Source organism: Niastella soli (assembly GCF_017742245.1).
Classification (GTDB): Bacteria; Bacteroidota; Bacteroidia; order Chitinophagales; family Chitinophagaceae; genus Niastella; species Niastella soli.
In genome coordinates, this window is record NZ_JAGHKO010000005.1 from 173,015 (window position 1) to 403,700 (window position 230,686).

Consider the following 230,686-nt stretch of genomic DNA (forward strand, 5'->3'; position numbering starts at 1 on the left):
GTTCGTTTTTCCGCATAGGTAATTATCAGGCTTGATAGCTTACTATATCCTTTTTTGTGTTCTTCCGTTAAAGGGAGACAGGTATTCTTTATGCGATGAGGGTGTTATCACCTCTATCGCAATAGTGATACTATTGCTACATTAAATTTATATAAAGATGAGTAACGTTGATACACTGTTTACTTCAAATAAGTACAGAGAACTTAGTGAACTGGGATCAAAATTAAACATGTCTTTTTCCAGTCACCTGGATTTAGGAAAGATGATAATAGCCCTGGATGGAATAAAGAAATGCCTGTTGGTACTGGATACCGGTAGGGAAGTAAAACGCCCCACGATAATTGACCTGAATGAAGTGGCTGTTGTAGCGGTTAAAAAAAGTTATGGCAGCATAACCCAGGAAGAATTGAATTACAAAGGCCTTGAACAGTTCCTGGAAAAGATAGACCTGCAATTCGAATTGACCCGCGGCAAACCAACGATCGTTTTACCATTTTATGATCATAGTATAGATAAGCTGGCCGACCGGCGCAAGTTGGAACGAAATGCTGATACCTGGAGAATGATCCTGTCAAAAATGTTAGGCGGGGCTATAAGCAATTAATGAATCAATATTTTTTAATTAAAGTTAAAATCCTCATGTTAAAAATAAAGAACGAACTGGTTGTTACAACAGACGATTATAAACTGTTGGTCTCTTACCTGAATGGCGGGCACGAAAGGACAGCGTTTGATCCTCGTAATGCAGCAGCATTATATGCTGAATTGAAAAAAGCAAAGTTGGTTGACAAAATTGATTTTCCCGAGGATGCAGTGCGGATAAACTCTACTGTACAGATAAAGGCAGATGGGAAAGAGGCCGTTTTGCAGTTCGTGCTGGTAACACCCGATAAAGCCAATGTTAAAGAAGGAAGGATTTCGATCATGGCGCCCATTGGAACTGCGCTTATCGGGTTTAGAAAAGGGCAACAGGTGAAATGGAAGGTGCCCGCCGGTGAAAAGACCTTTACTATCCTGGACGTGATAAATGAAAGTGATTAACACCCCTGATTTTGTTACAAAATTCCGCAAACAGGTTACTTCCCCGCAATGGCTATTGCTCAATTTTGATGAAAGAAAACCAAAGCGCCGTTTGCTTTGGACAAAATCATCAAAAAAATTAGCATGAAAAAAGTATTGATAACAGGAGGAAACAAAAGTATTGGTTTTGAAACTGCTCGTCAATTGTTGCAAAAAGGCTATTATGTTTACCTGGGCAGCCGCAGTCTGGAAAAAGGGGTGGAGGCCGTTGAAAAACTGAAAGGGGAAGCATTATTCAATGTGGAGGCCATAGTATTAGATGTTGCCGATACTGCATCGGTAAATGCAGCCCGGGAGGAAATTGGCAGGAAAACGGACATGTTGGATGTCTTGATCAATAACGCCGGAATAAACGGCGGGTTGCCGATGTCGGCATTGGAAGCTTCCATAAACCAGTTCCAGGCTGTATATGAGACCAATTTATTTGGCGTAGTCAGGATGGTACAGGCTTTTATAGACCTTTTAAAAAAATCGCCGACGCCACGCATTGTGAATGTAAGCTCCAGTCAGGGATCGCTTACATTGGCTGATGATCCAACCCATAAATACTATCAATTTAAAGGCGCCGTGTACCAGTCTTCAAAATCAGCGCTGAATATGTATACCATCGCGCTTGCTTACCAGCTGCGTGATACACCATTCCGGATTAACGCCGTTGACCCCGGCTTTACAAAAACCGATTTTAATAACCATCGGGGTACCGGCAGCGTGGAGGAGGCGGGTGCACGGATCGCCAAATATGTTTTGATAGGAGCCGATGGACCAACCGGTAAGTATATTAGTGAAGAAATGAATCCGGAGGGAGGGATAATTCCCTGGTAACGTTCAGGATTTAACCTGTAACTATTTTGCTGTAAATTATTATTGTAGTAATTTTTTATCATGGAGAAGGATAATACCAGGTTCAAACTTAATTCCATAGCTGACGCACACCGGCTGTTCGATCTGCCCAAGCCGTTGCATCCGTTGATCACGCTGGTAAATAACTTAAATAACCAGATCGATCTCAACAGACTGCCACGGCCTCATGTATTAAATTTTTATAAGATATCCTTTAAGACAAAGCTAACCGGTAAGCTCAGGTATGGGCAGGGGTATTATGATTTTGAAGAAGGCGGGTTGATGTTTGCCTCTCCCGGACAGGTAATAAGCAATGATGAAGAAATTGGCGAACATACCGGCTATACTATTCTAATACACCCTGATTTCTTTCTCGGCAATCCTTTGTCGAAAAAAATAAAAGAATACGGTTTTTTCTCTTATGCTGTCAACGAAGCATTGCATTTGTCTGACAAAGAAAAGGAAACTATAGTTGCTGTTTTTGAGATCATGGAAGAGGAGTTCAATAGCCGGATCGATGATTTCAGTCAGGATATTATAATTGCGCAGATTGAACTATTGCTGAATTATGCGGAACGTTTTTATAAACGGCAGTTTATTACCCGCCGATTTGTAAGCAACGATCTGTTACAAAAGCTGGAAGCGATCCTGGACAATCATTTTTCCAGTCAAAGTGCCATTAGTGAAGGCATCCCAACTGTGCAGCAGCTTGCTGAACAGTTGAATATCTCTGCCAGCTACTTAAGCGATATGCTTCGTTCCCTGACGGGGCAAAACGCCCAGCAGTTGATTCATCACCGATTGATTGAAAAAGCTAAAGAGATATTATCTACATCCGATCAGTCGGTCGCAGAGATTGCCTATCAATTAGGATTCGAGCATCCCCAGTCATTTAGCCGTTTGTTTAAAACAAAGACAAATCTCACCCCACAGGAATTCAGAAGATCATTTAACTAGTAAACGGGTTACCCGTTGTATTGAGGCTACAATGATAAACGCAAATAACTTAAATAGTGCTTAAAGAGAAAGAAAAGAAATGGTAACTAAGATGAATAACAGTTTTTAATGAAAAAAAGGGGCGATACTTTTGGTATCACCCCTCTAAATCTCACGAAAAAAAATCCTAAACATTAATACTGTAAATCTATAAGATCTAACCTTAAAAAGACCTTAATGGGTGGTTTTAAAGGATAAAATAAAAACATTGAACACGCAGTTCCTTTGATAGGTTGTAGTAGGATTATGTATTTCAGCGATCTGCTTTACAAGTGGTAATCCGAGTCTTTGCCTTTCCAGACCTTGTTCAGGATTTCTTCTTTTGAAACAAGGTGATCGCCTGCATCGGCCAGCAGTACTAACAGGCTGAATTCTGTAAGGCGTCCAGCCTGACCAGGATCGATCATCAATTCTGAATGGAAGACATGGTCCTTAAAATGTTACTGGCCCAGCCATATACATTATGATTCATGATCATCCTGCGCATAAGCTTCATCTTTTGAATTTGTTTTTCCTTAGGCATTTCCAACGCCTGTTTTATAGTATCGGCAGTTTGTTCAATATCGTATGGGTTAATAATAAGCGCGCCATGAAGTTCCTGTGAGGCGCCTGCAAACCGGCTGAGAATAAGAACGCCATCGTTTTGGTCGCGGGAGGCAATGAATTCTTTTGCTACCAGGTTCATGCCATCGTGCAGGGAGGTTACCATACATAAATTGGCGGCTCTATAGTAAGGCATGATCTCCTCATGACTGTGATGCCGCTTTAAAAACAGAATAGGTTGCCAGTTTTTTGTTTTCAACTTCAGGTTGATCCGGTTTATTTCAGTTTCAACTGCAGTAACAGTGTCTGAATAGCTTTTCAGGAGTGCCCGGCTCACTGCACCAATCTGGACCAGCGTAAATTTACCCTGGTAAGATGGGTACTTGTCTAAAAATCGTTCAACGGCCAAAAACTTTTCAATCAATCCTTTAGTGTAATCAATTCTTTCTACCCCAATACACATGTATTGCGCAGTAACGCCATGTTGTTTCATTAATTCAGCCGGTTCCTGTCGTGGGGTAGGCTTGGCTTCATAATTTTTCAAAGTAAAAGCAATGCTGATAGGGAAGGGTTTCACCATGGTAAAATGGTTGCCGACCTTCACCGAAAAGCTTTCCCATATCACCCGTGATTCGAGGGCGTTATTAACCGTTTCCAGAAAATTATTACAATGGTATTGCGTATGAAATCCTATCAGATCAGCGCCCAGCATACCCTGTAATAGTTCCTTTTGCCAGGGGCAAATCCCAAACGATTCTGGGTTTGGCCAGGGGATATGCCAGAATATGGCCACTTTGGCATCGGGCCGTTCCTGCTTAATAAAGAGGGGTAACAGGGCAAAATGGTAATCCTGAACAAGAATAAAAGGATCTTCTTCATTTTTTATTTCTTCAAGCACTGCTTTGGCGTACAGTTGATTTACTTCAACATAATAGTCCCAATCAATTTTTCTGAAAATGGGTCTTGTATGTGCAATATGACAAAGCGGCCATAATCCTTCGTTGGAAAAACCATAATAAAAATGGTCCTCCTGTTCCTTCGATAACCATACACGTCGTAAAGTATACTTGTTTTCATAGGGCGGTACCGATACCTTATCGTGTTCATCCACGGTTTCTTTGTCGGCATCACCACTTCCTGATGCGATCCATAACCCGCCGCAGGCCTTTAATATTGGTTCCATGGCTGTAACCATACCGCTGGCGGGAACAATGCATTGTATTTCCCTGCCGGCGTGGATGTGCATGTAAGGTTCCCGGTTCGAGATGACCACCATCATTTTGTTTTGCAGCAATACTTTCATTTCTTCATTCAAACGCTCGGGTGTCCATACCGATTCTGCTGTTGTTCTTAGTCTTGCTTCTTCCTGTGCAATAGCCCTCGCTTCCTGCATGGCTTTTGCGATCCCGGAGATCTCTTTGTACAATGGTTCAAGAAATGCTACCCGTGGCCGTTTTTGCAGCAGGTCAAAGTCGCCCGATCTGGCGGCCCTGGCCCATTCAATTACCCTGTTGATCGGCGATAAAATTCCCCATCTTATGATAAGCAGGGTTACAACAGAAATAACAAGGGCCTGCAAAAACCAGCGCCAGAAGTTACGGAACCAGATGCTATTTGTAAGGTGCCTGATGTATTCTGCATCGGTATAAAAAACAACAGCAGCCGCAGGCAGATCGACCTTTTTTATAAGCCTGGTATATACATAATAGTTATTGTTGTTTATTTTAATAAACCGGCCCATGGAGGAGTCGGCAGAGATCGCCAGTGAAACAAAATCTGTTGAAGCTGGCAGGAATGGCTTTACATCCTGGTTTAAAGGAATAATACTATCCTGGTTAAAATAAACGGCCATACCGGCAAATCTGTATTGACCAATAACACTGTCGGTGATCTTACTGTATCGAAGGCTGTCGCCCTGTTCTACGCTTTCAAAGTAAGTCTTGTAAAAATCTTCAGCAACCCGGATGGTCTTCCCTTCCAGCTCATTTCTTAATTGCTCTCTGTCACTGGAGATCTGAACAATGGTGAAGCCAAGGGCTACCAAACCAACTGCCACAATAATAGATGTTATTAAAGCCAGATTAATTTTCATATTCCTGTTTGTGTATACGGTCTTCTTTTGTTTTACGATCAAACCACAAATGAGTAAATTACGCTACGAATGTGCAGGGGTCTCTTACCTATGAATTAAGGGAGCAGGAGTTTTGTGTTGCAAATTTACCTGAAATTAAAGCTTGTACGTGGAATTAATTTTTTTCTAATTCTGTTTTAACGTATGACTTGATAACCATTTTTAATTTGCACGTATAAAAAGTATGTAAGTGAAGTTTTTGGATTATTATTCAAAGTTTGATCTCATCGAGCAATACCGGTCAGCCAACAGAAGACTGATCCTGTTGGATTATGACGGTACGTTGATCTCCTTCTTTTCCAACCCTTCGGATGCAATACCTGGCGATAACTTAATGGAAATATTGTGCAAACTGAACACCACCAAAAATGATCTCTGTATAATCAGCGGCAGAAACAGGGACTGGTTTGATAAATGGTTTGTGCATCTGAATATAAACATTATAGCCGAGCATGGCGGTTGTGTAAAATTAAAAGGACAGCCCTGGTTGAAGAAAGAAACCGGTCCCAACCGCTGGAAGGATGCGGTAAAAGAGGTAATGAACAAATATGTTCGGGAATGCCGGCCCACCTTTATAGAGGAAAAAGAATATGCAATTGTCTGGCATTATCGTAATGCCCATGTGAGTCAGGGAAATTTACTGGCTGCCGAGCTTTACAATGAATTAAAAGAGGAGCTCAACAACGAAAACGTGGATGTTTTTACAGGTAAAAAGATTGTTGAAGTAAAAGTAAAGGGAATTAATAAGGGCGCCGCGATAAAACAGTTCTTAATTGCCAATAAGTACGATTTTATTTTAGCCGTAGGGGATGATTATACAGATGAAGCCATGTTTGAAGTACTGGCCCCGGTGAACGATAGTTTTACCATTAAAGTGGGCGACGATGCCTCCTTCGCGCAATTCAATCTTTATACACCACAAATGGTTGTTTCCCTACTGGAAATGTTTACTCATATTGCTGAACGATAACAAACTGTTATCTCTCATGAAAGTCTTATCTGTAAATGTTGGGCTGTCGCGGGAAGTTGAATTCCGCGGGAAACTTATCAAGACCTCTATTTTTAAAAAGCCGGTTGGTGGCAGGGTGATGGTACGGCGGCTAAACATTGATGGAGATCGTCAGACAGACCTGGGGGCGCACGGTGGGGAGCATCGTGCTGTATTTGTTTACCAGGCAGAATCCTACGAATATTGGCGGCAGCATTTGAAGCGGCCCGATCTGTATTACGGTCAATTCGGCGAGAATCTGACTGTGGAGGGACTGGCTGATAAAGATGTATGTATTGGTGACCGTTATGCGATAGGTAGTGCTGTATTCGAAGTTACGCAACCAAGGGTCACTTGCTATAGAGTAGGAATAAGTTTGGGGGTTCCGGAAATGCCGGCCTTGCTGGTAACTCACAAACGACCTGGTTTTTATTTCCGGGTTATCCAGGAAGGAGAAATAGGCGCGGGTGACCTTATTCAAAAGATTGCTGACGGTCCGGAGCATATGAACATTGTTGAGGTGGATGCTTTGTTATATTTAAACAACCATCCCAAAGATCAATTGCTGAAAGCTTTAAAAATTCCTGCATTAAGCAAAGGTTGGAGCCAATCATTTCAGGACCTTTTAAAGGCGGAAGAAGCAGGCGTAACAACGGGCAATACAGGTCTTTCAGGCGCTTATGGCCGGCCGCTTGCCTGGGAAGGGTATCGTCCTTTTATCGTTCAGCGTTCACAAATAGAAACTGCTGACATTCGTTCGTTTGAGCTACGCCCTGGCGATGGGAAACCATTGGCTGATTTTTTGCCTGGTCAACATATTGCAGTTCGACTTCCTGCCGGTCCCAATAAGACTGCGTTAACGCGGATGTTTTCCCTTTGTGGGCCGCAAGGAACTGACACTTACCGGATAGCTGTTAAACGTGAGCGGGTAGGAGTTGTTAGTGAATATATGCATACCCATTTGCTGGAAGGCGATCTGGTTGAGGTCAGTGCGCCCATGGGTGATTTCATTTTATCTGATAAGAAGGGACCCGTTGTGTTGTTAAGCGCGGGTGTTGGAATTACGCCATTGCTTTCCATGCTGCAGGCTATTGAACGCGATTCTCCCATGCGGGAGGTATGGTGGGTACACTCTGCGCGAAACGGGGCCAGTTATCCTTTTTTAAAGGAGGTAGAAGAAATTGCTGCCCATTTGAGAAACTTTCATGGAATAAGGATTTTTAGTCAGCCGGTAAGCGAAGAAAAGCCAGGAATACAATACGATTTTCAGGGGCATCTTGATCTCACCATTTTGACAAACCAGCAATTCCCCCCGGGATGCAATTATTATATCTGCGGTCCTATGGGGTATATGTCGGTCATCACGACAGCACTGCGATCACTTGGCAATGCTGATTGGCAAATTAAGACAGAGTTATTTGGGAATATGGATATTGCGACCACCGCTGGCATAACGCCACATCTTCCTCCTGATAACACAGGAACAGGACCGCTTGTTAATTTTACAAAAAGCAATATTTCGTTTAATTGGAATACCCGGTTTAATAATATCCTGGAAGCTGCCGAAACTTGTGATATCCAGGTTCATTGGTCGTGCAGGGTTGGGGTGTGTCATCGTTGTGAAAGCTCCCTGCTGGATGGAAAAATTGAATACGACCCGTCCCCGTTAGATCCTCCTGCAATGGGCAGGGTGCTGATCTGCTGTTCCCGTCCTGTCACAGATATTGAGTTGGATCTATAAACTGGGATAATGAAAAATAAAAACAAGGGTGCTTATAAAGCCAGTTTTCTTGAGTTTATGCCTGTTAGCCTTTTTGGTGGCGTAATGGGACTCTCGGCTCTTTGTTTTGCCTGGCGGCTGGCCTGTAGGGCCTGGCATATAAACAGGTTAATTGCTGAAGTTATAGGATGTGCAGCAATTATCGCTTTTGTTATGCTGGTTATAGCCTACGCTGTCAAGTGGGTGTTGTACCCGGCATCGGTAAAAAGTGAATTCAATGATCCTGTTTCTATAAGCTTTTTTTCAACGATTATCATCTCCATATTACTCATGCCTGGAATTTTATTGCCATATGCCCCAGTGATCGCAGCTGCATTATGGCTATCAGGTGTATTGTTGATGTTTTTATTCGCCTGGTTTGTACTGCGTAAATGGATGCGCAAACCACAGTCGCCTGAAAGCGCTATGCCTGTTTGGGTGCTACCGGTTACAGGGACCCTGAATGTGCCTATAGTTGGCAGCTCATTGCACTTTACGGGTGCTCATGAATTGTGTTTGATGTTTTTTGGCTTCGGGATCATCTTTATAATAATCCTGATGGCGATTATTTTTTCTCGGCTTTTTTTTCAGGCACCAATGGCAACCAATGCCCAACCGTCCCTTATAATTCTGGTGGCACCTTTTGCCCTGGCTTTTAATGGGTATAAAGGGATCACCGGAGTTCAGGATATGATGGCGAGTACGTTCTTTTATTTTTTCATTTTTCTATTGATAATATTAGGCAGTAAAATATTCTTATTACCTAAGTCTTGTCCCTTTCAGGTCTCCTGGTGGTCCGTGAGCTTTCCGTTGGCTGCAGTGTCAGTGGCCTGTTTAAGTTATGCGCAAATGCAGCCGGATATAGTACACCGGATGGCTGCGGCATTGTTGTTATTTGTTACAACTTTTGTCATTCTATACTTACTGGTACAAACTGTTTATATAATCTGGAGTGGTAGGTATCCCAAACCTGTTGAATTTAAGTCAGTCCATTCCGTTGCTGCTTAACCCTTCTTTTATAATTGAGATGGATATGGGAGCCAATGTTGGCCTTGAAGCTTATTTGTTGTAATGAATAGACTGGTCTGTCTATTTATAAAAAAGTTGATTATCTTCACCTCCGTTTATCCGATCAATCATATAAGATGAGTTTAAAAAAATCCAATTTACATCCGGCTATTATTCCGTTGATGGCGGTTTCCGCAGGTATTATCATTGCCAATATTTATTATAATCAGCCTATCCTGAAAGATATTGCGGTGTCAATTAATGTCAGTGAAGCAGCGATAGGTAAAATTTCCATGCTTACACAACTGGGTTTTGGGGTGGGCATGTTTTTCCTGCTTCCATTGGGTGATAAGCTTAACCGTAAAAACCTGATCCTTTTCCTGATGGTGATGCTGGGCGTTTTGCTGGTTGGGTTAACGTTTGCTTCCAGCCTGGCGTTGGTGTACCTACTGAGTTTCCTGATCGGGTTGTGTTCAACACCGGCCCAGATCATTTTACCTATGGCGGCTACCTTAGATGGCGTGAACCGGGGAAAAACGGTGGGAAGAGTATTTGCCGGCATCCTGGTAGGTATCTTAGGCGCGAGAGTAGTGAGCGGGTTTATTTCCAGCTGGTTAGGTTGGCGGTATGTCTATGGCATGTCTGCAACACTGGTATTTGGGGCAGTTGTTTTACTAAAAAGATTTCTTCCAGACGTAGCTCCAAAATTCAAGGGGAATTATTTTCACCTGCTAAAGTCAACTTTATTGCTGATCAAAGAATACAGACTACTAAGACAGGCTGCTTTGTTGGGCGCCTTTACATTTGGGGTTTTTTGTTCATTCTGGACCACGCTCACGTTTCATCTTAGTGCCGCGCCGCTTAGCTATTCAGCCAGTACTATTGGGAGTTTTGGGCTTATTGCAATTGGTGGGGCCTTGGTGGCACCTTATTTTGGAAAACAAGCTGATAAAGGAGGTGCTTATAAGTCATTATTTATAACGGGAAGTCTTACTATCGGAAGTGTTGTTTTAATTAAGCTTTTTCCGCTTTCAATGCCGGTTTTGGTGGTTAGTATTTTCTTTTTGGATATTGGGGTGCAGGCAACGCAGATCACCAATTTTGCCCGCATCTATAGTTTGCACGAACATGCCCACAGCCGGTTAAATACGATCTATATGACCACCTATTTTATAGGAGGGGCCATTGGTACCTATTTTGGTTTGCTTTCGTGGCGGATAGGAGGTTGGAATTTGTCTACCTGGCAAATGTTGTTATGGGGTTCTATTGCCATGACAATTGTTATTGTATCTGAGAAATTGAACTCCAAACGGTTAAGAGCTGTTACAATGAGTGAAGCTGCTTAAGCGGGCCTGTATATTTTTAATTAAACAGTACGTACATGTGCGCTATAAAAACCTTTACACTCTCCAGGCATAGCCGGCTTTTTTCTGTGCCCGATAGTAACAAGGAATATCTTTTTGTGCAATCGGGTGAACATCCCTATCATGAAGAGCCATACCGCGCCGAGAGTTATGCTATTGTCTATATTAAAGAAGGTGGTGTAAAGCTAAGTGCAGGTACGGTATCAATAGATGTGGATGCGCCTGCCATGATCACCCTGGGGCCGTCGGTTATCCGGTACTTTTCTAAACGCAGCGACCTGCTGAAGATGGATGTTATTTTTTTTAAGGATACTTTTTTATTGGAGCAACATGCTGACGCATTATTTCTATCGAGGTACGATTTTTTTGAAAACAATGATCGCCATACTTTACCGCTGAAAGGAGCTTTTCTGAATAAATTCAGTAAAATATTTGAACTCATACAACTGACGCAAACTACTTCTACCTATCATGAAGCGCAGCTTATCCGAAGCTATATTTTTGCGTTGATCTATGAAATAGATGGGTATTGCCGGGAACAAGTTGCTCCAGGAGATTCTTTTGGGAAGGCGCATCCGCTGCTGACAAATTTCAGGCAGTTGCTTAACCGTCATTATATGCAGGAGCATAAACTGGATTTTTATGCCAGTCAGCTTCATCTCACACCCAAGTCGCTTTCGGCCGCCATTAAAAAGCAAACGGGGAAATCGGCCGGAAAATGGATCGATGATACGGTAACGCTTGAAGCAAAAGTATTGCTACAAAACAAAGCGCTCACGGTGTCACAGGTCAGTGGAATGCTGAATTTCTCAGATCAATCTGTGTTTGGTAAGTTCTTCCGGGCAAACGCGGGTATGTCGCCAGTCGAATACCGGAAACAATTCCTTTAAAGGAATTCATTCTTCATATACGGTCTTTCGACGAATATTGTCTTAGCCTGATTAGACCTGTAAGGTGGACGCTTGCGCCAGGTAGGGGGAATTTTGAATGGTAGCTTTTATAAAAAGTGATGTAGATCACATATTCCATCATAAGCCATTTCGACGAATACTGAGGCTATTCAGCCTATTATTACTTTCCCATTAATCAGACATTTGTGTGGGAAATATTTGAGTTATGGATATTAATAATTACATCGGCTGCAAATGCCGTTTGTTTGTTAGAGTTCTATTACTGACTGTTCTTTTGTTCAGGGCCACCAAAGGAAGTGCACAGGCTTACAATGGTAATACATTCAAACTTACCCTTGAAGAAGCCGTGCGCTTTGCAAAGGGACAGAATAAGCTGGTGCAGGCTGCCACTATTGAAGAAAGCGCTGCCGGTGAAGATCTTAAAGATGCGTATAACGCGGCATTGCCAACAATTACTGCCAACGGTTCTTATCAACGTTTTTCCCGTCTCACCCTTTTTACGGATGGCCTCAGTCATTCCGCTACCGGACCAAGGAAACCAACGCCAAATGGGGCTGCTTTGGGTGTTGACGCTTTATTTAATATTTATAGTGGAGGTAAGCAGCGGGCGTTACAAAGTGAACAGCAATCGCGGTTACACCTCGCGAGGTTGAATGCTAAAGATCAATCGGGTAGCATAGCGTTGCAAACAGCCCAACAGTACCTAGAACTGGTAAGGTTGACCGATCTGCAGCAGCTTATTGCTGATCAGCTTAACCGGGCACAAACGCGGGTCAATAACATCAACGCACTTTATAATAATCAAAAGGTCACTAAGAGTGATGTATTGCGAGCAGAGGTAGTGTTGTCGAACGTTGAACTTTCTTTACAGGAGAATGAAAACAATTTAACCATTACGAACCAGAAACTGGATGACCTGCTGAACATTCCTGATACAGTGCGGATCTCACCGGTAGATTCAGCCGGTATGGCAAAGCCTGCAATAAGTTCATTACAGTCTTTTATCGAAGCCGCAGGGGTTACTTCTTATGCCATACAAAAGACAACTGAAAGTATAGAACTGCAGCGCGCCAGATTAAAAGGTATCAAAAGTGGCAACCTGCCAACTATAAGCTTTTATACGGCTTACGGGTTGAATTATCCTAATTACCTGTTCTTTCCACCTGTTGATCAGGCTTATGCCATAGGTTTTGTTGGCCTGAAAGCGCAATACAGTATTTCTTCACTTTATCATAATAAGCGTAAGGTGGAAGCGGCCAGGCTTCGGATAAAGGAAGGGGAAGTACAGCAACAGGCTGTTGCTGATAATGTTCGAACAGAGGCGCATTCCTTATATATAAAATACGTGGAGGCGCTTACCAGGATACAGGTAAATGAACGGTCGGTAGAGCAGGCCCAGGTCAATTATAAGATCGTAAACACAAAATACTTAAATCAGCTTTCCCTGTTAACAGATCTGCTGGATGCCGATAATCTTTACCAGGAATCACGCTTCAATTTGATCAGGGCGCAAACGAACGCGCTCAGTATTTACTATAATATCCTTTACGTCAGTGGTAATTTATAAAGTGAACAATTTAGAAAAATGGAAAAAGTAAAACATAAAATACACCCCGGTAATATTGTTTTAACGGTGATCGCAGTAATTGCTATTGTTATTGGTGTGATATACATTATACGATATTGGCGCTACAGCGCACATTATGAAGAGACCAACGATGCTCAGATAGAGTCTTACATTAACCCGGTGTCTGCAAGGGCGGGCGGCTATATTCAAAAGGTATGTTTTAACGAACATCAATTGGTGAAGCAGGGCGATACGCTGGTTATACTGGATGATAGAGAATACCGTACACAGTTAAAATCGGCCGAGGCTGCCATGGAAGACGCCAGTGCTCAACTGACGGTACTCGCTGCGAATATCCATTCAGCAGAAACAGGCACCAGTGTGAACGAAGACCAGATCAAAGGCGCGCAGGCAAGATATGTACAACAACAACAAGATATTAAACGATATACGAACCTGGTAAAAGAAGAAGCTGCTACCGGGGCAGAACTGGAACAAATAAAAGCACGGTACGATGTGGCTGAAAGTGATTACAGTGCTGCGCAAAATAGTTTGAAGACCAATCAGGCGCGCATTGCAGAATTGAAGACGCATTTTTCCTTGCTGCAGGCAGATATAAAACGAAAACAGGCCGCCCTGGACCTGGCCAGACTGAATTTATCGTATACTGTTATACGGGCGCCGTATGCCGGCCGGCTGGGTCGTAAAAATATCCTGGAAGGACAGCAAATTCAACCGGGGCAACCCCTGGTGAGTATAATAAATGAAGGGGAAAAATGGATAACAGCAAACTATAAGGAAACACAGGTACAGGGGATGTACGTAGGACAGGCAGTGGAGATCCGGATCGATGCGATAGCCGGTAGAGTATTTAATGGAAAGATCACGGCTATCGCTGGCTCCACTGGCGCACGTTTTTCGTTGTTGCCACCTGACAATTCCACCGGGAATTTTGTCAAGGTCATTCAACGGGTGCCTGTTAAAATTGAATTTGAAGGGAAGGATGCGGAAAGTGTATTACCCGGAATGAATGTAATTGTAGCTGTTAAAAAATGAGTGTAAGATGAAACCTGCATATTTTAAATCGTGGATAAAGGATTGGGATTGGGGCATCCGGATCGCTTTATTGTTGATATTGCTTTCTGCCCTGATGCAGTTGGGATTATTTGCATTGACAGGTAATTATGTCGCTGCCTATTTGGGGGCGCAGCCCGAAGATGTGTTGTTTTGCTTAATGTCAACGTATTCGGGTATCATTGCCATCCTGCCATTGCAATTCCGGTTGTTGAGGTATTTCGAAATACGTGGGTATCTCATTTTTAATATCGTACTGGCAATCTTATTGAATTGTCTTTGTTTTGGATGCCAGGATATAAACTGGTTGTTTGTTATCAGGTTCCTGCAGGGCATATTGGTAGGAAGCATTAATGTATCTGTATTGATCCTGATCTTTTCACGGGTGCCTGGTGAACGTGCACAATTGATCGGCGCGGCTGTTTTTTATCCGGCGATCCTGAGCAATATTGTTCTGGTGGCTTTGATTGCAAGCGTGGTATTGGAAGCGGCAGACTGGAAAGTAACTTACTATTGTCTTATTGGTCTGCAACTGGTAACGTTGCTGATAGCTTTGCTGATGTTGAGGCGGCATGCGGGGCACAGGCGGTTCCCATTGTACCAGTTAGATTGGGTGGGGGCTATCCTGATTGCCTGTAGCGGCTTGTCGCTTGCCTATACTTTCATTTATGGTTCTAAATATTATTGGTTTGATGATATCCGGATCTGTTATAGCGGGGCCATTGCCACAATTGGAATATTGTTATTTCTGTACAGGCAAAGCATCATTAAACGGCCATTAGTTCACCTGGCTGTATTTAAGTCAATCCATTTTGTGATTGGAATTTGTTTACTGGGCATTTATTACGGCGGTAAAGACAGCATAAACCTGGTATACAACTACGCATTTGGTATTCTCAGGTGGAGCCCGGTTCAGGTAATTACACTGGGATTGTGCAACATTGCCGGGATGGTTGGCCTGGTGATATTCTCCACGCAGTTGATGATCCGGAAAAAACAGGCCATCCAGTATTTTCTCGTAACGGGGTTTGGGTTGTTGGGATTATTCAATGTATGGATGTGGTTCATCTTGACGCCTGATCTTTCTTTTACTGACCTGCTCTTGCCCATGTTCATACAGGGCGCAGCATCAGGGTTGCTGTTTGTTCCCATTACCATTTATATTTTAACATCGGCGCCGGGGTTTAGTGGTACCAGTGGCATAGTGCTGGCCGCTTTTACCCGGTTTATAGCAACGCTCAATTCAATGGCCGGTTTCTATAACCTGCAGTTATATTACAATCAATATTTCAAAGAAGGTTTTCTCGGTTCCATAACGGCGGAGAACCAGAATACAATAGCACGATTAAATACATACCGGTCATTGTATGTGTTGAAAGGATATTCACCTGAGCAAGGATCGGGTATCGCCCTTGGTGCAATTTGGCAAAACCTCGGTTTGCAAAGTCAACTGCTAACAAGCCGGGCTGTGTTTATGACGTTTGCCCTGATGCTTCTTGGTACAGCCTTGCTGGTGTTGTTTGTGCCTGCCGCGGCCAAAACATGGCAGCAATGGAAGGTGGCGATCCGTTGATGCAACCTTTAATAAAAAAATTAGAATGATATGAATAACCAGTTACCAGATATTCTTTCGGAAAATTTACCGATTGTGTTTTGTGGAATTAACCCCGGGTTAAAATCCGCAACTGACGGTCATCATTTCTCCAATCGCAGTAACCGGTTCTGGAGAGTGCTTCATCAGGCCGGATTTACGCCGCATGAAATAGAACCTCAATCAGATACCACCATTCTTACCTATGGGTATGGTTTAACCACGGCGGTAGAGAGACCTACAGTACGGGCTGATGAATTATCAAAACAGGAATTCGATCTGTCGATTGAACCATTCAGGAAAAAGATGGAAAAATATAAACCTGCCTGTCTTGCTTTTTTGGGCAAACCCGCCTGGCAGGCTTTTTCAGGATTAAAAACAGTTCAATGGGGGTTACAGGAGGCGCTGTTTTGTAATGCCATTGTCTGGGTATTACCCAATCCAAGCGGACTTAACCGAAGTTTTACCTTACAATCGCTGGTAGATCATTACCGCGAACTACTTATAAGCATGTACAGGTGGTATAGCCATCAGGTAGAAGATATTGGGTGAATCCGTTAATAACAGGCTGGTTTTCACAAGAGGGGCCTTACAGTAATACTACCTTTATAAGTGGAAAATGAAATAAAAATTAAAAGTCATGGACCGTTTAACATATCTCAATAACGGGAATGCAGCTTACATCAATTCGCTTTACGAAGCCTATCAGCATAATCCCGATTCAATAGAAGTCGACTGGCAGCATTTTTTTGAAGGATTTGATTTTGGCGCTGTGCAGGCTGATTCAAATGCTTCCTTCAATGGCGTTACTGCTGCCGTAGCAGCTGTTGCACCGGACAAGGAAATAAATGTGTTAAAGCTGATCGATGGGTATCGTTCACGAGGACATTTGTTTGCGAAAACAAATCCGGTAAGAGAACGCCGGCAGCATTTACCTGGCAAAAACCTGGAAACCTTCGGGCTAAATGATACTGATCTTGACAAGGTTTTCAATGCGGGCGTAGAAGTAGGTTTAAGAGCCACTACATTAAGGGAAATTCGTCAATTACTGGAAGAGACCTATTGCGGGCCCATTGGGGTAGAATATAAATATATTGGCAGTCCAGATAAAATAAAATGGTTCCAGGATAAAATGGAATCTGTGAAAAACAAGGCTGATTTCTCGTTGGATGAAAAGAAGCGTATTCTTCATAAACTAAACCAGGCGGTTGTTTTTGAGGCCTTTTTGCAAATCAAATTCCTGGGTCAAAAACGCTTTTCATTAGAAGGCGGGGAGACGCTTATTCCGGCCCTGGATCTGCTTGTGGAAAAAGGGGCAGGGGCTGGGGTTGAAGAGTTTGTAATTGGAATGGGACACCGTGGCAGATTGAACGTATTGGCAAACATCATGGGGAAACCTTATAAGGAGATCTTTGAAGAGTTTCAGGGCAAAACCAAAGACCATGAAAGTACCTTTAGCGGGGATGTAAAATACCATTTAGGCTATTCCAATGACATAGTTACACCGGAAGGCAGAAAGGTACACTTGAGTGTATGCGCCAATCCTTCTCATTTGGAAGCTGTTAATGCCGTTGTAGAAGGCATTGCACGTTCGAAAGCAGACTCTAGATACGATGGTGATCATTCGAAGATCGTACCGATACTTTTACATGGAGATGCTTCCATTGCAGGACAGGGAATTGTATATGAGGTGTTACAAATGGAGAATCTGGCAGGTTTTCGTACGGGCGGTACTATTCACCTGGTCATCAACAACCAGGTGGGTTTTACCACAGATTTTAAAGATGCCCGTTCCAGTATCTATTGTACAGATCTGGCAAAAATGGTATCGGCCCCGGTCTTTCATGTGAATGGTGATGATGCGGAAGCCCTGGCTTTTGTGATTGGTCTGGCCTTCGATTATCGGCAGACTTTTCACGGAGATGTGTTTATCGATATTTTATGTTATAGAAAGTATGGACATAACGAGTCTGACGAGCCCAGGTTTACGCAGCCGCTTTTGTACAAATCGATCGATAGCCACCCGAATTCAAAAGAGATCTATGTCCAAAAATTGATAGCGGAAAAAACTATTCCAAAGGAATATGCTGTCGAAATGGAGGCTGCTTTCAGAGCTGAGTTGCAATCGTATTTGGATGAAGCCAAAATAGAAGAAAAGATTGAAGAAACTAAACCCCCCTTTCTGGCTGCCTGGCAGGGTTTGCGAAAAGCGAGTGACTCAGATTTTAACGATTCCCCTGAAACAGCTATCTCGGAAGATGCACTTGTCGAAATAGGAAACAGGATCACCACTTTGCCAACTGGCAAAATATTTTTAAAGAAAACAGAGAAAGTCTTTGATAGCCGCAGGAAAATGGTAACCGATACCAAAGTGTTCGATTGGGCAATGGGTGAATTACTGGCCTATGGTTCATTATTAATGGAGGGGCACCTGGTCCGTTTAACCGGCGAGGATGTAAAACGGGGCACCTTTTCTCACCGGCATGCAGTGGCCAGAGTCATTGACACTGATGAAGAATATGTACCACTCAACAACCTGGGTGTCCGTGCAAAGTTTGAGATCTATAATTCATTGCTTTCGGAATATGGTGTAATGGGTTTTGAGTATGGGTATGCCTCGGCTAACCCAACGGCGCTTGTGGTATGGGAGGCCCAGTATGGTGATTTTTTGAACACGGGTCAGGTTATAATTGATCAGTATATTGTTAGTGCGGAAGCCAAATGGAAAATGGCCAATGGACTTGTTATGCTGCTTCCGCATGGTTATGAAGGGGCGGGCCCGGAACATACCTCTGCCAGAATAGAACGTTTTATGACGCTGTGCGCGAATAACAATATGCAGTTGGTAAACTGTACAACCCCTGCCAATTTTTTCCATGCATTGCGTCGTCAGCTGCATCGGGATTTTCGGATACCGCTGGTCGTATTTGCTCCGAAAAGTCTTTTGCGGAATCCGCTATGTGTGTCACCGATCGATGAATTCACAAAGGGAAAGTTCCGTGAACTGATTGACGATCCCTATGTGAACAGCACACAGGTTAAACGGGTGTTGTTTTGTTCCGGTAAGATCTATTACGATCTGTTTCAAAGACGGCAGGAAAATGATCGTACGGATGTGGCGATAGTTCGGATAGAACAGCTATACCCCACACCATTTGATCAAATGCAAAAAGTTAAAGAGAAATACAGTTCAGCTACAGAGTTTATCTGGGTGCAGGAAGAGCCGGAGAATATGGGCGCCTGGCCATACTTATGCCGCAAGTTAAGAAACAATAATATGGACCTTGCTGTCATTGCAAGGGGAGAGGCTAGTAGCCCGGCGACCGGTTTTGCAAAGCTTCATGCGGAAGAACAAATGGAAATTATAAACCGGTCGTTTGAAAGAATAATTAAATAGAATTTATGGAAAATAGCATTGTAACAAGATTCTGCATCGGTACTGAGCAGGGTCAGGGAACCCTATTGTTCCTTGGTAAGGAAACGGCGAATGAAAAATATACCGGTAATGTGCCTCCGTCGACACTCACGGCATTTATCGAAGATAATTTTAGCTACCAGGTATTGGATGCTGAAATGAATAGCATGTCGAACCAGTTCCTGGTAGTGTATGCAGATGGTATACCGGCAGGGTACGCCCGTATCACTTCGAAAGGCGAGCGTCCGGAAATTTTTAAAGGGAAAAGCGTAATAAGGATCGCAGATTTCTCGGTTTTAAAAAAGTATAATGAGATAGAGGTAAAAAAGAGCCTGTTTGAAAAATGTCTATCCGTCTGTGGCTTACATCAAATAATATGGATCAGTGAATATGATCAAAATCCTGATCTGGATTTTTTTGCCAGCTACGGATTTGTGAAAAATACAACAGTTACCGGTGCCAATGAATTGGGTTTACCATTGGTTTATATGGTGAAGTCCAAAGAATGCGCATAAGATGATAAAAGGACCTGTGAAATAATTGGGTGTTATCGAATTGAAAGTTAATAGAGTACTATAAAATTATATTAAATGAAAGCTGAGTTGATCGCTCCGGAAAAGAGCTTACAAATAACTGGGTCTGTTGCCATTTTAGAAGCGCTTATTGCTGAAAATGTAGAAGTGATCTTCGGTGTTCCCGGCGGGGCCAATATTGCAATTTATGATGCACTATATGATTATGAGCAAAAACTGAGGCATATCCTGGTGCGGCATGAACAAGGTGGTATACATGCGGCCCAGGGGTACGCACGCACATCAGGCAAGGTAGGCGTCGTGTTCGCAACCAGCGGGCCCGGCGCCACTAACCTGCTGACCGGTGTGGCCGATGCCATGATCGATAGTACACCGGTTGTATGTATTACAGGACAGGTATACGCACACCTGCTGGGCTCCGATGCATTCCAGGAAACGGATATCATCAATATGTCAACGACGATAACCAAATGGAACTACCAGATCACCGATGCAGAGGAAATTCCATCGGTACTGGCAAAAGCATTTTATATCGCTCGCAGCGGCAGACCGGGTCCGGTTTTGATCGATATTACTAAGAATGCACAGTTGCAACTGTTTAATTATTCGGGCTATAAAAAGTGTGATCATATTCGAAGCTACAGACCCAAACCGGTGGTTCGTTCTAACTATATTGAACAGGCGGCAGCTTTAATAAATAGCGCGAAAAAGCCCCTCGTTATCTGGGGCCAGGGGGTAATATTAGGTGGCGCTGAGCAGGAGTTAAAAACATTTATTGAAAAAGGCGGCATACCGGCAGCCTGGACCGTGTTGGGCGCCGGAGCTGTTTCGTATGATCACGAGTTGAATGTGGGCATGCTCGGCATGCATGGCAATTATGCTCCAAACGTACTCACCAATGAATGCGATCTGTTGATTGCCATCGGTATGCGTTTTGACGATCGTGTTACGGGCCGTTTGGACAGGTATGCGAGGCAAGCTCAGGTAATTCATCTGGACATTGATCCTGCTGAAATTGATAAAAATGTAAAATCCACCGTGCCGGTATGGGGCGATTGTAAAGAAACATTGCCGTTGCTTACTGCGTTGATCGAAAAAAAAGAACACAAAGACTGGCTTCAGCAATTCCAAACACTTTACAAAGAAGAATTGGAAACGGTGATCTCTCCTGAACTGCAACCGGCGAGTGGAGAACTTACCATGGGCGAGGTAGTGCGAATGCTTAATGAGCATACAAAAGGCGAAGCCATTATTGTTACAGATGTAGGTCAAAATCAAATGACAGCCATCCGGTACGCGAAATTAAATCATACCAGAAGCAATGTGACCAGTGGTGGGCAGGGAACAATGGGATTTGCATTACCAGCCGCAGTAGGCGCAAAGTATGGTGCTCCCGATAGAATAGTAGTTACCATTATTGGTGATGGTGGATTTCAAATGAACCTGCAGGAGTTGGGTACCATCATGCAAAATCACCTGGATATCAAAATAATAATTTTGAACAACCGGTTTTTGGGAATGGTGCGTCAATGGCAGGAACTCTTTAGTGAGCGTCGGTACTCATTTGTTGATATGGAAAATCCCGATTTCGTGGCATTGGCTGCTGCCTATCGGATTGCGGGAAAATGTGTTTCCGATCGGGCCTGTCTTGAAGCCGCTATAAAGGAAATGTTCAGCCACAAAGGACCCTACTTATTGGAAGTAATGGTTGCAAAAGAAGGCAATGTGTTCCCTATGGTACCGCAAGGATGTGGAATAAGCGACATAAGGCTTAAATAAATGGTTAGTGTTCTATAAAAGGGCGGCGGCTATTGTTTTTGCGTTTTTAATAGGCGCGTCCTTTTTATATAAACTGGCAGCCACAGTGGCCCCTTCAAGTAATAGGAAAACAGATTCACAGAGCATATCTATTGATAAGCCAGCTGGGTTTTGCAGATCTATCTGGCTTAATAGTTTTTTAATAAGCCGTTTCATCTTGTCTTTTTCCTTGCTTACCTGTTCAAATATCGGGAGGTCTTCTTTGGGTACCTCTGCAACGACCTTGGCAAACTGGCAACCGCGAAAACCGGTATTATGCTGTTCCTTTTTGCGAAAATCAAAAAGGGCAAGCAGCCTGGCTTTAGGGTCCTTAATAGTCTCAAGGTGTTTTTCCAGTGAGGTAAACCAGATATCTTCGGCTCGCTCAATATAGGCCGCCAAAAGGTCTCTTTTGGAAGGAAAATGATTATAGAGCGAACCGCGGGCGATAGCTGCTTCGTCTATGATCTGGTTTATGCCAGTAGAATTATATCCCTGTTCATAAAACAACCTTGATGCTACGTCAAGGATCCTGGTTTTTGGTGTTGATTCCTTCATTTCGGGTGCAAAAGTAGTAAAAATCAGCCCTTTCTATTATCGGGTAATTAAACCGTTAAATCCGTTGATTTAACCTGCTGATAATATCATCCCCGGAAACTTTACCAATGAATTGCCTAGGTTTGGTACATCTTTTTTGAAGTATAAGTGTAAGCCAGGAAACAATATGAAAGCAGGTTGGCAATATGTTATTAATACCTTTCTATGCACCTTGTCGTTCATTGCCATCCAATCCTGTTTTCCCTGTAAACATTGCCGGGAGGACCAATGTATGCTACCCGGCCCCGGCGTAGCATACAGTAATGATCTGCCGGACAATTTTACCGAATTCAGCAGCAGTCCACAGATAATCCCATTAAAGCGAAAAAAATTACATGAAATATCCGGTATTGCTGCAAGCATTAAGAATAAAAATGTCCTGTATTTAAACCAGGACAATGGCCACCCCCATTGCATTTATCTTACCAATACTACGGGTGAGGACCTTGGCAGACTGGTCATTTGTAATAGCAGCAACCGCGACTGGGAAGATATGGCCGTTGGTCCGGGCCCAATGCCTGACCGTAGTTACATTTATGTAGCCGATATTGGTGACAATAACGCCTGGCATTGCAACATCCGCATTTATCGTTTTCCGGAACCGGAACTTACAACAGCTGCGTTCCCTGTGCGGAAATTAATAAAAAATGCAGAGGCTATTTGTTTGCAATACCCTGACAGGCCACACAATGCAGAAACAATTCTGATTGATCCGCTTACCCGCAATTTGTACATTGCCACGAAGGAGGATGATAGCAGTCGCATTTATGTTGCTTCGTTTCCGCAATCAACCCGCCATAAAATAATGCTTGAATCGGTAATAACGTTGCCATTCAGGCTGGTGACAGGCGGCACCATTTCATCCAATGGCCGGGAGGTCTTTTTGCGCAGTGAAGATTATTACTGGTACTGGAAACGGGCGGAGGAAGAATCTATAACAGCTGCATTAAGCAGGCCGCCCCAGCAAATAACACCGGTAACAAAAGAACCCCAGGGGGAAGCCATCTGTTTTGCAACCAACCAGCAGGGATACTTTACCTGTTCAGAAGTGGATAGAAAACAGCAGCCGGTCATTTATTTTTATAAAAGGGAATTTTGATAAGCATCAGCAAAAGCAAATATTATTCCAGATCACATCCTTACAAGAATGACGAGTTATTTCCACTTCTTGTTTTGATAATTATCTCATCAGTGTTGATTTCCCGGGTGTTTGAAATACGTTATATTGTTATTATCCTTAATGGCCTCAGGAAGATGAGGACCAAGATTGGCACTTACAAAATTTAAAATGGTATGCAAACCGTCGAAATCCAGTGGTTTTACACAATAGCCAGAGGCGCCGGCAGTTTCGGCTGTTGTAATGTCTTTTTCGTTGGAAGAAGTAGAGTATATAAGAATTGGTATATTTTTAAAATGGTCATTTTTTTTGAATTGCGATAAGAATTCCCAGCCATTCATGCCGGGCATATTGATATCCAGAAAAATAACCTGCGGGAGTTGAGGCATTTTATCGAGCAACTCCAATGCTTCTTTACCGCCATCAGCAGTTACACATGTTATTTCTGGTTTTTTTAATTTGGCTGCACGTGAAAACAGGAACCGGTCATCCATGTCATCATCTATCAGCATTATGACTTTTTCTTCCTTCACAACATTAATTGTTTTGGGCATTGAATTTCAAGTCACCCTTCGATTAACTGACAAGAATTATACCCGGCCGGGCTGGCACAGACATTGACGCTTTTATTATGCTGATCTTATTTGTAAAAGTGCGTTTAGGTCAATTAAAAATAAGATAAAGAAGTGTTAGACTATTCGTTATTAGAAGCACTGATGGAAAGTGAAGAACGCTTTCGCATAATGGCCAATTCTATTCCACAATTAGCCTGGATGACTGATGCCAAAGGGAACCTTGATTGGTTTAACGATCGCTGGTATGCCTATACCGGAACAACGCCGAAAGAAATGAAGGATGAGGGATGGAAGCAGGTGCATCATCCTGATCTGTTAGAAAGGGTAGTGGAGGGATGGAGTGCAGCCATTGAAGCAGAGAGTACCTGGGAAGATACTTTTCTTTTACGCAGTAAGAAAGGCGAATACCGCTGGTTTTTATCCCGCGCGGTACCGGTCAGGAAAGAAGATGGTACCCTTATAGGATGGTTTGGGACCAATACCGATATTACGGAACAACGTAAAACAGAAGAGACGCTGAAAAAGAAGGAAGAGCAATTACGCCTTGCCATGGAAGGGGGCGATTTAGGTTATTATGATTATAATCCAATAACCGGAGAGTTGATCTGGTCGGCACGGGCAAAAGAATTGTTTGGCCTGCCGCCGGATGCCAAAATAGACTACAACGTGGCTTTGAACGCCTTGTATCCTGATGATAGAGAACGGACACAGTTATTATTCCACAAAGCCTTACAGCAGGGGAGTGGTGGGCGTTATGAAACCGAATATCGCGTTATTGGCGTTACCGATGGCCGGTTGCGGTGGATTCGTACCAAGGGGATGGCTTTTTTTGATGAGCAGGGAAAGGCTTATCGGCTTTCAGGTGTTACCCTGGATATCACTAAACAAAAAGAAGCAGAAGAGGCTTTAAAACGAAGTGAAAGCACGTTGCGCAATCTGGTGTTGCAGGCTCCTGTACCCATGTTCATAGGAAGGGGGCGTTCCTTTATAGTTGAAGTGGCCAACGACCACATGCTGGAACTCCTGGGAAGGCGGGCTGAAGAGGTAATAGGTCGCCCGATAGCCGAAATGCTTGCAAAGGCGTGTAAAGAAAAGGAGCATGCCATTGAACATGTTTATGCTACGGGAGAGCAGTATACAGCTAATGAAATGCCACTTTCCCTCCCCCGTAATGGCAGGATAGAAACCGTGTATATAAACTTCGTTTATGAACCCATCAAAAACAATGAAGGGAGGGTCATTAAGATCGTTGCCGTAGCTACTGATATAAGCGATCAGGTGTTGGCCAGAAATAGGATTGAAGAAAGCCATAAAGAGTTTCAATTTGCCATGGACTTTATGCCGCAGATCATCTGGTTGACCTGGCCCGATGGATATCATTATTACTTCAATAAAAAATGGCTCGAATATACCGGGCTCACTTATGAACAATCAAAAGGCGAAGGATGGAAAAAGGTCTTTCACCCCGACGATCTGGAGCATGCCGGGAAAGCATGGGATCACTGCCTGGAAACAGGAGAGATCTACGAGCACGAATACCGCCTGCGCCGGTATGATGGCCAGTACCATTGGTTCCTGGGAAGGGGGGTGCCGTTAAAAGATGAAAACGGAACAACTATCAAATGGTTTGGTACCAGCACCGATATAAATGACCAGAAAACATTTTCGGAAACACTGGAAAAACAGGTGGAAGAAAGAACCAGGGAACTGCAACGAAGCAATGAAGACCTGCAGCAGTTTGCACACGTAGCTTCCCATGACCTGAAAGAACCCGTACGAAAGATCAAAACATTTATTAGTAATATACAACTGGAGTCAGAAAAGTTATTAGATGAATCATGCCAGTTTTACCTTAGCAGGGTGCAAGCTGCTGCCAACCGGATGGTTTCCATGATCGACGGGGTGCTTACTTATTCTACGGTCAGTGCGCTGGAAGAACTATACGAGCTGGTTGATGTAAACCAGGTATTAAAGAATGTGGAAGCCGACCTGGAAGTGGTCATTCAACATAAAAAGGCTACCATCCATTATAGCCATTTACCCAAACTGGAAGGCGCCCCGCTTATGCTGCATCAGGTTTTTTATAACCTGGTCAGTAACTCGCTTAAGTTTGCCAGGACCGATGTTCCTCCTGTCATTAGTATAACTTCACATTTCATTGAGAAAAAGGGAAAACCCTTTGCCTGCATTGTACTGGAAGACAATGGCATTGGGTTTGAGCCAAAATATGCCGAAAAAATATTTGGCACTTTTACCCGGCTTCATTCGAAGGATAAATATGAAGGCGCTGGTTTGGGATTGTCGCTTTGCAAGAAAATAGTAGAGCGGCATGGTGGTTCTATCACCGCAAAAGCCAGAGAAAAAGGTGGGGCCATCTTTGCGATCTTATTGCCTGTAAAACGCCTCGCTGTTTAAAGATGCAATTGATTTTCAGGTGATTTTACTTTTTGTCATTACAAACAGGCCATTTACATTTGATGCATTATAATCATTGCTTGTATTCGAAATTAATTGCATGTATTTTATGAGATTATTCGTAACCCAAACCATTTGCATTCTACTCCTGGTTTTTGTCTTTTGGCCAGTTTTATTTACAGATTATGCTTACATGGATGAAGCGCATCAGCTTTGGCACAACGATGATAATTCAAACTTTATAATGTTTTTTGAACAAGGCAGAGGGTTGACGGGACTCATGATAAAAAAGCTGTTTTCCTCAATTTCTGCTATAAACGGATTAAAATGGATCCGGGTTATTTCTTTTGCAGGCTGGCTGATGGCGGTAATGGTTTGGACTGCTGTATTGAACAGCTGGAAGAAGCTCTTAGATTTGAATGAACATTGGGTGTTCTTCTTAAGTATCTTCCTTCCCTGTAGCATTTCGGTGGCCATAGCTATTGGTTGGGCGTCCTGTGTTGAGTTATTCCTCGCCTTCACGCTGGCACTTTTAAGCGGGCACCTGCTGTTTATTGAGCTGTACGGTAAGAAAGAAATACGGGTTTCACCGATCAAAATTATTTTAGTCTTAATACTGGCATTAGGTTCGTTATTTCTTTACCAGCCTATGGCTGGTGCCTTTCTGTTGCCTTTCTTTTTGTGCCATTTGCATAATAGATTTAAAAGGATTGACAGAATTGCGTATATGGGAGTAGGCTCCTTTTTGGCAATTAGTTTACTCTATTTTCTCCTTTTTAAATTTATTCTTGCCCAATACGGCATACCGGCCGCTGAGCGAACAGCGCTGTCTCTTGATCCCTTGAAAAAGATCTCTTTTTTCTTTTCCCAACCACTTGCCCAGGCATTCAGTTTTAATTTTCTGTATAATATGCGGGGGATATTTTCTCAGGCATTTTATCCTGTAATGTTTGCGACATGGGTGTTTTCAGTATTTGCGTTAGAGAAAGACCAGAAGCTGATCTGGAAGTTTGGCTATATCGTGAGGATGTTGTTACTGATGATGCTAATGTATGTTTCTGTATTAGTGCCTAAAGAAAGTTTTGCGTCTTACAGGACCATACTTTGTTTAAATCTTGCCGGCACTATACTTTTGACTGATGCAATCCTGAGGCTGGTTAAAAAGAGCAATCTCAAAAATCTCATTACCTACTCAACTTGCGGAATTGTTGTGGTTGTTGCCTGGTTTAATTTCAATCTGAACTACATCAGACCACTTAAAAAAGAATACCTCGCTATCCATACTTATTTTCAACAACACTACGATAGCTCCAAAACGGCGATCTATTTTGTAAGACCACCAGAAGACCTGTTTACAAAGCTGTATGGCCAGAAGGTTTACAAAGATGAATTTGGCCTGCCTACCGGGTATAAGGATTGGACACCGGAACCACTTATCAGACAAATGATCTTTGAAGCAACAGGTGACAGAGAAAAAGCCAAACAGTTTTCAGTGGTTAATCTGGCATATGAAGAAAGGGAGAGCGCGAAGGCCGAACCTGCCTCTATAATTATTGATGAAGAGAAGATCCTGCAGTAAGAGATTTTAGCACAGGTTGCTTATAAAGAAAAGGCCCCCGAAATACATCGGGGGCCTTTTCATTGGTGATCTTTCATTGGGTAGCTCTAATTGATCTTTACGGGCTTTTTGTAAGCAGATGAAAAGTTATCTACTTCATACTGGTCGGTAATATTGTCCAGTATTTGTACTTCAAACCTTCGTAAGCCGGGAGTTGTATTGCCCAGCAGCTTTATGTAAATAGTATCCATGGCCTGTATTGCCTGTGGAAACACAATCGTGTACGTGGTGTCGGAAGAAGGGATCACATTCCCGTTTTTATCCACCACATTGTAATCCACCCCGCTTACGGCAGGTTTGTAGGCTGTCGTGTTATAGGCGGCATTGCTGACAACATATTTTGTCACTGCATCGTAATTGCGGGTGAATGCTGAATAAAATTGCACCGGCAGTTTGATCAGGTCAGTTCTCGTTTTTGAGTTAACTGTATCATTGGTGTTCGGAACAAAAACGGAGTAATAGTGATGGTCGTATTCCGACAGGCCTTTTGGGTAATCTCTTTTCTCACATGCCATCAACACGAGGAACAGCAGCGATGCGATGGTGCTATATTTCAGGTATTTCATTTTGTTTCTTATTGAGGTTATTGCCAATTTGGATTCTGGGTAACATTATTGCCGCTGGTGGAGATCTCATTCAACGGAACAGGATACAAATAATCGCGGTTTGCCTGGAACTTGCGGGTAGAGGCGGCTTCTGCAATCACAACCTTGTCTGCGTTAAGTTTTAATGAAGAGGCATTTGTGCCAGACAGCCAGTCAGCCTGGATAAATTTGGCGCCCAGTAAGTCTTTCGGTAAAACCGTTTCGGCGGTATGCCATCTGATGAGGTCATCATAATGGAAACCTTCCAGGGCCAGTTCAACCGTTCTTTCGCGTCTGATCTCGTCGCGCATCGACAGGTTGCTGGCAGTTACAAAAGCATTAGTGAGCTTAGCCGCCATACCGGCGCGGGTGCGCAGCGCATTTACCGTAAGGTTCAGATCGGCATCGCTGATGCTTTCGCTCAGTTCAAATTTTGCTTCGGCATAAATAAGCAGGATTTCAGCATACCGCATCAGGATCCTGTCGGTAGTTGCATTGGTGTTATTGACCCAGTCTGAATTATTGAATCCTTTCTTGGTAGCATAACCTGAACGTGACCCCAGTGAAGTGGTCGGCGCCCATGCCCCTTTATAGGCTGTTTCTCCTTTCTTGAACACGGTGTAAGTTAAACGTGGGTCCCTGTTATCGAAAACGGTATTGTAAGCCAGTTCGTTTGCTTCAGGAACAAATAAAGGGGAAGGGGTGGCAACCGGTGTGCCATCGGTATTAAATGCAGGCAAACCATCAGTATATAAATACTGGCGAATAAGGTTACGCGTAATAGCGATGCGGCCATTTTCCAGGTCCCTTGAATTGTTATGGGCCAATATTGCATTGGCACTGTCTACTCCATAGATCTTTACAAAGATGTTTTCTTTGTTGGTAGCGCCTTCGCCATCATGCACAAATAGCTTTCCATAATCAGGAAACAGTGCATGGCCTTGTGCCGGCGCCATTACCAGCGATGCGTTATCGATGGCTGTTTGCAAATGCGCCTGCCAGCCGCTTGCACCGATGAATTTTTCGCGGGTGCCTTCATATAAACCCACTCTTGCTTTCAGCCCCCAGGCAGCACTTCTTATTAACCTGCCCCATTGGTCGCCAGGTAATGATGCACGCAACGGTAACCAGGAAGCAGCAAAATCAAGGTCATCATAGATCGCCTTCAGTACTTCAGCCCTTGGGGTACGCCCCATGGTCAGGTCTGGTGAATTTACATCCATGGTGTGTAATACCAACGGCACATCGCCATATTTCATCACCAGTTGAAAATAGGCATATGCCCTGAAAAACCTGGCTTCGGCGAAATACCTGTTTCTAATGGCATCGTTAACTTTTGCTTTTCCGCCTTTTTCCAAAATGTTGTTGGCCGTAAAGATCTCCTTGTACCGGTCGTTCCATTCACCGCTGGTATTGGGGATAGTCCAGGCGCCGTTACTGGTAGTGTTGGCATTCTGGTTAACGTTGTCATCGCCGCGGTTGTCGATCCAGTTGCCGGGCAACAGCTCGTACAGGCGGTTGCAGGCATTCATCAGATCGCTTTCTGTGTTCCAGAATTGTTCATCGCGTAATATTGTTTCTGGGTACAGGTCCAGTTTGTTACAGCAAGTCAATAATATGCTTACCGACAGTATAGCTATTGATAAATTGATTTTTTTCATTGTCTTCATTTTTTAGAAACCGGCGTTAAGGCCAAAAGATACTGTTCTGTAAAACGGATACGTGGTAGCGCCTACGTTATTACCAACCTCAGGATCGAATACGCTCAGCACTTTGGTTGTTTCCCACAGGTCCTGGCCAGATACATATACCTGCAGGCTGCGGAAGACTGTTCTTTTAACAGGAACTGTGTAGCCTACCTGAATGTTTTTCAAACGCAGGTAATTGCCGTTTTGCGCCCACCGGTCAGATGCTTTGAAGTTATGCGCATCGGTCTGGTACATTCTTGGGAAAAAGGCATTCGGGTTCTCCGGAGTCCATCTGTCCATATGAATGGTCCATGGCATATCGGCTGTTCCGAGCATCGGCGACAGGGTTCCCTGGTCGATGAGGAATCTTCTTTGCATCGCACCCTGGAAGAAAGCGGAAAAATCGAAACCTTTCCAGCTAAAACCCATGTCGAAACCATACACATAGCGGGAATTAGTGGTGCCCAGTTTAACCAGGTCACCCGGATTTTGCGGAGTACCATCGCCGGCTGAAAGAACGCCATCTCCGTTGCGGTCAAGATATTTCATATCGCCGGGAGCCAGGTTGTTGAAGTATTGGGTAGTGAATTTCGACTTGTAATCATCCAGGTCGGTCTTGCTTTGAATTAAACCGGCTGTTTGATAACCCCATACCGTATTGAGCGCATAGCCTTCCATCAGTTCCACCACACCACCGGTACCAATACTGTTCTTGCCATTATATTTTAACAGCTTGTTCTGGTTATCAGAAAAATTGAAGCCTACCCGGTATTCTACATTCCCTACATGATCGTGCCATTTAACCTCCACCTCTTTACCCCAGCTTTTCAGTTCACCCACATTATAAGAAGGGGTACCTATGCCAAGGATGTTTGGCAGGTTCAACTGAGCGAGCATGTTCTTGTTCTTTTTCACATAATAGTCTGCGGTAATGCTTAACCTGTTATCCAAAAAGCCCAGGTCTACACCGATGTCTGATTGCTGCACGGTTTCCCAGGTAACATCAGGCGATGCCAGTTTATCCTGGTAGATAAATTGTGTACGCGCATTGTTGAATACCAGATTAGGTGGCGCTGGGTTGTTGCCGAGGTTATTGGTGAGACCACTTCCCAACAGGGTCATATAAGGGTATAGACCGAGTGGGGAACCGTTCCCTAACTGACCCCAGGAGGCGCGGATCTTGAAATTAGGAATGAAGGAAATATTGTCTCTGAAAAAGTTTTCTTCACTTACACGCCAGGCGGCAGAGAAAGACGGGAATACCTGCCAGCGGTGTGCAGGCGCCAGTCTTGAACTACCATCATACCGGTAAGATGCTTCTAACAGGTATTTACCTGCAAAACTGTAATTCAACCGGCCGAATAAGGACGCCAGGGCCCAGGTTTCTACTTTATCAGAACTTTTCACCGTTAATGGATTCCCATAATTTATACTGAAGAAATCATTGGTGATCATGTTTTGCTCAGAAGTGGTAACCTCGTCTTTCCGGTATTCTTCATAAGAGCCACCTTGCATGAGCGTAAACTCATGTTTGTTGAGTTTTAACTTGTAAGTAAGAAAGCTCTGCAGGTTGTTCTGATAGGCCTTATTCTTTGTAAGCGTAAGGGTATTGGGCGTGTTTATGCTCGACCGCAGCGTTCCAACTGAACGACCCCACCAGTTGATGGTGCGTGAATCGTTTTCCAGGGTATAATCGTTCTGGTTCCGCCAGCCTATTACATCAAGGGTCAACCCTTTGATCACATTTTTCACCTGGAAAGCGAGGCGTCCGGTAAAGGTGCCATACGCTCTTTGTTCCAAACCGGCATTCTTTTCAATATCTATTGGGTTTATCTGCAGATCGCCATTATAAATTTGTCCGGTAGTATCTTCTGCCGGTACGTACAAACTCTGGCGGGTACGGCTCCGGTACAGGCGGTTGATGATCTGATCGGTGTGGAAGGAATTCTCCCGCACTTTCGAATTGATATAACCTGCTGTTACTTTCATGGAAAGATATTTATTCAGCTCGGCATTTATATTCAATTTCAGGTTGATCCTGCTGTTGTCATCGGGCCCATAACGCATTACCCCATCGCGTTTAAAATAAGCGCCGGTAAACAGGTAGTTCAGTTTTTGTTCGCCACCACCTACGGAAAGCGAATGGTTCTGCTGGTGGTTGTATTTGTCCATCCCTTCCTTGATCCAGTCAGTATTATCGAAATATTCCCAACGGTCTGACCCAGGGTTGGGGCGGTAATTCAGGTTTGGATTCTTCAACCATTCATAATTCTCATCAGTATATTCGGGCGCCCCTGTTGCATTCAACCTGCTTTCATCGATCAGCGTCTGCTCATCCCATGAACTCAGTCGTTTCGGCTGGCGTGCAGTTATATTTACACCATAATTAGTGCTGAATGTAACACTTGTTCTTCCGGCTTTTGCCTGTTTGGTAGTTACCAGAATAACCCCGGCAGCAGCCCGGGCTCCATAGATGGCAGAAGCAGAAGCGTCTTTCAATACTGAAATGGACTCCACATCGCTGGGGTCTATCAGGTTCAGGTCCTGTTCAATCCCATCAACCAGCACCAGGGCTTTGGCATCGTTGGAAGAGGTAAATCCCCGAACGCGGATGTCATACCCTTCGCTACCCGGTTGACCAGAATTCCTTACCACGGTTAACCCCGGTAATACTCCTTGCAGCGCGCCTGTTACGTTGGCTACTGGTCTGTTGGCCAGGTCTTTGCCGGTAACCTGGGCTACCGAACCACTCAGATTTACTTTCTTTTGGGTACCATAACCAACTACCACCACATTGTCGAGCGTGGAAACGTTCTCCTGCATGGAAACATTGATAGTGGTACGGTCGCCTACTTTCACTTCCTGGTTTAAAAAACCCGTGTAAGAAAAGATCAATACACTAGTGGGATCAACAACCAGGGCGAATTTCCCGTCTTTGTCGGTGATCGTACCGCTGCCTCCACTTTTGATCAGCACATTCACACCCGGCAGTGGTGCTCCTTTCAGATCAGTTACAATTCCCATGATACGGTTGGGTTGAATGGTTTGAGCCGCTGTGGCCAGCCATCCAAAAAGAAGCAATAATGACAGTACATTTTTGGCCGGCCACTTTATATGACCAACGCGTGAATTAATTCTCATAAACAACAATCTTTTTTTGGTGAAGAGACATAGGGCTTTGCGGTAGCCCTTTTTGAAAACAACAGGAACGATTGATAAGAAAATGAGGCCTTAACCTGGAAATAAACTGCCGAAGATTTAAAGCATGCAGTCTGCGTTTACCGGATTGGAAAAGGTAAAAACGGAGTGATGGTAATCCTGGATATGGCAGATGCTTGGTCGTCGTCATGGCAGCTATCTTGGTAAATTTCTTCAGCAAAGTAGCTAAAGGCCGAGCGTCATATCAAGAAAGCGACTACGTCAAAACTGCTACATCAATAAAAACTTTAATTGATTTTCAGATGATTGTAAGTGGAATTTAAATGTGTATCTACTCAGTAGCTGATCGAAGAATTACGGAAACGTTTCCGTAAAAATAGTCGGCCACCTACGAAATATCCAAGCAGCTTTTTATTATTAGTGTTTAAAACTAGGGTGGTTTGATAGCGCTTGTTTTCTTAGTTTCGATGGCGTTAATTCAAAACAATATAATTGGGACTTGTGCTCACTGATAATGCTGAAGACCTCATTGATGAAGATCCAGCTGGCTATTTAAAAGAGATAGCAGACATTTGCACGAGCAGTGTGCAAGCTGCTACAATGTCAGTTGTTGGTTCTTTTTCAGCTTTGTTCCTGATTGTGTATATTCATGCTTTAACCTTATAGCCGTATATGAAAAATCGCTTTTTATCGAACGTACTTCCTCACGTAATTGCGATCGCTGTTTTTTTAATTGTTGCCATTGTTTATTGCAAACCGGTTTTAGAACACCAGGTATTACAACAATCTGATGTTATCCATTGGAAAGGAATGGCCCAGGGTTCTTTTGAGTATAAAGAGAAATACGGGCATTTCCCTTTATGGACAAATAACCTATTCAGCGGCATGCCAGCCTATCAAATTGCTCTGGATTCAGATGTAATAATTACACCGAGCTGGTTCTATAATTTGTTTACTTTATTTCTGCCCAAGCCAATCAGTTTCTTTTTTCTGGCCAGTATATGTTTTTATTTTCTTACCCAGGTTTTTCGGGTCAATTCTTATTTAGGAATAATAGGAGGACTGGCCTATGCTTATGCTACATACAATCCCATAATTATTTCTGTAGGCCACGATACAAAAATGCAGTCCATTGCCCTGATGCCTGCGTTTCTTGCTTCACTGGTACTTATATATAATAAGAAGTACCTCTGGGGGGCCGCCTTCACCGTCGTGATCACTGCCATCCTGGTTGGGATCAATCACGTACAGATCATTTATTACCTGTTGTTAATTGCGGCAATTATGACGATTGTCTATGCGGTAAGCTGGATCAGGCAGCGTGATTTCCGACACCTGTTCATAGCCACCAGTATAGCTATATTATGCGGGGTCCTGGGTACTTTAAGCAATGCCATTTCTCTTTTTACTTCTTTTGAAGCCTCAAAGACCAGTATCCGCGGCGGATCAGAGCTGGTAAATAAAAATACTACCCAGGAAGGATTGAGTAAGGATTATGCGTTTGATTATAGTATGTATAGGTCTGAACCATTTGTAATGCTGGTGCCAAAAATGTATGGCGGCAGTACTGGTTTGGAGGTGGACGAAGAGCAGTCAAAAGCCATAGCGGAGTTAAGGCAAATGCCGCAGGGATTAGGGCAGCAATTACAAGGTTATTTGCAGTTTTATTGGGGTGGTATTGGCGGAACTTCAGGCCCGCCTTATGTGGGTGCCATCATTTGCTTTCTGGCCTTGTTGGGTTTTGTTTTATTGAATAATAGAGATAAAGTATGGATCCTCATTGCCAGTGCATTGGCCATTGTAATGAGTTGGGGCGGTTATTTTGCAGCGTTCAATGGTTTTTTATTGAACCATTTACCTTTCTATAATAAGTTCCGCGCCCCGAGTATGATCATTGTTATTCCAACCCTTCTCTTTTGTTTGATGGCTGTATTGGCCTTGCAAAGAATTGTTGAAGTAAAAAATAAACAGGAGTTGTGGGAAAAGTATAAAACGAGTTTAGTGATCACTGGTAGTTTATTTATTGCGCTGTTGGTTTTTTATTTCAATGCCGATTATACTTTGCCGCAAGATAAACAGCTTGTAAGCCAGGTTACGGGACCGGGAAGCGGGTTTATAACCAGTTTTGTAAACGCATTGAAAGAGGATAGAAAGGGGCTGTTTGGGGAAAGCCTCCTGCGTTCGTTTTTATTTATTACAGGCGCTGCTTTGTTGATATTCTTATATATAAAGGAGAAGATAAAAGCGCCTGTAGCGTTTGCCTGCATTGGCATTGCCGCTTTTATTGATGTTATGGCCATCAATGTGAAATACCTCAATGCTGGTAATTACCAGGATGAAGCAGAATATCAGCAATCTTATTTTACGCCTTCGCCGGCAGATCAGCAGGTCTTGCAGGATAAGGGGTATTACCGGATCTTTGATAACCGAGATGGCGTGGGAAGTGCTTATAATGCAAGCGCGCTGAGCGCCTATTTTCACCGGTCAATTGGCGGGTATCATCCTGCCAAGCTCAGTATTTACCAGGACCTTATTGCACGCCAGTTATATAACTATCCTAACTGTACTGCAGCTATTAATATGTTGAACACAAAATATATTATTGAGCGAGACTCTACAGGAAAAGATGTAGTACGAATGAATGCGAATGCATTAGGCCCGGTTTGGTTTGTTGATTCCCTTCGGTTTGAAAGTACGCCGGAAGCCGTTATGAATGGTTTAAGCACGTTGGATCCCAAAGGAACAGCCATTGTTTTTACAAAGGATAAAGAGTTGTTGAGTTACACTTCATCGAAAAACAGTTCCGATGTTATAAAGTTAATAGAGAATAAAAATGATGACATAACGTATGAGTCAAATGCAGCCACACCTCGGTTTGCCGTATTTAGTGAGGTCTTTTACGATAGAGGCTGGAAGGCATACATCGATAATAAAGAAGCGCCCATAATCAGATCAAATTATGTGCTGCGAGGTTTGTTAGTACCTGCCGGTCAGCATCAGATCAAATTTGAGTTTCGTCCGGCCGCTTATTATAATGGCCGCAATATTGCGAAGGTGGCGGGGATCATAGCGATGTTATTAGTGGTGGCCACCATTGGTTTATCAGTGCGCAATTATTTGAAAAAGCCTAACCTTGATCAGTAATTAAAACGGCTTCTACGAATTAGCTTAAGATACAGAAGAGAAAATGACTGTCAGTGATGACAGTCATTTTCTTTATATAGCAATTGGCGGAATATTTGTAGCTGATAAGACAATAATTTCCTTCCCCTGAAAATCATTGTGTCCTTCCTGAAGGCTGATAACGCTGCTTTCTTCACTTAAACATAAAGGAGGCGTTTATGGCAAAAAGAGGATTTTTATTGTCAGGTTATGCTCTTATTGTTCTTTCTTTTGTATCGTGTCATAAGGACATGGATAAGTTTTGCGAATGTGACCAGAAGGACATGGTGGCTTACGTTTCGGTATTTGCTTCAGGTTTGAACAATCCGCGTGGTCTTACCTTTGGGCCCGATGGCAATCTGTATGTGGCAGAAGGCGGTATTGGTGGAACCGATTCCACTACTGGAAAATGTACCCAGGTGATACCGCCCGTAGGACCGTACAGGGGTAGTTGCACTGGCGCCCGCATTTTAAAAGTAGACATGCGCGGTATGATCACCACTGTAGCCGACAAATTACCATCCAGTCAAACATCGGAAGCGTCAGGTAGCCTGGTTAGTGGGGTCGGGGATGTAGCGTTTATTGGTAAGAAACTGTTTGGGGTATTGGCCGGTGCGGGTTGTTCGCATGGCGTTAAAGGTATTCCCAATGGTATTGTAAAGGTGCATGGCGATAAGTCGTGGGATATTTTTGCCAATCTCAGTGAGTGGCAAATGAGCCATCCCGTGGCGAAACCCGAAGAAGACGATTTTGAGCCAGATGGTACCTGGTATGGGATGGTGTCGGTAGATGGCAACCTGTATGCAGTAGAGCCCAATCACGGCGAGATCGTTCGCATCAACGGTGACGGAGTTATCAGGCGAGTGATCGATATCTCTGCCAGCCAGGGACATATAGTGCCAACCGCTCTTGCCTGGTATAAGGGTAATTTTTATGTAGGCAATCTGGGTGAGTTTCCTATCACGGGTAAGAGTAATATTTACAAAATAACACCTGAAGGCAAGATCAGTATAGTTGAAAAAGGCTTTAGTACAATTCTTGGTATTGCATTCGACAAATCAGGTGGTATGTATGTACTTGAAAATACTACTGGTAATGCAGAACCTACACCCGGCACCGGTACCATTGTACGAATTGATCCCTCGGGAGAACGGCGCAAATTGGTTACCGGTTTGAACCTGCCTACTGCAATAGAGTATGGCCCTGATGGTAATTTGTACGTTTCCAATTGGGGTTTTGGCCCAACGGCAAAGGGTGGTGGAGAAATACTTAAGATCAAGATTGACTGTAAAAGAGATCAAAAAAATTATTGGAATGATCTGATCAGGTAATACCCAGGAACCTTGATAGAGGACTGTCTGCCAGTTGGCGGACAGTCTTTTTATTTTATATCGCTTATCTTTACCTGTATTGATCGTTTTTTAATTCTTCCATGTGAAAAAACTGATTGGTCTCTCCTGTATTTTATTTTGTTCGCTGGTAGTAACGGCGCAGCGCCCCGTGCCTGTAAAACCCCGTATTCTTATCAGTACCGATATTGGCGGTACAGATCCCGACGATAATCAGTCAATGATCCATTTTCTGATGTACAGCAATCTGTTTAATACAGAAGGCCTAATTTCTTCTCCTTCTTATGGTCACGGTACGAAGCAAAACCTGCTCGAGATGATCGCCTTATACGAAAAAGACCTGCCCAAACTGGAGAAGCATGCCAGTGGCTTTCCTTCCCCCGAGGCATTGCGGGCTATTTGTAAACAGGGGAAACAGGGCGCAGCGCCATTTGCGGGTTATACAAAGGCTACCGAAGGTTCCAGGTGGATAGTAACCTGTGCCAGAAAGAAAAGCGATCAACCGTTGTGGGTACTGGTATGGGGTGGGCTCAATGATCTGGCCCAGGCCTTACATGATGCACCAGATATCAGGAAAAAAATAAAAGTATACTGGATAGGCGGGCCTAATAAAAAATGGAGCGCCAACAGCTATGCATACATAGTGGCTAATTTTTCTGACCTGTGGTTTATAGAGGATAATTCCTCTTACTATGGGTTCTTTTCAAACAAAGGCATGCCCGACAGTGTAAATACCACTGATTATTATGACCGGTATATGTCAGGCGCCGGCAACATGGGAAAGGATTTCAAAAATTACTATGGCGGAAATGTGAAGATGGGTGATACGCCTTCGCTGTTATACATGATGGATGGCGATCCGAACGACCCGATGAAGGAAAGTTGGGGCGGCAGTTTTGAGCCATTCGATCACAGCCCACGCCAGGTTTTTAACCGCAACACTACATTGACAGATACCGTGACTGTATGTTCCCTGCTGGAATTCCATTTTAAAGGACCCAAAGCTAATATTCCTCCCGACTCAGCCTGTTTTATGTTAATCGTTAAAGCTGGTATCGGCGAACAAAAATGGGCCGGGTACTACAGGGGGGATGGTGACTATGTAGTAAGATATGCACCCAAACAGGCAGAAAAGATCTCCTATACGGTAACGGCTGCTGTGCCCGGATTCAAGGAGCAGGCCGGACAGTTTGTAGTGAATAATGAATGGCCGGGTATACGGGGTAAAACAGATTACCCCTTAGGACCACATTGGTATACCGATCGTAACGACCCGCAACTATATGATGGCAATATTCAGGGGGGGGATTACAATAAAGAAATGGCGGAAGGAAGTGCTGCTGGACTGGGCAAAGCGCTGGGAATGGTTAAAGAGTGAGTGATAAAACACCCGCATTAGTGCTTTATATATATAGGCAATCCGGTTTGAGGTAGTAGATCATCTGTCAGCCTGACGTTTATCATCTTCTGCAGGGTCCAGGGTCATAGGCCCGGCCCGTTAGGTGAAATAGTTTTGTTGTGGAATTCATCACACACAAAATTCACTACAATGAAAACTTCACGCACTACGCTATTTCTACTCTCTCTTTTTTTGGCGTTCACCTCATCAATTGCTCATGCACAAACAAAATACCAGTCGGTAGGCGGTGTAAAACTAACTATTGAAGGAACTTCCAATATCCATGACTGGGATATGAAGTCGGATAAAGGATATTGTTCCAGTCTGTTCGATATTACCCAGTCGGGTACCCTAAATGGGGTGTCGTATATTAACTTTACGGTACCTGCGGAAAGCCTAAAGAGCGAGCACAAAGGGATGGATAAAAATACCTACAAGGCACTCAATACCGAAAAATACAACAGTATCAGTTTTACCGCTTCTTCTGTAAGTGTAAAACAGAATGGTGCAGCAGGGTACCTGTTGACAGCCAGAGGACGGCTCACCATTTCGGGGGTTACCAAAGACGTGGTTTTGACGGCCAATGGCACCATGAATGCTGATAAAAGCATTAGTTACACCGGCTCATATAAAATAAAGATGACCGATTATAACGTGGAACCACCCTCCCTGATGATGGGCGCTATCAAGACCGGGGAACTGGTAACCGTAAAATTTGACCTGCTTTTAAGATCCATATAACTGCATTGTTCACCTACTCACCAAGATCATTAAAATATACTATTATGAGACGTATGTATTTAAATAACACAATTATAGTAATGGTGTTGTTATTTGCCCTGCCACTTACCATGTGGGCACAGGATGAAAAGTTCTCCTATGGCCGCCCTGCTTACTGGCGTCCGTACGATAAAACCGGTATCAATGTATTTGAAACTACAAAAGAAAATGCTACTCCATACGATGGTATGCGAATAAGACTGGGCGCAGGATTTACGCAACAGTTCCAGGGCCTGAAACATGAAAATAAAGAGGCTGCTAATTATGAATCGTCAAACAGGCTGTATCCATTGGCCCCCGGTTTTATGACCGCTATGGCCAACTTAAATCTTGATGTGCAACTGGCCGATGGTATCCGGTTGAATGTAACCACCTATCTTTCGAGCCGGCACCACAATGAAGCCTGGGTTAAAGGCGGGTATATCCAGTTTGATAAACTTCCTTTCAAAGGAAAGATCTGGGACGACATAATGAAAGTGACTACCATTAAAGTGGGTCATATGGAAGTGAATTATGGCGATGCACACTTCCGCCGTTCAGATGGAGGGCAAACACTGTATAATCCATTTATGGAAAGTTACATCATGGATGGCTATGCCACAGAGATCGGAGGTGAAGTGATTGTGCAAAAGAATGGATTATTTGGGGTGTTAGCGCTTACCAATGGGATGATCAAAGGCAATGTTGATTCAGCGGTGAAATCACCGGTTGATGACAATACCAAACGGGCGCCATCCCTGATCGTTAAAGGAGGCATTGATAAAAAAATAGGGGAGGCCATGCGCGTTCGGTTATCAGGCAGTCTTTATCATAACAGCAGTTCTGCCGCCAGTGGTTTGACCTTATATGGTGGCGACCGCACCGGTAGCAATTATCAAAACGTAATGGAAAATGCGCCCACAGGCGCCAACCTGCCGGCGTCAACTGCCATTGCATTCTCAGGCAGATTAAATCCCGGGTTTACAAAGAAAGTAGATGCCTTTATGATAAACGGATTTTTCAAAGTGCAGGGGCTTGAGTTGTTCGGTACCTATGAAAATGCACAGGGCCGGTCAAAAACCGAAACATCGATCAGACGCATGCAGCAATTTGCCGGTGATGTAGTGTATCGTTTCGGTTGCCATGAAAACCTGTTCGCAGGCGCAAGGTATAATAAAGTATCAGGCCGGTTGGCCGGTTTTGCAGATAATATTAGTGTAGACCGTGTGGCAGCAGCTGCCGGCTGGTTCGTTACCAACAATGTGTTGCTGAAAGGTGAGTATGTGATCCAGAAATACCGTGACTTCCCTGCTGTTGACTACCGCAGTTCCGGCCAATTCAAAGGATATGTAATTGAAGCTGTTGTGGGATTCTAATTAATTATTAATGTAAAATGTACATTTGTAAAAAGCCACCGGTCATCCGGTGGCCTTTTATTTGGCAAAGAGCGTACCTTGTATCCTAAAATTAAAGTAAGTTTACACCCGGCATAGGGATAAAGTGTTGGATAATAACCAGGTAAATATCGAAAAGGAGCTTTTCTCCCGCGTAGCACAGGGTGACGAAGAAGCATTTAATACGTTGTTTCATAGTTATGTTCCCAGGTTACATACCCTCATCATGAAAGTGACCAGAACGGAAGGGGTCACAAAAGATATTATTCAGGAGGTCTTTCTTTATTTATGGATTGATCGCGAATCACTTGACGAAGTGGAAGTGCCGCAGAACTGGATCTTTAAAATAGCTTATAACCGCTCTTATAGCTGGCTGGCCCGCCAATACGATCGTAACCGCAAATACAACGAATTCAAACAACGCAACCCTACGGAAGGGGAAGAAAACCTGGAACATACTGTTGCGCTGAACGAAACTGCCCGATTGATCCGCGAAGCAACTTCCTTGTTGCCCGATCAGGCCCGGAGAATTTTTCAATTAAGCCGTGAAACGGGGTTAAAGGCGGCTGAGGTAGCAGATCAACTGCATATTTCTGTACAAACCGTTCGTAACTCACTAGTTCGCTCCGTAAAATTTGTAAAGGAGTACCTGGCCCAGCATGGTATTCTACTGCCTCTTCTGCTCATTTTAGCAATTAGTTAAATTTTTTTTGAAAACGATAGGTATGTTTTCTTTTCCCATTGTACATTAATATAGGCGAGGGAATGTGATCCTCTTTTTTCCTCATAATTCAATAATGGACATGGGTAATTTTCTTAAAAACGAACTGCTTGACCTACTGCAAAAAGCCAGGGCTGGTAATGCCACCGGGGATGATTATTCCCGGATAGCAGCGATCATCAATGCCGACCAGAGCGGAGAACTGATCGCCGAAGCTGATAATTTTTTGGCGCAGGAAGTTACTGTTCCCTCCCAGCATATTGAACCCTACAATTATGAATACTGGCAACGCGCCTTCCTTGAAATAAAAGAAAGCTGGCGTCAGCAAAATTTACAACAGGCAAAAGTAAGACGCCTCCCGGTCCGCCGGTGGTGGGTTGCCGCTTCCATCATGCTCTTGATCTCCGTTGGTGTTGCTACTTACCTATTTACAAAAAGGACCTCTTCACAACTGGTTGCTGGTCCGTATAAAATATTACCCGGTAAAGAGGGGGCCATTTTAACCCTGGCCGATGGGTCACAGGTATTATTAGATAGTTTACAGAATGGCATTGTAGCCATGCAAGGCGGTACTACGGCCAAAATTGTCAATGGTACACTCATTTACGAAGGCAAAGGGAACAACGCGGTATATAATGTGATGTCTACTCCCAAAGCGCGTGAATTTCATGTAATACTGCCCGACGGTACCAATGCCTGGCTCAATAGCGGCAGTTCATTACGATATCCCACCACATTCACCGGCAATGAGCGCAAGGTTACGGTAACAGGTGAAGTGTATTTTGAAGTAGCCACTGTACGGCTCAACGCTGGGTTAAAAATGCCCTTTAAAGTAAACGTCAACAACAAGGCTGAAATAGAAGTGCTGGGAACACACTTCAATGTAAAAGCATATGCTAATGAACCGGTGATCAATACTACTTTACTGGAAGGCTCTATTGCCATTACGTTATCACCTGATCAACGCACTGTATCAACTGGAAGAAAAGGCCGGGTTGAACCTGCAAAAAAACTGGTCCTAAAGCCTGGTCAGCAGGCACAAATATTGATCGGTCAACAACAGATGCAGGTAGTTACGGAGGCAAAAGATGCTGCTGCGAAAAAGGCAAACACACAACCTGAATTAACAGTAGTTAGCAATACCGATATTGATAATGTGATGGCCTGGAAAAATGGTGTGTTCGATTTCAATAATATAGCCTTCAATGATGCTATGTCTCAACTCGAGCGCTGGTACGATATTGAAGTGGTGTATGAAAAAGGTATCCCAACTGATATTGAATTGAACGGGAAGATCAGTAAAGATGTAACCTTAAATGAGTTAGTGACGATCTTAGAAAAGATTGGGGTGAAGTGCCGGTTGGAAGGAAGGAAATTGCTGATCCAGTCTTAAGAGACAAAGGATTTGCTTGTCAAAAGAATGTAAACGTTTACTTTATCCGGCTACGGAAAAGTACTTAATAAGAAAAGATATTACTGCCTAAACAAAACGATTGCAATGCAAAAATCACAAATTACATAACAACCAAAGGGTATATAAATCAAAACCGGAAGTGTCGTTACCACTTCCGGAAGAGTGTTTAGTTGCCCAAAACGAAAGCCTCAAATCTCCATTTTTTAACAACCAAACGTTTGCAACTTATGCAAAAAAAATCAATTGGTTCCGGAATTTCTATGCCCTGGCATTACCTGGCTAATCGATTGCCTGATTGTAGGGGAGGGTTCAACGGGACCATCACCAAAAGATTGCTTCGCGCGATGAAATTGACTATCTTCTTTATTGCCATTGCTGTTTTCTCGGCCCATGCTGAAGGAAATGCACAAAACATTACACTCTCCGGTAAAGACCTGCCATTAAAACAGGTTTTTACTGCTATTGAAAAGCAGACCGGCTATGTTATATTCAACAACAAGCGTGATCTGGATGAATCGAAAACAGTTACGATTTCAGCCAATAACCTTCCATTGAAGGAGGTACTGGATATCATTCTGAAAGATCAACCCCTGGAATATTCCATCAAGGGAAAAACAATAGTGCTGTCCCGTAAAGTGCCATTGATAATTCTTGATGAGCCTGCAACGGTGCGCATTCCTATTACCGGAACGGTGGTAGATGCAAAAGGAAATCCGCTGACCGATGTGTCGGTAGTAATTAAAGGAAAAGGCAAAGTGGGCACAACGACAAATGCGTCGGGCGATTTCAAGCTCGAGGCTGATGCCGGCGATGTGCTTGTTTTTTCCATTGTGGGCTACCTGCAACAGGAAGTTGCCATTGGGAAAAATACAAACATTCAGATCGCATTAAAACCAATTGATGCCAAACTGGAAGAAGTGGTAGTGATTGGTTATGGTACTGCTAAACGGAGAGATCTTACCGGTGCCGTAGTCTCAGTAAAACCAGAAGAGATCACCGCCCGCCCTGGCCCCAATCCCATGGAGTCGCTGCAGGGCAGAGTGGCCGGTTTGGATATAACCCGCCCATCGGGCCAGCCTGGTGCCGCTCTTAACATTCAACTGCGTGGTAACAGATCATTCAATGCCAGCGGTACGCCCTTGTTCATCATCAATGGTTTGCCTGGCGATTATTCTACTATAAACCCATACGATATTGAATCTATTGAAGTATTGAAAGATGCGTCTTCCACTGCGGTGTATGGTTCGGCCGGTTCAAACGGCGTAATTATCATTACTACAAAAAGCGGTAAGTCTGGAAAATTAGCCATTGATTTCAATGCTTATTATGGTAATAATGGCTGGTCGGTTACTCCAAAGATGCGCACCGGTGAAGATTATCTGCAAACCAAACGCGATGCATACAGTTATGTGTGGGATGCTGCAAACAGCCAGTGGACAACAACCGGCGCCACTTGGCAATCACCCGCAGATGATGAGAAGATCTTTGGTACCCAACGATATGCCCTGTACCAGCAAGGACAGTTTGCCGATTGGGCCGACCTGTTCCTGCAAAAAAGTGCACACACGCAAAACTACAGCCTCGGTGTTTCTGGGGGTAACGAAAAAACAAAAGGCTATATCTCTTTCAACTATACCAACGAAAAGGGACAATATGTAGGCGACGATTATAAGCTCTTTACAACGACCATGCGTTTAGATCATAAAGTGCGGAACTTTATTTCCATAGGCGCCAACCTGACGGCTTCGTATGTAGACAGGGATAAAGCACAGGACAAACTGGAGAATGCACTGGTGACCGATCCGCTGGTAAGACCCTACAATGACGATGGAACGCTGAATACCAATTTGGGTAATAACGTATATAACCTGTTGCTGAATCAGCAGCCTGGGGTATATGCCAATGTTGATAACAACCTGAAGTTGTATGTAAATCCATACATCGAGATCAGGCCATTAAAAGGGTTGAGCTTTTTAAGCCGTTTGAGTAGCTACGTTACTTTCAGTAATACCTATAAATTCGATGGTAAGGGGTCTGTAAATTATACATACGGCAGCAGCGCCGGTGTTCCTAAGGCTGAGATCGATCAGGACCGTACCCTTGGTTACCAATGGGAAAACATCCTGACCTATAACTTCAAAGTGGCGCACGATCACGCCTTTACAGTAACCGGCATTACCTCCTGGTACGATAACCAGAATACAAAAACCAAAATGTTCCAAAGCAATGTAGTTTCGAACAATTTCAAATGGTACAAATTTACCGGTGATTCAACCTCTTCATCTACCTCTGAATACGCCATGTCGAAAACGCTTGGATTTATTGGGCGTATCAACTATTCTTATTTAGGGAAATACCTGTTTTCGGCAAGTATACGTCGCGACGGGGCTTCTGTTTTGTATAAAGACAACCTGTGGGATAACTTCCCGGCAGTTTCAGCCGGCTGGCGCATTTCTGACGAGTCGTTCATGGATGGTACCAAGAACTGGTTGAATAGCCTGAAACTCCGCGTAGGCTGGGGCGTTACCGGTACGGCAAAAATTGAACCGTATAGCTCTGTGGCCAACCTGGAATCGATCAATATGTCGCTGGGGGGAGTTGGTGTACCTACATACCGGAACTCCCAATTCCTCACCAACCCCTTGTTGAGATGGGAAAAATCGTACAATACAAATATTGGTTTGGATGCGGCATTCCTTAACAACCGGATTGATATGTCGTTGGATGTTTATAATACCAGGACCAAAGGAGTTATCTATGGGGTTACTGCACCTATCATTTACGGACAGTACACCGCCAGTGCACAATATAAGACTAACCTCAATGTATGCGAAACGCAGAACAAGGGTATAGAGCTGGCATTGAACACCCGTAATATAGTTACCAAAGATTTTAACTGGAATTCAGCGGTCGCGTTTTCTTATAACAAAGAAGAGATCCTGAAATTAACAGGCGGAGTTGCTAATAATATTGCCAACGGTGATAATAACCAGTACTCACTTACTATTGGTCAACCAGTAAATTCTTACCGGAATTATAAGTTGGATGGTGTTTGGCAGCTCGGTGAGGAAAAAGATGCGGCCGCGTTCGGCAAACGCCCCGGCGATCTGAAAGTAAATGTTCCCGGCATGACCCGCCTGGCAGAAGGGGTATATACAAAAACAGCAACAGATGGTACCATCAACTACTATTATACTGATCTGTCAGCCGCTCAGAAGTTTAATTCTGCGCTCACTGCTGCCAAAAATACCTATGCTGTTAGCTCCACCGATTACCAGATCGTGGGCCATAATTCTCCCAACTGGTCACTTGGGTTCCAGAATTCATTCAGCTACAAGAATTGGGAGTTGAGCGTTTACTCTTATTTCAGATGGGGGCAAACGATCAGTTATAATATGCTGGGTTGGTATCAGCCAAATGGATTTGCAACCAACGCAAGCCCTTCCAGAACAATTCCTAAGTATTTTAACTACTGGACACCCACCAACCCATCGAACGACTTCCCGGTAATGAATTACCAGGAAACGTCTTCCTCTCTTACCGGCTTTTCCGGTTTGAACTTTGTGGATGGTTCTTTCTTTAAGATCAAAAATATCACGCTTGGTTACAATATGCCAAGGGATCTTGTAAAAAAGCTATCGCTCGAAAAATTCCGGCTATATGGCACTATTACCAATCCTTTGGTTGTTACAAAGAGCAAACTGTTAAAACAGTATGATCCCGAAATGAATGGATCGCTCGAATATCCATTGACGAAACAGATTGTAGTGGGCCTGAATATGACATTTTAATTGCCGAATGATTAAAAACAGCGTTATATGAAAATTAAGCGTATAAAGAATCTATTATATAAATCCCTGTTTGGTTTGACCATAACACTTTCCGTTACCTCGTGTAAACTGGATGAATACAACCCGGTGACTTTATCGGAACAGGATGTGCTCAGCAAATATGATGGCTGGAAGGCGTACCAGTCGAACTGTTATACCGGGCTTTGGGGAACGACTATAGGTATGCCTTATGGCATCTGTTCTGAAGTGGGTACCGATTTGTGGACGTTCCCTTCCAATAGCACCAGCTATAAAGAGGTGATTGCTTACCAGGACCTGACCGTCAGTTTCAATTTGGTGAACAATATTTTTACCTATGCCTGGGGTTCTGTCAAGGATTGTAATAAGACCATTCAACTGGCCCCTCAATTAATAGATGGCAAAGCTTCCGATATCAATACCCTGGTAGCAGAGGCCAAATTGCTGCGGGCCTATTATTATTCGGTACTGGTAACCCAGTTCGGCGAACTTCCATTGGTACTGACTGACGAGCCTACAAAAAATCTAAGCCCTACCCGTAATAGTGTGCCTGAAATTTATACACAGATCATTGCCGACTTAAGGGATGCATTTAATGATCTGCCTGTAACGCCTATGGATAATAATCCGCAACGGGTAACCAAAAAAGCGGCATTAGGCTTACTGGCCCGGGTATATGCCCAGGGCGCAGGAGAAGGATTAAGTGAAGGCGGTAAATCATATTGGGTGCGGGCGAAGGAATGTGCCGACAGCCTGATCAATGGCATGGGCACCTACGGTGCTGCCATGTATGATGATTTTTCCAAAGTGTTTGCAGCAACCAACAACCGGAATAACCAGGAAGTTTTATTTACCGCGTATGGGCTTAACCCGTATAGTGCATCCTACGATGTTTCTACCGCGAATGCAAAGCCCAATTTGTACCTGCATTTTTATCCCAAATTTGATGATGCATTCGGTACCAGCGATGTTTTCAAAAGGAGCGTAAATTCCAATTCTTCCAATGCCTACTACGGGCGGTTGAACCAGGCGTTCATTGCGCCTACTAAATATCTGATCAATTGCTTTAATGCAACCTATGATAAACGCTGGGAGAATACCTTTCAAACGGCATTTACCAACTATTCAGGTGTTCGGGCAATTTCCAGCCTGGGAAGCGGTGCTCCAGGTCCGGCCAACGTAAAATACACCGACGCTACTGTTACTATTAACCAGGCCATGTGTACAAAGTATGGTATCGACCCAAAGCATATAGGCAAGAAGATCTATCCTTATATAGACGTTGATGCTAGAAATGCTTCCAAAAATGCCAGCTGGCAATATATTCCGCAGGTCTGGAACAAAGGCGCCATTACAGGTACAACCGCTGGAAATTTGACGGATGTCGCCAATGCCAATGTACATCCTTATCCATTGACGCAGGATGAGAACCGCTTCTTTGCTTATTTGAGTAAAGACCCGCTTACCCCTGCAGACAAAGCCGAACGCGCCTATGTTACGGTAAATATTGATGATCTGTTCGATAAGTCTGATCCTACAGGCAGCACGTATAAAGCCAATGCAGCGGGTAATGGGTTCCCCACAAGTAGTTTGGCTACCCTGTTCCCAGCCATGCAGAAGTTCAATTTTAACTTCGATGGCAGTTGGTTAGGTGGCGATTTTCAAAGAAAGCTGGGCAATATTATGATCATGCGGATGGCAGAAGTATATTTGATCGCTGCAGAAGCCACTATGCATACAAGTGGTGATGGAGCGGCTGCCGCCAATTATCTGAATGTATTGCGTAAACGCGCCTGCCGCAATCAGGCAGATTACAACGTGGGTACCGGTATGCAGTTAACAACAGCCACTATGAACGATGTATTTGATGAATACGCCCGTGAATTGTGTGGCGAGTTTAATCGCTGGCCCCTGTTGAAACGCAATAAAGCATTTGAAAGCCGCCTGCAGACTTACAACAAAAGAGCTGCCGCAAACTTCAATGCATCCAAACATTATCTTCGTCCCATTCCATTTACCTTCCTTAACCAGATCAACAATGCCGATCAGTTCGGAAATAATGGATATTAGTTTTAAGCAGACATACAGCTCCGATGGATCCAATTAGTGGATGTCGGAAAAAAAAAGGGTCACTTGATAGTGATCCTTTTTTTATCGGCAGTCGAGAGACATGAAAAGGCAGAAGACTGAAGATTTTGACGAGTAAAATAGTTATTAGTCAGAATATCGCGAGCCCACCCACCACTCACCACTCTCAGAACGGCTTCAATATTTTACCAGATTGGGCATATAATTTTAAGGACATGACCTAAAAGCGGGTAAATGAATGTTTAAAATAGGTAAGTATAACAGCTGGAGGAAGGTATGCGTACTTCAAACCGGATTCCTGTTGTTGTTCCTTATGGTTGTGACAAATGCCCTGGCACAACAAAGTAACCTTGCTTATTACCTGGATAATGCCCTCAAAAACAGTCCCCTGATCAAAGACCTTCAAAACCAGGTATTGTCTTTTTCCATTGATAGTCAATTGGTACGAGCCATTTTAAGACCGCAGGTAAACGCTAATAGCAATAATATGTACGCGCCTGTTATCAATGGGTATGGGTACGATGAGGTCATTACGAACAAAGCCCAGGTGTCAACAGTAGTCGCGGTGAACAAGGCATTTATAAGCCGTAAGAACGTACATACTCAAATTGCTGGTTTTCAAATACAGGCACAATCTGCGGCAAACAATGTCCGGCTAACTGAACAGGATATCAAAAGAAGTGTTACTGATCAATATATTAATACGTTTGGCGACTGGCTTCAATTGCAGTACAACCGGGAAATAAACGATCTGCTGGCCCGTGAAGATACCCTCCTGAAAAAACTTACCCAAAGTAACGTATTTAAACAGGCTGATTACCTGGCATTTACCGTTACCCGACAACGGCAATTATTGACAACGGCCCAATTGGAAATACAATATGCAAGTGATTATGCTGCCCTGAGTTACCTCGCAGGCATACAGGATACACTTGTTCCCCTGCAAATGGAAGATCCGCAATTATCGCTACACACTTTACCTGAATATACGACCTCCGCTTTTTTCCGGCAATACCTGCTGGATAGCTTAAAAATAAGGAATGACAGGGCGCTGGTTGATCTGAACTATAAACCAAAGATCAATTCCTTTGCCGATGCAGGTTATAATTCCTCACTGGCCTATATGCCCTATAAAAACTGGGGCACCAGCATTGGCGTTTCCCTTACAGTTCCCATTTATGATGGGCATCAAAGAAAATTACAATACCAAAAACTAAACCTGGCCGAACAAACCAGACAGGCGCAAAGGGATTTTTTTGTGAACCAGCGGCAACAGCAATTATTCCAGTTAATACAGCAGTTGCGATCTACCGAAAAGCTTATCAATAATATCAACCAGCAAATACGCTATACCGATACCCTGATAAGAGTGAGTGAAAAATTATTAGGCACCGGCGATATTCGGGTGCCCGATTTTATTCTGGCCCTTAGCAATTATTTCAATGCACGCAACCTGGTAACCCAGAATTATATCGATCGACTGAAATTGATAAACCAGATTAATTATTGGAACAGGTAAAGACAGATATGATCAAAACAGGATTGTTTTATTTGGCGGTGATGTTGCTTGTTAGCTGTGGTCACGCTGACCCCGATGATAATGAAGAAGAACAACAAGTAGTAACACCCGTAACAATAATACCTGTACAAAATGGGCCCATGGCTGATACCATTACCATGAATGCTACTTCCACTTTTTTGCAAAAAAGCATTGTAAAAGCGAGCGCTAACGGCTACCTGGCCACGGTGAAGGCGGTGGTAGGAAGGACCGCCGGTAAGGGAGAGGTATTATTCGTACTTAAAACAAAGGAGGCCCAAAGTATTGGCAATGCCATCAATTCGCTTGATTCTTCCTTTAAGTTTTCTGGTCTTATTACGATCAGAGCCGCTATAACCGGCCATATTACCGAAGTAGACCATCAAATGGGCGATTATGTACAGGATGGGGAGCAGTTGGCGGTAATTAATGATGTAAACAGTTTTGTGTTTGTATTAAACCTGCCTTATGAATTACGGCCTTATGTACTTGGGAAGAAAGAAGTGCGGTTACAATTGCCCGATGGACAAAACCTGGCGGGAACAATTACTGACATCACTGCTGTGGTGGACTCGGCAGCCCAAACGCAGAATATTTATATAAAAGTGCCTACCAGTAAATTGCCGGTTAACCTGGTTGCCAGAGTAGCTATTGAAAAAACGGCCAAAGCCAATGCGGTGTTCCTCCCCCGGCAGGCAGTGCTTGCTAATGAGACCCAAACTGAGTTTTGGGTAATGAAAGTAATGGACAGTACCAGGGCAATTAAGGTGCCGGTTAAAAAGGGATTGGAGACCAATGGTCAGGTAGAAATTCTTGCCCCGGCGTTTACGGCAACCGATCAGTTTGTACTTACCGGTAATTATGGGCTGGCCGATACTGCCACGATTAAAATTGTAAAGCCATAAAATCAACCCGGTGACTAATTTCTTTCTCACACATAAAAACCCGCTTACTGTTTTACTCGTGCTGATACTGGGTGGCGGCATCTTTGTATATACCAAATTACAAACCTCGCTCTTTCCCGAAATTACCTTCCCTAAAATAAAAGTGATTGCTGATGCTGGTTTGCAACCAGTAGATAAAATGATGATCACTGTCACCAAGCCATTGGAAACGGCTATCAAACAGGTGCCCGATCTGCAAATGATCCGAAGCACTACCAGCCGGGGCAGTTGCGAAATATCGGCGTTCCTGAATTGGGATGCCAATGTAGACCTCAGGCAACAATGGATTGAATCAAAAATTGAAGATATCAGAAATCAGTTGCCGCCGGAAGTGCAAATAAGCGTAGCCCGCATGAACCCCTCCATCTTGCCGGTAATGGGTTATTCCCTCGAAAGCAATACGAGATCGCCCATTGAATTAAAGCAGATCGCAAACTTTACCGTAAAGCCGTTCCTGTCGCAGGTAGCAGGCGTTTCGGAAATAAGAATAACCGGAGGCAAAACCAAAGAATACTGGCTGCAGTTAAATGTGCAGAAAATGAGCACATTTTCGGTAACGCCTACTATGGTGAATACGGCATTGAGCCAGACTAACTTTATAAAATCAAACGGTTATTTATCAGACTATGACTTTCTGTATCTCACGGTGACCGATGCTACTGTACGTGATAAAGATGCGCTGGAGCAGATTGTAATAAAGAACGATGGCAAACGCGTTATTACCGTTAAAGATATTGCCGATGTGCAGATAAACGAAGGAGTAGAATATATAAAGATCAATGCCAATGGCCGGGACGGGGTGCTGGTGGCTGTAGTGAAACAGCCAAATGCCAACCTGGTTGCCCTGTCGAAGGCGATGGAGCAAAAGGTACTTGAATTAAAGAAGGTCCTGCCACCCGATGTGCGTGTTGTTCCCTATTACATCCAGGCTGATTTTGTTAAAGATTCTGTCAGAAGCGTAACTGATAGTTTGTGGGTAGGGTTATTGCTGGCCATTGTGGTAGCGATCATTTTTCTGCGGTCATGGAAAGCAAGTGCTACCCTGCTGATCACCATCCCTGTTACCCTGGCACTTACCCTGATTGTGCTTTATGCAGTAGGGTATACTTTTAACATTATGACCCTGGGGGCCATTGCCGCTGCTATTGGGTTAATAATTGATGATGCGATCGTAGTGGTAGAACAAATACACCGCACGCATGAAGAACATCCGTCAGCACCCACCACCAAACTGGTACAAAAAGCCATCCATTATTTGTTCCCGGCTATGTTGGGGTCATCCATAAGCACTATTGTTATTTTCATCCCATTTCTGTTAATGAGCGGAGTAGCCGGCGCGTATTTCAGCGTAATGACCAATACCATGATCATAACGCTGGTCTGTTCATTTTTTGTTACCTGGCTTGGCTTGCCTGTTGTTTACCTGCTGCTTACACAAAAACAGCAACGAGCGGTACAGCTGGTGACGGGCCATAACGTGAAAACACAAAACTGGGTCTCTTTTTTTATAAAACGCCCATATATCAGTATATTCATTGTGGTAGCATTGGGAGGCTTAATAGCTTTACTGGTACCCCGGTTGGAAACCGGGTTTTTGCCCGAGATGGACGAGGGGAGTATTGTGCTGGATTACAGTTCACCGCCCGGTACCTCGCTGGAAGAAACTGACCGGGAACTGCGACAGGTAGAAAAGATCCTGAAAAGTATCCCGGAAGTACAGGCTTATTCTAGAAGGACCGGTACTCAAATGGGTTTTTTTATAACCGAACCCAATCGGGGCGATTACCTGATACAACTTAAAAAGAAAAGGGACCGGAGTACAGAAGAGGTTATCACAGCTATTCGCAAACGAATAGAAAGTTCCCAGCCTGCTTTAAGGATTGATTTCGGACAGGTGATCGGCGATATGCTGGGTGATCTTATGACCTCTGTACAACCTATAGAAATAAAAGTATATGGCAATGATCAAAAAGCATTACAACAGTTAAGTAAACAGGTGGCTGAGGTGGTTGCAAAAGTTTCAGGTACGGCCGATGTTTTTGATGGTGTTATTATTGCGGGCCCATCAATAAGTGTGCAGCCCGATTATGCAAAATTGGCACTGTTTGGAATAACACCGGCTGATTTTCAATACCAGTTACAGACTTCACTGGAAGGAAATATTTCCGGGAATTTATTTGAAAGGGAACAGTACGTTACGATCCGGCTGGTATATCCTGGTAATAAAAAAATGACTGTTAGCGACCTCTACAACCTGAAGATCTTTTTACCTGATGGCAGATTAAAACCCATAACCGCGCTGGCTACAATAACCGTAAATGGTGGGGAAGCCGAAATACAACGGGAGAATTTACAAACCATGGGGGTGGTCACGGCCCGCCTTGAAAACCGCGACCTGGGAAGTGTGATGAAGGATATACAACAAAAGCTGGCTGCTGATATTCATTTGCCGCCCTCTTACAGCATTCAATACGGAGGCGCTTATGCCGATCAGCAGCAATCGTTCAAAGAACTGCTGATGATCTTAATAACCGCCAGTTTGCTGGTGTTTGCTGTTATCCTGTTTCTCTACAGAAGCTTTCGCATAGCATTGCTTATCCTGGGTATTGGCGTGCTGGGCATTTCAGGCAGCTATCTGGCCCTGTTCCTTACCGGTACGCCATTGAATGTAGGCAGTTATACGGGGCTTATAATGATCACCGGTATCATTGGTGAAAATTCAGTATTTACCTTTCTGCAGTTCCGGGATTCACTGCATGAAAAAAATACCGATGATGCCATTATCTATTCTATCTCAACCCGGCTGCGTCCCAAGTTAATGACCGCGTTGGGCGCCATCATTGCCTTAATGCCATTGGCGTTAGGCATTGGTACGGGGGCGCAATTGCACCAGCCACTTGCCATAGCCGTAATTGGCGGCTTTGTAATGGCGCTGCCGCTGTTGTTGATTGTGTTACCAACAGGTATTCGAATTATTTATAAAAACAGACCTCCCTTACTACAATCATCTGATCATGAAGAAACAACTTAGATTAATGGGTATGCTGTTACTGATGGCTGCCATCCATTCCTGCCAGGCCCAAACTGCTACCGAATTACATTTGTTAACCACTTTTCATTTGTCGGGCACGGGTGGCTGGGACTATCTGGCCATTCAACCCGGTTCCAATAAACTATATGTGTCACATGCCACCCAGGTAAACATTGTTAACAAAACAACGGGCGATTCTCTCGGTGTTATTCCCAATACCACCGGGGTGCATGGCATAACATTTGTGCCAAACCTGAAAAAAGGGTATACCACCAATGGCGGGTTAAATACCCTTAGCATCTTTGATCTGCAAACTGATAAAGTACTTGGCCAATTATCAGTGGGGGAGAACCCGGATGCTATTATGTATGATGAATATTCAAAGCGCCTGATCGTATGTAATGGCCGTAGTCACACTATCAGTATCGTTGATCCGGAATATGATAAGGTAGTAGGGATCATTGATGTTGGCGGAAAACCGGAAGAAGCGGTGACCAACGGCGCTGGCACTTTGTTTGTTAATATCGAAGATAAAAATGAAATAGTAGTGATCGATCTTAAAAGCAAGCAGGTCTTACATCATTGGGCATTGGATCCGGGCGAGGCTCCCACGGGTTTAGCCATTGATAATATTACCCATCGGTTGTTTTCAGCCTGTAGCGAAAGCAGCTTATTGATCGTGCTGGATGCCGTAAATGGCGCCATTATTAGTAAAATACCCATTGGGGCCGGTTGTGATGGAGTAGTCTTTGATAAGGTTACCAAATGCATTTATGCTTCCAACGGCGAAGGTAACCTCACCGTAATAAAAGAAGAGGGCAATGATAAGTATAGTAAAATAGCCACTTTGCCTACCAAAAGAGGCGCCCGTACTATTGCATTAGATGAAACTACCCATAAACTGTATCTGCCCACAGCTGAATTTGAAACCACCCACAAATTAAATAGCAGGCCAACCATTATTCCCAATACCTTTCAGGTACTGGTGTTGGGGAAGTAATAAGCGCTTGTGCCATTAATGACCTGTAAGGTGCATCATTTGAGGTCGCTTTAGTAGTGTGTTGAGTTGCATCCCGCAAAGCGGGACAAGCTCTGACAGGTCTTTATTATTGAACATATGGCGCCCACCTGGCGACCCGCCTCAGCGGGGTGCCAGGTGCGCCTGAAGTGACGAACTAATCTTTTTGTTCTTTAATAAACTTACCGTTTTTATCAAAAAGGAGATCTTTTTTATTTACTTCCGCTTCATAGTTTATTTCGCCATTGGCTTTTGTTATTTTTGCCGCTTCTTTAATGGTTGTTTTGTAGTGTTCTTTTACATAGGTAGTAACGCCCGCGGGCAACGCGGTTGGTTCAATCTCTATTTCAGTTTCTTTTAATTCTCCGTTGGAGCTATATACGGCCGCCATTTCATTTTTCCCATTTATAAAATTCACTTCAAAGTCGGACCCTTCTTTACTCCATTTAGTTTTTGTAGCGGCAGGGTAGCTCTTCTTAAAAGCTACTTCCGCTGCTGATGGAATTTCAACCCTTTCCTTCTTTTCCTGGCAGAAGCTGGTGGCAGTGATCAAAAGAATACCTGAAACTAAGAAATACTTTTTCATAGCTTAATAGTTGAGTTTTATAATTATAAGCTAACCTAAATTGTAATTCTGTTGAGTTTTGGTATTTGTTATAATTTTAATGCTTTCAGGAAAGCGTCTTTATAATTAACGCCAATGGATATTGGCATTTTCCTACGGCGCAAGCGTCCGCTTATGCCTGCTCACAATGACGTAAGCGTATTCTTCGCAGGGCGGCAGGTTGTAGGTTGAAGGGTGAGTGTAGAAGGCCGATGATTTTTGGCGGCGCAAATTGATTTTTTTGCGTACTTGCAGGGATAATTAAACCTTGCTGTATGAGAATAATAGATAAACTGGCCTGGATAGCAATTGATAATAAAATGGTGCTTTCAACAAGGTCATTTGGAAAGGATAAATTTTACATTCCCGGCGGCAAACGGGAAGCCGGCGAAACGGATGAACAAGCCTTGCTTCGGGAAATAAAAGAAGAGTTGAATGTTGACCTCGACAAAACCTCCCTGAAACCATTTGGCATTTTTGAAGCCCAGGCGCATGGCCATGCAGAAGGGGTGATCGTTAAAATGACCTGTTACACCGCGTCCTACACCGGACAATTGTCTTGCCAGTCAGAAATTGAAGAAATGGCGTGGTTAACGTACGCCGATAAAGACAGGATCTCGCATGTAGACAAGCTCATTTTCGATTATTTAAAAGCGAATGAGCTGATAGGATAGCTATGTCCGCTTCTAAATCGATATAGAAACTCAATGCGTACACGATCCCGGTAAACTCGACTTATTCCCTCAATTTATACTGTGAAATATTTTCTCTAACGTTATAGCAAGAGTGATGCTTCCGGGCAGACCAGGTTGTATAACGCTAAAGCACAATGTAAGTGATTGAACTGCTTGCGATTGTCTTCTTTTTTTACCGAACAGGATATACGGCAGACCCATTGTAGACCCAGGACAAATGGACCGAAAGTACTGGTGAGATTCACTCCAGATATACTAAAACAAGCCATTTTACCTTTCATAATGCCACTGAAATGCCACCGGAATGCCACCAGAATGCCACTGGGAAGTGGCATTCTGGTGGCATTATGATAGGGGAGGTATGGGATTATTACCGGGGATATGGCTATGTGGAGTGAATATTAAGAGAATCTGACCAGGATACTTCTGGTCTTGCCCATTAAGGTGGCACGGTATGTTTCAAATGCAAATGTAGAAAAACACTAAAGGTGATCCTCACAAACGATTAAGATACAGGCGCGCCGGTTTATTGGGGCGCTTTTTTTTACAGTCATTTGGCGGAATGGCAGGCGGTTTCGTGTCTTCATATACATAATCGGGCACTAACGGCTGGCGCTTCCAGCCAAAACGACTTGACTATGAATTGTGAAAAACGGGCAACCATTTACCTCCTGCTGTTATTGGTGTTGGTTTTCGGGGTAATGGGTTGTAGTAATAATAACAAAGAGGAAAAAGAAACAAAGGAAGGTAAAAACAACCAATCTGTTAAGACAGATCCGCTACCGTCGTGGAATGACGGGCCATTGAAAAAGTCCATTATTGCTTATATAAAAAGTGTGTCCGATACGGCTTCCCACTCATTTATTCCTGTTATTGACCGTATAGCCACTTTTGATAATGATGGCACCCTGTGGGCTGAAAGGCCATATGTACAGGCATTGTTTGTACAATACCGGGTAAGAAGAATGGTAAAAGACAATCCGGCGCTGGCTAATAAACAACCTTTTAAGGCGGTGCTGGAAAAGGATGCCGCTTATTTTGAAAACGGTGGTGAAAAGGCCGTTATGGGGTTAATAGCAGCTATGCATACCGGTATGACGGAAGATAAATTTGAACTGGCGGTGCATGATTTTTTTGCCTACGCCACCTATCCCCGATGGAACGTGCCCATTAAAGAGATCATTTACGAGCCCCAGTTGGAGTTGTTACAATATTTACGATCAAATGGCTTTACAATTTTTATTTGCACAGGTGGTACAGTAGAATTTGTAAGAGGCATCTCGTATCAATTGTATGATATTCCCAAATATCAGGTCATTGGTACCACTTTTAAATACCAGTATAACGATAGTACAAAAAGCGTGATCAGGGAAACGGCTATAAACCAGGTCAATGACAAGGAAGGTAAGCCGGTAAGTATACAGGCCCGAATAGGACAGCCGCCCGTGTTTGCTTGCGGCAACGAAGGCGGGGAAGGCGATATCGCCATGTTGAACTTTTGCCAGGGCAGCCGGTATCCTTCTTATCAATTACTTGTCAATCACGACGATTCAACCCGGGAGTTTTATTACCAGGAAAGATCGAATGCATCGTTGAATGCAGCGGCTAAAAATAACTGGCATGTAATAAGCATGAAAAACGACTGGAAAAAAGTGTTTGCCGAAGTGAAGCAATAACCGGTTTGAAGGACATACATTTTTTATAACCTACGGTTATATCATTAAATCGTTTGAGAAAAAGAAATGAAACCAGGAAAATACAATATGCTGTTCTTCTTTGTTTTGCTGCTTGTTGTAACCGTACAACCGGTTGCGGCGCAAAGAGGGCGCCCGGGAGGACGGCCTGCAATACAACGTCCGCCAGCTGGGGGAGGAGGGCTTAACCGCCAGCCTATGCACGGCGGTGCCGTTGAAAATAATGACATGCACAACAGGAATGTTAACCGGAATGCGAATATCAATAATGGTCCACGCAATAGTAATAATACCAATGTAAGCGGCAATACAGTTAATATAAATGTCGACAGAAGCCATGATGTAAATGTGGTCAATAACCGAAATACGATGGTGCAGCGAAATAACATAGCTACTTACGGGAGGCCTCCCTATGTATATGGCGGTGCCCGGTATTATTGTTACCATCCTTATGTGTACCACCCGTACAGACCTTTTTACTGGGGGCCTGCCTGGCATCCCTGGGGATTTTTTGTTGCAGCGCTGGCAGTTACAGCCATTGTAGTAACTGTTGAAAATGAAAAATATCATTATGATCAGGGTGTTTGGTATGCACAATCAGGAGGCGGATATACGGTTGTAGCAGCCCCCGTAGGGGGTACTGTTACAACCATCCCTTCCAACAGCCAGACCGTAGTAGTAAATAATGTTACCAATAATTATTACGGCGGCGCTTTTTATCAAAAAGACGGTACTACCTATAAAGTAGTGCCACCACCGGCAGGCGCTGTGGTAGACAACCTGCCAGAGGGCGGGGAAGAGGTAAAGATTGGCAATCAAACCTATGTTAAAATAGGCGAAACGTATTACCAGCCGGTAAAGGTTGATGGCAAAGACAAATATGAAGTGACACAGGTGGAATCGGATAAATAGCGGTCATTTATCGCGGTGTTACCTATGACTCAATATTTTGTGAAATCAGCTTTTGAATATTTTTTTGTTTTCCATAAGAAAGAAGCTGCTGACAGTAGGGGGTATAATAATGATGGGCTATCATAAATGCCAGGGTACTGTTGTGCCAATTCTCAAGCGGTTTATCCAGTTTTGCTTCCATTTCTGCCTTTACCTGTTTATTAATCTCAAAAAACTCATCGGTGCCCAGGTGATACAGATCTGCATCGCAAATGATTTTTTCTGATAAAGAATGGGGATTTACGGGCATTTTGGTAGCCATTATGTATTTGCTTATTTCTTCTATGATGTTATTGGCTACATGCTTTGAAGATAAAAAATCCACCAGGATCTCAATGCTTTTTAACTCATGCATATTGGTATCGGCCAACAAATACCCCGTATCGTGAAACCAGGCTGCTGCCAGGATCATGAAGAGGTCCAGCTTGTTATACCTGTAAAATTCGGCGATCTCTTTAGTGTGGGCTACTACCTGGAGGGTGTGTTGCAGGTTGTGATAGATCAAAAATGGGCGTTGATGCTGAAAGAACAGTTTTTTTACATAGTTCTCAATATCGGTTAATAAAGCCGCTATTTGCATTTTTCTAAAGAAAAGGGATTAAACAGGAAAGTTCTTTGGCAATTCTGTAGAAATGCTGAAGGGTGTTTTATGGGGTTACGCATTAAAAATGAATAAGAATAAGTGTAGAAATGAACTTTATAAATACCCGGCGTATTATCTTACAGACTTAAAAAATAGCGCCACATATGAAAAAAGCTGGAATGGCTGTTCTGTTCCTGATGGTATTGGTTGGTAATGTAGTTGCCCAGGATAAAATTGAGAAATGGGATGTATTTGAATTGACATTAAAAGGCCCGTCGGCAGGTAATCCGTTTATGAGCACCAATTTGGTTGGCCGGTTTACCAATGGTGATAAAGTATATGAACAGGAAGGGTATTATGATGGGAATGGTATTTACAAGATCAGGTTCATGCCCGATAAAGAAGGTACCTGGAGTTATGTTGTTAGCAGTAATAAAAAAGAATTGAATAATAACAAAGGGAGCTTTGAATGTACCAGTCCTGCCAAAAATAACCATGGACCGGTAAGAGTAAGAGCTACCTATCATTTTCAATACGAAGATGGAACGGCTTATTATCCGTTTGGCACCACCATTTACGAATGGCCTTTTCAGGATGCAGGAACAAAGAAACAAACAATAGAAACACTGGCGTCCAGTGCGTTTAACAAAGCCCGCTTTTTAGCGGTGCCCCCGTATAAAGACAGGTATATAACCGGCCCGCTCACTATTACTACTTTTCCTTTTGAAGGGACCAGTAAAGACAATTGGGATCTCTCCCGTATCAATCCCGCCTATTTTAGAATCCTTGATTCCTGTGTGGAGCAACTGCGGAGCCTGGGCGTGGAGGCAGATCTGATACTTTTCCGTCCGTACGATAAAGGCAAATGGGGGTTTGATATGATGGGCCAGGACGTGAACAAATTCTTTACCAGATACATGGTAGCCCGTTATTCTGCGTACCGGAATATCTGGTGGAGCCTATGCAATGAAAACAGTTTTATCAGGAACATGACCGATGAAGACTGGGACGGGCTGTTTAAACTGGTGCAGGAAAAAGACCCTTATCATCACCTGCGTTCCATACACAATGCCGACAGAATATACGATTATGCAAAGCCATGGGTTACGCATGTAAGCCTTCAGTATTACAATGTTGTAAAAGCACCTTTTGGTACGCCGCTGCTCCGCGATCTGTATAAAAAGCCTGTTGTAAATGATGAGATCAATTATGAAGGCGACATCGAAAGCCGGTGGGGGCAACTGTCGGGTGAAGAAATGACATTCCGGTTTTGGAATGCTTATATTGGGGGTGGTTATGCTACACATGGTGAAACGTATAAAACCAGCCCATGGATCTCGTATGGGGGCAAGTTGATAGGTTCAAGTCCGTCGAGGATTGCCTTCTTAAGAAAGATAGTGGAAAGTGGTCCGGCGGGTGGCCTGGAACCCATTGATCAATATTGGGAGATCAATATGGCTGGTAAAGCAGGCGAGTACTACCTCATTTATTTTGGAAAGGATAAATTAAACAAATGGGATTTTGTGCTTCCCAAAAGGGACCTCACCAATGGAGCAAAATTCAAGGTGGACATCGTCGATACCTGGAATATGACCATTACCCCTGTTGAGAGGGAATTTGAAGTGGTGCCCATGCCTGATAACCGGTATAAATTCATTGACAAGAACAAATCGTCGATAAAGCTGCCGGCCAAACAGTACCTGGCCTTACGTATTTACAAGGTGGCCGATGGCGCCAAAGTCACTGATGATGGCCGCCATGAACTGGAATAATAGAGGTAGAAAACTATATTAAAAATCAATCCCCTTTCATTACTGAAAGGGGATTGATTTTTGATTGCAATCCGACTCTTTGGAAAGATTGCAACCATCTGCAAAGGAAATTCATCTACCTTTCTGTTTCAATAACTAATTAATTACTTAGTAATGGCCGCAGAAAGGAAGGTTTCTTCAACCAATTACCGCAATCAGTCATTTTTGGTGAATAAATGTTCGTTAAATGAACTGCTCGATCTGGTAAGCAAACGATGGGTAAGTGAAGTGTTGTTTTGTATAGAAGAGGGAAATAACCGATTCAAAAGTATAAAGGAGGAATTACAATTTATTAGTGATACCGTGTTGGCCGACCGGCTGAAGCTGCTTGAAAAATATGACCTGGTAAATAAAGTGACATTTAATGTAATGCCTGTTCGGGTAGAATATTCATTGACGGAGAATGGGAAAACATTGTGTGGATTACTGGAAACCCTGTGCAATTTCAGTGATAGTTTACCTGCTATGAATAATTAAGGTCCCTCCCCGTAGGGAGAGACCTTTTTGAATTGTTATAGCTATTAATCGCGCGCCATAACAGCGGCCAGTTCTCTTTCCACATCTACATACACATCATCGGCCACATCGAAGATCACTTTTATTACTGTGCCATTTGTAAAGGGAAACTTGGGGGTGTACTCATTGCTTACCGAATCGCCGCTGTCGTACCCGATGCATAATCCTTCTCCACACAAAGCATACCGGCCGGTTTGCGTGCGAAACTCCCCATTGGCCTGTTCTTTATCATCGACATACAATTTCATAGTGCCGATAGACTCACCATACTTACCCTGTTTGTTTTTGATAAATTCAACACCAACAATATGTTTGCCCGATTTAGGTGCTTTACAAATGAGTCGTTGTTCCGGTGGAATGCCCAGGAAATTATATACGTAATAGAGTTGTCCGCCTTTTATGAACAGTGAATGGCCACCAAACCTTGATCCATGTGCGAAGATCACGCCTTCTGACTCGTTGGTGAGGTCCACTTCTGCCAGTATTTTATACGAGCGGCCATGGGTACTGGCCGCAGATGCTTCAGGTATTTCAGTGGTACCCGGATAATAGGTGTATTTGCCACTTTCAGGAATGGCGACATGGTATTCCAGCTTGATGAAATCCAAAACAGAGAGATCGTTTAATGGGAACACATTATACTTCTGCGCTTCCTGTATCCACAATGCCGTTAACTCCTTTACTTTTTCGGGATATTTATCGGCCAGATCAAGTGCTTCTGAGCGATCTTCATCGGTATGGAAGAGTTGCCATTTGTCTTTGTCAAAGTTGCCAATGCCTACAGGCAAAGGTCCGTGTAAGGCGGCTGCTTTCCAGCCTTTATGCCAGAGGCCGCGGGTGCCGCACATCTCATAATATTGTATTTCCTTTTGGGTAGGTGCATTGGCGTTATCGAAACTGTATTTCATGGAAACACCCGCCAGTGGAGTTTGTTTTACGCCATCCACCACCTCGGGCATAGGTACACCACAACACTCCAGGATGGTTGGAACAATATCGGTGCAATGATGATATTGATGCCGCAGTTCTCCTTTTGCTCTAATGCCTTTAGGCCAGCAGATCACCAGTGGGTCGCAGGTGCCGCCTGCATAACCTGAGTAGCGTTTGAACATGCGGTAGGGTGTTGAGAAGGCCACTGCCCAGCCGGTTGGGTAATGGTTGTAGGTGTCGGGGCTTCCCAGTTTATCGATCATCTCCAGGTTGCGGTGAATGTCATCAGGATAGCCATTAAAAAAAGCGTTCTCGTTCACGGAGCCGTTTGGGCTTCCTTCGCCTGATGCGCCATTGTCGGCACAATAGAAGATCAGGGTATTGTCAAACTGTCCTGATTCTTCCAGGTAATCGATCACCCGGCCTATTTGCGCATCGGTATATTCAGAGTAACCGGCAAACACTTCCGCCATTCGACAGAACAATTTCTTTTCATCTTCATTCAAGGTGTTCCAGGGGCGTACCAGGTCGCCTTCATCGCAGGTGCCTTCGGGCATGGGGTTAATGGGGGTAAGCTGCGTGTCTTTAGGCAGGATGCCTTTTTCGATCATCCGTTGCAATACCCATTCCCGGTAGGCTTCGTAGCCATCATCAAAAACGCCTTTGTATTTGTCGATGTATTCTTTGGGGGCATGGTGCGGGGCATGATTGGCGCCGGGACAATACCACATGTACCAGGGCTTATTAGGTTGCGATTGTTTGGAATCCCTGATAAAGTTAATGGCTTTATCGGCAATGTCTTTACTGAAATGATAACCTTCCTTTGGCAAATAAGGTTGTTCAACAAAATGATTATCTTCTATCAACTCAGGGTACCATTGATTGGTTTCTCCGCCAATAAAACCATAGAAGCGGTCGTAACCCAAACCAAGCGGCCATCTCTTTTTGGAGGCACCCATGTCAAAAGCATCAACAGGCACGTTGTGGTTTTTTCCGATCCATAAAGTGCTATACCCTGCATCGCGCAGGATAGTAGCCATGGTGGCATTTTCCACGGGTATCTTGCCTGCATAACCGGGAAAGCCGATCGCAGATTCAGCAATGGTGCCAAAGCCATTCTGGTGATGATTTCTTCCCGTTAAAAATGTGGAACGGGTAGGGGAACATACCGCAGTGGTATGCCATTGCGTATACGTCAATCCCTCCCTGGCAAGCCTGTCCAAAGTGGGCATATTAATTCTGCCGCCATAGGGCGACCAGGATGCGAAACCAGTATCGTCGTACAGGATCACCAGCACATTGGGCGCGCCTTCTGGTGCATTGGGTTCCAGAAAGGCCGACCAATCGGGTTGTGAATTGCGCACATCCATATTGATCACCCCATTGAATGTTTTATTGGTGGCAGTTGTTATGTTAGGCTTGCCGTTTGTTGCTTTTGCCATGAAAGATCATTTTGTAATAAGACACGACCGCGATGGCGTCTCCGCCAACGGAAATAAATTAAGGTCGCTTTTGGCGGAACCAGTATCCCGAAGGTGTCCAGAAACTGTTTAAAGAGATCGGCCAATGAAGCTTCCCGGCATTGTTTTATTAGTGTTGATTGCCATAACGCACAATCAATTATGGGCGCAACAAAATCCGCCGCCACCCGGTAAAGGTGTTTCTGATGAGGAATTAAAAAGGGCTAACGACCCGATGGCGAATGTGAAGGCTTTTAATGTGCAGGATTATATCGTGTCAAAGTTATATGGCCTGCCCGATCAGCAGCTTAACCAGTTGCTTGTTCGCTATACGCAACCTGTTGGCCAGTTCCTGCTCCGTGGCACCATGCCTTTTGTGACTTCTTCCGGCGACGGTAAAGATCCTACCAGCGGTCTGGGCGATTTCAATTTCTTTGCGCTCTATTCTTTTCCTTCTTCAAATGGTAATAAATTCGGGATTGGTCCAAATCTTACTGTCCCAACAGGCACACATGAGCTGGGCGCCGGTAAATGGCAAACAGGTTTATCGGTGTTGGCTTTTTTTGCCAACAGTCACATTGTGCAGGTGGGATCATTGCTTCAATGGTCAGTTTCATTTGCGGGCGATGATGACCGGGCAGATGTTAGTTTACTTACACCGCAGCTCTTTTTTATCTGGCAAATCGGGGCCGGTTTTTGCATAAGAAGTACTGGGGTAATGAGCTTTAACCTGAAGAATGGCGATTATAATGTGCCCATAGGGTTGGGTGTTGGTAAAGTATTGAAAGCCGGGAACGTGGTGTTTAACTTATTTGCCGAACCACAATTTACTGTACTCGCAGAGGGGATCGGGCAACCAAGGTACCAGACTTTTGTTGGGTTCAATACGCAGTTCTAAAAATGGTGTAATTGCTTTAAGGATGAATGATAGCCTGATAGTTTTCTGCGGATTTATCTCCTTAAACTTCTAAGCTATGAACGCTGTTATGAAAGTGGCCAATGCGATACTATTAGTGTTAATGGCCATGGTGCAATCCCAATGCACCAAAACAATGAACGAATTAAAGACCGAACAATTAGCCGATCTATCCCGGCAAGTTACAGTGGCGGCCATCTCATCAGCAAATGGCGATCTGACCGATACCAATATCAAATACTTTGGCCGGTGGGATTTTAGCAGTAGTACAAGATATATAAGCAGGTGGGGCGGCGCCTATCTCAAGGTGCGTTTTACCGGAACAACGGTAAAGATAAAGCTGGGTAACAGGAGTAATTATTATGTAAAAATAGACAATGGGCCCTGGCTGAGTTATTACGGGGTAACGGGAACGGTTAATCTGACACCCACTCCCCTGGCTTCCGGAACGCATACCCTGAGTGTAGCGCAGGGAAAAGACTATGATTATATCTTTAACTTCCAGGGGCTGGTGCTTGACCCAGGTGCCACTACAGCGGCGCCACCTGTCGGTAATGACCTGGTTGAATGGATAGGCGATTCCATTACCGCAGGGTATACCAACTCACAGGCAGAAGTAAGTGACTATGCCTGGGTTTGTTCTGAAGCGATGGGTACGGAGCATACCCAGATCGCCTACCCCGGTATTTGTTTAGTCAGTGGGTTTACCACAAACCCGGGAATGGATGTCGGGTATTTTAAACTACAATCGCCCAATAATACCGCTTCACCGCCCTGGGATTTTACCAGGTATACCGCAAAATTGGTGGTGATCAATTTGGGCACCAACGATAATAATAAGAAAGTACCGGCCACTACTTTTCAAAGCACCATGACCACTTTCCTGGCCAATGTGCGGGCAAAGTATCCGGGTGCGGAGATCTTTGTGATGCAATGTTTAAAAAATGGTATAATGTCTACTCCTACCAAGGCAGCAGTGAAAGCTCGGCAGACGGCGGGTGATGGCAAGGTGATCTACATCAATACTACTAATTGGGTCACCAGCGCTGATTATAATCCAGATGGCTTGCACCCGAGTAATGATGGACATAAAAAGATTGCCAACCTGCTTAACCCGATCTTGTCGCCTTATTTAAGTTCTGCAACGCCATTTTACCTGGACCGTTGCGATGCTACAACGGGCTGGGCTTCTTCCAATGTTTTGTCAATAAATACTGCCGATAAAAAAGAAGGCTCAGGCGCGCTGCAATCAACAGGCAGCAGTTCTGATGAATTTAAAAAAGTTTTTACCACGCCGATAAGAACAGGCGCCTCAGCGGCTACCGGCTCCATACAATTTTGGTATTATGTGTCTGACGTCAGCAGGCTGAGCAGTTCCAATCAGATAGAAGTTGGAAGTGGAGGCGGGGCCAATGTAAAAGAGTATAACTGGAAGATCGGCACGCTCGTCAACGGCTGGAACCTGATCACCAAACCGATCAGTGCGGCTGGAATTACCAATGGTACGCCTGATCTGAATGCGATCAACTGGATCAGGATCTATCATGCCAAGACTGGCAGTGTTACTACACGGATTGATGGACTCAGGATCATTCCTTAAGACGGAAAACGGCAAACGGCAGACGGCAAACGGCAGAAGGCAAACGGCAAACGGCAAACGGCAGAAGGCAAACGGCAGACGGCAGACGGCAAACGGCAAACGGCAGACGGCAAACGGCAGACGGCAAACGGCAGACGGCAAACGGCAGACGGCAGAAGGCAGACGGCAGAAGGCAGACGGGCCTTCGCTACGCTCAGGTCCGTTAATTGGCAATGGGCAATCAATGTCGTTTAGTTAGGCGAAAAGGATAGCTAAATCCTCCCGATGCATCGGGAGGCCGCAGCGTGTAGCACATAAACACTGATGATAGGGGTGGATATTGATTTGTTTTAAGGAATCCCCTCCTGGGAGGGGGAGGGGTGGGTTTGCTGTGTTAACTAAACGACACTTAATAGGCAAACGGCAAACGATACCTTACGTAATTAAAAATTGGTGCCGTAAATAACGAAGCCGCCCCCAAATAGGGACGGCCTCGTTATATATGGAACATGTATACTATCTGAACAGGTCAGCGCGGATGCCTAGTTCATAGGTGCCATCGGCATAAGTTTTAATACCGCCAGTTTGGGTGGTATATAATGCCTGAATGCCAACTGTCTTTAATATTTTCACCCCTACACCGGCGGTGAAATTTTTTGAGGTCTGGTACAAGGCTGTCAGGTTAAGCAGGTTGTCGAGAAATGCCACATTAACCCCTGCGTCCACAATACCATCATTTCCTTTTATGGCGCGATAACAAACTTTAGGCTCAATGGAACTAATGGCCCCATCGGTGGTGAATTTATACGCTGCGCCGGTGAACAAGATGGTACCGCCATTAACGCCTTTGTCGTCCCCGGTGAACAGGGTGCGGGCATTGGGCAATGCAACCTGCAAAGTGAGGTGCTTATCCGTATACGCCATACCATATTCCCCTTCAAAATAATTACTGCGGTTGTTGTAGGCCGACAGCGCCGGATCGGAAATGTCGCCATTGATGTCATGATAAGACGCCCGTTGTGTGTTGATGGCTACCGATAAACCAAAATGTAATTGTTGTTCTCCGCTGGTGGTAATGGGCAGGTGATAAGCATAAGTAAATGCTACCCGCGTGCGGTTGAGCAGACCAGCTTTGTCGTTGAAGATATTCAACCCAAGTCCGGATTTTCCCAGAGCGCCATCTGCCGTGATAAAAGTATTGACCGGCGCACCATCTATATTGGTCCATTGACGGCGATGGGCCGCATTTACATGCAAACCGCTATCGATACCGGCCATGGCGGGGTTGGCCAGATACTGGTTTTGATAATACTGGGTGGCCGAAGGTTGCAGCAGGGCTGGTACACTGCTGAGGTTCTGGGCAGTTGCCTGCTGACAGCAGGCTGCCAGCAGAATACCACCAATAAATACACGGTATGTTTTCTTTATGTTCAGTTGTATGTTGAATGCGTTGCGCATAGTATGAACGATTTTAAAGTCATTTTAATAACGGTCCCTGATAATGGAGATAGATCCTTTGGCTGTTTTACCACCGCTGATGGTCAGTATGTAATAGTAAGTGCCTTCTGCCAGTGGATTACCATTTAAGGTACCATCCCACTCGTTGCTGTAATTCCGGCGTTGATAGATCAGTCGCCCAGCGCGGTCAAAGATCTTCACCTCATTATTGGGATAGCTGTCGATGTTATGAATTACCCATCTGTCATTTTTACCATCGCCATTGGGCGTTAAAATGTTGGTGGCGTCTACTTTAAAGTCTTCTACGATGGCGATGTTGATAGAAGCGGTGCTGGTACAACCGGCCACGCTTGTAACCTGTACGGGGTAGGTAGTGTTAGCTTGCGGTCTGATCTCGAGCACAGCTGTTTGCTGGCCGCTCACAATACCGGGTGTATTGTCCCAGTTGTAGCTGGCGCCGCCTGTTGCGGTAAGGCGTACTACTTCTCCTTTTGATACGGTGTTGCCTTTATCGCTGGTAAGGGTGATCACCGGTAAAGGATTCACCGTAAGGGTGAACGACTGCTGTGATTTGTCTACACCACCGTTGGCGGTTCCACCATTGTCCTGGATGGTAACCGTGATAGTAACCTGGCCTGCGGTAACAGTTGATTTCAACTTATAGCTCAGCACACCGGCATTGGTAACTGTTAACACCTCAAAGTAAGGCTGGCTGGCTGCCACCGACAGGTTGAACGTTTGGGTGGGTTCAACTGCAGAAACACCTGTTAACTGTATGGTTTGTGTACCGCCGTTGGCGCAGGTAGCCGCATTGGCTATTGGGTTAAGTGCAGGCGCCTGGTTCAATGCCAGTACATCAATGGCAATTGTGGTAGCTGCACTGGTATTCAACCCATCACTTACGGTTAACGTAAGGGTTACTGTTCTGCCACTTTGAGCATTTAGTAAAGCAAGGTTGTTTATGGTGATAACCCCGGTTGTTGCATTGATGGCAAAGGCACCACCAGATGGATCAGATGCAATGCTCCAGTTTTGAATAATCCCCGATGCATCGGTAGCCGTTGCGGTATTGATAGTAGTACCCACTGCACTATTGGCCAGAATGCTGAAGTGCTGGCTGCTGGTGATCACCGGTGCTGTTAGATCGGCTGTCAGTGATATTGTATTAGAGGCGGTATTGTCGTTATTGCCAATGTTTACCGCTGCACCTGTAGGTATATTAATATTTATAGTGCCACTGGCAATTGGTGTTACCTGTATGGTATAGGTAATATTATCGGTTGTTTGCAGGGTACTGGCCGTTCCATTGGTTGCAACAACACTACTAATGGTAAAGCCCGTTACTGGTTCACTGAATGTAATGGTAACCGGGAAAGTAGCATTCACCCGGGCTGGTGCTGTTGTGTTGATCGTTACTGAAGGACGGGCGGTATTTACGCGCACGTTTGTTGTATTGGCTACATTGTGCAAGTTAAGTACTACAGTATTGTCGGCATTGTCGACCATGGAGCCGCTGTTCATAAGCAGGCTTATGGGCACAGTAACGCCATCCATATCCATGTCTCCGTTTTGTACGGTATAAGTGAATACCAGGCTATTGGTGCCGCTGCCGCTTTTATAGAATGCATATTTAACAACCCCGCCCAGATCAATTGGCATAATTGGCGTGCCGCCGGTTGTATTTACGATCACATTTTCACTGTATACAACTGTGAAATTGAGATCGAGGCCTGCTTTATAATACCCGTCGGCTGGTACATCTACTCTGGTAACAGTTGGTGCTGTAACATCAGCCGTGAATGACAGGGTGTTGGAGGTTATGTTGAAATTGCCTGCTATATCAGTTACTGCATTAGCTTGTAATGTCACACTTACAGCTCCGTCGCTGACCGGGGTCACCAGCATGGTAAAAGTGACATTGTCTGTTGTTTGCAAATTGCTTACGGTGGCTTTTGAAACAGCAACATCTGCGATTGTTAAACCAGTTACCTGCTCACTGAATGTAAGGGTAGCAGTAAAAGGTGCATTGGCTACCGGTGTGCCTGACAGTATTACTGTTGGTGATTTTGCATCAACGAGTACGCCACTGGTGTTGCCTGCATTATTAAGGGTAAGTATCGCATCGTTGCCGTTGTCATCCTGAAGGGTGCCGCCATTAGTGATCAGCGAGCTTAGCTGTATACCATCATGGTCTTCAATTCCGACCTGTATACTATAGGCAAATGTCAGGTTGCTTGTCCCCGATCCGCCGGTATAAATGGCTCTTACAGTGGTAGATCCTATGATCACATTGAGCACCGGTGTGCCGCTTACGGTTACATTTTCAGTAAAGTCTATACTAAAGCTCAGTACATTGCGTAATTTATAAATACCGTTGGCCGGTACATTTACCTGTGAAACAGCGGGAGCTACACCATCTATTATCACAACGTTAGGGGAAGGTGAACTCAGCAATAGATTGGCGTTATTGCCAGCTGCATCCCGAATGGTACCGCCATTGAGCTGCATAGTATTGATCAGTGAAACACCATCCGCATCAAAGTCGCCGGCTTGTATGGTATAAGTAAACGTAAGTTGTGTGGTGCCGCTGCCGCCTACATAATGAGCTGGCTTAATGCTACTGTGCATTAAAATATTGATGAACGGCGTGCCAGTCACCAGTACGTTTTCATTGAAGTTTACGGTAAAATTTAACACATCGCCTATTCTGTAAGTACCGGTGGCAGGGAAGTCTACGGTAGTAACAAGCGGTGCGTTGGCGTCGTAAGTAACGGTGAGAGTATTAGAGGCCGTATTGCCATTGTTGCCGATGTTGACGGCCATATTAGCTGGCAACAGCAGGGTAACCTGACCATTCATGGCTGGTGTAACCAGCAGGGTATAAGTGAAATTGTTAATAGCATTTAGATTACTAAGGGTGGCGTTCGTGACACTGAAATCGCCCAAAGCCACACCGATTACCGCTTCACTAAAGGTGATGGTGGCTGTAAAGGGTGCGGCCTTGATTCCGGGTGGGGCCGTAATAACTACAGAGGGAGTCTGTGTATTTACAAATACGCCGCTGGTAGAGGGTACACCGTTAAGCGGGAGGTCCATATCGTTGCCTGCGCCGTCTTGTATGGCGCCGCCATTGAGGTTGAGCGAACCCAGGGTAATGCCATCCATGTCGATATCACCGGGTTGCACAGTATAACCAAATACCAGCACATTCGAACCGCTTCCACTGAGCAAATTGGCCGGCCTGGTAGTGCCGCCGATGTTCAGCTCCAGGGTGGTGGCGCCGGTTATGCTTACAGTCTCGCTGGTATGTACCCGAAAATTGAGCACGTCGCCGGCTTTATAGTAACCGTTTACTGGCACATCTACTGAAGTAACCGTTGGCACTACACCATCTATGATAATGCCGGAGTAGGAGATGCTTCCGGGGATGAGCGGAATGATCGCATTCCCCGCTATATCGCGCATACTGCCGCCATTCAGGGTTATTGTAGCGCCCGTCAGCACAATGCCGTCGTTATCAAAGTCGCCTGCTTTTACCGTGTACCGGAAAAAAGCCGTTGGTTGGGCATCGCTGGCACCCACGTCAATCATTGCCCGCTCGGGGTTGCTGCCTACATTGAACGAGAGGTAAGGTCCGGCGCTTACATTACATCTTTCGCTGTTAGCTGCGGTGAACGTAAGCACATCACCCAGTTTGTATACGCCTGATGGCACGCTGACGCTGTTCACAAACGGCCTGGTATGATCGTAGAACAGGTCGATCTTATTGGAAGCGGTATTGCCTTCATTACTGCCATTCAGTGCTGCATTCGCTTGCACCTGTATACTTACCGGGCCTTCACTAATAGTTGTTACCGTAAAGGTGTAAGTAATATTATCACTGGAGCTTAGAGAACTTACTGTGCAATTGGTGGCGCTTATACCAGTTACGGTAAAACCGTGAACGGCCTCACTAAAAACGGCAGTTCCGGTGAAGGGGCCATTGAATAACATTCCCACGGATGTAGTGAGGGTTACTGTGGGGAAAACTAAATTGTACACGGGGGCCTCTGCTTTAGTCTGGTTAATGCCGGCTAAAAAGGCAAAAACCAACAGCAGTAGTTTTAGGGATTTGGGTAACATTCTGTTCATATTTTCCTTCGGAATTAGGTGCATAGCATAGGGTTTCTGTACGCCGTATACGGCGCAATAAATGAATAGTATAGTTGTAAAGATTATTAAGTAATAGGGGCTTTACAGGAGGTATATCGGATGGCCGGGAGGGTGAGGTCCCGGTTTTGGTCACATATAGGCGGCGTAAAGGTATTAGGGAAATTTATTTTATCAAATTAAAATCGAATGCAAAACAGAATTAGTAATCACATATAAAACTTAATTACATTTATCCTTTAATTTCTTGTATATGTCTAAACTTTTTACCCCCCTTCATATAAAATCAGTACAGTTAAATAACCGCATTACCGTATCGCCCATGTGTCAATATACCAGTGTGGATGGTTTTGCCTCAGATTGGCATTTGGTGCATTTGGGCAGCAGGGCAGTGGGTGGCGCCGGACTTATTATTTCAGAAGCGACAGCTGTTTCACCGGAAGGCCGCATCTCGCCGCACGATCTTGGCATCTGGAAAGAGGAGCACCTCGAAAAACTAAACCAGATTACTTCCTTTATCTCAGCGCAGGGTTCAGTGCCCGGTATTCAATTGGCGCATGCCGGCCGTAAAGCCAGTACCAACGTTCCCTGGGAAGGACGTGGCAAAGTAGCCATTGAGGATGGAGGCTGGGAAGTGGTGGCGCCTTCTGCTATTGCTTTTGCCGACAATTACCCCATGCCTGTTGCGCTGGATGAAAAAGGCATTCAAAAGATCATCAGCGATTTTACGGTGGCGGCCAGCCGGTCATTGCGTGCCGGTTTTAGGGTGATAGAGATACATGCCGCCCATGGGTATTTGGTCCATCAATTTTTATCGCCACTCAGTAATCACCGCAAAGATCAATATGGCGGCTCTTTTGAAAACCGGATCAGGCTATTGCTGGAAATTATTGCTGGTATTCAAACCGTTTGGCCAAATGAACTGCCTTTACTGGTACGAATTTCCGCTACTGACTGGGCGGAGGGGGGATGGAATATTGAAGAATCTGTGCAATTGGCCCATATACTAAAGCAAAAAGGTGTTGATCTGATAGATGTTTCTTCGGGCGGGCTGGTGCATTACCAGCAAATTACTATTGGTCCGGCCTATCAGTTGCCTTTTGCTTCCCGCATCAGAAAAGAAACCGGGATACTCACTGGCACAGTAGGAATGATCACTACCGCCATACAGGCTGAGACCATATTGGTTAATGGCGATGCCGATATGATCATCATGGCGCGTGAGTTGCTTCGTCAACCTTATTTTGCCCTGCATGCAGCTCATGAATTACATGAAAAGGTAAACTGGCCGGTACAATACGAACGGGCGAGGTTTTAAAGTTAAAAGTTGAAAGTTAAAATTGAAGTTATTGGGTTCGTAGGTTATTAGGTTATTGAGTTATTGGGCTATTTTAGGAAAGGGGCGACTGGCAACAACGAACCAACCAATATAATAACCTAATAACTAAAAAACTAAATAACTCAATAACTAAATAACCTGCATTTTATAACCTCAACAGCTTCTTTTATAACTTATTGCCTGTTGTCTAATGCCGTCCGCCTACTTTATGCAGTTCATACTGATACGCCTTGTGTCTGGGGACAATGGGATCGTTGGTGAAGTCGGAATATTCTTTTATAAAACTGGCACCGAAGTATAAAATAAACGAGGAATAAAACATAAACAGCAGTATCAATACAATGGCGGCGCCTGCGCCATATACAATGCCGGCATTGCTGTGCCGCATCATTGCTGAAAGCACCGCTTTGCCAAAATAAAACAGCACGCCGGTCAATATGCCGCCTGTCGTTGCCACGCGCCACGACGGGCGACCATTAGCCAGGAACCGGAATAGCACAATAAACCAAACGATAATGGTGAGCACGCCAAAAAGGTGATTCAACAGGGTGCTAAGGAAAGGGCTGCCTGTTACCCCTACACTTGCCACATATTTACCGGCCACTTCCCGTGCTATAGTAATAATTTCCCCGGCAATAAACAGGATGGCTGCCGCCAATATGATCACCAGTGATTTGCCCCGCACTTTCAGGTCATAAAAAAAGCCGGTCTGCTCGGGTCGAATATGCCAGATGTCATTCAATGTGTTTCTGATAACCTTGAATAGGGTGGTGGCCACGAATATCAGGAACAGGAGGCCAATGACAGCCATGTACCAATTTTGTGCAAGATTGCGTAAGCCACGGGCTATAATTCGCAATTGTTCGGTATTGGCATTACCCAATGTGGTAGTAAGCACACTCCGCAACTCGGTGCCCACCAGTTTTTTGCTAAAGAAAATACTGAAGAACTGAAAAAGAAGCACCATTATAGGGGGCAGGGCAAAACTGGTAAAAAAAGCAGTAGCGCCCGCCATTCGCAAAGGATCGTTACTTTGCAGCCGGTGGAAGGACTCCTTTAGCAGTTTTCCTGCTACAGACAGATTCCATATGGATTTTTGTTTTGCCATCTTATGACCTTAAATTTAAGCCATAATAGATGCCCAATTTCTCTTTAAGTTGTGAATTATTTAAAACCAGTGGAACATGAGAAAGATCTTAATAATTTTTGCTCATCCGGTACTGGAAAAGTCCCGTGTGCATAAAAGACTGTTACATCATATTCCCCACCTCGACGGAATAACGGTGAACGACCTGTACGAAAATTATCCCGACTTCGATATAGATGTTACTCGCGAACAGCAATTGTTGCTGGCGCATGATATCATCATCTGGCAGCATCCGTTGTATTGGTACAGTGCGCCTGCTATGTTAAAACAATGGCAGGACCTGGTGCTGGAGCATGGATGGGCGTACGGAAAAGATGGTTATGCGTTAAGGGGTAAAAAAGTTTTTAATGTGATCTCTTCTGGCAGCAGCTTACAATCCTATCAACGGGAAGGATACCAGCACTGCACTATTACCGAGGTATTAAAACCATTTGAGCGAACGGCAGAGCTTTGCCGAATGACCTACCTGCCACCCTTCTGGGTTTCAGGAACGCACAAACTGGAAATGCCGCAGATCAATGAATATGGAAAGAGATACAACCAACTGCTGCAGCTGTTGCGGCAGGAAAATTTGAAAGATGAGGAGTTGATGCAGGCTTCCTGTTTAAACGACCTTATTGAGATCTCACAAAATAATTTGGCTTAATATGGAGCATTCATTTTTTTATAAGGCCCTGGTGTTCCTGGGGGCGGCCGTACTGTTTGTGCCGTTGGCAAAAAAGTCGGGGTTAGGTTCCGTATTAGGCTATTTGATCGCCGGTGTCATCATCGGGCCTTCCGTAATGGGATTTGTGGGCGCAGAAGGACAGGATATTATGCATTACGCAGAGTTTGGGGTAGTGATGATGTTGTTTTTAATTGGACTGGAACTGGAACCGGAATTATTATGGAAGCTGCGTAAATCAATTCTTGGCCTGGGTGGCTTGCAGGTGATAGTGACTACAGTGGTTATAGCAGGCATTGCCATGCTCTTTCACTTTAGCTGGCAACAGGCATTGGCGTTGGGAATGATCCTGTCTTTGTCATCCACCGCCATTGTATTGCAAACAATGGCAGAAAAAGGATTGATGAAAACATCCGCTGGTCAAAGTGCTTTTGCTGTATTGCTGTTCCAGGATATTGCAGTGATACCCATGCTGGCACTTTTTCCATTGCTGGCCACTACCGACATTCTGCACAATTCAAGTGATGCGCATGAAGCGGGTACCTGGGTGGATGGACAACCGGCGTGGTTGCACGCAACGATCGTGTTAGGCGTTATTGCGGCAGTGATTGCCGTGGGAAGAATTGCGGTACGTCCGTTGTTGCGGCTGGTGGCCAAAACCAATATGCGGGAAATTTTTACAGCCACCGCCTTACTGATAGTGGTGGGTATTGCCGTGTTAATGACCAGAGTGGGTCTAAGCCCGGCATTAGGGGCGTTTTTAGCGGGTGTGGTACTGGCAAACAGCGAATACCGCCATGAACTGGAAAGTGATATAGAACCCTTTAAGGGATTGTTACTGGGCGTTTTTTTTATAGCAGTGGGTGCCTCTATAGATTTTGGACTGGTATCCCAGCACTTGCGTGAAATAATAATGTGGGTATGCATCCTGATCGCCGTGAAAGCGCTGGTACTGTTGCTGCTTGGCAAAGTGTTTAAAATGGGTACGGAGCAGAATTTTATCTTCTCCTTTGGCCTTACACAGGTGGGTGAATTTGCCTTTGTATTGTTTTCGTTCTCATTTCAGCAGGGCATACTGTCGCAGGAAACCACCAATGTAATGACTGCGGTAGTGGCCATCAGTATGGGATTGTCCCCATTGATAGTGATGGTGAATGAAAAGTTGCTCCTGCCCCGGGTAGGTACAGAGGAAACCGAAGAACGGCCTGCCGATGACATTGATGAAAAGCATTCGGTGATCATCGCCGGGTTTGGTCACTTTGGAAGCACCATCGGGCGTTTTTTACGGGCTAACAGGATCCCCGCCACTTATCTGGATATGGATTCTGACCGGGTGGATGCACTGCGTAAAATGGGTTTTAAAGTGTTTTATGGGGATGTTTCCCGGGTTGATCTGCTGCAAGCAGCGGGTGCTGATAAAGCCAGGATCATTGTAATAGCGATCTCCTCACCTGAGAAAAGACTGGAGATGATCGAGACCATCAAAAAGCATTTCCCACATCTGCATATGTTGGTGCGTGCCGCCAATCGCTACGATGCCTATGATCTTATGAACGCCGGGATGCTGCATATTTACCGGGAATCACTGGATACCAGTTTACGAGTGGGGGTAGATGTAATGAGCTTGCTGGGTCATAGAAGATACACTGCCCGTCGCCAGGCTGCGAATTTTATCAAATATGACGAGGCCAATCTGAAAAGACTCTCGTCCATCAGAAACCCCGATGAGTATGTGGTAGCAGCAAGAAAATTCTTTGAAGAAATAGAAGCTACCATTCAGTCAGACCGGCAGTACCTGTTGTCTGAAGGGGATATGTCATGGGATCCGGATTCGTTGATCGAAGAAGTCCGTGCTTCCCTGCAAGAGAACCCGCAGGGGTAAGCTGGCTGGTTCAACGCTTGATACGTTTGCTATTTAATAGAATAAGATGCCTGGCCATTATACCGGATGGTTGCAGGTCTTCATCGCGCCAGTTTCCTGTTGAAGAGGCGGAAGGTAACAGCACCGAGCAGGTCTCGTTTTTATCTGTTACCGACCAGGTTAACCAGCTGATCTGGTTTTTCTCTGCCCATGCTATCCAGGTCTTCCATTCTGTTTCATTGAGTGGGCCATCTCCGGTATGTTCCATGCCTGCCGATTCTGAAATAAAAATGGGGATGTTTTTTTTCAGCGCATAGTCAGCCCTGTCACGCAGGTTTTGCTTATGGCTGGCCGCATAGTAATGCAGTGTGTACATGATGTTGTTGTATCCTTTTATGGGATCATCAGCAACCACCTGCACATCCTGGTCCCAATGGGGTGAGCCAATGAGGATGACATTGTCTGGATCGATGGCCCTGATGGTTTTGAGTAATTCTAAGGAGTAGGCTTTTACATCGGCCCAGGATTGCTCTGCGGGTTCATTAAAGATCTCGTATATGATATTGGGCTGCTTGCCATACTCTGTTGCTATTTCAATGAAGAACTGTTTTGCTTCTTCCAGCCTGATGTTATGGCTGTGCCAGTCAACGATCACATAAATGCCTTCTTTTATGGCGGCATCTATTACTGCTTTTATCTTTTCCTTTGACCAGGCAGGTTCCTGTATATACCCATGATCGGGTTCAACACCCATGGCTGCGCGGATAATAGTACACCCCCAATCGTTCTTTAACCAGCTTACCACTTCTGCGTTGTAAAACCGGGGCCACCAGTTATGCCAGCCAAGGCTCATTCCGCGTAATACTACCGGTTGCCAGTTTTGATTCACCAGTTTTGTACCCGCTACTTTCAGCGCGCCATTGTCTTTAACTGGTTGTATTTGTGCAAAACCGGCCATGAATATAAAAATAGATAGAATAACTGTATAGATCTTTTTCATACTTATTTGCTTCAGACAATAAGTTGCTTTAATTTATCCGAATTAGAAAAATTGAGCAATAAAAGCCGCGAATTAGTTAAAAAAGTAATAGTCAAAAACTATAGCTATAAGCTTACCCGTTGTTTGGTGGCAGCCGATCTGTAAATAGCTTCCACGATCCGGATGTCGCGCAACCCTTCTTCACCCGGCACCAGCATGGGCTTCCTGTTTAAAATACTCAACGCGTCATCATCCATTTGTTTGGCCTGTTGATAGGGAACTGTATAAGGGTGATTGATGGTCCCCAGCGGGCTGGTCCCGTTCTGGCCATTGTATCCTGAATATGGTTGGATCTTTATTTCTCCTTTTTCGCAGGTGATATTGTTGAAGTTGATGTTCTCGCCGAAACTTGTTTTAATATCGGCCAGTACACCACCGGGAAATTCCAGGGTGGCGATGGTGGTTTCATCCAAACCGTTTTTATAGATCTCTGGTCTGGTGGTGGAGGTTTGTGCCGATACAATGGCAACCGGTTCCATATTGGTACCCAGTCTTGCACCTTGTATGGCGTAAACGCCCATATCATATAGAACGCCGCCGCCCATTTCTTTTTTCTGTTTCCAGTGATCGGTGCGGTTATCGCGGTACCCGGCGGCGCAGTTCACTTTGGTAACTTTGCCCAACCGTTTTTCTTTTATAATACTGCGCCATTCCTGTGTGTTGGGTTCATGATGCAAACGATAGCCAATAGCCAATGATCTTTTATTGGAACGACAGGCATCGATCATTGCTTTACATTCCGCTTCGGTCATTGCCATGGGTTTTTCACACCACACTTCCTTGCCTGCATTGGCCGCCCTGATCACGTACTCTTTGTGCATTGAGGGGGGTAATACTACATATATCACATCGATGTCAGGGTTATTGGCAATGGAATCAAAATTTTGATAATTGTAAATATTCTTATCAGGGATATTGTATTTCTGCTTCCAGGCTTCGGCTTTGGCCGGGGTGCCGGTTACAATACCAGCCAGGTAACAATGTTTTGTTTGCTGTAGGGCAGGGGCAAGCAGGTCGGTGCTGTAGTATCCCAGGCCCACCAGGGCTATGCCAAGTTTGTCTTTATAACGGGACGGGAGGGCAAGGAGTGATTTGGGCGAAAGTAACAGGATGCCGCTGGCGGTAGTAATCGTTTTAATTACACGTCTACGTGAAATAGTGTTCATGTAACAGGAATTTGTAGGTTTATGATAATGGCGTGCCACTGTTAGTAGCGTCGGTACTGAAGTTAAGACATTTTTAAGTTGCCTGTATTAATTAATATACCTTTGTGGGCTTAAACGTATATTATATGTTCGGAGATCTGTTCAGCAAATTGCAGGAAGCACAACAGAAAATGCAGGAAGGCAAGCAAAAGCTTGGCGATGTAATTATTGACGGGGAAGCCGGTAACGGAATGGTAAAGGTTTCGGTAACCGGAAACCGGGAAGTAAAAACCATTTCAATAGATAACCAGTTGATGGCGCCTGACAAAAAGGAAGAGCTGGAAGACCTGCTCATCACCGCCCTGAACCGGGCGCTTAAAAATGCCGAACAGGCCTGGGAAGATGAAATGAAAGGCCTGGCTGGCGGAATGTTAGGTGGGCTGGGACTATAAAAAATTAAAGGGCTGTCTTATCGACGGCCTTTTTTGTCGGTATACAGGTCAGGCAAAACAAGATTAAATTTCACGGCCAGGAACCGGATGGAAAAAACAACCAACATAACAGTAACGTCTAGCCATTCTTTGGGGAAACTGGTTTCAAATAAGATGAAATAGATAATGCCGCCCAGGATACAGGCCGTTGCATAAATTTCCCGTCTAAAGATCAGAGGGATATTGTTAAGCAAAATATCTCTTATAACGCCGCCAAAGCACCCGGTGATAGTACCCAATACTACACAGATGCCAGGGTTTAAGCCAAACCTTATTCCTTTCTGTATGCCCAGCACGGTAAAAAAGCCCAGCCCCAGAGAGTCGAAGATGAACAAGGTCTGCTGAAAATTCTTAATGATATGCCGGAACAGGATAGCACAGGTAGCGCTGGCAAGAATTATAAGCGGGGTTTCAATATCAGCCATCCATTTTACCGGTAGATCACCCAGCAACACATCTCTCAATGTACCGCCCCCGATCGAGGTAATAAATGAAATGATCAGGATGCCAAAAATATCCAATCTCTTTTCCATGGCAGCAAATACACCAGAGATGGCAAAGGTGATGGTCCCCAGTATATCTATCAGCTTAAGCAGGTCTTCTTTCATGTTGAAAAAGTTACGGTAAATATAGTAACATTCAGAAAGCAAAATACCCGTCTCGGCTAAGCCGAGACGGGTATTTTGACTTTATGTATAATGTAAATTAATTGGTTATTACACCGTAGTACCAAACCTGGTTATCAGTAGAGAGCGTTGTAAGGGAAGTTGATTTTTGTCCCAGGTCATATCTGTAAAAAGACAGGTCTTTCCAGATGCTCACAAATTCATCACGCTGTGGTACATAAGATATTTCAGTGTCTAATAAACCTTTGGGATCACTCAGCGTAGTTACTATCGATGAGGCAAAAGTAGCCGGATCTAATTTTACGATATTAGAAGCGGAATAGTTAATGTCGGTTTGGAACGCGTACACATTCGACTTGTTATCACTAAACAGCGCGTAATAACGTGTTAGGGTGTTAGTCGTCAGTTGAACGGTAGAAGTGTCCTGGCTGGTGAGGTTATATTTTGCTATCCCTCTGTAATTATTGGCGGAAATAGCCAGGATCTCGTTGGTAGCCGACAGGTAAGTGAGGTCGTTTACATCTTTCCAGGGATTCAGTATTGTAACTTTACCGGTTGCAGCATCGATCTTCACCAGGTTATATTTGGTGGATGTTAAAGTGCTCACTTTTTTAAGTGAATACAGGTTGTTGTCTTTATCAACTACCAAATCTTTATATGTGATATTCAACTCGGTTGAAAGCGTTACCAATGTTTTTTGTTTGGTAGTGGGGTTTATTTTGATCAATGCAGCGCCGTCGTCATCAAGGCCCGCGATCTCTTTGGTAGTGGGTAAATAAACAATGTCGTTCATTTCCGTATCCTTCAGGTCGTATACAACAGATTCTGCTAAACTGGCAGCATCCAGGCTTACCAATTGGTAGGTGTCCTGGTAGTTGTTATTAGCGTCCTCATATCCTTTAACGGTATAATAAGTTAACGGAGTTGCTGCAGGTGAATCGGAATCAGAATCTTTTTTACAGGCTGCCAATAATGACATGGCAGAAAATAGGATAACAAGGGGTTTTTTAAAATGCATAATGGTCTTTGACGTTTTCATATTCGAAAAATAAATTGTGCCGCACTAACGCCGATGAATATATTTTTATTGCAGTTAGTGATAAGTTGGATATAGCAATTGTTTTTTCTGGCAGTTTTTATAGGGGTTTTCCGCGTGGCTATGTGCGAACATGGAGTAAAGGAGTTTTTATACTTACGTAAAAGTACTGTGGGGTAATACCAGGGGTTCATCAGCCGGGGAATTTTTTTGATCATTGAGAATTCGGCCCTTACTAAGTGAAGTTGACAAATGTCTAATTCGCGGATCAATTCGTCCTGTTTAGCTGAAAGTCATTGGTACAGGGGTAGTGACCGGTGTACTTTTGCCAGGCAATTGAAATGAAACTCTAAAAATTTAGCAATGAAAAAGTTTACAGGCATACTGAGCAATGGGCTGCTAACAGCCATATTCGCTTTGCAAGGGTTAGTGGGTAGTGCACAAAGCAGTACAGGTAGTACACCAGCATCCAATGAAGGGATCCGTCCCTTTAAAATAAATGTTCCCGAGGCCCAGCTTACCGATCTTCGCAAGCGCATCCAGGCAACCCGATGGCCAGAACAGGAAATAGTAAAAGATGCAACACAAGGGGTACAACTGGCAACCATGAAACAGCTGGCGAGCTACTGGGCTACCTATGACTGGCGTAAAACGGAGAAGAAGCTGAACGCCTTGCCACAATTCGTAACAACCATTGATGGTGTAGATATACAGTTCATTCACGTTCGGTCAAAACATAAAAATGCGCTGCCGGTCATTATAACGCATGGCTGGCCCGGTTCTATTATCGAGCAGTTGAAGGTCATAGGCCCCCTTACTGATCCCACAGCATATGGTGGCAAGGCTGAAGACGCTTTTGACGTAGTAATACCTTCATTGCCCGGACATGGGTTTTCAGGCAAACCAGCTGAACTCGGCTGGGACCCGGTGCGCATTGCCAAAGCCTGGATAACTTTGATGAAACGGCTTGGTTATAACAAATATGTGGCCCAGGGCGGCGATTGGGGCGATGCCGTAACAGAACAAATGGCCGTGCTGGCACCACCTGAATTAATTGGCATTCATACCAATATGGCTGCCACGGTACCTGCCGACATTAATAAAGTATTGCAGGCCGGCGGACCAATGCCTGACGGATTATCAGCCGATGAGCAACATGCATTTAAACAACTTGATTTCTTTTATAAGAACGGGCTTAGTTATGCCCTTGAGATGGCACACCGTCCACAAACCCTGTACGGCATTTCTGATTCACCCATTGGCCTGGCAGCCTGGATCCTGGACCACGATGCAGCCAGTCTCGCGCTTATCTCCCGCGTATTCAAGGGCGAGTCGGCCGGTCTTACCAAAGAAGATATTGTGGAGAACATCACCCTGTACTGGTTAACCAACACAGGCATCTCTTCGGCTCGTCTCTATTGGGAAAACAAGCTGCCTTTCTTCGATGTTAAAAACATTAAGATCCCCGTTGCGGTGAGTGCTTTCCCTGATGAACTGTATCAGGTACCTCGGAGCTGGGCAGAAAAAGCATTCCCCAATCTTCTTCATTATAACAAACTCGATGTAGGCGGTCACTTTGCTGCCTGGGAACAACCTAAATTGTTTTCTGAAGAATTGCGGGCATCCTTTGCTTCGCTAAGAAAATAAAGAGATAGCCTAAATATTAAAGGCTAAAGCCCAAAGTCAATACAAAACTGTATTGACTTTGGGCTTTTTGCTTTGTTGCATAGACTTGTAAGGTGCACCATTTGAGCTTGCTCTATTAGTGGGTTCATATGCACCCCGCTTGGCGGGGCTGGCTTAACCCCTCCTTATAATGGGGCTCCAACGCGTCGGAGTGCCCACCCGATGGCGAATCCGCCAAAGGCGGACAAGCTCTTACAGGTCAGTAGTTTTAAAATAATAAAAGATAAATTTGTCTTTTATTAGTTTGTGACTATCTTTGTGGGGTCAAACAATGCCAGAATATGTTCTCCAAGACTTGTGAATATGCAATAAGAGCCGTTATTTTCATTGCGCAGAAAACTGCTGATGGCTCTCGCGTGGGTATCAAGGAGGTAGCGGCTGGCATCGATTCTCCAGAACATTTCATTGCAAAGATCCTGCAGGACCTAAGCCGCAAGGGCATCATACAATCTCAAAAGGGGCCCACCGGCGGTTTTTATCTCGATGCACAGTCCCGCAAATATACGCTTGCCGATGTGGTACATGTTGTCGATGGCGATCAGATCTTTAACGGTTGCGGTCTTGGATTAAAGCAATGCTCTGAAACAAAGCCATGCCCGCTTCACAATGAATTCAAAAAGATCCGTGATGCCATCTCAAAAATGCTACGGTCGACCCATTTGGGAGAATTCAGTGAGCAGCTGGAGCAAAAACTCGTCTTCCTGAAGCGTTGATTTTTTTTGCGCCGATAGAAGATAAAAAGGTATTTAATTATTTTATAAGAGGGTGTCTTTCCACCCTATAACGTCTGTTAAAATTTCTAACACTATAAATAAAGCTGAACTATGATACTTTCAGAAATGCTCGATGTAACCAAAATTGAACCCCGGTTAAAACATCCCACTATCTTCAAATGCTTTGATGCATTGAACGCCGGCGAAACTTTTACCATTTTGAACGACCATGATCCCAAACCTTTGTATTATCAGTTGCTGGGTGAAAGAGGGAACATCTTTACCTGGAATTACCTGGAGGAGGGGCCAGAATGGTGGCGCGTTGCCATTGCCAAACCAGCGGCAGCTGCAAAAGCAGAAACGGTAGGGCAGATTGTTGCAAAGGACATTCGCAAAGCAGAAGTGTTTAAAAAGCTGGGCATCGATTTTTGCTGTGGTGGTAAAAAAACAGTGACCCAGGCATGTGAAGAAGCGGGTATAACACAAGACCAATTAGAAGTGGCAATGAAAAATTTTGATGACCACACGCGTAACAAGGCGGAACATGATTTTAACTCCTGGGAGCTCGATTTTCTGGCCGATTACATTGTGAATATTCACCACAGATATATACGCGAAAACGCTACCCTGATAGAGGAGCTGGCTTTAAAAGTAGCGAACAGACATGGTGATCAGCATCCCGAACTGGTACATCTGGCTGTAGGGGTGCAACAATGCCTGGTTGATCTGTTAGCTCACCTGGAAAAAGAAGAAAAAGCCTTGTTCCCTTACGTAAAGGAACTGGCGGCGAAAAAGAAACAGGGTGCGAAATTCAATTCCGGATTTTCCGTAGTCTCTCCCGTACGGGCAATGGAAACCGAACATGAGCGCACCGGTGAAGAGCTGCATGCTTTTCGTGAGCTTACCAATGATTACACGCTTCCCAAAAATGCCTGCAATTCATATGCCTTTTTATTCAGCAAGCTGCAGGAATTTGAAGCCGATCTGTTAAGGCATATTCATCTGGAAAATAATATCCTGTTCCCAAAAGCGCTTGGATTGGAACAGGAGCTGGCAGCCTAAGTAAAATGATTTATCATGACCATCAACAGTACCACCAAAATAGCAGCGATCATAAAAGCTAATAAAGCAGGCATTGAAGTAATTGCTTCCCTGGCAAAGCCATTGGAAAAACTGCGCAACCCCGTGTTGCGTAGTTTAATGGCAGGTCGGGTCACCATTGCTGAAGCAGCAAAAATAGGTGGCTGCAGGGTGGAAGACTTTAGAAAAGCGTTAGAACCGTTAGGTTTTAACTGGGTCACATCAGAAGAAGGGATAAATGAGTCAGGCGGGGAAACGATTCCTGCCTGGTTCAGTACCCTTAGGCCATCACAGCTGCAAACGATCGATGTACGGCCTACTATCAGTTCTGGTAAAGACCCTTTGAAGGAGATCATGCAACAGTATAAAGCGTTGAAGGAGGGGAATGTGCTGTGTGTGGTGAACTCTTTTATTCCATACCCGCTGATCGATCTGCTGCAATCAAAAGGCGCAGCCTGTTATTCAGAAACGATCACCAATGAAGAACATCGCACCTATTTCCTGAAGGGAAAAGGCGGTACCCATGAAAAAGACACTTCACCAGTAGTGCATTGTACCGGGGCAGATTTTGCCAATGCCTGCAACCAGTTTGGTTCAGCCCGTTTACAATCCATCGATGTGCGACCTTATGAAATGCCCTTGCCAATGCAAATGATCCTGGAGGCATTGGGCAGGTTGCCTGTGGACAATGCGCTGCTGGTATATCACAAAAGGATACCTGTCTATTTATTGGATGAATTGAACGATCAAGCCTATAACATTCTTGTATACACGGCTGCCGATACCGACATCCGGTTGTTGATACATCAAACTTAACCTATATGTCAGATATAAATATTGGCAAAGCGCCCCCGGCAAAAGCGGTAATCCCCTTTTACGCAATAGGGGCGCTTTTTTTCGTTGTCCTCTGCGTATTGCTTTTTTTGTCGGCCAGTGATCTAACGGGGCATTATTTTAGTCCGCATATTTTGGCCGTGGTACACAGCGCGGTGTTGGGGTGGGGGACCATGATCATTTTTGGTGCAGGGTATCAATTAATGCCGGTCATTTGCGAACGCGATCTGTATAGCCCCACACTGGCAGTTATTTCTTTTTATACCCTCACCACAGGTGCTGGTTTATTGGTGACCAGTTTCTGGTTCTTTTGGGTGGGATGGCCCATGATCACAGGTGGCGCATTGGTGGTAACAGCTGCCTTGCTGTATGCCGTGAATGTGTACCATACATCCGGGCAGTGCAACCGGCATGCTGCTAATTTTATCATCAGCTCGGCCGCCTGGTTGTTGTTTACGGTGGTGCTTGGGTTGCTGCTCGCCATCAATTTGCGTTTTCCGTTTATACCCATGAGCCATATCGATGTATTAAAACTGCATGCGCATGCAGGCCTGGTAGGCTGGTTTCTGCAACTGATCACCGGCGTAAGTGCCAAGCTGGTACCTATGTTCTTATTGGGTAAATCAGAAAAGGATAAGCTGTTAAAATATGCGTTTTATTGTCAGAACGGCGGACTGGTGCTTTTTTTGGGTGATGCATATTTTAATGGCCTCTCAAACAGGGGACTGTTCTATGAATTGATAATAGGGGTGGGTACCATCGCCTGGGTGTTATACCTGGCAGATGTATACCGCAACCGGGTACGCAAAAAAACAGACTGGCAAATGAAACATACGGGTTTGTCATTTATTTGCTTACTGAGTGCCTTTTTGGTGTTGCCATTGTTGTATGGCAGCAACGATAAACGCTGGGCATTGGTGTTAGGGACCTTATTGTTTATGGGTTGGATAACAGGTATCATTCTCGGAAAAACATTTAAAACACTTCCCTTTATTGTATGGAACAATAAGTTCAGGCTGCTGAATGGAAAGGTAAAAGTGCCCATGCCTAAGCATTTATATAAAGAAAAGCTGGTGCAATACCAGTTCTGGTGTTTTCTGTTTGCCCTTTTGTTGCTGGTGGCCGGTATTTCATTCGCCTGTGTGTTGCTCATCAGGGTGGCGCTGATGGCCTGGATAATAACCGCCTTACTGTATGTTTACAATGTAGGGGTGGTCTTGTTTTATAAAATTGAAACAAATGGAGGACGTAATAAATAATGTAGATAATAAACAAAAGCTAAAGGCGCTTGCGGTGTTGTACAATGTAATGGACCCTGAGCTTTTTGTAAATATTATGGACCTGGGGCTGGTATATGACCTTATCTTTACGCCGCAATCAATTCTGGTTACAATGACCCTTTCTACCTCGCATTGCCCCATGGGTGAGGCCATTGTGGAAGGAGTTAAAAATGTACTGGCGGAGCAATTTACAGATCATGTCATTGAGGTAGAACTGGTTTGGGAGCCAAAATGGAGTTTCGACATGATCTCGGCCGAAGGGCGCCGGCAGTTAGGGATCGTATGAATCAAAGAGAAAAGAATATCAAATTATTTATTGAGTACAATGGAAACACACAAACCATTGAAACGTTTGCAGGTGAATACCGGAATCTGATGGTGCTGATAAAAGATCAATTATGGGTAGAGGGAATAGGAGAGTGTGGCGGCATGGCCCGCTGCGGCACCTGTCTGGTTGAATTATTGAATGCTGATGAAAACCTGGCAGTCATCGATTCTAAAGAAGCCGCCGTGATCAGGCGGTCAGTAAATACCCCGGCAACCCTGCGACTGGCCTGCCAGATCCTGGTTGATGAAACTGTAAACGGTCTGCAGGTAAAAGTATTGGAGCCATAAATGGTAACTGACAGGAATATTATTTTTGACCGATTGGTATAAAATGATATTTTTGTTGGGTAAATAATTAGTATGTCGGGCCGGAACCGTTTATTTGATGAAGAAAAAGCACTGGCACAGGCGGCGGAAGTCTTTTGGATAAAAGGCTATGAAGCAGCCTCCACCGAAGACCTGTTAACTGCCATGGATCTGAACAAAGGCAGTTTGTACAATGCATTCGGCAACAAACGGGAGTTGTTTATAAAAGTGTTTGACTGGTTTGCCCAGCGGTTTATTCGCAATATGAAGGAAGTGTTTGCAAAACATTCCAATACGGTAGATGCCATCAGAGAGATCTTTCTCCATGTAGCCTATCCTGACAAGCCCATCGATCATACAAAAGGTTGTTTTTATGTAAATATATTAGGGGAAACCACCGGTATGGACCCTGACCTGGAAAAAGTTGCCCGGGAAAAGCTGCTGGATATGGAAAAGCTATTCCATAAAGAATTAACAAAAGCCCAGAAAGCAGGACAACTGACCAGTACCATTCAGCCTTCCTTATTAGCCAAACACCTGTTGAACTTGTGGAACGGGATCAATATTTCAAGAAGATTATACAATGAAAAAGAACTGGAAAAACTGGTGGAGTTAAATCTCCAACTTTGTTTTGACAGGTAATATTTTTATTGCTTTGCCCGCCAAAGCTTTAGTGTATACGGGCCCACTTTTTGACCGATTGGTACAAAATTAATACAAATAAAACTTTGCAATATGAGTACAACAATTAAACCCCCGTTCACCAGGGAAACAGCATTGGCAAAAGTGAAGCTGGCAGAAGATGCCTGGAATACAAGGGACCCTGAAAAAGTATCCATGGCGTACAGCGTTAATTCAGAATGGCGGAACCGTACCGAATTTTTTACCGGCCGCGAAGCCATCAAAGAATTCCTGACCCGTAAATGGCAAAAAGAGCTCGACTACAAATTGATGAAGGAACTGTGGTGTTACACCGACAACCGTATTTCCGTGCGTTTTGAATATGAATGGCGCGATGCCGGTGGGCAATGGTACCGTACCCATGGCAATGAACATTGGGAATTTGACGAAGAAGGGTTGATGCGTCGTCGGGATATGAGCGCCAATGACTATCCTATCGAGGAAAAGGACAGAAGGTATAAATAAGGGTCAGATACAGCAAAACAACACAATGTCTGTCTGGGCAAGTCGAACGATCAGCCAATGCTGGTATTACAGCATTTGCAAAAGCTTAGGTTGGAAGTTTATATTCCCGAAGCGTATGTTGATCAGGTTGATCTGAACAGACCCGTTAGTTTTGTTTTTAATTCCATGCCCGAGTAAACACATGAAGCCAAGATCAGTCGCTCAGCCAATGCCTTGACCAGTTTGCGATCAGATGCCATTGAAATTGATCTTCAAAACAACAGACAGTTGTTTAAACCTGGTATGTTGCAGAGGTAAAAGTGCCCTTGTTGTCGCCCGCAAAATCTTTGCTGATCCCCAATAATGCGATCGTACGCTCAACTGTACGCCAATACATAATTACTGTTAAGGAGGGGAAGGCGCATTTGGTTGATATAAAAGAAGGATTGAAAACAAAAGATTCAACGGAAGTGTTTGGTGCGCTTACCGGTGGCAATGAGGTCCTTTTACATGCTACAGATGAAATAAAAGAAGGCACCGTTATAAAGTAAGGACCCTGTCACACAGTGTGTAATTGTTTCTACGGTTCATAAAAAAAATTGAGCCCTGACTATACCGTCAGGGCTCATATATTAAAAACCACTGGATAAACATTGAATTACTTCAAGCCCCAGAGCTCTATTTCAGCCTTGGAATTACTTCCATTCGTGACCGTGTGATAAACAAATGTTACATTCTTGATCTCAGCGCTGCCGTTCTTCAATTCAATTGTTTTGCTTTCAGCACCAGGTTTGTATTGCGTATTAAGTGCAACATCCTCAGTTCCACCACCTTCATAGGATACCTGCATGCTTTCCATATGAACAGGTGCGTCTTTAACCTTCACTTGAAGCGCTTTATACCTGTCCTTACCAATAATAACAAACTTGTCCTTATCTGTTTTAAAATCAACTTTGGCGTCGCCGATCTTATGCCAGCCAGCCTTGTTGCTTGTAATAACTTCAGGTTTCTGTGCATGTACTAAGGTGAAAGTAAATAACGAAGCCACTAATAATAAAACAATTCTTTTCATGGTGATTCTTTTTAGTGAATAAGGATAGTAAAGCAAAATCCATTCCCTGCCACAAAAAAAAGGATCACCACATCGGCGATCCTTTTAGGTTGGATAAGGAATATAGCGATAACTCACAAAACACTAAAAGATTTGTTGACCGGGTTATATTAATTTGTCACGAAGTCATTTTAAGTTTTGTTAAAAAAAGGATCGCGGTTAAGCGACCCTTTTTTGGTTTGCCTGAACCCCGCTGGGAGATAACACACATAAAAACGAACAAAGAACAGGAAACCTATTAGGATAAGAAATGCCTTCTTACGGGGAAGGCTATGGCTAATGGTTAGTTTGTTTAGCTAAGTTAATAAGCCCTGTTATTTAGAAGAAATCCGGTTTGTCACGAATTCTCCGGTTATGCATTTAGTAATGAAGTAACTCTTCCCGATGCATCGGGAGGGCGCAGCATGCAGCACATAAACACTGATGATAGGGGTGGGTTGATTGTTAATATTACGTTTGACGTTTCACGATTGCGGATTGCCGATTGTCGGCTTTGACATTCCTGAGCGTAGCGAAGGAATTATTGCATCGAACGCAGTGAGATGCCCTGGTTCTAATTCACGTTTTACATTGCCGTATACGAAAATTCAAACCTTCCAGGTAAAAATTGAACCCCTTTTCAACAGCTTACAAATAGGTTTGGTGCTTTCTATTAAATCTAAACGGCAAGCTTGCATATGATCTTCGAACAAAAGCACTGCAACCAATCACCCTGCAATGCCGTCATATACATATTCAAACCTTTCACAAAACTTCGGTTATTAAAACCGGTCTGATAGTGATTATGAAAAAAAACAAGATCGTAGCAGTAGTCATGCTGGCAATAGGATGTTTGCCTGCCGCTTTGCTGCATGCGCAAACCAGCAAAGAGAAAGAGCCCTTTTCCTGGAGTAATCTGCCTGCTGTAACGCAACCCGTTTTTAAACCAGATACCTTTAACATTGTACAGTTTGGTTCGGTAGCAGATGGCCTTGCTCTGAATACAACTCCCATTAATAAAGCCATTGCTACCTGCAGCGAAAAAGGGGGTGGGGTTGTGTTGATACCCGGCGGAATTTGGTTAACCGGGCCGGTTGAAATGAAAAGCAATGTAAACCTGCATCTGGACCGGGATGCTATTTTGTTGTTTTCAAAAGACTTTGATCAATACCAGTTGGTGGAAGGTACCTACGAAGGAAGACGTTCGGCTCGTAATCAGTCGCCTATTCAGGGTACTAACCTGGAAAATATTGCCATAACCGGCCGTGGGGTAATTGATGGAAATGGCGATGTGTGGCGTATGGTAGGCCGCGACAGGCTTACGGAATCGCAATGGAAAGCCAAAGTGGCCTCAGGTGGTTTGGTAAGCAGCGATAACCGCATCTGGTTCCCTTCGGTCAAAACAAAACTGGCGTTTGATCAAAAACGGGGAACAGCATGGTTACCCGGACAAACCCTGAAAGACTTTGAGGACATCAAAGACTTTTTACGACCCAACCTGGTTGTTTTTAATAATTGCAAAAAGGTATTGCTGGAAGGGGTGACCTTTCAAAATTCACCCGCCTGGTGTTTGCATCCCGTTTTATGTGAAGACCTCACCGTGCGGAATCTTTTTGTAAAGAATCCTGATTATGCCCAGAATGGTGATGGGTTGGATGTAGAGAGTTGTAAAAATGTCTTGATAGAAGGCAGTACGTTCGATGTAGGTGATGATGGCATTTGCATTAAATCAGGCAAAGATGAGGAAGGAAGAAAAAGAGGCAAACCCACCGAGAATGTGATTATTCGCAATAATGTTGTATACAAGGCGCATGGTGGTTTTGTTATTGGTTCCGAAATGAGTGGCGGCGCCCGCAATATTTTTGTGTATGATTGTTCTTTCATGGGTACCGATATTGGCCTGCGTTTTAAAACAGTTCGCGGCCGGGGTGGGGTAGTAGAGAATATCTATGTGAAAAATATCCGCATGAAGGATATTGTACAGGATGCCATTCTGTTCGATATGTACTACTTCGCCAAACCCCCTGCTGCTGGTGAAAAAGTAGAAGTGCCGCCCGTAACAGAAGCTACGCCACGGTTCCGCAATTTTCAAATTACCGATATTGTATGCAACGGCGCCAACAGGGGCATTTTTATCAGGGGATTGCCTGAAATGAAAGTAAAGGACATCGATCTGAATAATATAGTGCTGAAAACAAACAAAGGAGCTGAGATCATCGAAGCGAATGACATCCGGATGAAGGACCTTACTTTATTAAGCAGCAATTCCAATCCGGTGGTGTATGTGGAGTCTGGCTCCAATATTACCATGACTGGTTTTAAATATTCACCCGATGCCGGTGTGGTATTCAGCATCAATGGCAACAAGAACGAGAACATAAGAGTATCCAACGCCAATCTGAACAATCGCAACAAGGTAGCGTTCAGCAATGGCGCCAGCAGGTCGGCATTTATAACAGAATAATTTTACCCAGACACATACCGCAGGGGGGGGCGGCAACGGGTCCCCTTTTTTTATAATCATAAAAAAAAACTGAATTCCTCTGTAGCTTTGCATGAATGAACAATAAACCCACCAACCGGTTTTACCTGATTCTCATTCTCGGCCTGTTAACGGCAATTGGACCATTTTCAATCGATATGTACCTGCCGGCTTTTCCGGATATTGCCAGGGGCTTGCATGCCAACATGTCGCAGGTGATGCTGTCCTTATCCAGTTTTTTCATTGGCATTTCTGCTGGTCAATTTATCTATGGCCCATTATTGGAGCGCTTTGGCCGGAAAAAACCTTTGTATGTGGGGCTTACCATTTATTTACTGGCTTCCCTGGGTTGCGCGATGGCTGCTTCGGTACAGGCGTTGATTGTTATGCGGTTATTACAGGCCCTCGGTGGTTGTGTGGGAATGGTTGCGGCACGTGCCATGGTACGTGACCTGTTTGAAGTAAAAGAAAATGCAAAAGTGTTTTCCACCCTGATGCTTGTAGTGGCGGTGTCGCCTATTGTAGCGCCTACGGCAGGTGGTTATGTTACTGCATTGCTGGGCTGGCGCTGGGTGTTTGTGTTGCTGATGATCGTTAATGCATTCATTCTTGCCGGTATTTACTTTTTATTGCCTGAAAGCAAAAAGCCCGACCCAAGCTTCTCCCTGAAGCCCAAACCCATTCTCAATAGTTTTGTCAGCATTATAAAACATCCGCAGTTTTACACGTACGCATTAACCGCGGCCATTTCAGCGGCCGGGATGTATGCGTATATTGGTGGATCACCTTCTGTATTTATGGGTATTTTTCATGTAAGTGAAAGACAATACGGATGGATCTTTGCGTTGATTGCCATGGGGTTGATCGGTTCCAGCCAGATCAACAGCGTGTTGTTGCGAACATATACCAGCGAACAGATCATAAAAGTAGCGCTGGCCTGCCAGGCATTTGTGGGACTGGTGTTGGTGACGCTAACCCTTTCCGGCTTTAGCGATCTGTTTCTCACTATCTTTCTTATCTTTCTTTTTTTATGTTGCCAGGGCTTTACATTTCCCAATGCCTCGGCGCTTTCCCTGGCGCCATTTGGCCATAATGCCGGCAGCGCATCCGCCTTATTAGGTGGTATCCAAATGAGCATCGGAGCGGGTACCTCGGCCCTGGTAAGTGTATTCCAGAACAATACAGCCCTGCCTATGACGGGGGTAATGGCTTGCTGTGCTACGGGCGCCTTGACTGTTTTGCTGGTGGGCAGGAAGATTATTTGCCTGAAGGCCCGTGAAAATGCGGTGGAACAGGAAGATGTGGAGATGATCAGTACGCTGTAACGGGTAATGTAGTATGTTTGCGGCTATGAAATATTCTCAATGGATTGGCATTGGAGCTGCTATTCTTCTTGTTATTGCTGGTTTTTTACCCTGGACCTTCCATCCCGATCTGAATAAGAACTTTACCGGTTTCTTTACCGAAAATAATATTTATGGTAAACCGGGGTATGTGTTTATTGTAATGTCAATTATAGCCAGCGTATTATTTGCCATCCAGCGAGTAGGGGCCAAACGCTGGAATATGTTTGTCTGCGCTATTATTTTGTCCTACGCCATAAAAAGCTTCATCATGTACTCAGGTTGTTACCGCGGTATTTGTCCTGATAAATTAGCCGGTTTATGGCTCATGCTGGCATCAGCCGCGCTTATGATGGCAATGGCTTTATTCCCCGATATGAAGATCCAGGAGGGACCGAAGAAATAATAGAGAAATTATTTAACCAATTTTACCAGACGGGTACCATTATAAATGTCTTTCATTAAAAGTGATACATCTACAGTGGGTATTTGAACTGTTTCCTGTAGCGTTTTGTATTCTTGCTTTACCCACTGATTATGTGCGTCAATGCGAAATACATCTACACCAATTATTTCGGTTTCGATAAGTATGTACTCTTTTAGTGTGGGTATGTCCTTGTAACGACTAAATTTCTTGCCCCGGTCATAATTCCTTGTGCTTTCTGACAGTATCTCTATGATAACAGAAGGTTGAATGACAGTATCTTCATCTACTTCTGTAATAGTTGGGTCGCCACAATAAACTGAAATGTCTGGGTAGGTAAACAGTGTATTCTCTGGAATATGCATTCGCATATCACTTCCAAATGGGTGGCAGGGACTATTTTTCAACTGTATGCACATTTCTCCAAATACGTTTGAAAAAATGAAGTTATGCCTGGGAGAGGCGCCAGCCATGTCAAATATCTCACCCTGAAAGTATTCATGCTTCAAGGGCGAAGCGCGCTCCATTTCAAGATATTCCTCAACGGTATAGTGTTTATTGTTATACGACAATGCTGATTCGTTTACTTCCCAAACATAACCTTCATGGTACTGATACTCCACACCAGGTTCGCGTTCCATTTGACGGAATTCTTCAAGGGTATAGCGTTTTTTGCTGTTGTCCTTTGCTGGTATTTTAGTCTCCATACCATGAATATACGAATTCTTTATTATTCGAATATCTTCGCTACGCCAAAAGCTGCTCCTGCTGCAACAGCACCGATGAACATTACACGTAAAGCGCCCGCCCACGGATGAATGCCCGTCATGCGGCTTTTAAAATAACCGAATATAAATAAGCAGATCAATGTAACCACTACGGATATCTTCAACGCTTCTACAGGTGTATCAGTAAAGAAGTAGGGACTCAGTGGTACTAATCCGCCCACCACATATGATAGACCGATATTTAGCGCAGATTTGGTGGCGCGTTTTGGGTCGGGTTTATCAAGCCCCAGTTCGTACTTCATCATAAAGTCGACCCATTTTTGTTTGTCTTTGGCTATTTCTTCAACAGCCATTTGTTGAATGTCTTCGCTTAGTCCCAGGTTCTCAAAAAATTCTCTTACTTCTTCTTTTTCTTTTTCAGGCACCTGCTCCACTTCGCGGTACTCGCGTTTTAGTTCGCTGTTATAATGGTCTATTTCGGTTTTACCCGCCAGGTAACCGCCCAGTCCCATAGCAATGGAGCCCGCGGCAATTTCAGCAATACCGGCAATGACGATGATCCCGGTTGAACTAACAGCGCCGCTTAAACCGGCTGCCAGTGCAAAAGGTACGGTGAGCCCATCGCTCATTCCAATTACAATGTCAGTAAGCCAGGCTGCGCTTTCTAAATGTTCTTCCTGATGCTCCATTATAGTGCTTTAGATCGTAAGTTATTAAGTTATTGAGTTATTAGCTCACGAACCCAATAACTTAATAACAGGGTGTTTATAAACTCTCCAGGCTCTTTTTTATAATTTGGACACACTCCATGATCTGATCGCGGTTAATAATTAACGGCGGGGCGAAACGGATCTTATCACCATGTGTAGGTTTGGCCAGCAGTCCATTGTCTTTTAATGTTAAACATAAATTCCAGGCGGCATTTTTATCAGCATGGTCAATTACAATAGCGTTTAACAATCCTTTTCCACGTACCGCGGCAATATTCGGGGAAGCAAGGGCCAGTAATTCTTTTCTTAATAGTTCACCCATGGCCATTGCGTTGGCAGCCATGTTTTCTTCTTTTAACACCCGCAGCGATTCAATGGCCACCCGGCAGGCCAGCGGATTACCACCATACGTTGAACCATGTTCGCCGGGGCGAATGGTTAACATAATAGGATCATTGGCCAGTACCGCCGAAACTGGTAGCGTACCACCACTCAGGGCTTTGCCCAGAATTAAGATATCGGGTTGAATATTTTCATGGTCACTGGCAAGCATAAGACCGGTACGGCACAACCCGGTTTGTATTTCGTCGGCAATGAACAATACATTGGCTGTTTCGCAATATTGTTTTGCCCGTGCCAGGTAACCTTCAGCAGGTACTACAACACCCGCCTCTCCCTGAATAGGTTCAACGAGGAAGCCCGCTACATTCGGGTCCTGTAATGCTTTTTCCAAAGCCGGCAGATCATTGTATGGAATAACCGTAAAGCCGGGCATGTAAGGGCCAAACTGGTTACGTGAAGAAGGATCGGTACTGAATGAGATCACCGTGCTGGTACGGCCATGGAAGTTTTCACTACAAACGATGATGGTCGCTTTGTTCTCAGGTATGCCTTTTACGGCATAGCCCCAGCGCCGGCACAGTTTAATGGCCGTTTCAACTGCTTCAACCCCTGTGTTCATGGGGAGTACTTTATCGTAGCCAAAATAGCTGGTAATATATTGGGAATACTCACCCAGTGCGTTGTTATAAAAAGCTCTGGAAGTAAGCGTCAGTTGTTGCGCCTGCAACATAAAGGCCGCAATGATCTTTGGGTGGCAATGACCCTGATTAACGGCCGAATAGCCACTCAGGAAATCATAATAGCGCTTGCCATCCACATCCCAAACATGCACCCCTTCACCCTTTTCCAATACTACGGGCAGGGGATGGTAATTGTGCGCGCCAAATTGCTCTTCCAGATCAAGAAAATGCTTTGTTTTTGCTGATAAAGTAGTAACCATAAACGGGTGAAATAGAAATTATTAATACTCAATGAATAGTAAAACAGAGTTAGTAAAGGGTAAACCAAAAAATGATAGTACAATGGCTGTACACCTGGTCCCGCCTTGGCCGGACCAGCAAAAAATTATCCTCGATGATTTAGAAAATCGAGGTTGTAATGAAGAAAGTGTGGTATGTAGAGCTTGTAATTGATAACAAAAGCTATTTCGGCAAATATAATCAATTTAGGCGATGAGTTAAAATTTGTATAAAAACAAACGCCCCTGGGGTGCGGTACGATCAATAGAAAATAATTAGGTAAGTATCTCGTTGTTTAATCGCTCTGTCTTGTTGCGCAAGAGTTGTGCTTGTGATAAAGGAAATCACTAATACAGGAAAGGGCTGGGCATATTGTTGGGAGCCCATTTTTTTTATATTTAATCTCTTATGATCGTGCTAAAGAAATTACTATTGTTTTCGGCTGCTGCTTTTTTTTACCTGCAACCCTATGCGCAAAATACTGGAAAGCTTACCTGGGGCGATATTGAGAAAAGGTCCAGGTACATGCCCAGTCTGGCCACTGTTATGAATGGATCAGGTACCGATGTTATTTCTTTGGGCTTTATTTTCCAAAACAGAGGCATGACCCCGGTCTTGTCGCGCTTTGATGAAAAGTTGAACCAGCTTTATGAAAAGGAACTGTTTGCAAGCGATAAGAACATAAATTTTAATACTATATTCAACCTGAACGGTAACATTGTTATGTTTACCAAACAGTATGATAAGGATGAGAAATTTACCACATTACAGGCTACACAAATTGATCAAACAACCCTGGGGGTAACCAACACAAAAGAGGTAGGTAAGTTTGATGCCATCAGCAAGAGGAACCAGGCTGGTATCACCGTTAAACCATCTCCTGATAAAAATTACGTGATGGTGATGGCAAATGCACCCTATAATAAAAATGAAAATGAAAAATACTTCATCAGCGTATGGGATAATAAAATGAACAAGGCCTGGGAGAAAATGATCACTTTGCCTTATGCTGATAAATTTGTGGTGGTGGATGAGTTCAGGGTGTCGAATGAAGGCGAGGTCTACGTGATGTGTAAGCACTATGATAAAGAAGTAAATAGAGAACGGATAAGAGAAAATGGAGAAAGCATTCCTTCTTATAAGTATAAATTTTTCATTTACGGGAAAGACGACGCCAGACCACGCGAGCATACGCTTGATTTTCAGAATAAATTTGTTCATGATGTCTCCCTCGAGTTCAATACAGATGGAAATATTACCATGCTGGGCTTGTACAAGAACAAGTACAATAGTTATATAAGTGGCAGCTTTATGGCCATATTCGATAAGAATACCAAGCTGATAACTATGAAAAGAATGCAGGAATTTTCGTTTGATGGGATCCTTGCCATGGTGAAGAAAGACGGAAATGCAAGTCTTAAAACCGATGATCCGGGTCTATATACAAGATTTAGGATCATGGGCACCAACAAACGCAACGATGGCAGTGTTGATCTGTTAACGGAGCTTAATTATGAATACATTGTCCGTACCTATAACAGCAGTACACATAGCTACTCGGAATATCCTGTATATGTAGCGGAAGATATTGTAGTGATCAATTATAAGAAAGATGGCAACGTTGTTTATACCCGGGTGCCCAAAGCTCAAAAGCAAGCTTATATGGACCATAATATTTCCTTTAAATGGATGAACCAGGGCAACAACCTTGTTTTATTCTATAATGACAGCAAAAAGAATCTTAATCGTGATCTGGAGAAAGGAGTAAGGTCCTGGGGTAATGAAAGCAACACTGAGTTTGTTATGGCTGTGGTGAATGACAAAGGGGAACTGCAAAGACAAAGCCTTTTCAGTAATAAAGGAATGGGGGTGATTGCCAAAATACCTTCTTGTGAAAGCGTTAGCCCTAATACGTTGGTGATCTATGCAGAAAAGATGCATCGCCTTGCAAGAACAAGATGCCAGCTTGGTTGTCTGCGATTTGATTAGTGGGCTTGGGGATGTTGAATAGAAAAGGTACTTTACTCAATAGTGAATGATAGATAATTGGCAGGCCATTGTATGGCGGGTAGCTGGTTTTTGAGAAAGATGCCAAAAAAACAAGATCCGCTACCCGTCATAGAGGCGTACAAAGCCCCACTTTTATACAATTCGTCTTTGATGGCTTGCAGGGCAGGGTGGTGTTTACAAACCGGCGCTTCAAAATCATTTGTCAGGATATTGCGCCAGCTGGTAACCGGTTGTTGAATGATGTCTGGTAAAGGTTGTGGTGAAGGGGCAGGAGTGAGCTGTGAAAAAGCCCAGCCTGTATTGATATGAACGCCCGGATGTACTACCAGAAAAGAATAAGCCGACAGATCGAGTTGTATGGCTTGCAGCAATTCACCGCGGCCCGTGGCAAAACAGGCTTTGTTGATGATAAAGAACGGGCAATCACTACCCAATTGCAGGGCATAGTCCAGCAGCTTTTCGCGCGACAGGCCCAGTTGAAATTTATCGTTAAGCAATTGCAGGGTAAATGCGCCGTCAGCGGAACCACCACCCAATCCGGCACCCATAGGAATGGCTTTGTGCAGGTAAAGATCTATTTGACCTAATTGAGGAAAATCTTTCTTGAGTAAGTTATAAGCCTTTATACAGAGATTGTCTTCGGGATTTCCGTGAACAGTGAGACCGCTTGCATGAAGGGAAACCCCATTGCCCATTTCCCATTGTCTATTGCCAGTCTCTGCCGTTTGTCCCGACTTGTCGGGATCTGCCTTCACCACTTCCAGTCCATCCCGTAAAGGCAATGGGTAAAAAATGGTTTCCAGGTCATGGTAACCATCTTCACGTTTGCGGGTAACATGAAGTCCGAGATTTATTTTACAATTGGGAAAAGAAACCACGGGAGAATTTTGTGATTTTTGAGATTGCGGGATTGGGTGATTTGGTTAAGGCAAGAGAGCACTAAATATCCAAACCCAAAAGATCGGTATGCTAGCCCGCGATGTAGCGATTTCGTGATTTTTGTGTCTGTAGATTTCCAGATCACAAAATCGCAAACTCAGTAATTGGTATGCTAGCCTCGTCTTTTGCGGCTGTTGATCTCGTCACGAATAGCTATGGCCCGAATGTAATCTTCCTGTTCCAGCACCTCATTCAGGAGGGTGTTCAACTCCTCCAGGGTCAGCGCTTTTAAGTCGTCGGTACCGGCAGAAGATTCAGCGGCTACGGCTTCACGCGGCTGCTTTTTCTTGCCAGATGGGTCTTCCATCAAAATACCGGCACTTTCGAGAATATTATCGTAGGTATAAATAGGACATCCGAAGCGCACAGCCAGGGCCAGCGCATCGGATGTTCTTGAATCAATTTCAACAGTATCATGCTCACTCACACAAACCAGCTTAGAATAAAAAATGCCTTCCTGGAGATCACAGATCACGATCTCCTGTAGATCAATGTTAAAGGCATTCATGAAATTTTTCATCAGGTCGTGCGTGAGCGGTCGACTTGGATGCATTTTTTCCAAAGCCACAGCTATCGCTTGCGCTTCAAAACCACCAATGACGATGGGCAGGCGACGCAACCCGTTTACTTCTCCTAGCACCACAGCATAAGAATGAGTTTGTGTTATGCTGTGTGATAAGGCAACTATTTCCAACTCTATTTTCTTCATAACGAAAGCACGAAACTAAGGGTTTTTATTCAAAAAATGAGCCCAAATCATTTAGCCTCATTTCATTGAATATACCGGGTTAATTTATGCCATTCCTTTCAGCTTTTTTACCGCTTCCGTTATTTTGGGTATTACGTCAAAAGCATCACCCACAATACCATAATCGGCCGCTTTAAAGAAGGGGGCTTCGGGATCCTTATTTATAACCACAATCACCTTACTTCGGTTCACTCCGGCCAGGTGTTGTATGGCGCCCGAAATGCCGACTGCAATATATAAATTAGGCGCAATAGTAAGACCAGTTTGTCCAACATGTTCATGATGGGGGCGCCAATGTTCGTCAGCCACAGGGCGGCTGCAGGCAGTAGCTGCACCCAGAACATGGGCCAGGTTTTCGATCAAACCCCAGTTGTCAGGGCCTTTTAAGCCACGGCCACCGCTTACTACTACTTCGGCTTCGCTTAATGGTATTTCGCCACTGGCCTTGTTTACAGCTTTTATTTTCACCTTTGGTGCATCAACCGTTGCATTAAAAGGCGACACTTCGGCAGTTCCACTGCCTTCAACCACCTGATAAGAATTGGGGTTGAGGGAAATGATCTTTATATCGGAATTGATGGTCAGGTTCTCAAAAGCTTTACCTGAAAAAACGTTTTTCTTAACCGTAAAACCATTGGCAGTTTCAGGCAAACTTACTGCACCAGGCACCAGTCCGGCCTTAAGACGGGCACTCAAACGGGGCGCGATAGCCTTACCATCAACGTTGTTGGAAAATATTATAACTTTTGAACCGGCGGCTTGAGCTACCTGGGCAATTACATTGGTAAATACCTGTGCATCGAAGTGATTAAGGGTATCATTGGCCACATGGTGTATCTTTTTTACCCCATATTTTCCAAGGGCTGCCAATTGATCGGCAGGGACCGCACCCAGCACCACCCCTTCGGCAGTAGTGCCTAATTGTTCAGCTACTTTAGCGCCATAGCTTAATACCTCATAAGAGGCTTTTTTTACATGGCCATCGGCCTGATCGATAAATATTAAAACTGACATGTAGTTTGAATTGATAAGTTAACAAGTTGATAAGTTGACAAGGCAAAACAATCGAAACCTATCAACTAAATAATTTTCGCTTCCTCGTGAAGTAATCGTACCAGTTCGGCCGCATTATCAGCAGGGATCAGTTTAACGCCTGCTTTGGCCGGTGGTAATTCAAAGCTGGCAACGGTAGTAAGCGTATCGGCTGCAGCTGGTTCCAGCACTTTTAATGGTTTGGTGCGGGCACCCATAATGCCTTTCATGTTGGGGATACGCTGTTCGGCCATACCTTTCTGGCAGCTAACTACAACGGGTAAATTCACTTCACACACTTCTTCGCCACCCTCAATTTCGCGCGTAACGGTAGCGGTAGTGCCATTCAATTCAAATTTTATTGCCAGCGATACATAAGGCATATCGAGCAGTTCGGCCACCATGCCACCAATGGAAGAACCATTGTAATCGATGGTTTCCTTACCGGTAAAAATGAGGTCATAATTACCCTGTTTTGCTACTTCGGCAATTTGGGAAGCAATATAAAAACTGTCACTGCTGGTGGTGTTTACCCGAATGGCCTCATCGCCACCAAGGGCCAAAGCCTTACGGATAACAGGCTCGGCATCGGCGCCGCCAACATTTATCAGGTGTAATACAGTTGCAGGATCTTTTTCTTTCAGTTCAATAGCGCGAACCAGTGCATACCATTCGTCGTACGGATTGAGGATCCATTGTACGTTGTCCTGCGCAAATTTCGTATTGTTATCAGTGAAAGCTATTTTTGCCGTGGTATCCGGCGTTTTGCTAATGCAAACTAATATCTTCATTGGCAATAAATTTATTGATTTATTGGTTGTTTATGCAACCATCGTATATACAAATATAAGTGCCATAAAGATACATTTTGATATTTTACGGAATTTTTAATTGAGGACAATGGACCGTATTACCAAACTAAAGGAATTTTTACAGGCCAACCCTGCCGACAGTTTTCTTAAACACGCGCTGGCACTGGAATACATCAAGATTGAGGACGATAAAACGGCCCGGGAAATTTTTGAGGAAATACTTACGCAAGACCCCGGTTATATCGGTTCTTATTACCATTTGGCTAAATTATTAGAGCGTACCGGCGACACCAACGCGGCCATACAATGGTATGAAAAGGGGATGGAAGCCGCCAAAAAAGCGGGCGATAACCATGCCTTTGGTGAGCTGAGAAGTGCCTACGAAGAGCTAACATTTTAAATTACTGCATGAGTTTGTTGCAACGATTTCAACAATATGTTTCTGATCATAAACTTTTTTCTCCCGGCGATACCTTACTACTGGCCGTGAGTGGTGGGATTGACTCTGTTGTATTGTGCGAATTGTGCAAACAGGCAGGATACTCATTCCTAATAGCACATTGCAATTTTAAATTAAGGGGAAATGAAAGCGAGCGCGATGCCGCGTTTGTTCAGCAATTGGCCCAACATTATCAGGTACCCTTCTTAAAAAAGGAATTTGATACAGCGGAGTTTGCTGAGAAGAATAAACTGTCAATACAAGAGGCGGCACGGGAACTGAGATATGGTTGGTTTGCAGAGATACTGAAGTCTGAAGTAGGAAGTAAGAAGTATGAAAACCCCGAACCTGGAGCCTTGAACCCAGAACGAGGAACCCCGAACCCGGAATCGTCTGCCGTCTACCTTTTGCCGTCTGCCGTCTGCCGTCTGCCGTCTGCCGTATTAACAGCGCATCACTTAGACGACAACATCGAAACCATGCTGATGCATTTTTTCAGAGGCACCGGCATCCATGGTTTGCGGGGCATGTTGCCCAAACAGGGCCATATTGTACGGCCACTTTTATTTGCCCGTAAACAGGAGTTAAAACAGTTTGCAACAGATAACCAATTGAACTGGGTGGAAGACAGTTCAAATGCACTTGACAAATATTCGCGTAATTATTTCCGCAACCAGCTTATTCCGCTGGTGCAGCATATTTATCCCGAAGCAGAAAATAACCTGGCGGCTAACCTGCGCCGCTTTGCCGATATGGAACTATTGTATGAGCAAGCTGTAACTTTACACAAGAAAAAGCTCCTGGAATATAAAGGGGAGGAAATACATATTCCGGTACTGAAATTACAGAAATCGGAACCGCTGCATGCTATTGTATACGAGATCATCAGGAATTATGGTTTTTCCCCGGCTCAGGTTGAAGAAGTGATCAAATTGTTGGGTAGTGAATCGGGCCGTTATGTGCAATCGGCTACCCATCGTATTATTAAGAACAGACGCTGGCTTATTATTGCGCCAATCCAACTGGAACAGGCGCAAACGCTGGTGATTGATGCCGATGAGGAACGCCTGGTGTTTGAGAACGGCGCCCTTGAATTGGAACAGGTTGAAAACAAGAACATACAACTGGTAAATGACCCTGCTATAGCTTTAATTGATAAAAGCACGTTGCAGTTCCCCCTGTTACTTCGCAAATGGAAACGGGGCGATTATTTTTACCCGCTCGGGTTAAAAAAGAAGAAAAAGCTGGCCCGCTTCTTTATTGATCAAAAGCTATCCATGACCGATAAAGAAAAAGTATGGGTGCTCGAAAGCAATAAGAAGATCCTGTGGGTAGTAGGCCTTCGGATCGATGACCGGTTTAAAATCACCGATTCAACAAAACAGGTATTGCGAATACAGCTTAAAAATAACGGCTAGTATAGGCCTGAATTTGCTGTATGAACTCCTGGAGCACGTTGTGGTCTGATAAAAAATAACTGGTAACAAACAGGAACGCAATTCCATACAGGGCCCCAAAAATATGGGCCGAATGGTTGATCCGCCCGCCACCACGTTTGTCGAGATAAGAAGAGATGACCAGGTACAGGAAACCAAAAATGAATGCCCGGATCCTGAATCCCGGCACAATGATCAGCCCCATTTCGCTCAAAGGATTAAGTATAATATAAGCAAAGATCACGGCCGAAATGGCGCCCGAGGCGCCCAGGCTGCGGTATTGTTCGGTGCGGTGTTTTAAATAAGTAGGTATCAAACAGGCAAAAAGTGCCGAAATATATAATATCAGATACAACAATCTTCCTTTTTCGTGGAACAGGTAGACAAAGTTTTTTTCAACCCCATCTCCAAATACGTACAGCGAAAACATATTGAAAAACAAATGGCCATAATCGGCATGAATAAGGCCACAGGTTAAAAACCGGTACCATTGCTTATCATAGGTAATAGCCAGTGGGTCAAAAATAAAATCCTCATACACCTTCTCTCTAAAAAATGCGGTCAATGAAACCAGGCAGGTAATTACAATTATGGTGAGGGTTATCGTGAAAGTTAAGTTCATTGCTATGTATTGATGATCAAAAATAATAAGAAACAGGGTTCACCCCACACCCTCCCCGGCCAGGATAAGGCCATTCTGTGGCATATAACAGAAAAGACTAGGGGTGAATGGTGAATTTCTTTCCCAAAAAATAGTGTTAATTCCTGTTTTGGAACAAACTTGCGTATTCCTACGCTTATAAATCTGCTATTTAATATTTATTTTCATCCTGCGATTTTGAATTCAATGGATTGAAAGCCAATAACTAAGCTATGGTTTTTCAAAAGTGGGTCTATTTTCCGGTATTTTCCGCCATTGGCATGGTACGATATTGAATATATATAATACGTCGCAGGCTACCGGGCAAATGTGATAAAAGAAAGTAGCCAACATACACATTAAAAAGGAATAGTCTTCATAGGTATATAATGGTCCTGACAATTTCGTCAGGACTTTTTTCATTTTTTGCATATTACCTTTGGGCATTAAATCATTTTATGCCGGGCAATATTTTACTGATTGATGATGAAGAGCAGCTGCGGAAATTATTAAGCCGAATTATTTCACTGGAAGGTTTTACGGTTGAACAGGCCGGCACCCTCAAGGCTGCCTGGACGCAATTGGCGCAAAAAGAACCCGACATCGTTTTGTGCGATGTTAAATTACCCGATGGCGATGGCGTTCGTTTTGTGAAAGAATTAAAAGAAAAATATCCCCTCATCGAGATTATCTTATTAACTGCATTTGGAAATATTCCTGATGGGGTACAGGCTATAAAGAACGGTGCATTCGACTATATAACCAAGGGCAATGACAACGATCGCATTGTACCCTTGCTGTACCAGGCTTTCGATAAAGCCACCGCGCAAAAGAGATCGGCTATTAAGATCAAAGACAAAGGGACTTATACATTTGATGATATCATTGGTCAAAGCGCCCTTATAAAACAAGCCATCCAACTGGCGCAGCGCATTGCGCCTGCAAACACCAATGTATTGTTACTGGGCGAAACAGGTACGGGGAAAGAAGTATTTGCCAATGCCATTCATGCGCATAGTAAACGGAGTGATAAAGCGATCGTTGCCATCAACTGCAGCGCATTTGCCAAAGACCTGCTGGAAGGGGAGTTGTTCGGTCACAAGGCCGGTGCCTTTACAGGTGCCAACAAAGACAAAAAAGGATTGGTAGAACTGGCCGATGGGGGCACCCTGTTCCTTGATGAAATAGGCGAAATGAATATTGACCTGCAGGCCAAACTACTACGGGTAATTGAAAATGGTGAATTCATAAAACTGGGGGATGTAAAGACCACCAAAGTAAATGTGCGCATTATTGCGGCTACTCACCGCGACCTGAGTAAAATGGTAGAGGATGGCACATTCCGCGAAGACCTGTATTACCGTTTGAATGTATTTACCATTTCTTTACCAGCCTTGCGCGAACATGCGGAAGATATTCCGGCTTTGGCCAGTCATTTCCTGGCTTATTATGCTGCCAAAGAAGACCGCCCGGTTTTACAGATCCAAAAAGAAGCATTGCAATTGTTGCAACGCCATGCCTGGAAAGGGAACATCCGCGAATTGCGCAATGTGCTGGAAAGAGCCACCATTATGGCGGAAGGGGATACTATATTAGCCGAAAACCTGCCTTTTGATATTCAGAAACAGGACAAAGGTTCATCCAGCCTTACCCTGGCCAGCGTAGAGAAAGACCATATTCAAAAAGTACTCCGCTATACAAATGGGAATAAGACCAAGACCGCGGTGTTATTGGGGATTGGGTTGACGACGTTGTATAGAAAAATGGAAGAATACGGGTTGTGAGCAGTGAGTTGTCAGTTGTGAGTGGGCTCGCTGGTTTTCAGATCTCTGAGTTTTTGCAAGCCTATGCATCGTCGGAATGGGGAACCGATTTTCGAGCATCCTGATTAATCTCAGCCTTAAAACTTATAAAAAGATAGTGCCCTTATAGAGAAAGCAATTTCTCCATAAGGGCACATTTATTTATAGCTATAGTGAGGTTTGAATTTGGTAGTGAGGCTGAGTTAAGGGTACCACTCACAACTGACGGTTACGTAGTAGTGAGGCCAGCTAGTCTGAGCATTAGAGAACCCACTCACAACTCACCACTCACAACTGACATTACTGTCTTACCAGCGGCGGGTGCTGCACCGCACTAACCACCACCGGATATTTTTCAATAGTTACATTACTGGGGTCCAGTCCGAAGTTGATGCTTTCCTTTACGCTCAGGTATTTGAGGTTGAAATAACTTTTCATCACAAAGTTTTTCCAGAACGACATCGCATTTTCGAACGACAGGAAGCTTTCCATTACAAGGAAGCGCAGATCTCCGATCTTGGTTTCCTGATAATGTTGTTCACAACGGTTCGATACATCCACTTCACCCGTTTTTACCAGTTCATTCACTACCTGCTGAAAATAATAGTCGATCCGCGGCTCAATGCGGAAACCCAGGTTGAATTCCACAAAGTACACGTCGTCTTTTACAATAGTATCAACATGGTACCGCATGGCGTACGGTTCATCCAGTACATTCACGTGCACAAACCAGTAGATATCGGCCCGTTTGGGTGATTTTGACAGAATAGAATCGATGGCTGTTTTTTCTATTTTACGGGGCGTACCTGAACTGGTTAAATAAACCAGGTTGGTAGCGTATTTAGGGATCTTTTCATCAATGCTTAACTCCTTTAATAAAGGAATATAATTTTCTATCGGCACCATTTTCTTCAATCCATTGGTAATGGACCGGCCTTTACGCCATACATACATGATCAGGAACAAGGCCGCACCGATCAACAAGGTTATCCAACCGCCTTCTTTCACCTTTTGCAGGTTGGCTGTCAAAAACGACATTTCTATCAACAGGAACAAGCCGGTAACCAATACTACCCAGATCATGGGCACCCGTTTGGCATGCAGGTAGAAATTGATCAGTACCGTACTCATCAACATGGTAAGTGTAACGCTCAATCCAAAGGCCGCTTCCATTTTGGTACTTTCTTTAAAGTATACCACCATACCCAAACAACCAGCCATCAACAACCAGTTCACAAAAGGAATATAGATCTGTCCTTTTATGTGACCGGGGAACAATACGCGATGGCGGGGCCAGATATCCAGGCGAATGGCTTCATTCACCAGGGTAAAACAACCACTGATCAGTGCCTGGCTGGCAATGATGGTAGCCATGGTCGCAATGACCAGGGAAGGCAGGTAGATGGCATCGGGAACAATGTGGTAGAACGGACTCACATTACCAACCTCCTGACCTACGTGTTGAAGCAACCAGGCTGTTTGACCGGCATAGCTCAGGATCAGCATGATCTTGATATAGATCCAGCTTATGCGGATGTTGTTTCTACCGCAATGGCCCATATCGCTATACAGGGCTTCGGCACCCGTAGTACAAAGGAAGATGCTACCCAATAGCCAGAACCCACCGGGCACTTCTTTCAACATCACATAGGCATAGTAGGGATTCAACGCTTTAAACACACCCGGTTCATGGCTAAGGGCCATTACACCCAGCACTCCAATAAAGGTGAACCATACCACCATCACGGGACCAAACACCTTACCGATCTTATCAGTACCAAACTGCTGAAAGGCAAATAAGCCAATCAGGATCGCGATCACGATAGGCTCCGTGTTGATATGCGGATTTATTTTTTGCAGCCCTTCAATAGCAGAAGCCACTGAAATGGGCGGCGTAATAATACCATCGGCCATTAAAAAGGCACCACCAGCCATGGCAGGGATCAATAACCATTTACCCCAAAAACGGCGGATCAATGCATACAAAGAGAAAATACCACCCTCACCCTTGTTATCGGCTTGCAGGGTGATGATCACGTATTTAAGCGTGGTCTGAAAAAAGAGCGTCCAGAAGATAGCCGAAAAGGCGCCCAGGGCAATATCCTTTGTGATAATGCGGTCATGGAAAACCGCATTCAATGTATATAAAGGAGACGTACCAATATCGCCAAACACAATACCGGTGGCGATCAAAATACCTGCTGCTGTGATTTTTTTATGGAATACAGCCGGTGATAAAGATGAGCTCATTTTATTTACTTGTTTTAACCTTAACCGGAAGCTTTTTATTTTTCCGGGTTTAATATTAGTAGGGAACGAAAGCCGATTATTACAATGCAAGAAATGCATTTTTTATTGTAAAACCCTTCCAATTTGATAAAACACCTTTTCAAAATGGCATGGTCTTCAAAAGCCATAGTATGAACCTTCGTTAGCAAAATCTTTGTATCTGGTTGTTTATTAACTCCTTGTTGTTGTTTCCGCATTTTCTGTTTTTACGGCATCCCGTTGGCAATTGGTTCAGCAAAAATTTATACTATGCTAACGCTGATCCTCTTTATAGCCGGACTCGTTTGTTTTTACCTGTTTTATAGATCAATCGACTTTTTTGAAAAAATATAAATCTATGATCAACGCATTATTCATTTTATCAATTCTGGTTTTTGGTTACCTGTTGTATGTATTAATTAAACCTGAAAAATTTTAGTAGTCAGTTGTGAGTTGTCAGTTGTGAGTGGGTTTCCGGTTTTTTAGACATCTGTAATATCTGCGAGTTCGCGAATGTTCGGATTTCTGGAATTTGGCGAGCCCACTCACCACTCACCACTCACCCCTCACAAATTGCAGTTATGAATACAGAAATTCTTGGTGTAATCCTAACCTTCTTAATAACAGTACTACTGGCTTTCCCATTAGGAAAATACATTGCCAAAGTATTTAAAGGAGAGCGCACCATTACCGATTTTATGAACCCGGTGGAACGGGTCATTTTCCGGGTATCCGGTATTAACCCCAACGCCAGCATGGACTGGAAACAATTCCTGAAGGCAATGCTCAGCATTAACCTGCTGTGGTTTGTATATGCATTTTTTGCGCTGCTTTTCCAGGATAAATTGCCCCTGAACCCCGATGGCAACCCGGCGCAAACGCCCGACCTGGCTTTTAACACTGCCATTAGCTTTTTGGTAAACTGTAACCTGCAGCACTATTCCGGTGAAACAGGGGTAACTTATTTTACCCAGTTGTTTGTGCTGGCCTTTTTACAGTTTGTAAGCGCTGCCACTGGTATAGCTGCTCTGGTAGCCTTATTTAACGGTATAAAGGAAAAAACTACCAATAACCTGGGTAACTTCTGGAATCTGCTGGTTAAAACCACCACCCGTATTTTGTTGCCGATCTGTTTTGTAGGTGCTATACTGCTGGCGTTTAATGGTACGCCAACCAGCTATGATGGAAAAGACAGTATTGTTACGTTGCAGGGCGATTCAGTACAGGTTTCACGCGGCCCGGCTGCTGGTTTTATTGCCATCAAACACCTCGGTACTAACGGTGGTGGCTGGTTTGGTGCCAACTCGGCCCACCCCCTGGAAAACCCTACTTACTTTACCGGTATGCTGGAACTGATCCTGCAGGTGATTATTCCGATTGCCATGATCTTTGCCATGGGTTTTTACATAAACCGTAAAAAGTTTGCGTATGTAATATTTGGTGTAATGACAGTAGGGATGTTATGTCTGCTCATTCCAACCATTGTTACGGAAATACATGGTAACCCTGCCATTGCCAAATTGGGTGTTACCCAGGCAACCGGTGCTATGGAAGGGAAGGAAGTGCGTTTTGGTCCGGCTCTGTCGGGTTACTGGAGTATTATTACCACTGTTATTTCAACCGGTTCGGTAAACTCCATGCATGATAGTTCCATGGCTGTTTCGGGGCTCATGCAATTACTGGCCATGATGATCAATGCCTTTTATGGCGGTTGTGGCGTGGGGATATTGAATTATTACATCTACATCATTATAGCCGTTTTTATCTCCGGATTAATGGTAGGCCGTACACCCGAATTTATGGGGCACAAGGTAGAAGCAAGAGAGATCAAGATCGCCTCTATGGTATGGTTGCTCTCGGCTATCCTGGTAAAAGGCGGTGCCGCAATGGCCGCTTATCTGGTTACGCATCATCCCGATGTGGCCTGGGCAGTCAAACCTTCGGCCTGGTTGAACAACCCGTCGTATCACGGATTCTCAGAAATGTTATACGAGTTCACTTCTTCGAATGCCAATAACGGCAGTGGTTTTGAAGGGTTGGGCGATAACAATATATTTTGGAATGTAAGCACCGGAATTGTATTGATACTGGCCAGGTTTATCCCCATCATTGGTCCCATTGCCATCGCTGGTTTGCTGGCCAATAAAAAATTCATTCCCGAATCGCCCGGTACCTTACGTACCGATTCATTCACCTTCGGCGCTATGACCTTTGCTGTTATCGTTATCGTGAATGCCCTGTCTTTCTTCCCGGCGTTGGCCCTGGGCCCGATAGCAGAATATTTCTCATTACAATAATTCAGAACAGATCATGTCAAAAAGAAAACGCGAAATAAAATTGTTTGACCCTGCACTGGTGAATACCGCCATCAAACAATCCTTTATAAAATTGAGTCCCCGGTTAATGGTAAAGAACCCGGTGATGTTCACGGTAGAGCTTGGTACCATTGTAATGTTGGCGGTGGTGATCTATCAACTGGCAACGCATGATACAACGCAAGGAGCTTTGTGGTATAATGTGGTAGTATTTGCCATTCTCTTTATTACCGTGCTGTTTGCCAATTTTGCGGAAGCACTGGCCGAAGCAAGAGGCAAGGCGCAAGCCGAGAGCTTGCGTAAAACAAGGGAGGAAACACCGGCTAAACTGGTAGTATCGCCTGGTGATATTTTTGTAAAAGAAATAAAAGTAGTGCCTTCTTCACACCTTCGGTTGAACGACCGGTTTGTTTGTGAAACAGGCGATGTGATCCCGATGGATGGCGAGATCATTGAAGGTATTGCTACCATCGATGAATCGGCCATTACCGGTGAATCGGCCCCGGTGATCAGGGAAGCCGGTGGTGATAAATCATCAGTGACCGGTGGTACCAAAGTACTGAGCGACCGTATTGTGGTGCAGGTGACCACACAACCGGGCGAAACATTCCTCGATAAAATGATCGCCCTGGTAGAAGGCGCCAGCCGGCAGAAAACGCCCAATGAAATTGCATTGACCATTCTGCTCGCTGCATTTACGCTCATCTTTATTATTGTGTGCGTAACGCTGAAGCCATTTGCCGATTATGCCAATACACCGATTACTATTGCTGCATTTATCTCATTGTTTGTGTGTTTGATTCCCACTACCATCGGCGGGTTATTATCCGCCATTGGTATTGCGGGGATGGACCGGGCATTACGCGCAAATGTAATTTCAAAAAGTGGTAAAGCCGTTGAAACGGCCGGTGACGTGGATGTGCTGCTGTTAGATAAAACAGGTACCATTACTATTGGTAATAGAAAGGCAACGCATTTTTATCCGGCCCGGAATGTGGAAGAAAGTGAGTTTATTGACCTGGTCGTATACAGCTCACTCGCCGATGATACACCCGAAGGAAAATCAATTGTTGAGTTAGCTGCCAAACAGGCGAACCCCAATTTGACGCTCGATCAATTCCGTCACCAGAAACTGGCTGTGCAGACTGCACCGCTCACCTTTATAAAATTCACTGCAGAAACCAGGAGTAGTGGGGTTGACCTGCCCAATGGAACAAAGATCCGTAAAGGCGCCTTTGATGCAATCCGTAACCTGGCCATGAAAGCGGGCAATGGAATGCCGCTGGAAGTGGAAGACAAAGTAAAAAAGATCTCCGGTGATGGCGGTACGCCGCTGGTAGTAGCGGTAGATAATGTAATAAAAGGGGTGATCGAATTACAGGATATCATCAAACCGGGTATTCAGGAACGCTTTGAACGCCTGCGCAAAATGGGCGTAAAGACCGTAATGGTTACTGGTGATAATCCTTTAACCGCAAAATACATTGCTGAAAAAGCCGGGGTTGATGATTTTATCGCCGAAGCAAAACCGGAAGATAAAATGAATTATATCCGCAAGGAACAGGCAAGCGGTAAACTGGTGGCTATGATGGGGGATGGTACAAACGATGCACCGGCACTGGCACAGGCCGATGTAGGCGTTGCAATGAACAGTGGTACACAGGCCGCGAAAGAAGCCGGTAACATGGTTGACCTGGATAACGACCCTACCAAACTGATAGAGGTAGTGGAGATCGGTAAACAATTGCTGATCACCCGGGGTACATTAACTACCTTTTCCATTGCCAATGACGTGGCGAAATATTTCGCCATTGTCCCGGCTTTGTTTATCGCTTCTATTCCTGCCCTGCAGCATTTGAATGTCATGGGTTTGAAAAGTCCCGAGTCAGCTATCTTGTCGGCCATTATTTTCAATGCTATTATTATTCCCATGCTGATCCCCCTGGCATTAAAGGGTGTTGCTTATAAACCAATTGGCGCCAGTGCGCTGTTGCGCAGGAACCTGTTGATCTATGGCGTAGGTGGCGTGGTGGTACCGTTTATTGGTATCAAACTTATTGATATGTTGCTGGGGTTATTTATGTAATTTTTAAAAAAGTGTTACAATGAAAAATTTTCTGATCTCAATAAAACTCACCCTTGTCCTGGTTGTTATTTGTTCGTTGGTGTTTCCTGCGTTGATTTCCATGGTGGGTAAACTCACCCCCGGTGGTGGTAAAGGTGAAACGGTAGTGGCTCATGGAAGGGTAGTAGGTTATGAAAAGATTGGACAAAAATTCACCGCGGATAAATATTTCTGGGGCCGCCCTTCAGCAGTGGATTATAACGCTGCCGGTTCAGCGGGTTCCAACAAAGGCCCTTCCAATCCTGATTATTTAAAAACAGTGCAGGACCGCATCGATTCATTCCTGGTGCATAACCCGGGTGTTAAAAAAGAAGACATCCCAGCTGAAATGGTAACGGCGTCGGGTAGTGGCCTTGATCCTGATCTTTCACCCGAATCAGCTTATATACAAGTAAAACGTGTGGCGGAAACACGAGGCATGACGGCTGATAAGGTAAAAGCACTGGTTGATGAACATATTGAAAAACCATTGTTGGGTATTTTGGGCCCATCCAAAATAAATGTGCTGAAATTGAATGTAGCTTTGGATGAGATTGGAAGTAGGAGGTAAGAAGTAAGAGGTAAGAAATAAGAAATAAGAGGTAAGAGGTAAGAAGTAAGAAATAAGAAGTAAGAAATAAGAAGTAAGAAATAAGAAGTAAGAGGTAAGAAATAAGAAGTAAGAGGTAAGAAATAAGAAGTATGAAGTGTGAGGTAAGAAATAAGAAGTATGAAGTGTGAGGTGATAGGCTGGAATAATCGCGAGCCTTGTTCTTCCTACTTCGTACTTCCTACTTCGGTATCCACACAATTAAACAACGGATGAAATACATTTTATCATATGTAGCAATATTAAGTGCTGCCACCGGAATGGCGCAGGATACTACGCTCAATGAGTATAAAGGGAAGGTAACTGTTAGCGGATATGCTGAAGCTTATTATAGTTATGATCTTTCTAAACCAAAAGATAACAACCGCCCGGGATTTATCTACAGTCATAACCGCAGCAATGAATTTAATATAAATCTTGCTTTTATTAAAGCTAATTACACCGCCGATCGCATAAGAGCAAATATTGCACTGGGCGTTGGAACGTATATGAACGCAAACTATGCTGCTGAGCCAGGTGTTTTAAAAAATATTTACGAAGCCAATGTGGGATTTAAGCTAAGTCGCACCAGGAATTTCTGGCTTGATATGGGGATCATGTCGTCACATCTTGGTTTTGAAAGTGCGGTGAGTAAAGATTGCTGGGCGCTAACAAGAAGTCTGGCAGCTGATAATTCGCCCTATTACGAAAGCGGCGCCAAACTTACGTACATTACAAATAACAACAAATGGTTATTCAGTGCCATGGCGTTGAATGGCTGGCAACGCATACAACGAGTGAATGGCAATTCATTAATGAGTTGGGGAACCCAGGTACAATTCAGGCCAACGGATAAGGTGGTGCTGAATTACAGTACCTTTTTAGGAACAGATAAACCAGATAGTACAAGGCTTTGGCGATATTTTCATAACTTATATGGAGTAGTTGAGCTGAGCGATAAATTCGGATTGACCCTCGGTTTTGACATTGGTCAGGAACAGGCTGAAAAAGGCGGTAGCGAGCTCCACACCTGGTATACGCCGGTAGCTATTTTGCAGTATGCCCCGGTTGATCATTGGGCGTTTGCTGTACGTGGTGAATATTATAGCGACGAGCATGGTGTTATTATCAATACCGGCACCCCAAACGGTTTTAAAACCTGGGGGTATTCAGCCAACGTTGATTACATACCCATAAAGAATATAGCGCTGCGTTTGGAAGGACGGATGTTAAACAGCAAGGATGATATTTTTTTGAAAGCTGATGAAAGTCCTACCGGCGTTAATACCGCAATTACTTTTTCGGTAGCCGTCAATTTTTAAAATAGCATATGAGTGTTTCTAACAATAAAGATGAACAGGTTCAGCGTTACCTCGACCTGGCCAATCAGTCGGCACGGGGAAAGCTGAAGATATACATAGGCATGAGCGCTGGCGTAGGCAAAACCTACCGGATGCTACAGGAAGCGCATGACCTGCTTCGTAAAAATGTACATGTAAAAGTGGGTTATGTAGAAACGCATAACCGCAAGGAAACGCATGCACTGGTAGAAGGTTTGCCGCTGATCCCGCGGCGACAGGTCTTTTACAAGGGTAAACAGTTGGATGAACTGGATGTACAGGCCGTATTGTTATTACATCCCGAGGTGGTGATCGTTGATGAACTGGCGCACAGCAATATCCCGGGTAGTAAAAATGAAAAACGCTGGCAGGATGTGGTAGACATCCTGGAAGCCGGTATCGATGTGATCACCGCAGTGAATATTCAACATATTGAAAGCATCAATGAAGACGTAAAACAAATAACCGGCGTAGAAGTAAAAGAAAGAGTGCCGGATAAGTTATTGCAAATGGCCGATGAAGTAGTGAACATCGACCTAACGGCCCAGGAACTGATCACGCGGTTACAGGAAGGAAAGATCTATGATCACAATAAAGTGCAACAGGCGCTTACAAATTTCTTTCAACCTGAAAAGATCCTGCAGTTGCGGGAGCTGGCGCTGAAAGAAGTGGCTGGTCAGGTAGAAAGAAAAGTTGACTATACCGTTACGAAGAACAAGACCTGGCAGCATGAGCGTTTCCTGGCCTGTATCTCCTCTTCCCATGGAGCGGCGCAACGAATTATTCGTAAAACCGGCCGGCTGGCATCGTATTACAATGCCGACTGGTTTGTTTTATACGTACAAACACCCCAGGAGGAGCTGGATAAAATCCCTCTGGCCGCGCAACGGCATTTGATCAATAACCTGAAACTGGCCACCGAACTGGGGGCTGAAGTGCTGCAGGTAAAAAGCAAACAGGTTGCAAACGAGATCATTCAAACCGCTATTGATAAAAAGATCACCACGATTTGTATAGGAAAACCACATTTGAATTTATTTCAGGTAATTTTGAGGACAAGCTTATTCAACCAATTGCTAAAAACCCTTTCAGAAAAGGATATTGATATCATTATATTATCGTAATGGCATTAAAGCTAAAAACAAAACTAGCCCTGGGTGTAGGGTTTCTGTTCCTGCTTTTGCTGCTGGTAGGCGGCGTGGGTTTCTATTATTTTAATAAGATCAGTCTGGAGTCGCAGGATGTACTGAAGGATAATAATAAAAGTGTGGAGTATGGCCACAAAATGCTCGATGCGCTGAATGCCTGGGAAAAAGAACGGGATATGGCGCGGAAGGTATTCGAAGAGAACCTGGCGGCGCAGGAAACCAATGTTACCGAACAAGGCGAATCAGCTATTACCCATACCCTGCACCGGGATTATAATACCTTTCTGTTACACGATGATTCATTGCCGCTGCAATTGGCGCTGCAAAAGAGTATCAGTCGTATTATTCAGATCAACCTGGATGCCATCAATGCCAAGAATATTCAATCACAAAAGGAAATTGAAAATGCCAAGGTGATCATTCCCCTGATCATTTCTTTTTGTATCCTTATCGGGTTTACGTTCATTGTAAATTTCCCCGGACTGATCGCCAATCCTATTATAAAACTAACGGAAGGGATAAAAGCTATTGCCAATAAAAACTATAGCCAGCGTATTCACCTGCAGCGGGATGATGAGTTTGGCGACCTGGCCAAAGCGTTTAACGATATGGCCCAGCAGCTGGATGCCTATGAACACAGCAACCTGGCGAAGATCCTGTTTGAGAAGAAGCGGGCAGAAACGGTGATCAATTCACTAAAGGATGCCAGCATTGGTATCGATAAAAATGGTACGGTTTTATTCGCCAATCAGCAGGCCCTGCAGTTGTTGAATTTAAAAGAAGCAGATGCGGTGGGGCATGCACAGGCCGATATTCAAAAACGCAACGACCTGTTCCGGTTCCTGACCAAAGAAGAAAACGGGATGCCGTTTAAGATAGTAGTGAACAATAAAGAGAATTACTTTACCAAAGAACAAATAGATATAGAACAGGACCAGGAAACAATGGGGCATGTGCTTATTTTAAAGAACATCACGCCTTATAAAGAACTGGATGTGGCGAAGACCAATTTTATTGCCACTATCTCCCATGAATTAAAAACGCCGCTGGCGTCCTCCGACTTTAGTTTACGTTTACTGGAAGATGAAAGAATAGGGCACCTGACCACGGAACAAAAAGAACTTGTGCAAAGCCTGAAAGACGATAATCAGCGCCTGTTGCGCATCTTAAGTGAATTACTCGATCTGTCGCAGGTGGAAAGCGGGAAGATCAAATTAAATTTGCAAGCGGTTCCTGTGAACGATATAGTCAGCAAGGCGCTGGCTGCTGTACAAAATGCAGCTCGGGAAAAGAATATTCAGATAAAACAGCAGCTCAGTGAGTATTTGCCAGCGGTAAAGGCCGATGCAGAAAAAGCCGTTTGGATCATCAATAACTTCCTCACCAACGCCATTCGCTATTCCGCGCAGAACGATCATATAACGGTAAAAGCAGGTTTGCATGATTCGGGTCATATTGAAATAGGTGTGCAGGATTTTGGTATAGGCATTGACGTTTCACTTCAGCAAAAGGTCTTCGATCGCTTTTACCGCGTGCCCGGTATTCATGAGAAAAAGGGCACGGGGTTAGGACTGGCTATCAGTAAGGACTTTGCCGATGCTATGGAAGGTGAAATAGGGGTGGAGTCAACCGTTGGTAAAGGCAGCTATTTCTTTTGCCGATTTAAAGTGGCATGAATTGGACCTGTAAGGAGGACTTTAATCTCTTGAATATTTAGAAAGTCAAGTCCACCTGACAGGTCAAATTTAGGCTTTTCGAAACAAGAACCTGTCGGAGCCTGCCCCGATACATCGGGGTTCGCTTAAGCTCACTGTAAGTGCAAGACCCTATGGCAAACCTTACAGGTCTTTCGAATCTTAATTGAACCTGAATACACTTAAAATAATAATGCCTCCAATTATAAAGATGGTAAGCAATTGAAAAAGAGAGAACTTTTTCCGAACTTCTGCAAAAGAGATCTTTATATCATTGTTGATCCCTTTCTTAAGCTGACCCAGGTTTCTGGAATAGAGGACCCTTACCACCAAAAGCAGTACTAACAGTCCGATCTTGATACGGAACCACAATTGCGGTCCATATACCTTATGCATCTGGCTCATCATGGCTATACCCATCAACAAAGCCACCCCCAGGCAAAGGCCCATTATGGTGTTATATTTGCCGATGGTATTGAATAAGGCTTTTGTAATGGCAGGGTCTTTGTCGCTATACAACCAGAGTTGATTGCTGTTGATCAGATTGGCGATCAGCGTACCGGTAAATACGGCGAATGCGGTTAAATGAAGAATAAGAAAGATCTGGTAAACGGAATGAGGTATCATATGCTGCTAACTTTACAACAAAGTAAGTCGGGATAAGGGATCTGTACCCGTGATAAAGATCACAAAGTAGCCGACCGCATTCTTTTGTTGCGGATGCGGCTTAAAGTTTCGCGTTTAACCCCCAGGTAAGAGGCCAGTTGCGAAATAGACACCCGTTGTAATAATTCGGGGTCATGCTGCTCTAAAAACTCATAACGGCCCTTGGCTGTCAGGATCCTGAATAGTTGCATTTGCCGTTCCTGTTTGGCGGCAATAAGCTCCAGGTTCTTTTTCCCGGCCTCCTCCAATTCAGGGCATAACCTGGTCGCTTCCAGCAGTTCTGGTTTATCAACACGGTGCACGATCATAGGTTCGCAGGCCACCACTGCAAAATCGGCCGGCGTATTGAACACGTAGCTGTTCTTGTGGGTCATCGTTTCGTACTCGAAATAAAAATTTATATTAACTTCCAGTCCGTCCTGGATATTGAAAGCGCGGCAATACCCCTGTTCAATTAGATACAAACTCTGGCAGGGTTTTCCGCAGCGGATCAATGTTTCGCCTTTTTTATACTCGAGCCGGGTAAACAAAGGCAGGAGCATGGCCTGGCCGCGTTCTGAAAGTGCTTTAAATCTTGTAAGATTATTAAAAAAGGTCTCCATAACGTGCTTATCAACAGTGTTTACCCGCTTTTGGTTGTTGTTTCGTGATAAAAGGCTAAAAACCGGGAACACCGGGAATTCTTCAGTTTTCAGGCTTTGGGCTTTCAGTTGTTTTCTTGTGTGTGGTGCTTTCTTCAGGTGCGAAGCAGGGTATTAACTAATATAATAATAGGCTAATAGTTCCAGTCAGATTCACTCCGGATAGCCATTTCACGCCTAAAACCCGCACTGAACCCGCACTAAACCCGCACTGAACCCCCATATCCAGTGCCATTCGGGTGCTATCCTGCCGGCAGCTTGGTAGCATATGTAACGGATATTTACTATATCTCGATAGCTATATAATGCTATCTCACTAGTACTTCATTGATACCTCGGCACCAGTATACCCAAAGTGAAGGATCTGTGGAGGAACAGAGAAGGATCAGTGAAGGCAAAGCGAAGGAAATAAAAACCGTCACAGGATTTCGACCATTCGTCCCACCGTTTTCTGCTGAACCGTCACGCTTAAATTGAGATTTCAGTGGAGAAATTACCAAACGTCCCACTGTTTTCCGAAGCCCGTCCCACCGTTTTCCGAAGGCCGTCACAGGATGGAGCTGTCGTATGAAGATAATGGGTAGTTTTGTATTCGTATACGGTAGTTCTTTGAAAGGATGGTAATAAAACAAGAAAAACCTTTTGGTTTAAATAAAAAAAAGCCCCGCACCGAAGTGGGGACCTGTTGTTGACTTAGCGTCCAATACCTACTGCGAATTAATTGGTAGCTCCAATAACGGCGGTAACCTTACCGCAGGTCAACATATTTTTGGGGTAATAGGGGTTCTTAATAGCCGAGTCTTTACTGATCCAGCTAACGCCGGTCATGGGACAAACCTGTTTGTACAGGGGATATGCTGGTTTTTTCTCCTTTTCCAACAGCACCCATACTCTCGTTGACAATTCAGCGAAATAAGCGCGTTGCTTATTGATGTTATGTGTGGCTGAAATAGCCTTTGCCAGTTGAACAGCAGCCGCCTGCACCTTTTCAATGGTATCCGTTGGTTTGAATTGCTTTTTAGACAGCTTCATTTTTTCCAACTCCTGGCTTAAGGTAAGCGCATGGCCTGAGGCCGCCATGGAATCAGATACAATTAGCCTGTCTTTTAACAACAGGTAAGAGCCGGTTACTTTGCCGGGCGTTCCAAAATGGGGGCTTACAAAGCTACTCAAAAGCGCATACGAAATAAGGGTAATTAAGAAGTACTTCATATTATTTAATGCTGGTGGTTTTTGAGATCAGCATAATTCCCATCTCAACCATACAATCTTCTTCATAAATACAGTTTAGAAATTAACCTTTAATGCAAATACAAATGATTTCGGGATCTGCACGGCTCTGGTGCGGCTGTTGATGCTGTATGTTTCCGGATCAATATCGTCACCGGCGGCGCTCCAGTACCAAAGGTTGTTCGCCTGGGCAGACAATCTGATGCCAGTCATTTTCAACTTACGGGTGATGGCATTGTTCACATTGTACGACAGTACGATGTTGCGCAATTTGATATAATCGGCCTTGCGCACCTGGACATCTGAATACTGCCAGAGCGATGAAATGGTGCTGGCACTGTTTACCAACGCTGTTGGGTAATCTAAAAAGAATTTTGGCAGATCGGTGATATTGGTAGCTCGCGGAGAGTGAAGAGTAATTGGTTGGCTTCCGATTTCCGGAGCCAGTTGTTTAGCAGTTGCTGTTCTTCTCCCATAACAGGCATGCCTTCTTTCAATTGATAGATGATATTAACCAATTGAAAACCATCTTCTATATATTGATCGTTCGCTTCCAGAAATAACTATTTTATAATACAACAGGCGAACAGGTTTAGCGTACCTGGAAAAGCAGCCTTTTTTTGAAAAAAGCTTTTTAGTGGGGGAAAAGCATCTTTAACAACAGTGGAATGGCCACTTTATAATGTTTCAATCCATCGCGCAGCGCCTTGTAAACTTCCACTTTCCGGTTTTTAATGGTTTGTTTGGGGATGTTGAGCCGTTCGGCAATTTCTTCCGGTTGTAGGCCATCTTCAAAACTGAGATAAAAGACCTGCTGTAATTTTTCCGGCATGGCCGATACTATCTGATAAATAAGGCCCATGTATTCCGATAGGATGAGTTTGCGCATGGCCTCATCGGCATCCGTGTCGTTGGCGACAATGGCCTGGCCATGGCGAACGCGGTATTTTTCATTCTGGTTGAAGCAGGCATTGCGGGTAGCAACAAAAAGATACTTTTTTATCCCTTCCAGCGAATCAAAAGCTTCCGTTCTTTTCTCCCACAATTTGATGTACACATCCTGTACAATATCGCGCGCCAGAAATGGCTCACTCAATAAACGGGTAGCAAACCCCAACAGGGCGGGCGAGAACATGTCTGACAGTTCTCCCAACGCTGCAGGATCTCCTTCAGAAAATCTGTAAAGAAGGGATGGTGTTGAAGTGCTATCTGACAAGTTAGGCGGTTGCTTTAATGCGTAATTTAAATAATTTCAAATATTTATCCGGGGTGTAAGCGCTTCCATTACACGCCACTACAAATAATATTTAGGCGGACCCGTTTTACGTAAAATGTTGCAAAACATAGATTAGCGTTGTCGAAAAGACAATTTTACAATAAAAGTCTACAAATTTGATAGCGGTTCCCTTTTACAAAAAGCAACTTGTATCAAGATTGTATTCATATGAAAAGGAATTTCTTACTTCTTATTTGCGTGTTCGTTGCGCCATTTTTGCAGGCGCAGGAAAAAGGAAAGCAAGCCCCTAACATCATTATAATTATGGCCGACGATATGGGGTATAGCGATATCGGTTGTTATGGCGGCGAAATAAATACCCCCAACCTGGACAAGCTGGCGAAGAACGGCCTGCGCATGACCAACTTTTACAACAATGCGCGTTGTTGTCCTACCCGCGCAAGTCTGCTCACCGGACAATATGCCCATAAAGTTGGACTGGCCCAGAACGGGAATGCCCTCACTCACAACGGCGCTACGATTGCTGAATTATTGAGAGAAAACGGATATCAGACCGGGATGGTAGGAAAATGGCACCTGAGCGATGACGTGCAGCGGCCTACCAAAGAAGAGCAGTTGAAATGGCTGGATCACCAGGCCTGCCTCGATTCACCGTTTGCTTCCCTGGAAAGCTACCCCATCAACCGCGGTTTTCAAAAACACTATGGCGTTATCTGGGGTGTGGTTGATTATTTTGATCCCTTCTCATTGGTGGATGGAGAAAAGCCGGTGAAGGCGGTCCCCAAAGATTATTATATCACCGATGCCATCAATAAAACTTCGGTGGAATACATAAAAGAATTCACTGCTGCTAAAAAGCCATACTTCATGTATGTTGCTTATACGGCGCCGCATTGGCCGGTCCATGCAAGGCCCGAAGACATTGCCAGATACAAAGGCAAATACGAAATGGGGTGGGATGAGTTGCGCAAACAGCGGTATAGCCGCATGGTAAAAATGGGACTGATCGATACTTCGAATATGCCTTTACTGGATGTAATGGGTTCGAACGGCGCCTGGGAAAAACTATCACCAGCCGAAAAAGAAAAACAGGCGACAAAAATGGCCACGCATGCCGCCATGGTAGAACGGCTGGATATGGGAGTAGGTGAGATCATCAAAACACTGGAGCAAACCAATACCTTACAAAATACGCTGATCCTGTTTTTGGCCGACAATGGCGCTTCGCCTGAGATCCCCAGTGCGCCTGGGTACGATCGTCCTTCACAAACCCGGGATGGCCGAACGTTGCAGTATGATAAAGAAGTTACGCCCGAAAACATTGGCAGCGAAATTTCTTATACGGGCATTGGGTCCAATTGGGCGAATGCATTGAATACCCCCTTCCGTTTCTGGAAAATGGAAAGTTTTGAAGGCGGTATTCACACCCCCATGATCATTCACTGGCCTGCCGGCTTAAAAGCAAAGAAGGGAAGTTTGAACCCGGCGCTGGGGCATGTGACCGATATTTTGCCTACCCTGCTTGCTGTAAATAAATTTCAATATCCGGCTGCATACAATGGAAATACCTTATCGCCCCTGGATGGGCAAAGCTTATTACCCATTATCCAGGGCAAAACGCAGAAAGGTAGAAAAGACATTTTCTTTGAACATGTACGCGGCAAGGCGTATATTAACGGAAACTGGAAACTGGTGATGAAGACCAATGGCAATGAGTGGGAATTATATGATCTGAGTAAAGATGCCAACGAGCATACCAATGTCGCCGCCACCAATGCCGATAAATTAAATGAAATGAAAACTGCCTGGGAAAACTGGTATAACAGTATGAAACCGTATATTCATTTGCGTCCTGGCAGTGGACCGCGTTAAATAAGTAATGACCTGTAAGGTTCGCCATCGGTGTCTGTGCAATTAGTGGGTTCAAGCGATCCTGACAGGTCAAATGGAAAACCAAAGGATTGACCTGTCAGAGCCTGCCCCGCTTTGCGGGGTTCGATTGATCTGGATGATTTGAACATGAGGCAGGTACCCCGCTGAGGCGGGGCGCCATTGTAGAGGTCAGGGTTTTTATAATTAGTATGATTATGTGCAGACCGTTCTCGATCTTATTTGTTTTTTGTTTGCTGCTTTGTCTGTACGGCAACAGCCAGCAACTGCTTTTCCGGAATTACACGGTAGCCGATGGCCTGTCATCCAACACGGTGCGCGCCATTAAACAGGACGACCAGGGCTTTATGTGGTTTGGTACCAAGAATGGCGTCAGCCGTTTTGATGGTTATCAGTTCAAATTATATCAATTCAAAAAAGATAACCCGGCCTCACTGGGTAATAATTTTATTCATGCCATTGAAAAGGCCGACAGCACGCATTTATGGATAGGTACGGAAAATGGTATCTATATCCTTGATCTGCAAACAGAGCGGTTTGAACCTTTACCTGAACTGGAAGGTAAAGTGGTGTTTGATCTCTTGAAAGATAAAGCAGGTGCCATTTGGATAACCACCCGCCTGCATGGATTATACCGGTATACTCCCACTGATAAAAAAATGCTGCACCTTGAACATAAGGAGCAGGCAAAAACATTATCATCTGATGTGCTCACCAAACTGGCGCTGGATAATAACGGCAATCTCTGGATCGGTACTTATGGTAATGGTCTCGATGTGCTGGATACCAAAACCATGGAGGTAACCAATTACGACAATACAAAAGGCGTAAACAGCAATTTTATTATCGCCCTGTACAAAGATCAGCAGGGAAAGATCTGGGCCGGTACTATGAATGGGGGTGTTTGCGTGTATGATCCGGCTACCCGTTTATTTAAGACCTATAACAAAACCAGTAAGCCGGCGATCAATGATGATATCGTCAGAAGTATTTGCCAGGCTTCTCCCGGCATAGTTTATATTGGAACAGAAAAAGGATTGAACGTACTGAATGAAGCTACCGGTAATATCGCTTCTTGCACCAACGATCCTGCCGACCCGTTGAGCATCAGCGATAACTCAGTATACTCCATATATCCCGACAGAACAGGCATTGTATGGGTGGGTACTTTTTTTGGTGGTGTAAGTTATTTTAAAGAAAAAGGGTCTGCTTTTGAATTGTATTATCCAACCGGCAATGCCAATAGCTTAAGCGGCCGGGCAGTGAGTTGTTTTCTGGAAGATGCTCCGGGAAAATTCTGGATCGGAACGGAAGATGGCGGGTTAAACTACTTTAATACAAAAGATAAATCGTTCCGTCAATATCCTTTTCTGCCCAAACAACAGAAACTCTCCTACCATAATATCCATGTGCTGATGCGCGATAAAAAGGGATTGTTATGGATCGGTTTGTTTGCAGGTGGTATCAATGTCTATGATGCCGCTACCGGAAAGGTAAAGCAATACAAACACCAGATCGATGATGCGCATTCTCTCAACAGCGACAACGTTTTCTCCCTGTATGAAGACAAAGAAGGCGAGATCTGGGTGGGCACCGACAGGGGCCTGAACTGGTATGATGCCGCCAATGACCGGTTTGTTGAATATACCCGGCCCGGCGTTCACAATACCATCGTGTATGATATGTACGAGGATGCTTCGAAGAATATGTGGTTTGCCACTTATAACAACGGCTTGCATATTCTCAATAAGCGAACAGGGGAGTGGCAAAGCATCACTACCGGTAATGGCGGATTAACTACCAACAAGCTTACCTGTTTACACGATGATAATAACGGAAATGTTTGGGTAGGCACCGATGGCGGTGGTTTACACCGGATCAACCGGCAAACAAAACAGGTTACGGTATATGATAAAGCAAAAGGAATAAACGCCAACGTAATATACAGTGTGCTCGAAGATGATGAAGGCCAGTTGTGGGTTTCCACAAACGATGGCATTTACAGCCTGCATATGAGCACTGGCAAAGTAAAACACTTTACACACAAAGACAATTTACAAAGCCGCCAGTTTAATTACAAGGCCGGTTATAAAGCGTTCGATGGAAATTTGCTGATGGGTGGGGTAAAAGGTTTCAATATGTTCAATCCCCTGGCAATCGGCAAGGACACTCAGAACAATAAAGTGATCATCACCGCTTTTCAATTATTTAATAAAGAAGTGCCGGTTTCCACCGATGGGCCGTTGCAGCAATCCATTAATTATACCGGGAAGGTATCCTTGTCGCATGATCAATCGGTATTTAGTTTTGAATTTGCCGGCGTTAATTTCAGTACACCCGAAAAAGTTCGGTATGCTTATAAAATGGAAGGTTTCGATACGGGCTGGAATTATGTAAATGATGAACGTAAAGCTACCTATACCAATTTGTCGCCGGGCACTTACCGGTTCCTGGTAAAAGCAACCGCAGATGATAATAACTGGAACAGTGAGCCGGCATCGGTAAAAGTAGTTATTCGTCCGCCGTTCTACCGCAGCACGCTGGCCTATGTTATTTACGTATTGTTGTTCATTGCTTCTTTATACTGGGCATTTTATTATGTGGAGAATTATCACCGGCGAAAAAATCAGGCCCGACTCGAAAAAATGAAGGTGAAGGAAGAACAGGAATTCTATGCCCGCAAGATCGAGTTCTTTACGGTGATGGCCCATGAAATAAGAACGCCCTTGTCATTGATCATGGCTCCGCTGGAGAGATTACTGTCATTAAACAAATGGCAGGCGGCAGAACAGGAGCAACTGCAGTTAATGGAAGAGAACAGCAACCGCCTGATGAGCCTCGTGAACCAGTTACTCGATTTCCGGCGCATCGAAAGCGATGCCTATACCATTCATAAAGAAGAAGTGGAAGTGGTGTCGTTGGTGCAAAGCCTGTATTCCCGGTTCTCTTCATTGCCTTATCAAAAGGGAGTTGAATTTAGTATGAGCACCCGGGTGAACCGCCTTGAAGTACAGGCAGACCCCGAAGTACTGAATAAAGTAGTAAGCAACCTGCTGATCAATGCGTTCAAGTTTACGCGCACCAAGGTTACCATCAGCATCAATGACCTTGTAACCGGTGAGGATGGCCGTACCCGCTTTTCCGTGACGGTGGAAGATGATGGCATCGGTATTTCTGCTAGCGATAGCAAACATATTTTCAAGAAATTCTTTACCACTACTTCCGGGAATTATGAATACCATAACCTTGGTGGAAGTGGCATTGGTTTAGCATTGGCCGCTGCCCTTGCGGAGAAACACGGCGGCCAGTTGTTGGTCGAAAGCAAGGAAGGGGTTAAAACAGCTTTTACCCTCGAGCTGCCTTATGAGTCGATCAGTAATACCAGCCATGCCGAAGAGGAATTGGTAGCCGATGCTGCTGATAAATTGACCGTACTGGTGGCAGAAGACGATGATAAGCTGCTTGACTTTATTGCCAAAAGCTTGCGGGCCGATGGGTTTGCGGTAGAAAAGGCCACGAATGGGAAGGAAGCGTTACAGGTGCTGGAGCAGAAGGCCATAGACCTGATCCTGTCTGATGTAATGATGCCTGAACTGAGTGGTTTTGAATTGTGCCGGGTTATCAAGAACAATGTTAATTACAGCCATATCCCGTTCATAATATTGACTGCAAAAAGTAATACCGAGGCCGAACTGGAAGGTTTACAGGCTGGCGCCGATGCTTACATCACCAAACCATTTAAATGGAAACATGTGGTGGCCATTGTGAAGAACCTGCTGGAATCGAGAGAACGGTTACGGTTGAAGTTTTCAGAACAGCCGGCAGTGAATGCCGAAGTGCTTACTACCAATACCCGCGATAAAGAATTTATGGAACGGATAATGGCTATCATTGAACAGCGCATGACCGATCCGCAATTATCGGTGGAGGAACTCAGTAAGGAACTGGCAATGAGCCGGTCGAACCTGCATAAAAAACTCAAGATCCTGTCGGGTATGGGGCCTAATGAACTGATCCGGCTGATCCGACTGAAACACGCTGCCAAATTATTGACGAAGCAACAACATACGGTAGCTGAAGTGGCATATTTGTCGGGCTTTAGTTCCCCTTCTTATTTCACCAAATGTTTTCAACAACAGTTTAAAGTAGGGCCAAAGGAGTATGGGTTGACCAGTTGACAGGTTGATAGGGTTAATAAGGTTGAAATGGAAGGCGAAGAAAGAGATATGAAATTGAGGGATTAACGGATTTAGAGAACCCATTGCTCATTGCCGATTCAATGTCTTTAGTTAATGCTTGTTTGAAGGATTCCCCTCCTGGGAGGGATAGGGGTGGGTTTCCTGTGTTTCATTCTGCCGGTTGCTGAAATAAAGGGTTCTGCAATAAAGACTTGGCCGTTTCACAAAAAAGCTACATTTTTCTCATTATTATCTACATTTCTTACACTCCCCAGGTGGGTACAGGAGCTATTTTTATAGCGATCCTATTAACGATTGCAAAAAAATACCCACCATGCCAACAAACTACTTACTGAAGCGACAGCTTATTTTTTATATAAGTATAAGCTGTTTATTTATCTGCTGTAAAAAAAGCGAACAACAACAGAGGGAAGCCAATAACCCGGATGATTCAACTACTGCTCTGGCCACCGCTGGCGGCATACTGGTATCCGATAACCAGCAATACATCGGCGTGAATTATAATGAAAGTTTCCAGGAGATCAAAACCGGTGAATTAAGTACCAGTAAAACAAAATGGGTGCGGGGTTTTCTGGACGTATTTTCTCACTACGACGCGCAGGACCTGAATACGAACGCCAAAATTGCAAAATACCTTACGTTGAAAGACCTGGGTTATAAAACGGTGTTGAACCTCAAGTTCAATTTCATGACCCGGGCATATCCGGCCGTGAACAGCACCACCTGGAACAATTACATCAGTTTTATTGATAACATCCTCGACAGGGTGATTGCAAAGACCGACGTAATTGTGGTGGGCAATGAGCCGTTTATTGAATCGGAAACTTCCACCTGGAATGAACCCCTTAACTCTTTTTATAAAGCCGCAGCCACCCGCGTAAACCAGTACTTAACGGCGCATAGTATCAACCGACCCATCTTTGTAGGGTCGTTCGATAATATGTACCAAAGCGGCCGGCAAACAAATGCCGGGATCAATAACCTGCTTGCCTGGTGCAAAGCCACCAGCTGGGTTGCGGGCATCGATCTGCACATTCATCATAATAATAATCCTGAAATAACCACCGTACTCAATTTTGTGAATGATAAGATCAGGGATAATCAAAAGATCATTGTTACAGAATACTCTCTGATGAAATGGTGGCGCGATAATTTAAGTAACGATCTAACTGCTGCCTTTTTAGCTGCATGCAACGCCAGTACTACCGATAATATTTTTCCGCCACCGGCCGGTATAACAAAAGTATGGCAGTATATAGACTATGCATTGAAGAACCCGCGCAAGGTGGAAGAATGGAATGCCTTTCATCAAAACACTCCTTTCCTGTATGACCGGAAGGATTATATGTGCAATTCTTTCAAGCTCTTTAAGGCCAATTCAAAATTCTGGGTAGCCACTTATGCCGTGCGGCAAAGTTATCCGTTAAATACCGATTTCACCGCAACAACCGATCCCTGGGTGCTGAACTCCATATTTGTTGGCCGTTCAGTAGAACTGCTGCCATCGGGCGATGCACAAGGCCGGTATGCCTATCTGGCCCAGTTTGCTGATATCAATACCACCAATACAACCTGTCCCTGATTCGTAATTAACTAAAACAGCTTCTTATGATTGTTCACAAGAAAATTTTGTTGCCGGTCTTGTTTCTTTTCGCGGTGCTGATGGCACAGGCGCAAAGCCGGATGGTAACCGGAAAAGTTACCGCCAAAAGCGGTGAATCACTGCCTGATGTAACCGTAATGATAAAAGGGACTAATACCGCTGTAACCACCAACAGCAGCGGTGCTTTTACAATTAAAGTAGATAATGATAATACGGTGTTGGTTGTTTCCTATGTGAATTATAAAACACAGGAAGTATCTGTACGGAATTTTGCCACCCTGAATATTTCATTGGACCCATCTGACAATGCCTTGGGCGAAGTGGTAGTAGTGGGATATGGTACGGTAAAGCGGACCGATGTAACTGGTTCGGTGGTATCATTAAAAGCAAAGGACCTTACACCCGGGGCCAATGTAAACGTGGAGCAGTCTTTATTGGGTCGTGCAGCCGGGGTGCAGGTATATCAAAAAAGTGGTGAGCCCGGCAGCGCCATGAGTGTGAAGATCCGGGGCGCCAGTTCTATTACTGCCGGTAACGATCCCTTGTATGTAATAGATGGAATGCCGGTGAATAACCTGTCACCCGTATCTGGCAGCAGTGCCGGTTTTGTGGCTACACCCAATCCGCGCAATCCATTGAACAGTTTGAACCCGTCCGATATTGAATCCATAGAAATTTTAAAAGACGCGTCTGCCACTGCCATTTATGGCTCGCGTGGTTCAAATGGCGTAGTGATGATCACTACAAAGAAAGGTTCCTCTGGCAGAATGAAGCTGGGGTACAATGCCTATTACGGATCGCAGGAAGTAGCCAATTCCCTCAAGATGTTGAACGGGGAACAATATAAAGAAGCATTGAATGCGATCATCGATGCCGGCGGTGGCGTTGCTACAGAAAGAGTAACGAACGATCCGGTGAATACCGACTGGCAAAAGGAATTGTTTCGCAGTGCCAATGTACAAAGTCATGACCTGTCGTTTTCCGGCGGTCGCGACAATACCCGCTATTATGCCTCACTCGGGTATTTTAACCAACAGGGTGTGGTGAAAAATTCCGGAGTTAAACGGTACACAGCACGGTTCAATCTCGATAACAGCGTAGCCAAAAAATATGCCTTTGGTTTCAACCTGAATACCTCTTATATCCATGATGATTTCAATTCAGTTGGGTTAGGCATAAACGAGAATGGTAGTGCCTTGTATTCAGCCATTAATTATGATCCTTCTTACCCGGTATATGATGACAATGGCAATTATTACCGCTCGCCCTTTATGACAACTATGGACCATCCGGTAGCCCTGATAAACGGACAGTATGCCAACAGTGATGGGTTCAGAACATTTGGAACAGTATATGGGGAATATTTTATTGTTCCAGAACTGTCGGTAAAAGTAAAAGGAGCGGGTGATGTAAATATGGTGCAGCGAAATACCTGGTTAGACCCCAAAACCATTGCCGGCGGATCCGTGGGTGGTATCGCAACCATCAATACCGGTAATGTAAATTATTATATGGGCGAAGCTACGCTGAACTTTAATAAAGAGATCGGCAAGGCGCATACGATCAGTGCCGTAGGAGGTACCACCTATGAGCATTTTGCCTCCAATTCATTTGGTGGAAATGGCCGTGGCTATTCATTACCCGATCTTACCTACAATGCAATAGGAACTGGTAACAGCGCTTTGAACCAGATCGGAAGCGGCCGGGCCTCTACCAAGATCATTTCGTATCTGGGCCGCGTTAATTATAGTTACCTCAACCGCTACCTGATTACGGCCAGCTTCAGAGCAGATGGCTCTTCGCGGTTTGGCCCTAATAACCGCTTTGGTTATTTTCCATCGGTTGCCCTTGCCTGGAAGCTCCACGAAGAATCATTTATGCATGACCTGGATTTCATCGATGAACTGAAAGTACGTGCGAGCTATGGGGTTATCGGCAGCCAGTCAATTGCCAACTATTTATACATAACTACTTTCTCAGGCGGCGCCGATGCCATATTTGGCGGCGTACGCAGTAGTTCACTGGTGCCTTCAAGAGTGGCGAATCCTGATCTGAAATGGGAAGCTGCCAAACAGGCCGACATCGGTGTTGACTTTGCTTTATTCAACAGGAGATTAACAGGTTCTATAGAATATTACGACAGACGCACCTCCGATCTGTTGCTCGATCTGCCTGTTCCATTGAGCACCGGGTTTGGTGTGAAAACCCAGAACATTGGAGGTATGAGGAACACTGGTGTGGATGTAACGCTGGCCGGTGATATCTTCCGCAGCGATAAAGGCTTTAACTGGAACATGGGTGTGGTATTTTCTACCATTAAGAACAAAGTAACCAGTTTGGGGCCTTTAGAGCAGATCCTGACCGGTAATGCCGGGAATATTACCAATGCCAGTATTATAAAACCCGGTGAATCGCTGGGCAGTTATTACGGGTATGTGGTGGATGGGGTTTGGCAAACGGGCGATGATTTTTCAACAGCTCCTGCAGGCGTAAAAGCCGGTGACCTGAAATTCAGAGATGTAGTGAGCGATAAGACCATCAACGCCAACGATCGTACGATCCTTGGTAAATCATTACCCGATTTTACCTATGGTATTACCAATAATTTTGAGTACAAACGATTTACACTTTCTGTTTTTGTAGAAGGATCACATGGCGCTAGCATCATCAACAATGCCATGTTGGATAGCTATTTCCCGGTGAGCTTTAGAAGGAACAGACTGGCAGAACCCTATTTAAACCGCTGGACGCCTGACAATCCTACCAACAAATATCCTTCGTTTGTAAATCCTACTTCACAGGGACAACAAACCATCAATTCCAGAACGGTGGAAGATGCTTCGTACCTGCGGATGCAATCTGTACGGTTGGGTTATAATTTCAGGATGAATAACAAAGTGGTGAAGTCGTTACAGGCATATGTAAGCGGCAATAATTTGTTTACCATAACAAAGTATACAGGTGTTGACCCTGCCGTAAACGCTATAGGTGACGATATTCTGAAAATAGATTACAGTTCCTATCCCATGACCCGCACCTTCCTGGTTGGTGTAAATGTTCAATTCTAAAAAAGCTATATGACTAAAAATATTATCGTGGCAGCTGCTTTCATAAGCATGCTCTTTGTTCAAACTGCCTGTGAAAAGGCCCTTGAAGTAACCCCACCGGGTGAACTGGCGCCCGGCAATGTGCTGACCACTGAAAGTGGTATCAAGGCGGTGTTGTTTTCTTCCTATTCTTTTATGCAGAATCCCACGCCTTCCCGTTTTCTGATCAATAATTCTGAAGTAACAACCGATATCGCCATCAATAGTGGGGGAACGGAATTCCTCACGCTTACCCAGCTGATCAATTTTACCTGGGATGCAACACTGGGTACTTTTCAGGCCGATGTTTGGGCCCCCAATTACCGGTGTGTGCGCGATGCCAACATTGTACTGGAAAACGTGGAGAATGTAAAAACTTCCGATGCTAATAAAAGACTGTATGCTGCCGAAGCAAAAGTATTACGGGCATTCTCCTATGACATGTTGTACAAATGGTTTGGTCCGGTGCCTTTACGCACTACCAGTACTTCGGAACCTACCATGGCAAGAGCTACTGATGAAGCCATGAGATCGTTTATTGAATCAGAATTGCTGGCTGCTATTCCCGATCTGCCCGATCCAGGTAAGGAAGAAGCGTTTGGCCGCGTTAACAAGGGCGTAGCAATTGGCATCCTTGCGAAATATTATCTCAATACCAAACAATGGCAGAAGGCTGCTGACGCCTGTGTGCAATTGATGAATTTTAAATATTATCAGTTGTATCCGCAATACCAGAATATGTTCAGGGTAGAGAACGAAGCGAATAAGGAAATGATCCTGGTGCAACCCTGTCGTAATGAAAATAATTTTGGGAACTGGTATTCTGCCGGGGCCTTACCGGCCAACTTCAAGTCGGCGCCACAAATACCCGAATTTGTCTGGACCTCGACCATGGCCAATTTTGCCACCCAATACAGAATGCGTACTGCTTTTACCAACACGTTTGATACCACCAATGATAAACGGGCTATCCTGTTGATCCGCCGGTATGTAAACACCAGTGGTGCTATAGTGAACCTTCTGTCCACCGCCGACAATGTACGCAGTTTAAAATACTGGGATAATAATACCGTAGGTAATCATAGTGGCAACGATGTGCCCGTGTTACGATATGCCGATATTTTATTGACAAGGGCGGAAGCGCTGAATGAAGTAAGCGGTCCCACCCAGGAAGCTTTGGACCTGATCAATCTCGTTAGAACAAGGGCAGGTATTGCCAACCTGACGCTGGCCAATGCTACCAGCAAAGAAGTGTTGCGCGACCTGATCCTGCGTGAAAGAGGGTGGGAGTTTTATAGCGAGGGCAAAAGAAGGGAAGACCTGTTGCGTCACGATAAATTTATTTCATTGGCTAAAGCAAGAGGCCTCACCATTGCAAGCGATAAACATAAATTATTCCCCATACCCCAAACAGAAATTGATGCTAATAAGGCTTGTTTACAGAATGATGGATATTAAGATATAGACCTGTAAGGTGCATCATCGGGTCTTGAAAAGTCAGTGGGTTGAATTGCACCTGACAGGTCGTTGAAGGTTGAAGGTTGAAGGTTGAAAGTTGAAGGTTGAAGGTTGAAGGTTGAAAGTTGAAGGTTGAAAGTTGAAGGTTGAAAGTTGAAGGTTGAAAGTTGAAGGTTGAAGGTTGAAAGTTGAAGGTTTGCCGATTGCCCATTGCCTTTTAAATAATGAATGATGAATAGCGTTATGAAGAAACTAGTGAATATCGTATTGCCAGCCTGTCTGTTGATGTCCTCTTTTTATGCCCATGCCCAGAAACAATCGGCGGCTTATAGTGATCCCGTTGCTCCGGTAGGTGATCAATCGTTAACAGTGCCCACAGCTGTAACGCCTGTTATGGATACCTGGATGCGTGACACCTATGTAATGTATGGTCCTGATGGCTACTATTATATGACTGGTACAACGGCCACACCCGGGAGAATATTTCCGACCGGTGTAGTGCATTGCTGGGACTATAACGATGGCTTGTATATGTGGCGCTCGAAAGACCTGAAACAATGGGAGCCGCTGGGCCTGATCTGGGGCTTTGACAGGGATGGGGCCGACTGGCAGAAAAAAGGAAAACCGGTGAAACCAGGCACCCTGTCATTGAACAAAGACCCGCTCGATTCCATCTACCGCGCTTTGTGGGCCCCCGAGTTGCATTATATCAAAAGCAAAAAGAAATGGTTGTTGATCGCCTGTTTAAATGGGGGCATGGGTTCTTTTGTGCTGGAAAGCACTTCAGGAAAACCCGAAGGGCCTTACCGGAATATTGCCGGTAATGCAACAAAACCTATTTTTAATAACATCGATCTCAGTCTTTTTGAAGACGATAACGGGGAAGTGTATCTGGTTGGGCATAATCATTTTATTACAAAAATGAACAGCGAGTTGACTGATATTGCCGAACCGTTTAAGAGATTGAAAGAAACACCCTACGATCCGGAGCCATATATTGAAGGGGTATTTCTTACCAAACACGATGGTAAATACCAGTTGTTACAAACCGTATGGTCAATTGCCAAACCGGGTGGCCGCTATACCTATCTGCGCGATGACGTAAAAGATACCAGTGCGTTATATAGCTATGATGTGGTTGTAGCGGAAAGCGATCAGGTATATGGTCCTTATGGGCCGCGGTATGCCGCCATTTTACAGGGCGGGCATAATAATATCTTTAAGGATAAAAATGGCAACTGGTGGTCCACTACCTTTTTTAATCCACGCGGCATCATGGGAACAAAGTTTGCCGTTACCTGCCGCCCGGGGCTGGTACCCATAAAATGGGTCAACGGTAAATTGCGGCCCGATCAACAACGCGCTCAAAAATTCTATACAAACAGCGGAGTAAATACTACAAACAAAGCCAAATGAATAAACTAACGATCCTTGTTTTGTTGCTAGGCCTGCAAACTTCTCTGCTTGCACAGGAAATAGGGGCTAACTTTAATCATGACCCGGAGATCATTGATTTTGACTATTTGAAGAAAACCCCGGTAGAGTGGGTCCGTACCACACCCTATATTTTTCAGTATATTAATGGTACAAAAAATGCGGCCACTGAACCGGGATTGGGAAAAGTGATAGCCGCAAAAAGGAAAGGCTACAAAGTGGCATTTGGGTTCCGGTGGGATTTCAGAAAGTTTAACCTCAATATTCCTGCGCCCAACTCAGACACTGAAAAGAAATACTTTGAAACGGCTAAACAAATACTCGATAGGGTAGGACCTTATATAGATGTGTTCAAGCTGGGGAACGAACCGAACCTGGAAACAAAAGAAGAAGACCTGCAAAAGAACAGCGAAGGGATAGTGCCGCTGATCCGTTTTATGGAACGGTTGTTAAGCTTAGTGGTAGAACCCTGGTATAACAGTCATAAAACAGTTAAGCGGCCCGACGTATACGTTGGTTCGCTGCCACGCCTGTTTATGAAGGAAGAACAGGAGAAACCAGGGGTTAGGGGATTGATAGAATTTGCCCAACAGGATAAGCGCTTAAAAGGATTATCGGTACATTTACATATAACTGATTCGCTGGAAATGGAAGCGGCGTTAAAATTTGCGCGGTCCATTATGCCAACCAAGCCCATTATAGTTCCTGAGTTTTCTTTGTTCAGGTTATATAATAAGCACAATGCTGACCAATTGGGTGATAGCGAAGCGGGAATAACCTTTGCAAAAAAATATGGCTATGCATCCGAAATGAAGTTATATGAATGGTATAGCAAGGCAAACAGCGAACAGGTAAGTCCGGAAGAATGGAAGGCGTTTTTTGATTCCCGGTCATGGTTCCCACAACATTTTATGCTCACGTATTACCGGTATTTTCAACAGTATGGTGTAGTGCTGGCCACTTATGGATATTTGAGTCAGGATGCACCAAAAAATATGAAACCCGATTCACCAACCTGGTTCATTAATCCGATCTTTCCCTTTAAAAGTTTAAAGGCTTTGCCCGATGGCAGCCATCCGGCCAATCCTTTATGGATAGATGATTTTATAACCATCGTGAATCGGGGAAAAGCTAAATAAGTATGCGCTATCAAAAAATTATCAGCTGTTGTATTGCCTGGGTAATTGTATTTGCTTTCGCCAATTGTCAGTCGGCAAAAAAGAATAGCCAGCCCAATATCATCATCATCTATATAGATGACCTGGGATATGGCGATGTAAGTTGTTATGGCGCTACCCGGGTTCAAACCCCCAACGTAGACCGCCTGGCGCAAAACGGGTTGCGGTTTACCGATGCCCATTGTGGAGCTGCTACCTGTACGCCTTCGCGATTTTCCCTGCTTACGGGTATGTATGCATTTAGAAATAATGCCGCCGTGTTACCGGGCGATGCGCCCTTACTTATTCCGCAGGGGATAGAAACATTACCTTCAATATTGCAAAAGAGAGGGTATGCAACAGCGGTAGTAGGTAAATGGCATTTAGGATTGGGCATCGGTACCATTGACTGGAATAAACCTATTAATCCGGGCCCACTGGAAACCGGGTTTGATCATTCCTTTATTATCCCTGCTACCGTTGACCGCGTACCTTGCGTATACGTAGATGGACATAATGTATACCAGGCCGATCCAGCTGACCCGATCCTTGTAAGTTATAAAGAACAGATTGGCGATGAACCCACCGGGTTAAGCAATCGGGAGATGCTGAAAATGAAAGCCGATACTCAACACAGCAATACCATTATAAACGGTATAAGCAGGATCGGCTTTATGACTGGTGGCAAAAAGGCAAGGTGGCGCGATGAGGACATGGCAGATGTATTCACCACTAAAGCAAAAGCGTTTATCAATAGCAATAAGAACAAGCCTTTCTTTTTGTATCTGGCCCTTACCGATATCCATGTGCCCCGTACCCCGCATGAACGCTTTCTGGGTAAAAACCCAATGGGCCGTCGCGGTGATGTGATCGTTGAAATGGATTGGGTAACGGGCGAGATCACCAAAGATATAGAACGATTGGGGCTCGATAAAAATACCCTGATCCTGTTTACCAGCGATAATGGTCCTGTATTGGATGATGGGTATAGCGATGAAGCGGTAGAAAAAGCAGGTACGCATCAACCTGCCGGAAATTTCCGCGGGGGTAAATACAGTGCCTTTGAAGGTGGTACCCGTGTACCTACTATTGCTTACTGGCCCGGTACCATTAAACCGGGGGTATCCAGTGCGTTAATGTCACAGGTTGACTGGATGGCTTCGTTGGCGGCATTAACCGGGGATTCGTTAACCGGTAAAGCAGGACCAGATAGCAGGAATGTGCTGCCGGTATTATTGGGCACTTCGGATAAGGCGCCTGCGTATATGCTGGAAGAAGCATACACGCTGTCGATCAGGTATGGCAACTGGAAATATATTGCGCCCCAGGAAAAAGGTACGCCGGACTGGCTAAAGAATAAACGCATTGAATCGGGGTTGATACAACTGCCGCAGTTATACGATCTGCAAACCGATCCGGGCGAAACAAAAAATGTAGCTGCTCAACATCCCGAACTGGTGCAGCAACTACAGAATGAACTGAAAAAAATACAAACAACGAATTTAACAGGAAGATAAAATCAGATAAAGCTATGCCAAGGATTAAATGTTTTCAATTAACTGTGCTGTGTTGCTTTTTAATAATACAGCTGTCTGCACAAACAACCGCTTCCCGCTGGACAGTACAAAAAGCCAATGAATGGTATGCCAAACAAGGTTGGCTGCGTGGCTGTAATTATCAGCCTTCTACCGCCATTAACCAATTGGAAATGTTTCAACCCGAAACATTTGATACCGCTACCATTAATCGCGAATTAGGCTGGGCCCAGGGATTGGGATTGAATGTAATGCGGGTGTACCTCCATCATTTGTTGTGGACAGCAGATAAAGAAGGATTTAAAAAAAGACTGAACACCTATTTAAAGATCAGCAGCAGTCATGGCATTAAGACCCTGTTTGTGATCTTTGATGATTGCTGGAACGATACGGCCTGGGTAGGCACTCAGCCAGCCCCCAAACCCGGGATCCATAATTCAGGATGGGTGCGGGACCCTGGCACCATGGTATACCGTTATCCGGATACAATAAAAACGTTAGAAGCCTATGTAAAAGACCTGCTTACTTCTTTTAAGAATGATCAGCGGATACTATTGTGGGATCTGTATAATGAACCCGGTAATAATAAACAAGTCAACAAAAGTATGCCGTTGCTGGAGAAGGTATTTCAATGGGCTCGGGAAGTGAACCCCTCACAACCGGTGTCTGCAGGGCTTTGGAACGAAAATCCGAATTTTACAGAACTGAATAAATTCCAGTTACAAAATTCAGACATCATTACCTACCATAATTACTCCTATATAGATAACCATCAACAGGCTATTGATACCTTGCGCAAACAGGGGAGGCCTTTGATCTGTACAGAGTATATGGCACGGCGCAATGCCAGCGTTTTTCAAACCATTATGCCTATGTTGAAAAAGGAAAAGGTAGGGGCCATTAACTGGGGTTTTATAAGTGGCAAAACCAATACCATTTTTGCCTGGGATACGCCGCTGCCCAATGCAAAAGAACCTGCCCTTTGGTTCCATGATATCCTGCGTGCCGATGGTACGCCATTCAGTAAAGATGAGATCCGGGTGATAAAAGAATTGACCGGAAAAACTAACAGGTAATATAGATTAAAATAGTTATGTCTCGCAGGCGCGTATGAAACACCAGTACTGGTGTGGCATACGCGCTTTTTTGCGTGTGACAGGGAGATTAAAATTTAAGTAATAAACCCACTAATTTTGTAGACTAAAGAAAACGTATTAATATTGTGTAATAATTGAACTGGAAATGGTTTATTGAATGATTGCTCCCACTATTAGGTGGGACTATAAAGAAGGGAACACATGTTACATACAAACTTCATATTCATAACCCCGGCGCCTGTTTTACTTACAACGGGCCGTTGCTGTTGTACTGACTGTTGAGGGGGAACATTCCATTCACCTTATCGAAATCAGTCTTGATCAGCTATACATAGTTCCAAGAAAGATATTAACCCTGTACATAAATTTTTCATTTGGTATGAGTAGGCCAACCCTCCCTATAATAGGTATTGAGAGCTGCTTCGGCCGTGCCGGCCCATAAAGGTTAGTTAGCGAAAAAAAGAAACCGGAATAGTTGCGAGCTATTCCGGCGAAACAAGGCGTTAAGGGCGGATAGAGATTGCGAGTCAAAGTCTGCCCCGCCTTATTGTTAATTACCAAAACAAAGATAATGACAAAAGCTGTTAGTGCATGGCTTCTGCCTGCACTGCTTGTTCCGTTTATTTCGTTTTCCCAGGAAAACGCACCTGCAGACCCTGCGAAGACTGCAAAAGTAAACTCCAACAATATTACTATTTCCGGTCGCATTCTAGACGATAGAACAAAAGCGCCCCTGGCAGGAGCCACCATTCACATCAAGAACACGACCCATGAGGTAGCAACCGATGAAAAAGGCGGGTTCCAGTTTTTGACCGGTCAGCGGCTGCCAATGGTTTTTCTGATCACTTATGTAGGCTACCAGCAGCGTGAAATAACCATTGGTCAGGCCGATAATAATATCATTACCCTGCATGAGACCAACTCCCAATTAAATGATGTGGTGGTAGTAGGGTATGGCACACAACAAAGAAAGAACCTCATTAGTTCCATTTCAAAAGTAAATGCCGGTGAAATAAAAGAAATACCCGTGGCCAGTGTAGATGCCCAGTTACAGGGCAAAGCAGCCGGTGTGCAGATCAATTCGAATGCCGGGGTACCAGGCGATGGGGTGTTCATCAGGGTGCGTGGCGCCACCTCTATCAACGCCAGTAATGATCCGTTGTATGTTGTAGATGGGGTATTTATCAATAACACCAGCTTGCAAACTGTAAGCACCGGTGGACGCGCTACTTCGCCCATTGCTGACATCAACCCTGCCGATATAGAAAGCATTGAAGTGTTGAAGGACGCCAATGCCACCGCTATTTATGGCGCCCGTGGCGCTAATGGTGTGGTGATCATCACTACCAAACGTGGTAATTATAATGCAGCACCCCGCATACAGGTAAAAGCATCACAAGGCTGGGCCTGGGCGCCGGAATTATGGGACCTGACTACCGGGCCACAACATGCCGAGATTGTAAATGAATTTTATGCCAACTCGTATCAGGATGCGCTGGCGGCAAACGATGCAGCCGGTATTGCCAAATACAAATACCTGCCTTTTCGTGCGTTGAACGACAATCCGGCCGCAACACCGGCGCCACGTGGATTGCCGCAAGACCAGCAAACCTACGACCGGTTGCATAAAGTTTTCCGTACCGGTTTGCTGAATGAATATGATGCGTCCCTGCAAGGTGGTAGCAAAGCCACTAAATATTATCTCGGTGGCGGTTATACCAGTCAGCAGGCAGATATAAAACCCATTGATTTCAGTCGCGCCAGTTTCAAGTTGAACCTCGATCAAAAGGTAAATGAAAAAGTACAGGTAGGGGTAAGCAATAGCCTGTACCGAACATTCAGGAACCAGGCGCGTTCAGGTGATGGCCCGGCTGGTGGTTTGTTACAATCGGCCCTGCATACAGCAACGTATTTACCAGAAACAAATGCGGATGGCAGTCCGGCCCGGTGGGCAGGTTTCGATAACCTGGATGTACTGATCAATAACTATGATGTAAACACGATCAGCTTGCGCTACATCGGTAATCTATATGCGGATGCAGAGATCCTGCCCGATCTGAAATTCCGCACAAGCTGGAGCCTCGATTATAATCACTACAATGAATCGGAGTACTGGAACAACTTAACACAATTGGGCGCAGCGCCCACTAATGGCCTGGCTACCTCTATTCAAACCCAAAACACTACCTGGATCAACGAGAATACTTTGCAGTATCGAAAAAACCTGTTTGGCGGGCATGCATTGGGTATCCTGGTAGGAAACTCGGTTCAAACCAACTCTTTGCGTACTGATTCATTATCCGGTTCCGGCTTCCCCAATAATGCATTCAGGTCAATAGCATCAGCCGCTACCCGTTCTTCTTCACAGAAGTTTACCAAGGGAAACCTGGTGTCGTTTTTTTCGCGGGTTGATTATAATTACAGCGGTAAATACTTTTTGGAAGCAAGTATCCGGGCCGATGGCTCCTCGCGCTTTGGCGAAAACAACCGCTTTGGTTACTTCCCTTCGGTGGGCGTAGCCTGGCGTGTACGCGAAGAGAGTTTTCTCAAAAATATTAACTGGCTAAGCGATCTGAAACTCAGGGCCAGTGTAGGATTAACGGGTAACCAGAATGGTATTAATAATTTTGCGGCACAAGGTCTCTGGTCGGGCGGCGCCGGTTACCCTGATGCAACAGGAGGTACCGATCAACCAGGAACTGCTCCACAACAGCTAGGTAATGCTGACCTGAAATGGGAGAAGACCCGTCAGGCAAACGTGGGTGTGGATGTTGGATTGTTGAATGGCCTGGTAACTGTAGAAGTGAACTTCTATAACAAGTATACTACCGACGCCTTGTTGCAATTGCCTATACAGGCCATTGCCGGTTTCAATTCCTACGCAGCCAATGTGGGCGAGATCAGCAATAAAGGCTATGAGGTAAGCATTTTCTCTAACAACATCCGTAAAAAAGATTTCAGCTGGACAACCAGTTTCAATATTTCCGGCAACAAAAACCGGATTGAAAAACTGCCTACACCAATCAGTTATTACAACCGCGACTGGGTGCGTTTACAGGAAGGTTATTCCCTCTATTCGTTCTGGTTGTACAAACAGCAATATGTGGATCCGCAAACCGGTCAGGCTGTATTTGAGGATGTAGTGAAGGATGGTAGCATTACCACCGCCGATCGTCAGATCATTGGCAGTGCCATCCCAACATTCTTTGGTGGCATTACCAATAACCTGCGGTATAAAGATTTTGATTTGGGCATAGCCTTCTCTTATCAATACGGTAACAAGATCTTTAACCTGAATCGCTTTTTTGGCGAGGGGGGAGGGACCCGCGATGCCAACCGCGTTTTGTTTGCCAGTCAGTTGAAAAGGTGGCAACAACCTGGTGACATAACCGATGTTCCCCGCGTTACTGCCTACGGAAATAATTATACGTTGGAACAGAACAGCCGTTTCCTGGAAGATGGGTCTTTTATAAAATTAAGTTCGGTAACATTTGGTTATTCTATACCCCAGCGCATTGTTACCAAAGCGCATCTCCAGGGCGTTCGCCTGTATTTTGTGGGCAGCAATTTGTTGTGGATCAAAAAATATTCAGGGCCCGATCCTGAGTCGAATGTAACAGGAATTCAAAATGTGCAGGGCCTCGACCTGGGCACACCGCCACAACCACGCACTGTTCAGTTCGGGATAAATGTTACGTTGTAAACTTCTCAAAAAATTATTGAAATGACCTCATTTAAATATATAGTGCCGGCATTGTCCACTTTGCTATTGGTATCGTGCAAAAAGTTCCTGGAAGTGCAGCCGGTTGATTCGGTTTCTGATGGACAAACCATCGTTGATAAAACTTCGGCAGAAACTGCCACTCGTGGTTTGTACCGCGCTTTGTCGGCCGACGGCTATTATGGTGTTACCTTTCAGTCCATTGGTTATTTGTCCGGCGACAATGTGCAGTGGACAGGCTCGCAATCGATCGTGCAGCAATTCATCTCTCATAATGTACGGGCTGATAATGCCAACATCGCTTCGGCATGGAATGCTATTTATGCTACCATCAACCGGGCGAACCACATTATTGCCAAAGTGCCCACTGTTACTGACCCATTGCTGACGGAGAATTTAAAAAACCAGCTAACCGGTGAAGCCTATTTTGTACGGGCACTGGCTTATTTTGACCTGGCGCGTACGTGGGGTGGTGTACAGCTGGCATTGACCCCTACCAATTCAGCAACCGATAAGAATGGAATAAAACGAAGTTCGGTAGCAGAAACCTATGCGCAGGTGTTGAGCGATCTTACTGCTGCAGAACCGCTGTTACCGGAAACCACCAACCGTTACCGGGCCACCAAAAAAACGGTGTGGGCCTTACGTGCCAGGTATCATTTGTACCAAAGTGAATGGGCGCTGGCAGAAAGTTATGCTTCCAAACTTATTGGCGATGCCACCAATTACAATCTGGTGAAACCCTACAGCGCTTTTTTTGCCAATAATGTAGTGGCTACCCCTGAATCTGTTTTCGAATTATCGTACAGTACAACCTATACCAATGGCCATCGCAATCAATGGCAACCGCCTGCGAATAATGGAACGCGTCAGTGGGCACCCAGTGATGCCTTTCTTACGCTGGTGAATGATGCGACTATTGGTGGTAACCGCAATACGCTGGTGGCCAAAACCGCACAGGGGCTTTGGTATGGAAACCTGTATTATCGCAGCCCGGCAACCGATCCCGCTTACGTATTGCGGATTGCAGAACAATACCTCATCAGAGGAGAAGCCCGCGCCCAGCAAAAGAATCTTACCGGTGCGCTGGCCGATCTGAATGCGGTTCGTAGCCGTGCCGGGCTTACTGCCAGCACCGCCACTACGCAAGATGACATATTACTGGCCATCGAAAATGAAAGAAGGGTCGAATTCGCCTTTGAACCGCATCGCTGGTTCGATCTGTTGCGTACCAATAGGGCCGCGGCTGTTTTGGGTGTTACCGATAAGAACAAATACGTGTTGCCCATCCCTGCTGCTGAAGTGTTGATCGATGGTTCACTGGAACAGAATTTCAATTACTAATAAATCATTCACACCATGAATGCGCAACCTATTAATGAATGGAAAGGCTATGAAAAAATAGCCTTCCGTTTCTTCTTTATATATTTTTTAGTGCAGGTGTTTCCTGTTGACTGGCTTTATTACCAACAGGTAGCTGCCATAAACTGGGCGCACCTGCGTTATGGCGATATCTTCCTGCTGGCTCATTATATGCCGCAGTTCATAACCGGGGCGCAAAGTTTTACCGGCTGGGGCATTGTAGCGGGTATTGCTGCTATAGGTACAATTATTTGGACAGTTGTTGATAAGGACCGCACTGGCACTTATTATAACCTGCACTATTGGTTACGAGCGATCGTTCGCTACCGATTGGCTATCGCCGTTATTGCCTATGGGTTTTTAAAAGTGTTTCCCCTGCAATCGCCCTATCCATCTTTAAGTAACCTCAATACCAATTATGGCGACTTTACCCGGTGGAAATTGTTCTCTATTAGTTTAGGTATTGTGCCCGGTTATGAAAGCTTCCTGGGCGTGGTAGAAGTAATTGCCGGATTGTTATTGCTAAATAGAAAAACTGCGTCGGTAGGCGCCGTATTCATATTGTTATTTACCGGTAACGTGTTCATGTCAAACATTGCTTATGACGGTGGCGAAGTGGTGTATAGTTTGTATTTGATCGTGCTGGCGCTTTTTGTTTTGAGTTGGGACCTTCAACGGATCATAACCTTACTGGTGTTACAAAGACCGGCAACTGCTAATCATTTTCGTCCTGTATTCACTGCCAAATGGCAGGTATATGCACGGTGGGGGTTAAAAGCATTTGCTGTCTTCTTTTTTGTATTACTATATAGTTTTAAAACCGCTAGCGATTATAAAAGCGATCCTTACCAGTTTCCCGTGTCAAAAGGATTAGCAAAAGCGGCAGGTATTTACAATGTGAGTTATTTCCGCATCAATGCAGATACCATTGCCTATTCAAAATATGATCCGGTGCGCTGGCAGGATGTGGTATTTGAAGAATGGAATACCATCAGCATCAAATCGAACAGACCGGTGCATATTGATTCGAACAATGTGGAACGGATCGAGGCCGCCGATGTCAACAGGACCTATGAACTGGAAGGGACCATTGGACGGCATTATTACAGTTATACCGTAGATACGGCGAACCGGGTATTGACCTTGCAGAATAAGAATAAATTTTATAAGAACGAGCAATGGCAACTGCATTATATAAGGGCCAATGACAGTACCATTCAGTTGTATGGTGTAAATGAAAACAAAGACTCGGTATTTGCCACCCTGCAACAGATCAATAAAAAATACCTGTTGAAAGAAGTGGAAAGCGCAGGTCGTAGTAAATCATTAAAACTTTAAAGGTGGGTCACCTTTCGAAGGTGGCTCTCCTTTAAAACTAAGGGTGAGCCACTTTTTAAAGTGACCCACCCTCTAAAACTAAAAACTATGTCACTCGTACAAAACACTTATATAGAAACGACACCACCCGCAACGCCGGTGAATAGGGATCTAAAAGCTCAGACTGTCGGGAAATCCACGCCGGGTGCTGCGGTTTGGACTTCTACTCAAAAACTCTTGTTCAGAATAGCCTTCATTTTCTTTATCTGCATTTCTATACCCAATAGTGTGGAGTGGTACAAGCTCGTATTCCATATCGACTGGACCAATCTGCATTACCGCGATCTGTATGATATTGCGCGTTTTGGATCGGGTATCAACCTGTTTGGTAATAAGTTGTTTGGCAGTACATTGCTGGGTTATGCCAACTGGATCATTACCCTGCTCATTGCAACGGCAGGTGCTCTTATCTGGACCTGGATCGTGAATCGCCGTAAAACAGCGCGTGCAGCATATAACCTGTTGTATTACTGGTTGCGGGTGGTGGTACGGTACCGTGCTGGTATTGGTATTATTGGTTTCGGCTTCACCAAACTGTTGCCGGTGCAAATGCCCTATCCATCGTGGGGCTTGTTGAATACAAATGTCGGCGATATGACTGCGCAGAAATTGTACTGGTTATCCATCGGTATTGTACCCTGGTACCAGATCTTTGCCGGCGTGGTAGAAGTGCTGGCCGGTACTTTATTATTCTTCCGCCGTACTACTACCATTGGTTCCATTTTGTTGTTCGGTGCATTGGGTGATATTGTGTATGTGAATTTCGCCTATGATGGGGGCGTGCATGTGTACAGCAGTTATTTTGTATTGCTTGCTGCGTTCTTACTGGTAAATGATATCCCGAAATTATACAAACTGCTTATCCTGGAACGGAATACCGTACCGGTGAATTTCTATCCGGTGTTCAACGCAAAATGGCAACGGTATGTCCGCGTAGGGTTGAAAACGGCTACTATATTTATATTCCTGGTAGTGTTGTTCTATTTACAACTTGTAAATTTTTGGTATGATCCGTACAAACAGCCTGCTGTTGCCGGTGTAAAGCAACTCCGTGGCAATTATGCGGTAACAGAGTTTCGCATCAATAATAAGCCCATTGCCTACGATCCACAGGATACAGTACGTTGGCAGGAAGCAACCTTTGAAAAATGGACCAGCCTTACATTTCGTATCAATAAGCCAACAGCCCTCGATCTGTCAAACGGTGGTGGTGATCCGCAACGGGATATCAACCGTACATTTGAATTGACTGGTGTAGGCGGCGGACAACGGGTGTTTCATTATTATGCCGATACCGTAAACAAGAACTTGTACCTGCAAGATAAATACAAGGAAGTACCAGATAGAAGGAACCGCGCTGCAGGAGTAGGTGGCGATGGTGGTACCGACAAAAACCTTGATTCTGATAGAAATAAAAAGCAGGCGGCAAAAGCCAAAAAAGAAAAAGATACAGCTGCCAATAATTTCATACCTAAAGAAGCCTGGAAGAATATTGGCAACGAGGTAGCTATGATCGATCACCGGGCTGCTTCCACCAGAAGAGACCGCGAATTTGCCGAAGCGCCTAAAAATGAAAAGCGGAACCGGATGCTGTTACATTATGAAACTACAGATGGCTCACGGGTGATATTAACAGGTATCAATGAAAATAAAGATACTATCTATGTAGTGCTTGATCGGGTTAACCGGCCATACGCATTATCGGAAAGCAGTTTACAGGCAGGAAAATATTAAGCAAGTGTATGAACAAATTATGGATCGTTTGTAGTTGTCTTATTATATGGTCGTGCCGGAGTGATGATCAGGCACGGCATGTGGTAGTAACAACAACAGGCAAAATTATCTCTATAGACTCAGCCAGCTGGCCGTCCAGCTTTCACCTGGGCCGGCCAGCTTCCCCTGCTGAGATTGAAAAGATGGATATTGATGTACGACCAGATGGGGTAGGATTGCCGGCTGGTGAAGGCAAGGCAATAGCGGGTAAAGTGATCTACATGACCAAATGCGTGGCCTGTCATGGTACAGACACTACTTCACCTGACGCAAAACTATTGGGGCCGGTTTTGGTAAGCACAAAACCTGGCAAAAATAAAACCATCGGGAATTACTGGCCTTATGCCACCACGTTATTCGATTATGTGCGAAGGGCCATGCCTTATAATGAACCGGGTTCATTAACCAACGAAGAAGTGTACCAGCTTACAGCCTTCCTTTTACAGGCTAATAAAGTGATTGGTGAAAATGAAGTAATGAATGCGAAAACATTACCTAAAGTGGTGATGCCGGCACAAAACCGGTTCATCCCTGATGACAGGCGGGGCGGAGCTGAGGTTCGTTAATGCTTGGGGGGAATATTCAATAATTCGAAAATGAGATAATGGAAGAACATAGTAAGGATATAAATCAGGATAAAGGATCAATGGGCAAGCCAATCAGCCGGAGGATATTATTAGGAGGCGCGGCAACAGCCGCGGTGGTAATGTTGAAATCGTCCTATGGTCAGATTGTGCAAAAAGCCATTACGCAGGCTGAGTTGAAAATAAGTGATCCAACGAAAGAACCGGGGCCGCCACCGGGAGTGCTGGGCACGCGGTCGACATTTGAACAACCCGTGAAAAAGCCCTCGGATACATCCTCCCGCACCCCGCTGCAGGATTTGTTTGGGACCATCACCCCATCAGACCTGCATTACGAAAGACATCATGCCGGTGTGCCGGTGATCGATCCCCATAATTATACACTCACCATCCATGGCATGGTGGAAAAACCGCTGGTGTTTTCGCTGGCTGAGCTGAAACGGTTTCCCTCTGTAACCCGCACCTTCTTTTTGGAATGTTCGGGCAATTACCGGGGTGGTAAAGAAGAAATGACCCCTCAGGAAATATGTGGGCTAACCAGTCAAAGTGAATGGACGGGCGTAATGCTTTCGACCCTGTTCAGGGAAGTAGGCGTAAAGCCAAAAGCCAGTTGGTTTTTGGCCGAGGGGTCAGATGCGGCGGTGATGACACGTAGCGTGCCGGTAAGCAAAGGTTGGGAAGATGCCATGATCGCCTATGCACAGAATGGGGAAGCGATCCGGCCTGAACAAGGGTACCCGGCCAGATTATTGCTGCCTGGATGGGAGGGCAATACCAGCGTAAAATGGTTGCGCAGGATCGAGTTGTCTGATCAGCCATTTATGACGCGGGAAGAAACGGCTAAATATTCGGAGGCTGTAAAAGATGGAAAGATCAGACAGTTTAGTTTTGTAATGGATGCACGGTCTATTATTACTTACCCGGCTTATCCGCAGCAGCTACAAAAAGGGTGGATGGAGATCCGTGGTATTGCCTGGAGCGGTCGGGGTAAAATATATAAAGTGGAAGTAAGCACGAATGGCGGAAAAACCTGGAACGCTGCAACGCTGCAAGAACCGGTGCTGGATAAAGCACATACAGCCTTCCGTTATTTATGGGACTGGAAAGGCGGTGAAGCAGAGCTCATGAGCCGCGCCATTGATGAAACAGGTTATGTACAGCCTACGATGAAACAGTTGATTGATGCGAGGGGGAAAGATATGGGTGGGTATCATTTGAACCCCGTCACTTCGTGGTTAGTGCAGCGGGATGGACGGGTGTTGTTTAAGACAGAAAGGCAATAGGCTTAGGACAGACGGCAGACGGCAGACGGCAGACGGCAGACGGCAGACGGCAGACGGCAGACGGCAGACGGCAGACGGCAGACGGCAGACGGCAGACGGCAGACGGCAGACGGCAGACGGCAGACGGCAGAAAAATTGGCGATGCAAGGTCGTTTATTAATCTCATTAATCGCGAACCCTTTCACGTTTCACGCTTGACGATTCGCCATTCACTTAACTAAAAGAATGTAATGAATAGATATGATGCTATAGTAGTAGGTTCTGGTCCTAACGGACTGGCGGCCGCTATCACTTTACAACAAGCTGGTGTAACGGTCTTATTGCTGGAAGGCAAGGAAACGATCGGTGGTGGGTTACGCACCGCTGAAATTACTTTGCCGGGTTATTTACATGACATCTGTTCGGCCATACATCCCATGGCTGTGGCCTCGCCATTTATGTCGCAGCTGCCTTTGCAGGAGTATGGGTTGGAGTTTATTTATCCGGATGTTGCGGCTGCACATCCATTTGATGATGGCACGGCTGCCGTTTTAAAAAGTTCGATTGATGAAACTGCTCAACTACTTGGCAGTGATAAGACCGCTTATTTAGAGCTGATACAACCAGTGACAAATAACTGGCCTGAAATAGCTGCTGACATCTTAGGCCCTTTCCATTTTCCCAAACATCCATTGCTGATGGCGCAGTTTGGACTGAAGGCCTTAACCTCCGCTAATTACTTATCACGGAAATTCCATACGACAAAAGCTAAAGGACTGTGGGCCGGTATGGCGGCACATTCTATACAACCCCTGACCAATGCGGCCACTTCGGCTATTGGTTTGGTTTTAATGGGGGCTGCCCATGTAAAAGGCTGGCCAGTACCCAAAGGTGGATCAAGCTCCATTGCCCAGGCGATGGCGGCCTATTTTATTTCATTGGGTGGGAAAATTGAAACGAATAGTTATATAAGTTCTATCGATCAGTTGCCGGCCGCAAAAGCGGTACTGTTCGACGTAACTCCAAAACAATTATTACAGATTGCGGGCGACCGGTTCTCTAAAACGTATACCGGGCAATTGCAACGGTACCGGTATGGTATGGGGGTATTTAAAATTGACTGGGCATTGCAGGGACCGATCCCTTTTACGGCACCCGAATGCCGCCAGGCGGGTACAGTGCATATAGGTAATACTATTGAAGAGATCGTTGAAAGCGAACGATTAGCCGCTGCAGGGATACATCAGGAGAAACCATTTGTATTGCTGGCGCAGCCCAGCCTGTTTGATGCAACACGCGCACCTGCCGGTAAGCACACCGCCTGGGCCTATTGCCATGTGCCCAATGGTTCCACCGTCGATATGACGGCGGCCATTGAAGCACAGGTAGAGCGGTTTGCACCGGGATTCAAAGACCTTATACTGGCGCGGCATACCTTCAATACCCGGCAAATGGAATCGTACAATCCCAATTACATCGGGGGCGATATCAATGGCGGTATTATCGATCTTAGACAATTGTATACCCGGCCGGCTATCCGCTGGTCGCCATACACTACACCTGCCAAAGGAATATACATATGTTCTTCTTCAACGCCTCCGGGCGGCGGTGTACATGGCATGTGCGGGTATCATGCAGCCCGGAAAGCCCTGCACGATGTATTTTATATACGGACTGACCTGTAAAGTGCGTCATTTAAAGTTGCACATAATGTAGGCGCATTCGCACCTGACAGGTCAGATTCCTTTACGCTGACCTGTCAGGACTGCTTAATCCTCCAGTTTTGCAAATTTCCGAGGCAGACCTTACAGGTCAACATTCAAATAAAATCTTAATTTAACAAGGGATTCCTGAACAGCTATTAAATAATTATAACATGTCGTACCAGAACGCAAACGTAGACAACCTAACAACCACCGAGATCAGCCCCGAACCTGTTCCTGCAAAAAGATCCTTTTTTGCCGGTTTTACAGAAGATATCTGGGCCGTAACCATTGGCAGTACTATCATAGTTGCCATCCTGCTGTTGACTACCCTGGTGACCGGCTTCAAATTACAGTTGCCGGTTTATCAATGGGCGAATACCAGTGACCTGGTAGATAAAGTATTATCGCTTAAAAATATACTGGTGATCCTTCAAACGGGTCTGATCTTTCTGATCCTGAGTGGGGCTGCCATTGGTTTATCAGGTGGCAGCATCAGGAATTTTGCAGGCGGTTTCGCCCTGATCTATGTCCTGGCCATTATTGCGCAGGTGATTGCTGGCAACAAGCTGGTTGATTATTACGGTCTGGAGTATGTGATCTTTGCACTGGTGCTGGGTCTGTTATTCGGCAATGTAATTAAACTGCCTGATTGGATGAAAGAAGCAGCCCGTTCTGAATTCTTTATAAAAACAGGTTTGATCATATTAGGCGCCGGTACCTTGTTCACTGATATCATTAAAGCCGGTGTACCTGGTCTCTTACAATCGGTATTGGTGGTGAGCGTTGTATGGTTTGTGGCGTTATGGATAAGCCGGAAATTAAAAGTAGACGATGAATTTGGGGTTATCCTTGCATCGGCTGTGGCCATTTGCGGGGTCTCTGCAGCTATTGTGGCCGCAGGCGCCATCAAGGGCGATAAAAAGAAATTGTCGTATGTAACTACGCTGGTTTTGTTGGTGGCTGTTCCCATGATGGTATTGCAACCCTGGCTCATCAAGGTATTGCACATGCCCGAGATCGTTGGCGGCGCCTGGCTGGGTGGTACCCTGGATACAACGGCCACCGTATCTGCTGCCGCAGAACTGGTAGGGGAGAAGGCTGCCAAAGCCGGGGTGATCGTTAAGTTCTCCCAAAACGTATTGATCGGGGTAGCTGCATTTTTCATCGCCATTTGGTGGACCTACCGGAAAAACCCAACCTCACAAACGACAGAAAAGCCCGGGATTGGCGTGGTTTGGGAACGCTTCCCCAAATTTGTATTGGGGTTTGTGGCTGCCTCACTGGTTTTCTCCTTTTTGATCCCTGCAACCATTACAGCCAATGTGGGTGGTACGTTAAAAGGCCTTCGCACCGGATGGTTTGCCCTGGCTTTTGTATCCATTGGGTTGGAAGCCCGGTTTGGCGACCTGATAAAAACGGAAGGCGGAAGGCCTGCGGTGGCTTTTATCGGGGCACAACTGTTTAATGTACTTTGGACCTTATTATGGGCCTACCTGCTGTTTGGCGGTATCCTGTTTCCGGTTCCTGATATAAAATAACCCCTCACTGTAAACATTTGCATACCGGGATATTGGTGCGGGATATGTATTTTAGCTGCCGAAAATTAATACCATGCAGCGTAGTCGATATTCCTTACTCATTATCTGTATCCTTTTCCAATATGCCCTGTATGCACAATCGGCCAGGGTGCGGGAAGATTTTGATAATAACTGGACCTTTCATTTGGGCGAGGTGCCACATGCTAAAGACCTTGATCTTAATGATGCCTCCTGGCGCAAGTTGAATGTACCCCACGACTGGAGCATTGAGCTGCCATTCGATTCAACAAGCCCTACCGGCAATGGTGGGGGTGCGTTGCGCGGCGGGTTGGGTTGGTACCGCAAAACATTTACGGTGCCGGCAACCGACAAAGGCAAGATCATTTATATAGATTTTGATGGCGTATACCGTAATAGTGAAGTGTTCATTAACGGGCATTCACTGGGTATGCGGCCAAACGGATATCTCACTTTCCGTTATGAACTCTCGCCGTTTTTGAATTATGGTGGAAAGAATGTGATTGCCGTAAAAGTTGATAACAGTCAGCAGCCCAATAGCCGCTGGTACAGCGGCAGCGGTATCTATCGCAATGTATGGCTGGTGAAAACCGGTACCACTCATATTGTGAACTGGGGTACCTATGCTAAATCCTCCGTTACGGGTTCTTCAGCAAGAGTTACCATTACCTCTTCATTAACCGGCACCGGCGAATATTGCGATGTTACCACTACCATTCTAAATGCAGCTGGCAGCCCCGTTGGCACGCAAACACAAAAAGGATTGCATATAGGTTCCCTGCAAACGCTTCCGCAGACCTTTAACATTCCTGCACCGGTTTTATGGAGCCTCGAAAACCCCTACCTCTACAAGGCGGTAACCAAAGTGACCAGTAAAGGAAAGGTGACAGATGAGTATACTACCACATTTGGTATCCGTAGTTATAAATTCGATGTCGATAAAGGGTTTTTCCTCAATGGAAAACAGGTGAAAATTGTAGGGGTGTGCAATCATCACGACCTGGGTTGTTTGGGTACAGCCATCAATACCCGGGCCCTGGAGCGTCAGTTACAGATCCTGAAAGGGATGGGAGTGAATGGCATTCGTACCTCGCATAATCCACCGGCACCCGAATTGTTGGACCTGTGCGATAAAATGGGTTTTGTAGTGATGGACGAAGCTTTTGATATGTGGAAGCGGTCCAAAACGCAATTCGATTACAGCAAGGACTTTGACGAATGGTATAAACAGGACCTGAAAGACCAGGTGTTGCGCGATCGCAATCACCCTTCAGTATTTATCTGGAGTGTGGGCAATGAGATCCCGGAGCAACACGCAAAAGATGGCGATACTTCAGGTGTGGCATATTTGCGGGAGATGCAACGGATCATAAGCAGCCTCGACGACCGGCCAACCGTTACCGCTAATAATCATATTGGCGATAACAACCAGTTGTTAAAGTCTGGCATCAACGACCTGATTGGTTATAATTACCATCATGAAAGCTGGCCGCCGGATGTGGTGCAGCAAAAATGGGGTCGCAAACCATTTATTGTAACGGAATCGGTATCGGCCATACAATCAAGAGGCCATTACGACATGCCTTCAGACAGTATGCGTGTTTGGCCACAGCGATGGGACCTCCCCGTCAAAGGCGCCAATCCCGATCTTACCTGTTCAGCTTATGAAAACTGTTATACCCCCTGGGGTTCTACCCATATGGCCACGTTGAAAATGTTTTTAAAGCATGAAAGCATCAGCGGTATGTTCGTGTGGACCGGGTTTGATTATATAGGCGAACCAACCCCATATCCGTGGCCAGCCCGCAGTTCTTATTTTGGTATTGTAGACCTGGCCGGGTTCCCCAAAGATGTTTATTATTTGTACCAAAGTCTGTTCACTACCAAAGATATGTTGCACCTGTTCCCGCACTGGAACTGGAAAGCAGGGCAAACAGTAGACATGTGGGCTTATTACAATAATGCCGATGAAGTGGAACTGTTCATCAATGGCAAATCGCAGGGCGTAAAAAAGAAAACAGGAGATGACCTGCATGTAATGTGGCGGGTGTCATTTGAAGCGGGCAAGGTAGAAGCGGTATCAAAAAAGAATGGAAAAGTGGTGGCTACCCAGGTGATCAAAACGGCCGGTGCACCAGCAAAAATAATTTTACAGGCAGATAGAAATGCGATCAAAGGAGATGGAAAAGACCTGTCGTTTGTTACGGTAAAAGTGGTAGATAAAGATGGTAACCTGGTACCCGATGCCGCTAATAATATTCAATTCAAAGTAAGTGGTGCCGGGTTTATAGCAGGCGTTGATAATGGTTGCCAAACCAGCCTGGAGCCATTCAAAGCCAGCGAACATACAGCATTCAATGGATTGTGTTTGGCTGTGGTGCAGTCAAACGGAAAACCTGGCATAATAAAATTACAGGCCCAATCAGCAGGGTTGACCGCTGCTACCATCGATATTACGGGTAAGTAGTAATTACTTACCCCCTAAAAATACTTTACCCGAACTTTCAAGCAGGTACCAATTGCTTGTGAGTTCGGGCAAAAGCGAAATATCTTCTTAATCAATAACGTGTTGCTAAAACGGGAAGTTACGGTTCTCAATTACTATTGAAAACAACCAGCTTGTAACGCCTGGAAAGTATCAGCAATTAACTCGCCGAACTTCTTTGACGTAGCTGAAGGCGCAACAGTGCCTTGTTCGGTTAATACCACATTACCAACCTGGTAATAGTTAGTGGTATTGTTGTCGAAGATCTTGTTTACGCTATTATTTTTGAAATAATAACACCGGCTAAAATTCAATGAGTCGGTCGTAAACACGAAATTGGCTTTCATGATCTCTTTGTTAGCCTTGCTGTAGAACAATTCAACCCAGTATTTACCTTCGCGGGCCTTGCCTCTGAAAGAAGCATGATCCAGGTAGGTATTGCCATCGGTAAGCGATACCATTGAGTCGATTGTGGGCTTTTGGTTAACAAAATTGATCATTGGTTGAGCCGGAGCCTGGGTGGCAGTAGTTTTATTACTAACATACTTCGCAGTAGTGTTTTGTGCCAGGGCAGGAACGGCGACTGTGGCAAGGAGGACTGTAAACAATCCGATTTTCGTTTTCATATACGAATGGGTTTTATTAAATCTACAATAGATATTTCGATTCTGCAAGAGAGGCATAAAAAAAGGTTTTAAGGGTAGCTTATGCAATAATGCTAAATATGTGTTAAATACGCTGGCATTCAATTGGTTGGGCTTTGCTAATTTTTTCAGCAAGGTGATTTGAGCCTGATTAGATTTTTATTAGAGACCCGGTTTCCTGCCCAAATTAACGCTCCGTGCATTTTGAAGGGCTTTTGGGAAAACGTCCTTAGAAAGGTATTCGAGGTAAGTATATGATTTTAATTGAATGCTCCTGAATTCTCTGTTTTGGGAAGTTGGAGACGCTGAGAAATGAAAAATAGTAAACATAATTGCGTTTATTGATATGTGCTGGTTGGCTTTCATAAGTACACTAAAAGTTATTGGCTGGCGTTACTAAGAGTTAATAGTTATTACAATGTGAAAGCAGGCTGAAACTTTTAAACAGCCTTGTTTTCATTATCTGTTTTAACTTAATTTCGCCCGCTGATTTTCCTTTGATAAAACGTACAAAATCGTAACACACGCAATGAAGTCAATAACCTGGTTTACGCGCCCTGGTCGCCTGGTTGTAGCAGCCTGTCTGCCGTTTATTATGAATGCTTGTTCCAGTGGAGAGGCTAATACCGTCAACGCACAAACAACCGATTCAACAGCCAAACCCAAAGCTGAAGAAAAACCTGCTGTAGCAGATGTAACCAAACCTGCTTTAACACTCGATACAGCCCTTTTCGATCGCAATAACCTGCACCTGGCCAATGGTGATTCCTCTGGCCGCTGGCCCGTTAAAACAGCGTATCCCAACCCGGGTGCCATTCTGCCCTATAAAAGAATTGTAGCCTATTATGGTAACCTGTATTCAAAAAATATGGGTATCCTGGGTGAATATCCACCAGATGAAATGCTGCAAAAACTGGGTGCTGAAGTGAAAAAATGGGAAGCCGCTGACCCCGCCATGCCGGTTCAGCCAGCCCTGCATTATATTTGTGTAACTGCACAGGGTAGTCCTGGCAGAGACGGTAAATACCGGTTGCGGATGCCGTTTAAACAAATTGATTCCATCCTGGGAATTGCAGCGCGCATCAACGCCCTGGTTTTCCTGGATGTACAGGTAGGTTTCAGCAATGTACAGGCGGAAATTCCGCAACTGGAGCAATACCTGAAAATGCCGCATGTGCACCTGGGTATCGATCCTGAGTTCTCTATGAAAACAGGTAAAAGACCCGGTTCTGTGATCGGTACTATGGATGCTGCTGACATAAACTTTGTGAGCGATTACCTGGCTAATCTGGCCAAAGCCAATAACCTGCCACCCAAAATACTGGTGGTGCACCGCTTTACCCAGAACATGGTGACCAATTACAAGAATATCAAGCTCAATCCTAATGTACAGATCGTAATGGATATGGACGGATGGGGAGAACCTTCACTGAAACACGACAGCTACAAAGCTTATGTTTGGAGAGAGCCTGTTCAGTTCGCCGGTTTCAAACTGTTCTATAAAAATGATATCCGCAAACAGAACAGCCATATGTTGTCACCACAAGAAGTACTGGCCGAAAAGCCACAACCGGTGTACATACAGTACCAATAAAAAATACCTGTAGGTAAAAATAGAAAATGGAGGGTGTCTTCAAAAGCGATTTTGGGGCACCCTTTTTCATTTCCCCCAATTGCTCCTGGAATTTTGATGACCTGGCAGGGACCTAACAAGGACCTAACAAGGACCTAACAAGGACCTAACAAGGACATAACAGGGATAAAGTCCCTGTTATGTCCGGGCAAGCTCCCTGCCAGCCCCTTGGGACTTTGGCTGAAGCCATTCTCTGGGCCGTTTACTTTTAATATATCCTTCTTTTTATTTCACTGTGACTTTGCGATAACCTGCCGATACAGAGTATGGCAATTTGTCATTAAATGTGTATATTTAGCTACACAAGTAAATTGATACCCTTTCAAACCCGGTTTTAATTCAAGGGCGGGTCGCCCAATCCTGTAAGGCCCCTTTTTAGATCCTGATAGAAATAATAGAAAAGACCAACCTGAACAGGATGTTTTTCGTACAAATAAGATATGAGACTTTTTTGTGGCCCCTATTAAAACTTGAATGAAAAAATATTTACTCTGTTTTGCTGCGATCTTTATAGCAGTATCTGCCTTTTGTCAGATGCAGACCTGTCCAACAAATATCAATTTTGGCACAGGGGACCTGTCCTTTTGGTCAGCCACAACGGGGTTGATGAATGGTCCTACACAGAGTTATCCGGCGCCCAATACCGGTCTCACTTCGATTTCGGAATATTCCATAAGCAATACAGGTATACAGGTGATCACCAGCTCTACCAGTGATCCATTTGGCTTTTTTCCCACCGTTCCCACTATTAATGGGTATGCCTACAATTATTCTATTATGCTGGGGTCAACGGCTACCTCGCGGGCACTGGGACAAAATGGTCGAAATCCCGGGGGCTTTACGCGTGCCGTTACTTATACTATTAATGTTCCGCCCGGATCTGTATCAGATCCCTATACCATGACCTATGCCTACGCCATGGTGCTGGAAAATGGAACGCATAATTCAAATGAACAACCGCTGTTTAAAGCTACTTTAAGCACACACGATAGTATCATTACCTGCGCCTCGCCTGGTTATTACCTGCCAACTTTTAATAATGCAGCAGGCGGCAATGGAGGTTCTGGTACCGGCGCAACCCTCGATTCGGCCGCAGCCAAAGCCAATGGATTTACCAACAGCCCCGTTCCATTTATGAATTTTTCGGGGAACAATTCCAGTGGCACATTGCTGTATGATGTTTGGACGAAAGGCTGGACGGAAGTTACTTTCGATCTTTCGCCATACCGGGGACAACAGGTTTCCCTGACCTTTGAAGCAGACAATTGCCGGCCAGGCGCCCACTTTGCCTATGCATATGTAGCCCTTCGAAATACCTGTGCCGGATTGGAGATCAGCGGAAAACAAATTGCCTGTACCAACACCACTGTTGAATATTCGGTGCCGGCACTGGCTGGCGCTACCTACGATTGGACGGTGCCCGCTGGCTGGACGATCATCTCAGGGGCCAATTCAAATATTATAAATGTAATGGTAGGCGCTAATGGGGGAAAGGTTACCAGCCATGAAGTAAATGGCTGCGCCGATCTGCGTGACACGATCGATATTACCACCAAACCGCCTACAGTAGCGGGTAGAATAATGAGCGATACGACCATTTGCTCCGGGATCAATAGCGTTCCGTTATCGCTTACCGATGAAGTAGGTAGTGTAGTGAAATGGGTGGCCTCAACCGATGGGGTCAGTTGGCGGGAAATAGCTGTGACCAATGATAAGTATACGGCACAGAACCTTTTAACTTCAACCCGGTATGCGGCGCTGGTGCAAAACGGCCCTGCCTGTAACATAGATACCAGTGTGGCAGCTTTTGTTACGGTAGATCCCAAGTCGAATGGAGGAAAAGTAAGCCCGGATCTCTCCAATGTTTGTCTGAACGAAAATACCCGTCCTTTACTGTCATTGATCGGATACACCGGTGGGGTAATGAACTGGCAATCGTCTGTAAATAATGCCAGTTGGAATAGTTTTTCACCTGCTTACCCAAATCCTACTTTCCAGGCTGGCCCAATTACCCAGACCATGTATTACCGTGCGGTGGTGAAAAGCGGTGTTTGCCCTGCCGATACCAGTGATATGGCTACCATAAAATTTTTCAATGTGCCGGCGCCAGCTGCCACCATAGATCCTGAAAATATTTCCATTTGTTATGGTACCTCAACCGTGCTGAATGCTACTATAACAACGGGTACAAACTATACCTGGAGCAATAACGTGCCTTTGGCGCCCGGTGGAAGTGGAGTGGTGCCATCACTGCCATACTCGATAAGCTCCACGGCCTCGCCAAAAGTAACTTCCAATGTGGTGTTGTCGGTTACCAATGCCGGTTGCCCTAACCCGTTAAAAGATACCTTCCATATTGATGTAACAAAGCCCATCATAGTAAACGCAGGCAATGATACTGCGGTGGTTATCAACCAGCCTTTACAATTCAATGCTACGGTTAATGACCCCAATGCCAATCGCTGGAGCTGGAATCCTCCAACCGGTTTGAACTTTGTCAGTATCCCCAACCCGATTGGCATGTACAATGAAACTGCGCCTGCAGCCATCACCTATGTGGTAAAGGCGGAAACCGCAGCCGGTTGTAATGGTACCGATACCATTACGGTTAAAATTTTTAAAACAGGTGCCGATATCTTTATGCCATCCGGCTTTACACCTAATGGCGATGGCCACAATGATGTCATCCGCCCAATAATGGCAGGCATTAAACAATTGATCTACTTCAGGGTATATAATCGCTGGGGCCAACTGGTTTTCAGTACCAGCGAAGTGAACAAAGGCTGGGATGGCAATCTCGGTGGCTCCCAACAATCGTCCCAGAATTTTGTGTATATGGTACAGGCGATAGATTATACCGGCAAAACAATTGTTAAACGGGGGAGTTTTGTACTGGTGCGCTAATCCTATGCACCAAAAATGCTTCAGTTTTTATTACAACTAATTATCAGGCCCGGGCGACATTAGCGCCTTTTCTGAATGTGTACCTGGTACGGGTGTGTATTTTTTATACATGCATTTTTTGACATAACAATAACGCTATCAGTAAGCGACGTTTATAGTTTACATAAAAGCGATAATTTTTTTTTGTTGATAAGGATGCGTATTTATAACTTGGGTCCATTACCTTACGACTGTATTTTCTGTTAATGTAATATCCTTTGATACCGCAAAGAGTACTAATATGACAGATGCGCAAATTATGCAGAAGATCCTGGTGAAGGACCCTGAGGCGTTCAATGAAGTGTATAATAAACTTTATCGAAAATTATTTCATTTTGCCAATAGCCTTATCGGGAACACAGAAGAAGCCAGGGACATTGTGGCTGAATCCTTTATTAAACTTTGGTCTCATGATCATTCTTTTTCCAACATGTCACATCTGGAGGCCCACCTCTATACTACTATAAAAAATGCCTGTATCGATTATTTACGCCGGGATAAATTGAAAGCTAAAATTGAGCACCGGCTTGTTCAGGCTGAAATTATCAGCGAGAATGTAATCGAAAAAAAATACCAGGAGGCCGAACTGGTGCAGATCCTGTACGACCGGATCAATCAATTGCCCGATAGAATGCAACAGGTATTCAAACTAACCTATCTTGATGGCTTTAGCAGAACGGAGATAGCGCAAATGTTGAACCTGTCTGAAAATACGATCCGCAATACCAATGCGGCTGCCATGAAAGCACTTAGGTTAACCCTGGGTGTTGAACAGGTATTGATCCTGATCTTTATCGCTGTTCTTTATATGCTAGCGGCCTAAAGGGAATCCTGTAGATGCTTTTTTTAAATACCTGATTTAAAACTTATTGCCGTATTAGCGCTAATATGTCCCATCCCAAAAAGTACAGATTCTCATAAAAAAAGTATAAAAATTAACAAAGGCACTGGTACAAAGTTTCCGTTCATCCGTAATTTATATAGCCCGGACCTTCGATAACCCTTTTAAATCATTGTGTAATGAAGGACAATAGCGCCATTAATGGGATCATTTATAAAGTCATCACCAATGAAGAATTGACTTCAACGGAAAGCACAATGTATGAGGACTGGATAGGAGGCGATGAAGGGAAGCGTGAAATGGTGGAAACCTGGAAAAATGATGAATTCAAGATTCAGCAATTGAAAGCATTTCACCGGATTGATGTAAAAGGTGGCTGGGCTAAGATCCAACAAGGACTGGATAATGGAAAGCAAGTTAGTATAAACAACAGATCCAGAAAGTTATTTCGGGATGTAGCAACCTCGGCAGCAGCGGTATTATTTATACTTGCTGCTGCTTATCTTTTTTGGTACCGCAAGCAGGACAATGCCCCTGTAGTAAAAGAAACCGTAAACCCGGTAGCTAAACAGGGCATTGCGCCTGCCCAAATGAGCGCATCCCTTACATTGGCCGATGGCAGCAAAATTTTGCTGGATAGTACTAAAGCAGGCCAGCTGGCTCAGCAGGGGGAAGCGGTTGTTGTAAATGAAAAAGGTGTGCTGAAATACGAAGGAAAAACGACCGAACAACAAGAGTTGCTATTTAATACACTTACCACTGCCTATGCGCAAAAGTATGCGATGGTGCTGGCCGATGGGAGTAAAGTATGGTTAAATGCCGGCGCCTCTATCCGGTATCCGGTAGCTTTTACCGGAAATGAAAGAAAAGTAGCAATAACCGGTGAAGCTTATTTTGAAGTAGCTCATGATCCAAACAAACCATTCATAGTTCATGTAACTGATCAAAAGGGTCAGGGCATGGACGTACAGGTTTTAGGGACCCATTTTAATATCAATGCCTACGATGATGAAGCAGTAATAAAAACCACGCTGCTCGAAGGGTCTGTACAGATTAAACTCAATGATTACCAAACTTTGCTTACACCGGGTCAGCAATCACAGGTTGGCAACGGTGCTCCGCAAGTAATAAAAAATGTAAATGTTGATGCCGTTGTTGCCTGGAAGAATGGTCTTTTCAGTTTTGAAAATACTGATATTGGGGTGGTGATGCGTCAATTGACTAAATGGTATGATATTGAAGTAGTGTATGAAGGAACGAAGCCTTCCGATAAGATCAGTGGTGAAATGGAGCGGGACGTACCGCTGGCTGAGGTGGTTAAAAAGCTTGCATTCATGACCCACCTGCAATTTCGAATAGAGGGAAGAAAACTGATAGTGCCCTCGTCTATACCCAATGAACCCCAAAAGAGTAATAAGTAATCTACATATAGTTCATTTCTATTTGCCCCTATGCATTTCTCAATAAGAAAACATTATTGAAAAACCTGTAAATGCCATATTAAATTAAAACACCTATGAATTCTTAATCATCTAAAACCGACCACATAAAAAAGCCGGTATGTCCACGAAACACACCGGCTGAAAAAAAAGGTCGATAACAAAACCGATTAGAATCCTATTATTCAACCTCTCAATTACTAAGGTATGCATTTTAGCAATTACCTGCCGGATTTTATTGATTGTACGGCCGGCAAGTCCTTTAACCATTTAAAACTGCTCGTAAGCAAACAAACCTTACGAATTATGAAATTAACTGCCATCCTACTAACCATTGTTTTCCTTAACGTAAAGGCAACGGGGGTGTCTCAAACCGTTACTTATTCAGGCGATAATATATTGCTTGAAAAGGTATTTACTGTTATAAAACAACAGACGGGTTATTTGTTCCTGTACCCGGCCGATGCGGTAAAAGATGCCGCCAAAGTGAGCATTCATGTAAAAAATGCGCCGTTGGAAGAAGCGCTGGACCAGGTGCTGAAAAATCAGCCGCTTCGGTACATGATCCAGAATAAAACGATCGTGATCTCAAAGACCATGGAGGCTGGTGATAATAAAAAAACAGAGAATAAAAACATAATAGCACCCCCGGTTGACATCAAAGGAAGGGTGTTGAACCACAAGGGCGAACCGCTGCCCGGCGCCAATGTAAAAGTGAAAGGAACGGCCATCTTTGCTATTACCAATGCCGATGGGTTTTTCGTTTTAAGAGGGGCGGAGGAAGACGCGGTGTTGGAAATCTCCTACCTCGGGTTTGAAACGCAAACGGTAAAAACAGACGGAAAGAGCATCGTTTCTGTACAGATGGTATTGGAGGTAAGCGAAATGGCCGCTGTATCTGTATCGGTTTATACCGGTTATCAACAGATCCCAAAGGAAAGGGCGACTGGTTCTTTTGTTCAGGTTGATAATAAATTGTTGAACCGAAGTACTTCTTTGGATGTGCTTGGCCGGTTGGAAGGAGTAGCGAGTGGGTTGGCATTTTACCGGAACAGCAAATCTGATCAACCTGCTTTAAATATCCGGGGAAGAAGTACCATCTTTAGTAATGTACAGCCATTGATCGTATTAGACAATTTTCCTTATGACGGGGATATCTCTAATATAAACCCTAATTCCGTTGAATCCATAACCATTTTGCGCGATGCGGCAGCGGCTTCTATCTATGGGGTACGGTCTGCCAACGGCGTTATTGTGATCACTTCAAAAAAGGGAAGTGCCAACAAGGCCCCACAGGTTAATTTTAATACCAACATTACTCTCGGTGAAAAACCCGATATGCATTATTTCCCTTTAATGCAGGCGTCAGATTTTATTGAGTTGGAAAAGGATTATTTTTCAAAGGGATGGTATACCGGTCAGGAAAGTGCTGTAAATAAAGCGCCTTTAACCCCGGTGGTGGAATTGCTAATAAGGAAAAGAAATGGATCGATCTCCGCGGCCGAAGCCGATCAGCAAATAGAAGCCTGGAAACAAAACGATGCGTTGGCTCAGTATGAGAAATATTTTTTAAGAAATGAGGTTATCGTGCAGAATGCCTTGTCTTTATCGGGTGGCGGAGACAGATCGAAATACTTTTTAACGTTGAGTTATGATAAGGATAAAAGCAGCGCTGTAGGGAACAGTTTTGACCGTTTTTCGATAAACGCTACCAACAACTTTACCCCTGTTAAAAATCTTGATATTAATACCGGGTTGATGTATACGAATACCAAACTGGTGAACAATAACCCTGGTATTAATGACTTTATGTCTTTAACCGGAAGGAAATATTATCCTTATGCGCAACTAGTGGATGAGGACGGAAATGCGCTTCCGACTAATTATGGATACCGGAATTCTTACAAAGCACAAATGGAAAGCCAGGGGGCGGTAGACTGGCAATACCGGCCGTTCGAAGAGCTTAATATGGCGAACAATGTTACCCAACAGAGCTATAACCGGGCAAGCCTGGAGATCAGGAAAACATTCACGCCCAGCTTTAATCTTGAAGTGAAATACCAGTATGAAAGGCAATTTAAGAAGCAGAATAACCTGCAGAGCGTGGCAACCTATTACACCCGGAATTTGATCAACACTTATTTTAACCCCAGCGCTACGGTAGGTACGCTAAAATATCCCGTTCCTGTAGGCGATATTTTGGATCAAACGAACTCCGAACTGGAAGGCCATACAGGCCGGGTGCAGGCAAACTTTAACCAAACCTGGCAAAAGCACAGAGTGAATGCGATTGGCGGTTTTGAAATAAAGGAACTGCATACTATAAGTACCCCCAATCGTTTTTATGGGTATAATAGTGAAACGGCAGTTAGCACGCCGGTTGATCTGGTAAGCCGGTTTCCAACGAATCCACAGAATACGCTTATAGGGCTCACTGCTATGCGTCCAATAGGTGAAATTACAGACAGATATCTTTCCTATTATGCCAATGGCTCTTATACGTATAATGACAGGTATGTATTTTCAGCCAGTGGCCGTTTTGATAATACCAATTATTTTGGGGCAGAAGCGAATAACCGGCTGTTGCCTTTATGGTCAACCGGTGTTAAATGGAATATATCGCGCGAAGCGTTTTTTAAAAGCAATTTGTTCGATCAACTGGCGCTAAGGGCAACGTATGGATTTAACGGAAATATCTATAAAGACCTTACTGCTTATACCACGGTGCGCTACAGTGCTGACGCTACAACCCGGGCCACCACGGCAATAGTGATTAATCCACCCAATCCTGCATTAAGATGGGAAACGGTAAGTATGCTGAACCTGGGGGTGTTGTTTACGTTAAAGAAAAATGTGTTATCAGGTACTATTGAATATTTTTCCAAGAAAGGGGATGATCTGCTCGGTGATTTGGGCATGGATCCTACCACTGGCATTACCAGCTTCAAATCGAACGTGTCAAATATTAAAGGGGAGGGTGTTGATGTACAGTTAAACGGTAAAGTCGGGATGAATAATCGATTCGGTTGGAACCCATCCTTTTTATTTAGCTATGCAACTGATAAAGTAACAAATTATGTAAAAACATTTGCTGCCCGTACACAAATATTGGGCGGTAGTGGTGATCTATCAGATAATCCTTTATCGCCTGTGAACGGCCGGCCGGTGTTAAGCATCTACAGCTATCGCTGGGGCGGGCTTGACCCCACTACAGGTGATCCCTTAGGGTATGTTGACGGTGAAAAATCTAGCAATCATGCTGATATATTAGGCAAGGCTACACCAGCCGACCTGGTATATAATGGTCCTGTAAACCCAACCATGGTAGGCGCTTTTAGAAATGATTTTTACTGGAATAGCTTTTCCGTTTCTGTAAATATCACCTATAAGCTGGGGCACTATTTCAGAAGGCCTTCTGTTGATTACGGGCAGTTCTTGTATGCCTGGTTAGGTAATAAGGACTTTGCCAATAGATGGCAAAAACCAGGGGATGAAGAATTTACCAATGTGCCGTCTTTACCTGCAACGATTCCCGGTAATCAAAATAACAGAGAATATAGGTTTTATGCCAATTCAGCTGTGCTGGTAGAAAAGGCAGATCATATAAGATTGCAGGATATTGTATTAGGGTATGATCTTGAAAAAGAGAAGATTCACAGGCTGCCCTTTCAACGGGCGCATATTTATTGCAATATGAATAATCTTGGTATTTTATGGCGTGCCAATAAATATGGCATCGATCCGGATGCCGTTCCCTTTACGGAAACGAGAGTACTGCCACAACCCCGCAGTGTAACCCTGGGCGCCAGATTTGATTTTTAATAGTTGAAAAAACAGACTAACCTGTTCCTGTTCAATCAATAAAAATTATAACATGCTTAAATATAAATTACTGTTGTTTGTATTGGTGAGTATGATCACTGTGTCCTGTAAAAAAGGCTGGATTGAGATCAAATCCAATAAATCACTGGACACGCCAAATACTGTCGAAGATTTTCAGGCATTATTAGACTATACGACAAATATGAATGAAAACCGGCCGTCAATAGGGGAAGTCAGTGCTGATAATTATTATGTTCCTTATACTAGTTGGCAAACATGGACCCCGTATAATAAAAGTGCTTATATGTGGAATGCTGACATCTATAACAACAGCACTACTGATAACGTCAACTGGAATTACTCTTACCGCCAGGTTTTTTACTCAAATATAGTGTTAGATGGCATTGACGATGTTGAATCAATCAGGAAGTCAACAATGGAATGGAATAATGTAAAAGGGAGTGCTTTGTATTTCCGAGGGGAGGCGTTTTTTAATGTATCGCAGATCTATACCAGGCCGTATAGTTTAACCTTCCCTGATAATGCAGGCATTCCATTGCGCCTGAATGCTGATCCCAATGATAAATCTGTAAGGGCCAGTTTAAAGGATACCTACCAGCAGATTGTACAAGACCTGAAAGGGTCATTGAATTACCTGCCGGATGTTCCGGTGTATAAACAACGGCCATCAAAACCGGCTGCGTATGCTTTGTTGTCGCGAATATACCTGGTGATGCAGGATTATCCCAATGCATTGATGTATGCAGACTCCTGTTTGAAAAAGGTTGATTCGATCTTGGACTATAACACATTAAAGTCAACAGTTAACTTTCCCATTCCCGGACTTAACAAGGAGGTTATTTTTCAGGCTACTATATCCGATGACCTGCAGGGTCTCCTGGGTGTTAACTGTATTGTTGATTCAACCCTGTATAAAAGTTATGATAACAATGATCTGCGAAAGACCTTGTTTTATAAAGCAGGCAGCCCGGGACAAATGAATTTTATCGGCACCTATACAGGCGGTACCGCCAGTACCACAAGTAAAGCATTTGGTGGTATTGCCACCGATGAGGTATACCTTACCCGGGCGGAATGTTATGCCCGGACCGGGAATGTGGCTGCAGCCATGAGCGATCTGAATAAGTTGATGATCGCACGTTGGAAAACCGGCACCTTTGTTCCCTTTACTGCGGCTGGTGCTACGGATGCCCTGGCCATCATCTTACGGGAAAGAAGAAAGGAAACCCCATTCCGTGGGTTAAGATGGCTTGATTTAAGAAGATTGAATAGTGAAGGGGATAATATAACATTAACCAGGACTGTAAATGGTCAACAATATTCTTTACCCCCTAATGACCTGCGCTATGCACTGTCCATCCCTCCTGATGTTATTTCCTTGTCAGGTATGACGCAAAATGACCGTTAGATGGCTCAGAGCTTATAATCCGTACCCATTTTATATTATTAGCCATGCTATAAACCTTATGAGATGCAAAAACTACTTTTTATAATAGGGTTGGTCCTATTGGTAAGCACAGCTAAAACCCAATCTGTCAATACGTTTAAAACTGATTCGTCACGGGTAAATCAATTGTGTCCCAATTTTTTATTTGATACGCTGGTCAATTATAAAAAGGAGAAACTGGCCTTGGCCGACTGGAAGGGAAAGCCTGTTATCATTGATTTTTGGGGAACATTTTGTTTGCCCTGTATTAAGGATATTCCTATTCTTGAAAATTTTCAAACGCGGTTTGGTGATTCCCTTCGGGTGTTGTTGGTGGCTACAGACAATTTGGAAAAGGTCAGCCAGTTTTATGAAACCAGGAAAAAAGCGAACAAGCCACTGGTATTAACCTGTGCAATTAAACGGGCAGCGTTCGAGTATTTTCAAATAAAGGAATTGGGTACCTATGTTTGGATAGATGCCCAGGGGTATGTAAAAGCAATTACCGATTACTCCCAGCTTACGGAACAAAATGTGGCTGCTTTTATTAATAAGAAGGAGATTCATTTGCCGGAAGTAGAGAAACATTCCTTTATTGACGTTAAAAGATATATTGTCACTGTCGCCAATGAAATGGACAGTAATAACGTACTTTTTAATTCCTCTCTTACGAAATATTTAAAAGGCAAAACCTCATCTCATTCTTATCTTCCAAAGGTTGGAACACACCTGCGTGCAACGAATTCAGCAATAGGCCCTTTATATCAAATGGCCTTTGGTGATTCTACCGGGGAAGTACCATATAGCCGAGTGGTGATTGAGTCGGCTCATCCTGAAAAATTCAGGATGCCAAAAGATGCGAATTTTAATGAATGGAAAATTGACAATACCTTTTGTTATGAGCTGTGGGTGCCTAAAGACAGGCAGCACGATATTTTAAAAATAATGCAGGATGACCTGAAAAGAATGTTTGGCGCCAATGTATATTTGGAGAACAGGATGCAAAAATGTCTGGTGCTGACGGCGGATAAAAGTATCCGAATTCAGGTAGATAAAGCCTCCAAGCCAAATATAAGCTATAACGCCGGAGGAAGTTCGGTTACAAATCTTCCCTTTGATAGATTTTTTGATTTAATTTATCATTATAACCAGGATAAAATAGTACTTGATGAAACTGGTATTACAGAAAATGTGACGATTGCTTTAGATGTGCAAATGAATGATATCAATGCGTTAAGTGAAGCATTGAAGAAACATGGATTAAGACTTGAATACCAGGACCGGTCAATAAAAATGCTGATCATCAGGGACCCGGTCAAATAGGTGGCAGATCATATTCAACCACTGTTTTACCATAAATGGCATATAATTTTTTGCCAATTACATGAAATTGAAAAGGTTTGCTCCCTTTGAAGGGAGGGATGTAAAAGCTGGCAATGTAGTTTCCGTTAGTAACACTATAAGCATCGATTACGGTATTCTCTGCAAAATCTAACGGAAGCTCATTGTCAGCTTTTAACATTGATCGTAAAAAAAGTTTTCCTTCCGCTACGGCGCCAATGTCATTCACAAATTGGGGCGGTTGCTTCATCGTTACAGATGACCCTACATGCGCTACTGCTATTTCCCTTTTTGTAATGGTGTCAATGGTCTTTCCTTTTACTATTACATTCAGGTTGGTGTCCATGCATATAAAGCCATTTTGATAAAAGTAGGTATAGCAGGCCAGGTGTGTGGTTGAGTCGTAATATAAGATCCCATCGGTGGAGAAAATACTGTTGTCCTTTTTTTCACTAAAATGATCTTCCTGTCTTGCATTGGGTATATTCAGGTCTATTTTTACAAAAACAGGATCTTTTGTTTTCCGGTCTTTTGCCCGTAAAATAAACCGGTCTTCTGAAAAACAGGCTTCCTTGCTGTAATAGTAAGGAAGTATATGATTGTTTGATTGTTGAGCATTCAGGTCATAGTCTATAATGCCAGGCAAATTTCTGCAGGAGATATAAAGGTGCTGCCCGTTAAGGTACTGGCGGGTGCCGGAGCTTATTTTTTTATCAGGCGGTATAGAGAGCGGTATGCTTGTTACTGAATCTAATGAAAGGTTGGTTGTATATACCAAATAGGGGTTGTTGCCTTGTAAATATAATTTACCTGCTCTTGATCCGGCAATTCTGTAGATCATGGAAGGGAATGTTTGTCGTTTTCGGGCTTGTAAAATGGTAGGGAGTAATCGCCGGGTAAACCCATTTTTTTTATCCGTTACGTTCTTTGATAAAAAGGCAAGTAATCCTACAATGGCAAATGATGAAAAAAAAAGAGTTATTAAAATTACTATAGGTTTTTTGTTTTGCATATTGAATAGATTAAAAACTAGCCACCGGCAAAGGGCCGGTGGCTAGTTTACAAATTAATGTGGTTTTGCTCTTTCACCAACTACTTCCCATGTAGCATCATCCAGACAACAAGCAGTTTCAACCTGGTTTGGACATGCGTTCGGGTCCACCTGGCTACACCAGGGAGTTTCGGCTTTCGCTTTGGTTGCGTTTACAGAAGTTGTTCCGGCAATGGCCAGTACCAGGGCAAGAGCCGCTAATGATAATTTAATTTTTTTCATAACTGGGTGCTGTTTTGGTTAAAACAGTAAATTTTAGTTTGTTGTACCTACTCTGTTTTAGGTTTTCGGTATCCCCTAATTACGCGTAAATATTTTTTGATTTGATCTTGTTCGAGATCAGTAAAACGCCGGCCCCGGCAATAACTATGAAAAACCCATTGAACACAATATGCTGCTCCCACGACAGATACTCCAGCACCCCCCCGCAGGAACACGGTATGTAATAACTGAAGTTCAACATGATCAGCAGGTAAGCGGTAAATAAACTCATCAAAAAGAAGGCGGCATATAACCCAATAAGCCGGGTCCGTTTTATGGCCAGTAAAAAAGCAATTACTATTTCAGCGCCTGGAATACTCCAGGCAACCAGTTTGTAATAAGAAGTAATAAATGGAGATTTACTTAGTTGAACGGAAAAACGCTCATATGCAGAGAGCTTGCTTAACGAAGAATAGATGAACAGGATGATCAACAATGAACAAATGATCTCCACGATCATGTTTTTGCTTAACCAGGAAAAAATACTCCGTTTTTGAAAAATAGTTTCCCTGGTCAAGTACCCGCTACTTAACAGTTCCTTTTTCATTGAAATATATGTATTATGGTTAAAGGGTACCGTGCTTTCTTGCAAAGAAGGCTTTTACAGACGCAGGTTTATAACAGCTGAAAGGAGTGTGAAAGGACTGGTTATTCCCAGTACTTCGTGCAAGTTAAGGCCTGAAGATTGGCGAATCCGGTTAAATTCCTGGCAAATCCGGTTTTTCTTTTATGACGGCTAAAGGAAGAGGGCGTGGAGTTTGTTGCCTAAAAATTTCTTTCGCCATTCCATAGGCGGCATGCCGGTTGTTTTTTTAAACTGTTTTACCAGGTTACTTACGTCGTATCCTACTTTAAATGCTACCACTTTTACCGGTTCATCGGTTGTTTCCAACATCTCTTTTGCTTTCTCAATACGCACGCCAATCAGGTAGTCGTTGATGGTGATATTATTTACTAATTTAAACGCTTTACGCAATTTGCTTTCATTGGTGTTTACCCGCCGGGCCAGCTCCGCCTGGGTATTAACGCTTCTGTATTCTTTTTCGAGGATGACTTTTACTTGCGCAATCTTGTGCAGGTCATTGTTTGATAACTTCATGGTAAGGTTTGATTTTATGTGGTGAACAAATGTAACTTGTTTTAACAGTACATTTAATATTTAAATATTGCGCATATAATGTTAATAGCGTTATACGTTATAGTTAGTAAATTGATTGTTTGTATGTTATCGATGACTTATGCTGATCTTTGACACAACGAACAGATAAACCGTAATATTCTTCATATTTGTTTCGTTGCACATCGGCCAGGGCACTGAACAGGCGCGGGCTCCAATTATACATTTCAAAGCTTCTGTTAGTTGACCACCAATAGCCATTGAAGCCTGCCGTATGATAACTGCCATCGCCATAAAATCGATACCCGCCCAATGCAGGCTGTTTGAATTTGTTTGCAGACGCGGTGTCTTTTTCCAGCCAGCTTATTAAGCAGTTGAGCTCTTCATCGGAAGGTATGTGCCAGCCTTCAGGCGCGATGTTTCGTTGGTCGTTGATGGCGTGCCAGTTGTATAACCGGCCATAAGCGTGAACCAGACTGGTGTCGTTGTTGTAATTGCAATACGCACCTTGTGTGCTGGCGCTCCAGGTGGTATTGTCTGTCAGGGGAGGGATGGGATCGCCATTGCGGTAATGGGTTACCTGTAGGTTTTGGGCCATCCATACTTTATTGCCAATGGTAACAGTAGTGTAGCTGTTGCCATCTATGTCGGTTACATAGTCGCGGGAAACACTGTTATCGCAACCCATAAACAGCAAAGAAATACATAAAAGATAGTTGATCCTTTTTCTCATCTTATTTCATATAAAATGTTTGGAGGCTGTCGTTCTGCCAGTAATAAATGCGTGTCCGTATTTCCAGTTCCATCAGGACAAAGCCATTCGATTGTAATACCAGCGATTGTATATGCGGCAATACTACATCTATTTGGGCCGGCGGCGCCACCGCCACGCCTGTTTCCAATTGGTGTTCGCCATTATTATTTGTAGTGTGAATATCATCAATAATATAATGAGTGAATGAGTTCGTTGTGGCGCCCATACAGATCACCAGCTTATACTGAGCATTGTTTTTCAGCCACACAGCATAATCTGCCAACTGGTCGTCATTGATGTCGGTCCTTGCCCAACAGGGGTTGTAACTGCTGTCGTAAAATGACCACCACGTAGTACTAAAATCAGATTTCTCCACAACACGCCATTGCGGAAAGGTGGATTTAAAATAGTCTGTTAGTGGTTGAGGCAAATGAGCAGGGGCGGGTGTTGTATAGTTTGGAATAGTAGCGGCCAGGGAGTTTTGTGTAATGGGTTGTTTACAGGCAGGGATAAGACTAATGAGAATTATCCAAAAGAATCGGACCATACAATCGATTATTATAGCATGAACCACATAAGCACGATAGCACGCATATGGTTTCTTCAGGGGTGAATCGTATGTGTAATATGTGCCTATGTGGTTGTGTAATTAATTACCAGGAGCCATTGGCTGCCGTATACACCTGGCCATTGACTGCTGTACGGCAGTTGGAAGTGCGCACGTGCTGCACATTGGGATGGCCGTTTGATACAGTGCCGGCATTAACCCGGGTATTAGACGCATCTTCCAGGAAAATGCCATGGCTGGTTGAATTGGCAATATCAACAGTGCTTACCGTAGTGCCATTGCTGCCAGTGACGCTGAAGAAGCCTCTGCCACTGTTGCGGGAGTATACCTTGGTGCAGGTTACATTGGGCCCATTGCTGTTGGCCACGCGGAAGGTTGCATAACCTCCACCATTGTTGTTATAGCTTCCGGTAACCGTACCTACGGAACCGTTCTTTGACTGGTTCTGTTCCCTGGTCCTGTTCTGGTTTTTGTTCAACTTGTTTGTTACAACCAGCGGCAGCAAGCATAGCCGCGGTTGCCATGCATCCAAGCAATGCAAGCGTTCGTGTTTTTTTCATAAAAGCAATCGGTTTAATTAATGGTGCCTACTCTTAAAGATTTTCGGCTTCGTCTGTGGATACTATTTGCAAATATTTTCCAGTAAACTAAATGTAAGTTATAGGGTAGTTACAAAGCAACCCGTACCATCCTGTTAGGGTTGCTAATCAAATCGTGTGTGCATGGTGTATAGACGAATACGTATTATATTTAAATGTGAAAACGACATGTTTTGCAAAAAAAGGGCAGGCCGGGTAACCGGAAGGATTTATAAAAGCGGTTGTTGATTGGCTGCGTAGGGGCCGGAAACCGGCCTTTTTACCCGTTTTTTTGCCTCATCCCCATTTGTTATATTTGTATAGTACGTTAACCCCAAAACACTGTCTTATATGGCCAGCCTGTTTAATAGCCGAACATCCCTCCTGAATTGCTTTCTGGTTATTCTATTGCTGTTAGGAAATCTTGGTTGTGAAAAGGAATTGTCCAAGGATACCCTCGGTTCGGGTGGCATACCCGGGGGTGGCGGTGGCGGCGGCAACAATTCCACCGGATCGGCGGTGTTTAACCTGGTGCCCGCTGGTAACAGTTGTACCGATGCAGTGGTAACAGGGTTTATTGAAGCTGGTACAATTCTGGGCACTGATGCGCTGTTAACCGTTACGGTAAATGTTACAACAGTTGGCGACTGGACCTATTCAACCGCGAGTAAAGATGGGTTTTCATTTGTAGGTACGGGTTTTTTCACAAACACTGGTGCTCAGGTAATTACCCTTCAGGCGGTTGGTAAGCCTATTCTTGCGGGGATCTTCCCTTTTAACCTTACATTTGGCAACAGCCCCTGTTCGGTGGCCGTAGTGGTAACGAAACCCTAAGACGGTTTACCCCCGCAAATCCTCCAATCAGTAAAAAGTACCATAAAACCCATAAAAATCACCCTTGGCGCTGGTAGGTCTTTTATAGCTTTGTGTCATAACTAAAGGCCATGTCACACCAGCAGCTGCCAGTTTACAGTATCCATAATTTAAAGGAGTCGCGGTTTTCGCCGAAAGACTTCATGGCAGATCACTTTCCCCATTATCTGGAAGAACATAAAGACCTGCGGTTTCCGCATAAGCATTCTTTTTATCAACTTGTTTATTTCGCAGGCGGCGGGGGGAGTCATTCCATAGATTTTGTTCATTTTCCGGTTGAAGCTGGTCAGCTGTATTTTATGGTGCCTGGCCAGGTGCACAGCTGGGACTTTGAAGGACAGCCCGAAGGCTTTATCGTGAATTTTTCAGAACAGTACCTCAGCGATTTTTTGGCCAATCCCCGATACCTGGACCAATTCAATTTCTTTTCCGGCATTGTTCAGGAACAGGTGATCGTATTACCTGAAGGGGTACGGCCAGCCCTGGAGGGTTTACTGGAAAGGATCGTGCGGGAAGGGAATTCAGAAGCTGTATTAAAGGATGATATGGTAAGGACCATTCTGGTCCAATTGTTCATTCTGGTTAGTCGGCATGCTGGTTCAGAAACTGCCAAACAAACTACTAATTATAACACTGTGGTGTTACGCAACTTTCAAAAGTTGATCGATCTGCACTATAAAGAAAAGAAGCTGACGAAGGATTATGCCGCGATGTTATACATAACGCCCAATCACCTGAATGCGCTTTGCAAAGATGTGACCGGCCGTTCTGCCGGGGAATTGATCCGGGACAGGGTATTGCTGGAGGCAAAGCGGTTACTCGTAAATGCCCGGCTCAGTATTGCCCAAATAGCTACAGAACTGCAGTTTATGGACAATTCCTACTTTTCAAAGTTCTTTAAAAAGTATGAGGGGGTAACGCCGGAAATATTCAGAAAACAACATGTAAAAAGTTAGTATATGGAAGCAACTATAAACATCGAAACAGCAGATAAGAAGCCCAGTATCTTCAATCTGTTTAAATGCAAATGTCCCCGGTGCAGAAGGGGTGATATGTTTGAGCACAAAAATCCCTATGCATTGAAGACAACGATGAAAATGAACAAAGTGTGCCCTGTTTGCGGGCAGCCCTTAAATATAGAGGTAGGTTTTTATTATGGATCGAGCTATGTAAGTTATGCGGTGTCGATAGCGTTGAGTGCGGCCACTTTTATAGCCTGGTGGGTGATCATTGGATTTTCTCTCAATGATAACCGGTTCTTTTACTGGCTCATTTTTAATTCGGTGTTTCTTATTGCCGCACAACCCTACATAATGCGTTTGGCAAGGACCGGTTGGCTGTTGTTCTTTGTAAGGTACGATAATAACTGGAGAACCCCGCCAGCACAACAATTGGAAAGAATGAACGAGGAACAGGAAAAGAACTGGTGAAGGGGTTAACTAAAACACTCCAATTGGCGTTGGCCTTCGTTTCTTGCTATGCTGCCAAAACAATTGGCCTGTACGTTTTCCGTGATCAGTGAAAGCGTTTTGTTAAGTGTTGCAAAGTCATCTGGCTTTATAAAATAACATTTGGCGCCAGCTTCCCGGGCTCGTTGTATGTCTTTTTCGTTGGAAGAGGTAGTATAAATGATAACCGGGATATGTTTTAGCGATATGTCCTGCTTAAGTTGCGTGATGCATTCCCAGCCATCCATTACAGGCATGTTCAGGTCAAGAAAGATCAGGTCGGCTGTGGTGGAGAAGGTCTTTAAATGTTGAATAGCCTCTGATCCGTTTTTAAAGCAGTGCAAATGTATAGCTGGCGCAACGTTGTGCAACGCCAGCGTAAACAATTCACGGTCGTCAGAGTCGTCATCAACCAGGATATAAGTTTTATTCATGTAACTATATATTCTTGTTATTTTGGACCAGTGGCAGCGTAATATGAAAAACAGATCCATGCCCCTGTTTACTAACGGCTGTGATTTTTCCACCATGGCGTTCTACTATCTTTTTGCAAAGCGCCAGGCCCAGGCCGGTCCCTTCATATTCATCTTTTGCATGGAGTCGTGTAAACGGATTAAAGATCATTTCTGTGTTTTGGGAGCCAAAGCCTATTCCGTTATCAGCTATATGTAAGGTTACTGTATTTTTTTCGGGATGTGAGGTGGAGGAAATTTCTATCAATGGAGGTATATTGGCCTTCGAGAACTTCAATGAATTATTGATCAGGTTGTAAAACAGCTGGTATAACAGAATGTCTATGCCCTCCACCATTGGAATGGGTGAAACCTGTATTTCGCCATGTTTTTCCTGTAACAACAGCTCCAGTTCTTTTTCCACTCCTTTAAGCACTTCATTCAGGTCAACAGGCGCTGAAGTTACACTGATATGATTGCTGATTGATGAATATTGAAGAACCCCTTCTATCATGGCTTTCATTCTGTCAGCGCAAGAATGAACTTTTTGCAGATAAGATTTACCGGCTGGTGGAAGAGAATTGCCAAACTGGGTCTCCAGCAGGTTGCTGAATACCTTGATTTTTCTAACAGGTTCCTTCAGGTCATGGCTGGCAACATGTGCAAATTGTTGCAGGTCTTCATTTGATCTTTCCAGTTCCCTTGTTCGTTCTTTAACCAGTTTTTCCAGGTTTTCGGAAAGCATTTTATATTTTGCTTCGCTTTCCATGAGCCGGTTCTTGGCTTTCACCTGTTTGGTAACATCAACCGCATGCACCAGTATGCCCTCCACTTCATTCTTGTTGTTGTGGATGGGTTGGTAAACAAAATTAAAGTACACGTCCTTCAGGATGCCACTGCCTTCCTGATCGAGCCGGGCCAGTACCTCATTACCATAAAATGGTTTGCCGGTCCTGTACACTTCGTCAAGGATCTCTACAAAACCCTGGTCAACAATTTCTGGCAATGCCTCGCGAATGGGTTTGCCCAGGATGGACCGTTCTTTCCCAATGACCTGGTAATAGATGGGGTTCGATAATTCGAACACATGATCGGGCCCGCGAAGTACTGCAATGGAAGCCGGGGCCTGCATAAATAATTCGTATAAACGACGTTCAGTTTCGCGGCTGGTATGGTGTGATGAAATAATAGAGGAGGCGCGTGCAAGCAGTTCGTTGGCATTAAAAGGCTTCACCAGGTAATCATCTACACCTGCTTCAATACAGGCGAGCCGCGTCTGTTCGTCGGCACGGGCCGATAAGAGGATGACCGGTACGCGGGCAGTATCAGGGTTGCTTTTTAGTTTTTTCAGCAGTTCAAATCCATCCATGCCCGGCATCATGAAGTCAGTGATCAGTAGATCAGTTGGGGCTTTATATATGGCCTGTAATGCTGATTTCGCATCAGGCACGCATACTACTTCGAAGCGGGCAGATAACAACCGGTGAATATAACTCCGCATGTCGGTATTATCGTCTGTTACTACGATCCGGGGTTTTCTTTCTATGTCTGCATTGTCAGGCGCTGTTGCCTGTTCTGATAGCGTTTCAAAATCAGCCACCCATTGTTCGGCTTCCTGAACATAGGCTTCGAAATCGGCCAAACGGCTTTCAGCTGCTACTTGTTGTATTTGATCGGCAGGCAAATGACGATTGCCTTTGGGAATAGAAACCGTAAAGGTGGTACCCTGGTTTAACTGGCTTTGGACCTCAACCGATCCGCCATGTAATTTCACCAACTCATGTACCAGTGACAGGCCAATGCCTGATCCTTCAATGGAGCGTGACCTGCTGCCTTCCACCCGTTTGAACCGCGTAAAAATAGAATCCAGGTTTTGTGCAGCTATACCAATGCCAGTGTCGGAAACAATTAAAAAAGCATGGTGTGTGTCCTCTTTCACTTCAACCCTGATCTCGCCTTCGAATGTAAATTTAAAGGCATTGGATATCAGGTTAAAAACGATCTTTTCCCACATCCCAGGGTCAACAAATATTTTTTCATTTGTAGGCGGAACAACAACGGTAAATTTTATTCCAGCCTTTTCTATGGCCGACCGGAAGTTGCTGGCCAGTTCCATCGTAAAATAGGCCAGGTGGGTGGGGAAGAAGGTTGCCTCAGAACGGCCCGCTTCAATGCGTGAAAAATCAAGCAGGGCGTTCACCAGTTTTTGTAACCGGATGCCATTGCGATACACCATATTGATGATATCTCTGTAAGGGGATGCCTGTTTGTCGTTCATCAACTCCTGAAGGGGGCCAAGCATCAATGTTAAAGGTGTTCTTAATTCGTGCGATACATTACTAAAGAAGATGGTTTTCGCGCGATCGATCGCTGCCAGTGATTCGGCTTTTTTCCGTTCAAGATCATATACTTCTGCATTGGCGATGGCCGAAGCAATGTGGTTCGTGATGAGCTCGGTAAAGCTGCAATAATTTTCATCATACAATCGCATGGGGTTCAATCCGATTATAAGAAAACCCCGGGGTTTGGAATGCCCGGCAACTAAAAGGGGCAATACAACGCTTTTATGGGTTGAAGCAGCATTCTCTACTATCGCATGTTTTCCGGTTTCCATTACGGTGGCGAATGGCCAAACAGAATCTTTAAGTTTATACGATTTACGAGCCAGGTTTTCGTTTCCGGTTAAGCCGGTATAAGCAACCCGTTCAATACTTTTATTTGTTTCATCAACCAGATAGATCAATGAAAAAGTGATATCCTTCCGGTTCGTGTCCAATGCCTCCATGGCCAGGATGCAGGCGCCTTTTGCGGTGCGGGCATGTAAGGTTTTAGCGGCCAGTTCTTTTAATAATAACAATTGTCTTTCGTTGATCACCTGTTGCGAGGTTTCAGTTACTGTTACCAGCACGCCGCCAATCATATCATTGTCGTCATACACCGGACTGTAAGAATAAGTCCAGTAAACTTCTTCCAGAATATTATTGCGGTAAATAGGCACAGAATGATTTACATTCCAGGTGGCTTCGCCGGTTTCCATCACCTGGTCAATCTGGGGTTTTATGATGGGCCATATTTCCCCCCAGGTTTCCCGCCCCGGTTGGCCTAATGCATGCGGATGTTTTTCACCGGTTTTACCAAGGCTGGGCCGGTAAGCATCGTTATAAAATTGAACCAATTCAGGGCCCCACCAAAGCCACATGGCGAATTTTGAATTCAAAATGTTTCTTACTGTCGACTTCAAACTTTGCGGCCACAATTCTACCGGGCCCACCGGCGTTTCAGCCCAGTCTTTTGCACGCATTATGGCGCCCATTTCTCCACCACCTGCCAAAAATGGATAATGTTCAATATCAGTTGTTTTCAGCTCTTCTTTCATGATGCAGAATAAAACTTTTAAGTTCAACCAGTAAGGCTGGCACAATAAATACCATTACAGGTTAATTTTTTGGTAACCCATTCTGTTCAGGCTATTCCGAGTTTCAATCAAAAAGTACAGAAGGCAGTTTATTCAGGCAGCTTAACCAAATTGCTTGTTCAGAGGATGTTTATTAATCAGAAGATCAAATCAGGTATTCCTCAACCGCTACAGTGAAGGATGTAGGTTTCACCTTTATGTATCAGAACTGTAATATAGCAATTATAAATGCTGCATGTTTATTCTAATTAATTTTTAATTTTTTGTGCAAAGGTGCTGCGACAACTTTCCGATGAAAAATCACAAATAAGTAGATGATAAACTGTTCCTTGTTTAGCAGTGTTTAGCCGTGGTTTGTAAAAGGCTAACAAGCGTTATATATTTTTATTGTAATTTCAACGCTGTTCAGCAATAGGGGAGAATGCAGCAAATTGACCACGAATTACATACTGACCAGGTTCTGTTGCAACAGCTTTCGCAAAACGATCAGGCTGCATTTACTGCCATTTACGAACGTTACTGGAAATCACTTTTTCGGGAAGCCATGAATGTGCTTCGTTCCCAAAAGGAAGCTGAAGACTGTGTGCAGGAACTGTTTGTTTCCATCTGGAACCGCCGCCAATCACTTTCAATTACATCCCTGAAGGCTTATTTAAACACTGCCATTCGCTATCAATGCATCGATCGCATTGAGAAGGATATGATCCGCGGTGGCTACCTCGACGATTTTATTACCTACCTGGAAGCGCACCAAACCTCCATGCCATCCATTGAAGAAGAGCTTTATGCACGGGAGCTGGCCGCCAATATTGACCAGGTGATGGATAAAATGCCGGATAAAATGCGGGAAGTGTTCCGTTTAAGCCGGCAGGAGCAGTTAACACACCGCGAGATCGCCACCCGTCTGCAGATCTCGGAAGAAACGGTAAAAAAGCAGATCTATCTCGCATTGAAAATTTTGAAGTCCAACCTCGGCAATTCTTCCATGGCTATGCTCATTATGGCCGCTTTTGTGTATAAATAAGGCTGTTAATCATAGGGTTAACAGAAACTTCATAATTTCTTAAAAAAACTTCACTTTCTTCTACCACCCGGATCTCTCTTTTCCGACTTATATAGGCTAACATGCCTGCCTAATCAATTTCAACCTTAACCTAAAACCTTGAATGAATTAACATGAATGCTAACGAATTCAGCGACCTGTTACAACGCTATCGCCTGGGAACCTGTTCTTCAGCGGAAAAAGAATGGATAGAAGGGTGGTACAACGAGCGACGCAATGATATATACAACCCGTTGAGGGAAGAAGAGGAAGACATGGTGGGCGAAAGAATTTACAGCAATGTTCAGGCTGTACTTAGCTCGGCACCCGCTGAAAAGGTAATACCCATATGGCGTTCAAAAAGAATGTGGTGGGTAGCTGCCGGTACCATGATGTTAATGGCTACTGCGGGTTATTTTCTTGTAACCCGTAAAGATCCGGTACCGGTAATTGTTCAAACCCCTAAACCCGAAACACGACCCGTGATGCCGGGCGGGAATAAAGCGCTCTTAACCTTGGGAGACGGTTCTGTGATCGTGCTCGACAGTGCTGCTAATGGTGCCCTCTCCCTGCAGGGAAAAACCATCGTGCTGAAAAAGCAGGATGGTCAGCTGGTCTATCAATCCCAGCACAATGGTAATCAGGATGCCGTTGCCTGGAATGCTATCAGCACCCCGCGGGGGGGACAGTATCAGGTGGTTTTGCCTGATGGCACCAAAGTATGGTTGAACGCGGTTTCCTCTTTGCGCTTTCCCGCCGGCTTCACAGGAAAGGAACGGGTAGTGGAACTAACCGGCGAGGCATATTTTGAAGTGAACCACAACAATTTGCCTTTCATTGTAGAGATCATTTCTGCTACCGGCAGACCAGGAGGCGGCAAAGTGAAAGTGCTGGGAACTCATTTTAACATCAAGGCTTATTTAGATGAGTCTTTAATAAAAACAACCCTTCTTGAAGGATCGGTGGATATGACCAGTACTCAAAGCCATTATGTGTTGAAACCCGGACAGCAAGCCCAATTACATAAAAACGGAATAATGTCATTGGATGAACATGCAGATGTAGAAGAGGCGGTTGCCTGGAAGGATGGCCGCTTTGTTTTCAATGAAGCCAGTGTGGAAACCGTAATGCGGGAAATAGCAAGATGGTACGATGTGGAAATAGTGTATGCCGGGAAAGTGCCTGACGAAAAGCTGGAAGGAGAAATACCACGCAACAGCAACATAACAGAAGTATTTAAAATACTCGAGCTGAGTAATGTGCATTGTAAAATAGAAGGAAGAAAGATAACAGTACTGCCATGAAATGACAATCACAAGGATAAACCATGAACCTTGTATATTAACTGCTTAACCCAATTGTTCAATAAAACCAAAACTGTCACAAGCATGAGAAAAAACCTGATTTGACTGTACTACTAACTGCCATAAAAAAGGAAGCCGGAAGCGCTGGAACGCAACCGGCCGAATTTGGGCAAACTCTCTAAAAGCGTCGAAACTGTTATTTGTTTACCCAATTTTAAAAGTATGATTTTTACCATTCTTTACCAAGCTGTGCGCATACCACAGCGGGTAAAGTCCAAAACTATTCTGGTTATGAAGTTAACCGCTGTTTTCATATTGGCGGGCTTCCTACAGGTATCTGCTGCGGGTTTTTCACAAACGGTATCCGTTACCAAAGAGAACATTCCTTTGCAGAAGCTTTTCCGGGAAATTAAAAAGCAAACCGGCTATGTGTTTTTTTATAACATGCGGCTGTTGCAGAAAACGCATCCCGTAAGCATTGATGTTAAAAGCAAGGGCCTGAGAGAAGTGCTTGATCTGGTTTTTGAATCACAACCTGTTACTTACAGTATTGTGAATAAAACCATTGTGGTAAACGACAGAGCACCGTTGCCTGTTCCTGCTGAAGTGAAGCAGGTTGATACGGTCCCTGCCATCGATATTCACGGTAAGGTGATCGATGCTGTATCGGGGACACCGGTAGCGGGCGCCAACGTAGTGATAAAAGGAAGTAACGCGGGTGTGGTTACTGATGCTGCTGGTAATTTCGTTATCAGGGCCAAACCTGGCTCCAGGCTGTTGATCAGTTATGTGGGTTTCGAAGGGATAGAAGTGACTGCAAAGGATAGCCAGCTGTCGGTTAAGTTAAGGGCGAATACTCCCATGACTGATGTAGTGATCACCGGTTACCAGCAGATCAAAAAAGAGAGCTATACCGGTAATGCGGTTACGGTGACTGGAGAGGAGTTGAAGCGCGTTAACCCCAATAATATGTTGCAAGCCATACAGGCTTATGATCCTTCTTTTCAGGTTGCACAAAACAATCTCCTGGGTTCCAACCCTAATTCCCTGCCGAGGGTGAACGTTCGTGGATCGGCTTCATTGCCCGTATCGAGCAGTGATGTGTTGACCCGTAATAACCTGGCTGGTAATGTAAACCTTCCTACTTTCATTCTGGATGGTTATGAAGTAAGTGTTGAAAAAGTATTCGATCTGGATGTGAACCGCATTCAAACCATTACTTTGTTGAAAGATGCTGCCGCCACTGCGGTATACGGTTCACGTGCGGCCAATGGCGTGCTGGTGATCACCACCAAAGCGCCGCAGGAAGGAAAACTGCAGTTGACCTATAGTTATGATGGTACCGTTTCAGCCCCTGATTTAACCGATTATCATGTGTTGAATGCCGAACAAAAGCTGGAGTATGAGCGACTGGCCGGTTTATACGAACCGGTGGGCAGCCGTACGAAAGATCAACAGGATTATCTGTATTATTCAAAGAGAGCGAATGTGCTGGCCGGTGTGAATACATACTGGTTATCGCAACCGGTAAGAACGGCATTTGGCAACAAGAATTCATTGTACCTGGAAGGTGGCAATGCCACCATTCGTTATGGTCTTGATCTGCGCTATCAAACCCAACCCGGTGTAATGAAGAAATCGGGCCGCGATCGCTATGGACTTGGCTCAGTGATCTCCTATGCCCCCAATAAAAAATTCATTTTCAGAAATACACTTACTGTTACGCAGGTAACAGGTAACGAATCGCCCTATGGCAGTTTTTCCAATTACGTGGCCATGAACCCCTATTACCCAAAAACAGATTCAAACGGCCATATTTTGCAGGCTGTGGATAGCTGGGTAATAGACACCAGGCTTACAGATAGCAGTCAGTACAAAAATCAAAGTGTATTGAACCCGGTGTACAATGGTACGCTCAGCAACTTTAACAGAACTAAATATACTGAGATCATTGAAGCGTTCAATGCTGACTGGAACATCACCAGTGCTTTACGGCTACGTGGGTTGGCCAGCGTTACCAAACGCAAAACAACTACCGATAAATTCATGTCGCCGCTGAGCAATGAGTTTTTCGATTACCCAACCGATAAGTTAAAAGAACGGGGTTCGTATATATACAGCACCGTGGATGAAAATGCCTTTGATGGTAGCCTCACTCTGAATTATAACAAACAACTGGGCGATCATTTCCTTAACCTGGCAGCCGGAGTAAATATGCGTACCGCCAGCACCGATGCCAGGGGGATCACCGCCATCGGTTTTTCAAACGACCGGTTCACCAATATCGCTTTTGCAAACAAGTATGCGGAAAATAGTTCACCCGATGCGAGCTATTATCTGGAAAGACTGTTTGGTTCGTTTATGTCATTGAACTATAGTTACCGCAATAAATACATGGCAGATCTGTCGGCCCGGTTAGATGGATCTTCAAAATTCGGTAATGAAAATAAAACGGCGCCGTTTTGGTCGTTTGGGCTTGGATGGAATGTGCATAAAGAAGACTTTATGCTGAACAGCGCCATCAGTACCCTGCGCCTGCGCGCCAGTACGGGGTTGACCGGTCAGGTTAACTTTGCCCCCTACCAATCGAAAACAACCTATGATTACTATACCAATAACTGGTATTCAACCGGAATTGGGGCCGCTGTAACCACTTACGGTAATGAAGCATTGAAGTGGCAAAAAACAGATAATTATGACGCTAGTATAGACCTTGGATTGTTCCGTGACAAACTGTACCTCAGTACAAGATTTTATCAAAAACTTACACACGGATTGCTGGCCGATGTCATTCTTCCCCCATCCACCGGTTTCAGTGCTTACAAAGACAACCTGGGTGATATGAGGAATACCGGGGTGGAAATGACGCTGAAAGTTACTGCCTATAAAAGCCGTAACTGGACGGTAAACCTGACTGCCAATATGGTGCGCAGCGAGAACAGGATCCTGAAAATATCCAATGCGCTGAAGACGTACAACGATAACATCGATGCTGAACAAACAAAAGACTACAAAGCCACTCCTTTGTTGCGTTATAATGAAGGTCAGTCGCTGAACACCATTTATGCCGTGCATTCACTGGGCATCGATCCCGAAAATGGTAAAGAGATCTACTTAAAAAGAGATGGCAGCCAGACTTATAACTGGGATGTAAAAGATGTGGTGCCGGTTGCTGACAATACACCATTTGCCTATGGCTATTTTGGCCCGAATATTACTTATAAGCGCTTTTTACTGAATGCGCTTTTCTACGCAAGATGGGGTGGAAAAGAGTATAACCAAACGATAGTAGACCGCATTGAAAATGCCAACCCCCGCTACAATGTTGACAGCAGGGTGCTGACCGACAGATGGAAAAAGCCGGGCGACCATTCCCTCTACAAAGACATCAGGTCGCAGGATGTTACGTATGTGTCTGACCGGTTTATTCAAAATGACAATGTGCTGGAATTGCAATCTGTATACCTGTCGTATGATTTTGAGAAACGGATCTACAGTAAACTCTCCATGCGCAATTTGCGGGTAGCCTTTACCATGAATGATCTCTGGCATTGGAGCACCATGAAGCAGGAGCGGGGGATCGATTATCCTTTTGCAAGGAGTTTCACATTTTCAATTCAAACAAGCCTCTAAATCTGGGATATGAAAAATTTTATATTGTTCACGATCGTAGTGTTGACATTATCGTCGTGTAAGAAATGGCTGGATGTAAGTCCCGTATCGCAAGTGTCGGCAGAGGAACTTTTTAAAACCGCTGAAGGATTTGAAGAAGCACTCTCCGGTGTATATACCAGTTGTACGAATATGAACCTGTATGGATTTGAATTGACTGGTGGTTTACCCGATGTGCTTGCTCAGAACTATACCATGACGTCGGGGTATGACTTTTTACATTATGAGAAATCAGCTGTTTATAATTATAACGACAGGTACTTTGTAGCAAAAAAAGATACCATATGGAGTGGGTTGTACAATGGCATTGCCAACTGCAACCTGTTGCTGGAAAATATAGAAAAACGCGGGGGCGTTTTAACAGCCGATCGTCGTCAACTGATCAAAGGGGAAGCGCTGGCATTGAGAGGATACCTCCATTTTGATCTGTTGCGTTTATTTGCCCCTTCCTATAAAAGTAATCCTGGCGCCTCCCTGATACCTTATGTTACCAGTTTTTCCAATAAGGTAACAAAGACCTCAACCGTAACAGAAGTGCTCACCAATATTGTAAATGACCTTACACAGGCTAAAGAGCTGCTGCGCACGGTTGATCCTATTATGAGCGGTTATAAGGTAGGTTACAATACTGATGTTCCTTCTACCGAAGAATCTTCTCAAAGTCTGTTTTTGCAGAACCGGCGCCACCGCATGAATTATTATGCTGTTTGTGGTGAGCTGGCCCGCGTGAACCTGTACCTTGAAAAAAAGACAGACGCCCTGAACAACGCCATGGAAGTGATCAATTCAAATGTATTTCCCTGGACCGCTGCGGCTGATTTTCAAAATTCCAAACTGGATCAAAAGGACCGGATCCTATACAAAGAGCTGCTGTTTGCCTGGTATGCTCCTAATATGAAAGACACCCTGTCCACCCGTTTTAATGTTGACCTCAAAGGTCTGGTAACAGAAAAGAACACGGGTAGTTTGCTTTATGAAGTGAAAGGCGCTGGTGCCGATGACCGCAGGTTCAAGGAATGGTATAAAGAAGTGAGCGGCGCATCTTCGTTCGATTGGTATCTGTTGCAAAAATACCAACGCGATCCTGATAACAACCGCCATTACCTGGTGATGCCGGCTTTGCGGCTTAGCGAAATGTATTACATCGCAGCAGAGTGTACTTACGAAACCAACCCCACAAAAGGAGTGGAATTGTTACAGGCTGTACGGGCTGCCCGGGGAATTACCAAAGCACTTACGGTGGCCTCACAGGAGGAGATGTTTCAGGAGTTGGTAAAGGAAGCCCGGAAGGAATTTTTCGGGGAAGGGCAGATCTTCTATATGTATAAAAGGTTGAACCGCTCCATTGTAAATTTTGCAGGCGGTAATGTGCCGCCGTCTGACAAGGTGTTTGTATGGCCTTTGCCCGTTAATGAAACTGAATTTGGAAACCATTAAACACAGCATGTAATTATGAAGAATATTACAATCCTGTTACTGGCAGTTGTTGTGGCGATGACCTCCTGTCATAAAGAAACAACGTTTACCTATAAAGCAGCCCCCGGTATTTTTTTCAACCTGGAAGTCGTGCATGCAAGCGACAGCATTTTATATACGTTCGCCTACCATCCGGAATTGACACAAGATACAGCATGGGTGCCCGTGCAGATCTCCGGCGACCGTGACTCCGTTAATGATAGAAAGTTTGTGATGGAAGTAGTGAATGACTCCACTACAACTGCTGTAGCAAACAAACATTACGAGCCTCTGAAAAGCGAGTACATTATGAAAGCGGGTAAGGGTGTTGCCCTGGTGCCGGTGATCCTGTACAATACAGATACAAACATGTCTAAACGCCCTTTTGCGGTGACGCTTCGATTAAAACAAACTCCTGATTTCAGCACCGCGCTCGATAAGCCGATCATTACCACCCGGGTGGTGGTATCAAGCCGGCTGGAAAAACCTAATTGGTGGGATATGTGGATAAAAAGCAGCTATTCACAGGTGAAGCATCAGTTGTTCAGGCTGGCGGCCACTACTGATGAATTGACGCTGGATGGTTCCATGGCGCCTTTGTACCTGTTTTATGTAGATCAGTTGAAAGCGTTGATGGCAAGCCCTCAAACCTGGAAAAAAAATCATCCTGACAAAGGATATAACCTTGACCTCAGGCCGGATGGTAATTATGATTTTTATCCTGTTGCCAATCCAACAAAAATTATCCCGTACGTGAAGGATTCCCAAACCGGTCAGTATTTTTTTATTGATGAAACGGGTAGCAAAGTGATCTAGTTTAACCCATTAAAAACTTTCTCATGAAGCGAATAATACTGGTGCTGCTGGTTGCTGTTGCAATGGTACAGCAGGCTTGTTATAAAGATAAAGGCAATTACGATTATCATACGCTGGATATACCGGTAGTAACAAATTTTGATACCCTGTATACGGTTTTAATTGGCGATACACTGCGGATCAGTCCAACGGTAACCGTTGCCAATCCCAATATAAAGTTGGGTTATGAATGGCGCATTATGATGCCGCTTGAAATGCGCGATACCACTATTTATGGCAGGGAGTTGAAAATGTTGTACAGTCTGAAGCCCGATAAATACTCCACCCGGTTAACGATCATCGACAGTACGAACGGGATGAAGTTCTATCATGAAACTACCATCGCGGGTGAAACACCCTATTCAAGGGGTACAATGATCCTGAGTGCAGTTGGTGGTACCTCACAACTCACCTTTGTGAAGCCCGATGGAACTATAGAAACAGATGTTTACCGTAGGTGGAATGGAGCCAGTTTGCCAGGTAAACCACTGCAAATTATAAACCTGTTCAAAGAGCATATTGATCCGCCGCCGGCCATGGGTTACTGGGCCACCTTTGATGATACAAACGACGGGGGCATGCACATAGCAAGCAATACGCTGGTGAGAATAAAATCGTTGCGGGATAATTACTTTGAAACGCCCGACTCTGCAAAACCAGGTTTTCTGGAAACTACTACAGACGGGGTATTGAGAGGCGTGGTAAATGGGAAGTTGATGGTAGGTTCTTCTTACACCTTTTATGGCGCTGAGATCTATGGAATGTTCAGCCTGCCTCCGGCAGGTGATTACAACTTATATAAATCAGCTGCCTTTTATCCAGGACCGCCTTACATTATAGGCTACGACGTCGACAAGAAACAGTTTGTGACCTTTACCAATTTTGGACAGGTGGCCTATACGGGGACCAATTATCAAACAACCCAAACGGCAATATTCGATCCCAAGGACGTCCAATTAGACCTGTTGCATTTTCAACTGATCAATAATACTAACTGTTTTGCATTTGGTAAAGCGGCTGATGGTACCGTATATGAATTGAAATTCGGCTCCACGTTTATTGGCGTTGTGTTATTTCAAACTACCTATAAACGGCCATTCCCGCAGCAGTCGCTTATTACTCCCACCACTAAATGGGCTGCTTTAAATGATGAAGTGTTTTATTTTACCAGCAATGATAAGATCTACCGGTACAACCCATTAAACCAGGATATACAGCCCCTCGCTGCTGATTTTGGCGGCAAGGCTGTTACTATGATCAAGAAAATTGATGATAACACCCTGATCTCCGCTGTTGACGGAGCTGTGTATTTCCTCGATATCAGTACCGGTAAGTTCGGCAACATAATCAAAACAATTGCCGGTGTTCCCGGAACGCCGGTAGATGTTGTTATTAGAAAATAATTATTTAATTATAATAAAACGATAGATGAACAAGACCTCTCTGAGACCATTCCTGCTGAAAGCAATCGCGTTGGTGCTGATCGCCAATAATGCAGTAGCACAAAAAAAAGCCCCCCAGTTTGTGATCACCGCAAAGGTGGCGCATATGACTGATAGTGTGGTATACCTCAACTACGGTACCATGGGCTCCTCTAAAACAGATACCGTAAAAGCTATCAATGGCAGCTTTAGCTTTAAAGGACATGTAGAAGAGCCCGTTCCCGGCTTTATTTTCACAAAGACCTATAAAGTAAAGATCGAACTGTTTGTCACCAATACGCCGATCTCTATAGTAGGCGATGTTGACTCCATGTACAATACCAAAGTAACCGGTAAAGGTGTTACCCAGGAGTTTGAGGCGTTTAGCCAAAAGCTAATGGATAACCGGAAGAGAACAATAGCCCTTTATCAAAAGGCCTATGACCTGAAACAATCCGGTGACAGTGTAGCTGCAAAAGCCCTTCAGGCAAAAGCCGACAGCCAGTATAACTGGGAGTTCAAAGCCCGTATTGCATACCCTTCCGAACATCCAAATAGTTATGTAGGCGCCAAGGAATTGTTGGCTTATACCAGCACCATTACACTTCCTGCTGCTATTAAAGTGTTCGATAAGCTGGACCCATCGATCAAAAACTCCAATATCGGCAAAGAGATCGCTGCCCGCATCGATCTGTTAAGCAAAGTAGAAGAAGGAAAACCAGCTCAGGAGTTTACTCAAACAACCCCCGATGGCAAGTCTGTTACGCTGTCTTCCTACAAAGGCCGTTATGTGTTGATCGAGTTCTGGGCAAGCTGGTGCGGACCCTGCCGGGCTGAGAACCCCAACCTGCTGAAACAATACAAACTGTACAACAGCAAAGGTTTCGATATCCTGAGTGTATCGCTCGATAAAGACAAAGAACCCTGGTTGAAAGCTGTAGAACATGACGCATTACCCTGGACACAGGTATCTGACCTCAAAGGCTGGAACAATGAAGTAGCGGTATTATATGGTATCCGCGCCGTGCCTGCCAGTTTTCTCGTAGACCCTTCCGGTAAGATCGTTGCCACCGGTTTACGTGGTGAGACCCTGAACCAAAAGTTGGAATCGCTTTTTGGAAAGACCAACTAACGCGTACATTAACAACATGGAAAGCCAAATATAACCCCGCCCTTCACCCCCAAACGACGTTCAGTCGGGCGGGCACTGACCTGAAAATCTGCTCAAGGCGTCCCGATCCATATCGGGACGTTTTTTTATGTCATTACATGCCGGCCCTGTTCTCCTCTTCATTTTTGTTTAATTGTTTGGCCTTGTAAGTAGACTTGCCAAAGCTGTAACTTACCGTTAATACCACTCTTCTTAGACCGAACCAATGCGCGAGCCGATTATCGATAATGCTTTTCTCCCTGAAAATGCGCTGGATCCGGTAGGTGTTAAAGATGTCATTGTAATTGAGTTTGGTATTCAATCTGCCCTTCAACCAAGACCGTTGGAGGCTGAGGTCTATATATGAGACCGGTCTTCCAAAGTAAAGTCCATCGCCGGCGGGGGAGCTGTAATAATAATCTACATCGAATGTAAATCCTTTTGGTAAGGTAAATACCTGGCTGCCACTAATGGTAAACCAGGTGATGGGTATGGTATAAGTTACGCCATGATAGGGTGTTTGATCTTTTCTGTAATAACCACCAATATTATTGCTCATACACCACCATTTGTTAACCACCAGGGGAATGCTTGTTTCAATATTGGCAAAGTCATTGTACGGCAGGTTCCTGCCGAGATATGCCAGGATGTTGGTGGTGGCATCGTATTCTGGGTATCGCGTCATCGGGTCTTTTTCCCGCCCTAAAGTAGCAGATACTGTAAACGCTTTCTGTGAATAGGAAATTGAAAGTGCATTGGTCTTGGAGGGTAATAGTAAAGGATTGCCTATCCAGTAATTGAGCGGACTAAAATAAAAACGAAAAGGATTCAAAAAAGGGAAGGTGGGGCGCGTGATCCGCCGGCTTACGGATAAATTTAACTGTTGATTTGGGGTAAGGTCATACGTTATATTGAGGCTGGGCAGCCAGGTTAAATAATTTCTTTTAGTGACTGCTTCCAGCGTAACCGCATTGGCTATGCTGTGCGTATGCTCAGCGCGCAACCCGGCGGTGAGGTTAAATTTATTCAGTTTTCGTTCATAGGTAAGATATCCGGCATAAACATTTTCATCGTACTGAAATGTATTGGTGCGGTTGCTGTCGGTCACAAACTGGTTAGCAGTGTTCAGTGTATCATAATGCAAACTATTACGGGTAGCAGTAAGTGCCAACTTGGCGCCCGCGCGCCATTTTCCTTTACCCAGTTCTCCCGACAGATCAGCCTGGGCGGTACGGATAAAAATATCGTTTTTCATCCTGGTTTGCCAGTATTCCAGCAGGTCACCAGTAAGCGCATTTTTGTTTTGAATGTCTTCACCCTGACGGTTCCCGATCGATGCCAGGGAAGTCAAGACCTGTAATTGCGTTCTTCCCCAGCGGGCTGTATAGTTCAGATTGGCGGCGTAGTTGTGTTGCTCGGGATCGGCATCGTTGTTACTGGTGGTACTGAACGCCACCTGTTTGGCCAGCGAATCGGTTGCGTGCAGCGTGTTGAAGGAATTCATGGTGCGGTTAATATGGCTTGTTCGCAGTAATAATTCCAGCTGCTGATCTTTTTTTACCACATATTCCATCCCTAATTGAATGGAGTAATTGTTATTGTGGGTAACCATTTTTGTGTTGGTTGCCATAATGTTGGCATTGGCCAGATGTTGCAGGGCATTGTACCGACGAACTGTAGTGCCTGTTGTGTAACCTACGCGGGCGGTGTAAGCTAGTTTTTTTGTTTTATACGTGAACAGGCCGTTATTATCGGCTTGGCGGTAGTTGTTTTGCTGCAGGCTGGTGCTTACCATTCCCTTCCAGCCCAGGGTCATATCTGGTTTTAATTTTATATTGATGATGCCTTTGTATTCCCCGTCATATTGAGAAGAAGGATTGTTGATCACTTCAATGGCGGCTATCATGTCGGGTGACAGGTTGGTAAGATAATGCTGCCATTCTTCGGCGCTCATGTTCATGGGTTTGCCATCGATAAAAACAGCGGGTGTTACTCTACCCGATAGCAGCAGTGACCCATCGCCACCCACTTCCAGTCCGGGCAGTTTTTTCAGTACATCCATGGCATTGGCTGCCGTTTTAAAGAGTTTGTTCCCGGCGATGGTCATCACCAGTTTACCCGCTTCGCGTTGATAGGTTGGCCGCACAACTTCTACTTCTTTTAACAATTTGTGCCTGATCGTATCAGCCGGTTTTGGGGATAGCGTGTCCTGGGCCTGAATAGTAAAACCACCGCATAATAGCAGTACAACCAATAGAAAAGATCTTTCCATTATTAGCATTTACACAAACCTAATAATGGTAGAAAAAGGTGGAGTTTGGTTTTGCGAAATCAGACGTACGGAATTATAAAACCATACGCTGAATAAGCGCAAACCAACTGTGATCAACGGGTTATTTATAATCCGTTTTCGCTATGCTTTCTTTGAAAAGCGCCGGAGTAGTATCTTTTATTTTCTTGAATGCTGTGTAAAATGTGCTCTTTGAGTTGAAGCCCACTTCGTAACCAATGGCTTCTAACGTGAGCAGGTCATTGGTCTTGATCAGTTTGCAGGCTTCATTGATCCGGTATTCGTTTATGTAAGTAGAAAAGCTTTTGCCCAAATTATCATTCAATAGTTGCGATAGCAGGTGAGCGGAGATATTGATGGTTTGGGCCAGGTCGCTTAGTTTAAGATTGGGGTCTTTGTACAACTCCTTATCATGTAGGGCCTTTTCCAGTTTTTCGCTCCATATCTGTGCATCGGTGGCCGCAATTTTCTTTTTTTCGGGTTTATCAGCCGGAGGCTGAACGGGATGCAGTAAATTTTCTATTTGTGCACTGTGCAAATAAAAGAAAATAGTGAGGTATAAAAAGAAGGAGAAGGCCAGAGAGCCACAGATATAAATTCCATATATTACCCTGAACAAGGCCAGCAGGTAAACCACAAAAACGAACAGATTACCTCCATAGACCAGTAGCCAGAATTTTTCGGTAGTTTTTAAGGAGTACGTCCGGGTAAAAGCGTTTTTTATAACCGGTGTCAGCAAAGAGCCTGAAATAGCCAGGTATATCAGCCATTGCCCGTAAATAACATATACAATGATATTGTTCCAAATATGAGGGAAGGACTTGTAAGGCACATCGATCCCGCCTATTAATAAAATAGCCATCAGAATGCCCCAGTGCCATTTCCAGGAAAGAGGAATCCGGCTAACGCCATTTAATGATGATTTCAGGAAATGATAGAGCGCAGGACCAATTAAAAAACAGGCCGAGAGTCCGGCCTGCAGACAAACTTTGGGCAGCAGGGGATTGAAATACAAAAATACCGATTTGGCCACCCGTAAACTGATTGCCAGCAGCAACAAACCCAGGAAAAACGCAGGTATTGACCGGCCTTTTTTGCTGATAAAAAGATACCCGCTCAGTATAATGCCATTAACAGCGCCCAGGGCGCTAACGAGAAACAATATTTGCTGACCGATGTTCATGATAAGCCAAATTAATGATTTACTGGTAACAATGGACCCTGCTTTATTTGATCTGCCAACTTTGGCGGATAAAAGGCGGCGCTTACATTTGTAATTATTTAATGAGGAATAGGGAATGGGCAATGGGCAATGGGAGAAAGGCAGACGGCAAACGGCAGACGGCAAACGGCAAACGGCAGCGGGCAGAAATAATCCAAGGATGCTAAGACCTGTAAGGTTCGCCATTTGAGCTTGCAATTTTAGTAGGTCTATGCGATCCTGACAGGTCTTGTTTTATCGATAGAAGGTAGAAGGTAGAATACAGACGGCAGACGGCAAACGGCAGACGGCAAACGGCAAACGGCAGACGGCAAACGGCAGACGGCAGCGGGCAGAAATAATCCAAGGATGCCAAGACCTGTAAGGTTCGCCATTTGAGCTTGCAATTTTAGTGGGTCTATGCGATCCTGACAGGTCTTGTTTTATCGATAGAAGGTAGAAGGTAGAATACGACGGCAAACGGCAAACGGCAAACGGCAAACGGCAGACGGCAGACGGCAAACGGCAGCGGGCAGAAATAATCCAAGGATGCTAAGACCTGTAAGGTTCGCCATTTGAGCTTGCAATTTTAGTGGGTCTATGCGATCCTGACAGGTCTTGTTTTATCGATAGAAGGTAGAAGGTAGAATACGACGGCAAACGGCAAACGGCAGACGGCAAACGGCAGACGGCAGCGGGCAGAAATAATCCAAGGATGCTAAGACCTGTAAGGTTCGCCATTTGAGCTTGCAATTTTAGTGGGTCTATGCGATCCTGACAGGTCTTGTTTAGCGTCGTCGGGACCCACTCACAACTGACCACTCACCACTCACATTTCAATTTGGAACTAAAACTATGAACTATATACGTAAATATTTTACAATCATCCTGGTATTCATTAATTGTTTGTTCTGTGGTGTTTCCGGTATTTGTCAGCCCGTAAATGGGGTCAGCGTTCTTGATAGTGTAAAGACCTACATGGAGAAAAATTATGTTGGTTTCACAGATAAAGTATCAATCAGGTCCTTAAAAAGTTATTGGGAATATAACCGCCAGGCGTATGCCTATGCAAAGCTGGCCCGCTCAAAGGCCGACTGTTACTTTGTTATTGATTACTGGCTCGATTTTTTTAAAGACAATCATATTTATCTAAGAATTCCCCCACCGGATACAGTGGAAACGATAAAGCTGGATAAAAAATATTTGAGACAGGTAGCCGATAAGAACGTCGTTGAAGGGATCTATTATAATATTGACTCAGTATACAAGGTCGCCGTCATCAAAAGTAAAAAGGGGGTGCGTTCGTATGTGGGCGTGATACTGGAATCACGCGCACCCAACTGGAAACCAGGGCAGGTTAAGTTTGAACTGATGGAAACGGGGCAAGATCAGTTTAAAGGGATCTGGTATCTGCGTAATCACAGCGCTTATATTTCCACGATGCCCGATAGTCTGCAGAAAGGACTGTCCTCGGAGGGCTGGTTTAAAAATGGGATAGTCCCTACTTCAACACCCAGTAAGCCTTTGTTTGAAGAAGAGCAACAGGCAAATACATTCTATAGAAAGCTGAATGACTCCACGGGTTATTTACGTATTAAGACCTTTGATCTTTTTGAAGCAAAGCACATAGATTCTGTGATAAGGACCAACCTGGAAAGTATTCAAACCATGCCAAAGCTTGTTATTGACCTGAGAAACAATGGCGGCGGTGGCGATCGGTCTATGTCATTTCTGCAACCCATTATTTATACCAACCCGGTAAAAAGTATAGGAGTTGATCTGTTGTTAACCCGCGAGAATATTATTGCCTGGGAAAAAGCCATTTATAAGTACCGGACTGAGATCCCGAAGAAGGAATACGATCATCTGATGCAGTTGTTAAACCAGGGTAGGGGTAAGGAACGGTTCTTTGTTAATTTTTCACCAGATAATACCGATACGTTACCGGCAGTATGGCCAATGCCGGCAAAAGTGGCCATTGTTATAAATAAAGGATGCGGTAGTGCCACAGAAGAATTTTTGCTGTTGGCAAAACAAAGTAAAAAGGTGGTGTTGGCCGGAGAATTTTCCAAAGGGGTGCTTGACTATTCGAATGTTGTTGAAAAGGACTTTTACGACCCCGATTTTGAATTGCATTATTCCACCACGCGTTCAAGAAGGATCGATGTAGGGCTGGGCATTGATAATGTGGGCATACAGCCTGATATTCCGCTGGACCTGAGTAATATTACCTGGTTGAATGAATTGCTTATTAAGTTATAAACAAAAGCCCCCCGAAATGTCGGGAGGCTTTTATTTTTATATACGTATTAGACTTGTCAGGTTGAGCAGCCCTTTTTTGCCAAGGTGAGCCACCCTGTTACCTCGCTAAGGAGGAAGCCACTATTACGGGTGACCCACCTTTCAGGTTTTGTGTCTTGGTCCTTGTGTCTTTAGCCTTTCTTTTCTTCCCCCACCAGACAATAAAACCGGTAATGGGTAAGCTGCCGCTTATTAAACTAATAAGAAAGGCAATACACTTACCGGCAATTCCACCAATAGCGCCAACATGAATATCATAGTTCATGCGCACCAGTTTGTCGGCGGCGCTGCCTTCTTCAAATGGTTTATTGTACAGCGTTTTGCCTGGTATCTCCTGTAAGGTATACCGGTCAAAGTACCGCGTATGGTTTTTGTAAAAGGTGCCTTCCTGGGGATTGTAGGATGCCGTAATGGCATCACTTTGTTTTTGCGCAAAGGTGATCTGCAAACTGCCTTCGTTTGTATACCCACGACGCAGGTTAGCCCAAACACTGTCCTCCGGTGAATATAAAGCGGTTTGCTGGGGGATGTGCGTGGTGTCAGAGAATACCGTGCCTCTTCTTTCGGGAATTTGTTTGCCACCCGATGTCACCCAGTAAATGGATTTGGGTACCCATTTAAACCCAAAGTACAAACCGGTTATAGCGATGATGAGTGCGCCAATGAGCACATAAAAACCCAGTACATTGTGCAGGTCGTAGTTCACCCGTTTAAAAGAGGCTTTCCATTTTACTTTGAAACTCTTGTTTACATTGGCTTTCCGCAGGTTCTTTGGCCACCACATGATCAGTCCGGTGATCAGCAGCACCACAAAGATCATGGTGCCCCAGCAAACCACCTGTTGCCCGATCTCACGGGGCAGCCACAGGTTGTAATGACCCATGAGAATAATACGGAAGAAGTCTTTTTCCAGCGCTTTTGACTTTAATACCTTACCTGAATAGGGATTCAGGTACACCATCATATAGCCTGTTTTCTTATCGCGATAAGTGGCAAGTGCCGCCTTTCCTTTCCCAGGATACTGAACGGCATTGATCACCTTACCGGGTTTCCCCGCCTTATCACCGAACTGATGCAGTTCGGCGATGTGCCTGAGCGTAGAGGGTGACAGGTAAGGTTTTGCTTCAACAGGTACAAATTGATAGGGTTGGGTAACACTGCTGATCTCTTTTTGAAACGCGTATATACAACCGGTTATGCTAATTATAAATACGATGATCCCTGACACCAGTCCCAGCCATAAGTGCAACCAGTCATTGATGGTGCGAAAAAGTGATTTGCCGCGTTTTTTCGGGTTATTCATGTGCTGGCTAACTAGAATTTATAAGTTACGGTCATTCTCATGTTACGGCGTGCTTCTACTATATACGAGTAGTAGCTGGTATTTTTAGAAGGGTTGGTATCGAGCGAGGCTGCCGTTAATAATTTCCTGTTGTCGAGCAGGTTGTTCACCAGCATAGAGATACCGAATTTGTTCTTTTGGAAAGAAACCCCGGCATCGGCACGGAAATAATTAGGCATATTAGGAGTGGTGGTGGTGCCTACATAACGATCGGCCAACCATTGAATACCGCCATTTACGCCAAAGCCGTTGAGGGCGCCTTTACTGAAACGGTAGCTTAACCAGGCATTGGTCGTATGTGCGTTTGTATTGGGCGTTACATTACCTACTGTTTTGGTAGCTACATTGGGAGATTCTTTTGATATCTTGGAACTGGTGTACGCATAGTTGGCTACCAGGTTCAATCCTTTTGCCAGTTCACCATTAAGATCTAATTCCACACCTTTTGACTCGGTTTCACCCAGCTGTGTTTGGAAAGTGATGCTGCCATTTTGGTGGGCGGGATCTGTGTCGGGGGTTAACGCATTGGTACGGTTGATCTGGTAAACGCTCACACTGCTTACCCAGCGGCCACCAAACCATTCTTTTTTCACCCCAAATTCGATGTCGTTCCCTTTAATGGGTTGGAAGGCATTGCCGGCAAAATCGGTACCAGGCACGGGCACAAACGACTGGTCATACAATCCGTATACAGATGTTTGTTTGTCGATGGAGTAACTGATCCCGCCGCGGGGTGAAAATACCTGGTCTTTTATATCGGTTTTTTTGGATTTACCAACGGTTTCGGCATACGTGAAACGCAAGCCAAGTGATACGCGTAAGTTATTGTTGAAGAAACCCAGCTCGTCCTGAACATAGGCAGATGCATAATTGGTGTAGGTAGCATAAGCGGTAGAGCCGGAACGGGTGCGGATGTTCACTGAACGATCGAAGTTAGGAATGGAATCCATAGATAACCCATAAATAGGGTTGTACACATTAAAGATCGGTTCATACAACGGACCAGTAGCGGAATCTCTTATCCTGGCAAAACGAATGTTGGGGTTGCCTGAGCGGAAATCGCCCCAGAATTTTTTGTTACCGAAATCCAGTCCACCCAAAATACGGTGGCGAACGCTGCCGGTTTGTTCTTCGCCAGCAATCGAAAGTTGTGCAAAACGGTTTTCACCGGCTTCATCGCCGATATTATAATAACGGCTCATGTTACCCGCTGAGTCAAGGCTGTTTGCCCACACACTGCCGCTGGCCATGGCAAAGTTGAAATAGGCTACCTGCGCATGTGCTTTCCAGTGATCGTTCAATTGGTGATCGAGGTAAACGTATGCACTGTGGTCTCTGATCTTTCCGGGTGGTAATGAGGGATCGCCATAGAAGAAATCATTCGCTACGTTTTCATCAGCCAGTTTTACTTTAGAGAAGGAATAGTTACCGTTCGACAGGAATTTAATAGCCTGGTAAGTATATTCAACAGTAACGGATGTTTTGTCGTCTATCTGGTATTTAACAACGGGTGCTACCATTACCCGGTTGTTGAAATTGAATTTGGTGTGATAGTCTTTTTGCTGACCGGCCAGGTTAAGGCGGTACAATAAGCGGCCATCTTTACTTAGTTTGCCATCGAAGTCGAGGGCAGCGCGATAGGTGCTGAAGCTGCCCGCACTCATGCTAACAGACTGGTGTGATGAACCTGTTGGTTTTTTAGTTACTACATTGTAAAAACCGCCAGGCTCGCCCGCTGCCAGCATAAAACCGGCGGGTCCTTTTACGAATTCGATATTCTCGATCATGGCGGCATCTTCTGCCGTAGGGCCCCAGCTGGCTTCGATGTTCATGCCATTGCGGAAAGCGGGGATCTTGGAACCACGCATGCGAATGTTGGCATATTGGTTATCCCAGTGGCCCAAACGCGATACGCCGCTTACGTTGCGGGTAATGCCATCCACTATATCATATATCTGTTGATCAGCCAGGGTGCGTTTGCTGATCACCTGAATGTTCTGGGGTGTTTCAAGGATTGAGCTGGGCAAACGAAGCGAGGAAGACACGCGGTCAACTTTATAGCGGCCGCCAGAGCTGATCACTACTTCGGCCAGTTGCGCATCGGATAATTCCAGTTTGAAGGAAATATTACTTTGCTTGCCATTTTCTGTCAGTACCACGGTTGTTTCCAGTGGCTTGAAACCTTTTACGGTTACATTTATATGATAAGTGCCGGCAGGCAGGTTTTTAAAAATATAGAAACCACTTTCGGTAGTAAGGGTCATTTTGTCGGTACCTGCCAGTTGAACGGCTACGCTTTCGGCGGGTTCGTTATCGTTTGTAAGCACCTGGCCGGAAATAACACCTTTATTGGTGTTTATGACCTGTGCCTGCAAGGACAGCGATACAATAAGGCAAAAGAAGATCTGTAACGCAGCAGACAATAGTCTCCTGCATTGTTGGTTTGAACAATTCATAATACGTAAGGTTACTATCGGGTGATTAAATCGGAGCGCAAAAGTATTCGCGGATTAAATGTTAAGGTTACGCTTTTGGGAATTGCATTTATGTAATTAGGAAAAAATTAAGTGGGGAGGTTAATACGTTGACAGGGAAAGCTTGTTGATAGGGGTGATAAGGTTGATAAGGGAAGTAAGAAGTAGGAGGTATGAAGTAGACCGAAGAAAGGTACCGAGCCGAAGGCGAGAAATGAATTTGCCCTGATCAGCCAATTGGCGAAGAGAAAGTGGTTTTCACCACTGCCCATTGCCCACTGCCCATTGCCTTTTCCTACTGCTTACTGCCTACTGCCTTTCCCGGTCCTGAGCGCAGCGAAGGACCATCTCTGCCTTCTGCCGTCTGCCGTTTGCCGTCTGCCGTCTGCCGTCTGCCGTCTGCCGTTTGCCGTCTGCCGTCTGCCGTCTGCCGTCTGCCGTCTGCCGTCTGCCGTCTGCCGTCTGCCGTCTGCCGTCTGCCCTCTGCCGTTCCTGCATTGCCTATTGCCCACTGCCCACTTCCCATTGCCTATTGCCCTTTTTTGCCGTTCTTTGCAAAATGGATAGTAAAATAAAAGTAGGCGAATTTAATACGCTGAAAATCGCCCGGGGATTCGAATTTGGTATGTACCTGGGGGAGGATAAAGACGTGGTATTGCTTCCCAAACGGTTTGTGCCACCTGGCGTAAAGGTAGGGGACGAGCTGAAGGTATTTGTTTATCACGATTCAGAAGACCGCCTGATCGCCACTACACAGCGTCCCTTTGGCGTGGTGGGGGATATTGTAAACCTGCAGGTGGTGTCGGTAACCAAACAGGGCGCTTTTATGGATTGGGGACTGATGAAGGACCTGTTTGTGGCCAAATCACAACAATTGATGGGCATGCGGGTAGGGGGACAATACCTGGTTAAGATCTACCTCGATGAAATGACCGGCCGCGTAGCCGCCACTGAAAAGATCGAGCGTTTTTTAAGCAATGACTATCTTACCGTAAAAGAGCAGGACCCGGTTGATCTGGTGGTATACCGGCGTACCGATATCGGCTATGTGGTGATCATCAACAACCAGCATACTGGGGTATTACACCACAACGATATCTTCCATGAAATACAGGTAGGTGATAAATTAAAAGGATACATCAAAAATATCAGGGAAAACAATCTTATAGATGTGGGCTCCGGCAAGATGGGCTATCAGCGGGTAGAAGATGAAGCTGGTAAAATAATGCGGTTATTACAGGAGAACAATGGCTATCTGCCTTACCACGATAAATCGGACCCGGAGGAAATCTATTCTTTTTTTGGCATGAGCAAAAAGACTTTCAAAATGACCACGGGTAATTTGTACAAGAATAAGAAGATCATCTTTACTCAGACGGGAATCAAGTTAGTAGAAGAATAAGGGCAATAGGGAATGGGGGAAAGGCAGAAGGGATAGGGCAGAGATGGAAAGATAAAAGGCAAAGGGCTATCTACCAGCTGGCGGATGGCCCTTTGCCTTTATAGTATTAAGTTCTTAAGTTCGTTAGTTTTAGTCAATGCTTGTTTTAAGAAATCCCCTCCTGGGAGGGGTAGGGGTGGGTTTACCGCGAAGAGGCCATTGCCCATTGCCTTTATAGCATTAAGTTCTTAAGTTCGTTAGTTATTGAGTTTGTTAGTTTCCAATTCAATATCGTTTAGTCAATGCTTGTTTTAAAGAATCCCCTCCTGGGAGGGGTAGGGGCGGGTTTGCCGCGAAGAGCCCTCTGCCCTCTGCCTCACCTCAATACTCCATAGAAAAACGAGCTATTATCCGATACCTTATACAACCCACCCAACAGCGGAAGATTGGGGATGTTGGTCTCAACATAATCTACTTTAAAAACAGCATCAGTGGCAAAATAATTCTGCAGCGCTTTATACTCGATTGAACGCTGGGCCCAATTGCCATCATAACTGGGGTTGGTCAGGGTGATTATTCCATTAACGTAGGTGTATGTATAAGTTGCAATGGCCGTGAATGTGGTAGTGTTGGCGTTGCGGGTAATGAGCGTGGCCGTATTGGAACTAGCCAATACAAACCGGAGATCTACGAGTGACCGGGGCGGCTTCATTTGACCAAATGCCGTGGCGCAGGCAAGGTATGCGGCGTTGAACCCGGAGTTAATGCCCGTCGGTGGATTTGGTGGTATATACAACTCCTTATAAATGCCATTGTAAGCAAACAGGTTCTGCATAAGTAAAATGGGTACACTGCTTTGATGCAGTACATATTTGTCGCCATTGGCGGCATATAATATAAAGTCTCCGTTCTCCATGCCTGCTTTTACAAAAGTGATCCCGTTCACTTCAATACCCTTGCCGGAGAAGATAAGCCCTACATCTTCAAAATTATATTTACCGGTTACCTTGGCTACCTCGTCGTTATTGTCAGTGTACTGGAAAGTCACAGTTTTGTTCGACTTGTCGAACAGGAACTGCACTTTGTTATTGAGACCGGCCATGTTGATATAGCTGTAATTTTTCCCATTGAAATAGTTATTGATGGTCTCGATGTTGTCTTTATAGGCGGCGCCGAGGTAGCGGTCTTTCTGCTCGGGGGTGACTTTTACCAGCACCAGCTCGTTCTTGTATTTGAAGCCGCGTAATATGATGCTGTCGCCATTGATACGCTCATATTCGAATTCCACGTCGCTTTGCAACCCGGCCCCGGGATTGCCGCCGTAAGTGCCAGGATTGGGGTCATGCAACATGGAAATGTAATTGTACGTATCGAAGATCAGAGTGGCGTTCATTACCCATTTTATCCGATAGGTAGAGGTATTTGCTTTCGAAGCGGTCTCACTGTTCAGGTCGCCTACCATCAGGATAGATTGTGCCGGTTTAAAATCCATATAGAACCCATAGCCGCCCTTTACATTGGTGGTAAGGGATGCTTTCCAGCCGTATTGGGAACTGTTCAGCGCGCTGTTAAGTTCATCGATCCGGGCCGACATCCTTTCCTCCGGTGTTTCATCAAAGATCTTTGTGTCGTCTTTTTTACAGCCGGTGGTCAACAGGAAGGCTGCAAGTATATATAGCAGTTGTTTCATGATCGGTTAGTTTATAATTTACCATAGAAATAATTATCCGGCTCGTTATTTACATAAAACCCGCCGTACTTCAGGTAATTACCGCCGCCTTCTGCCCCTGGCGGCATCCAATCGGCTTTAAACTGGTTGGTGTTAAAATAAGTATTCAGCGGGGCAAAGCCAGGTGCTGCCATTTTAGCGACTACATATTGCGTAACAGTGGTGTTGTTGGCAAGCAGGGTGAAAGTGATGGCATCATTGGCATTAATGGTATAGTTGAAATCGTACCAGGCTACAAATGTAGCGCCGGCGGCATTGGTGAATGTGTATTGCATTTGCATTACCGTGGATGATAACAATACCACATTAAAAGAAACTGGCGTGTACCCTGCTGTTTTAAGTCCCGCTTTAACGTTTTCCCAGATCTGTTTGAATTTGGCCGACTGGCCGTATTGGGCATAAACCGGTTCGTTGAAGTTTACCACCAGTTGTGGGGTGATGAGGTTGTTTTGCCAGGCGTACAAAATACTCTTGGTCTTATCCTTGTAAGTAAGGCGCAGTACTTTACCCACTTCATTTTGCAGGTCACGGAAGTTGATGTTGAAGTGTTGTTTGAAATAATCCACCACCAGGGCTTCCTTCTTTTTCAATTTTGTTTGTCCATCCGTACCAGCGCCTTTTGCGTAATTATCATACCACAGTTCGCCCATAATAAGGAGGTTGGCTACTGTTTCGGCAAAGTCTTCATTGTAATTCATTCTCGCATACCTTGAAACAAACCCAAGACTTTTGGCTACGGCGAGGGTATTGTTGCCGTTTGTCCAGTCAGTCATATAATCGCTTTTTGTTACCAGTTGAAATTCCGGTTGTATGGCGATCTGTTGGTTCAGGATATGCGTGAATTCATGGTGAATGGTAAGCATTTTAGTACTTACCTGAGCGGGGTCATTAAAGTCAAGTTTATTGAGATCATACAAAATAACCCGGCGGCCGCCATCGGCGGAGCCGAGGGTAAGGGAACCGTCGGTATTGTAAGCCGGTGAGCCAAACAATACGAATTGTTTAGGCGTATAGGTTTTAATGAACGCCACCCCACCTGCCTTTTCGTAGGTTTTAAGAAAGATGTTGATGATCGCGTCGGCGGTAGGTTTCACTTTGTCCAGTTTAACCGGCGATACATCTTTGCCTATATCGCCAAGCAGATCGCGTTCGTACCGGTATTGCAGCTGAATATTGTACGGGTTGGTTAAATTATCGGTGATCCATCCGTCCAGCTCGGTAGGCGCAGGATTGTCTATTATGTATTTCGACATATCTACATCCAGCGTAGATGATTTTCTGCAGGAGCCAATACTCAGGAACAGCAGCCCGTATAAACCTGTATGTAATATATTTTTTAGTTTCATTGTTATCTGGGATTTAATGGTACGTCAGAGGTATTTACATCCTTGGGTAATTGAAACACTCTTCTGGGGTCGCCGGGTGGCAGTTCCGCGAAGGTTTCAGTGCCGCGTTGATCTATATGGTTGTGTTTTACCGTTAGGTTGTTACGAAGGATGTCCATCCACCGGATGCCTTCCTGGATGAACGCACGCTTTTTGGTATCGAGCAGGGCTGCCAGCATGGCCTGTTTGTCATCCGTTTTACCGGTAAAGGTCTTTGCTTTGGCAACGGTGAGTCCGTTAGTGGCCGGAGTATAGTTTCTGGCCCTTGCGCGGCCAAGCTCGTTCAGATCGGCAATGGCCAGGGGGTAATTCTCTTTTTGAATATAAGCTTCTGCCCGGTTCATCAATGCCTCATCAACCGTGAACAGGGGCATCATGATATAAGACAGACCAGTTCCCTGGGCTACATTGGTGATGTAAAAATATTCCTCGTATTTACCGGGGGTATAATTGGGTTCGCCATAATGCCGGATGTTGGTGCGGAAGGAAAGACCAAATACTGTAGTGCCGCCACTTTCGTTTTTTACTTTCTCTCCAAAGCCATACCGGTTTGCCCCTGCACCGCCTGCGCGTTGATAAATGGAATAGGTGTTTGCCAGCAGCAGGTTGAAGGACCGTTCGGCCTTTGTGTTCTCTGCCTGTATTTGCTCAGAACTTAAAGACCACAGATCGCCGGCATATTGGTGGAGGTTATCGTAAAAATTGTTTTCGGGAAATATAGCGCTTACGTGTTCTATTACTTTATCCCAATCCCCTTTAAACAGATAAAAGCGGGCGGCAAATGCATGCGCGGCCTGGGGATTGAAATGGTATTTGGGTACTTCCCACGAGCCTGATCTCAACAGCTTCATACCTTCGGTGAGGTCCTGTTCAATTCTTTCGTATACGCTTTGCACCGTGCCACGGTCGTATGGTTGAAAAACAACGGTTTCAGGTTTGTCAACATACGGGATACCCATACCGTCATTGGCGCCGCCGGGAGCATAAGGGGTAGCAAAATGAATGGCCAGCATGTGATGCACATACGCACGGGCAATTAACGCTTCCCCTTTATAGGGAAGCACTTTGTCGCCGAAGTTGTTTTTCTCAATGGCGTCAAGGGCATGATTGGCCGATGCAATGGCCTTGTAACAGGCGATCCAGTATTCGGCGGGCGTGCAATCACTGGTGCCTTCCGGGTCGTGCCAGAAATACAGGTCCGTAAAGGGCTGACCTTCCTTAGATGCAATGGTGGTCCTGTCTTCCGCATTGTCAGAGGCGGTTTCATTAAAAAGATAGGTCCTGTCGGGATAAGCTGTTACCAACAGCTTCGCAACTTTGTCAACGGTATTTATGTCGGCCCTGTTGTCAGGGTTTTCATTCAGGTATTTTTTACAACTACCTAGTATTAGTAAAAGGGAAGTGTATATAATTAAGTGCTTCATTTTTTTAAGTTCAGGTTGAAATGTGAGTTGTGAGTGGTGAGTGGTGAGTGGGTCCCGACTGTTGAGATTAATAATTATCTAGCACCGTCGGATTAATTCGGCCCTCTACCCTCTGCCATTTCACGTTTGCTGTCTGCCTTCTGCCGTCTGCCGTCTGCCTTCTGTCGTCTGCCATCTGCCGTTTGCCGTTTGCCGATTCCAGGCGTCCTGAGCGTAGCGAAGGACGCCCATTGCCTCGCCCGCCGAAGCTTTAGCGTAGGAGGGCCCATTGCCTCAAAAGCCCAACTTTACTGCCAACGTATATTGCTTAGGTATCGGCATCGCCACCCCGCCGCTATTGATGAATTCGGGATCGGCACCATACAATTTCTTATCTGAGTACAGCAGGGCAATGTTGTTGCCTACGAGCGACAAATGCGCATTCCGCATTTTTACGGCCTTCAGCCATTTGGCCGGCAATTCGTAATCGAGCGAAACTCTTTTCAACCGGATGAAATCACCTTTGGCTACTGCTTCTGTACTATAATTATAGGCATTGTAAGGGTACTGTCCGTTTATTACCGTACCATCATTATTCACTACGCTATTGGAAACATGGTACACGCCCAATAAGGAAGGAATGTTGGTCCGTTGTTCATCGCCCGGCATCAGCCACCTGTCGTTTAGCCGGTTACTGAGTGTATACATGTCGGAATAGGAAGCGGCAAAACCCAGTTGGGGCCGCACATAATTACCGGCCGCAAAAGTGACCAGGGCAGAGAGCGACAATCCTTTCCAGGAAAAGTTGTTATAGAACCCGCCTGTGATCGTAGGGTCTACGGGGCCGTGGTATACCAGGTAGTCTTTATCCTCCGACTGCAACCGGATATAACTGGCGGAGGTTTTTCCATCCTGGTCTATAAACAACGGGTACCCGTAGTTGTGGTCGAGACCAGCAAATGGAACGGAATACAAACCACGTTGCGCATGGCCTAACCGCATGCCGCCTTCCGGTTGTGCGTTTGACCAAACGCTGGGGTTCACCCGCAGGTTGGTGATCTCATTTTTATTAAAGCTTACATTCAATTGTGTACGCCAGCGAAAACCATTGTTGGGCAGTTTGACGGGGTTGCCGCCAATGGTGAATTCAAAACCCTGGGCAGCCATGTCGGCATAGTTGGCTGTTTTTACATACTGACCCCCAATGCCCGAGGTATTGATGGGCCCGATAAGATCAAAGGACCTGCGGCGGTACCAATCCATGGTGAGGTCTATCTTGTTGAACAGGGACAGATCGGTGCCGATGTTCCCCTCATACATTTTTTCCCAGGTGAGCTGGGAGTTCTCCAGGCTATTGATGTAAATGCCTGTTTCTTTTTCAGTGTCGTATGGACGAATCGCAATGCTATTGTAGTATACGGCAGCGGCGTTACGAGCATCGCCAATGCTGGCCGTCATGCCATAGGTACCACGCAGGGTAGCGCGGTTGAGTATATTGGTGAGTTTGCCCGTATAGAATTTTTCCTGGTCAAGGTGCCAGGCGCCCGAGACGTTCCACGTAGGCAGCCAGCGGGCGGTGGTGGATTTGCCCATTTTATTGCTGCCATCGTACCGGCCGGTCACGTTCACACTGTATTTTTCATTAAAGGAATAAGCGGCCCGACCCATGAAAGCGGCAAACCGGTCTTTACCATTTGACATGCTAAAATAAGGATCACCGCCTTCGATCATTTTTTTGAAGAAGCGATAGTTGGGGTTTACCAGTCCACCGTTCTCATACTGATAGCCGATGCCCTGATAGTCGCTGTTCTGACGGTCAGTGCTTCGCAACTCCATGGAACCAAAAAAGTTCACCAGGTGTTTATTGTTGAAGGTATTGTTGTATTCTATATTCTGGCGGAAGTATAAGTTACGCAGGTTATCGAGCGTAGTATTAAAGAAACCGCCTTCGGGCAATACCACTTGCGGCAGCGCATTGGGATTGTCGGGATCGGTATACAGGTTGATGTTATTGTCCGCGATGGTGGCATCGTAATCGGCCCGGAAAGATCCCACCATGTTGGCGCCTTCTTTCACGTAGTGCTGACGCGTATTGTTTACATAGCGGTAGGAGCCGTCGATAGAATATTCCAGTTGCGGAATGATCTTGTATTTGAGACCCAGTTGCACCTGCAGATCGAGCGATCTCAGTTGCAGATAATTTGTCTCCAGCTCGTTCAGCATGTTGAAGGGGGCATAGTTGCGTACAAAATATTCACGGTTGCCATCCGGATCGTAGGCTGTCATCAGCCGGCTGGTATTCAGCGCATACGAGTAGGGGTTAATATCGAAACTTCTTAAGATGGTGCCATTTACAGGGTCAGCCTGTCTGTTCAGGGTTCCGGGAGTGCGCTGGTCGCGTACGGAACCGTTCATCATTACATCGCCCCTGAGCCGGTCGTTTACCCTAAAGTTGTTGCGAAACTTCATGGTGTACCGGTTAACCTTGTCGCCAACAGTCCAGCCATTGTCTTTCATCAGGGAAGTGGAGATATATGTTTGGGAGTTGGGCGAACCCGTGGTCATGCTGAGGGAGTGTTCCTGTAACAGTGAATTTTTAAAAAGTACATCGAACCAGTCGGTGTTGGCCTTTGCGTAGCGTTCCAGGAAGTTCAGCCTGTCGGCTAATGTGTTCTTCAGTGTATAAGAGTCGCTGGTGGCATCGTACTCATACATTTGGTTGTACATTTTGTAAAAGATACCGCCATCTTTACTGCGCGAGATAGAGCTGTGGTTATAATAACCTTTGTTCTCCAGTTCCAGCAAAACCGATAACTGGTCGGCAGAATTCATGATGTCGAACTGATTATAGGATGGCTTCAGGTAAGAGGTAAAGCTGCCGCTGTAATTGATCTGGGGCATTCCATTGGTATTCTTTCCCTTTTTCGTGTTCACTACAATAACGCCATTCATAGCGCGTGCCCCGTACATGGCGGTGGCGGCTGCATCTTTCAGAATGGTGAATGATTCTATATCGTCGGGGTTAATACCAGCCACGGAGGAGCCGATGAGGGTGCTGGCATCGCCGGTAGAAAGGGCTTCATTGGAAATGTTCACCATGTCTTCCAGAATGATGCCATCTACTACCCAAAGTGGTTTGTTTTCGCCGGAGAGCGAGGTGGCACCGCGTACACGTATTTTAGGTGCCGCGCCAAAAGTGCCCGATACGTTCTGTACCGATACGCCAGCCACCTGGCCTTCCAGCATACGGCTTACATCGGGTATGCCATTGCGTTCGGCATCCTTTGCGTTCACTTTGGCAGAAGCGCCGGTAAACAGTTTTCTGTCCACATTCTGATAACCCGTTACCACTACTTCCTGCAACTGGCTGTCTGTTTCCTGCAGCACGATGGTTAATACCGTAGTTGCGCCATGGAGTTTTACTTCCCGGGATGTATAACCTACGATACTAAAAACCAGGGTGGCTTTTTCGGGTATGTTTTTCAATTCAAACCGGCCTTCATTGTCGGTGGAGGTGCCGGTGGTGGTACCTTTTATCATGATGGAAACGCCCGGAAGCGGAGCGCCGGCAGCGTTTTTTACGACCCCTGTGAGGGAGATCTCACCGGCCATAGCGGGTAGTGCGGCTATGATCAGTAACAAAAAGATAATGGGCGGACATAGCAATGCTTTGAGCGGGGGGCGCCCATACCAGGAATGGGTGCCCTCATAAGCAGTAATGGTCATACTGTTTGCGTGTTAGGTTTTTTTAAGGTTTGCCAAATGAAATACGCCTTCGGCCAGGGGAATAGTTGTATTCACCCCCCGGAAGTGGTAATTGCCCTGAAATTATTGTGACTGCTGTGTGCCTGCGGTTAGTGGATCTGTTTGCAAATATGCAAAAAAAAGAAAAGTATTCCGTTCCGCTAATAAATTAACTGTTACGGAGATCCGCTTTGAAAGTTTTAATGATCTTGATGGGGGCACTGCCATTTTTAGGCACCACATCAAAAGAAACCCGCACACCCAGTATAGTTAGTGGTGCAGATGCCTTTAACTGCTGGCCCTGGTACAGTCTTGCCTCTGTTAGGCTGGAAGTTTCGTAGGTGGCTGTAGCAACGATCTCCTGGCGGAAGTTGCGCACGGTCACATAGTTTTGAATGAAGGGATTTATTATATATTTAAGAGAGGTTATATCTAATGTGTATTGTTCAGGCAAAGGGCCATCCGCTTTTGTATGCTGTATAACGGGCGGGGCGCTCAGGTAAAAAATGCCCATTGGTTCATTGAATAAAGGGGCGAGGCCCAGTACCCGGGTATTATCGGCGCCTGGCGGGGCCATGGAGTGTGTACCTTCATAACCAACCAGGCTATTATTGATCCGGATCGAAGCGGGCACATCCAGCTTACTGTCGGCCAAACCCGATTGTGGTACCAGGGTGGCATTTAGTTTATTGCCGGCGGTACTGTCAAAGATGGTTTTTTTCAGGTTGTTAATGGTGGAAACAGAGAAGGTGCCCAACAATTCATCGAGCCCGCTTACCGATTTCACATGTGCCTGCATGTTGCTGCCGATGGCTACCCCCCGGTTGGTGATAAAGCTATTACCAGGTTTTTGCAGGGCGATCATTTTGTTACCGGGATTTTTATCGTTGAGCGACAGTTCCATTACCTGGGCAAAGTCCAGTGTCCAGTCGAATGAGGTCAGGGGCCATTCAAGTTTGATCAGGTTACTATCGTACGCCATTTCGAACTGGGAAATATACCAGGCTTTATCGGTGATGGGCCAGGGTTCGATCATGGAGGCGGTAAATGATTTTATGTTCACGTCAACGATCAGCTGGTCCGCATAATTGAGCAGGTTAGAAACAGGTCCATGCAAGGCCACCTCGTTGATCAGCGAACGGTAATTGTCTACGGAAGGATTGCTGGGCGTGCTATTGTAAGTATAATATCTTACTACACCTCTGAATTTATTATATAAGATAAATACCCGGTTAGGAAAACGGAGGGTGTCTGAAAAACTGTTGTACACCAGTTCCCAGCCATCACTTTTTTTATAATCATACCGCAAACCAGGATCGTAATTCCGCACCACCTGATCGCTCCAGGGAACAGGTACGGTGGGCTGACCCGGTACAACCGGCATGGTCTGCGCATTTTCCCAGTTGAACGAAAAATTTAATCCTGTTTTGGTGGGCGGGACCGTCGCATTGGCCGGAATAGTGATCGTTGGCTGAGCACCTGGGTTGATGGTGGCCGTTTCTTCAACCTCCACGGCTTTTTCGCCGCTAGAACCTTTATCCTTATGACAGCTTATAAGGGTAAAATTGAATATAAGTGTGGCAAGTGCCACTTTGCAGGTGAGGATAATGTGGTTCTTTTTCATGATATAAGGTTGAAGCACTTACAAGACAACCTGGAACAGGATTCTGTTGCGTTAAAGGATTGTTAGAAAGGCAATTTTTTTCCGCCCTTAATGCCCCAGCACTGAACCTTTGGCGAAAGCGGGCAAACAATTTAAAAAAAACTGGCAACCGTTCCAACCTTTCACGGAGGGACTGTAGTTTATAGTGTTACAGGAGTGATCACCTCTGTAACCAAAAACCAATAAATTAAAGTATCATGAAACGAATATTAATCCCGATCTTATTTGTCACCGGGGTAATAGGTTACCTGTCCTGTCAGAAAGATAACAGTAGTAATTCGGCAGCCGTACAAGCCGACAAAACCGAAGGGATCAAAAAAGGCGAACCGGTATTGTTCTCGGTTACAAATACCTCCAATGTTGCCGCAAAATGGTCGGTGAGCCCGGCTGAGAATGTCTCCCTGACCAGCGATGGCAATAGTGCCACCGTTTATTTTAGAAGATCAGGCTCTTATTCGGTAATAGCCAGCATGGGTAATGATGTACAAAGGATCATGGTGAGCGTATCGGATAGCAGTTATTGCGATAGTACCCGCCGGGATTCTGTTTGTGGTTTCCCTACAGATACTATTCCTACTATTCCAAAGGATACCACCCGCCCGGATACTACCTGTAACACTTGTGGTGCGCATGATTCAACATTTTCCCTGGTGAATGACCATATCAATATTTCCGTTGTGAAAATCGATACCGGCAATGTGTCAGGACTGGTGATCAAAGCCACTACCCAGAATACGTACCGCTGCACTTACAATACCTTACTCACGGGGTTATCTACGGGTAGTAACTACACCTTTACCTATCTGGGGGTTTTTGTGCCGGGAGGCTGTAACAGCGGACCGGTTCCCGCACAATCGTCACGGGTATTATATCCCATACAGGATGGAAGTCATGGGTTCAGCGTTGTTGTAAATAATGTTACTTACACAGGTTCCTTTACAAAGACCGGTAATCAGTATAGCTTTACCTGGCCAGATGTAAGTAAAGTAACAATTTCACCATTAACGCTTTAATTAGGCGTTGTAAATGGTAAATTTGCACAGAGCGTATAGGCTGACCTGTGAGGTGCATCATTTGAACTTGCCTTAGTAGTGGGTTGGCTTGCACCTGACAGGTCAGGAGGTAAAGAAGCGATTGACCTGTCAGAGCCTGCCCCGCCACGCGGGGTCCAATTCATCAGGCTGATTTGGCGAGACGCTGTGATGGACCTTACAGGTCTTCTCTTATTCTGTGTTTAAACCCTGGATCATTTGGATAAGAACATTTTAGATGGCTGCAAAAAAAATGACCCCCAAAGTCAGGAAAAATTGTACAGACAATTTTACCCGGCCATGTTTGCATTGTGTAAATGCTTTTTTTCCGACAACCACGATATTCTTACCGCTGTAAATAATGGCATGTTAAAGGTGTTCAGGAACATTCATCAATACGACCCGGCCAAAGGCGAGCTGTTCAACTGGGCCTATACTACCGTTCGCCATGCGGCCCTCACGCTGATCAGGGATAAAAAAACAAAACTCACTTTTGAGTTGAATGAAAATAACGGCGATGCCGTTATTAATAACCCCTTCAAACAGTTGGAGTGGAAAGATATTTATTATTATCTTGATCTGTTACCGGCCAATACCAGGTACGTATGCAGCCTGTATTACCTGGAAGGGTTCTCAATAAAAGAAATCGTTAATCTGATCGAGATGAAAGAAGGCACCGTGAAGTGGCATTTGAATGAATGCAGGACCAGGCTGAAAATAATTTTTGAACAGCATTCCGCTAGAAACAGAAACATTGGATAAAAAAAAGGTACATATTAATGTGGCAAACGATAAGGGGTATCCTGAGCCGGACGTACCGGTACAGGAGGCCTGGGAAAGTATGCAACAATTGCTGGTGCAAACACCCGCTGCAACAGTTGCCGCATCCGGTTTCAAAAATTGGTTGAGGAAGGGATGGGGTAAAATTATGATTGGAACTGCAATAGCAGCCACCGTTTCCCTGATCGCGTATGTTGTAATAAATAAGGAAACTGTTAAAAGGGACAGCCTTCCCGCAACCGATACGGTACACAATAGTGCCCCGGTACCTGACACGCTTATGCCGGCTGCAAAAGAAAAACGCATCTCTTTTGAATTTAGTAATACTCCTTTTAAACAAGTGGCTGCTTACATGGAAAAAGAGTTTGGGATACAGATCATGTTGAAAGGCAATATTGGTAATTGTAATATCACTACCCGGTTCGATAATAATTCATTAAAAGAAATGCTCGATGTAATGGCCTATACCCTTGCATTTGAGTATATAATTGATGAGGATAAAAAGCAAGTCACAATATCAGGAAATGGATGTAATTAAAAAATGCATTTCAGGGTTGTTTATTTTATTCCTGTTTACGGCCCCCGGAAACTGTTTGGCACAGCAAAAACCCGTTGCTTCCGGTAACCAGCAGCCACAATTTTATTTTGATAAACCCATCACACTCGACTCGCTTACCAAATTTGTGCACAGCCACAGCAGCATCCGTTTTTCCTTTAACTCTTCGAAGGTAAAGGGCGATAAAATGATCAACCTGAAAAAGGGTACGTATTCAATTGGGCTGTTGTTACAGGAAATTCGGAAAAACACTTCTCTGTATTACACCAGGTACAATGGGTATGTTATTTTTCAGGATAACCCGCCCAAAAAAAGACCAACTACCGCCAAAGCTACTCCCCGTAAAAAAAATAACCTCAGTCATCATACACCTATAAAGAAGGGACTAAAGCCCGTTTCACCACCAGGCAGGGACACTACAAAAATAGCAACACATACAACCCCGGATACCTTGAGCCGCGCTGTTGTCGTTAGTACCCCAGCTGTAAATCCCGATACGACGAATATCACGCACCGGTCAAAAGATACCACCGCCGCCAATTTATTGTTAACCACCATGGCCGGCAGTAACCCCGATAAAGATTATATTGATGTAGTTACAAGTACCAGCGGACAAATACAAACTGGAAAACCTGCTGCACCGGTATATAAAGATAGTACGGGCCGCCCCTGGTTAAAAGACACCATGCAGGCCAAAACAACGGTGATCCGTGCGGATGTCAGCAAAAAAGATGGCCGTACCGTTGCTCAACCAGCGCGCAGGGAAAAAGAAGAGGAGGATAACAGGAATGTATTTCGCACCTGGCACTGGCAATATGGGTTGCATTGGAAAGCGGCTGTCCCCATCAATGGGTTTGATTATTATTTCACCGGGCCCAATAACCGCAGTCAGCCCTATAACCTGTTGATCCCAGGCATCTGGTTGAGCCGGCACAATGAGCACCATGAGATCCTACTACTGGTAAAACCCGCTGAATGGACGTCCTATAACAACAATGTAATTAAGGTAGATAGCACTGTAAAACGAGTGGCAGTTGATTCTGTAACGTCGGTCAATGTTTGGACGCGCCATACTACCAGCTTTATAAAGTCGGGCGGTATTTATGCCGGTCTGCAATACAATCTCCACATTAATGAAAGCTTTGTCATAGGCGCCGGCATCGGGTATCAAACGCTGGGGCAAACCCTGGCACTTAAGCAATCAAAACTGGCGGTAGATACGGCAAAGAATAAAACGCCCATTCCCGACACCTTATTCACGGTAAAGGGCGACTCCCTGACCAAAAGATATTTGAACTCCTCGTTGATAATGGCCAAATTTGAAGTGGCTTATAAATTAGGCCCGTTCGACCTGGGCGCCGCGGTGGTGGTACCGTTTACCAGCGCGTTCACCAGTAACAGCAAGGAACAAAAGCGGCCCTTGAATGTTCAGTTATTTGTGCGGTGGCGTCTAAAAAGGACCGAAGAAGAGTAGGGTAGTGAATATCGTTCCACGCCTGATTAAAACAAATAGCATCTAAACCGATATAGTAACCGCATGCCTCTACGAAGCTGACGAGTTCGGCTATATTCTCACTTCAGTCTGCAAAATATTTTATCTAACGTTATAGCAAATGTGATGTTGCTGGTATACAAAGCAACATAACGCCAGTGTACAACGCAACTGTTTGAATTGCTTGTTATTGTCTCCTGTCTTGTGCCAGAATCTTGCTGGGTTTAAACACATCGTTGTTCGGGATCTCTTTTGGTCTTCCCTGGGGAAACACCGGGTTTTCATTGGGAAAAGCCGAACGTGACCCTAACAATATACAGGGCAGACCTATCGCAGAGCTGAAGAAAATGCCGGGCAGACAGCCTTTATCATGCACCCAACCCGCACTGAAAGTGGGGGTTCAGTGCCAGTTTAGTGCGGGTTCAGTGCGGGTTTGAATAGGGAAATGGCCTGTTTTAGTATATCTGGAGAGAATCTGACTAGAATCTGATTAGAAATACGCTACGATGTGCATAGGCATAAGTACGGCTTTCTACTGACCGAACTCCATGCTGGCATACGGTTTTCAGGGATTAATACAGCGTGAAAAATTTAAAGGAATGAATACACCATCATCTGAAAAACAGGTAGTTGCCATCCGCTATATTGTTAATGACATGGAGGCAGCTGTTGCTTTTTATACAGGTATGCTTGGTTTTGAAGTGCAAATGCATGTAAAAGATGCATTTGCCAGTTTAACAATGGGCGATCTGCAATTGTTTATTAATCAACCCGGGGCGGGTGGGGCAGGGCAGGCCATGCCTGATGGAACTATTCCAGCACCTGGTGGCTGGAACCGTTTTCAAATACAGGTGAAGAATCTGGATTCAGTGTATGAAAAATTAAAAGAAAAAGGCGCCAGATTCCGCAACCAGATAGTGACCGGTGTTGGCGGCAAGCAGGTATTGCTGGAAGATCCTTCCGGTAACCTCATTGAATTATTTCAGCCCGCTCCCCGGCAGGAAACCTCTTATAAATATAAATAGTAATTTTTATGGAAAGCCTGAATACAAATGACCCGTTAGCGCATACCGCCAATATTAAAAATGAGTTCAGGATACTGATAGATCATTTACGGGATGATGTTATCAAAGTCAATGACCCCGCAGCCAAAGCGCTTTTTGAAACCTCCGCCGAAGTGCTCACCGGGCTTGAAAAGGCATTCAGCGATTATGAAAGTAAAAATGAACCGGCCTGGAGGAATGAATAAAAGAAAGCCAGGTAGTACAGCCTGGTGGAAAGTGAGTCATTTTTTGATATTTTTGTTCTTGTATCGGAACAAACAGTCATATAGATATAGTTGGATAGTAGCGCCTTACATAATGATAGAGAGATCTTTAAACGCATAGCCCGGGGCGATGCGCAGGCATTTGCCGAGTTCTACGACGCCTATGCGGTTAAGCTCGCCCTCTATGTATCGCGTTTTTTGGGTTCAGAACTATGGGCGGAAGAAATTGTGCACGACACATTTTTAAAACTATGGTCCATTCGTGAAACGCTTACCACGGTGGAAACCCCGGCTGCCTTTGTTTACCGGATGATCGCCAACCGCGCAAAAGACCACCTGAAACACCAGGAACATGAAGTAAAACTGCAACAACACCTGGTGCGCCATTTACAACACGCCAATACCACCCAGGACCTGCTGGATTATCAAAGAGGTGAAAAACTATACCGCCTGGCCATTCAACAGTTGCCAGCGCAACGAGCGTTAGTTTTTAAAATGCGCCATGAGCAGGGAATGAGTTACGATGAAATTGCCCGCGAGCTGGAATTGAGCCGTCACACCGTCCGCAATTTGCTAAACCTGGCGCTAAAGGATATCCGCCACTATTTGTTACAGCATGGCGATATTGCTGGTGCTGTGGCGCTTATCTGCTTTTTAAAATAATTCTTAAATAATTATTAAATCATTTGGTACTTCCTTGCCAGCCAGTCGTCATTATCTTCGGATGGTTGTAGGGACAATCATTTTTTCATATGGCGACAGATAATCAACATATCATTTATTTATTAGAAAGGTATTCGAGCGGACAGGCAACCTCCAGTGAGGTTGACCGGTTGCTTACGCTGTTGCGCACCAACCACTATGATGAAACGGTTGTTTCATTTATTGAAGAACAGTTAGGAACGTTTGAACCCGATAATGCAGAAGATATTGCTTTTTGGAAAAAACGGTTGAAAGGAGGGGCTCAGCAGATCACTGGGGTTACCGTTAATGAAACGGGCGCCGCTGTTGTTGAAATTCCTGAGTATGCCCGGCCAGTCCATCGCGTACATTTTTTACGCAAATGGGGTTGGGCAGCTGCATCCATTATCCTTGCGTTGAGCCTTGGCGTTTACCTCCTTACAACAAAAACGACAAAAACGCTGCCACCTTCCAATGTTGTACAGGCTGCTGATATAGCACCCGGGAAAAACGGCGCAGTACTTATACTGGCCGATGGTTCGCGCGTGGTATTAGACAGCCTGGGCAACGGTGTGGTTGCCACTCAAAATGGCGCCCAGGTAGTGCTGAAGGGTGGGGCGCTGGCTTATAAAGCCAGCGACGCTTCTACTGGTGAAGTAGCGTACAATACCATGAGCACGCCCAAAGGGCGCCAGTTTCAGGTTACTTTGCCCGATGGCACCAAAGTATGGTTGAACGCCGCCAGCTCCTTACGCTATCCCACGGTGTTTACCGGCACAGAACGTAAGGTAACTGTAACCGGCGAAGCCTATTTTGAAGTAGCACACCATGCGCGTTTGCCATTCGTAGTGAATGTGAATGATAATGAAGAAGTAACAGTATTAGGTACTCACTTTAATATCAATGCCTATGAGAACGAGAAAGCGATTCATACCACGTTGTTGGAAGGGAGTGTGAAAGTGCGATCCGCCTACGCCAAGGCTTCGGCGGACAAGCCAGTTGTATTGAAACCTGGTGAACAGGCCATTGGTGCGGTAAACTCACCATTCACCATTGACCACTCACCTGACCTGGACAAAGTAATGTCATGGAAGAACGGACAGTTTAATTTTGAAGGCGCTTCGCTGGGCGAGATCATGCGGCAGTTGGAGCGCTGGTACGATATAGAAGTAATTTATGAGAAAGGCATTCCGGGCGTTGAGTTTGAAGGAAAAATGACGAGAGACGTTCCCTTAGGCGACCTATTGGCTATGTTAGAAAGATCAGATATACATTTTAGAGTAGAAGGCAGGAAGCTTATCGTTCTTCCCTGAAGATAAACCAGACCAGGACCACCCCTTATCCGCATTTACCAAACCATCTTATCATTATGTACGATGCCATAATGGCCCGTAGAAGACCCTACGTTGCCAAACGGGATTGTATTGATCATACTGAACATAGCCAGGCGTGTTGAATAACTGCCTGACAAAATAAATGGATCCAGCTTTGAAAAAAACAAACCGGAAGTGTTCGCTGCACCTCCGGTGTTGCCCGCCGAAACTTTAGCGTAGGCGGGCCATGTTGAGGTTGCATCCAATGTGTAGTTATCATCATTTTTTAACAACCAAAACTGTTCACAATTTATGCAAAAAACTGCTGATTGTGGCCGGTCCATTCCGCTTGCAACCGCCCGGAAGCTGGCATACGCCGCCTTTCGGGTTGGTAAGCGGGAGAGACGCCACAAGTTCGCCCAAATTATGCTGGTTATGAGATTGACCGTACTATTACTAACTGCTGCTTTGGTTCAGGTTCATGCTACTGGTCTGGCCCAAAGTGTTACACTCACCGGTAAGGCCCAAACCCTGAAACAGGTGTTTGCGGCCATTGAAAAACAAACAGGCTATGTTGTTTTTAGCAAGAAGGGTACCCTGGCCGAGATGAAACCGGTAACCTATGATGTACAGAATATGCCCTTGCGCGATTTTCTGGATGTAGTGCTGAAAGGACAACCCGTGCAATACGTGATCTCCGGAAAAACTATTATGCTTACCCGCAAAGTGATGCCGCCTGCGCCACCAACACCTGTACGGGAAGAGCCGGTGGCTGCGCCAGCCGTAGTGCGCCTAATCATTAATGGACAGGTTACTGATAGTGCCGGTAAACCGCTGTCAAACGCTTCAGTAAGCATAAAAGGCAAACCAAGCAAGGGTTCAGCCATTACCGACATCCAGGGACGCTTCAGGGTGTCTGCAGAACCGGGTGATGTAATTGTAGTAACTTATGTAGGGTATGCTACTGCTACCTATAAGGTGAAAAGCGATACAGAATCTATTGTTGTCTCCCTCAAACGGGAGGTGGCCGTTCAGGAAGATATCGTAATAACAGGGATCTTCAACAAGCCCAAAGAAAGTTACACGGGCGCTACCCGCGTTATTTCTGAAAAAGAGATCAAGGAATTCCAGGGCCGTAACATCTTTGTTACCCTGGGTAATATCGATCCTTCTTTTAATGTAGTTACCAATAATAATATCGGTTCAAACCCCAATACGGTACCCGAAATACAATTGCGTGGTACCCGTAACCTGCCCAACATCGATCAGTTTGCAGCCGGTGGGCCAACTACACAGATCGCACGGGACCAGCAGTTCCAGTACCAGTCGGCCACATTGAATGCACCCCTGATCATCATGGATGGTTTCCCCATCACCATGCAGCGGATGATGGACCTGAACGTAAATGAAATTCAAAATGTAACGCTGCTGAAAGACGGTTCTGCTACTGCGTTATATGGTTCACAGGGCGCCAATGGCGTAATTGTGATCACCACCAAACAACCACAGGCCGGTAAGCTACGGCTAACCTACAGAGGCGGCGCTAACCTCAGTTTTCCTGATCTGAGCAGTTACCACCTGTTGAATGCCCGGGATAAGCTGGCATTGGAAAAAGCGTCGGGGTATTATTCCATTCCTACCCAGGGCCCTGATGTTAACCTGAAGCTGGAAAAGTATTACAACGATATTCTGGCATTGGTGGATGGTGGTCAGCATACCGACTGGCTGCGCAAACCCCTGCGTACCCAGGTTGATCAAAACCATTCCCTGCGTATGGAAGGGGGCGATGCCTCTTTTCGCTATGCGCTGGAAGGTCAGTATAACCTGATAAACGGGGTGATGAAGGACAGTAAACGCGAAACGGCGAATGGTTCGGTCACTATTTCCTATCGCCTCAATAAAGTGAACTTCAGCAATAACCTGCGCATTGGCAGCACAAAAGGCAACGAAAGCCCCTGGGGCACCTTCGGTGACTATGCAAAGCTCAATCCATACTGGAGCCCCTACGATGCCAATGGGAATATTGTACAATTCTTTAAACCTTATTTGAACGAATACTGGTCGCAGGCAAATCCGCAGTATCCCTACGCAAACCCCATGTACGATGCTACATTGAATACTTTCAATAAAACATCGTACACCAACATAATTGAAAACTTCCAGGTAGATTACCGCCCGGTAAATCACCTTGCTTTGAATGGTGGCATTAGCATCACAAGCAACCAAAGCACAGGCGATGATTTTAAACCGGCCTCGCACTCTAAATTCTCGCAAGACAATTCTATTGATATCCTGCGTAAAGGAAGTTATGTATACAATTCCGGAAAAGATTTCAATTTCACCGGCCGCCTGCAAGCCCTTTATAACAACACGTTTGCAGGGGTACATAATGTATCAATAGGGGTGAGTGGAGATCTTAATGAAGTGAAAAGCACGAACTATACTATTGCTGCAGAAGGTTTCCCCGATGAAACGATCGACTTCTTTGGCCGGGCGCTGCAATATCAGGCGGGTGGCAAACCAGCCGGATCAGAGGCAACAACCCGCCGGGTAGGTTTTGTTAGCTCGGCGAATTACAGTTACGACGATCGTTATTTTGTTGACCTTACCTATCGCGTCGACGGCGCTTCTCAGTTTGGGACCGATAAACGCTTTGCCCCTTTTTATGCAGTTGGCGGTGGCTGGAACCTGCACCATGAAAGATTTTTAAAAGACCTTCCCTATTTAGATCGCCTGAAGTTGCGTGGTTCTTTTGGGGTTACCGGTAACCAGGCATTTTCAGCGTATCAGCCCCTGGCCACTTATTCTTACATTGTTACCGACCGGTATAAGAACTGGATCGGCGCCAATCAAACCAACCTGGGTAACCCAAACCTGCAATGGCAGCAAACCGATAAAATGGACCTGGGGCTTGAAACCCAATTGTTCCATGACCGCGTTTTCATTCAGTTTGATTATTATAAAGAAAGGACCTCGAACCTGCTTTCTTCCATCGAGCTGCCTTATTCCAATGGCTTTACCGATTATGTAGAGAACATTGGTACGTTGGAACAAAAAGGATATGAAGTAACAGCCCGTGTTACCATCCTGCGCAACAATCGTAACCGGATGTTGTGGTCAATAACCGGAAATATTGCACATAATGAAGACAAGATCGTGAAGCTGTCGGAAGCCCTGAAAGCAGCCAATGAAAAACTGGGGTTGCAATATGACTATGACACCAATTTGCCGAACAGGATCATTCGTGAAGGCGCCTCGCAGAACACGATCTATGTAGTTCCTTCACTGGGTATTGACCCCAGCACAGGTAAAGAATTGTATTTGACCAAAACCGGAGAGCCGAGTTACACCTGGAATGCGGTTGACCGGATTGCGGCAGGCGTATCGATACCTAAATACCGCGGTAATTTTAGTACCCTTTTCCGATATGGTGGCTTTACCCTGAATGCTTCTTTTAGTTATCGTTTTGGCGGAAAGATCTACAACCAGACACTGATTGATAAAGTAGAAAATGCCAACAGGTGGTTTAATGTGGATGAACGTGTGTTCAAAGACCGCTGGCAAAAACCGGGCGATCATGTAGCGTTCCGTGGACTGAAGGAAACCTCAGAAATATATCCTTCCTCCCGCTTCGTACAGAATGAGTCTGCCTTCACCTGCCAGAACGTAAACCTGTCGTATGATGTGCTGAATAACAAACTGCTGAATAAAATGCGGCTGAAAGCACTGAACGTTTCGGTTAATTCGGGTGAAGTGTTCTACTTGTCAACTGTACGCCAGGAGCGTGGGCTCGACTATCCGTTCACCCGTCAGATAGGTTTTTACGTGTATGCCACCTTTTAATTGAAAAGCACATGAACAAATTAACAACCACTCTACTAATAGCCGGCACTTTGGTTTTTACAGGCTGTAAAAAATGGCTCGATGTAACACCGGAAGGCCTTACCACCAAAGATGAAATGTTCGAAAGCCAGAAAGGTTTTCGCGATGCCCTTACCGGGGCTTATATTGATTTGAAAAGCTCCGATGCTTATGGCGGCGCCATGACATGGGGGGCCGTTGAATTTCTAGCCCGCAACTGGGATGTAAGCTCTCCCGATCGTACCGATCTAAATGCCCTGGTAAATGCCAATTATCTTGATGCCGGCGCAAAAAAAACGATTGACGCCATCTACGCAAAAGAATACAAAGTAGTGGCCGATGTAAACAGCATCCTGGGGAATATAGATGCGAAAAAAGGTCTGTTCCAGGATAACAATTATGCGCTGATAAAAGGCGAAGCGTTAACTCTTCGTGCTTTTGCGCATTTTGATGTATTACGTATGTTCGGTCCCATGCCCGATAGCGTTAACACCACACCCATACTGCCCTATGTAACGGAAGTATCGAAAGACATCGTTCCGCTTTCCGGTTACGATGACTTTGCCAAACAGATCCTGGCCGATCTCGATCAGGCGGAATTGTCGCTGAAAGACGTGGACCCCATTACTCAATTTTCATTGAGCGAATTGAACCCATTAGTTACCAGTGTAAATAATGTTCCGGTAGTAAGTGACGACTATTATATGTACCGCCAGGTACGCATGAACTATTATGCGGTACTGGCGCTCAAAGCCCGGGTAAACAACTGGCTGAAAACCCGTGGTGATAGTTACCGGGCAAACGCAGTCAAATATGCGCAGATGGTTATAGATGCCAAAGATCACCTGGGCGCCCCTACATACAAGCTGGGCGAGCGGAAAGATGTAGTAAATGGCGATGCTACCTTCACCTCAGAGCATATTGCCGCTGTTATTTACAATAACCTAAATGACGTGGTGACAAAGACCTTTGGCGAAACCGGAACGCTGGTCCGTTATGATTTAAGTATTTCAGATGGATTTTACTACCTCAACAACCTGTTCCCCGTAACTGAAAGAACAACCGATGCCCGGTTTGTGGGTATGTGGCAATACAAAATAACCCCTGGCCAGGGCCAGTATATTATGTACAAAAAGTACATTCAGCGCGAACCATATCCCAATAACCAGATCCCATTGCTTCGCCTGAGCGAAATGTACCTTATATTAACCGAATGCGCGTTAACCAAGGCTGACGCAGAGAACTCCTATCGTATTTATTGTGATAAAAAAGGTATTCCCTTCGCAACAGGTTTCAGTGCCTCAGGTTGGGAAGCAGACCGCAGAAATAAAATGATCAGGGAATATGTACGCGAATTTTATGCAGAAGGGCAAACCTTCTTCACGTACAAACGCTACAACGTAACTACCCTGCCTGTAAACTGGATGGTTTCTCAATACCTGGGAAGTCCCAAAAGGTACATCGTGCCCAAACCCGATCGTGAAATTAATTATCATAACAAGTAGTGACCACTATCATGAAAAAATATTACTGCATTATAGTTTTACTGCTGGCCATTGCTGCAGGTTGCAAAAAAGCAGCATACCTTATGTATAACAATGGCTCCCGGATACAATTAGCCGACACCGCTACGCTTAATTACACCTTTATATATAAGGACCTTGCGGTGACCAGGGATACCGTTTATGTTAAACTGATCACAATGGGTGATATTAAAGATTATAGCAGAACGGTAACCATGGAGCAAATAGACGAATTTGACACTACCTATACACGCGACCCGTTTACAGGTAAAAATACCGATTCGTCGTGGAAGCCAAAACCATACAAAGCGGTACCCGGTAAGCATTATGTTGCATTTACTGATCCGGGCGTGCAAAGTTTGCTATTTGTGTCGGCAGATAGCCCTGCCACGCGGCTGCCCATTATATTATTGCGTGATACCAGCCTGAGAAGCAATACCTACCGGTTGCGCATCCGGCTTACGCCCAACGACGAATTTGGATTGGGCGAAAGGAAAGCCATTGAAAAAACCATTATGTTCAGTGACAAGCTGGAACGCTTTGAGTCGTGGAAAGTTGATAATACTACCGCCGCTGCTTATTTAACTTTTGGAAAGTACAGTACCGGTAAACACCAGTTCATGATCGATGTGTTGAAAGTGAAGATCGATGAGGCCTGGTACCAGGCTGCTCTGAAAGCGCAGGCAACACAACACTACAAGAACGTGTTAAGGGATGCCCTGACGGCGTTTAATGCAGATCCGGCCAATATCGCCTCCGGCAAAGCGCCGGTACATGAAACAAGCGATCCCACAAGCCCGCTCATTACCTTTCCAAATTAATCATCAACAAGTACAAGAAAAATGAAAAAAATATATCTCCTTACAACCGGTTTATTGGTTTTACTGGCAGCCGCCTGTAATAAAGACGACAGTACCCTGGCCAGTAGCCTCCCGGTAGCGGAATTATCGGTAAAAGCCGGTTTAAAGGATACCTTTAATGTATACACGTACAAAGATACCTTAAGGATAACACCGGAGGTGACGAATGAAAATGATTTCGATTTTTACTGGACACTTTTTTCCACCGACTTTGCTGCGGTAAATAGCCTGGGATTGGTTAAACCCGATACGGTGGGCCGTACGAAAAATCTGAATTATGTGGTGTTAAAAGACCCCGGGACCTATTATCTGGTGTTCAATGCAAAAGATAAAACTACTGGCATTGTACGACAAAAGAATATGGTGGCGAATTTTTCCACGCTCAACATGACCGGATGGTACCTGGTAAAAGACAATGGCGGTAAAACCGACATGGACTTCATTTATCCTACCGGCCGCATCGACAACTGGATCGCTACTTACAACAATGGTAAAAACCTGGATGGCGATGCGGTGAAAGCAATTTTTGTTCCGTCGTTCAAGTCATCACTTACTACGCAGGCCACGTTTCCCGCATTCATGGTGGCTTCAAAAAATGATGCGGCTATTTACCGGGTCGACAATGGCGCCCAGTTCATGAACTTCGACAATATGTTCTTTTCAAAACCGGCCACCCGTAAACCACAGGGTATCTTTCAACCAATCACTACCAATTTTTTGGGATTTATCAACGACGGCAAGGCATATGCTATGTATAAGGGTACCCTGTTTGCCAATATGCCATTGACACTTAATAACATTTCCTATAACAACCTGTCGCCCATGACTGCAGTAGCTGCCATGGACCTGGGTTGGGACCCGGTAAGGAAAAGTGTTTTTCTCTATAACGGTCAGACTTACCAGGAATTGAAAGTGAACTCCACCAATTTAGCTGGCAAGCTGCTGAACACAAATGCCAACCTGCAATGGATGACCGGTTATCCCGGTGGTCGCAGCGTGGCAATGGTACTACTTCGAAATCCACAGGACACCGGTTATCTGTATAAGTTGAATGCTTCATTTGGTCCGCTCTTTACAGGCAGTGGTGTATTGATCATGAACGCTGATACCCTGAAACCACAACACAGTTTAATGAATGCGAGCGTTATTGGCGGCAACTACGACGTAGATCTTATTTATTATGCTACTAATGGTAAGATCTATATGACAGATGTGGCCAGTGCAACGGAAACGTACCTGTTTGATGTGCCTGTTGGTGAAACCGTAACTGCCATCCAACATATCAGATACCCCGAGCCGGTTGGTACACCGGTACCACCTGCTACTGTAAATTATATCGCTATTGCTACCTCTACCGGAAGCCGGTATAAAGTATACCTGCATACCATTAGTGGTACAGGTACCCTTTCTCCGGCGCCTGTAAAATTTGAGGGCGATGGCCGCGTTACCGGGGTGATGTATATGGAACAGGGGAAAGGTACCCGCATCTTCTAAACTAACAGTGCCACGGTTTAAACCGTGGCACTAAAACAAAAACTACATGAAGCTTTTTTTTCTTTCAACGGTGGCTTGCTGTCTGTTTACAGGCAAGCTGCTTGCACAGGATTCTGCGCTGCTGGCAAAACAGCAAACCGAATGGAAGCAGGCGTTGGCTGAAGCTGATAAAAAACTGGAAGACTGCCAAAATCTGTACTACGATGCGCAGAAGCAAAAAATGAAGTACGATACCATCGGATTGGCCCAATGGCGTTATGAAATGAAAGGGCTCAAAGATTACCGCCGCCAGCAGGAAATTGCTTTCATCAAAGCACACCCCAATTACCAGGTGAGTGCGGAAGCTTTGAAAGATGCTTTAGGTTATTTGCCTGACGACATTCGTATTTATGACAAGCTCTTCAAGGGACTAAGCAAAGAAGTGCAAAAGAGTAAAGAAGGGATCTTGTTAAAGAAGTCCATCGATGGATTTATGGCTGTGCGCATAGGCGCCGTAGCGCCGCTGTTTAGTTCGCCCGATACGGCTGGTGTTTCCATCAACCTGAAAGACTTCAGGGGGAAATATGTACTGCTCGATTTCTGGGCCAGCTGGTGTATACCCTGCCGGGAAGAAAACCCGAGTGTATTGAAAGCGTATCAGCAATTCAGGGATAAAAACTTTACCGTATTGGGCGTATCGCTCGATCAGAGTAACAAACGTGCTGCCTGGATAAAAGCCATCAATGATGATGGCCTGGTTTGGAACCATGTGTCGGACCTGACGTACTGGAACAATGCCGTGGCAAAATTATACAGCATCCGTTCCATTCCCCAGAACTTTTTGATAGATCCCAATGGGAAAATTGTAGCCGCCAACCTGAGAGGGGAGGAGTTGTTCAACAAATTACAGGAATTGATCCTTCATTAATAACAGATATGTATAAATCGAAATTTATTCCCATCATTTTTTTGATGGGCGTGCCCCTGTTTTCTTTGGCGCAGAAAAAAAGCGCTGCTGCACCGGCAGTAGCCGTGAAAGACACTATTCCCAAAGTTGATTCTGCAAAGAATACACCACCCGGCGCACCTAAGCGCTATGAAGACGTGATCACAAAAAAAGCGATCACCAGGAACGGGATGTTCCGCGTGCACCAGATCGACGAAACGTATTTCTTTGAAATACCCGACAGCCTGCTGAACCGCGACATCCTGGTAGTGAACCGTGTGTCAAAAGCACCCGCTGGTTTAAGGCCCTATACCGCCATATTTGCCGGCGATGAGATCAACGAGAATGTGATCCGCTTTGAGTTGGGGCCCTTCAACCGTATCTTTATGAAACGGATGGTGTTCCGCGATAAAAGCGATGACAGTACTGAGAACGGGTTATACCGTGCTGTCGTTAACTCCAGCCTGCAACCTATTGTAGCCACCTTTCCCATAAAAGCATTTGGTGGCGACAAAGGCCCCGGAAAAACTTATGTGCTTGACGTAACTTCTTTTCTTCAAACAGAAAATGAGATCGTTCACTTTGGACCTGAAGCAAGACTCGGACTTAAATTAGGCGCGGTGCAAACCGATAGATCGTATGTGTCTGGCTTAAACGCCTTTCCCATTAACGTAGAAGTAAAGATGGTTCGCACATACATGCCCGCCGGGCCCGGGTCTACATTGCCCACTACGTATGAGTTGAACAGCTCACTGGTGTTATTGCCCAAAGTACCCATGAAACCCCGTTATTATGATCCCCGGGTCGGTTTCTTCGCACGCGGTGTAATTGATTTTGATGCAGCACCACAACGTGTAGAAAACCGGTACTTTATTACCCGCTGGCGCCTGGAACCCAAACCCGAAGACCGCGACAAGTATTTACATGGTGAATTGGTTGAACCCCAGCACCCGATCATTTATTATATAGATCCCGCAACGCCTAAAAAATGGGTGCCCTATTTAATAGCCGGGGTGAACGACTGGCAAAAAGCATTTGAACAGGCCGGGTTTAAAAATGCCATCAGAGCTTTGCCCGCACCCGTGAACGACAGCACCTGGAGCATTGACGATGCGCGGCACAATGTGATCGTTTACAAACCATCTTCCATTGCCAATGCAAGCGGTCCGCATGTACACGATCCCCGAAGTGGTGAGATCATAGAAACGCACATCAACTGGTATCATAATATCATGTCGCTCGTGCATGACTGGTACATGGTACAGGCCGGCGCCATTGACCCCCGCGCACGTAAAATGGAATTTGACGATGAGTTGATGGGGCAGTTGATCCGTTTTGTGTCGAGCCACGAAGTAGGACATACGCTTGGTCTCATGCACAACTTCGGTTCCAGTTCTACCGTGCCGGTAGAAAAGCTGCGTGATAAAAAATGGGTGGAGGCAAATGGTCATACACCTTCCATTATGGACTACGCCCGCTTCAATTATGTAGCGCAACCAGAAGACAGCCTAACAGAGAAAGGTATCTTCCCCCGCATAGGCGCCTATGATAAATGGGCCATTCAATTTGGCTACCGCTGGCTGCCCCAATTCGATAACGCCGAAGCGGAAACACCGTACCTGAACAAACTGGTCATCGATAGTTTGAACCATAACAAGCAGTTGTTCTATGGTTATGAAGTTAACGCCAATGACCCCCGCTCACAAAGCGAAGACCTGGGTGATGATGCTATCTTGGCCAGCACCTATGGATTGAAGAACCTGCAACGGATCTTACCTAAACTCAGCGCCTGGACGCGTAAGCCCAATGAAGGCTATGATGCGCTGCAGGCAGTAAATGATGCGCTTTTCCGTCAGTACAACACTTATATGATGCATGTGTTAAAGAGCATTGGCGGACGTTTTACCACACCAAAAAGCGTAGAGCAAAGCGGGCCTGTTTTTGAGCTCGTACCTTACAGCAGGCAAAAAGCAGCTATGAAGTTCCTGGAT

Annotated in this window: 172 protein-coding genes (1 of these 172 only partly in view); 120 read left to right on the top strand and 52 right to left on the bottom strand. The window is 44.7% G+C overall.

Annotated features, from left to right (window positions below; all coding sequences use genetic code 11):
• The first annotated feature begins 229 nt into the window (after window positions 1-229).
• The 4 genes from J7I42_RS21250 to J7I42_RS21265 all read left to right on the top strand — a co-directional run bounded on the left by J7I42_RS21250 (window position 230) and on the right by J7I42_RS21265 (window position 2,877).
• Window positions 230-604, top strand: a complete 375-nt coding sequence (locus J7I42_RS21250) for a hypothetical protein (RefSeq protein WP_209140881.1) — start codon at window positions 230-232, stop codon at window positions 602-604.
• 35 nt (window positions 605-639) lie between these two features.
• On the top strand, window positions 640-1,041 hold the full coding sequence (locus J7I42_RS21255; RefSeq protein WP_209140882.1) for a GreA/GreB family elongation factor: 402 nt from the start codon (window positions 640-642) through the stop codon (window positions 1,039-1,041).
• Between the two features lie 123 nt (window positions 1,042-1,164).
• On the top strand, window positions 1,165-1,902 hold the full coding sequence (locus tag J7I42_RS21260) for an SDR family oxidoreductase (protein WP_209140883.1): 738 nt from the start codon (window positions 1,165-1,167) through the stop codon (window positions 1,900-1,902).
• Between the two features lie 60 nt (window positions 1,903-1,962).
• On the top strand, window positions 1,963-2,877 hold the full coding sequence (locus J7I42_RS21265; RefSeq protein ID WP_209140884.1) for a helix-turn-helix domain-containing protein: 915 nt from the start codon (window positions 1,963-1,965) through the stop codon (window positions 2,875-2,877).
• A gap of 305 nt (window positions 2,878-3,182) precedes the next feature.
• On the opposite strand, the gene J7I42_RS21270 is transcribed toward J7I42_RS21265, so the two are convergent.
• Window positions 3,183-3,323: a helix-turn-helix domain-containing protein gene (locus tag J7I42_RS21270; protein ID WP_209140885.1), complete on the bottom strand. Its 141-nt coding sequence runs from the start codon at window positions 3,321-3,323 to the stop codon at window positions 3,183-3,185.
• Window positions 3,323-5,551 carry a trehalose-6-phosphate synthase gene (locus J7I42_RS21275; RefSeq protein WP_209140886.1) on the bottom strand — a complete coding sequence of 743 codons (2,229 nt, stop codon included), beginning with the start codon at window positions 5,549-5,551 and terminating at the stop codon, window positions 3,323-3,325. The genes J7I42_RS21270 and J7I42_RS21275 overlap by 1 nt, the downstream gene beginning before the upstream one ends.
• 229 nt (window positions 5,552-5,780) lie before the next feature.
• Here J7I42_RS21275 and otsB point away from each other — a divergent pair, with 229 nt between their 5' ends.
• The 12 genes from otsB (at window position 5,781) to ilvB (ending at window position 21,579) form a co-directional block, all read left to right on the top strand.
• Window positions 5,781-6,560, top strand: coding sequence for a trehalose-phosphatase (gene otsB, locus J7I42_RS21280; RefSeq protein WP_209140887.1), 780 nt, complete (start codon window positions 5,781-5,783; stop codon window positions 6,558-6,560).
• Between the two features lie 16 nt (window positions 6,561-6,576).
• Complete coding sequence (locus J7I42_RS21285; RefSeq protein WP_209140888.1) at window positions 6,577-8,319, top strand: MOSC and FAD-binding oxidoreductase domain-containing protein; 1,743 nt, start codon at window positions 6,577-6,579, stop codon at window positions 8,317-8,319.
• A 9-nt stretch (window positions 8,320-8,328) separates the two neighbouring features.
• Entirely contained in the window at window positions 8,329-9,345 is a 1,017-nt protein-coding gene (locus tag J7I42_RS21290; protein ID WP_209140889.1) for an SLAC1 anion channel family protein, read from the top strand.
• Window positions 9,346-9,482: 137 nt separating this feature from the next.
• Window positions 9,483-10,691 carry an MFS transporter gene (locus J7I42_RS21295; RefSeq protein ID WP_209140890.1) on the top strand — a complete coding sequence of 403 codons (1,209 nt, stop codon included), beginning with the start codon at window positions 9,483-9,485 and terminating at the stop codon, window positions 10,689-10,691.
• A 35-nt stretch (window positions 10,692-10,726) separates the two neighbouring features.
• Window positions 10,727-11,599, top strand: a complete 873-nt coding sequence (locus J7I42_RS21300) for a helix-turn-helix domain-containing protein (RefSeq protein WP_209140891.1) — start codon at window positions 10,727-10,729, stop codon at window positions 11,597-11,599.
• A 226-nt stretch (window positions 11,600-11,825) separates the two neighbouring features.
• The gene (locus J7I42_RS21305) at window positions 11,826-13,187 is read left to right on the top strand and encodes a TolC family protein (protein WP_209140892.1); all 1,362 of its coding nucleotides are present in this window, start codon (window positions 11,826-11,828) and stop codon (window positions 13,185-13,187) included.
• 18 nt (window positions 13,188-13,205) lie between these two features.
• Entirely contained in the window at window positions 13,206-14,243 is a 1,038-nt protein-coding gene (locus J7I42_RS21310) for an HlyD family secretion protein (RefSeq protein WP_209140893.1), read from the top strand.
• Between the two features lie 7 nt (window positions 14,244-14,250).
• A complete protein-coding gene (locus J7I42_RS21315) occupies window positions 14,251-15,834 on the top strand; it encodes an MFS transporter (RefSeq protein ID WP_209140894.1) in 1,584 nt (527 codons plus the stop codon).
• Between the two features lie 30 nt (window positions 15,835-15,864).
• Window positions 15,865-16,404, top strand: coding sequence for a G/U mismatch-specific DNA glycosylase (gene mug, locus J7I42_RS21320; protein WP_209140895.1), 540 nt, complete (start codon window positions 15,865-15,867; stop codon window positions 16,402-16,404).
• Between the two features lie 88 nt (window positions 16,405-16,492).
• Window positions 16,493-19,249 (top strand): 2-oxoglutarate dehydrogenase E1 component, encoded by a 2,757-nt coding sequence (locus J7I42_RS21325; protein ID WP_209140896.1) that lies wholly within the window; start codon window positions 16,493-16,495, stop codon window positions 19,247-19,249.
• 5 nt (window positions 19,250-19,254) lie between these two features.
• Window positions 19,255-19,782, top strand: a complete 528-nt coding sequence (locus J7I42_RS21330; protein ID WP_209140897.1) for a GNAT family N-acetyltransferase — start codon at window positions 19,255-19,257, stop codon at window positions 19,780-19,782.
• Between the two features lie 75 nt (window positions 19,783-19,857).
• On the top strand, window positions 19,858-21,579 hold the full coding sequence (ilvB, locus tag J7I42_RS21335) for a biosynthetic-type acetolactate synthase large subunit (protein WP_209140898.1): 1,722 nt from the start codon (window positions 19,858-19,860) through the stop codon (window positions 21,577-21,579).
• Between the two features lie 12 nt (window positions 21,580-21,591).
• Here the strand turns inward: ilvB and J7I42_RS21340 are convergent, their stop codons facing one another.
• On the bottom strand, window positions 21,592-22,155 hold the full coding sequence (locus J7I42_RS21340; RefSeq protein WP_209140899.1) for a TetR/AcrR family transcriptional regulator: 564 nt from the start codon (window positions 22,153-22,155) through the stop codon (window positions 21,592-21,594).
• Between the two features lie 166 nt (window positions 22,156-22,321).
• Between J7I42_RS21340 and J7I42_RS21345 the strand changes: the two genes are divergently transcribed.
• On the top strand, window positions 22,322-23,293 hold the full coding sequence (locus tag J7I42_RS21345; RefSeq protein ID WP_209140900.1) for a hypothetical protein: 972 nt from the start codon (window positions 22,322-22,324) through the stop codon (window positions 23,291-23,293).
• 89 nt (window positions 23,294-23,382) lie between these two features.
• Here the strand turns inward: J7I42_RS21345 and J7I42_RS21350 are convergent, their stop codons facing one another.
• Window positions 23,383-23,844, bottom strand: a complete 462-nt coding sequence (locus J7I42_RS21350) for a response regulator (RefSeq protein ID WP_209140901.1) — start codon at window positions 23,842-23,844, stop codon at window positions 23,383-23,385.
• Window positions 23,845-23,997: 153 nt separating this feature from the next.
• Here J7I42_RS21350 and J7I42_RS21355 point away from each other — a divergent pair, with 153 nt between their 5' ends.
• On the top strand, window positions 23,998-26,301 hold the full coding sequence (locus J7I42_RS21355; protein WP_209140902.1) for a PAS domain-containing sensor histidine kinase: 2,304 nt from the start codon (window positions 23,998-24,000) through the stop codon (window positions 26,299-26,301).
• A 109-nt stretch (window positions 26,302-26,410) separates the two neighbouring features.
• Window positions 26,411-27,880, top strand: coding sequence for a hypothetical protein (locus J7I42_RS21360; protein ID WP_209140903.1), 1,470 nt, complete (start codon window positions 26,411-26,413; stop codon window positions 27,878-27,880).
• Between the two features lie 86 nt (window positions 27,881-27,966).
• Here J7I42_RS21360 and J7I42_RS21365 read toward each other — a convergent pair whose 3' ends face one another.
• Genes J7I42_RS21365 through J7I42_RS21375 form a run of 3 tightly spaced genes read right to left on the bottom strand, consistent with a single transcriptional unit; the run spans window position 27,967 to window position 33,332 of the window.
• Window positions 27,967-28,485, bottom strand: a complete 519-nt coding sequence (locus J7I42_RS21365) for a hypothetical protein (RefSeq protein WP_209140904.1) — start codon at window positions 28,483-28,485, stop codon at window positions 27,967-27,969.
• Window positions 28,486-28,502: 17 nt separating this feature from the next.
• Window positions 28,503-30,164, bottom strand: coding sequence for a RagB/SusD family nutrient uptake outer membrane protein (locus tag J7I42_RS21370; protein ID WP_209140905.1), 1,662 nt, complete (start codon window positions 30,162-30,164; stop codon window positions 28,503-28,505).
• 12 nt (window positions 30,165-30,176) lie between these two features.
• Window positions 30,177-33,332 carry a SusC/RagA family TonB-linked outer membrane protein gene (locus J7I42_RS21375; RefSeq protein ID WP_209140906.1) on the bottom strand — a complete coding sequence of 1,052 codons (3,156 nt, stop codon included), beginning with the start codon at window positions 33,330-33,332 and terminating at the stop codon, window positions 30,177-30,179.
• Between the two features lie 510 nt (window positions 33,333-33,842).
• Here J7I42_RS21375 and J7I42_RS21380 point away from each other — a divergent pair.
• From J7I42_RS21380 to J7I42_RS21445, 14 genes are all read left to right on the top strand, one after another.
• Window positions 33,843-34,016: a hypothetical protein gene (locus tag J7I42_RS21380; RefSeq protein ID WP_209140907.1), complete on the top strand. Its 174-nt coding sequence runs from the start codon at window positions 33,843-33,845 to the stop codon at window positions 34,014-34,016.
• Between the two features lie 6 nt (window positions 34,017-34,022).
• Entirely contained in the window at window positions 34,023-36,494 is a 2,472-nt protein-coding gene (locus J7I42_RS21385; protein WP_209140908.1) for a YfhO family protein, read from the top strand.
• Window positions 36,495-36,691: 197 nt separating this feature from the next.
• On the top strand, window positions 36,692-37,843 hold the full coding sequence (locus J7I42_RS21390) for a ScyD/ScyE family protein (RefSeq protein ID WP_209140909.1): 1,152 nt from the start codon (window positions 36,692-36,694) through the stop codon (window positions 37,841-37,843).
• Between the two features lie 103 nt (window positions 37,844-37,946).
• The gene (locus J7I42_RS21395) at window positions 37,947-39,239 is read left to right on the top strand and encodes a nucleoside hydrolase-like domain-containing protein (protein ID WP_209140910.1); all 1,293 of its coding nucleotides are present in this window, start codon (window positions 37,947-37,949) and stop codon (window positions 39,237-39,239) included.
• A 171-nt stretch (window positions 39,240-39,410) separates the two neighbouring features.
• Window positions 39,411-40,001 (top strand): YceI family protein, encoded by a 591-nt coding sequence (locus J7I42_RS21400; RefSeq protein ID WP_209140911.1) that lies wholly within the window; start codon window positions 39,411-39,413, stop codon window positions 39,999-40,001.
• Between the two features lie 44 nt (window positions 40,002-40,045).
• Window positions 40,046-41,395 (top strand): hypothetical protein, encoded by a 1,350-nt coding sequence (locus J7I42_RS21405; protein ID WP_209140912.1) that lies wholly within the window; start codon window positions 40,046-40,048, stop codon window positions 41,393-41,395.
• Between the two features lie 124 nt (window positions 41,396-41,519).
• Window positions 41,520-42,116, top strand: coding sequence for an RNA polymerase sigma factor (locus J7I42_RS21410; RefSeq protein ID WP_209140913.1), 597 nt, complete (start codon window positions 41,520-41,522; stop codon window positions 42,114-42,116).
• A 100-nt stretch (window positions 42,117-42,216) separates the two neighbouring features.
• Window positions 42,217-43,527: a FecR family protein gene (locus J7I42_RS21415; RefSeq protein ID WP_209140914.1), complete on the top strand. Its 1,311-nt coding sequence runs from the start codon at window positions 42,217-42,219 to the stop codon at window positions 43,525-43,527.
• Between the two features lie 248 nt (window positions 43,528-43,775).
• Window positions 43,776-47,339 carry a TonB-dependent receptor gene (locus J7I42_RS21420; protein WP_209140915.1) on the top strand — a complete coding sequence of 1,188 codons (3,564 nt, stop codon included), beginning with the start codon at window positions 43,776-43,778 and terminating at the stop codon, window positions 47,337-47,339.
• Window positions 47,340-47,366: 27 nt separating this feature from the next.
• A complete protein-coding gene (locus J7I42_RS21425; protein ID WP_209140916.1) occupies window positions 47,367-49,427 on the top strand; it encodes a RagB/SusD family nutrient uptake outer membrane protein in 2,061 nt (686 codons plus the stop codon).
• Between the two features lie 256 nt (window positions 49,428-49,683).
• On the top strand, window positions 49,684-50,964 hold the full coding sequence (locus J7I42_RS21430; protein ID WP_209140917.1) for a TolC family protein: 1,281 nt from the start codon (window positions 49,684-49,686) through the stop codon (window positions 50,962-50,964).
• The gene (locus J7I42_RS21435; protein WP_209140918.1) at window positions 50,952-51,887 is read left to right on the top strand and encodes an efflux RND transporter periplasmic adaptor subunit; all 936 of its coding nucleotides are present in this window, start codon (window positions 50,952-50,954) and stop codon (window positions 51,885-51,887) included. The genes J7I42_RS21430 and J7I42_RS21435 overlap by 13 nt, the downstream gene beginning before the upstream one ends.
• A 10-nt stretch (window positions 51,888-51,897) precedes the next feature.
• Window positions 51,898-54,957, top strand: coding sequence for an efflux RND transporter permease subunit (locus tag J7I42_RS21440; protein ID WP_209140919.1), 3,060 nt, complete (start codon window positions 51,898-51,900; stop codon window positions 54,955-54,957).
• On the top strand, window positions 54,941-55,957 hold the full coding sequence (locus J7I42_RS21445; protein ID WP_209140920.1) for a YncE family protein: 1,017 nt from the start codon (window positions 54,941-54,943) through the stop codon (window positions 55,955-55,957). Before J7I42_RS21440 ends, J7I42_RS21445 begins: the two co-directional genes overlap by 17 nt.
• Window positions 55,958-56,132: 175 nt before the next feature.
• Here J7I42_RS21445 and J7I42_RS21450 read toward each other — a convergent pair whose 3' ends face one another.
• A complete protein-coding gene (locus tag J7I42_RS21450; protein ID WP_209140921.1) occupies window positions 56,133-56,561 on the bottom strand; it encodes a PepSY-like domain-containing protein in 429 nt (142 codons plus the stop codon).
• Between the two features lie 293 nt (window positions 56,562-56,854).
• Between J7I42_RS21450 and J7I42_RS21455 the strand changes: the two genes are divergently transcribed.
• The 3 genes from J7I42_RS21455 (at window position 56,855) to J7I42_RS21465 (ending at window position 59,880) form a co-directional block, all read left to right on the top strand.
• Entirely contained in the window at window positions 56,855-57,253 is a 399-nt protein-coding gene (locus J7I42_RS21455; protein WP_209140922.1) for an NUDIX hydrolase, read from the top strand.
• Between the two features lie 659 nt (window positions 57,254-57,912).
• Window positions 57,913-58,950 (top strand): HAD family hydrolase, encoded by a 1,038-nt coding sequence (locus J7I42_RS21460; protein ID WP_209140923.1) that lies wholly within the window; start codon window positions 57,913-57,915, stop codon window positions 58,948-58,950.
• 66 nt (window positions 58,951-59,016) lie between these two features.
• The gene (locus tag J7I42_RS21465) at window positions 59,017-59,880 is read left to right on the top strand and encodes a DUF6515 family protein (protein WP_209140924.1); all 864 of its coding nucleotides are present in this window, start codon (window positions 59,017-59,019) and stop codon (window positions 59,878-59,880) included.
• 22 nt (window positions 59,881-59,902) lie between these two features.
• Here the strand turns inward: J7I42_RS21465 and J7I42_RS21470 are convergent, their stop codons facing one another.
• Entirely contained in the window at window positions 59,903-60,499 is a 597-nt protein-coding gene (locus J7I42_RS21470; RefSeq protein ID WP_209140925.1) for an HD domain-containing protein, read from the bottom strand.
• A 167-nt stretch (window positions 60,500-60,666) separates the two neighbouring features.
• Between J7I42_RS21470 and J7I42_RS21475 the strand changes: the two genes are divergently transcribed.
• Both J7I42_RS21475 and J7I42_RS21480 read left to right on the top strand, forming a co-directional pair.
• Window positions 60,667-62,274, top strand: a complete 1,608-nt coding sequence (locus J7I42_RS21475; protein ID WP_209140926.1) for a DUF5060 domain-containing protein — start codon at window positions 60,667-60,669, stop codon at window positions 62,272-62,274.
• A 153-nt stretch (window positions 62,275-62,427) separates the two neighbouring features.
• Window positions 62,428-62,790, top strand: a complete 363-nt coding sequence (locus J7I42_RS21480; RefSeq protein WP_209140927.1) for a winged helix-turn-helix transcriptional regulator — start codon at window positions 62,428-62,430, stop codon at window positions 62,788-62,790.
• Between the two features lie 44 nt (window positions 62,791-62,834).
• Here the strand turns inward: J7I42_RS21480 and J7I42_RS21485 are convergent, their stop codons facing one another.
• Window positions 62,835-65,201 carry an arylsulfatase gene (locus J7I42_RS21485; RefSeq protein ID WP_209140928.1) on the bottom strand — a complete coding sequence of 789 codons (2,367 nt, stop codon included), beginning with the start codon at window positions 65,199-65,201 and terminating at the stop codon, window positions 62,835-62,837.
• A 124-nt stretch (window positions 65,202-65,325) separates the two neighbouring features.
• Here J7I42_RS21485 and J7I42_RS21490 point away from each other — a divergent pair, with 124 nt between their 5' ends.
• The 3 genes from J7I42_RS21490 to J7I42_RS21500 all read left to right on the top strand — a co-directional run bounded on the left by J7I42_RS21490 (window position 65,326) and on the right by J7I42_RS21500 (window position 67,973).
• A complete protein-coding gene (locus J7I42_RS21490; protein WP_209140929.1) occupies window positions 65,326-66,117 on the top strand; it encodes a hypothetical protein in 792 nt (263 codons plus the stop codon).
• A 76-nt stretch (window positions 66,118-66,193) separates the two neighbouring features.
• A complete protein-coding gene (locus J7I42_RS21495; protein ID WP_209140930.1) occupies window positions 66,194-67,735 on the top strand; it encodes an SGNH/GDSL hydrolase family protein in 1,542 nt (513 codons plus the stop codon).
• Window positions 67,713-67,973 (top strand): hypothetical protein, encoded by a 261-nt coding sequence (locus tag J7I42_RS21500; RefSeq protein WP_209140931.1) that lies wholly within the window; start codon window positions 67,713-67,715, stop codon window positions 67,971-67,973. Before J7I42_RS21495 ends, J7I42_RS21500 begins: the two co-directional genes overlap by 23 nt.
• Window positions 67,974-68,230: 257 nt before the next feature.
• Here J7I42_RS21500 and J7I42_RS21505 read toward each other — a convergent pair whose 3' ends face one another.
• Complete coding sequence (locus tag J7I42_RS21505; RefSeq protein ID WP_209140932.1) at window positions 68,231-69,172, bottom strand: PorP/SprF family type IX secretion system membrane protein; 942 nt, start codon at window positions 69,170-69,172, stop codon at window positions 68,231-68,233.
• A 24-nt stretch (window positions 69,173-69,196) separates the two neighbouring features.
• On the bottom strand, window positions 69,197-73,303 hold the full coding sequence (locus J7I42_RS21510) for an Ig-like domain-containing protein (RefSeq protein WP_209140933.1): 4,107 nt from the start codon (window positions 73,301-73,303) through the stop codon (window positions 69,197-69,199).
• Between the two features lie 271 nt (window positions 73,304-73,574).
• Between J7I42_RS21510 and J7I42_RS21515 the strand changes: the two genes are divergently transcribed.
• Window positions 73,575-74,639, top strand: coding sequence for an NADH:flavin oxidoreductase/NADH oxidase (locus tag J7I42_RS21515; protein ID WP_209140934.1), 1,065 nt, complete (start codon window positions 73,575-73,577; stop codon window positions 74,637-74,639).
• A gap of 208 nt (window positions 74,640-74,847) precedes the next feature.
• On the opposite strand, the gene J7I42_RS21520 is transcribed toward J7I42_RS21515, so the two are convergent.
• The gene (locus tag J7I42_RS21520; RefSeq protein ID WP_209140935.1) at window positions 74,848-75,768 is read right to left on the bottom strand and encodes a YihY/virulence factor BrkB family protein; all 921 of its coding nucleotides are present in this window, start codon (window positions 75,766-75,768) and stop codon (window positions 74,848-74,850) included.
• 76 nt (window positions 75,769-75,844) lie between these two features.
• Here J7I42_RS21520 and J7I42_RS21525 point away from each other — a divergent pair, with 76 nt between their 5' ends.
• Both J7I42_RS21525 and J7I42_RS21530 read left to right on the top strand, forming a co-directional pair.
• A complete protein-coding gene (locus J7I42_RS21525; RefSeq protein WP_209140936.1) occupies window positions 75,845-76,453 on the top strand; it encodes an NAD(P)H-dependent oxidoreductase in 609 nt (202 codons plus the stop codon).
• A gap of 1 nt (window position 76,454) precedes the next feature.
• Window positions 76,455-78,353: a monovalent cation:proton antiporter-2 (CPA2) family protein gene (locus J7I42_RS21530; protein WP_209140937.1), complete on the top strand. Its 1,899-nt coding sequence runs from the start codon at window positions 76,455-76,457 to the stop codon at window positions 78,351-78,353.
• A gap of 10 nt (window positions 78,354-78,363) precedes the next feature.
• Here the strand turns inward: J7I42_RS21530 and J7I42_RS21535 are convergent, their stop codons facing one another.
• Together J7I42_RS21535 and J7I42_RS21540 are read right to left on the bottom strand one after the other, a co-directional pair.
• Complete coding sequence (locus J7I42_RS21535) at window positions 78,364-79,332, bottom strand: glycoside hydrolase family 5 protein (protein WP_209140938.1); 969 nt, start codon at window positions 79,330-79,332, stop codon at window positions 78,364-78,366.
• Between the two features lie 104 nt (window positions 79,333-79,436).
• A complete protein-coding gene (locus tag J7I42_RS21540) occupies window positions 79,437-80,537 on the bottom strand; it encodes a Gfo/Idh/MocA family protein (protein WP_209140939.1) in 1,101 nt (366 codons plus the stop codon).
• A 125-nt stretch (window positions 80,538-80,662) separates the two neighbouring features.
• On the opposite strand from J7I42_RS21540, the gene J7I42_RS21545 reads away from it, so the two are divergent.
• Complete coding sequence (locus J7I42_RS21545; RefSeq protein WP_209140940.1) at window positions 80,663-80,968, top strand: YbaB/EbfC family nucleoid-associated protein; 306 nt, start codon at window positions 80,663-80,665, stop codon at window positions 80,966-80,968.
• Between the two features lie 17 nt (window positions 80,969-80,985).
• Here J7I42_RS21545 and J7I42_RS21550 read toward each other — a convergent pair whose 3' ends face one another.
• Entirely contained in the window at window positions 80,986-81,615 is a 630-nt protein-coding gene (locus J7I42_RS21550) for a trimeric intracellular cation channel family protein (protein WP_209140941.1), read from the bottom strand.
• Between the two features lie 97 nt (window positions 81,616-81,712).
• Window positions 81,713-82,672: an NHL repeat-containing protein gene (locus J7I42_RS21555; RefSeq protein ID WP_209140942.1), complete on the bottom strand. Its 960-nt coding sequence runs from the start codon at window positions 82,670-82,672 to the stop codon at window positions 81,713-81,715.
• 360 nt (window positions 82,673-83,032) lie between these two features.
• On the opposite strand from J7I42_RS21555, the gene J7I42_RS21560 reads away from it, so the two are divergent.
• From J7I42_RS21560 to J7I42_RS21605, 10 genes are all read left to right on the top strand, one after another.
• Entirely contained in the window at window positions 83,033-84,316 is a 1,284-nt protein-coding gene (locus J7I42_RS21560) for an epoxide hydrolase family protein (RefSeq protein WP_209140943.1), read from the top strand.
• A gap of 320 nt (window positions 84,317-84,636) precedes the next feature.
• The gene (locus J7I42_RS21565) at window positions 84,637-85,068 is read left to right on the top strand and encodes an RrF2 family transcriptional regulator (RefSeq protein ID WP_209140944.1); all 432 of its coding nucleotides are present in this window, start codon (window positions 84,637-84,639) and stop codon (window positions 85,066-85,068) included.
• 111 nt (window positions 85,069-85,179) lie between these two features.
• Entirely contained in the window at window positions 85,180-86,130 is a 951-nt protein-coding gene (ric, locus tag J7I42_RS21570; RefSeq protein ID WP_209140945.1) for an iron-sulfur cluster repair di-iron protein, read from the top strand.
• Window positions 86,131-86,145: 15 nt separating this feature from the next.
• Window positions 86,146-86,964: a DUF2249 domain-containing protein gene (locus tag J7I42_RS21575; RefSeq protein WP_209140946.1), complete on the top strand. Its 819-nt coding sequence runs from the start codon at window positions 86,146-86,148 to the stop codon at window positions 86,962-86,964.
• Window positions 86,965-86,969: 5 nt separating this feature from the next.
• A complete protein-coding gene (locus J7I42_RS21580) occupies window positions 86,970-88,241 on the top strand; it encodes a hypothetical protein (protein WP_209140947.1) in 1,272 nt (423 codons plus the stop codon).
• Window positions 88,222-88,548 carry a metal-sulfur cluster assembly factor gene (locus J7I42_RS21585; RefSeq protein WP_209140948.1) on the top strand — a complete coding sequence of 109 codons (327 nt, stop codon included), beginning with the start codon at window positions 88,222-88,224 and terminating at the stop codon, window positions 88,546-88,548. Before J7I42_RS21580 ends, J7I42_RS21585 begins: the two co-directional genes overlap by 20 nt.
• Window positions 88,545-88,877: a 2Fe-2S iron-sulfur cluster-binding family protein gene (locus J7I42_RS21590; protein ID WP_209140949.1), complete on the top strand. Its 333-nt coding sequence runs from the start codon at window positions 88,545-88,547 to the stop codon at window positions 88,875-88,877. The genes J7I42_RS21585 and J7I42_RS21590 overlap by 4 nt, the downstream gene beginning before the upstream one ends.
• Before the next feature lie 72 nt (window positions 88,878-88,949).
• Window positions 88,950-89,537, top strand: coding sequence for a TetR/AcrR family transcriptional regulator (locus J7I42_RS21595; RefSeq protein WP_209140950.1), 588 nt, complete (start codon window positions 88,950-88,952; stop codon window positions 89,535-89,537).
• A gap of 93 nt (window positions 89,538-89,630) precedes the next feature.
• Window positions 89,631-90,041, top strand: coding sequence for a nuclear transport factor 2 family protein (locus J7I42_RS21600; RefSeq protein ID WP_209140951.1), 411 nt, complete (start codon window positions 89,631-89,633; stop codon window positions 90,039-90,041).
• A 308-nt stretch (window positions 90,042-90,349) separates the two neighbouring features.
• A complete protein-coding gene (locus J7I42_RS21605; RefSeq protein WP_209140952.1) occupies window positions 90,350-90,571 on the top strand; it encodes an efflux RND transporter periplasmic adaptor subunit in 222 nt (73 codons plus the stop codon).
• A gap of 107 nt (window positions 90,572-90,678) precedes the next feature.
• On the opposite strand, the gene J7I42_RS21610 is transcribed toward J7I42_RS21605, so the two are convergent.
• Window positions 90,679-91,092 carry a hypothetical protein gene (locus J7I42_RS21610; RefSeq protein WP_209140953.1) on the bottom strand — a complete coding sequence of 138 codons (414 nt, stop codon included), beginning with the start codon at window positions 91,090-91,092 and terminating at the stop codon, window positions 90,679-90,681.
• 823 nt (window positions 91,093-91,915) lie between these two features.
• Here J7I42_RS21610 and J7I42_RS21615 point away from each other — a divergent pair.
• From J7I42_RS21615 to J7I42_RS21625, 3 genes are all read left to right on the top strand, one after another.
• Window positions 91,916-93,574: a glycoside hydrolase family 28 protein gene (locus tag J7I42_RS21615; RefSeq protein ID WP_209140954.1), complete on the top strand. Its 1,659-nt coding sequence runs from the start codon at window positions 91,916-91,918 to the stop codon at window positions 93,572-93,574.
• Between the two features lie 95 nt (window positions 93,575-93,669).
• A complete protein-coding gene (locus J7I42_RS21620) occupies window positions 93,670-94,917 on the top strand; it encodes a multidrug effflux MFS transporter (protein ID WP_209140955.1) in 1,248 nt (415 codons plus the stop codon).
• A gap of 25 nt (window positions 94,918-94,942) precedes the next feature.
• Window positions 94,943-95,341 carry a hypothetical protein gene (locus tag J7I42_RS21625; protein WP_209140956.1) on the top strand — a complete coding sequence of 133 codons (399 nt, stop codon included), beginning with the start codon at window positions 94,943-94,945 and terminating at the stop codon, window positions 95,339-95,341.
• An 8-nt stretch (window positions 95,342-95,349) separates the two neighbouring features.
• On the opposite strand, the gene J7I42_RS21630 is transcribed toward J7I42_RS21625, so the two are convergent.
• The 3 genes from J7I42_RS21630 to rocD form a co-directional block, all read right to left on the bottom strand.
• Window positions 95,350-96,066 carry a Uma2 family endonuclease gene (locus J7I42_RS21630; protein WP_209140957.1) on the bottom strand — a complete coding sequence of 239 codons (717 nt, stop codon included), beginning with the start codon at window positions 96,064-96,066 and terminating at the stop codon, window positions 95,350-95,352.
• A 23-nt stretch (window positions 96,067-96,089) separates the two neighbouring features.
• Window positions 96,090-96,776 (bottom strand): VIT1/CCC1 transporter family protein, encoded by a 687-nt coding sequence (locus J7I42_RS21635; RefSeq protein WP_209140958.1) that lies wholly within the window; start codon window positions 96,774-96,776, stop codon window positions 96,090-96,092.
• Window positions 96,777-96,852: 76 nt separating this feature from the next.
• Entirely contained in the window at window positions 96,853-98,079 is a 1,227-nt protein-coding gene (rocD, locus tag J7I42_RS21640; RefSeq protein ID WP_209140959.1) for an ornithine--oxo-acid transaminase, read from the bottom strand.
• Window positions 98,080-98,506: 427 nt separating this feature from the next.
• On the opposite strand from rocD, the gene J7I42_RS21645 reads away from it, so the two are divergent.
• On the top strand, window positions 98,507-100,087 hold the full coding sequence (locus J7I42_RS21645; RefSeq protein WP_209140960.1) for a hypothetical protein: 1,581 nt from the start codon (window positions 98,507-98,509) through the stop codon (window positions 100,085-100,087).
• Window positions 100,088-100,119: 32 nt separating this feature from the next.
• Here J7I42_RS21645 and ispE read toward each other — a convergent pair whose 3' ends face one another.
• The 4 genes from ispE to J7I42_RS21665 form a co-directional block, all read right to left on the bottom strand.
• Entirely contained in the window at window positions 100,120-100,986 is an 867-nt protein-coding gene (gene ispE / locus J7I42_RS21650; protein ID WP_209140961.1) for a 4-(cytidine 5'-diphospho)-2-C-methyl-D-erythritol kinase, read from the bottom strand.
• A 173-nt stretch (window positions 100,987-101,159) separates the two neighbouring features.
• On the bottom strand, window positions 101,160-101,690 hold the full coding sequence (locus tag J7I42_RS21655) for a bifunctional nuclease family protein (protein WP_209140962.1): 531 nt from the start codon (window positions 101,688-101,690) through the stop codon (window positions 101,160-101,162).
• Window positions 101,691-101,840: 150 nt separating this feature from the next.
• Window positions 101,841-102,809, bottom strand: coding sequence for an electron transfer flavoprotein subunit alpha/FixB family protein (locus J7I42_RS21660; RefSeq protein ID WP_209140963.1), 969 nt, complete (start codon window positions 102,807-102,809; stop codon window positions 101,841-101,843).
• Window positions 102,810-102,874: 65 nt separating this feature from the next.
• Window positions 102,875-103,618 carry an electron transfer flavoprotein subunit beta/FixA family protein gene (locus tag J7I42_RS21665; protein WP_209140964.1) on the bottom strand — a complete coding sequence of 248 codons (744 nt, stop codon included), beginning with the start codon at window positions 103,616-103,618 and terminating at the stop codon, window positions 102,875-102,877.
• 109 nt (window positions 103,619-103,727) lie between these two features.
• On the opposite strand from J7I42_RS21665, the gene J7I42_RS21670 reads away from it, so the two are divergent.
• Together J7I42_RS21670 and tilS are read left to right on the top strand one after the other, a co-directional pair.
• Complete coding sequence (locus J7I42_RS21670; RefSeq protein WP_209140965.1) at window positions 103,728-104,039, top strand: tetratricopeptide repeat protein; 312 nt, start codon at window positions 103,728-103,730, stop codon at window positions 104,037-104,039.
• Between the two features lie 8 nt (window positions 104,040-104,047).
• Entirely contained in the window at window positions 104,048-105,496 is a 1,449-nt protein-coding gene (tilS, locus tag J7I42_RS21675) for a tRNA lysidine(34) synthetase TilS (RefSeq protein ID WP_209140966.1), read from the top strand.
• On the opposite strand, the gene J7I42_RS21680 is transcribed toward tilS, so the two are convergent.
• Window positions 105,480-106,136 (bottom strand): rhomboid family intramembrane serine protease, encoded by a 657-nt coding sequence (locus J7I42_RS21680; RefSeq protein ID WP_209140967.1) that lies wholly within the window; start codon window positions 106,134-106,136, stop codon window positions 105,480-105,482. The genes tilS and J7I42_RS21680 overlap by 17 nt on opposite strands.
• A gap of 476 nt (window positions 106,137-106,612) precedes the next feature.
• On the opposite strand from J7I42_RS21680, the gene J7I42_RS21685 reads away from it, so the two are divergent.
• Complete coding sequence (locus J7I42_RS21685; RefSeq protein ID WP_209140968.1) at window positions 106,613-107,938, top strand: sigma-54-dependent transcriptional regulator; 1,326 nt, start codon at window positions 106,613-106,615, stop codon at window positions 107,936-107,938.
• A 318-nt stretch (window positions 107,939-108,256) separates the two neighbouring features.
• On the opposite strand, the gene J7I42_RS21690 is transcribed toward J7I42_RS21685, so the two are convergent.
• Window positions 108,257-110,206, bottom strand: coding sequence for a KUP/HAK/KT family potassium transporter (locus J7I42_RS21690; protein ID WP_209140969.1), 1,950 nt, complete (start codon window positions 110,204-110,206; stop codon window positions 108,257-108,259).
• Between the two features lie 376 nt (window positions 110,207-110,582).
• On the opposite strand from J7I42_RS21690, the gene kdpF reads away from it, so the two are divergent.
• From kdpF to J7I42_RS21725, 7 genes are all read left to right on the top strand, one after another.
• Window positions 110,583-110,663, top strand: a complete 81-nt coding sequence (kdpF, locus tag J7I42_RS35710) for a K(+)-transporting ATPase subunit F (RefSeq protein ID WP_014220321.1) — start codon at window positions 110,583-110,585, stop codon at window positions 110,661-110,663.
• A gap of 142 nt (window positions 110,664-110,805) precedes the next feature.
• Entirely contained in the window at window positions 110,806-112,521 is a 1,716-nt protein-coding gene (kdpA, locus tag J7I42_RS21700; RefSeq protein ID WP_209140970.1) for a potassium-transporting ATPase subunit KdpA, read from the top strand.
• A 13-nt stretch (window positions 112,522-112,534) separates the two neighbouring features.
• Complete coding sequence (gene kdpB, locus J7I42_RS21705; RefSeq protein ID WP_209140971.1) at window positions 112,535-114,625, top strand: potassium-transporting ATPase subunit KdpB; 2,091 nt, start codon at window positions 112,535-112,537, stop codon at window positions 114,623-114,625.
• Window positions 114,626-114,644: 19 nt separating this feature from the next.
• Window positions 114,645-115,214 carry a K(+)-transporting ATPase subunit C gene (locus J7I42_RS21710; protein WP_209140972.1) on the top strand — a complete coding sequence of 190 codons (570 nt, stop codon included), beginning with the start codon at window positions 114,645-114,647 and terminating at the stop codon, window positions 115,212-115,214.
• Window positions 115,215-115,465: 251 nt separating this feature from the next.
• Complete coding sequence (locus J7I42_RS21715; RefSeq protein WP_209140973.1) at window positions 115,466-116,554, top strand: porin; 1,089 nt, start codon at window positions 115,466-115,468, stop codon at window positions 116,552-116,554.
• An 8-nt stretch (window positions 116,555-116,562) separates the two neighbouring features.
• The gene (locus J7I42_RS21720) at window positions 116,563-117,696 is read left to right on the top strand and encodes a sensor histidine kinase KdpD (protein WP_209140974.1); all 1,134 of its coding nucleotides are present in this window, start codon (window positions 116,563-116,565) and stop codon (window positions 117,694-117,696) included.
• Window positions 117,696-119,396 carry a sensor histidine kinase gene (locus J7I42_RS21725; RefSeq protein WP_209140975.1) on the top strand — a complete coding sequence of 567 codons (1,701 nt, stop codon included), beginning with the start codon at window positions 117,696-117,698 and terminating at the stop codon, window positions 119,394-119,396. The genes J7I42_RS21720 and J7I42_RS21725 overlap by 1 nt, the downstream gene beginning before the upstream one ends.
• Before the next feature lie 180 nt (window positions 119,397-119,576).
• On the opposite strand, the gene J7I42_RS21730 is transcribed toward J7I42_RS21725, so the two are convergent.
• From J7I42_RS21730 to J7I42_RS21750, 5 genes are all read right to left on the bottom strand, one after another.
• Window positions 119,577-120,041, bottom strand: coding sequence for a hypothetical protein (locus J7I42_RS21730; protein ID WP_209140976.1), 465 nt, complete (start codon window positions 120,039-120,041; stop codon window positions 119,577-119,579).
• A 59-nt stretch (window positions 120,042-120,100) separates the two neighbouring features.
• Window positions 120,101-120,682, bottom strand: a complete 582-nt coding sequence (locus tag J7I42_RS21735; protein WP_209140977.1) for a Crp/Fnr family transcriptional regulator — start codon at window positions 120,680-120,682, stop codon at window positions 120,101-120,103.
• 756 nt (window positions 120,683-121,438) lie between these two features.
• A complete protein-coding gene (locus tag J7I42_RS21740) occupies window positions 121,439-121,933 on the bottom strand; it encodes a DUF3347 domain-containing protein (RefSeq protein ID WP_209140978.1) in 495 nt (164 codons plus the stop codon).
• Window positions 121,934-122,008: 75 nt separating this feature from the next.
• Window positions 122,009-122,299, bottom strand: a complete 291-nt coding sequence (locus J7I42_RS21745; RefSeq protein ID WP_209140979.1) for a hypothetical protein — start codon at window positions 122,297-122,299, stop codon at window positions 122,009-122,011.
• A gap of 286 nt (window positions 122,300-122,585) precedes the next feature.
• On the bottom strand, window positions 122,586-123,167 hold the full coding sequence (locus J7I42_RS21750) for an RNA polymerase sigma factor (RefSeq protein ID WP_209140980.1): 582 nt from the start codon (window positions 123,165-123,167) through the stop codon (window positions 122,586-122,588).
• A gap of 228 nt (window positions 123,168-123,395) precedes the next feature.
• Between J7I42_RS21750 and J7I42_RS21755 the strand changes: the two genes are divergently transcribed.
• The 18 genes from J7I42_RS21755 (at window position 123,396) to J7I42_RS21840 (ending at window position 156,455) form a co-directional block, all read left to right on the top strand.
• On the top strand, window positions 123,396-125,060 hold the full coding sequence (locus J7I42_RS21755; RefSeq protein ID WP_209140981.1) for an arylsulfatase: 1,665 nt from the start codon (window positions 123,396-123,398) through the stop codon (window positions 125,058-125,060).
• Window positions 125,061-125,275: 215 nt separating this feature from the next.
• Window positions 125,276-129,256: a hybrid sensor histidine kinase/response regulator transcription factor gene (locus J7I42_RS21760; RefSeq protein WP_209140982.1), complete on the top strand. Its 3,981-nt coding sequence runs from the start codon at window positions 125,276-125,278 to the stop codon at window positions 129,254-129,256.
• Window positions 129,257-129,590: 334 nt separating this feature from the next.
• Window positions 129,591-130,859 carry a hypothetical protein gene (locus J7I42_RS21765; protein WP_209140983.1) on the top strand — a complete coding sequence of 423 codons (1,269 nt, stop codon included), beginning with the start codon at window positions 129,591-129,593 and terminating at the stop codon, window positions 130,857-130,859.
• Between the two features lie 26 nt (window positions 130,860-130,885).
• Window positions 130,886-133,948: a SusC/RagA family TonB-linked outer membrane protein gene (locus tag J7I42_RS21770; RefSeq protein ID WP_209140984.1), complete on the top strand. Its 3,063-nt coding sequence runs from the start codon at window positions 130,886-130,888 to the stop codon at window positions 133,946-133,948.
• 9 nt (window positions 133,949-133,957) lie between these two features.
• Window positions 133,958-135,424 (top strand): RagB/SusD family nutrient uptake outer membrane protein, encoded by a 1,467-nt coding sequence (locus J7I42_RS21775; RefSeq protein WP_209140985.1) that lies wholly within the window; start codon window positions 133,958-133,960, stop codon window positions 135,422-135,424.
• Window positions 135,425-135,667: 243 nt separating this feature from the next.
• Entirely contained in the window at window positions 135,668-136,840 is a 1,173-nt protein-coding gene (locus tag J7I42_RS21780; protein ID WP_209140986.1) for a family 43 glycosylhydrolase, read from the top strand.
• Window positions 136,837-137,997: a hypothetical protein gene (locus J7I42_RS21785; protein WP_209140987.1), complete on the top strand. Its 1,161-nt coding sequence runs from the start codon at window positions 136,837-136,839 to the stop codon at window positions 137,995-137,997. The genes J7I42_RS21780 and J7I42_RS21785 overlap by 4 nt, the downstream gene beginning before the upstream one ends.
• Window positions 137,998-137,999: 2 nt before the next feature.
• The gene (locus tag J7I42_RS21790; protein ID WP_209140988.1) at window positions 138,000-139,532 is read left to right on the top strand and encodes a sulfatase-like hydrolase/transferase; all 1,533 of its coding nucleotides are present in this window, start codon (window positions 138,000-138,002) and stop codon (window positions 139,530-139,532) included.
• 14 nt (window positions 139,533-139,546) lie between these two features.
• A complete protein-coding gene (locus tag J7I42_RS21795) occupies window positions 139,547-140,626 on the top strand; it encodes a cellulase family glycosylhydrolase (RefSeq protein ID WP_209140989.1) in 1,080 nt (359 codons plus the stop codon).
• A 592-nt stretch (window positions 140,627-141,218) separates the two neighbouring features.
• A complete protein-coding gene (locus tag J7I42_RS21800; protein ID WP_209140990.1) occupies window positions 141,219-144,350 on the top strand; it encodes a SusC/RagA family TonB-linked outer membrane protein in 3,132 nt (1,043 codons plus the stop codon).
• A 21-nt stretch (window positions 144,351-144,371) separates the two neighbouring features.
• Complete coding sequence (locus tag J7I42_RS21805) at window positions 144,372-145,712, top strand: RagB/SusD family nutrient uptake outer membrane protein (protein ID WP_209140991.1); 1,341 nt, start codon at window positions 144,372-144,374, stop codon at window positions 145,710-145,712.
• A gap of 15 nt (window positions 145,713-145,727) precedes the next feature.
• Window positions 145,728-147,068, top strand: a complete 1,341-nt coding sequence (locus J7I42_RS21810; protein WP_209140992.1) for a hypothetical protein — start codon at window positions 145,728-145,730, stop codon at window positions 147,066-147,068.
• An 87-nt stretch (window positions 147,069-147,155) separates the two neighbouring features.
• Window positions 147,156-148,841, top strand: coding sequence for a hypothetical protein (locus tag J7I42_RS21815; RefSeq protein WP_209140993.1), 1,686 nt, complete (start codon window positions 147,156-147,158; stop codon window positions 148,839-148,841).
• Window positions 148,842-148,849: 8 nt separating this feature from the next.
• Complete coding sequence (locus J7I42_RS21820) at window positions 148,850-149,446, top strand: c-type cytochrome (protein ID WP_209140994.1); 597 nt, start codon at window positions 148,850-148,852, stop codon at window positions 149,444-149,446.
• A 38-nt stretch (window positions 149,447-149,484) separates the two neighbouring features.
• Window positions 149,485-150,747 (top strand): sulfite dehydrogenase, encoded by a 1,263-nt coding sequence (soxC, locus tag J7I42_RS21825; protein ID WP_209140995.1) that lies wholly within the window; start codon window positions 149,485-149,487, stop codon window positions 150,745-150,747.
• Between the two features lie 230 nt (window positions 150,748-150,977).
• Entirely contained in the window at window positions 150,978-152,411 is a 1,434-nt protein-coding gene (locus tag J7I42_RS21830; protein WP_209140996.1) for a phytoene desaturase family protein, read from the top strand.
• A gap of 191 nt (window positions 152,412-152,602) precedes the next feature.
• Window positions 152,603-153,970, top strand: a complete 1,368-nt coding sequence (locus J7I42_RS21835) for a YeiH family protein (RefSeq protein WP_209140997.1) — start codon at window positions 152,603-152,605, stop codon at window positions 153,968-153,970.
• 73 nt (window positions 153,971-154,043) lie between these two features.
• Entirely contained in the window at window positions 154,044-156,455 is a 2,412-nt protein-coding gene (locus J7I42_RS21840; protein WP_209140998.1) for a glycoside hydrolase family 2 TIM barrel-domain containing protein, read from the top strand.
• Between the two features lie 134 nt (window positions 156,456-156,589).
• On the opposite strand, the gene J7I42_RS21845 is transcribed toward J7I42_RS21840, so the two are convergent.
• Entirely contained in the window at window positions 156,590-157,099 is a 510-nt protein-coding gene (locus tag J7I42_RS21845) for a Vir family protein (protein ID WP_209140999.1), read from the bottom strand.
• Between the two features lie 547 nt (window positions 157,100-157,646).
• Between J7I42_RS21845 and J7I42_RS21850 the strand changes: the two genes are divergently transcribed.
• From J7I42_RS21850 to J7I42_RS21880, 7 genes are all read left to right on the top strand, one after another.
• Window positions 157,647-158,711 (top strand): hypothetical protein, encoded by a 1,065-nt coding sequence (locus J7I42_RS21850; RefSeq protein ID WP_209141000.1) that lies wholly within the window; start codon window positions 157,647-157,649, stop codon window positions 158,709-158,711.
• A 513-nt stretch (window positions 158,712-159,224) separates the two neighbouring features.
• On the top strand, window positions 159,225-161,654 hold the full coding sequence (locus J7I42_RS21855) for a T9SS type B sorting domain-containing protein (RefSeq protein ID WP_209141001.1): 2,430 nt from the start codon (window positions 159,225-159,227) through the stop codon (window positions 161,652-161,654).
• A gap of 280 nt (window positions 161,655-161,934) precedes the next feature.
• Window positions 161,935-162,516, top strand: a complete 582-nt coding sequence (locus J7I42_RS21860) for an RNA polymerase sigma factor (protein WP_209141002.1) — start codon at window positions 161,935-161,937, stop codon at window positions 162,514-162,516.
• Between the two features lie 197 nt (window positions 162,517-162,713).
• A complete protein-coding gene (locus J7I42_RS21865; protein WP_209141004.1) occupies window positions 162,714-163,955 on the top strand; it encodes a FecR family protein in 1,242 nt (413 codons plus the stop codon).
• A 225-nt stretch (window positions 163,956-164,180) separates the two neighbouring features.
• Window positions 164,181-167,795: a SusC/RagA family TonB-linked outer membrane protein gene (locus J7I42_RS21870; protein ID WP_209141005.1), complete on the top strand. Its 3,615-nt coding sequence runs from the start codon at window positions 164,181-164,183 to the stop codon at window positions 167,793-167,795.
• Window positions 167,796-167,847: 52 nt separating this feature from the next.
• Window positions 167,848-169,224 (top strand): RagB/SusD family nutrient uptake outer membrane protein, encoded by a 1,377-nt coding sequence (locus J7I42_RS21875; protein WP_209141007.1) that lies wholly within the window; start codon window positions 167,848-167,850, stop codon window positions 169,222-169,224.
• A 63-nt stretch (window positions 169,225-169,287) separates the two neighbouring features.
• A complete protein-coding gene (locus J7I42_RS21880; protein WP_209141009.1) occupies window positions 169,288-170,565 on the top strand; it encodes a TlpA family protein disulfide reductase in 1,278 nt (425 codons plus the stop codon).
• Here the strand turns inward: J7I42_RS21880 and J7I42_RS21885 are convergent.
• From J7I42_RS21885 to J7I42_RS21915, 7 genes are all read right to left on the bottom strand, one after another.
• Window positions 170,558-171,595 carry a hypothetical protein gene (locus tag J7I42_RS21885; protein ID WP_209141010.1) on the bottom strand — a complete coding sequence of 346 codons (1,038 nt, stop codon included), beginning with the start codon at window positions 171,593-171,595 and terminating at the stop codon, window positions 170,558-170,560. The two genes, J7I42_RS21880 and J7I42_RS21885, sit on opposite strands and share 8 nt — an antisense overlap.
• A gap of 54 nt (window positions 171,596-171,649) precedes the next feature.
• The gene (locus J7I42_RS21890) at window positions 171,650-171,856 is read right to left on the bottom strand and encodes a hypothetical protein (RefSeq protein WP_209141011.1); all 207 of its coding nucleotides are present in this window, start codon (window positions 171,854-171,856) and stop codon (window positions 171,650-171,652) included.
• 79 nt (window positions 171,857-171,935) lie between these two features.
• On the bottom strand, window positions 171,936-172,442 hold the full coding sequence (locus J7I42_RS21895; protein WP_209141012.1) for a MauE/DoxX family redox-associated membrane protein: 507 nt from the start codon (window positions 172,440-172,442) through the stop codon (window positions 171,936-171,938).
• Window positions 172,443-172,631: 189 nt separating this feature from the next.
• Window positions 172,632-172,994, bottom strand: a complete 363-nt coding sequence (locus J7I42_RS21900; RefSeq protein WP_209141013.1) for a helix-turn-helix domain-containing protein — start codon at window positions 172,992-172,994, stop codon at window positions 172,632-172,634.
• Window positions 172,995-173,097: 103 nt separating this feature from the next.
• Window positions 173,098-173,745, bottom strand: a complete 648-nt coding sequence (locus J7I42_RS21905; RefSeq protein WP_209141014.1) for a fibrobacter succinogenes major paralogous domain-containing protein — start codon at window positions 173,743-173,745, stop codon at window positions 173,098-173,100.
• Window position 173,746: 1 nt separating this feature from the next.
• Window positions 173,747-174,313 (bottom strand): hypothetical protein, encoded by a 567-nt coding sequence (locus J7I42_RS21910; protein WP_209141015.1) that lies wholly within the window; start codon window positions 174,311-174,313, stop codon window positions 173,747-173,749.
• A 106-nt stretch (window positions 174,314-174,419) separates the two neighbouring features.
• Window positions 174,420-174,875: a hypothetical protein gene (locus J7I42_RS21915; RefSeq protein WP_209141016.1), complete on the bottom strand. Its 456-nt coding sequence runs from the start codon at window positions 174,873-174,875 to the stop codon at window positions 174,420-174,422.
• A gap of 388 nt (window positions 174,876-175,263) precedes the next feature.
• On the opposite strand from J7I42_RS21915, the gene J7I42_RS21920 reads away from it, so the two are divergent.
• The 3 genes from J7I42_RS21920 to J7I42_RS21930 all read left to right on the top strand — a co-directional run bounded on the left by J7I42_RS21920 (window position 175,264) and on the right by J7I42_RS21930 (window position 177,215).
• A complete protein-coding gene (locus J7I42_RS21920; protein WP_209141017.1) occupies window positions 175,264-175,746 on the top strand; it encodes a hypothetical protein in 483 nt (160 codons plus the stop codon).
• A 110-nt stretch (window positions 175,747-175,856) separates the two neighbouring features.
• Window positions 175,857-176,741 carry an AraC family transcriptional regulator gene (locus J7I42_RS21925; protein WP_209141018.1) on the top strand — a complete coding sequence of 295 codons (885 nt, stop codon included), beginning with the start codon at window positions 175,857-175,859 and terminating at the stop codon, window positions 176,739-176,741.
• A gap of 3 nt (window positions 176,742-176,744) precedes the next feature.
• Window positions 176,745-177,215, top strand: coding sequence for a hypothetical protein (locus J7I42_RS21930; protein WP_209141019.1), 471 nt, complete (start codon window positions 176,745-176,747; stop codon window positions 177,213-177,215).
• Window positions 177,216-177,220: 5 nt separating this feature from the next.
• On the opposite strand, the gene J7I42_RS21935 is transcribed toward J7I42_RS21930, so the two are convergent.
• Together J7I42_RS21935 and J7I42_RS21940 are read right to left on the bottom strand one after the other, a co-directional pair.
• On the bottom strand, window positions 177,221-177,667 hold the full coding sequence (locus J7I42_RS21935) for a response regulator (protein ID WP_209141020.1): 447 nt from the start codon (window positions 177,665-177,667) through the stop codon (window positions 177,221-177,223).
• Between the two features lie 4 nt (window positions 177,668-177,671).
• The gene (locus J7I42_RS21940; RefSeq protein WP_209141021.1) at window positions 177,672-181,061 is read right to left on the bottom strand and encodes an ATP-binding protein; all 3,390 of its coding nucleotides are present in this window, start codon (window positions 181,059-181,061) and stop codon (window positions 177,672-177,674) included.
• A 460-nt stretch (window positions 181,062-181,521) separates the two neighbouring features.
• Between J7I42_RS21940 and J7I42_RS21945 the strand changes: the two genes are divergently transcribed.
• From J7I42_RS21945 to J7I42_RS21975, 7 genes are all read left to right on the top strand, one after another.
• Window positions 181,522-182,124, top strand: a complete 603-nt coding sequence (locus J7I42_RS21945) for an RNA polymerase sigma-70 factor (protein ID WP_209141022.1) — start codon at window positions 181,522-181,524, stop codon at window positions 182,122-182,124.
• Window positions 182,125-182,276: 152 nt separating this feature from the next.
• On the top strand, window positions 182,277-183,446 hold the full coding sequence (locus J7I42_RS21950; protein ID WP_209141023.1) for a FecR family protein: 1,170 nt from the start codon (window positions 182,277-182,279) through the stop codon (window positions 183,444-183,446).
• 291 nt (window positions 183,447-183,737) lie between these two features.
• Entirely contained in the window at window positions 183,738-187,079 is a 3,342-nt protein-coding gene (locus tag J7I42_RS21955; RefSeq protein WP_209141024.1) for a SusC/RagA family TonB-linked outer membrane protein, read from the top strand.
• A 9-nt stretch (window positions 187,080-187,088) separates the two neighbouring features.
• Window positions 187,089-188,555: a RagB/SusD family nutrient uptake outer membrane protein gene (locus tag J7I42_RS21960; RefSeq protein WP_209141025.1), complete on the top strand. Its 1,467-nt coding sequence runs from the start codon at window positions 187,089-187,091 to the stop codon at window positions 188,553-188,555.
• A gap of 15 nt (window positions 188,556-188,570) precedes the next feature.
• The gene (locus J7I42_RS21965; RefSeq protein ID WP_209141026.1) at window positions 188,571-189,389 is read left to right on the top strand and encodes a DUF4843 domain-containing protein; all 819 of its coding nucleotides are present in this window, start codon (window positions 188,571-188,573) and stop codon (window positions 189,387-189,389) included.
• A 23-nt stretch (window positions 189,390-189,412) separates the two neighbouring features.
• A complete protein-coding gene (locus J7I42_RS21970; RefSeq protein ID WP_209141027.1) occupies window positions 189,413-190,831 on the top strand; it encodes a PKD-like family lipoprotein in 1,419 nt (472 codons plus the stop codon).
• A gap of 25 nt (window positions 190,832-190,856) precedes the next feature.
• Entirely contained in the window at window positions 190,857-191,981 is a 1,125-nt protein-coding gene (locus J7I42_RS21975) for a TlpA disulfide reductase family protein (protein ID WP_209141028.1), read from the top strand.
• A 133-nt stretch (window positions 191,982-192,114) separates the two neighbouring features.
• Here the strand turns inward: J7I42_RS21975 and J7I42_RS21980 are convergent, their stop codons facing one another.
• Both J7I42_RS21980 and J7I42_RS21985 read right to left on the bottom strand, forming a co-directional pair.
• Window positions 192,115-194,271: a TonB-dependent receptor domain-containing protein gene (locus tag J7I42_RS21980; RefSeq protein ID WP_209141029.1), complete on the bottom strand. Its 2,157-nt coding sequence runs from the start codon at window positions 194,269-194,271 to the stop codon at window positions 192,115-192,117.
• Window positions 194,272-194,392: 121 nt separating this feature from the next.
• Complete coding sequence (locus J7I42_RS21985; protein ID WP_209141030.1) at window positions 194,393-195,697, bottom strand: helix-turn-helix domain-containing protein; 1,305 nt, start codon at window positions 195,695-195,697, stop codon at window positions 194,393-194,395.
• Window positions 195,698-196,345: 648 nt separating this feature from the next.
• Here J7I42_RS21985 and J7I42_RS21990 point away from each other — a divergent pair.
• The gene (locus tag J7I42_RS21990; RefSeq protein ID WP_209141031.1) at window positions 196,346-197,752 is read left to right on the top strand and encodes a S41 family peptidase; all 1,407 of its coding nucleotides are present in this window, start codon (window positions 196,346-196,348) and stop codon (window positions 197,750-197,752) included.
• A 97-nt stretch (window positions 197,753-197,849) separates the two neighbouring features.
• Here the strand turns inward: J7I42_RS21990 and J7I42_RS21995 are convergent, their stop codons facing one another.
• The 3 genes from J7I42_RS21995 to J7I42_RS22005 form a co-directional block, all read right to left on the bottom strand.
• Window positions 197,850-199,094 carry a PepSY-associated TM helix domain-containing protein gene (locus J7I42_RS21995; RefSeq protein WP_209141032.1) on the bottom strand — a complete coding sequence of 415 codons (1,245 nt, stop codon included), beginning with the start codon at window positions 199,092-199,094 and terminating at the stop codon, window positions 197,850-197,852.
• A gap of 11 nt (window positions 199,095-199,105) precedes the next feature.
• A complete protein-coding gene (locus J7I42_RS22000) occupies window positions 199,106-201,589 on the bottom strand; it encodes a TonB-dependent receptor (protein WP_209141033.1) in 2,484 nt (827 codons plus the stop codon).
• Window positions 201,590-201,902: 313 nt separating this feature from the next.
• Window positions 201,903-202,133, bottom strand: a complete 231-nt coding sequence (locus J7I42_RS22005) for a hypothetical protein (protein ID WP_209141034.1) — start codon at window positions 202,131-202,133, stop codon at window positions 201,903-201,905.
• 33 nt (window positions 202,134-202,166) lie between these two features.
• On the opposite strand from J7I42_RS22005, the gene J7I42_RS22010 reads away from it, so the two are divergent.
• Complete coding sequence (locus J7I42_RS22010) at window positions 202,167-203,009, top strand: CvfB family protein (RefSeq protein ID WP_209141035.1); 843 nt, start codon at window positions 202,167-202,169, stop codon at window positions 203,007-203,009.
• Between the two features lie 355 nt (window positions 203,010-203,364).
• Here the strand turns inward: J7I42_RS22010 and J7I42_RS22015 are convergent, their stop codons facing one another.
• From J7I42_RS22015 to J7I42_RS22035, 5 genes are all read right to left on the bottom strand, one after another.
• Window positions 203,365-204,678, bottom strand: coding sequence for a DUF4302 domain-containing protein (locus J7I42_RS22015; RefSeq protein WP_209141036.1), 1,314 nt, complete (start codon window positions 204,676-204,678; stop codon window positions 203,365-203,367).
• Window positions 204,679-204,689: 11 nt separating this feature from the next.
• Window positions 204,690-206,063 carry a substrate import-associated zinc metallohydrolase lipoprotein gene (locus tag J7I42_RS22020; protein ID WP_209141037.1) on the bottom strand — a complete coding sequence of 458 codons (1,374 nt, stop codon included), beginning with the start codon at window positions 206,061-206,063 and terminating at the stop codon, window positions 204,690-204,692.
• A 2-nt stretch (window positions 206,064-206,065) separates the two neighbouring features.
• On the bottom strand, window positions 206,066-207,526 hold the full coding sequence (locus J7I42_RS22025; protein WP_209141038.1) for a RagB/SusD family nutrient uptake outer membrane protein: 1,461 nt from the start codon (window positions 207,524-207,526) through the stop codon (window positions 206,066-206,068).
• 273 nt (window positions 207,527-207,799) lie between these two features.
• Window positions 207,800-211,231 carry a SusC/RagA family TonB-linked outer membrane protein gene (locus J7I42_RS22030; protein ID WP_209141039.1) on the bottom strand — a complete coding sequence of 1,144 codons (3,432 nt, stop codon included), beginning with the start codon at window positions 211,229-211,231 and terminating at the stop codon, window positions 207,800-207,802.
• A 187-nt stretch (window positions 211,232-211,418) separates the two neighbouring features.
• Window positions 211,419-212,873, bottom strand: a complete 1,455-nt coding sequence (locus J7I42_RS22035; protein WP_209141040.1) for a hypothetical protein — start codon at window positions 212,871-212,873, stop codon at window positions 211,419-211,421.
• Window positions 212,874-213,109: 236 nt separating this feature from the next.
• Between J7I42_RS22035 and J7I42_RS22040 the strand changes: the two genes are divergently transcribed.
• The 14 genes from J7I42_RS22040 to J7I42_RS22105 form a co-directional block, all read left to right on the top strand.
• Window positions 213,110-213,925 carry a hypothetical protein gene (locus J7I42_RS22040; RefSeq protein WP_209141041.1) on the top strand — a complete coding sequence of 272 codons (816 nt, stop codon included), beginning with the start codon at window positions 213,110-213,112 and terminating at the stop codon, window positions 213,923-213,925.
• A 237-nt stretch (window positions 213,926-214,162) separates the two neighbouring features.
• A complete protein-coding gene (locus J7I42_RS22045) occupies window positions 214,163-214,705 on the top strand; it encodes an RNA polymerase sigma factor (protein ID WP_209141042.1) in 543 nt (180 codons plus the stop codon).
• Window positions 214,698-215,261, top strand: coding sequence for a DUF4974 domain-containing protein (locus J7I42_RS22050; RefSeq protein ID WP_209141043.1), 564 nt, complete (start codon window positions 214,698-214,700; stop codon window positions 215,259-215,261). The genes J7I42_RS22045 and J7I42_RS22050 overlap by 8 nt, the downstream gene beginning before the upstream one ends.
• Window positions 215,248-216,753, top strand: coding sequence for a hypothetical protein (locus J7I42_RS22055; protein ID WP_209141044.1), 1,506 nt, complete (start codon window positions 215,248-215,250; stop codon window positions 216,751-216,753). The genes J7I42_RS22050 and J7I42_RS22055 overlap by 14 nt, the downstream gene beginning before the upstream one ends.
• Before the next feature lie 617 nt (window positions 216,754-217,370).
• A complete protein-coding gene (locus J7I42_RS22060; RefSeq protein ID WP_209141045.1) occupies window positions 217,371-217,796 on the top strand; it encodes a VOC family protein in 426 nt (141 codons plus the stop codon).
• Between the two features lie 8 nt (window positions 217,797-217,804).
• A complete protein-coding gene (locus J7I42_RS22065) occupies window positions 217,805-218,020 on the top strand; it encodes a hypothetical protein (protein WP_209141046.1) in 216 nt (71 codons plus the stop codon).
• A 90-nt stretch (window positions 218,021-218,110) separates the two neighbouring features.
• On the top strand, window positions 218,111-218,701 hold the full coding sequence (locus J7I42_RS22070; protein ID WP_209141047.1) for an RNA polymerase sigma-70 factor: 591 nt from the start codon (window positions 218,111-218,113) through the stop codon (window positions 218,699-218,701).
• 89 nt (window positions 218,702-218,790) lie between these two features.
• Window positions 218,791-220,032, top strand: coding sequence for a FecR family protein (locus J7I42_RS22075; protein ID WP_209141048.1), 1,242 nt, complete (start codon window positions 218,791-218,793; stop codon window positions 220,030-220,032).
• Window positions 220,033-220,344: 312 nt separating this feature from the next.
• Window positions 220,345-223,875, top strand: a complete 3,531-nt coding sequence (locus J7I42_RS22080; RefSeq protein WP_209141049.1) for a SusC/RagA family TonB-linked outer membrane protein — start codon at window positions 220,345-220,347, stop codon at window positions 223,873-223,875.
• An 11-nt stretch (window positions 223,876-223,886) separates the two neighbouring features.
• Window positions 223,887-225,398 (top strand): RagB/SusD family nutrient uptake outer membrane protein, encoded by a 1,512-nt coding sequence (locus J7I42_RS22085; RefSeq protein ID WP_209141050.1) that lies wholly within the window; start codon window positions 223,887-223,889, stop codon window positions 225,396-225,398.
• An 11-nt stretch (window positions 225,399-225,409) separates the two neighbouring features.
• A complete protein-coding gene (locus J7I42_RS22090) occupies window positions 225,410-226,237 on the top strand; it encodes a DUF4843 domain-containing protein (protein ID WP_209141051.1) in 828 nt (275 codons plus the stop codon).
• A gap of 21 nt (window positions 226,238-226,258) precedes the next feature.
• Window positions 226,259-227,770 carry a PKD-like family lipoprotein gene (locus J7I42_RS22095; protein ID WP_209141052.1) on the top strand — a complete coding sequence of 504 codons (1,512 nt, stop codon included), beginning with the start codon at window positions 226,259-226,261 and terminating at the stop codon, window positions 227,768-227,770.
• A 46-nt stretch (window positions 227,771-227,816) separates the two neighbouring features.
• Window positions 227,817-228,677: a peroxiredoxin family protein gene (locus J7I42_RS22100; RefSeq protein WP_209141053.1), complete on the top strand. Its 861-nt coding sequence runs from the start codon at window positions 227,817-227,819 to the stop codon at window positions 228,675-228,677.
• A gap of 8 nt (window positions 228,678-228,685) precedes the next feature.
• Window positions 228,686-230,686, top strand: partial view of a zinc-dependent metalloprotease gene (locus tag J7I42_RS22105; RefSeq protein WP_209141054.1) — the 5' portion only. It continues 537 nt past the right edge of the window; 2,001 of the gene's 2,538 nt are visible here — the first part of the coding sequence; the start codon lies at window positions 228,686-228,688; its stop codon lies off the right edge, out of view.

Excerpts from the sequence above, each read along its gene's own strand:
- J7I42_RS21250 (WP_209140881.1), top strand. The coding sequence starts at position 230 with ATGTCTTTTTCCAGTCACCTGGATTTAGGAAAGATGATAATAGCCCTG.
- J7I42_RS21780 (WP_209140986.1), top strand. The coding sequence starts at position 135,668 with ATGAAGAAACTAGTGAATATCGTATTGCCAGCCTGTCTGTTGATGTCC.
- J7I42_RS21885 (WP_209141010.1), bottom strand. The coding sequence starts at position 171,595 with ATGCAAAACAAAAAACCTATAGTAATTTTAATAACTCTTTTTTTTTCA.
- J7I42_RS21545 (WP_209140940.1), top strand. The coding sequence starts at position 80,663 with ATGTTCGGAGATCTGTTCAGCAAATTGCAGGAAGCACAACAGAAAATG.
- J7I42_RS21645 (WP_209140960.1), top strand. The coding sequence starts at position 98,507 with ATGATCGTGCTAAAGAAATTACTATTGTTTTCGGCTGCTGCTTTTTTT.
- J7I42_RS21615 (WP_209140954.1), top strand. The coding sequence starts at position 91,916 with ATGAAAAAAAACAAGATCGTAGCAGTAGTCATGCTGGCAATAGGATGT.
- J7I42_RS21685 (WP_209140968.1), top strand. The coding sequence starts at position 106,613 with ATGCCGGGCAATATTTTACTGATTGATGATGAAGAGCAGCTGCGGAAA.
- J7I42_RS21450 (WP_209140921.1), bottom strand. The coding sequence starts at position 56,561 with ATGAAAAAGTATTTCTTAGTTTCAGGTATTCTTTTGATCACTGCCACC.
- J7I42_RS21305 (WP_209140892.1), top strand. The coding sequence starts at position 11,826 with ATGGATATTAATAATTACATCGGCTGCAAATGCCGTTTGTTTGTTAGA.
- J7I42_RS21565 (WP_209140944.1), top strand. The coding sequence starts at position 84,637 with ATGTTCTCCAAGACTTGTGAATATGCAATAAGAGCCGTTATTTTCATT.
- J7I42_RS21485 (WP_209140928.1), bottom strand. The coding sequence starts at position 65,201 with ATGGCAAAAGCAACAAACGGCAAGCCTAACATAACAACTGCCACCAAT.
- J7I42_RS21260 (WP_209140883.1), top strand. The coding sequence starts at position 1,165 with ATGAAAAAAGTATTGATAACAGGAGGAAACAAAAGTATTGGTTTTGAA.
- J7I42_RS21300 (WP_209140891.1), top strand. The coding sequence starts at position 10,727 with ATGTGCGCTATAAAAACCTTTACACTCTCCAGGCATAGCCGGCTTTTT.
- J7I42_RS21820 (WP_209140994.1), top strand. The coding sequence starts at position 148,850 with ATGAACAAATTATGGATCGTTTGTAGTTGTCTTATTATATGGTCGTGC.
- J7I42_RS21525 (WP_209140936.1), top strand. The coding sequence starts at position 75,845 with ATGAGAAAGATCTTAATAATTTTTGCTCATCCGGTACTGGAAAAGTCC.
- J7I42_RS22030 (WP_209141039.1), bottom strand. The coding sequence starts at position 211,231 with ATGACCATTACTGCTTATGAGGGCACCCATTCCTGGTATGGGCGCCCC.
- J7I42_RS21555 (WP_209140942.1), bottom strand. The coding sequence starts at position 82,672 with ATGAAAACGTCAAAGACCATTATGCATTTTAAAAAACCCCTTGTTATC.
- J7I42_RS21720 (WP_209140974.1), top strand. The coding sequence starts at position 116,563 with ATGAGTGTTTCTAACAATAAAGATGAACAGGTTCAGCGTTACCTCGAC.
- J7I42_RS21515 (WP_209140934.1), top strand. The coding sequence starts at position 73,575 with ATGTCTAAACTTTTTACCCCCCTTCATATAAAATCAGTACAGTTAAAT.
- J7I42_RS21285 (WP_209140888.1), top strand. The coding sequence starts at position 6,577 with ATGAAAGTCTTATCTGTAAATGTTGGGCTGTCGCGGGAAGTTGAATTC.
- J7I42_RS21815 (WP_209140993.1), top strand. The coding sequence starts at position 147,156 with ATGTCACTCGTACAAAACACTTATATAGAAACGACACCACCCGCAACG.
- J7I42_RS21510 (WP_209140933.1), bottom strand. The coding sequence starts at position 73,303 with ATGAACAGAATGTTACCCAAATCCCTAAAACTACTGCTGTTGGTTTTT.
- J7I42_RS21425 (WP_209140916.1), top strand. The coding sequence starts at position 47,367 with ATGAAAATTAAGCGTATAAAGAATCTATTATATAAATCCCTGTTTGGT.
- J7I42_RS21505 (WP_209140932.1), bottom strand. The coding sequence starts at position 69,172 with ATGCGCAACGCATTCAACATACAACTGAACATAAAGAAAACATACCGT.
- J7I42_RS21275 (WP_209140886.1), bottom strand. The coding sequence starts at position 5,551 with ATGAAAATTAATCTGGCTTTAATAACATCTATTATTGTGGCAGTTGGT.
- J7I42_RS21805 (WP_209140991.1), top strand. The coding sequence starts at position 144,372 with ATGACCTCATTTAAATATATAGTGCCGGCATTGTCCACTTTGCTATTG.
- J7I42_RS21400 (WP_209140911.1), top strand. The coding sequence starts at position 39,411 with ATGAAAACTTCACGCACTACGCTATTTCTACTCTCTCTTTTTTTGGCG.
- J7I42_RS22100 (WP_209141053.1), top strand. The coding sequence starts at position 227,817 with ATGAAGCTTTTTTTTCTTTCAACGGTGGCTTGCTGTCTGTTTACAGGC.
- J7I42_RS21590 (WP_209140949.1), top strand. The coding sequence starts at position 88,545 with ATGAATCAAAGAGAAAAGAATATCAAATTATTTATTGAGTACAATGGA.
- J7I42_RS21800 (WP_209140990.1), top strand. The coding sequence starts at position 141,219 with ATGACAAAAGCTGTTAGTGCATGGCTTCTGCCTGCACTGCTTGTTCCG.
- J7I42_RS21585 (WP_209140948.1), top strand. The coding sequence starts at position 88,222 with ATGGAGGACGTAATAAATAATGTAGATAATAAACAAAAGCTAAAGGCG.
- J7I42_RS21930 (WP_209141019.1), top strand. The coding sequence starts at position 176,745 with ATGGAAGCAACTATAAACATCGAAACAGCAGATAAGAAGCCCAGTATC.
- J7I42_RS21445 (WP_209140920.1), top strand. The coding sequence starts at position 54,941 with ATGAAGAAACAACTTAGATTAATGGGTATGCTGTTACTGATGGCTGCC.
- J7I42_RS21830 (WP_209140996.1), top strand. The coding sequence starts at position 150,978 with ATGAATAGATATGATGCTATAGTAGTAGGTTCTGGTCCTAACGGACTG.
- J7I42_RS21710 (WP_209140972.1), top strand. The coding sequence starts at position 114,645 with ATGAAAAATTTTCTGATCTCAATAAAACTCACCCTTGTCCTGGTTGTT.
- J7I42_RS21635 (WP_209140958.1), bottom strand. The coding sequence starts at position 96,776 with ATGGAGCATCAGGAAGAACATTTAGAAAGCGCAGCCTGGCTTACTGAC.
- J7I42_RS22020 (WP_209141037.1), bottom strand. The coding sequence starts at position 206,063 with ATGAAACTAAAAAATATATTACATACAGGTTTATACGGGCTGCTGTTC.
- J7I42_RS21765 (WP_209140983.1), top strand. The coding sequence starts at position 129,591 with ATGCCAACAAACTACTTACTGAAGCGACAGCTTATTTTTTATATAAGT.
- J7I42_RS22065 (WP_209141046.1), top strand. The coding sequence starts at position 217,805 with ATGGAAAGCCTGAATACAAATGACCCGTTAGCGCATACCGCCAATATT.
- J7I42_RS21415 (WP_209140914.1), top strand. The coding sequence starts at position 42,217 with ATGGGTAATTTTCTTAAAAACGAACTGCTTGACCTACTGCAAAAAGCC.
- J7I42_RS21430 (WP_209140917.1), top strand. The coding sequence starts at position 49,684 with ATGTTTAAAATAGGTAAGTATAACAGCTGGAGGAAGGTATGCGTACTT.
- J7I42_RS21775 (WP_209140985.1), top strand. The coding sequence starts at position 133,958 with ATGACTAAAAATATTATCGTGGCAGCTGCTTTCATAAGCATGCTCTTT.
- J7I42_RS21860 (WP_209141002.1), top strand. The coding sequence starts at position 161,935 with ATGACAGATGCGCAAATTATGCAGAAGATCCTGGTGAAGGACCCTGAG.
- J7I42_RS21870 (WP_209141005.1), top strand. The coding sequence starts at position 164,181 with ATGCATTTTAGCAATTACCTGCCGGATTTTATTGATTGTACGGCCGGC.
- J7I42_RS21290 (WP_209140889.1), top strand. The coding sequence starts at position 8,329 with ATGAAAAATAAAAACAAGGGTGCTTATAAAGCCAGTTTTCTTGAGTTT.
- J7I42_RS21625 (WP_209140956.1), top strand. The coding sequence starts at position 94,943 with ATGAAATATTCTCAATGGATTGGCATTGGAGCTGCTATTCTTCTTGTT.
- J7I42_RS21255 (WP_209140882.1), top strand. The coding sequence starts at position 640 with ATGTTAAAAATAAAGAACGAACTGGTTGTTACAACAGACGATTATAAA.
- J7I42_RS21840 (WP_209140998.1), top strand. The coding sequence starts at position 154,044 with ATGCAGCGTAGTCGATATTCCTTACTCATTATCTGTATCCTTTTCCAA.
- J7I42_RS21475 (WP_209140926.1), top strand. The coding sequence starts at position 60,667 with ATGAAAAAAGCTGGAATGGCTGTTCTGTTCCTGATGGTATTGGTTGGT.
- tilS (WP_209140966.1), top strand. The coding sequence starts at position 104,048 with ATGAGTTTGTTGCAACGATTTCAACAATATGTTTCTGATCATAAACTT.
- ilvB (WP_209140898.1), top strand. The coding sequence starts at position 19,858 with ATGAAAGCTGAGTTGATCGCTCCGGAAAAGAGCTTACAAATAACTGGG.
- J7I42_RS21875 (WP_209141007.1), top strand. The coding sequence starts at position 167,848 with ATGCTTAAATATAAATTACTGTTGTTTGTATTGGTGAGTATGATCACT.
- J7I42_RS22090 (WP_209141051.1), top strand. The coding sequence starts at position 225,410 with ATGAAAAAATATTACTGCATTATAGTTTTACTGCTGGCCATTGCTGCA.
- J7I42_RS22005 (WP_209141034.1), bottom strand. The coding sequence starts at position 202,133 with ATGGGAAGTGGGCAGTGGGCAATAGGCAATGCAGGAACGGCAGAGGGC.
- J7I42_RS21835 (WP_209140997.1), top strand. The coding sequence starts at position 152,603 with ATGTCGTACCAGAACGCAAACGTAGACAACCTAACAACCACCGAGATC.
- J7I42_RS21330 (WP_209140897.1), top strand. The coding sequence starts at position 19,255 with ATGGAAAATAGCATTGTAACAAGATTCTGCATCGGTACTGAGCAGGGT.
- J7I42_RS21760 (WP_209140982.1), top strand. The coding sequence starts at position 125,276 with ATGTGCAGACCGTTCTCGATCTTATTTGTTTTTTGTTTGCTGCTTTGT.
- J7I42_RS21575 (WP_209140946.1), top strand. The coding sequence starts at position 86,146 with ATGACCATCAACAGTACCACCAAAATAGCAGCGATCATAAAAGCTAAT.
- J7I42_RS21500 (WP_209140931.1), top strand. The coding sequence starts at position 67,713 with ATGGACTCAGGATCATTCCTTAAGACGGAAAACGGCAAACGGCAGACG.
- J7I42_RS21680 (WP_209140967.1), bottom strand. The coding sequence starts at position 106,136 with ATGAACTTAACTTTCACGATAACCCTCACCATAATTGTAATTACCTGC.
- kdpF (WP_014220321.1), top strand. The coding sequence starts at position 110,583 with ATGATCAACGCATTATTCATTTTATCAATTCTGGTTTTTGGTTACCTG.
- J7I42_RS21740 (WP_209140978.1), bottom strand. The coding sequence starts at position 121,933 with ATGAAGTACTTCTTAATTACCCTTATTTCGTATGCGCTTTTGAGTAGC.
- J7I42_RS21470 (WP_209140925.1), bottom strand. The coding sequence starts at position 60,499 with ATGCAAATAGCGGCTTTATTAACCGATATTGAGAACTATGTAAAAAAA.
- J7I42_RS21530 (WP_209140937.1), top strand. The coding sequence starts at position 76,455 with ATGGAGCATTCATTTTTTTATAAGGCCCTGGTGTTCCTGGGGGCGGCC.
- J7I42_RS21955 (WP_209141024.1), top strand. The coding sequence starts at position 183,738 with ATGAAGTTAACCGCTGTTTTCATATTGGCGGGCTTCCTACAGGTATCT.
- J7I42_RS21755 (WP_209140981.1), top strand. The coding sequence starts at position 123,396 with ATGAAAAGGAATTTCTTACTTCTTATTTGCGTGTTCGTTGCGCCATTT.
- J7I42_RS21295 (WP_209140890.1), top strand. The coding sequence starts at position 9,483 with ATGAGTTTAAAAAAATCCAATTTACATCCGGCTATTATTCCGTTGATG.
- J7I42_RS21550 (WP_209140941.1), bottom strand. The coding sequence starts at position 81,615 with ATGAAAGAAGACCTGCTTAAGCTGATAGATATACTGGGGACCATCACC.
- J7I42_RS21905 (WP_209141014.1), bottom strand. The coding sequence starts at position 173,745 with ATGAGAAAAAGGATCAACTATCTTTTATGTATTTCTTTGCTGTTTATG.
- J7I42_RS21535 (WP_209140938.1), bottom strand. The coding sequence starts at position 79,332 with ATGAAAAAGATCTATACAGTTATTCTATCTATTTTTATATTCATGGCC.
- J7I42_RS21790 (WP_209140988.1), top strand. The coding sequence starts at position 138,000 with ATGCGCTATCAAAAAATTATCAGCTGTTGTATTGCCTGGGTAATTGTA.
- J7I42_RS21345 (WP_209140900.1), top strand. The coding sequence starts at position 22,322 with ATGAAAGCAGGTTGGCAATATGTTATTAATACCTTTCTATGCACCTTG.
- J7I42_RS21725 (WP_209140975.1), top strand. The coding sequence starts at position 117,696 with ATGGCATTAAAGCTAAAAACAAAACTAGCCCTGGGTGTAGGGTTTCTG.
- J7I42_RS21520 (WP_209140935.1), bottom strand. The coding sequence starts at position 75,768 with ATGGCAAAACAAAAATCCATATGGAATCTGTCTGTAGCAGGAAAACTG.
- J7I42_RS21730 (WP_209140976.1), bottom strand. The coding sequence starts at position 120,041 with ATGATACCTCATTCCGTTTACCAGATCTTTCTTATTCTTCATTTAACC.
- J7I42_RS21880 (WP_209141009.1), top strand. The coding sequence starts at position 169,288 with ATGCAAAAACTACTTTTTATAATAGGGTTGGTCCTATTGGTAAGCACA.
- J7I42_RS21965 (WP_209141026.1), top strand. The coding sequence starts at position 188,571 with ATGAAGAATATTACAATCCTGTTACTGGCAGTTGTTGTGGCGATGACC.
- J7I42_RS21540 (WP_209140939.1), bottom strand. The coding sequence starts at position 80,537 with ATGAACACTATTTCACGTAGACGTGTAATTAAAACGATTACTACCGCC.
- J7I42_RS21810 (WP_209140992.1), top strand. The coding sequence starts at position 145,728 with ATGAATGCGCAACCTATTAATGAATGGAAAGGCTATGAAAAAATAGCC.
- J7I42_RS22035 (WP_209141040.1), bottom strand. The coding sequence starts at position 212,873 with ATGAAAAAGAACCACATTATCCTCACCTGCAAAGTGGCACTTGCCACA.
- J7I42_RS22060 (WP_209141045.1), top strand. The coding sequence starts at position 217,371 with ATGAATACACCATCATCTGAAAAACAGGTAGTTGCCATCCGCTATATT.
- J7I42_RS21960 (WP_209141025.1), top strand. The coding sequence starts at position 187,089 with ATGAAAAATTTTATATTGTTCACGATCGTAGTGTTGACATTATCGTCG.
- J7I42_RS21480 (WP_209140927.1), top strand. The coding sequence starts at position 62,428 with ATGGCCGCAGAAAGGAAGGTTTCTTCAACCAATTACCGCAATCAGTCA.
- J7I42_RS21735 (WP_209140977.1), bottom strand. The coding sequence starts at position 120,682 with ATGGAGACCTTTTTTAATAATCTTACAAGATTTAAAGCACTTTCAGAA.
- J7I42_RS21770 (WP_209140984.1), top strand. The coding sequence starts at position 130,886 with ATGATTGTTCACAAGAAAATTTTGTTGCCGGTCTTGTTTCTTTTCGCG.
- J7I42_RS21945 (WP_209141022.1), top strand. The coding sequence starts at position 181,522 with ATGCAGCAAATTGACCACGAATTACATACTGACCAGGTTCTGTTGCAA.
- J7I42_RS21560 (WP_209140943.1), top strand. The coding sequence starts at position 83,033 with ATGAAAAAGTTTACAGGCATACTGAGCAATGGGCTGCTAACAGCCATA.
- J7I42_RS21715 (WP_209140973.1), top strand. The coding sequence starts at position 115,466 with ATGAAATACATTTTATCATATGTAGCAATATTAAGTGCTGCCACCGGA.
- J7I42_RS21890 (WP_209141011.1), bottom strand. The coding sequence starts at position 171,856 with ATGAAAAAAATTAAATTATCATTAGCGGCTCTTGCCCTGGTACTGGCC.
- ric (WP_209140945.1), top strand. The coding sequence starts at position 85,180 with ATGATACTTTCAGAAATGCTCGATGTAACCAAAATTGAACCCCGGTTA.
- J7I42_RS21325 (WP_209140896.1), top strand. The coding sequence starts at position 16,493 with ATGGACCGTTTAACATATCTCAATAACGGGAATGCAGCTTACATCAAT.
- J7I42_RS22010 (WP_209141035.1), top strand. The coding sequence starts at position 202,167 with ATGGATAGTAAAATAAAAGTAGGCGAATTTAATACGCTGAAAATCGCC.
- J7I42_RS21690 (WP_209140969.1), bottom strand. The coding sequence starts at position 110,206 with ATGAGCTCATCTTTATCACCGGCTGTATTCCATAAAAAAATCACAGCA.
- J7I42_RS21310 (WP_209140893.1), top strand. The coding sequence starts at position 13,206 with ATGGAAAAAGTAAAACATAAAATACACCCCGGTAATATTGTTTTAACG.
- J7I42_RS21980 (WP_209141029.1), bottom strand. The coding sequence starts at position 194,271 with ATGGAAAGATCTTTTCTATTGGTTGTACTGCTATTATGCGGTGGTTTT.
- J7I42_RS21460 (WP_209140923.1), top strand. The coding sequence starts at position 57,913 with ATGAATTGTGAAAAACGGGCAACCATTTACCTCCTGCTGTTATTGGTG.
- J7I42_RS22095 (WP_209141052.1), top strand. The coding sequence starts at position 226,259 with ATGAAAAAAATATATCTCCTTACAACCGGTTTATTGGTTTTACTGGCA.
- J7I42_RS22000 (WP_209141033.1), bottom strand. The coding sequence starts at position 201,589 with ATGAATTGTTCAAACCAACAATGCAGGAGACTATTGTCTGCTGCGTTA.
- J7I42_RS21665 (WP_209140964.1), bottom strand. The coding sequence starts at position 103,618 with ATGAAGATATTAGTTTGCATTAGCAAAACGCCGGATACCACGGCAAAA.
- mug (WP_209140895.1), top strand. The coding sequence starts at position 15,865 with ATGAATAACCAGTTACCAGATATTCTTTCGGAAAATTTACCGATTGTG.
- J7I42_RS22055 (WP_209141044.1), top strand. The coding sequence starts at position 215,248 with ATGGATGTAATTAAAAAATGCATTTCAGGGTTGTTTATTTTATTCCTG.
- J7I42_RS21495 (WP_209140930.1), top strand. The coding sequence starts at position 66,194 with ATGAACGCTGTTATGAAAGTGGCCAATGCGATACTATTAGTGTTAATG.
- J7I42_RS21270 (WP_209140885.1), bottom strand. The coding sequence starts at position 3,323 with ATGATCGATCCTGGTCAGGCTGGACGCCTTACAGAATTCAGCCTGTTA.
- J7I42_RS22015 (WP_209141036.1), bottom strand. The coding sequence starts at position 204,678 with ATGAAACAACTGCTATATATACTTGCAGCCTTCCTGTTGACCACCGGC.
- J7I42_RS21795 (WP_209140989.1), top strand. The coding sequence starts at position 139,547 with ATGCCAAGGATTAAATGTTTTCAATTAACTGTGCTGTGTTGCTTTTTA.
- J7I42_RS22075 (WP_209141048.1), top strand. The coding sequence starts at position 218,791 with ATGGCGACAGATAATCAACATATCATTTATTTATTAGAAAGGTATTCG.
- J7I42_RS21420 (WP_209140915.1), top strand. The coding sequence starts at position 43,776 with ATGCAAAAAAAATCAATTGGTTCCGGAATTTCTATGCCCTGGCATTAC.
- kdpA (WP_209140970.1), top strand. The coding sequence starts at position 110,806 with ATGAATACAGAAATTCTTGGTGTAATCCTAACCTTCTTAATAACAGTA.
- J7I42_RS21970 (WP_209141027.1), top strand. The coding sequence starts at position 189,413 with ATGAAGCGAATAATACTGGTGCTGCTGGTTGCTGTTGCAATGGTACAG.
- J7I42_RS21865 (WP_209141004.1), top strand. The coding sequence starts at position 162,714 with ATGAAGGACAATAGCGCCATTAATGGGATCATTTATAAAGTCATCACC.
- J7I42_RS21920 (WP_209141017.1), top strand. The coding sequence starts at position 175,264 with ATGGCCAGCCTGTTTAATAGCCGAACATCCCTCCTGAATTGCTTTCTG.
- J7I42_RS21370 (WP_209140905.1), bottom strand. The coding sequence starts at position 30,164 with ATGAAAAAAATCAATTTATCAATAGCTATACTGTCGGTAAGCATATTA.
- J7I42_RS22025 (WP_209141038.1), bottom strand. The coding sequence starts at position 207,526 with ATGAAGCACTTAATTATATACACTTCCCTTTTACTAATACTAGGTAGT.
- J7I42_RS21670 (WP_209140965.1), top strand. The coding sequence starts at position 103,728 with ATGGACCGTATTACCAAACTAAAGGAATTTTTACAGGCCAACCCTGCC.
- J7I42_RS21455 (WP_209140922.1), top strand. The coding sequence starts at position 56,855 with ATGAGAATAATAGATAAACTGGCCTGGATAGCAATTGATAATAAAATG.
- J7I42_RS21895 (WP_209141012.1), bottom strand. The coding sequence starts at position 172,442 with ATGAAAAAGGAACTGTTAAGTAGCGGGTACTTGACCAGGGAAACTATT.
- J7I42_RS21995 (WP_209141032.1), bottom strand. The coding sequence starts at position 199,094 with ATGAATAACCCGAAAAAACGCGGCAAATCACTTTTTCGCACCATCAAT.
- J7I42_RS21785 (WP_209140987.1), top strand. The coding sequence starts at position 136,837 with ATGAATAAACTAACGATCCTTGTTTTGTTGCTAGGCCTGCAAACTTCT.
- J7I42_RS21580 (WP_209140947.1), top strand. The coding sequence starts at position 86,970 with ATGTCAGATATAAATATTGGCAAAGCGCCCCCGGCAAAAGCGGTAATC.
- J7I42_RS21935 (WP_209141020.1), bottom strand. The coding sequence starts at position 177,667 with ATGAATAAAACTTATATCCTGGTTGATGACGACTCTGACGACCGTGAA.
- soxC (WP_209140995.1), top strand. The coding sequence starts at position 149,485 with ATGGAAGAACATAGTAAGGATATAAATCAGGATAAAGGATCAATGGGC.
- J7I42_RS21405 (WP_209140912.1), top strand. The coding sequence starts at position 40,046 with ATGAGACGTATGTATTTAAATAACACAATTATAGTAATGGTGTTGTTA.
- J7I42_RS21985 (WP_209141030.1), bottom strand. The coding sequence starts at position 195,697 with ATGGCGAACCTTACAGGTCTTAGCATCCTTGGATTATTTCTGCCCGCT.
- J7I42_RS21925 (WP_209141018.1), top strand. The coding sequence starts at position 175,857 with ATGTCACACCAGCAGCTGCCAGTTTACAGTATCCATAATTTAAAGGAG.
- J7I42_RS22080 (WP_209141049.1), top strand. The coding sequence starts at position 220,345 with ATGCAAAAAACTGCTGATTGTGGCCGGTCCATTCCGCTTGCAACCGCC.
- J7I42_RS21365 (WP_209140904.1), bottom strand. The coding sequence starts at position 28,485 with ATGAAATACCTGAAATATAGCACCATCGCATCGCTGCTGTTCCTCGTG.
- J7I42_RS21950 (WP_209141023.1), top strand. The coding sequence starts at position 182,277 with ATGAATGCTAACGAATTCAGCGACCTGTTACAACGCTATCGCCTGGGA.
- J7I42_RS21845 (WP_209140999.1), bottom strand. The coding sequence starts at position 157,099 with ATGAAAACGAAAATCGGATTGTTTACAGTCCTCCTTGCCACAGTCGCC.
- J7I42_RS21385 (WP_209140908.1), top strand. The coding sequence starts at position 34,023 with ATGAAAAATCGCTTTTTATCGAACGTACTTCCTCACGTAATTGCGATC.
- J7I42_RS21340 (WP_209140899.1), bottom strand. The coding sequence starts at position 22,155 with ATGAAGGAATCAACACCAAAAACCAGGATCCTTGACGTAGCATCAAGG.
- J7I42_RS21990 (WP_209141031.1), top strand. The coding sequence starts at position 196,346 with ATGAACTATATACGTAAATATTTTACAATCATCCTGGTATTCATTAAT.
- J7I42_RS21315 (WP_209140894.1), top strand. The coding sequence starts at position 14,251 with ATGAAACCTGCATATTTTAAATCGTGGATAAAGGATTGGGATTGGGGC.
- J7I42_RS21940 (WP_209141021.1), bottom strand. The coding sequence starts at position 181,061 with ATGAAAGAAGAGCTGAAAACAACTGATATTGAACATTATCCATTTTTG.
- J7I42_RS21900 (WP_209141013.1), bottom strand. The coding sequence starts at position 172,994 with ATGAAGTTATCAAACAATGACCTGCACAAGATTGCGCAAGTAAAAGTC.
- J7I42_RS21850 (WP_209141000.1), top strand. The coding sequence starts at position 157,647 with ATGAAGTCAATAACCTGGTTTACGCGCCCTGGTCGCCTGGTTGTAGCA.
- J7I42_RS21620 (WP_209140955.1), top strand. The coding sequence starts at position 93,670 with ATGAACAATAAACCCACCAACCGGTTTTACCTGATTCTCATTCTCGGC.
- J7I42_RS21600 (WP_209140951.1), top strand. The coding sequence starts at position 89,631 with ATGAGTACAACAATTAAACCCCCGTTCACCAGGGAAACAGCATTGGCA.
- J7I42_RS21910 (WP_209141015.1), bottom strand. The coding sequence starts at position 174,313 with ATGGTCCGATTCTTTTGGATAATTCTCATTAGTCTTATCCCTGCCTGT.
- J7I42_RS21360 (WP_209140903.1), top strand. The coding sequence starts at position 26,411 with ATGAGATTATTCGTAACCCAAACCATTTGCATTCTACTCCTGGTTTTT.
- J7I42_RS21610 (WP_209140953.1), bottom strand. The coding sequence starts at position 91,092 with ATGAAAAGAATTGTTTTATTATTAGTGGCTTCGTTATTTACTTTCACC.
- J7I42_RS21375 (WP_209140906.1), bottom strand. The coding sequence starts at position 33,332 with ATGAGAATTAATTCACGCGTTGGTCATATAAAGTGGCCGGCCAAAAAT.
- J7I42_RS21390 (WP_209140909.1), top strand. The coding sequence starts at position 36,692 with ATGGCAAAAAGAGGATTTTTATTGTCAGGTTATGCTCTTATTGTTCTT.
- J7I42_RS21660 (WP_209140963.1), bottom strand. The coding sequence starts at position 102,809 with ATGTCAGTTTTAATATTTATCGATCAGGCCGATGGCCATGTAAAAAAA.
- J7I42_RS21490 (WP_209140929.1), top strand. The coding sequence starts at position 65,326 with ATGAAGCTTCCCGGCATTGTTTTATTAGTGTTGATTGCCATAACGCAC.
- J7I42_RS21465 (WP_209140924.1), top strand. The coding sequence starts at position 59,017 with ATGAAACCAGGAAAATACAATATGCTGTTCTTCTTTGTTTTGCTGCTT.
- J7I42_RS21630 (WP_209140957.1), bottom strand. The coding sequence starts at position 96,066 with ATGGAGACTAAAATACCAGCAAAGGACAACAGCAAAAAACGCTATACC.
- J7I42_RS21265 (WP_209140884.1), top strand. The coding sequence starts at position 1,963 with ATGGAGAAGGATAATACCAGGTTCAAACTTAATTCCATAGCTGACGCA.
- J7I42_RS22040 (WP_209141041.1), top strand. The coding sequence starts at position 213,110 with ATGAAACGAATATTAATCCCGATCTTATTTGTCACCGGGGTAATAGGT.
- rocD (WP_209140959.1), bottom strand. The coding sequence starts at position 98,079 with ATGGTTACTACTTTATCAGCAAAAACAAAGCATTTTCTTGATCTGGAA.
- J7I42_RS21855 (WP_209141001.1), top strand. The coding sequence starts at position 159,225 with ATGAAAAAATATTTACTCTGTTTTGCTGCGATCTTTATAGCAGTATCT.
- J7I42_RS22085 (WP_209141050.1), top strand. The coding sequence starts at position 223,887 with ATGAACAAATTAACAACCACTCTACTAATAGCCGGCACTTTGGTTTTT.
- kdpB (WP_209140971.1), top strand. The coding sequence starts at position 112,535 with ATGTCAAAAAGAAAACGCGAAATAAAATTGTTTGACCCTGCACTGGTG.
- J7I42_RS21975 (WP_209141028.1), top strand. The coding sequence starts at position 190,857 with ATGAACAAGACCTCTCTGAGACCATTCCTGCTGAAAGCAATCGCGTTG.
- J7I42_RS21595 (WP_209140950.1), top strand. The coding sequence starts at position 88,950 with ATGTCGGGCCGGAACCGTTTATTTGATGAAGAAAAAGCACTGGCACAG.